163 protein-coding genes and 2 pseudogenes are annotated in these 190,989 nt (G+C 67.4%); 75 read left to right on the top strand and 90 right to left on the bottom strand.

Features of this window, described 5'->3' with window-relative positions; translation table 11 throughout:
* A partial coding sequence (locus tag B215_RS0106450) for a hypothetical protein (RefSeq protein ID WP_019368820.1) occupies nt 1-485 on the bottom strand: 485 nt, incomplete at its 3' end.
* A gap of 111 nt (nt 486-596) precedes the next feature.
* On the opposite strand from B215_RS0106450, the gene B215_RS0106455 reads away from it, so the two are divergent.
* The 12 genes from B215_RS0106455 (at nt 597) to B215_RS0106510 (ending at nt 13,527) form a co-directional block, all read left to right on the top strand.
* Nucleotides 597-1,268, top strand: coding sequence for a response regulator (locus tag B215_RS0106455; RefSeq protein WP_019368821.1), 672 nt, complete (start codon nt 597-599; stop codon nt 1,266-1,268).
* Nucleotides 1,265-2,593 carry a sensor histidine kinase gene (locus B215_RS0106460; protein ID WP_152997737.1) on the top strand — a complete coding sequence of 443 codons (1,329 nt, stop codon included), beginning with the start codon at nt 1,265-1,267 and terminating at the stop codon, nt 2,591-2,593. The genes B215_RS0106455 and B215_RS0106460 overlap by 4 nt, the downstream gene beginning before the upstream one ends.
* 242 nt (nt 2,594-2,835) lie before the next feature.
* Nucleotides 2,836-3,147 carry an STAS domain-containing protein gene (locus B215_RS19640; protein ID WP_037513250.1) on the top strand — a complete coding sequence of 104 codons (312 nt, stop codon included), beginning with the start codon at nt 2,836-2,838 and terminating at the stop codon, nt 3,145-3,147.
* Nucleotides 3,144-3,512, top strand: a complete 369-nt coding sequence (locus B215_RS0106470; protein WP_019368824.1) for a response regulator — start codon at nt 3,144-3,146, stop codon at nt 3,510-3,512. The genes B215_RS19640 and B215_RS0106470 overlap by 4 nt, the downstream gene beginning before the upstream one ends.
* A complete protein-coding gene (locus tag B215_RS0106475; RefSeq protein ID WP_019368825.1) occupies nt 3,509-5,485 on the top strand; it encodes a chemotaxis protein CheA in 1,977 nt (658 codons plus the stop codon). Before B215_RS0106470 ends, B215_RS0106475 begins: the two co-directional genes overlap by 4 nt.
* A complete protein-coding gene (locus tag B215_RS0106480; protein ID WP_019368826.1) occupies nt 5,472-5,996 on the top strand; it encodes a chemotaxis protein CheW in 525 nt (174 codons plus the stop codon). The genes B215_RS0106475 and B215_RS0106480 overlap by 14 nt, the downstream gene beginning before the upstream one ends.
* Nucleotides 5,997-6,057: 61 nt before the next feature.
* Complete coding sequence (locus tag B215_RS0106485; RefSeq protein WP_019368827.1) at nt 6,058-7,758, top strand: methyl-accepting chemotaxis protein; 1,701 nt, start codon at nt 6,058-6,060, stop codon at nt 7,756-7,758.
* Nucleotides 7,755-8,240, top strand: coding sequence for a chemotaxis protein CheW (locus B215_RS0106490; protein ID WP_019368828.1), 486 nt, complete (start codon nt 7,755-7,757; stop codon nt 8,238-8,240). The genes B215_RS0106485 and B215_RS0106490 overlap by 4 nt, the downstream gene beginning before the upstream one ends.
* A gap of 89 nt (nt 8,241-8,329) precedes the next feature.
* A complete protein-coding gene (locus B215_RS0106495) occupies nt 8,330-9,148 on the top strand; it encodes a CheR family methyltransferase (RefSeq protein ID WP_019368829.1) in 819 nt (272 codons plus the stop codon).
* Nucleotides 9,145-10,230 carry a protein-glutamate methylesterase/protein-glutamine glutaminase gene (locus B215_RS0106500; RefSeq protein WP_019368830.1) on the top strand — a complete coding sequence of 362 codons (1,086 nt, stop codon included), beginning with the start codon at nt 9,145-9,147 and terminating at the stop codon, nt 10,228-10,230. Before B215_RS0106495 ends, B215_RS0106500 begins: the two co-directional genes overlap by 4 nt.
* A gap of 22 nt (nt 10,231-10,252) precedes the next feature.
* Nucleotides 10,253-11,986 (top strand): hypothetical protein, encoded by a 1,734-nt coding sequence (locus tag B215_RS0106505; protein ID WP_082664404.1) that lies wholly within the window; start codon nt 10,253-10,255, stop codon nt 11,984-11,986.
* Nucleotides 11,987-12,042: 56 nt separating this feature from the next.
* On the top strand, nt 12,043-13,527 hold the full coding sequence (locus tag B215_RS0106510) for a DUF4403 family protein (protein WP_019368832.1): 1,485 nt from the start codon (nt 12,043-12,045) through the stop codon (nt 13,525-13,527).
* A 49-nt stretch (nt 13,528-13,576) separates the two neighbouring features.
* Here B215_RS0106510 and B215_RS0106515 read toward each other — a convergent pair whose 3' ends face one another.
* The 6 genes from B215_RS0106515 to B215_RS0106540 form a co-directional block, all read right to left on the bottom strand.
* Nucleotides 13,577-14,980 (bottom strand): efflux transporter outer membrane subunit, encoded by a 1,404-nt coding sequence (locus B215_RS0106515; RefSeq protein WP_026009023.1) that lies wholly within the window; start codon nt 14,978-14,980, stop codon nt 13,577-13,579.
* A gap of 100 nt (nt 14,981-15,080) precedes the next feature.
* Entirely contained in the window at nt 15,081-18,257 is a 3,177-nt protein-coding gene (locus B215_RS0106520) for an efflux RND transporter permease subunit (protein WP_026009024.1), read from the bottom strand.
* A gap of 118 nt (nt 18,258-18,375) precedes the next feature.
* The gene (locus B215_RS0106525; protein WP_026009025.1) at nt 18,376-19,626 is read right to left on the bottom strand and encodes an efflux RND transporter periplasmic adaptor subunit; all 1,251 of its coding nucleotides are present in this window, start codon (nt 19,624-19,626) and stop codon (nt 18,376-18,378) included.
* On the bottom strand, nt 19,604-20,014 hold the full coding sequence (locus B215_RS0106530) for a hypothetical protein (protein WP_019368836.1): 411 nt from the start codon (nt 20,012-20,014) through the stop codon (nt 19,604-19,606). The genes B215_RS0106525 and B215_RS0106530 overlap by 23 nt, the downstream gene beginning before the upstream one ends.
* A 386-nt stretch (nt 20,015-20,400) precedes the next feature.
* Entirely contained in the window at nt 20,401-21,024 is a 624-nt protein-coding gene (locus B215_RS0106535; protein ID WP_019368837.1) for a TetR/AcrR family transcriptional regulator, read from the bottom strand.
* A 127-nt stretch (nt 21,025-21,151) separates the two neighbouring features.
* Nucleotides 21,152-23,215, bottom strand: a complete 2,064-nt coding sequence (locus tag B215_RS0106540) for a M13 family metallopeptidase (protein ID WP_019368838.1) — start codon at nt 23,213-23,215, stop codon at nt 21,152-21,154.
* Nucleotides 23,216-23,282: 67 nt separating this feature from the next.
* Between B215_RS0106540 and B215_RS0106545 the strand changes: the two genes are divergently transcribed.
* Nucleotides 23,283-23,786 (top strand): energy transducer TonB, encoded by a 504-nt coding sequence (locus B215_RS0106545; protein ID WP_019368839.1) that lies wholly within the window; start codon nt 23,283-23,285, stop codon nt 23,784-23,786.
* Between the two features lie 5 nt (nt 23,787-23,791).
* Here the strand turns inward: B215_RS0106545 and B215_RS0106550 are convergent, their stop codons facing one another.
* The 4 genes from B215_RS0106550 to B215_RS0106565 form a co-directional block, all read right to left on the bottom strand.
* A complete protein-coding gene (locus B215_RS0106550) occupies nt 23,792-24,679 on the bottom strand; it encodes a bestrophin family protein (RefSeq protein WP_019368840.1) in 888 nt (295 codons plus the stop codon).
* Between the two features lie 38 nt (nt 24,680-24,717).
* A complete protein-coding gene (locus B215_RS0106555) occupies nt 24,718-24,918 on the bottom strand; it encodes a hypothetical protein (protein WP_019368841.1) in 201 nt (66 codons plus the stop codon).
* Between the two features lie 152 nt (nt 24,919-25,070).
* Entirely contained in the window at nt 25,071-26,084 is a 1,014-nt protein-coding gene (locus B215_RS0106560; RefSeq protein ID WP_019368842.1) for an inorganic phosphate transporter, read from the bottom strand.
* Nucleotides 26,085-26,096: 12 nt separating this feature from the next.
* A complete protein-coding gene (locus tag B215_RS0106565) occupies nt 26,097-27,152 on the bottom strand; it encodes a DUF47 family protein (protein ID WP_037513285.1) in 1,056 nt (351 codons plus the stop codon).
* Between the two features lie 159 nt (nt 27,153-27,311).
* Between B215_RS0106565 and B215_RS0106570 the strand changes: the two genes are divergently transcribed.
* On the top strand, nt 27,312-28,061 hold the full coding sequence (locus B215_RS0106570; protein ID WP_019368844.1) for a DUF2490 domain-containing protein: 750 nt from the start codon (nt 27,312-27,314) through the stop codon (nt 28,059-28,061).
* A gap of 4 nt (nt 28,062-28,065) precedes the next feature.
* On the opposite strand, the gene B215_RS0106575 is transcribed toward B215_RS0106570, so the two are convergent.
* Together B215_RS0106575 and B215_RS0106580 are read right to left on the bottom strand one after the other, a co-directional pair.
* Complete coding sequence (locus B215_RS0106575) at nt 28,066-28,398, bottom strand: type II toxin-antitoxin system RelE/ParE family toxin (RefSeq protein WP_019368845.1); 333 nt, start codon at nt 28,396-28,398, stop codon at nt 28,066-28,068.
* Nucleotides 28,395-28,682: a type II toxin-antitoxin system Phd/YefM family antitoxin gene (locus B215_RS0106580; protein ID WP_019368846.1), complete on the bottom strand. Its 288-nt coding sequence runs from the start codon at nt 28,680-28,682 to the stop codon at nt 28,395-28,397. Before B215_RS0106580 ends, B215_RS0106575 begins: the two co-directional genes overlap by 4 nt.
* 161 nt (nt 28,683-28,843) lie before the next feature.
* Here B215_RS0106580 and B215_RS0106585 point away from each other — a divergent pair, with 161 nt between their 5' ends.
* The 5 genes from B215_RS0106585 (at nt 28,844) to B215_RS19645 (ending at nt 36,702) form a co-directional block, all read left to right on the top strand.
* Nucleotides 28,844-30,043, top strand: a complete 1,200-nt coding sequence (locus B215_RS0106585; protein WP_019368847.1) for an AAA family ATPase — start codon at nt 28,844-28,846, stop codon at nt 30,041-30,043.
* A 58-nt stretch (nt 30,044-30,101) separates the two neighbouring features.
* A complete protein-coding gene (locus tag B215_RS0106590) occupies nt 30,102-31,184 on the top strand; it encodes a ParB/RepB/Spo0J family partition protein (RefSeq protein ID WP_019368848.1) in 1,083 nt (360 codons plus the stop codon).
* Between the two features lie 331 nt (nt 31,185-31,515).
* Nucleotides 31,516-32,703, top strand: a complete 1,188-nt coding sequence (locus B215_RS0106595; RefSeq protein WP_019368849.1) for a replication initiator protein A — start codon at nt 31,516-31,518, stop codon at nt 32,701-32,703.
* Nucleotides 32,704-33,170: 467 nt separating this feature from the next.
* Entirely contained in the window at nt 33,171-33,905 is a 735-nt protein-coding gene (locus B215_RS0106600; RefSeq protein WP_019368850.1) for a DUF6250 domain-containing protein, read from the top strand.
* Between the two features lie 79 nt (nt 33,906-33,984).
* Nucleotides 33,985-36,702 (top strand): exo-rhamnogalacturonan lyase family protein, encoded by a 2,718-nt coding sequence (locus B215_RS19645; RefSeq protein WP_019368851.1) that lies wholly within the window; start codon nt 33,985-33,987, stop codon nt 36,700-36,702.
* A 9-nt stretch (nt 36,703-36,711) separates the two neighbouring features.
* Here B215_RS19645 and B215_RS0106610 read toward each other — a convergent pair whose 3' ends face one another.
* Complete coding sequence (locus tag B215_RS0106610) at nt 36,712-37,173, bottom strand: Rrf2 family transcriptional regulator (protein WP_026009028.1); 462 nt, start codon at nt 37,171-37,173, stop codon at nt 36,712-36,714.
* Nucleotides 37,174-37,258: 85 nt separating this feature from the next.
* Here B215_RS0106610 and B215_RS0106615 point away from each other — a divergent pair, with 85 nt between their 5' ends.
* On the top strand, nt 37,259-38,038 hold the full coding sequence (locus B215_RS0106615) for a class I SAM-dependent methyltransferase (RefSeq protein ID WP_019368853.1): 780 nt from the start codon (nt 37,259-37,261) through the stop codon (nt 38,036-38,038).
* A 32-nt stretch (nt 38,039-38,070) separates the two neighbouring features.
* On the opposite strand, the gene B215_RS0106620 is transcribed toward B215_RS0106615, so the two are convergent.
* Complete coding sequence (locus tag B215_RS0106620) at nt 38,071-39,564, bottom strand: MFS transporter (protein WP_019368854.1); 1,494 nt, start codon at nt 39,562-39,564, stop codon at nt 38,071-38,073.
* A 111-nt stretch (nt 39,565-39,675) separates the two neighbouring features.
* On the opposite strand from B215_RS0106620, the gene B215_RS0106625 reads away from it, so the two are divergent.
* Entirely contained in the window at nt 39,676-41,010 is a 1,335-nt protein-coding gene (locus B215_RS0106625; protein WP_019368855.1) for an oligogalacturonate lyase family protein, read from the top strand.
* A 6-nt stretch (nt 41,011-41,016) separates the two neighbouring features.
* On the opposite strand, the gene B215_RS21970 is transcribed toward B215_RS0106625, so the two are convergent.
* Nucleotides 41,017-41,148 (bottom strand): hypothetical protein, encoded by a 132-nt coding sequence (locus B215_RS21970; protein ID WP_269083832.1) that lies wholly within the window; start codon nt 41,146-41,148, stop codon nt 41,017-41,019.
* Between the two features lie 203 nt (nt 41,149-41,351).
* Between B215_RS21970 and B215_RS0106630 the strand changes: the two genes are divergently transcribed.
* The 3 genes from B215_RS0106630 to B215_RS19650 all read left to right on the top strand — a co-directional run bounded on the left by B215_RS0106630 (nt 41,352) and on the right by B215_RS19650 (nt 46,196).
* Nucleotides 41,352-43,520 (top strand): TonB-dependent receptor, encoded by a 2,169-nt coding sequence (locus B215_RS0106630; protein ID WP_019368856.1) that lies wholly within the window; start codon nt 41,352-41,354, stop codon nt 43,518-43,520.
* Nucleotides 43,520-44,587, top strand: a complete 1,068-nt coding sequence (locus tag B215_RS0106635; RefSeq protein ID WP_019368857.1) for a PepSY-associated TM helix domain-containing protein — start codon at nt 43,520-43,522, stop codon at nt 44,585-44,587. Before B215_RS0106630 ends, B215_RS0106635 begins: the two co-directional genes overlap by 1 nt.
* 79 nt (nt 44,588-44,666) lie before the next feature.
* Nucleotides 44,667-46,196, top strand: coding sequence for an ATP-binding protein (locus B215_RS19650; protein ID WP_019368858.1), 1,530 nt, complete (start codon nt 44,667-44,669; stop codon nt 46,194-46,196).
* 15 nt (nt 46,197-46,211) lie between these two features.
* Here B215_RS19650 and B215_RS0106645 read toward each other — a convergent pair whose 3' ends face one another.
* From B215_RS0106645 to B215_RS0106710, 14 genes are all read right to left on the bottom strand, one after another.
* On the bottom strand, nt 46,212-47,192 hold the full coding sequence (locus B215_RS0106645; protein ID WP_019368859.1) for an SDR family oxidoreductase: 981 nt from the start codon (nt 47,190-47,192) through the stop codon (nt 46,212-46,214).
* A gap of 118 nt (nt 47,193-47,310) precedes the next feature.
* On the bottom strand, nt 47,311-48,015 hold the full coding sequence (locus tag B215_RS0106650) for an NlpC/P60 family protein (RefSeq protein ID WP_152997742.1): 705 nt from the start codon (nt 48,013-48,015) through the stop codon (nt 47,311-47,313).
* 304 nt (nt 48,016-48,319) lie between these two features.
* Nucleotides 48,320-50,680, bottom strand: a complete 2,361-nt coding sequence (locus tag B215_RS0106655; protein ID WP_019368861.1) for a glycoside hydrolase family 95 protein — start codon at nt 50,678-50,680, stop codon at nt 48,320-48,322.
* A 40-nt stretch (nt 50,681-50,720) separates the two neighbouring features.
* A complete protein-coding gene (gene bglB / locus B215_RS0106660; RefSeq protein WP_050990147.1) occupies nt 50,721-51,773 on the bottom strand; it encodes a beta-galactosidase BglB in 1,053 nt (350 codons plus the stop codon).
* Between the two features lie 84 nt (nt 51,774-51,857).
* Complete coding sequence (locus B215_RS0106665; protein ID WP_019368863.1) at nt 51,858-52,802, bottom strand: alpha/beta hydrolase; 945 nt, start codon at nt 52,800-52,802, stop codon at nt 51,858-51,860.
* Nucleotides 52,799-55,783 (bottom strand): glycoside hydrolase family 35 protein, encoded by a 2,985-nt coding sequence (locus B215_RS0106670; protein WP_019368864.1) that lies wholly within the window; start codon nt 55,781-55,783, stop codon nt 52,799-52,801. The genes B215_RS0106665 and B215_RS0106670 overlap by 4 nt, the downstream gene beginning before the upstream one ends.
* Entirely contained in the window at nt 55,780-56,094 is a 315-nt protein-coding gene (gene rhaM / locus B215_RS0106675; RefSeq protein WP_026009032.1) for an L-rhamnose mutarotase, read from the bottom strand. The genes B215_RS0106670 and rhaM overlap by 4 nt, the downstream gene beginning before the upstream one ends.
* A 15-nt stretch (nt 56,095-56,109) precedes the next feature.
* Entirely contained in the window at nt 56,110-57,591 is a 1,482-nt protein-coding gene (locus B215_RS0106680) for a rhamnogalacturonidase (RefSeq protein WP_019368866.1), read from the bottom strand.
* A 148-nt stretch (nt 57,592-57,739) separates the two neighbouring features.
* Entirely contained in the window at nt 57,740-58,957 is a 1,218-nt protein-coding gene (locus tag B215_RS0106685; protein WP_019368867.1) for a rhamnogalacturonan acetylesterase, read from the bottom strand.
* 15 nt (nt 58,958-58,972) lie between these two features.
* Entirely contained in the window at nt 58,973-60,853 is a 1,881-nt protein-coding gene (locus B215_RS0106690; protein ID WP_160327944.1) for a rhamnogalacturonan lyase, read from the bottom strand.
* A gap of 69 nt (nt 60,854-60,922) precedes the next feature.
* Nucleotides 60,923-63,910 (bottom strand): TonB-dependent receptor, encoded by a 2,988-nt coding sequence (locus B215_RS0106695; RefSeq protein WP_236704406.1) that lies wholly within the window; start codon nt 63,908-63,910, stop codon nt 60,923-60,925.
* Between the two features lie 198 nt (nt 63,911-64,108).
* Complete coding sequence (locus tag B215_RS0106700) at nt 64,109-64,897, bottom strand: rhamnogalacturonan acetylesterase (RefSeq protein ID WP_019368870.1); 789 nt, start codon at nt 64,895-64,897, stop codon at nt 64,109-64,111.
* Nucleotides 64,894-65,658, bottom strand: coding sequence for an SDR family NAD(P)-dependent oxidoreductase (locus B215_RS0106705; protein ID WP_019368871.1), 765 nt, complete (start codon nt 65,656-65,658; stop codon nt 64,894-64,896). The genes B215_RS0106700 and B215_RS0106705 overlap by 4 nt, the downstream gene beginning before the upstream one ends.
* 14 nt (nt 65,659-65,672) lie before the next feature.
* A complete protein-coding gene (locus B215_RS0106710) occupies nt 65,673-66,509 on the bottom strand; it encodes an IclR family transcriptional regulator (protein WP_019368872.1) in 837 nt (278 codons plus the stop codon).
* A 193-nt stretch (nt 66,510-66,702) separates the two neighbouring features.
* Between B215_RS0106710 and rhmD the strand changes: the two genes are divergently transcribed.
* The 4 genes from rhmD (at nt 66,703) to B215_RS0106730 (ending at nt 73,423) form a co-directional block, all read left to right on the top strand.
* Entirely contained in the window at nt 66,703-67,893 is a 1,191-nt protein-coding gene (gene rhmD, locus B215_RS0106715; RefSeq protein WP_019368873.1) for an L-rhamnonate dehydratase, read from the top strand.
* A gap of 8 nt (nt 67,894-67,901) precedes the next feature.
* A complete protein-coding gene (locus B215_RS0106720) occupies nt 67,902-68,651 on the top strand; it encodes an SDR family NAD(P)-dependent oxidoreductase (protein WP_019368874.1) in 750 nt (249 codons plus the stop codon).
* Between the two features lie 24 nt (nt 68,652-68,675).
* On the top strand, nt 68,676-69,578 hold the full coding sequence (locus B215_RS0106725) for an amidohydrolase family protein (RefSeq protein WP_019368875.1): 903 nt from the start codon (nt 68,676-68,678) through the stop codon (nt 69,576-69,578).
* Between the two features lie 227 nt (nt 69,579-69,805).
* Entirely contained in the window at nt 69,806-73,423 is a 3,618-nt protein-coding gene (locus B215_RS0106730) for a TonB-dependent receptor (protein WP_050990142.1), read from the top strand.
* Between the two features lie 81 nt (nt 73,424-73,504).
* Here the strand turns inward: B215_RS0106730 and B215_RS0106735 are convergent, their stop codons facing one another.
* The 3 genes from B215_RS0106735 to B215_RS0106745 form a co-directional block, all read right to left on the bottom strand.
* Complete coding sequence (locus B215_RS0106735; protein ID WP_019368877.1) at nt 73,505-74,263, bottom strand: IclR family transcriptional regulator; 759 nt, start codon at nt 74,261-74,263, stop codon at nt 73,505-73,507.
* 66 nt (nt 74,264-74,329) lie between these two features.
* A complete protein-coding gene (locus B215_RS0106740) occupies nt 74,330-74,884 on the bottom strand; it encodes a hypothetical protein (protein ID WP_019368878.1) in 555 nt (184 codons plus the stop codon).
* Between the two features lie 214 nt (nt 74,885-75,098).
* On the bottom strand, nt 75,099-76,307 hold the full coding sequence (locus B215_RS0106745; protein WP_037513258.1) for an ROK family transcriptional regulator: 1,209 nt from the start codon (nt 76,305-76,307) through the stop codon (nt 75,099-75,101).
* Nucleotides 76,308-76,480: 173 nt separating this feature from the next.
* Between B215_RS0106745 and B215_RS0106750 the strand changes: the two genes are divergently transcribed.
* Nucleotides 76,481-79,903, top strand: a complete 3,423-nt coding sequence (locus tag B215_RS0106750) for a glycoside hydrolase family 2 (protein ID WP_026009033.1) — start codon at nt 76,481-76,483, stop codon at nt 79,901-79,903.
* Between the two features lie 643 nt (nt 79,904-80,546).
* On the opposite strand, the gene B215_RS21775 is transcribed toward B215_RS0106750, so the two are convergent.
* From B215_RS21775 to B215_RS0106770, 4 genes are all read right to left on the bottom strand, one after another.
* Nucleotides 80,547-80,771: a hypothetical protein gene (locus B215_RS21775; RefSeq protein ID WP_237718456.1), complete on the bottom strand. Its 225-nt coding sequence runs from the start codon at nt 80,769-80,771 to the stop codon at nt 80,547-80,549.
* 123 nt (nt 80,772-80,894) lie between these two features.
* Nucleotides 80,895-81,698, bottom strand: a complete 804-nt coding sequence (locus B215_RS22135) for a DUF1963 domain-containing protein (protein WP_082664468.1) — start codon at nt 81,696-81,698, stop codon at nt 80,895-80,897.
* 430 nt (nt 81,699-82,128) lie between these two features.
* The gene (epsC, locus tag B215_RS0106765) at nt 82,129-83,061 is read right to left on the bottom strand and encodes a serine O-acetyltransferase EpsC (protein ID WP_019368883.1); all 933 of its coding nucleotides are present in this window, start codon (nt 83,059-83,061) and stop codon (nt 82,129-82,131) included.
* Entirely contained in the window at nt 83,058-84,389 is a 1,332-nt protein-coding gene (locus tag B215_RS0106770) for a dicarboxylate/amino acid:cation symporter (RefSeq protein ID WP_019368884.1), read from the bottom strand. The genes epsC and B215_RS0106770 overlap by 4 nt, the downstream gene beginning before the upstream one ends.
* 148 nt (nt 84,390-84,537) lie before the next feature.
* Between B215_RS0106770 and B215_RS0106775 the strand changes: the two genes are divergently transcribed.
* From B215_RS0106775 to B215_RS0106810, 7 genes are all read left to right on the top strand, one after another.
* On the top strand, nt 84,538-84,771 hold the full coding sequence (locus B215_RS0106775; protein WP_037513262.1) for a DUF6894 family protein: 234 nt from the start codon (nt 84,538-84,540) through the stop codon (nt 84,769-84,771).
* 32 nt (nt 84,772-84,803) lie between these two features.
* Nucleotides 84,804-85,052, top strand: coding sequence for a glutaredoxin domain-containing protein (locus tag B215_RS0106780; RefSeq protein ID WP_026009035.1), 249 nt, complete (start codon nt 84,804-84,806; stop codon nt 85,050-85,052).
* 252 nt (nt 85,053-85,304) lie between these two features.
* A complete protein-coding gene (locus tag B215_RS0106790) occupies nt 85,305-86,609 on the top strand; it encodes a M20/M25/M40 family metallo-hydrolase (protein WP_019368888.1) in 1,305 nt (434 codons plus the stop codon).
* Nucleotides 86,606-87,367: a ThuA domain-containing protein gene (locus B215_RS0106795; protein WP_019368889.1), complete on the top strand. Its 762-nt coding sequence runs from the start codon at nt 86,606-86,608 to the stop codon at nt 87,365-87,367. Before B215_RS0106790 ends, B215_RS0106795 begins: the two co-directional genes overlap by 4 nt.
* 84 nt (nt 87,368-87,451) lie before the next feature.
* A complete protein-coding gene (locus B215_RS0106800; RefSeq protein WP_152997836.1) occupies nt 87,452-88,033 on the top strand; it encodes a hypothetical protein in 582 nt (193 codons plus the stop codon).
* Nucleotides 88,034-88,236: 203 nt separating this feature from the next.
* Nucleotides 88,237-88,575 carry a hypothetical protein gene (locus B215_RS0106805; RefSeq protein ID WP_026009036.1) on the top strand — a complete coding sequence of 113 codons (339 nt, stop codon included), beginning with the start codon at nt 88,237-88,239 and terminating at the stop codon, nt 88,573-88,575.
* Between the two features lie 94 nt (nt 88,576-88,669).
* Nucleotides 88,670-89,314: a hypothetical protein gene (locus B215_RS0106810; protein ID WP_019368892.1), complete on the top strand. Its 645-nt coding sequence runs from the start codon at nt 88,670-88,672 to the stop codon at nt 89,312-89,314.
* A gap of 75 nt (nt 89,315-89,389) precedes the next feature.
* On the opposite strand, the gene B215_RS19660 is transcribed toward B215_RS0106810, so the two are convergent.
* From B215_RS19660 to B215_RS0106825, 3 genes are all read right to left on the bottom strand, one after another.
* Entirely contained in the window at nt 89,390-90,757 is a 1,368-nt protein-coding gene (locus B215_RS19660) for a DUF1501 domain-containing protein (protein ID WP_019368893.1), read from the bottom strand.
* A gap of 11 nt (nt 90,758-90,768) precedes the next feature.
* Nucleotides 90,769-92,421, bottom strand: coding sequence for a DUF1800 domain-containing protein (locus tag B215_RS19665; RefSeq protein ID WP_050990143.1), 1,653 nt, complete (start codon nt 92,419-92,421; stop codon nt 90,769-90,771).
* A gap of 190 nt (nt 92,422-92,611) precedes the next feature.
* The gene (locus B215_RS0106825; RefSeq protein WP_019368895.1) at nt 92,612-92,857 is read right to left on the bottom strand and encodes a response regulator transcription factor; all 246 of its coding nucleotides are present in this window, start codon (nt 92,855-92,857) and stop codon (nt 92,612-92,614) included.
* Between the two features lie 256 nt (nt 92,858-93,113).
* On the opposite strand from B215_RS0106825, the gene B215_RS0106830 reads away from it, so the two are divergent.
* Nucleotides 93,114-93,791: a FadR/GntR family transcriptional regulator gene (locus B215_RS0106830; RefSeq protein ID WP_019368896.1), complete on the top strand. Its 678-nt coding sequence runs from the start codon at nt 93,114-93,116 to the stop codon at nt 93,789-93,791.
* Here the strand turns inward: B215_RS0106830 and B215_RS0106835 are convergent.
* On the bottom strand, nt 93,781-94,305 hold the full coding sequence (locus B215_RS0106835) for a gluconokinase (RefSeq protein ID WP_026009037.1): 525 nt from the start codon (nt 94,303-94,305) through the stop codon (nt 93,781-93,783). The two genes, B215_RS0106830 and B215_RS0106835, sit on opposite strands and share 11 nt — an antisense overlap.
* 134 nt (nt 94,306-94,439) lie before the next feature.
* Between B215_RS0106835 and B215_RS0106840 the strand changes: the two genes are divergently transcribed.
* A complete protein-coding gene (locus B215_RS0106840) occupies nt 94,440-97,457 on the top strand; it encodes a glycosyl hydrolase family 28-related protein (RefSeq protein WP_019368898.1) in 3,018 nt (1,005 codons plus the stop codon).
* A 188-nt stretch (nt 97,458-97,645) separates the two neighbouring features.
* Here the strand turns inward: B215_RS0106840 and B215_RS0106845 are convergent, their stop codons facing one another.
* Nucleotides 97,646-97,846, bottom strand: a complete 201-nt coding sequence (locus B215_RS0106845; RefSeq protein WP_082664469.1) for a hypothetical protein — start codon at nt 97,844-97,846, stop codon at nt 97,646-97,648.
* A 152-nt stretch (nt 97,847-97,998) separates the two neighbouring features.
* Between B215_RS0106845 and B215_RS0106850 the strand changes: the two genes are divergently transcribed.
* Nucleotides 97,999-100,980 (top strand): TonB-dependent receptor plug domain-containing protein, encoded by a 2,982-nt coding sequence (locus tag B215_RS0106850; RefSeq protein ID WP_019368900.1) that lies wholly within the window; start codon nt 97,999-98,001, stop codon nt 100,978-100,980.
* Nucleotides 100,981-101,044: 64 nt separating this feature from the next.
* Here the strand turns inward: B215_RS0106850 and B215_RS19670 are convergent, their stop codons facing one another.
* Nucleotides 101,045-101,929: a hypothetical protein gene (locus tag B215_RS19670; RefSeq protein WP_152997838.1), complete on the bottom strand. Its 885-nt coding sequence runs from the start codon at nt 101,927-101,929 to the stop codon at nt 101,045-101,047.
* Between the two features lie 76 nt (nt 101,930-102,005).
* Entirely contained in the window at nt 102,006-103,223 is a 1,218-nt protein-coding gene (locus tag B215_RS19675; protein ID WP_019368902.1) for a S8 family serine peptidase, read from the bottom strand.
* Nucleotides 103,224-103,307: 84 nt separating this feature from the next.
* Here B215_RS19675 and B215_RS0106865 point away from each other — a divergent pair, with 84 nt between their 5' ends.
* Together B215_RS0106865 and B215_RS0106870 are read left to right on the top strand one after the other, a co-directional pair.
* Complete coding sequence (locus B215_RS0106865) at nt 103,308-103,793, top strand: RNA polymerase sigma factor (protein WP_019368903.1); 486 nt, start codon at nt 103,308-103,310, stop codon at nt 103,791-103,793.
* Entirely contained in the window at nt 103,790-104,482 is a 693-nt protein-coding gene (locus tag B215_RS0106870; protein ID WP_019368904.1) for an anti-sigma factor family protein, read from the top strand. Before B215_RS0106865 ends, B215_RS0106870 begins: the two co-directional genes overlap by 4 nt.
* On the opposite strand, the gene B215_RS0106875 is transcribed toward B215_RS0106870, so the two are convergent.
* Entirely contained in the window at nt 104,479-104,757 is a 279-nt protein-coding gene (locus tag B215_RS0106875; protein ID WP_019368905.1) for a hypothetical protein, read from the bottom strand. The two genes, B215_RS0106870 and B215_RS0106875, sit on opposite strands and share 4 nt — an antisense overlap.
* 96 nt (nt 104,758-104,853) lie before the next feature.
* Here B215_RS0106875 and B215_RS0106880 point away from each other — a divergent pair, with 96 nt between their 5' ends.
* The 3 genes from B215_RS0106880 to B215_RS19680 all read left to right on the top strand — a co-directional run bounded on the left by B215_RS0106880 (nt 104,854) and on the right by B215_RS19680 (nt 109,930).
* Nucleotides 104,854-105,945, top strand: a complete 1,092-nt coding sequence (locus B215_RS0106880) for a lactonase family protein (protein WP_019368906.1) — start codon at nt 104,854-104,856, stop codon at nt 105,943-105,945.
* 158 nt (nt 105,946-106,103) lie between these two features.
* A complete protein-coding gene (locus B215_RS0106885; protein WP_152997839.1) occupies nt 106,104-108,833 on the top strand; it encodes a TonB-dependent receptor in 2,730 nt (909 codons plus the stop codon).
* On the top strand, nt 108,833-109,930 hold the full coding sequence (locus B215_RS19680) for a glycoside hydrolase family 53 protein (RefSeq protein ID WP_019368908.1): 1,098 nt from the start codon (nt 108,833-108,835) through the stop codon (nt 109,928-109,930). The genes B215_RS0106885 and B215_RS19680 overlap by 1 nt, the downstream gene beginning before the upstream one ends.
* Nucleotides 109,931-109,955: 25 nt before the next feature.
* Here the strand turns inward: B215_RS19680 and B215_RS0106895 are convergent, their stop codons facing one another.
* The 8 genes from B215_RS0106895 to kdpF form a co-directional block, all read right to left on the bottom strand.
* Nucleotides 109,956-110,150 (bottom strand): YbdD/YjiX family protein, encoded by a 195-nt coding sequence (locus tag B215_RS0106895; protein ID WP_019368909.1) that lies wholly within the window; start codon nt 110,148-110,150, stop codon nt 109,956-109,958.
* Nucleotides 110,151-110,153: 3 nt separating this feature from the next.
* The gene (locus tag B215_RS0106900) at nt 110,154-112,199 is read right to left on the bottom strand and encodes a carbon starvation CstA family protein (protein ID WP_019368910.1); all 2,046 of its coding nucleotides are present in this window, start codon (nt 112,197-112,199) and stop codon (nt 110,154-110,156) included.
* Between the two features lie 133 nt (nt 112,200-112,332).
* A complete protein-coding gene (locus B215_RS0106905) occupies nt 112,333-113,019 on the bottom strand; it encodes a response regulator (RefSeq protein ID WP_019368911.1) in 687 nt (228 codons plus the stop codon).
* An 8-nt stretch (nt 113,020-113,027) separates the two neighbouring features.
* On the bottom strand, nt 113,028-113,600 hold the full coding sequence (kdpC, locus tag B215_RS0106910) for a potassium-transporting ATPase subunit KdpC (protein ID WP_019368912.1): 573 nt from the start codon (nt 113,598-113,600) through the stop codon (nt 113,028-113,030).
* Nucleotides 113,601-113,613: 13 nt separating this feature from the next.
* Nucleotides 113,614-114,441 (bottom strand): transporter, encoded by an 828-nt coding sequence (locus B215_RS0106915; RefSeq protein ID WP_019368913.1) that lies wholly within the window; start codon nt 114,439-114,441, stop codon nt 113,614-113,616.
* 14 nt (nt 114,442-114,455) lie between these two features.
* Nucleotides 114,456-116,474: a potassium-transporting ATPase subunit KdpB gene (gene kdpB, locus B215_RS0106920; RefSeq protein ID WP_019368914.1), complete on the bottom strand. Its 2,019-nt coding sequence runs from the start codon at nt 116,472-116,474 to the stop codon at nt 114,456-114,458.
* A gap of 12 nt (nt 116,475-116,486) precedes the next feature.
* Nucleotides 116,487-118,190: a potassium-transporting ATPase subunit KdpA gene (gene kdpA / locus B215_RS0106925; RefSeq protein WP_019368915.1), complete on the bottom strand. Its 1,704-nt coding sequence runs from the start codon at nt 118,188-118,190 to the stop codon at nt 116,487-116,489.
* A 10-nt stretch (nt 118,191-118,200) separates the two neighbouring features.
* The gene (kdpF, locus tag B215_RS19685) at nt 118,201-118,290 is read right to left on the bottom strand and encodes a K(+)-transporting ATPase subunit F (RefSeq protein ID WP_019368916.1); all 90 of its coding nucleotides are present in this window, start codon (nt 118,288-118,290) and stop codon (nt 118,201-118,203) included.
* Nucleotides 118,291-118,543: 253 nt separating this feature from the next.
* Here kdpF and B215_RS0106940 point away from each other — a divergent pair, with 253 nt between their 5' ends.
* On the top strand, nt 118,544-121,165 hold the full coding sequence (locus tag B215_RS0106940; RefSeq protein WP_019368917.1) for a sensor histidine kinase: 2,622 nt from the start codon (nt 118,544-118,546) through the stop codon (nt 121,163-121,165).
* 179 nt (nt 121,166-121,344) lie between these two features.
* Here B215_RS0106940 and B215_RS0106945 read toward each other — a convergent pair whose 3' ends face one another.
* Nucleotides 121,345-122,403, bottom strand: a complete 1,059-nt coding sequence (locus B215_RS0106945; protein WP_019368918.1) for an acyltransferase family protein — start codon at nt 122,401-122,403, stop codon at nt 121,345-121,347.
* A 380-nt stretch (nt 122,404-122,783) separates the two neighbouring features.
* On the opposite strand from B215_RS0106945, the gene B215_RS0106950 reads away from it, so the two are divergent.
* Entirely contained in the window at nt 122,784-124,202 is a 1,419-nt protein-coding gene (locus B215_RS0106950; protein ID WP_019368919.1) for an ISNCY family transposase, read from the top strand.
* A gap of 244 nt (nt 124,203-124,446) precedes the next feature.
* On the opposite strand, the pseudogene B215_RS20835 reads toward B215_RS0106950, so the two are convergent.
* Nucleotides 124,447-125,584, bottom strand: a pseudogene (locus B215_RS20835) (IS3 family transposase).
* 525 nt (nt 125,585-126,109) lie between these two features.
* Entirely contained in the window at nt 126,110-126,940 is an 831-nt protein-coding gene (locus tag B215_RS21270; RefSeq protein ID WP_152997912.1) for a hypothetical protein, read from the bottom strand.
* Between the two features lie 139 nt (nt 126,941-127,079).
* Here B215_RS21270 and B215_RS22140 point away from each other — a divergent pair.
* The 4 genes and pseudogenes from B215_RS22140 to B215_RS0106985 all read left to right on the top strand — a co-directional run bounded on the left by B215_RS22140 (nt 127,080) and on the right by B215_RS0106985 (nt 131,098).
* Nucleotides 127,080-127,885: pseudogene (locus B215_RS22140) on the top strand (IS5 family transposase).
* Nucleotides 127,886-128,598: 713 nt separating this feature from the next.
* The gene (locus B215_RS20560; protein ID WP_019368924.1) at nt 128,599-129,522 is read left to right on the top strand and encodes a lipase family protein; all 924 of its coding nucleotides are present in this window, start codon (nt 128,599-128,601) and stop codon (nt 129,520-129,522) included.
* A 34-nt stretch (nt 129,523-129,556) separates the two neighbouring features.
* Nucleotides 129,557-130,483 carry an ankyrin repeat domain-containing protein gene (locus B215_RS0106980; RefSeq protein ID WP_019368925.1) on the top strand — a complete coding sequence of 309 codons (927 nt, stop codon included), beginning with the start codon at nt 129,557-129,559 and terminating at the stop codon, nt 130,481-130,483.
* 144 nt (nt 130,484-130,627) lie between these two features.
* Complete coding sequence (locus B215_RS0106985) at nt 130,628-131,098, top strand: hypothetical protein (protein WP_019368926.1); 471 nt, start codon at nt 130,628-130,630, stop codon at nt 131,096-131,098.
* Between the two features lie 11 nt (nt 131,099-131,109).
* On the opposite strand, the gene B215_RS0106990 is transcribed toward B215_RS0106985, so the two are convergent.
* Genes B215_RS0106990 through B215_RS21780 form a run of 12 tightly spaced genes read right to left on the bottom strand, consistent with a single transcriptional unit; the run spans nt 131,110 to nt 141,828 of the window.
* Nucleotides 131,110-131,664: a hypothetical protein gene (locus tag B215_RS0106990; protein ID WP_019368927.1), complete on the bottom strand. Its 555-nt coding sequence runs from the start codon at nt 131,662-131,664 to the stop codon at nt 131,110-131,112.
* Nucleotides 131,661-132,116 carry a hypothetical protein gene (locus tag B215_RS0106995; RefSeq protein WP_019368928.1) on the bottom strand — a complete coding sequence of 152 codons (456 nt, stop codon included), beginning with the start codon at nt 132,114-132,116 and terminating at the stop codon, nt 131,661-131,663. The genes B215_RS0106990 and B215_RS0106995 overlap by 4 nt, the downstream gene beginning before the upstream one ends.
* The gene (locus B215_RS0107000; RefSeq protein ID WP_019368929.1) at nt 132,106-133,425 is read right to left on the bottom strand and encodes a FliI/YscN family ATPase; all 1,320 of its coding nucleotides are present in this window, start codon (nt 133,423-133,425) and stop codon (nt 132,106-132,108) included. Before B215_RS0107000 ends, B215_RS0106995 begins: the two co-directional genes overlap by 11 nt.
* On the bottom strand, nt 133,422-134,009 hold the full coding sequence (locus tag B215_RS20565) for a FliH/SctL family protein (RefSeq protein ID WP_019368930.1): 588 nt from the start codon (nt 134,007-134,009) through the stop codon (nt 133,422-133,424). Before B215_RS20565 ends, B215_RS0107000 begins: the two co-directional genes overlap by 4 nt.
* A complete protein-coding gene (locus B215_RS20570; protein WP_156804360.1) occupies nt 134,006-134,482 on the bottom strand; it encodes a hypothetical protein in 477 nt (158 codons plus the stop codon). The genes B215_RS20565 and B215_RS20570 overlap by 4 nt, the downstream gene beginning before the upstream one ends.
* Entirely contained in the window at nt 134,479-135,243 is a 765-nt protein-coding gene (sctJ, locus tag B215_RS0107015; protein WP_019368932.1) for a type III secretion system inner membrane ring lipoprotein SctJ, read from the bottom strand. Before sctJ ends, B215_RS20570 begins: the two co-directional genes overlap by 4 nt.
* The gene (locus B215_RS0107020) at nt 135,240-135,662 is read right to left on the bottom strand and encodes a hypothetical protein (protein WP_019368933.1); all 423 of its coding nucleotides are present in this window, start codon (nt 135,660-135,662) and stop codon (nt 135,240-135,242) included. Before B215_RS0107020 ends, sctJ begins: the two co-directional genes overlap by 4 nt.
* Nucleotides 135,663-135,664: 2 nt before the next feature.
* Nucleotides 135,665-135,973 carry a hypothetical protein gene (locus tag B215_RS0107025; RefSeq protein WP_019368934.1) on the bottom strand — a complete coding sequence of 103 codons (309 nt, stop codon included), beginning with the start codon at nt 135,971-135,973 and terminating at the stop codon, nt 135,665-135,667.
* Nucleotides 135,970-137,190, bottom strand: a complete 1,221-nt coding sequence (locus tag B215_RS0107030) for a hypothetical protein (protein ID WP_152997913.1) — start codon at nt 137,188-137,190, stop codon at nt 135,970-135,972. Before B215_RS0107030 ends, B215_RS0107025 begins: the two co-directional genes overlap by 4 nt.
* A complete protein-coding gene (gene sctC / locus B215_RS0107035; protein WP_019368936.1) occupies nt 137,187-139,025 on the bottom strand; it encodes a type III secretion system outer membrane ring subunit SctC in 1,839 nt (612 codons plus the stop codon). The genes B215_RS0107030 and sctC overlap by 4 nt, the downstream gene beginning before the upstream one ends.
* The gene (locus B215_RS0107040) at nt 139,022-140,983 is read right to left on the bottom strand and encodes a flagellar biosynthesis protein FlhA (protein ID WP_019368937.1); all 1,962 of its coding nucleotides are present in this window, start codon (nt 140,981-140,983) and stop codon (nt 139,022-139,024) included. The genes sctC and B215_RS0107040 overlap by 4 nt, the downstream gene beginning before the upstream one ends.
* A gap of 2 nt (nt 140,984-140,985) precedes the next feature.
* The gene (locus tag B215_RS21780; protein WP_082664498.1) at nt 140,986-141,828 is read right to left on the bottom strand and encodes a lytic transglycosylase domain-containing protein; all 843 of its coding nucleotides are present in this window, start codon (nt 141,826-141,828) and stop codon (nt 140,986-140,988) included.
* Between the two features lie 475 nt (nt 141,829-142,303).
* Between B215_RS21780 and B215_RS0107050 the strand changes: the two genes are divergently transcribed.
* From B215_RS0107050 to ybaL, 14 genes are all read left to right on the top strand, one after another.
* Nucleotides 142,304-143,461, top strand: a complete 1,158-nt coding sequence (locus B215_RS0107050; RefSeq protein WP_152997914.1) for an EscU/YscU/HrcU family type III secretion system export apparatus switch protein — start codon at nt 142,304-142,306, stop codon at nt 143,459-143,461.
* 24 nt (nt 143,462-143,485) lie between these two features.
* A complete protein-coding gene (fliO, locus tag B215_RS0107055) occupies nt 143,486-143,806 on the top strand; it encodes a flagellar biosynthetic protein FliO (RefSeq protein WP_019368940.1) in 321 nt (106 codons plus the stop codon).
* Complete coding sequence (locus B215_RS19705) at nt 143,806-144,723, top strand: FliM/FliN family flagellar motor switch protein (protein ID WP_019368941.1); 918 nt, start codon at nt 143,806-143,808, stop codon at nt 144,721-144,723. The genes fliO and B215_RS19705 overlap by 1 nt, the downstream gene beginning before the upstream one ends.
* On the top strand, nt 144,720-145,418 hold the full coding sequence (gene sctR, locus B215_RS0107065) for a type III secretion system export apparatus subunit SctR (RefSeq protein ID WP_019368942.1): 699 nt from the start codon (nt 144,720-144,722) through the stop codon (nt 145,416-145,418). Before B215_RS19705 ends, sctR begins: the two co-directional genes overlap by 4 nt.
* Nucleotides 145,419-145,430: 12 nt before the next feature.
* On the top strand, nt 145,431-145,697 hold the full coding sequence (sctS, locus tag B215_RS0107070; protein WP_019368943.1) for a type III secretion system export apparatus subunit SctS: 267 nt from the start codon (nt 145,431-145,433) through the stop codon (nt 145,695-145,697).
* Nucleotides 145,694-146,521 (top strand): type III secretion system export apparatus subunit SctT, encoded by an 828-nt coding sequence (sctT, locus tag B215_RS0107075; RefSeq protein WP_019368944.1) that lies wholly within the window; start codon nt 145,694-145,696, stop codon nt 146,519-146,521. Before sctS ends, sctT begins: the two co-directional genes overlap by 4 nt.
* Complete coding sequence (locus B215_RS0107080; RefSeq protein WP_019368945.1) at nt 146,518-146,898, top strand: helix-turn-helix domain-containing protein; 381 nt, start codon at nt 146,518-146,520, stop codon at nt 146,896-146,898. The genes sctT and B215_RS0107080 overlap by 4 nt, the downstream gene beginning before the upstream one ends.
* 152 nt (nt 146,899-147,050) lie before the next feature.
* Nucleotides 147,051-147,686, top strand: coding sequence for a hypothetical protein (locus tag B215_RS0107085; protein ID WP_019368946.1), 636 nt, complete (start codon nt 147,051-147,053; stop codon nt 147,684-147,686).
* Between the two features lie 165 nt (nt 147,687-147,851).
* Complete coding sequence (locus B215_RS21515; protein ID WP_019368947.1) at nt 147,852-148,628, top strand: DUF6683 family protein; 777 nt, start codon at nt 147,852-147,854, stop codon at nt 148,626-148,628.
* Between the two features lie 20 nt (nt 148,629-148,648).
* The gene (locus B215_RS0107095; RefSeq protein WP_192813034.1) at nt 148,649-149,410 is read left to right on the top strand and encodes a DUF6683 family protein; all 762 of its coding nucleotides are present in this window, start codon (nt 148,649-148,651) and stop codon (nt 149,408-149,410) included.
* An 82-nt stretch (nt 149,411-149,492) separates the two neighbouring features.
* Nucleotides 149,493-151,226, top strand: coding sequence for a LysM peptidoglycan-binding domain-containing protein (locus tag B215_RS20580; protein WP_019368949.1), 1,734 nt, complete (start codon nt 149,493-149,495; stop codon nt 151,224-151,226).
* Nucleotides 151,227-151,250: 24 nt separating this feature from the next.
* On the top strand, nt 151,251-152,174 hold the full coding sequence (locus tag B215_RS0107105) for a hypothetical protein (RefSeq protein ID WP_019368950.1): 924 nt from the start codon (nt 151,251-151,253) through the stop codon (nt 152,172-152,174).
* 563 nt (nt 152,175-152,737) lie between these two features.
* Complete coding sequence (locus B215_RS20585) at nt 152,738-153,331, top strand: hypothetical protein (protein ID WP_019368951.1); 594 nt, start codon at nt 152,738-152,740, stop codon at nt 153,329-153,331.
* 225 nt (nt 153,332-153,556) lie between these two features.
* Nucleotides 153,557-155,191 carry a YbaL family putative K(+) efflux transporter gene (gene ybaL, locus B215_RS0107115; RefSeq protein WP_019368952.1) on the top strand — a complete coding sequence of 545 codons (1,635 nt, stop codon included), beginning with the start codon at nt 153,557-153,559 and terminating at the stop codon, nt 155,189-155,191.
* 72 nt (nt 155,192-155,263) lie between these two features.
* On the opposite strand, the gene B215_RS0107120 is transcribed toward ybaL, so the two are convergent.
* Nucleotides 155,264-156,100 carry a MipA/OmpV family protein gene (locus tag B215_RS0107120; protein ID WP_236704529.1) on the bottom strand — a complete coding sequence of 279 codons (837 nt, stop codon included), beginning with the start codon at nt 156,098-156,100 and terminating at the stop codon, nt 155,264-155,266.
* 308 nt (nt 156,101-156,408) lie between these two features.
* On the opposite strand from B215_RS0107120, the gene B215_RS0107125 reads away from it, so the two are divergent.
* Together B215_RS0107125 and B215_RS0107130 are read left to right on the top strand one after the other, a co-directional pair.
* Complete coding sequence (locus B215_RS0107125; protein WP_152997915.1) at nt 156,409-158,604, top strand: hybrid sensor histidine kinase/response regulator; 2,196 nt, start codon at nt 156,409-156,411, stop codon at nt 158,602-158,604.
* On the top strand, nt 158,601-160,802 hold the full coding sequence (locus B215_RS0107130) for an EAL domain-containing response regulator (RefSeq protein ID WP_019368955.1): 2,202 nt from the start codon (nt 158,601-158,603) through the stop codon (nt 160,800-160,802). Before B215_RS0107125 ends, B215_RS0107130 begins: the two co-directional genes overlap by 4 nt.
* Nucleotides 160,803-160,813: 11 nt before the next feature.
* Here B215_RS0107130 and B215_RS0107135 read toward each other — a convergent pair whose 3' ends face one another.
* Complete coding sequence (locus tag B215_RS0107135; protein ID WP_019368956.1) at nt 160,814-161,260, bottom strand: DUF3429 domain-containing protein; 447 nt, start codon at nt 161,258-161,260, stop codon at nt 160,814-160,816.
* 79 nt (nt 161,261-161,339) lie between these two features.
* On the opposite strand from B215_RS0107135, the gene B215_RS0107140 reads away from it, so the two are divergent.
* On the top strand, nt 161,340-162,881 hold the full coding sequence (locus B215_RS0107140; RefSeq protein WP_019368957.1) for a cryptochrome/photolyase family protein: 1,542 nt from the start codon (nt 161,340-161,342) through the stop codon (nt 162,879-162,881).
* A 48-nt stretch (nt 162,882-162,929) separates the two neighbouring features.
* On the opposite strand, the gene B215_RS0107145 is transcribed toward B215_RS0107140, so the two are convergent.
* Together B215_RS0107145 and B215_RS0107150 are read right to left on the bottom strand one after the other, a co-directional pair.
* On the bottom strand, nt 162,930-166,052 hold the full coding sequence (locus B215_RS0107145) for a DEAD/DEAH box helicase (RefSeq protein WP_019368958.1): 3,123 nt from the start codon (nt 166,050-166,052) through the stop codon (nt 162,930-162,932).
* Nucleotides 166,049-166,603 (bottom strand): PRC-barrel domain-containing protein, encoded by a 555-nt coding sequence (locus B215_RS0107150; RefSeq protein WP_019368959.1) that lies wholly within the window; start codon nt 166,601-166,603, stop codon nt 166,049-166,051. Before B215_RS0107150 ends, B215_RS0107145 begins: the two co-directional genes overlap by 4 nt.
* Before the next feature lie 162 nt (nt 166,604-166,765).
* Between B215_RS0107150 and B215_RS0107155 the strand changes: the two genes are divergently transcribed.
* The gene (locus B215_RS0107155) at nt 166,766-167,785 is read left to right on the top strand and encodes an alpha/beta fold hydrolase (protein WP_019368960.1); all 1,020 of its coding nucleotides are present in this window, start codon (nt 166,766-166,768) and stop codon (nt 167,783-167,785) included.
* A gap of 57 nt (nt 167,786-167,842) precedes the next feature.
* On the opposite strand, the gene B215_RS0107160 is transcribed toward B215_RS0107155, so the two are convergent.
* From B215_RS0107160 to B215_RS0107210, 10 genes are all read right to left on the bottom strand, one after another.
* The gene (locus B215_RS0107160; RefSeq protein ID WP_019368961.1) at nt 167,843-169,243 is read right to left on the bottom strand and encodes a glycoside hydrolase family 43 protein; all 1,401 of its coding nucleotides are present in this window, start codon (nt 169,241-169,243) and stop codon (nt 167,843-167,845) included.
* A gap of 11 nt (nt 169,244-169,254) precedes the next feature.
* Nucleotides 169,255-170,265 carry an arabinan endo-1,5-alpha-L-arabinosidase gene (locus B215_RS0107165; RefSeq protein ID WP_236704531.1) on the bottom strand — a complete coding sequence of 337 codons (1,011 nt, stop codon included), beginning with the start codon at nt 170,263-170,265 and terminating at the stop codon, nt 169,255-169,257.
* Between the two features lie 91 nt (nt 170,266-170,356).
* Complete coding sequence (locus tag B215_RS0107170; protein ID WP_026009043.1) at nt 170,357-171,928, bottom strand: alpha-N-arabinofuranosidase; 1,572 nt, start codon at nt 171,926-171,928, stop codon at nt 170,357-170,359.
* Nucleotides 171,929-171,968: 40 nt separating this feature from the next.
* Nucleotides 171,969-172,895: a Gfo/Idh/MocA family protein gene (locus B215_RS0107175; protein ID WP_019368964.1), complete on the bottom strand. Its 927-nt coding sequence runs from the start codon at nt 172,893-172,895 to the stop codon at nt 171,969-171,971.
* Complete coding sequence (gene araD1 / locus B215_RS0107180) at nt 172,895-173,887, bottom strand: AraD1 family protein (RefSeq protein WP_026009044.1); 993 nt, start codon at nt 173,885-173,887, stop codon at nt 172,895-172,897. Before araD1 ends, B215_RS0107175 begins: the two co-directional genes overlap by 1 nt.
* A 168-nt stretch (nt 173,888-174,055) precedes the next feature.
* Nucleotides 174,056-175,147 (bottom strand): arabinan endo-1,5-alpha-L-arabinosidase, encoded by a 1,092-nt coding sequence (locus B215_RS0107185; RefSeq protein ID WP_082664499.1) that lies wholly within the window; start codon nt 175,145-175,147, stop codon nt 174,056-174,058.
* 56 nt (nt 175,148-175,203) lie between these two features.
* Nucleotides 175,204-178,068, bottom strand: a complete 2,865-nt coding sequence (locus B215_RS0107195) for a TonB-dependent receptor (protein ID WP_026009045.1) — start codon at nt 178,066-178,068, stop codon at nt 175,204-175,206.
* A 478-nt stretch (nt 178,069-178,546) separates the two neighbouring features.
* Nucleotides 178,547-179,242, bottom strand: a complete 696-nt coding sequence (locus tag B215_RS0107200) for a DUF2490 domain-containing protein (protein WP_019368969.1) — start codon at nt 179,240-179,242, stop codon at nt 178,547-178,549.
* Entirely contained in the window at nt 179,242-180,636 is a 1,395-nt protein-coding gene (gene chrA / locus B215_RS0107205) for a chromate efflux transporter (protein WP_019368970.1), read from the bottom strand. Before chrA ends, B215_RS0107200 begins: the two co-directional genes overlap by 1 nt.
* A complete protein-coding gene (locus tag B215_RS0107210; RefSeq protein ID WP_019368971.1) occupies nt 180,636-181,460 on the bottom strand; it encodes a chromate resistance protein ChrB domain-containing protein in 825 nt (274 codons plus the stop codon). Before B215_RS0107210 ends, chrA begins: the two co-directional genes overlap by 1 nt.
* A gap of 202 nt (nt 181,461-181,662) precedes the next feature.
* Here B215_RS0107210 and B215_RS0107220 point away from each other — a divergent pair, with 202 nt between their 5' ends.
* Together B215_RS0107220 and B215_RS0107225 are read left to right on the top strand one after the other, a co-directional pair.
* Nucleotides 181,663-181,902, top strand: coding sequence for a DUF6894 family protein (locus tag B215_RS0107220; RefSeq protein WP_162839605.1), 240 nt, complete (start codon nt 181,663-181,665; stop codon nt 181,900-181,902).
* Nucleotides 181,903-181,964: 62 nt separating this feature from the next.
* Nucleotides 181,965-183,764: a M61 family metallopeptidase gene (locus tag B215_RS0107225; protein WP_236704530.1), complete on the top strand. Its 1,800-nt coding sequence runs from the start codon at nt 181,965-181,967 to the stop codon at nt 183,762-183,764.
* Nucleotides 183,765-183,816: 52 nt separating this feature from the next.
* Here B215_RS0107225 and B215_RS19725 read toward each other — a convergent pair whose 3' ends face one another.
* The 5 genes from B215_RS19725 to B215_RS19740 form a co-directional block, all read right to left on the bottom strand.
* Nucleotides 183,817-184,845, bottom strand: a complete 1,029-nt coding sequence (locus B215_RS19725) for a lactonase family protein (RefSeq protein WP_019368975.1) — start codon at nt 184,843-184,845, stop codon at nt 183,817-183,819.
* Entirely contained in the window at nt 184,842-185,180 is a 339-nt protein-coding gene (locus B215_RS19730) for a hypothetical protein (protein ID WP_019368976.1), read from the bottom strand. Before B215_RS19730 ends, B215_RS19725 begins: the two co-directional genes overlap by 4 nt.
* 297 nt (nt 185,181-185,477) lie before the next feature.
* Nucleotides 185,478-185,690: a hypothetical protein gene (locus B215_RS21785; RefSeq protein ID WP_019368977.1), complete on the bottom strand. Its 213-nt coding sequence runs from the start codon at nt 185,688-185,690 to the stop codon at nt 185,478-185,480.
* Nucleotides 185,691-185,729: 39 nt separating this feature from the next.
* On the bottom strand, nt 185,730-186,521 hold the full coding sequence (locus B215_RS19735) for a DUF2243 domain-containing protein (RefSeq protein ID WP_019368978.1): 792 nt from the start codon (nt 186,519-186,521) through the stop codon (nt 185,730-185,732).
* Nucleotides 186,518-186,982: a DUF2231 domain-containing protein gene (locus tag B215_RS19740; RefSeq protein ID WP_037513281.1), complete on the bottom strand. Its 465-nt coding sequence runs from the start codon at nt 186,980-186,982 to the stop codon at nt 186,518-186,520. Before B215_RS19740 ends, B215_RS19735 begins: the two co-directional genes overlap by 4 nt.
* A gap of 262 nt (nt 186,983-187,244) precedes the next feature.
* Between B215_RS19740 and B215_RS0107255 the strand changes: the two genes are divergently transcribed.
* Nucleotides 187,245-187,472 (top strand): hypothetical protein, encoded by a 228-nt coding sequence (locus B215_RS0107255; RefSeq protein WP_156804361.1) that lies wholly within the window; start codon nt 187,245-187,247, stop codon nt 187,470-187,472.
* A gap of 53 nt (nt 187,473-187,525) precedes the next feature.
* On the opposite strand, the gene B215_RS0107260 is transcribed toward B215_RS0107255, so the two are convergent.
* The 3 genes from B215_RS0107260 to B215_RS0107270 all read right to left on the bottom strand — a co-directional run bounded on the left by B215_RS0107260 (nt 187,526) and on the right by B215_RS0107270 (nt 189,102).
* Entirely contained in the window at nt 187,526-188,365 is an 840-nt protein-coding gene (locus B215_RS0107260) for a hypothetical protein (protein ID WP_152997919.1), read from the bottom strand.
* Between the two features lie 82 nt (nt 188,366-188,447).
* Nucleotides 188,448-188,582: a hypothetical protein gene (locus tag B215_RS21985; RefSeq protein WP_269083846.1), complete on the bottom strand. Its 135-nt coding sequence runs from the start codon at nt 188,580-188,582 to the stop codon at nt 188,448-188,450.
* Between the two features lie 76 nt (nt 188,583-188,658).
* Nucleotides 188,659-189,102: a hypothetical protein gene (locus B215_RS0107270; RefSeq protein WP_019368983.1), complete on the bottom strand. Its 444-nt coding sequence runs from the start codon at nt 189,100-189,102 to the stop codon at nt 188,659-188,661.
* Nucleotides 189,103-189,213: 111 nt separating this feature from the next.
* Between B215_RS0107270 and B215_RS19750 the strand changes: the two genes are divergently transcribed.
* The 4 genes from B215_RS19750 to B215_RS0107290 form a co-directional block, all read left to right on the top strand.
* Nucleotides 189,214-189,618: a GFA family protein gene (locus B215_RS19750; RefSeq protein ID WP_019368984.1), complete on the top strand. Its 405-nt coding sequence runs from the start codon at nt 189,214-189,216 to the stop codon at nt 189,616-189,618.
* Between the two features lie 221 nt (nt 189,619-189,839).
* Entirely contained in the window at nt 189,840-190,226 is a 387-nt protein-coding gene (locus B215_RS0107280) for a response regulator (protein ID WP_019368985.1), read from the top strand.
* A gap of 74 nt (nt 190,227-190,300) precedes the next feature.
* The gene (locus B215_RS0107285) at nt 190,301-190,801 is read left to right on the top strand and encodes an RNA polymerase sigma factor (protein ID WP_019368986.1); all 501 of its coding nucleotides are present in this window, start codon (nt 190,301-190,303) and stop codon (nt 190,799-190,801) included.
* A 1-nt stretch (nt 190,802) separates the two neighbouring features.
* Nucleotides 190,803-190,989, top strand: a 187-nt coding sequence (locus B215_RS0107290; protein ID WP_026009049.1) for a FecR/PupR family sigma factor regulator, incomplete at its 3' end; no start/stop codon positions are given.

Raw genomic sequence — 190,989 nt, forward strand, 5'->3', positions numbered from 1 at the left:
GGCGGGGGCGGCGCTCCGGGGCCGGCCGCAAGCGGCGGTGGCACGCCCGCTCCACCCGGCGGCGGCGGTGGCGCCATGCCCGGCCCGCGCATCGGCGGACCGCCCACGGCGGTGACGCTGCCCTGCCCGTCCACCAGATAGGAAGCGCGCAGCTGGCCGTCGATATAGCGGCCCTGCACCAACAGCATGCTGCCGGCCTGCACGCCCGCTGCCTCCGGCCCAGCATCGATCAGCGCCTTGCCCGATGCATCCTGCACCACGAACCTGTCGCCATAGGCTTCGGCCACGCGGCCCTTCACCGTCACCACGCCGCTGGTCTGCGCCAGCCTGGCGATCGGCGTCGGCTGGGTCGGCGCCATTTCGATGGCCGGCCGGGTAAGCGATACGGCGCCGGCGCCCCCCGCCGCGCCCAGCGCGAGAAGGAACGCCGCTGCCAGTGGCGTGCGCAGGCGGGGCGGTAACGTGGGTTTCTTGCCTTCGGTCATGTCGATCAGCTCCTTTGTGTGTTCGATGCGAATCGAATAGCGGAGCGGTGCCGACCCGCGCTGAACCCCGCGGTTCAGACTCGGTTTAGGCGGCGGGACTAAGGGACGTGGATGCGTATCCTGCTGGTGGAAGACGATGCAGATCTGGGCGCCGCGATCGCGCGGGCGCTGCGGGCCGAGCATTGCGCGGTCGACGTGGCGACCAACGGTATCGATGCCGAGCATCTGGGCGATACCGAGGCCTATGACGCGGCAGTGCTCGACCTAGGCCTACCCCACAAGAGCGGGGCGGAGGTGCTCGCCGCTTGGCGCGCGCGCGGGCACATGCTGCCCGTGCTGGTGCTCACCGCGCGCGAGGCCTGGGCAGACAAGGTTTCCGCGTTCAAGGCCGGCGCCGACGATTATCTGACCAAGCCGTTCCGCGTCGAGGAACTGATGATGCGGCTGCGTGCGCTGGTGCGTCGGGCCGCCGGCCATGCCCGCACGCGCATCACCTGCGGCTCGCTCGCGTTCGAAAGCCAGACCGGCCAGTTCGAGCTGGACGGCCTGCCGCTGAAGCTCACCGCGTTCGAATGGCGCGTGCTTTCCCATCTGGTTTTGCGGCGCGACGTGGTGGTCGAGCGGATGGACCTGCTGGAGCACGTCTATGAAGGCGATGCCGATGTCGATTCGAACAGCCTGGAAGTGATCATCGGCCGGCTGCGCCGCAAGATCGGCGCGGAGCGAATCGAAACCGTGCGCGGCCGCGGCTATCGGCTCACCTGCGGCGATGCGGCGGCGTGAAACGCTGGTCGCTCCGCGCGCGGATGATCCTGCTGTCGACGGTAGCGACGCTGCTGGCGCTGGGGCTGGCGGGGTGGACGATGGCGGGCGTGCTGGAGCGCGTGGTGGTGCAGGGTGTCGATCGCCGGCTCGACGCGCAGCTCGCCGTGCTGGCAAGCGCGGTCGGCGAGGATGGAGCGGTCGACCGCAAAGGGCTGGAGGCGCGGCGCAGCGTCCTTGATGCGGGGCCGGGCTGGCGCTGGCGGATCGCCGGCCCGGGCGGCACGATCGGCTCGGCTGATTTCCCCGCGCTGCAGCCGGCCCCGTTGCCGCCGCCACCGCCGGGGCATGCCCAGCCCTCAGCCGAAGGCGGTCCGCCGGCGGCACTGGAGGGCGACGATCGCGCAGGCCGGGTGCATGCCCGCCAGGCGATCGTCGAAACACGCGCCGGCGCGGTGACTCTCACCGCCGTCGCGCCCGGCGCAGTAATCGCGCGGCCGATCCGCGCCGCACTGGTGCCGCTGTTGGGCTTGATCGTCGCCTTGGGCGCGATCTTCGCGCTCGCCGCCTGGGTGCAGCTGCGGGTGGCGCTGCGACCGCTGGCAGCGCTGGGCGCGCAGGTGGCGGCGATCCGCACGGGCGCCTGCACACAGGTGGAGGAAGACCAGCCGGCGGAACTCCGCCCACTCGCCAGCGAACTCAACGCGCTGGCCGCGGCCAATGCGGCGACGCTGGCCACAGCGCGGCAATCCGCCGCCAACCTGGCTCATGCGCTGAAGACACCGGTCGCCACCCTGTCACTGTTGCTCGCGTCCGACGACCCTGCCGCCGCGCAGCTGCGCCGCATCGAAGGCGTGATCCGCCACCATCTCGCCCGTGCCCGGGCCAATGCGGTGCATGCGCGGGCGAACACCGCGTTGGCGCCGGTGGCGGAGGACCTGCTGGCGGTGATCGGCACGCTCCACCCCGCCCTTGCGGTGACGCGTGCAATCGATCCGGCCCTGCGCGTGGCGATCGACGCGCAGGATCTAGCCGAGATCCTGGGCAACCTGCTCGATAATGCCGCACGCCATGCCCGCAGCCGGATCGCCATCGCCGCCACGCCGGCCGAGCGCGGCATGATCCGCGTGACAATCGACGATGACGGGCCCGGCATCGCCCCCCAGTGTCGCGCGCTGGCGATGCAACCTGGTGTCAGGCTCGACGAGGGCCCAGCGGGCGACGGCTTCGGCCTGACGATCGTGCGCGAACTGGTCGCGCTCTATGGGGGGGCGCTGGCGCTGGAGGAAGGGCCACTGGGTGGCCTGCGCGTTGCAATCACCTGCCCTGCCCGCGCCGCCGCATAGTTCCAAGACGCGTCTCTGCACCCTCCCCCAAATGCGCAAATCGTAACGATTCTTTGCTAGGCAGCGATGCCGCCCGGCGATGACGGGTAGCCACGGACTAGTCGAGCAATAGCTATACCCCATAAAAATTCACAAGGCAGGCGCCACCTTAGTCCGCTCCGTTACTACAAAGGAGTAAACCGGCCAGGCATTCGCCTGCCCGCGCAGATCCTTAGCATTATGTAAACGGATACGGGGCTTCCATGACTGTCAGCGTCGAAGTTGCACCGTCGATTACTGTCCGGAGCGCGGCGGTTTTCCGTCAGCACTTGCTGGAAGCACTTGAGGCGGGCGATCAGATCGAACTCGATGTGACCGATGTGAGCGATGTCGACCTCAGCTTCGTTCAGATGCTGCACGCGGCACGCGAACAGGCCCGCCGTTCGGGCAAGACGGTGCGGCTGCGCGCGCCCGCCGGCGACGCCATCGTCGCGCTGCTTGATCGCGCCGGCTTCCTCGCCGCCCCCACTCCCGACGATCTCGACTTCTGGTTTCACGGAGAATGCCCGCAATGACTGCCTCGATCCTCACCGTCGATGATTCGCCCAGCCTGCGCATGGCGATCAAGATCGCGCTGACCGGGGCGGGCTATGCCGTGACCGAGGCGGGCGACGGCGTCGAAGGCCTGAACAAGGCCAAGAGCAGCCGCTTCGATCTGATCATCACCGATCTCAACATGCCGAACATGGACGGGCTGACGATGATCCGCGAGCTGCGCAAGGATCCCGCCCAGTGCGGCACGCCGATCCTGTTCCTCACCACCGAGAGCGACGATTCGATCAAGGCACAGGCCAAGGCGGCCGGCGCCACCGGCTGGCTGGTGAAGCCGTTCGTGCCCGAACAGCTGATCAAGGTGTCACGCAAGGTTCTTGGCCGGTGAACGGCGACCCCATCGCCGCCTTCCGCGTCGAAGCGGGCGACCTGCTCGACCAGATCGAACAGGGCCTGCTCGATCTGAGCCACCGGCTCGACGATCGCGATCAGGTGGACGCGGTTTTCCGGGGTCTGCACACGCTGAAGGGCTCGGGCGCAATGTTCGGCTTCGACGCGCTGGCCAGCTTTACCCATCACTGCGAAACCGCGTTCGATCGCGTGCGCAAGGGGCTGGCGCCTGCGACCCAGGGTCTGGTGGCGGTGATCCTTTCCGCCAAGGACCATATGCGCGCGCTGGTCGATGGCGACGGCATCGGGCTGGAAGCCGCCGGCGCCACGATCCTGGCCGCATTGCAGCGCGAGGTGGACGCCGCCTCGGGGGCGCCCGTCGTGGCGGCGCCGACGGCCGAGGCCAAAGGCTGGCGGCTCTCTTTCCGCCTGCCGCCCGAATCAATGGCAAACGGCACCAACCCGCTGATGCTGCTCGACGAGCTACGCGAGCTGGGCGAATGCCGCATCGTCGCGCGCACCGATCGGATACCGCCGCTTGCCGAGCTTAACCCGGTCGAATGCCATATCGGCTGGGACGTGGAGCTGCACGGCGACATTTCGCGTGACGATATCGACGATGTTTTCATCTTCGTGATGGACGACATGGAACTCACGGTCGCGCCGCTCGGCACGCCCGACGCAGCGCCGCCGTCGGAGGCCGAGCCCATCGCCGTGACGACCGCACCGGCCGGCACTACTGCCGAAACTGAAGCCGTCGCTGCCGCCAACAACCCCAAGGCAGCCGCCAAGGCGGGCGAAAGCGTGCGCGTGCCCGCCGAACGGCTCGACGAGCTGATGGACCGGGTGGGCGAGCTGGTGATCGTCCACAGCCGCTTGTCGCAACTCGCCAATGGCAGCCATGCGGATCTGGTGCTGCGTTCGATCTCAGAGGAAATCGAACGTCTGGTCAGCGAACTGCGCGACACGATGATGGTGCTGCGCATGGTACCCGTCGCCAGCCTGTTCAGCCGCTTCCGCCGCCTGATCCACGATCTGGCGCGCGAAACCGGCAAAACGATCGAGCTTTCGACCGAAGGCGAGACGACCGAAGTCGACAAGACCGTGATCGAGCGGCTCGCCGACCCCATGGTCCACCTGATCCGCAATGCCTGCGATCACGGCCTCGAAACCGCCGAGGAGCGGATCGCCGTCGGCAAGCCCGCCACCGGCCATGTGCGTCTTTCCGCGCATCAGGCGGGCGGCGAGGTGCTGATCACCATCCGCGACGATGGCCGCGGCATCGACCGCGAGCGCGTCCGCGCCAAAGCCGAAGCTCAGGGGCTGATCCAGCCCGGCCAGCAGTTGAGCGATAGCGAATTGCTGCAGATGATCTTCCACCCCGGCTTCTCGACGGCGGCGGCGGTGACCAACCTGTCCGGCCGCGGCGTCGGCATGGACGTGGTGAAGCGCACCATCGAAAGCCTGCGTGGCGCGATCGACATCACCTCGGTGCCGGGCGAAGGCTCGACCGTGGTGCTGCGCATCCCGCTGACGCTGGCGATCATCGACGGCCTGCTCGTCCGCGTCGGCGAAGGGCGGTACGTGATCCCGCTCGCCGCGGTCGAGGAATGTCTGGAACTTAGCCTTGAGGAAGACCTGCGCTCGCGCGGGCGCAGCTTCATCACGCTGCGCGATCGACTGGTGCCGTTCATGCGCCTGCGCGAGATGTTCGAGACCGGCACCCGGCCCGATCCGCACCAGAAGATCGTCGTCATCGCCACCGGCGCCGAACGCGTTGGCCTGGTTGTCGATCAGATCATCGGCAGCCACCAGACCGTGATCAAATCGATGTCGCCGCTGCACCGCGGCGTCGCCACCTTCGCGGGCGCGACCATCCTCGGCGACGGTGGCGTCGCGCTGATCCTCGACGTCGTCCAGCTCGTCACGATGGGCCAACAGCAGGAGGAGCGGCTGCGTGCAGCCGGCTAACGCCATGGAAGCAGAAACCAACGCCACCGCCTGGGACGATGCAGGCAATCTCGAAGTACTCACCTTCGATCTGGGCGAGGAAACCTTCGCCGTCGAAGCGATGCTGGTGCGCGAGATTCTGGACTTGCTGCCCGAAACGCGGGTGCCGGGCGCCCCGGCGCTGGTACACAGCGTCGTCAACTTTCGCGGCAAGATCATCCCGATCGCCGATCTGCGGCTCGCCTTCGGCATGACGCAGGCGGGTGTGACGGTGGACAGCCGTATCGTCGTGATCGAAATCCCGCTCGCCGGCGAGCCGACCCAGATCGGCATCCGCACCGACAAGGTGCACGAAGTCACCACGCTTCAGCAATCCGCCAGCGAGCCGCCGCCGGCCGTCGGCATGCGCTGGCGCCGCGACTTCGTGCGCGAGCTGGTCCGCCGGCCGACCGGCGTCGTCGTGTTGCCCGATCTCGCGACGATCTTCGCCGCTCATGGTGGCGAGACACCGCGCGTGGCGGCGGCCGCGTGATCCCCCCTTCCCCTTCTTCCCCCATGCGGCCGACGCGATCGGCGCGCGAGGAGCTATAATCATGCGTGCCACCATCAAGATGAAGCTTGGCCTTACCTTCGGCATATTGATAGCCCTGCTGCTGGTGGTGGTCGGCGTGGCCAGTACGCGGCTGTCGCTGCTCAACCAGGCCACCGTCGCGGTGATCGAAGGCCCCGCGCGCCGGCTCGAGCTCGCCCAGAACATCGATTCCCGCCTCAGCTATGTCGTCCGCCAGGAAAAGAACATGGCGATGACTGAGGATCTGGAATCGACGCGCAAATTCGATGCCGACATGATGAAGGCGCGCGCCGAAGCGCAGGCGCTGATCGCCAAGGGCGTTTCCGGCGCAACCGAACAGGGCCGCCCGCTCTGGACGCAGATCGAAGGCAAGTTCAGCGATTTCGTGCCGATCAACGATCAGATCCGCACGCTGGCGCTGGCCAACAACAATGTCGAGGCATCGAAGCTGTCGATGACGCGCTCGCGCGAACAGGTGGTCGCGATCGGCGAACTGGTCGGGCAGCTGCTCGCCCTGTCGCGCCAGCAGATGGCGGACGCCCGGGCGGACGCCGAAAGCCTGTACGGCACCGCCGCGCTGACGCTGTACAGCATCGCCGCCGTCGCCCTGTTGATCGCGGTCGCCGGCGCCTTCTGGATCGCCCGCATTGTCTCGACCGGCCTGAACCGCGTCTCGGTAGCAGTCACCGCCGTTGCCGAAGGCGATTTGAACCAGCGGGTGCAGGTGAGCAGCAACGACGAGATCAAGGATCTGGTGGAGACCGTGAACGCGATGGTCGATCGCCTGCGCGGCGTGATCGGCGATGCGACAGCGGCGGCGGAGAATGTCTCTTCCGGCAGCCAGCAGCTTTCGTCGAGCTCGGAGCAGGTTTCGCAGGGCGCGACCGAACAGGCCGCGGCGGCGGAAGAAGCCTCCGCATCGATGGAGCAGATGGCCGCCAACATCAAGCAGAACTCCGATAACGCCGCCCAGACCGAGAAGATCGCCCGCCAGTCCGCCAAGGATGCCGAAGTCAGCGGCGTTGCGGTGAACAAGGCGGTGGGCGCGATGCAGACGATCGCGGAGAAGATCGGCATCGTCCAGGAAATCGCCCGCCAGACCGATCTGCTCGCGCTCAACGCGGCGGTGGAGGCGGCGCGCGCCGGCGAACATGGCCGCGGCTTTGCAGTGGTTGCTTCCGAAGTGCGCAAGCTTGCCGAGCGCAGCCAGGGTGCCGCCGCCGAGATCAGCTCGGTTTCGTCCGAGACGGTGAAGGCCGCCGCAGAAGCCGGCGACATGCTCAACCGCCTGGTGCCGGACATCCGCCGCACCGCCGAGCTGGTCTCCGAGATCAGCGCCGCCTGCCGCGAGCAGGACATCGGCGCCGCCCAGATCAACGAGGCCATCCAGCAGCTCGACCAGGTGACCCAGCAGAATGCCGGTGCGTCCGAGCAGATCAGCGCTACGTCCGAGGAACTCGCCGCCCAGGCCGAGGAACTGCAGAACAGCATCGCCTATTTCAAGGTCGAGCAGGCGCGGCGTCCCCAATCCGGCATCGCCCGCGCGGCGGCACCGCGCGCGTCCGCTGCCAAACCGGCGGCCAAGCCGGCCGCCCGATCGGCCGCCAAGCCGCGCGCCGGCAGCGTCGCGGATCAGCAGGCGCGGGTGCACGGCTTCGCCCTGGATCTCACCAGTGGCGGTCCCGACGAGCAGGACGACGCCTTCGGAGCAGCAGCAGCATGAGCAACGCCAGCGAAATCCAGGTCGTCACCTTCGGCCTGGGCGCGGAAATCTTCGCCGTGCCGGTGACGCTGGTGCGCGAGATCCTCGACTATCGCGAAACCTTCCGCATCCCCAACGGCCCGGACTATCTGCTTGGCCTGACCGACATGCGCGGTCAGGGCGTGACGACGATCGACTTCCGCATGCGGCTAGGCCTGCCGCCGGTTGCGCCGACGCCCAGCACGCGCATCCTGGTGGTCGACGTGCCGGTCGCCGATCGCGTGCTGATGCTGGGCCTGGTAGTCGATCGCGTGCTGGAAGTGTGCAGCGTGCGCACCGATCAGCTGGGCAGCGCGCCGGATATCGGGGTGCGCTGGCCGTCCGACTATATCGCCGGGGTGGTGAAGCGCGAGGAGGGCTTTGTCGTGCTGGTGGAAATGGGCCGCATCTTCTCCGCAGAGGAAGCAGGCGCGCTTCAGCATCCCAGCGCCGTAGCCGCGTGAGCGCGCCGCGCCCTTCCTGCCCCACGGAGTAGCCCTTGTCCGCCGTAGCGCTCGAACGCTCCCCACCGCCGCCACCCGGCCTCGACACCATGGCCAAGCGCAACTTCGCGCGGCTGGCGAGCTATATCTATGACTATTCGGGCATCAAGATGCCCGACAGCAAGAAGACGATGCTTGAGGGCCGGTTGCGACGCCGGCTGCGCGCCGTGGGGATGGAAACGCTCGACGCCTATTGCGACTTCCTGTTCGCCGGGGACAATCTGGCGCGGGAAAGCCTGCACCTGATCAATGCCGTCACCACCAACAAGACCGACTTTTTCCGCGAACCGGCGCATTTCGACTATCTGGTGCAGCATGCGCTGCCGCAGTTGGCGGCACGCGGCGTATCGAAGCTGCGCACCTGGAGCGCGGCCTGCTCGACAGGCCCCGAGCCCTATACGATCGCGATGGTGCTCGACGATTATGCCGAACGGCAGGGCGGCCCTGATTTCGGCATCCTCGCCACCGATCTCGATACCGAGGTGCTGCACACTGCGCGCATGGGCATCTATCCGGCCGAACTGATGGATCCGGTGCCGTCGGCGATGCGGCGCAAATATGTGATGGTGCCGAACGACACCAGCCGGCGCGACGTGCGAATGGTGCCGCGCCTGCGCAGCGCGATCGGCTTTGCGCGGCTGAACCTGATGGACGATCGCTACCCGGTCGGCCAGGCGATGCACCTGATCTTTTGCCGCAACGTGCTGATCTATTTCGACAAGGAAACTCAGCGCAAAGTTGTGTCGCAGCTGTTCGACTGCCTGGAGCCGGGCGGCTATCTGTTCCTCGGCCATTCGGAATCGATCACCGGGCTCGGCCTGCCGCTCGATCAGGTGGCAAACACCGTGTTCCAGCGGAGCCGGGGATGAAGGGCAGCAAGATCCGCGTGCTGATCGTCGACGATTCCGCCAGCGTGCGCCAGACCATGGCGGCGATCCTGGAAGAGGATCCCCAGATCGAGGTGATGGGCGCCGCCGCCGATCCGTTCAGCGCCGCGCGCCGCATTCAGGACGAGCTTCCCGATGTCATCACGCTCGACGTCGAGATGCCGCGGATGGACGGCATCACCTTCCTGCGCAAGCTGATGAGCCAATGCCCGCTGCCGGTGGTGATGTGCTCCTCGCTCACCGAACAAGGTTCGGAAACATTGCTGCAGGCGATGGAGGCCGGCGCGGTCGACGTGATCCTGAAGCCGCGTGTCGGCGTGGCCGATCACCTTACCGAACATCATCTGCAGATTCGCGACGTGGTCAAGGCCGCGGCGCGGGCGCGGGTGCGCGGACGGCCAGGCGGCTCCGCTCCCGCCGCCGCGCCGGCCAAGAAGCTGACCGCAGACGCGGTGCTGCCGCCGCCCAGCAGCAAGCCGATGAGCCGGACAACCGAAATGGTGGTGTGCATCGGCGCCTCCACCGGCGGCACCGAGGCATTGCGCGAAGTGCTGGAGGCGCTGCCGGCCAACGCGCCGGGCATTGTCATCGTCCAGCACATGCCGGAACACTTCACCCGCGCCTTCGCCAAGCGGCTCGACAGCCTGTGCCAGGTGACGGTGAAGGAGGCCGAGGACGGCGACACGGTGATGCGCGGCCATGTGCTGATCGCCCCAGGCGGCCTGCGCCACACCATGCTGGAGCGCCAGGGCGCGCGCTACTATGTTTCGGTGCGCGAGGGACCCTTGGTCTCGCGCCACCGTCCCTCCGTCGACGTGCTGTTTCGATCGGCGGCACGCGCGGCGGGATCGAACGCCGTCGGCATCATCATGACCGGCATGGGCGACGACGGCGCCCGCGGCCTGCTCGAAATGCAGCAGGGCGGCGCGCGTACCTTCGCCCAGGACGAAGCGACGTCCGTAGTGTTCGGCATGCCCAAAGAAGCCATTGCCCGCGGCGCAGCGGACCGCGTCATCCCGCTCAGTCACATCGCCCGCGAGTTGCTCGCGGCGACGGCGCGCTGAGCGGACGAGAAGGAGACGGCCCATGTACGCCGCTGGAACCCCCGAACCCTCCCCCGAATTTGAGATTTCGCTCGCCGCAATCGAAGCGACGGTATCTCACGTGGCCAGCGGACTGGATGCGCGTTTCGTCGCCGCCGGCGAGGCGCTGGCGCAGGCCTATGCGATCGTTGAGAAGCTGGTGACGGATCTGGAATCCATCACCAATGCGCTCGGCCGCGATGCCGCCGATGCCGCGGTCGAGAATATGCGCGCCACTGCGGATCGGCTGGAGCGGCTGCCCCAGGTACAGGCGGCGCGGCAGGAGGGGCTGGAGCGGATCGCCCATGGCGCGCGGCCGCTGCGCCACTATATCGCGCAGATCAAGCGGACGCTGGATTTCCTGCGCATTTGCGGGCTCAACATCCGCGTCGCCGCCGCCGGGCGCAACGGCTTCTCCGATTTCGCCGACACCATGTCGGTGCGGCTGGAAGTGGGCGAACAGGAAATCGGCGGCATCGGGGAGGAGATCGACCGGCTGACGGCCAGCATCCCCGCGCTGATCGACGTCGATCGCCAGCTCGCCCATGAATGTGCCAAGGTGATCCCGCATGTGCCGCGCAAGCTCGCCGCCGATGCCGCCGCGCTGCAGCGCCATCAGGCGGAGGACGCCGCCCGTGCGGCGCGCATTGCCGATGTCGCCCGCGATATCCGCGCCAAGGTGGCTACCGCGATCGGCGCGATGCAGATCGGCGACATCACCCGCCAGCGGCTGGAACATGTCGCAGCAGGGCTGCGCGCACTGATCGCGTTCCGCCAGCAGGTGCGTGATACCGAACAGCTCATGGCGCTGCAGGTAAACGGCCATATGATCGCGCTGCTCGCCGCCCAGGCCGCCGACACGATCGATGGCTTCCAGGTGGAGTCGCGACGTCTGGCGGAAAGCCTGCGCGGCATCGGCCCCAGCGCCAATGCGCTGCTGGAAATCCAGGCGGAAGGCGATCGCGCCGCCCCCACCGGCGGTGACAAGGGCGAGTTCCTCGCCGCGCTGGAAAGAAGCGTGGCCGAAGTGAGCAGCGTCACCGCGCGCCTGCGCGAAGCCGATATACGCGCACAGCAGCTGGGCGGCTCGACCTCGGACACGGCGGAGCGGCTGGCGGGGCGCCTGCGCAACGTGCACCGCGTCAACCACGATGTGCACCTGATGGCGTGGAACACCGATCTGCGCTGCCACCGGCTGGGCGACGAGGGCAAGGCGCTGGCGATGGTCGCCTCCGAGATTCGTGGCTTCGCCACTACGCTGGCGACGATCTCCGGCGCGATCCGCACCTCGGTGGAGGAACTGGTCGCCGCGGTTACCGCGCTGCGCGACCCCGATGCCGAGCAGGGCGGCGATCCCGCCGAAGCGCTGACCACATCGCTCGCCTGCATCCATGATGGCGCCAAGCGGATGCGCAACGGCATGGCGGGCCTCAGCGCCGACGCCGCCGCCGTCACCCGCATCCTCGAAACCACCACCAGCCAGGTGGATTGCGAAGCCGAGTTCGGCGAGGCGCTGCGCAACGTGATGGCGCAGCTTTCGCTGCTCGCCGCCCCTTGCAACGCACCCGAAGCGGACGCGGAGGCGGTGCTGCGCGACATGCTGGGCCAGATGGCACGCAGCTATACCATGGCGAGCGAGCGCGAGGTGCATCGCCGCTTCGCGCTGCCCGGCACCGCCGCAGAATCGCACGCGCCGCCCCCTGCCGACGAGGATGAGGACGACGACGGCCTGTTCTGACCAAGCTGTCGTCGCGCAGGTGGAACGATCTTGTCGCTGACGCGATTCCAGGCGGCATGTCGACTCCACCTCTCGTCCGCGGCGGCGCCGCGTTTGCCCTGGGGCTGGCGCTGGCGAGCGTTGCCGCCTGTTCCCAAAACGAGGGTGGCGCCCCTCCCCGCGCGCGCGACCCGATCGTCGTCGATCCTGAAACCTCCACGCTCACCGTCCCGGTGGAGGCAGATCTCGCCAACCTCGCCGCCGCACTCGATCGCGCCGTGCCGCGCCGACTGTGGGAAATCGACGCCCCCGATCAGCCCTGTGTCGCCGCGAAACGCGTCGACCTGGGTATCGCGACGGTGAAGACGCCGAAGATCAAGTGCCGCATCGTCGGCGAAGTCACGCGCGGACCGATGCGGATCGGCGGTGAAGGACAGACGATCCGGCTCGCCATGCCGCTGCGCGCGGTGGTGCGTGCTGAGGATATCGGCGGCATCCTCAAGCGCGAAACCGCCACTGCGCAGGCCATGGCGCATGCGGTGGTCAACCTCAGTCTCGCCCCTGACTGGAGCCCGCAAGGGCGGATCGACATCCGTTATGACTGGCAGGACAGCCCCCATATCGATTTCCTCGGCCAGCGGATCGACTTCACCGAGCAGGCGGAGCGCAAGCTCGCCCCCGTCATCGCCCGACTGGAACGCGAACTGCCGCGTGAACTCGGCAAGCTGAAGGTCCGCGAGCAGGTGGGCCAGGCTTGGGCGGCCGGGTTCACCACCTTGTCGCTCAACCGCCGCAATCCGCCGGTATGGATGCGCGTGACGCCCAAGCAGATCCACTATGGCGGCTATGAACTGGAAGGCAATCGCCTGCGCTTGCGCTTGGGCCTTACCGCGCGGACCGAAACCTTCGTCGGGGAACGCCCCGCCGACCCCAAGCCGACGCCGCTCCCCCCGATGCAGAAGCTACAGGGCGAAGCGGGCAAGCTCGCCTTCTTCCTGCCGGTGATCGCCAGCTATTCGGAGCTGGAGCCGGTGCTGATGAAGGCGCTGGTGAAGCGTTCGGCCCGCCCCTTCGAGGTGCCGGGCGTGGGGCCGGTCAACGCCCGGTTTGAACGCGCGACCATCTATGGCACCAAGGGCGGCCGCGTCGCGGTGGGCCTGTTGTTTACCGCCGAGGATCCGGCCGGACGGATCGGGCGCACCCGCGGCACCGTTTGGCTGACGGCGACTCCGGCCAACACCGCCAATTCGCGCAAAGTGGAATTCCACGATCTCGCCGTCAGCGGCACCACTGACATGACCGGCGGCGACCTGATCCTGCAGCTGATCAACGCACCGGGTGTGGCGGCGTTTGTCGCGGGTGCGCTCACCCAGAATTTCGAAAAGGATTTCGCCGAACTGCTGGGCAAGGTGGATCGCGCGATCGCGGCCAAGCGCGAAGGCCCGCTGCGGATCCGAGTGACGCTGGGCACCACGCGCACCGGGCAGCTCCGCGCCTTCGGCCAGGGGCTCTATCTGCCGGTCTGGGCCGAAGGTACGGCAGCGATTTCGGTGGAGCGGTAAGGCGACGTCGCTCCGCCCTCCTCTCCCGCCGGGAGGGGGGAGGACAGGATTAAGCCCGCTGCCAGCCGCCGCCGAGCGCGCGGAACAGGTCGACTTGCACTTCGGCGATCGCCGCATCGGCCGTGGCCAGCGCCGCCTGGGCATCGGCAAAGGTGCGTTCGGCATCGAGCAGGTCGAGCGAGTTGATGTCACCCTCGGTCTGCCGCGCCCGCGCGATCCGCACCCCTGCCTCGGCCTCGCGGTGCGCCGCTTGCAGCGCGGTGCGGCGTTCCAGCGCATGGGCGTAGCGGGACAACGCCGTCTCCGTTTCCTGCAACGCGGTCAGCACCGTGCCGTCGAAGCTGGCGAGCGCGGCCTTGGCATCGGCGCGGGCACCCGCAATGCGGGCGCGCGCCGGTGCCGGATTCACCGCCCAGTTGATCAGTCCGCCCAGCATCCAGCGGAGCGGCCCGGCGCCGAACACGTCGCCAATATCGGTGCCGGTCGAGCCGCCGGATGCGCCCAGCGAGATGCGCGGATACAAGTCTGCTGTCGCCACCCCAATCCGCGCCGTCGACGCGGCGAGCCGCCGCTCGGCCGCACGCACATCGGGTCGCCGGGCGAGCAGCGCGGCGCCGTCGCCCACCGGGATCGGCTGGTCGAGGCGCAGCGTCGTGCGGCGCGCCCGCGCCTCTTCTGGCAATTCGGCGGGGGTCTTGCCGATCAGCGTGGCAAGCCGGAACAGCGCCGCGTCACGCTGCGCGGCGAGCGCCGGCACATCCGCCTGGCGCTGGTTGCGCAGCGCGGCGATGCGCGCAACGTCGAGCCGAGTCGCCAGCCCGACGGCACGGCGGCGCTGGGTGAGGTCGATCGACTGATCGAGCAGCGCCACGATCCGCTCGGCCACCGCCAGCCGCTCGGCCGAGGATACCGCATCGGCATAGGCGCGCGCAGTATCCGCGGCGACGATCACGCGCACCGCGTCCGCATCGCCCTCAGCCGCCGCCACGTCGCCGCGCGCCGCTTCGACGCCGCGGCTCAGCCGGCCGAACAGATCGGCTTCATAGGAGACGCTGAGGCCGGCATCGACCTGCCACATCTCGCTGGCGATGCCCGCCGGCCGCTGGATCTGCGGCAGGCGGGCGTAATTGGCGCCGGCCTGCGCCTGGGCCTGCGGCAGCCGTGCGGCATCGGCGCCGCGCAGGTTGGCGCGGGCGCGCTCGATCCGGGCGACCGCGACGCGCAGATCGGTGTTCGCCGCCAGCGCCTCGGTCACCAGTCGGTCGAGCACCGGGTCGTTATAGAGCCGCCACCAATCGCCCTTCACCGGCGCGATCGTTACCGCCGGGCTGGTGGAAAGGAACGCGCCTGCGGCACTTTGCGGCCGCGCGGGAGCGGTATAGTCGGGACCGGCGGCGCAGGCGGAAAGCGCCAGCGCCGAAACTGCGGCCATCATCGAAGCCATGCGTTGCATGCGAAATCTCCTGTGCTTTGGGAAGGCTCCCCTCCCTCTCCCCGTCACACCCGCGAAGGCTGGGAGGACGGCGGGGGGACAGGCGGCTTTCACCCTGTTCTTACTCGGCCGGCTGAAGCTGCGGATGCGCATCCCCTGCCCCGCGCCGCCGGGCGAGCCGCGCGCCAAGCGCGCGGCACACCACGTAGAAGGTCGGCGTGAACAGCAGGCCGAAGCCGGTGACGCCCATCATCCCGAAGAACACGGCCGTGCCCAGTGCCTGGCGGAGCTCCGCACCCGCCCCGCTCGCGATCAGCAGCGGCACCGCGCCGAGGATGAAGGCGAAGCTGGTCATCAGGATCGGCCGCAACCGGTCCTGCGCCGCGCGCACCGCGGCTTCCACCGGCGAGAGGCCGTCGCGGACTTCCGCCTGGTGGGCGAACTCGACCACGAGGATCGCGTTCTTGGCGGCGAGCGCGATCAGCACGACCAGCCCGATCTGCGTCAGCACATTGTTGTCCATGCCGCGCAGGTTCACGCCCGCCATGGCCGCCAAAAGGCACATCGGCACGATCAGGATGATCGCCAGCGGCAGCGTCAGGCTCTCATATTGCGCTGCCAGCACCAGGAAGACGAACAGCACCGCCAGCGCAAACACCAGGCCTGCCGTACTCCCCGCCATCTTCTGCTGATAGGCGATGCCGGTCCACTCGCCTGCATAGCCGGCGGGCAGCTCTGCGGCGAGCTTCTCCATCGCGTCGAGCGAGGCGCCCGAGCTGTAGCCGGGGGCAGTATCGCCATCGACTTCCACCGCCGGGAACAGATTGTAGCGCGTGACGCGGTACGGCCCGGTCTTGTTCTCGAAGGTCGCGACCGATCCGATCGGCACCATCGCGCCGCTGTCCGATCGCGTCTTCAGATTGGCGATGTCCGCCTCGGTCGCCCGGAAGGGCGCGTCGGCCTGCGCCGTCACGCGATAGGTGCGCCCGAGCATGTTGAAGTCGTTGACGAAAGCCGAACCCAGATAGACGCTCAACGCTTCGAACACCCGTTCCGGCGGCACACCCAGCATCTCGGCCTTGCGGCGATCGATATCGGCGAACACGCGCGGGGTGGCGGTGTTGAAGAAGGTATAGACCTGAGTGAGGCCCGGCGTCTGGTTCGCCTGGCCGATCAGGCCGAGGGCGGTCTGGCCCAGTGCGCCATAGCCATGCTCGGCACGGTCCTGCACCATCAGGCGATAGCCGCCGGCCGAACCGATTCCCTGGATGAGCGGCGGCGGCACCACCAGAAGCATTGCCTCGTTTATGTCGGCAGTGCGCTTGCGCGCCTCGGCCATGATGCCCTGAATGTTAACGCCGAGCTTCTGGCGCTCTTCGAAGCTCTGCAGCGGCACATAGGCGGCGGCGCTGTTCGGCGCGAGCGTCTGCGACGGGCCGTCAAAGCCCGCGAGCATCACCGATCCCTTAACGCCCGGGATCGGCAGGATGCGCGCAACGACCTTACGCATCACTTCATCGGTGCGCTCGAGCGACGAGCCCGGCGGCAGCTGGATGACGGTAAGGAAATAGCCCTGGTCCTGTGCCGGGATGAACCCAACCGGTGTCACCCAGAAAGTCGCTACGGTGGCTGCGATGAGACCCGCATAGACGATCATCATCCGAACCGGCCGCACCACCAGCTTGTGAGTAAGGCGGGCATAGCCGTTGCTCATCCGCTCGAACCCGCGGTTGAAGCCGTTGGCGGCTCGGCCGAACAGGCGCCCGATCCTGCCCTTCGCCTCGCCCTCATGCTGCGTGAGCAGCAGCGCGGCGAGCGCCGGCGAGAGCGTGAGCGACACGAGCAGCGAGATGGCGGTAGCGACCGAGATCGTAACCGCGAACTGCTTGTAGAAGGCGCCGGACAGACCGTTGAGGAACAGGGTCGGAAGGAACACCGCCAGCAGCACCAGCACGATCGCGACCAGCGCGCCCGACACTTCATCCATCGAGGTGCGCGCGGCCTGGAGCGGCGTCATGCCTTGGCTCAAGTTGCGCTCGACATTCTCAACCACGACGATCGCGTCGTCGACGACGATGCCGATGGCGAGCACCAGCCCGAACAGCGACAGGTTGTTGAGCGAATAGCCGAGCGGGAGGAGCACCGCCATGGTGCCGATCAGCGAGACCGGGATCGCCACCACCGGGATGATCGCCGCCCGCCACTTCTGAAGGAAAACGATCACGACCAGGACGACGAGAATCACCGCTTCGCCGAGGGTATGGTACACCGCGTCGATCGACTGGGCGATGAACTCGGTGGGGTTGTAGATCACGCGATATTCGAGGCCTTTGGGGAAGGTCTTCGAAATCGCCTCCATCTCCGCTTCGATGCGCTGCGCTGCGGCGAGCGCGTTCGAGCCTGGGCGCTGGAAGGCGGCCAGGATCACGGTTGGCTTGTTCGAGAGATACGTGTTGGAGGAATAGTCGGCGGCACCGAGCTCGACGCGCGCGACGTCGCTTACCCGCACCTGGCGGCCCTCGCCATCGGTGCGGATGACGACGCGGCCAAATTCGGCCGGAGTCTTCAGGCGGCCCTGCGTCTCGACGTTGAGCTGGAAGGCGTTGCCGCTCGGATTCGAGCCAGGCTGGCCCAGCGAGCCCGCCGCTACCTGGATGTTCTGCCCGCGCAGCGCCTGGACGATGTCGCCCGCGGTGAGGTTCAGCGCGGCGGCACGACCGGGATCGATCCACACCCGCATCGCATAGTCGCGCGCGCCGAACATGCGCACGTCGCCCACGCCCTCGAGCCGCGCAAGGCGGTCCTTCACCTGGGTGAGCGCATAGTTAGAAATGTAATCGCGGTCGATCGAGTTATCCGGCGATATCAGGTTGACGACCATCAGGAAGTCAGGGCTGGTCTTGCGCGTGACGACACCCAGGCGCTGCACTTCCTCGGGCAGGCGCGGGATTGCGACCGCGACGCGGTTCTGCACCAGCACCTGCGCGGCATCCAGGTTGGTGCCGGACTTGAAGGTGACGGTGATGGTCACATTGCCGTCGCCGGTCGATTGCGACGACTGGTAAAGCATGTCGTCCACGCCGTTGATTTCCTGCTCGATCGGCGCGGCGACGGTTTCCGCCACGGTTTCGGCCGAGGCGCCAGGATAGCTGGCCGTCACCGTAACGGTGGGCGGCACGATATCCGGATATTGCGAGACGGGCAGCGCGAAATAAGCGATGCCGCCCATGATCGTGATGAGGATCGCGATCACCGCCGCGAAGATCGGGCGGGTGATGAAGAAGCGTGAGAGGCGCATGGCCTTCTCCTTTTGCGAGCGGACGCGCGAACCCGCGCCCACGTGCGATCACGCGGGCGGGGCGCACGGAAAACTACCTGCCGCCGGGTTGTAGGGGTGGACCCCGGCGGCAGTTCGGTCAGCGGGCGAAGGTTGCCTGGCCCGTGACCGGAGCGGATACGATTGGCGCGTCAGGTGTGGCGGCGGGCGCGATGGTGCCGGCGCGCGGCTGCACCTTGCCGCCGGGCTGCGCCATCTGCGTGCCGGCGATCACCACCTTGTCCTGGCGAGCCAGTCCGGAGCGGACGATGCGCAGCCCGTCGACGACGGGGCCGAGCACCACCGGTTTGGGCACCACCGTGCCGTCAGCGTTGACGGTCAGTACCAGCTTTCGTGCCTGATCGGTCTGGATCGCGGCATCGGGCACGAGCAGCGCCTGCACCTTGCCGCCGGCGGCCAGGCGCATGTTGCCGAACATACCAGGCGTCAGGAACAGATCAGGGTTGGGAAGCACGGCACGGCCGCGGATCGTGCCGGAACGGGGGTCAAGCCCGTTGTCGGTAAAGTCGATATGCCCCTTCCAGCGATACGCGCCTTCATCCTGCAGCCGGATCTCGACCGGATTTGCCGCCGATCCTGCCGCGCGCTTGGCCTTCAGGAACAGCGCCTCGGAACCGTCAAAGGTGAAATAGATCGGATCGAGCGCATTGATCGTTGTGAGGAGCGTACCCCCCTGCCCTTCGCCGGCAGCGACCAGATTGCCCGGATCGATCCGGCGATCGGAGATGCGACCCGCAATCGGCGCACGCACCTGGGTAAATTCCACGTCGAGCGCGCGGGCTCGGACGCGTGCCTCCGCCGCGGCGACAGCTGCCGTGGAGGCGCGGACCCGCGCCTGCAGCCGCTCGACATCGCTCTTCGATACCGCTTCGACACTCACCAGGCGCTGGGCGCGGTCCAGGTCGGAGCGGGCAAGCGCCAGATCGCTCTGCGCGCTCGCAAGTCCCGCCCTGGCCTCGGCCAGCGCGGCGGTGAACGGACGCGGATCGATGGTAAAGAGGAGCTGGCCCTGCTTCACCACGGCGCCGTCCTTGAAATGAATCGCCGTGACGGCACCCGAGACACGCGGCCGCACTTCGACGCTGCGGCTCGCCTCGAAGCGGCCGACATATTCGTCCCATTCGTTCACTTCGCGCGCCAGCGGACTGGCGACGGTGACGACGGGTGCCGAGGGTGCGGCGATGGCGGGCGCCTGCCGTCCGCTCAGGGCGAAACCGGCCGCGACTGCGCCAACTGGTACGACGACCAGCGCCGCCTTCTGCCAGGTCCGCAGGCGTCTGGGTGCCCCACGCACCCCCGTTTCGCCCTCAATGGGCGTATGCATGTTCATGATGATTCCCCTGATTCAGGGCCGCGCGGCCGCGGCCGATGCTGGTGAGCAGCGTTTCCAGCTGGCCGGGCGTGTAGCCCGCCTCGTGGAAGCGCTGGATTTCGGACTGGGGCACGCGGAAGCCGCGGTGCCAGGCGATCACGGCGATGCGCCGCAGCGCCTCCAGCTTGGGATCGGCAAGCCGCGGATTGCCCCGATCGCCGCCGAACAGGATGCCGAGTGCGATCGAAAGGCGGCCCGGCGCCTCCAGTGACGACAGCCGGTCGCGCTGGGCGATGGCGACCACCTGCCATTCGAGCGCGCTCAGCCGGGTTTCCTCGCGCGGCATGAGCAGCTGGGGCAGCGCGGCGGCATTGCCGGCCATGTCGGTCAGATCGAGATATGCCATGATGCTTCTCCCTCGGTTGCGCCGGCCGCGAGCAAGGCTCCGCCCTTCCCGCCGACCCTAAGGGGCGCGGGTGCCGACATGGTGTTGCCTGGACGCGCAGGGGCGATCGCGGCGAAAGGATCGCCCCGTCCGGTTGCGCGAAAGTGCCGGAGCGCCCGGCCGAAAGCCGGCGCCGCCGTTACGTGCTAATGAAATATGGGAGCCTAGGGCTCACCCCGATTGATGCGTGCAAAGCTGGCGCATGACCGCTTCTCCGTCGCGAGCCCCGCGCCCCTATGGCTGCGACCCGACTTCTATACTCATTGGTATATAAATCGCGCTGCGCTGCGTCAACCGCCTTTTTATACCGGCCGGTATTTTTTGCAAAAGATTTTGTTTAGTCTTCGTTATTCTGCAGGTTCTCGGGTCGGCCACATTGTCAGGCTGGTCTGCACCAGGCGCTCCAGATCGGCGCAACTCGCGCCAGAACCGCCCTGAAGCGCGATGCCCTGCACCAGTGCGATCACATAAGAGGTCAGCCCCTCCGGATCGGCATGGGGCGGCAGATCGCCTTCCTGACGAGCCCGCTCGAATCGCGCGGTGATTGCTTGCTTGGCCGATTCGCCGCGTTTCAGCACTTCCTCGCGAATCGATTCGGCCTCGACCCCGCAGGCGACCGAATTGATCACTCCCATGCAGCCGCGGGGATCGCCGGGGTCGCGCTGACGTTCCAGCGCCCCGCGCAGCAATGCTTCCGCTACCCCGCGCGCCGTCGGCGCTTCAAGCGCACGGCCGATATAGCAGAGCTTTTCGCGCTCATAGAGATCCAGCGTTTTGCAGAACAAGGATTCCTTGTTTCCGAACGCGGCGTAGAGACTGGGGCGGGTGATGCCCATCGCCTCGGTGAGATCGGTCAGGGACGCACCTTCATACCCCTTGCTCCAGAATACGCGGAGCGCGGCTGTCAACGCCTGATCGACGTCGAACTCCCGGGGGCGGCCCTTGGACGCGGCACAGGTTGGAATTTTCATAACGACCGGTACATAAGCCTGTCGTGAGGGAATTGCCAGCCCTTGCGCAGCTGAAACTGGATCCATTCGCCGCGAACCGAGAAGCCGAACGGTGCGACGGCCGGGCTGCCCCGGCCGTGCCCGGCGCTCACCAGATTCGCACGCGTTCCGAGGGAGCCAGATATTGCTTCTGGTCCGGATCGATCTTCCACGCCGCATACCAGGCATCGACGTTGCGCAGCGGATTCACCGCCCGCACCTGCCCGGGCGAATGCGGATCGCTCACCAGCTGCTGGCGCAGCGCCTCGGTCCGGAACAACGTGCGCCATACCTGGCCCCAACCGAGGAAGAAGCGCTGGTCACCGGTGAAGCCGTCGATCACCCGCGCCTGCTTGCCGCCCAGCGAGGCGTGATAGGCATCGAGCGCGATCAGCACACCGCCGAGATCGCCGATATTCTCGCCCATTGATGCACGCCCGTTGATGTGCACGCCGGGCAATCCTTCAAACGTATAGGCTTCGTACTGTGCGCCGAGGCGCACCGCCTGTGCCTCGAACTTGGCAGCATCCTCGGCGGTCCACCAGTCGCGCAGCACGCCGTTTCCGTCGGACTTGCGGCCCTGATCGTCGAAGCCGTGGCTGATCTCGTGCCCGATCACCCCCCCGATGCCCCCATAGTTGATCGCATCATCGGCCTTGGGATCGAAGAACGGCGGCTGCAGGATCGCGGCGGGGAAAACGATCTCGTTCTTCACCGAGTTGTAATAGGCGTTGACCGTCTGCGGCGTCATGCCCCACTCGGCTTTGTCGACCGGCCCGCCCAGCCGATTGCGGCGATAGTCCCATTCGAACTTGCCCGCCCTTTCGGCATTGCCGACGACATCACCCGGCCGCACTTCCAGCGCGCTATAGTCACGCCACTTGCTGGGGTAGCCGACCTTGACGTTGAAGCCCTGCAGCTTGGCCAGCGCCTGCTCCTTGGTTGCCGGGCTCATCCAGGCAAGGTTGCGGATGCGGCCGGCCAACGCGACGCGCAGGTTTGCGACCAGCACATCCATCTTCGCCTTGCTCTCCGGCGGAAAGTAAAGCGCGACATAGTCGCGACCAATGCCTTCGCCGATCGCGCGTTCGGTGAACGCCACGCCCCGTTTCCAGCGCTCGCGCTGCTGCGGCTGACCATTCAGGAAACGCGAGCGGAAATCGAACTGCGCATCGGCGAACCGCTTCGACAGCAGCGGCGCCATATCGTCAGCGGTGCGGAAGGCCTCCCATGCCTTCAGCGTCTCCAGATCGGTATCGGCGAAAACCTGGGCGATCTTCGGCACTGCGCTGTTCTGCGCGACGATCACGCGGTCCGCCTTGTCGAGACCGGCGGCCTGCCAGAACGGATCCCAGGCGAAGCCGGGTGCTTGCGCTTTCAACTCGGCCAAGCTGACGGGGTTGTAGGTCTTGTCGCGATCGCGACTTTGGGCACGTGTCCAGTGCGCCTGCGCGATGCGGGTTTCCATTGCCACCAGCTTGGCCGCGGCTGCCTCCGCATCGGGCCAGCCGGCCATGCCGAGCAGCTGCGCGGCATATTGCTGGTAACGCTCCAGCTGCGGGCGATACCTGGCATCCAGATACAGCTCGCGGTCGCCGAGACCGAGGCCGGACTGGCGCAGGTACAGTGCGTAAACATCGGGCTGCTTGGCATCGTCGCTCACACCGGGCCCGAAGAAGCTGGCGCCGAACCCGCCCATCGTCGAGCCCATCAGCCGCGCGATGTCCGCCTTGCTGCCCGCCGCCTGGATCGGGCGGAGCCGTTCGAGTAGCGGCTGGGCATCCGCCTTCTCGATCGCCGCTTCGTCCATGAACCCGCCATAGAGCAAGGCAGCCTTGCGCCGGTCCGGATGGGCGGTGTCGTCGGCGCTGTAGCCCGAGATCAGGCTGCGCAGCCGCGCCTCCGAAAGGTCGCGCAGCACCGCAAAGGCGCCATAGGAGGAGCGATCGGCGGGAATCATCGTCTTGGCCGCCCAGCTGCCGTTGACGAAGCGGAACCAGTCGTCGCCCGGCTTCACGCTGCGGTCCATGCCGGCAATGTCGAAGCCCCAGCTGCCGTAGCTGGCGGCCTGCACGCTGACCGTGCTGGCCTGTTCCGGTCCGCGGCTGAATGCGGGGACGGCCGCCACTGCGGCGGCCAGCGTGGTGACGAGAAGGATGTGCTTAAGTTTCAAAGAGAGTCTCCGGATCAATCGGTTAGGCGGTAGACTACACGCCCCGCCGCGGCTGGCAATCGGCGCCATGGCCTATCGGCGGCAGCCTGCGACCAGGGTGGCGGCCGATGCCGCGCTGCTGACGGCGGTGACGACGGCTTCGGATCTCCCGTCGACGCGTCCCGTGAAAGTTGCGGCGCTGCTGCAACAGGCCAACATGGCCGCCAAGCGGGGCGATCTCGCCACGGCGCAGGCCATGTTCCAGAAGACCGGGCTCACCAGCCGCCAATGCGCCTTTTTGGGGCTAAAACCAGCAATGCGCAGTTCGGGCAATGTCAACGCCGCTTATCCCACAGAAGCGTTGGCGATGGGCTTCGAAGGCTGGCTGCGGTCCGAATTCGACGTCTCGACCGACGGCAAGACAATCAAACCGCACATCGTCGTCGCCTATCCCGCTTTCGTGTTCGACGATGCAGGGATGAAAATGAGCCACGGCTTCCGCTTCGCCGCCAGCTATCGCCCGGAGGACGGCGTGGCTTGTACAGCCAGCCAGCAGTCGGTGATCTTTCGATCGTCGCTATACGCGCGGTGATCCTTTTACCACAGCACGCCGCGTGAATCCGGCTTCAGCGGTTCGGGTGGAGCGTCGCCGATCGCCTGGAGCAGGTCGATCTCGATCGTCCGGCACATCGAACACAGCGGCAGGTCGTGCACGGCATTGGCGAAGGGATCGACCAGATCGTCGCCAATCGCCAGCACCGCGAGGAACATCAGCCCGGCCAACGTAGAACCCAGCGGCGTCGCAACGCCCAGCGTTTCGACTAGGCCGATCGGCAGCAAGACGCAGAACAGGTGCGTGAACACGGTCGGCACGAAACGATATTGCACTGGCAACGGCGTGTTCTTGAGCCGCTCCATGCCGCCTTGCGCATTGGCGATGTCGATCAGCACGCTTTCCATCGATGCCTGCTGGATGGTGTCGATCCAGCCATTGGACCGGGCAATCTCGATCCGGCGCCCGGTGCCGTCGACAATGCCGTTGGCGATATTGACCCGGGCTAGCGCGAAATCCGCCTCCCCGCGCGAGAGGAAGCGCAGCACCTCGTCGTCAGCAGGCTGGCGGCGCAGCTGACAGCGCAGCGCGTTCACATAGGCGATCTGGCGTAGCACGATAGTGCGCTTTAGGTCGCGCCCGCCGTCATCGGGCAGATAGTTGCGCGCCTGACGCGCCAGGTTACGGCTGGCGTTGATCATCAGCCCCCACAGGCTGCGCCCCTCCCACCAGCGCTGATAGGCGGAGTTGCTGCGAAAGCCGAGGAACAGCGCCAGCACCGATCCGAACAGCGTCAGTGGCAGCGACGGCGCGCGGAACGGCACGGTGAAATAGGTGACGGTGACGATCACGTCCCAGACGAACAGAAGCGCAAGCGGCTTCCAGATCTCGGTGATGACCTGCTTCAGGCGGGGTGCGGGTGTAACGATCATGGCAGGTCATTACGCGCCAGTCGCAGATCGGCTCCCCGTCAGGATCGATCGCCTGCCGCGTCCGCAACGCTGGACGCGGCATGCGACATCGCCGCCGCCGTGCCGCTGGCCGGGCGCAGATGGAACCATTCCGGCCGGTCGATCGCGATCAGAAAGGCCAGTGTTCCCAGGCCGAACAGCAGCAGCGCGACCGAGCTTCGCAGGCGCTCCAGAACGGTGCGATCATCGTCGTTTCCCATGGCGACCTCGTCTCCTCTTTGCGTCAGGAAGACTATAGGATCACCGTGCAAATCGCTGATTTACAGCAAGTAACGTTTCTTTGCGCGCTGCAGCATTCACGATGCGATGCACCATAAGTGCGATCAATGCCCGTCCTGGCCGACCCCAGCGATCAGAAAAGGCGAGTGAGCAGATAAAACAATGCGCCAACGGCAGCGGAAGCGGGGATGGTAATCACCCAGGCAGTAATCACATTGCCGGCCACGCCCCAGCGCACCGCCGATGCTCGCCGCGCGGTGCCCGCCCCGATCACCGCCCCCGTGATGGTGTGGGTGGTCGAAACCGGAATGCCCAGCCATGATGCCGTGAACAGCACGATTGATCCGGCCATCGACGCGCTGAACCCCTGGTGCTGCGACAGCTTGGTGATCCGCGACCCCATTGTCTCGATGATCTTCCAGCCGCCCGAGAGCGTGCCCAGCGCGATCGCGACGTAGCAGGAAATCGCCACCCAGTGCGGCACGACGAATTCCCCCCGCAGATAGCCGGTGGAATAGAGCAGCACCGTAATGATCCCCATCGTCTTCTGCGCATCGTTGAGGCCATGGCTCAACGAATAGGCGCCCGAGGAGACGAGGTGCAGCGCGCGAAAGCTACGTTCGGCGGTGCGCGACGTGGCGCGCATGAAGAGCCAGCTGGTCAGCAGCATCACTAGCATCGCCAGGATCATGCCGATGGTGGGGGAGAGCACGATCGCGATCAGCGTCTTGTTCAGCCCGGTCCATTTCACGCCGGTGAGGCCCGCATGGGCCACGCCCGACCCGATCATACCCCCAACCAGCGCATGGCTGGAGGACGAAGGAATGCCCTTCATCCAGGTAACGACGTTCCAGAACATCGCACCCACCAGCGCGCCGAACACCACCGCGGGCGTCACCAGATTCTTGTCGATCAGCCCCTGCCCGATGGTGTCGGCTACTTTGTGGAGGCTGGGGAAGGTTATCGTCAAGAAATAGGCTGCGAAGTTGAACACCGCGGCGAAGGCGACGGCGTGCACCGGCTTCAACAGCCGCGTGGCCACCACCGTGGCGATCGAGTTGGCGGCATCGTGCAGGCCGTTCAGGAAATCAAAGGCGAGCGCGACCAGGATGAGCGCGATCAGCAGCGGGAGAGCGAGTTCGTGCATGGTCGCCGCGGATCAGGCGTGGTCGATCACGATGCCGTCGATCTCGTTCGCGACATCCTCGAACGCGTCGACGATCCGCTCGAGATGCTTGTACACCTCGCGCTGGACGGAGAATTCGAGCGTCTTGGTCGGCCCCAGCTGCATGAAGGCGCGCTTCAGCCCGTCGCGGTGGATCTCGTCGGCATGGCTTTCGATTCGCACCAGCCGTTCGGTCAGCTCGTGCAGCCGCTTGCCGTTGCGGCCGACGTCGCGCAGCAGCGGCATCGCTTCGCCCACCAGCCGCGCGGCATCGACGATGATCGCCACCATGTCCTTCATTTCCTGCTCGAAGCTGGTGACTTCGTACAGGTCGATCGCCTGCACCGCCGCCTGCATTTCGTCGATCGCATCGTCCATCGATCCGATCAGCGAGGTGATCGCACCGCGATCGAACGGCGTCAGGAAGGTTTCGCGCACCGTGCGCAGCAGTTCGCGGATGATTTCATCGGCGTCGTGCTCGCGCTCGATCACCTCGCGGATATGGTCGCGGCTGCCGTCCTGCATCAGCCGGGCCAGCGCGTCGGCGCCGGCGGCCACCGTCAGCGCATGCGCTTCGAACAGTTCGAAGAAATTGCCCGTCTTCGGCAGAAGCCGCTGGAACCAAGCGAACATGGACCTCACTCTTGATGTGTCGGCAACGGCAGCGAGAATGCCGGTGCGTTGGGTTGCAGCCTTGAATTCGGATAGGCCGAAGGACCGGATCAGATCGCGCAGGTCCGGCTCGTCGACGGCCTGGGCGGCGTCGGTCAGGCTGAACCAGCGCCGCTCGCGCTGCGACTGCTCCTTCCACGCGGGAAGCTCGGTGCTGACGGAGAGCGGAAACACGTCGACGTCGATCATCAGCGCCGCGCCGTTGCGCCGCCGCTTGCGATAGCGATAGGAGCCCAGCGGTGTCGGGCAGACGAGCCCCTGCACGCCGGCTTCCTCCTTCGCCTCCAGCTCGGCGGCCTGATGCGCCGGCATGTTCTGCATCGGATTGCCCTTGGGAATCACCCAGCGCCCGCTGTCACGCGAGGTGACGAGCAGGATGCGCACGGGCGCATCGATCCCGGTGCCTTCGGTGCGGTACGGCAGGGCGGCAATCTGGCGAATGGAGCGGCTCCTGGGGCGGGGGTGCGGAAAGGGCAATGTTTCGCATCGGAACGGCAAAAACTTGCGCCCGGGCGGCGCGGGGCTAGTGTCAGAATTATGCCGTCAGTCAAGCGTCCGCCACGCGTTATAGCGCATGGCGGCAAGCACGAAAGCCCGATCATCCTGTCTTTCCCGTTCCCGTCGGCGCTCCTGCTGGCTCTGGTCACGCTTCTGTTCGCTGCGCCGGCGCGGGCGCAGCAGGAAGATCAGCAGCTGTGGCTGCAGCTCAACGCCACCACGCCGCTGAGCGAGGACGTGCGCTTCACCGTCGAGCAGATCGCCCGATTCGGCGATCGTCCGGGCGGCCTGTACCAGACCGAGTTCGGCGGGCTGCTCAGCGTGCGGCTCGTCGGGAATCTGGAGCTGGGCATGGGCTTCCGGCAGGTCGGCACCCATAACAACAATACCGCCGCCGACGAGGAACGCGTCCGCCAGCAGCTGACCGGATCGTTGGGGCGCTTCGCCTTCCGCCTGCGCGTGGACGAGCGCTTCGATCCGCGCGGGCCGGAAATCGGATTCCGCCTGCGCCCGCTGCTGCGTTACAACCACCCGGTCGGCGGGCGCGGCGTGGCGCTGTTCGCCAGCCATGAGAGCTTCTACCTGCCCAACAGCACGGAATGGGGCCAGCGGCGCGGCTATGAGCGGATGCGCAACATCGCCGGGCTGGCCGTGCCGATCGGCAAGATCGTGCGTGCCGAGATCGGCTATCTGAACCAGTTCCGCCTCGCCCGCGGCACGGCGCGCGCGCAGATGGACCATGCCCTTTCGATCCAGCTGACGCTCACCCGCATGCTGCGCCGACGCTGATCGCTCAGGCGGACAGCAGCCGTCGTTCGAGCAGCGCCTGGAAATCGCGGCGGCCATCGGCGATCAGCAGCACGAAGACATGGTCGACGATCACCCGGTAGAGCAGCCGATAGGGCGGCGCGACCAGCTGGCGAAAGTCGCGGATGCCGATCGCGTCCAATTCGGCCGGCACGCTGCCGCGATCGGGGAAGGATTCGAGGCTCTCCACCTTGGCCAGCATCGCCTCCAGAAACGCATCGGCCTGTTCGGGCGAGCGATGCGCGGCGATCCAGCCATGGATATCGGCCAGATCGGCTTCGGCGCCGGCGGTGAGGAATACCGTGTAGCCGCCGCTCATTCCGCGGTGGCGCCCTTGCCCTTCCCGGCGCGTAGCCGTGCGATGGCCTCGCGCGCCGGCGTGACCCGACCCGCTTCCACGTCGCGCGTGCCGAGCGCGAGCAGCTTGAGCAGCGCCAGCGTCTCCTGCGTCGCCTGATAGCTGGCGACATCCTGCAGCACCGCGCGCGCCTCGCCATTCTGGGTGATGACCAGCGGCGCGCCGCCCTCCGCCAGCCCGCGCAGTACGTCTGCGGCATGGGCCTTGAGATAGCTGACCGGCTTCACTTGCTCGCTGTAGCGCATGCGCTCTCCGCAGGACTGATAACGGACCGAATATAGTCCGCTGCTGTTCCGACGACAAGCCACGCCGGCTGTTGCAGCCGGAAGTAGCAAACCTTGCCGATTTGAAGCAAATGCGGCATATGCTGCGCAACACTCATTCAATCGCCGGGACGAAATCAGCTATGCATTCAGACATCGAGCGGATCGGCGAACTGGCGGACGCCGGCGAACGAATGATCGAACGGCTGCGTCGCAAGGCCTTCCTACCCGAAAGCCGCAAGGGCCTCCATGTCCGTTTCGGCATCGCCGAGGCGGCGCAGCTGCTCGGCTGCTCCACCAATCGCATCCGCATGGCGGAAGACGATGGCCGCCTGCCCCCGCCCCCGCCGAGCGAAAATGGCCGGCGGCCGGGCTATACGGTGGAGGAGCTGCTCAACATGCGCCGCGTGCTGGGCGCCTCCCCTGCCCGCGCCCCCCTCGACGTGCCGGCGATCATCGCGGTGCAGAACTTCAAGGGCGGCGTCGGCAAATCCACCGTCACCACCCATCTCGCCCATTATTTCGCGGTGCAGGGCTATCGCGTGCTCGTCGTCGATTGCGACAGCCAGGCGACGACGACGACGCTGTTCGGCTTCAATCCGCATTTCAACATCACCCGCGAAGAGACGCTATATCCCTATCTCTCGATCGATCCCACCCAGGCCGACCTGCTCTATGCAGTGAAGAAGACGCCCTGGCCGAATGTCGATCTGATCCCCTCCAACCTGGAACTGTTCGACGTCGAATATGAACTGGCCGCGGCCGGTGCCGATGGCGGATCGATCCTCGCCACGCGGTTTCGCAAGCTGAAGGCGGGCCTGAGCGACCTCGCGCGCGACTATGACGTGGTGATCCTCGATCCCCCGCCCGCGCTGGGCACGATCAGCCTGGCGGTGATGCAGGCGGCGAACGCATTGCTGGTGCCGCTGGCCGCGACGACGCCGGATTTCTGCTCCACCGTCCAGTTTCTGTCGATGATGGACCAGGTGCTGCACCAGCTCACCGAAGCCGGCATCGAGGTGCAATATGATTTCGTGCGGCTGATCTGTTCGAAGTTCGACGGCAACGATCCCAGCCACGCGATGGTGCGCCAGATCATGGAGCAGGCGTTTGGCCCCGCCCTGCTGCCGGTGCCGATCCTGGAATCGGCCGAGATCAGCCATGCGGCGATGCGGATGATGACGATCTACGAACTCGATCGCCCGATCGGCACGGCGCGCACGCACAAGCGCTGCAAGGCCAATCTGGACGAGGCATTGGGCCAGGTAGAGGCGCTGGTGCGCCGCAACTGGGGCCGCGTCGCGCCGGCCAGCGAAGAGGATGTCGTCAATGAAGCGGCTTGACATTTCCGCTTTCCTACAGGGCGATGTTCTGCTTACGTTCTGCGGGAGGGGGTGAGTCGTGGCACGGACGCAAAAGGATTATCTTGCCGATCTGCTGGCCGATGAAGTCGCGGCGGAAGCGCCCGTGCCGGCCGAGCCCGTGGTGGAGGCCAAGGCTGCGCCAACACCGGCACCCGCCGATCCCGCGCCGCGGCTGCAGCGATCGCGCGGCACCACGCTGCTGGGCCGCGAATCGGCATTGGCGCGCGTCGCTTCGGGCGAGGTGCGGCAGGTCACCCAGCTGCTGCTCGATCCCGCGCGGGTCCGCATCTGGCCGGGCAATGCCCGCGTCTATGCCGATCTGACGGAAGAGAATGTCCGCGAGCTGATCGATTCGATCGTCGCGGAGAACGGCCAGAAGGTGCCGGCGGTGGTCCGCCGCGTCGACGGCGACCCCGACCACGACTATGAAGTGATCGCCGGCACGCGGCGCCACTTCGCCATTTCCTGGCTGCGCGCGCACAGCTATCCGGACATGGTGTTCGTGGCGCAGGTCGCGCAGCTCGACGACGAGGCTGCCTTTCGCCTCGCCGACCTGGAGAACCGCGCCCGCAAGGACGTGTCCGATCTTGAGCGGGCGCGCAACTATGCCGACGCGCTCAAGGCGCATTACGGCAACCACCTGACGCGGATGGCCGAGCGGCTGAAGCTTTCCAAGGGCTGGCTGTCGAAGATGATCAAGGTCGCCGGCATTCCCGATGCGATCCTCGCCGCCTTTGCCTCGCCGGCCGACGTGCAGCTGAAGCCCGCCTATCCGCTGGCGCAGGCGCTGGACGACAAGACCGCGGCCCGGGCCATCCATGCCGAGGCCCGCACGCTCGCCCGCGAACAGGCGGAACGACGCGCGGCAGGGCTCGTGGCGATCGGCGCGGCCGACGTGATCCGCCGATTGATGGCCGCGCCCAGCGGGGCCGCGGCGCAGGGGCCGATCTGTTCGTTCGCGGTCAACGGCCGAGCGGCGCTCAGCGTGCTGTCCGCCAATCGCCAGGGCGTCACCATCCGCCTCCATGCGGGCTCCGGCGCCGATGCCGAACAGCTCGCCCAAGCCTTGCGCGACGCCCTCGAGCAACTCGAACGCGACGGCCGAGGCCTACAACGGTGACGGTGTTTCCCCGGGGAAACACCTCCAGATCCTCGCCGGCACGGGGCGGGGGACCGCGCGACAAGGCCGCGTGGTGGAAGAAGGCCGGGACACGGAACGCCTCCACCGTCCGCCCCCTTTACCCTTTCGCGGCTTTTCCACGCCCTCCCTTTCTACCTAGGGGAGGGGCAGCAGCGCATACGTGCCTCTCCCCTTGTGGGAGATCGATAGGGCCCGCTGCCGCAAGCATTGGGAAGGGTGCGCGGAACTCGGGAACCTCCCACCTCCTTCACGCAGCCGCCCCCGTTTCCCCGGGGAAACGCCCCTGCCCTCTCCTTGCCACCGAGACCGCATGACCCAGGCCGAACGCCCCGCCCCGCCCGACCAGTTCGACCTGTTCCTCCCCTATCTGGCGGACATGCCGCTGCGCGATCAGCGCGAGATGATGGAGCGGCCGTTCTTCAGCCTCGCCAAGTCCAAGCGGGTGAAGCCGATCGATTATAAGAGCCCCGACGGCAAGCTGTGGGTCCATGTCTCCGCCAACCCCGATTACGGCATGGCGACGATCTGGGATGCCGATATCCTGATCTATTGCGCGAGCGTGCTGGCCGACATGGCGCGGCGGGGGCGCAACGACATTCCGCGCAAGCTCCACCTGATGCCGTACGATCTGCTCCGCGCGATCGGGCGGCCGACCACCGGCCGGGCCTATGAGCTGCTCGGCCAGTCGCTCGATCGGCTGGTGGCGACGACGATCAAGACCAACATCCGCGCCGAGAACCGCCGCGAGGCGACGTTCAGCTGGCTCGACGGCTGGACCCAGTTGGTCGACGAGAAGACCGAGCGATCGCGCGGGATGACGATCGAGCTGTCCAGCTGGTTCTACGAAGGCGTGCTGATGACCGGCGGCGTGCTGTCGATCGACCGCGCCTATTTCGACCTCACCGGCGGGCGCGAGCGCTGGCTCTACAAGGTCGCGCGCAAGCATGCCGGCGGCGCGGGCGAGGCGGGGTTCGCCATTTCGATGCCGACGCTGTTCGAAAAGTCGGGCGCGGAGGGCCAGTATCGCCGCTTCAAGTTCGAGATCGCCAAGATCGCCGAACGCGACGAGCTGCCCGGCTATACGCTGTCGCTGGAAACCGCCGCGGGCAAGCGCGAGCCCAGCCTGCGGATGCGGCGCCGCGCGGAGGGCGAGCAGCGCGCCCCCCTGCCCCGCCCGGCCGCTCGCGCGACGCCCGCCGCCGCAGCGACCGCGCCCGAGGATGCTCCAGCGGAGGGCGCGACACTGTCTGCGGAAGCCCGTGCCCTGCTCCGCCGATCGCTCACCACGCTGGCCAACCGCGCGTCGAGCGGGATGGTGACCGACGCCACGCTGGCGCAGCTGCGTAGCGAATGTCCGGGCTGGGACTATCAGGAACTCCATCGCCAGTTCCGCGACTGGGTGGAGGGCGATCCCGCGAGGACACCCGCCAATTATCAGAACGCGTTCATCGGCTTCGTCCGCCAGTGGCACGCACGCAACAAGCACCAGTTGCGCTGAACCGAGACAGGTCTGCGCGCCCGGTGCGCCGGACAGACCCTCCGCCGCCGATCGATCGCTTGCGCCGTTCCCGAAGTGTCGGGCACCTGCTGCGTCACGCTGTCGAACCGCCGATGAAGGTGTCGCATTTGAACCTGTTCGGCACGATCCTGTCGCGAACTGATTCAAGCGAGGCGATCCGCCGTGCAATCCATGCCGGACATCTCCCGCTTGTACTGGCGTTTCGACACACCAGGAACGGTCTTCGCCCCTTCGGGAACGCCGCTTCGATCCTTCGGGAACGCCACCGCCGATCTTTCGGGAACGTGCACCCGACATTTCAGGAACACCCCAGCCCCCGCGAATCGTGGTTCTCTGCGGGCTCTCCGCACGCCGGCGCGCGCCTAACTCTCTAAAGATTTCTCTTGAACCCTCTTAACCCCTCGGCGAGATTTCATTTTCTGAAGAACAGAGAGAAGGGGAGGGGCTTGCGCGACCCGAGTACATCATCCCGCACGCTGCCGACGCTGCGGCCGCTGACCCGCCGCACGGCCCTGATCGGCGCTCTGCTCGGCTGCGCTTCCCCGGCACTCGCCCGCCGGCCGCGCCTCCTTCACCGCGATCGCTTCGTGAGCGGCATCGCGCAGTGGAAGATCGAGCTCGAGCGGGCCGGCCGCATTACCGCCGCCAACGGCGTGCTCGACATCGACGTACCTGCCGGCGCGACCGTCTGGTTCCGGCCGGTGCTCGAAGGCCCGGTCGCGATTGACTATACCGTGATCCCGGTCGCCGAGGGCGGCGCGAACGACGCGGTGAGCGACGTCAACTGTTTCTGGATGGCGCACGACCCTGCCGCGCCAGCCGGCGATGCCCTGGTAATCCCGCGCAGCGGCGCCTTTGCCGACTATGACCGGCTCGCGACCTATTACGCCGGGATCGGCGGCAATCGGAACAGCAGCTCGCGCTTCCGACGCTACGTCGCCAAGGCCGGCATACGGCCGCTGCTGCCGCAACACGACCTCTCCGCCCCGCGCGACCTTCTCGTGCCGAACCAGCCGCTGCGCATCCGCCTGATCGCCGATGGCCGGCATATCGCGCTCCATCGCGATGGTCGGGCGATGTTCACGCTCGACGATCCCGCCCCCTATCGCCGCGGCCATTTCGGCTTTCGCACCACGCAGAGCCATTTGCGCGTGCTGGACTTCAAGGTCTGGCGTCTATAGCCCAAAAATCACATTGTGGGATGTATGGCCACATATTAAGCTTCCTCAAAGAATCAGATTTTTGGGAGAGCGATCCGCCATGCACCGACACGACAGCACCCGGCGTGCGCTTCTCGGCACCGGCCTGGTGGGGATCGCCACCGTTGCAGCCCCGCTGCCCCGCGCCAGCGCCGCGCCGGCCCCGCCAGCCGCCGATGCCGCCTGGATCGATGGCGTACCGCCCGCCGGCCCCGGCGAGGGCCGGATGTGGGGCCAGGCATGGCCGCAGGGCCGCCTGAAGCGCACTACGCCGCTGCGCCTCGTCGACCAGGAGGGCCGCGCCGTCCCGGTCCAGAGCTGGACCACCGCCACCTGGCCCGACGGCTCGGTGAAATGGACCGCGCACGCCATTCCCGCCAGCCTGCCGCCGACCGGTGGCTACCGCCTCACCCCGGGCCGCCCGGCGACGCCCGCCGCGCCGCTTACCGTTCGCACCCTGCCGGATCGCATCGAGATCGCAAGCGGGGCACTGCGCTGGCAGATCGCCCGCAGCGGACCCGCTTTGCTCGAAGCGCAGGGGGCAGGGGGCGAGACGCTGATCGCTCCCGCCGCACTGATCGGCGAAGTTCGTCTGGGCGGCCCGGAAGCAGCCCGAGTGCCGCTGCAAGGCGTCATCGAGCGCGCCGAGGTTGAACAGGCAGGCCCCGTCCGCGCCGTCGTGCGCGTCGAGGGGCGCCATCGCGGCGGCGGCCGCACGATGCTGCCTTTCACTGTTCGGCTGGAGGCCTTTGCGGGATCGGCCGGGCTGCGGATCGTCCACAGCCTGGTCTATGATGTGGATCCCGACGACGCGTTCGTCTCCGGCCTGGGCATCACCGCGCGCGTGCCGATGCGGGGGGCGCTGCACGACCGACATGTCCGGCTCGCCACCGGGCCCGAGACGCTGTTCGCCGAAGCCGTGCGCCCGCTCACCGGCCTGCGCCGCGATCCGGGCCCCGCCTTTCGCGCCGCGCAGGTGGCGGGCCGCGCCGTGCCGCCGATCGACCAGATGCGCGCACCGGTGCCGGCGCTGCTCGAACGCATTCCCGCCTGGGATGCGTTCCGCCTGACCCAGCACTCCGCCAACGGCTTCACACTGGCCAAGCGGACCGGAGAGGGCGCGGCCTGGATCGAGGCAGGGGAGGGGCATCGTGCGCCTGGCCTGGCCTATATCGGCTCGCCGCAGGGAGGCGCCGCGATCGCCCCGCGCTGGTTCTGGCAACGGCACCCGACCGAGTTGGAAATCGCCGGTGCCGCCACCGATGCTGCCCAGCTCACCGCCTGGCTGTGGTCGCCCCGCGCGCCGGCGATGGACCTGCGCCCCTATCACGGCACGATGGGAATGGAAGGCTATGCCGCCCAGAACGAAGGACTGAATATAACCTATGAGGATTATGAGCCAGGCTGGGACACGCCAACGGGGATCGCCCGCACCAGCGAGCTGATGCTATGGGCGCTGCCCGCCACGCCGCCCTCCGCGCAGCTGGTGGCGATGGCGCAGGCGGCGGCCGAACCGCCCCGGCTGATGGCCGATCCCGCCCAGCTTCATGCCGCAGGCGTATTCGGCGACTGGGGCCTGCCCGATCGCTCCACCCCGATGCGCGCGGCGATCGAGGACCAGCTGGACCGGCTGGTCGATTTCTACGCCGGCGAAGTCGATCGCCGCAGCTGGTATGGCTTCTGGAATCATGGCGACGTGATGCACAGCTATGACGGCGATCGGCACCAGTGGCGCTATGATATCGGCGGCTTCGCCTGGGCGAACAGTGAGCTTTCGCCCGATCTGTGGCTGTGGACGGCGGCGCTGCGCAGCCGCAACGCCCAGGCCTTTCGCCTTGCCGAGGCGATGACCCGGCATACCGGCGAAGTCGATGTCTATCATCTCGGCCGCTTCGCCGGGCTCGGCACCCGCCACGGCGTGCAGCATTGGAGCGACAGTTCGAAGCAGCCGCGCGTCAGCAACGCCGCCTATCGCCGCATCTTCTACTATCTTACCGGCGACGAGCGCACCGGCGATCTGCTGCGCGCGCTGACCACCTCGCACGAGGCGCTGCGCCGCGTGGAGATCGGCCGCAAGGTGCCCGGCGCCAAGCGCGAGGCGCTGCCCGAAGGGGTGATCGAGATGACCTTCGGCACCACCTGGGCGGTGCTGGCCGGCGCCTGGCTGACCGAATGGGAGCGCACCGGCGACGGCAAATGGCGCGACCGGATCGTCGCGGGGATGGACAGCATCGGCCGGCTGCCGCGCGGCTGGCTGACTGGCAGCGCGCCCTATGATCTGGCGAGCGGTCGCTTCCTCGATCGTGGCCCGAAGATCCAGCTGTCGCACCTCAACGCCGTGTTCGGCGCAGTCGAGGTGAATGCCGAGCTGCTTCGCCTGCTCGACGTGCCGCGCTACCGGACAGCGTGGCTCGATTATTGCCGGTGGTATAATGCGCCTCGCCCGGAGTGGCTGGCGAAATGGGGCGAGCCGTTCGGCCCGCGCAACCTGCGCGAAGGGCATTCGCGGCTCACCGCCTATGCCGCGAACGCGACCGGCGACGCCGCACTGGCCGCGCGAGCGGCGGAAGAGTTTCTGTCCGGCGGGGCGGGGCTGGGCCTCGATCCCGCCGATCCGCGCCGGCCGCTGCCGGGGGGCGGGGTGGAATGGCCAGGCATTTCCACCAACGCCGCCTCTCAATGGGGACTGGCGGCGATCCAGAACCTCGCGCTGATCCCGGCGGCGCTCGACACGGCGACGGTGCCACCCCGCCGCGCGCGCGGCGGGGGAGGGGAGTAAGCGCCGCCTTTAGTGCGACGCTGCAGGCGCGGCGGACTCCCCTGCATTCTGGCGGCATCGTGCATCGAAACCGCGCGCGAGTTCGGCGAGGCTGACCGCCTGCAGCCGGGCGATGATTCGCGCTTCCGCATCGCGCAGAACCGCCTCGATCGCCTCGTTGACGACCTGCTCCACCGCGCAGCCGGCGTGGGGATGTTCGTTGCCGATCGCGAACAGGCGCGGGCCGCCCACGGCGCGGTGCACGTCCAGCAGCGATAGCGCTTCCAGATCGGCGGCGAGCACCCAGCCGCCGCCATGGCCCTTTTCCGATCGAACATAGCCCGCATCCCGCAAGCCGGCCATGGTGCGCCGGACGACCACGGGATTGGTGCCCAGCATTCGCGCGATCGCCTCGGACGTCATCGGTCCATCATGCCGCGCCATGTGGAGCAGCACGTGAAGCATCCGCGAGAGGCGACTATCCGTCCGCACGCCGCGGTTGTTCACGCATCGCCGACGATTGGCAAGCGTGCGACGTCACGATACATAAGAAGTTACGTGATTCGCAGGAGATGGTATGGCGGTGTTCGAAAATCCTCAGCATTGGGACGATGCGGCGCAGCCTTATGCGCAGACGGCCCATCCCTTTACCGCTCGCTATGCCGAAGACGCGCTGTCGCTCGTCCCGCTGACGCACGCCAGCAGCGTGCTCGATGTCGCCGCAGGCACCGGCGCCTTGGCGCTGCAGGCGGCCGGGACTGGCGCACGGGTGATGGCTACCGATTTCTCGCCCGGCATGATTGCGAGGCTCGCGGCTGCGGCGCCCGCCAATGTCGAGGCGCGCGTAATGGATGGCCAGGCGCTGGCGCTGGACGACGCTTCGTTCGATGCGGTCTTCTCGATCTTCGGCGTCATGATGTTTCCCGACTGGCGCAAGGGCTTGGCAGAAATGGCGCGAGTTACCCGCCCCGGCGGAACCGGCGTCGTCGCAACCTGGCAAGCGCGGGGCGCCGCGACCTTTCTGCTGCTGGGCCAAATTCGCAGGAAGCTGTTTCCGGGGCGCGGGGAGATGACCATGCCTGCCGGCGTCCAGGCGTTGAGCACGCCGCAAGACCTTGCCCGCGAGATGACCCATGCCGGATATCGGCAACCGCAGATACGGCTCGTCACCCATGATTTTCTGCTGGAGACCGCCGCGCTGGCCGAGCCGGACCGGCTGTTCGGCATGTCGCCGGACTGGACCAGCCTCGCCGAGGGTGAACAGGCAGCCGTCGTTGCCGAGGCGCGCGCGCTGGCGGCGGGGCGCGCCTTCTTGCCGATCCCGTCGACCGCGCTGATCGCAGTCGCCCAGCGCTGATGCGAGGAGACGGTGCGACCCGGCCGCCGGCCTCAGCGCGCCGCCTTGCCCCAGAGCTGGTCGTAGCGCCAGCCGGTCAGGTCCTCCACCACGGCCTTGGCTTGCGGCGAGGGCGGGGCGGTCTCGCCGCGCTTGAACCGGTCGATCTCCGCCATCAGCACATCGTGGTTGGCGGCGTTCAGCCGGAAGCGGGTGGATACCAGCATGCCGGCCAGCAATACGCCGACGGTGCCGATGCCGAGCACCAGCGCGATCGTCTGGATCGCCGCGTCGCTTTGCACCGCCGCGCCCTTGGCGAAGCCGCCGGCGCTCATGATCGCGCCGACGCCCGCGACCGCCGCCGCCTGGGTCAGCTTGCGCACGAAGGTCATCACCCCGGCGAACGCGCCTTCGCGCCTGCGGCCGGTCACGATCTCGTCGACATCGGCCATGTAGTTGTAGGTCGCCCAGGGGATATAGTTGAGCGCGCCGCGCCCCAGCCCGGCGAGGACGATCGGCAGCCACAGCCAGGCATTGCCCACGCGCACGCCGGTGCCCCACTGCACCAGCAGCACCAGCACGCCCGCCGCGAAGCTCAGCGCGGCGAGCTGATAGGCGCGGGCAGGGGAGCTGCGCAGCGCCAGGTTGATCGCCAGCATCACCGCGACGAACTGGACGATGTACATCGTGCCGAGCAGCGTCGATGCCGCGCCGATCGTGCCGGCCAGCGCGAACACGACGAAGAAGGTGAAGGCGGCGTTGAACACATCCTGGCTGATATAGCCGCCCAGATACATGCCCAGGTGCAGCCGGAAGGCGCGGATGCGGAAGGTGGAGAAGAGGTTGGCGTACAGCCCCCGAATTGCCGCGCCGACCGTCGGGCGGGGCGTGCCTTCGGGGCGCAGCGCCGCCACTTCCGCCGCCGGCCGTTCCCAGCTGAAACGATAGAGCAGCCCGGCGGTGACCATGAACAGGATCGAGAACAGGATGCCCATGTAGAGGAAGGTCTGCGGGCTGTCTTCGCCCAGCGCCTTGATCAGCATGCCCGGCAGGAAGCCGGCGAGGATCGCGCTGGCCTGGGCGAACAGGATGCGCACCCCGGCGAACTTGGCCTTGGTGCGATAGTCGCGCGCCATTTCCGCCGCGAGCGTCTCATACGGGATGATCTCCATCGCATAGACCAGCTCGAACAGCACATAGGTGACGAGATAATACCAGAAGCTCTGACCCGAGACCCACATGATCGCGAAGGAGGGGAGAAGCGGGATCGCCGCGAGGATGAAGAAGCGCCGCCGTCCGAATCGCCGGCCCAGCGGCGTTTCGCCCATATTGTCGGAGATGTGCCCGATCACCGGCGAGGCGACCGCATCGAGCACGCGGGCGACGGTGAAGATCAGCGCCGCCTGCCAGGCTTCCAGTCCGCAGAACTGGGTGTAGAAGATCAGCACCCAGCCGGAGATCACCGCCATCGATCCGGCGCCGAGCACGTCGTTGCCGCCATAGGCGAGATAGTTGAACCACCGGACGGGGCGGGGGGCGCTGGCCATGCTCTCTCCTGGACTCCGGCCTGACCCACCGGGCTGCCGGCTGCTTTACTCCATATTCTGAACTGCTATCATACTATGTGAAACAACATCAAGCGGCTTGGGAGAGCGGGCATGGCATGGTTCGGGCGCATCGCGCGAGGGATGGCGGCGTTTCTGGCGCTGCTGGCCCCGACACTGCCCGCGGCGGCGGCCGATCCCGCGGCGCAGTGGATCGACAAGACCACCGGGCACCGCGTGGTGCGCGTCAGCCGCGAGGCGGGCACCGTCAGCCTCTATTTTACCCAGAACGGCTTCCTTCCCCAGGGCGACAGGATGGCGGTAACCACGCCGCAGGGCATCGCATTGGTGGATCTGAAGACCTGGGAGGTCCGCCCGCTGGTCACTCGACCGGGCGCGGTGCTGCTGTTCACCGGCCGCAAGAGCCGCACCGTCTATTTCGCGTCGCGCGGGCGCGACGATGCCGGCGGCCCGTTCGACGTGTTCGCCGCCGATGCGGATAGCGGCGCGGTGCGGCGGGTGGCGACGGTGCCCGGCGGCTGGGTCGCCTCGATCAACGCCGACGAGACGCTGCTGCTCGGCCAGGTCGCGCGGCCCAGCGTGCCGCTCCGCCCCGACGGCACGCTCGCCCGTGCGGAGGGCGAAGTGAACACCCCCGGCATGAACGACTATCGCGCCACCGGGCCGGACGGGAAGCCGCTGCCCTATGCCGAGGCGAAGGAACTGCACCTAAATCGGCGGCTGGACGCCAAGGTGCCGATGGAGATCTTCACCATCGATCTGCGCACCGGCGCGCGGCGGGTGGTGACGGCCTCCACCGACTGGCTCAACCATGTCCAGTTCTCGCCCACCGATCCGCAGCAGATCCTGTATTGCCACGAAGGACCTTGGCACCGGGTGGACCGGCTCTGGGCGATCCGCGCGGACGGCACGGACAAGCGCCGGCTGCACACCCGCACGATGAACATGGAAATCGCCGGGCACGAATTCTTCTCGGCCGACGGCAAATGGGTCTGGTACGACCTGCAGACCCCGCGCGGCGAAGTATTCTGGCTCGCCGGCGTCGAACTCGCCACCGGCAAGCGGCGCTGGTACCCGGTCGAGCGCAACCTCTGGTCGGTGCACTATAACCAGTCGCCCGACGGCAACCGCTTTTCCGGCGACGGCGGCGATGCGGAAATGGTCGCCCATGCCCCCGACGGCAAATATCTGTACCTGTTCACCCCGCGCGCGCTGCCCGACGTGGCGGGGATCCATGCCGACAACGCCGCCACGCTGATCGCGCCCGGCACGCTGACGGCCGAGAAGCTGGTCGACATGCGCGGCCAGGACTATCGGCTGGAGCCGAACATGATCTTCACGCCGGACGGCAAGTGGATCCTGTTCCGCGGCAATTTCGAAGGCGCGCCGCATCTCTATGCGGTGGAAGTGGCGAAGGCGGCCGGCTGAGTCAGCCTAGCGCGCCTGTACCGCGTGACGCGCGTCGGCGAGGCTCACCGGCGCGCCTGGGCGCTCGCAGGCGGTTGCCGCAAGCGGCAGCAGCAATAGCGGGGCGAGCCACCGGCCCGATCGTACCAAGTGCGGCATCTGCGCCAACCTCCCTTCTTGCACCAGCGCACGACGATAGGCTGGCTCGGCTGAACGGCGGCTGGCGGCGACGTTCAGCCGCCAGCCAGCTTTGCCGTTTCCGCTTCTGCGAGTAACTTGCATTATTAGAAGCGGCTTGATAGCGACCCCGTAACCACCCGGCCGCCGACACAGATGCGGTCATCCAAAAAAGGGTCTCGTCCATGTCTCGCCGCGTCCGCGCGTCTCTTGCCGGTCTTCCGTTCCTTGCGCTTGCCCCCACGCTGCCGCAGCCGGCCCATGCACAGGCGCAGCCGGAGGAAGATGCGCCGTCGGACATCGTCGTCACCGCCGCGCGCACCGTGCTGCCCCCCAATGCGCTGCCGCTGACGATCGACGTGATCGACAAGACCGCGCTCGATCAGCAGATCGCGATCTCCGGCTCGGTCACCGATGCGGTATCGAACCTCACGCCCTCCTTCTCGCCGACCCGGCAGAAGCTGTCCGGGGCGGGGGAGACGCTGCGCGGCCGCTCGCCGCTGTATGCGATCAACGGCATCCCGCAATCGACGCCGCTGCGCGACGGCAGCCGCGACGGCTTTACCATCGACGGATTCTTCGTCGATCGGGTGGAGCTGATCTACGGATCGAACGCGCTGCAGGGCATCGGCGGCACCGGCGGCATCGTCAACCAGGTGACGCTCGGCGCGCCGAAGAAGGAAGGGCTGGGCGGCCGCGCCCTGCTCCAGGGCAGCGCCGACAGCGATTTCCGCGGCGACGGGCTGGGCGGCAAGGCGGCCGGCCTGCTGGAATACAAGGCCGGCGCGTTCGACGTGGCGGCGGGTGCCGCGTTCGAGAAGCGCGGCGTCTATTACGACGGCGATGGCCGCCGCGTCGGCCTGAACCTCACCCAGGGCGAGACCCAGGATTCGAACACGCTCTCGCTGTTCGCGCGGATCGGCTATCAGGCAAGCGCCACCGGCCGCTTCGATCTGATCGCCAGCCGCTTCAAGATGCAGAGCGACGGCGATTATGTCGCGGTGGCGGGCAACCGCCGCACCGGCCTGCCGACCAGCGCCACGCGGGGCACGCCGCCGGGCACCGCGGCGGCCAGCCGCACCGAAAGCGTCGCGCTTTCCTATACCGATACCGGGCTGTGGGGCGGCAATCTGGTCAGCCAGATCTTCTGGAACCGCACCCATGATACCTTCGGCGCCGAAGTCACGCCGATCGCCACCTTCCAGGATGCGGCGATCGCGCCGATCGGCACGCTGGTCGACCAGTCGGAAAACCGTTCGCGCAAGATCGGCGGCAAGATCAGCTATGAGCGCGCGATACCGGGCTTCGAGGCGCTGACCACCACGCTCGGCTTCGACGTGCTGACCGACCGCACCGAGCAGCGACTGATCCTCACCAACCGCACCTGGGTGCCACCCACCGACTTCCGCAGCCTCGCCCCCTTTGCCCAGGCCAATCTCGCGCTGTTCGAAAAGCGCGTGCGGCTGGCCGGCGGCGTGCGCTACGAGAATGTCCGCATTCGCATCGACGATTATCGCACGCTCGCCTCGACGACCACGCCGGCGGGCGGCGTGACGGTGAAGGGCGGATCGCCGACCTTCGAATCCGTGCTGTTCAACGGCGGCCTGGTGGTGGAGCCGGTGCCCGGCATCCGCGGCTATCTCAGCTATGCCGAAGGCTATACCGTGCCCGATATCGGCCGCATCACCCGCGCGGTGAACCGGCCCGGCGTCTCCATCGACACGTTTCTCGATATCGCACCGGTCATCTCCAACAACCGCGAAGTCGGGGTGGAAGTGAAGCGCGGCCCGCTCGACGGTTCGGTCGCCTATTTCTGGTCGTCGAGCGACAAGGGCCAGCTGCTGATCGCCAATCCGGGCGGCATTTTCGACGTGCAGCGGCTGCGCGTCGAAATTCAGGGGCTCGAAGCCAATCTCGGCGTGCGCTTGCCGATCCCCGGCACGCGGGTGAGCATCGGCTATGCCCATCTCGTCGGCAAGTACGACAGCGATGCGGTGCCTGACGGCAAGGTCGATACCGATCTGGACGGCACCAACATCTCGCCCGATCGTCTGAACCTGGCGGCGGACTATGTCCGGGGGCCGTTCAGCGCGCGGGTGCAGGGGCGGTTCTTCCTGGCCCGCGGCTTCTACGGCAAGGTGCGCGATCCGCGGAACGACTTTGGCGGCTACACGCTGGTCGATGCAACGATGCGCTACCAGACCCGGTTCGGCGGCCTGACGCTCAGCGCGTCGAACCTGCTCGACAAGCAGTATATCGACTATAACTCGGACACCCGGCTGCCCGCCGACAATCTCAGCTTCTTCGCCGGACGGGGACGCAGCTTCACGCTGGGCTGGGATTATCGCTTCTGATGCGACTGCTCGACCTCCTGCATCGCTGGGTCGGCGGCATCCTCGGGCTGGTATTGGCGGTGCTGGGCCTAAGCGGGGCGATCCTGGTCCATCGCGATGCATGGGTGTGGCTGCCCCACGCCGGCGATGCACGGATTGCCGATCCGGCGCGGTTGGCGGCGGCGACCGAGCGGGCGCTGGCCGCGGCGCCGGCGACGCGCTCGATCGTCTATCCCAGCGACAGCTTCGGCCTGCTGCAGCTGCGCGGCGCGCATGGGGCAGGGGCCTATGCCGACCAGACCGGCCATCTGGTGGCGCGATGGGACAGCCAATGGGCGCGGCCGGAACTGTGGCTGTTCGATCTGCACCATCACCTGTTCAGCGGCGATGCGGGCGAAACCGTGATCGGCATTGCGGGGCTGGCGGGCATCCTGTTCGTCGTCACCGGCACCATCCTGTGGTGGCGCACGCGGCGAACCTTTCAATTCCGGCTATGGCCGCGCCGAATGAGCCGCCCGATGATCGTGTGGCAGCACCGTGATCTGGGGATTGTGGTGGCGCCGCTGCTGCTGCTCGCCGCCGTCACTGGCACGATGATGGTGTTCCGGCCCTTTGCCGCGCTGATCATCGCGCCGTTCGGCGCGCCCACGGCCGCGCTCGCGGCCAGCAGCCCGCCCAAGGTGGAAAGCGGCCCGCTCGCTGCCCGTCCGGACTGGCGGCGGATTCTGGCCGGCGCCCAGGCGCGCTTCCCCGATGCGCAGCCCCGTATCCTCGCGCTGCCGGCCAGGCCGGGAGAGCCGATCCGGCTGCGGATGAAGCGCGCGGCCGAATGGCTGCCCAACGGCCGCACCCAGCTGGCGTTCGATGCCGCCGACGGCCGCCTGCTCGCCGCCGTCGATGCGTTGACGCTGCCGCGGGCCGCGCAGGTGTTCAACGGCGCCTATCCGCTACACGCGGCCAAGGTGGGCGGGCTCGCCTATCGCCTGGTGATGACGGCGGTGGGGCTCGCGCTGGCGATGCTCGGCAGCCTGGCGGTGTGGAGCTTCTGGTTCCGGCGGCCGAAGCGCAGAGTTTTTGCGCGAAACTAACCTAAATTGTTGAAACATGGGCGTCTTTACGCCTCTGTCGCGCTTGCTCCGAACCGGAGCGGCCCGGCTGGGATCGTGCATGGCTTCTACTGTTTTCGACGATCATCTCGCGGACCGCCGCTTTGCCCTTCTGGTGCAATCGGTGACGGATTACGCCATCTACATGCTGGATCCGGATGGCCGGATCGTCACCTGGAATCCGGGCGCCGAACGGTTCAAGGGCTATAGCGCCGACGAGATCGTCGGGGAGCATTTCGGCCGGTTCTTCACGCCGGAGGATCGCGCCGCGGGCCTGCCGGGCCGCGCGCTCGAAATCGCGCTGCGCGAAGGGCGGTTCGAAGCCGAAGGCTGGCGGGTGCGCAAGGATGGCTCGCGCTTCTGGGCCCATGCCGTGCTCGATCCGATCCGCGACGAGCAGGGCCGGCTGGTCGGCTTCGCCAAGATCACCCGCGACGTGACCGATCGGATGCGCGCGCAGGAGGAATTGCGCGCCACCCAGGCGGCGCTGCTCCAGTCGCAGAAGCTGCAGGCGCTGGGCGAACTGGCCGGCGGCATCGCGCACGACTTCAACAATCTGATGACGGTGATGCGCGGATCGGCCGATTTCCTGCTGCGCCAGCCCGATTTGCCGCCGGACAAGCGCAACCGCTATCTGCACGTGATGCTGGAAACCTCGGATCGGGCGAGCCGGCTTACCGCGCAACTGCTTGCCTTCGCGCGACGCCAGCCGCTCGAACCCGAAGTGCTCGATCTCAGCGTGCGGCTCGACGCGCTGGGCGAGATGCTGCAGCGAACGCTGGGCGACCAGTATCGGCTCGAACTGGATCTGGCGCACGCGCTGTGGCGCGTGGAAATCGATCCGACCGGGCTGGAGACGGCGTTGCTCAACGCGGTGCTCAACGCACGCGACGCGATGCCGAATGGCGGCACGCTGTGCCTGTCGACGCGCAACCTGCCGCTGTCGGGCGAGGACAGGGTGGAACTGGCGGTGCGCGATACCGGCGAGGGCATCGCTCCCGACAAGCTGGAACGGGTGTTCGAACCTTTCTTCACCACCAAGCCGACGGGCAAGGGCACGGGCCTGGGCCTGTCGCAGATCCATGGCTTCGCCGAACAATCGGGCGGATCGGTGCGCATCGAATCCGAGCTGGGGCGGGGCACCGTGGTACGCATCCTCTTGCCGCGCACGAGAAAGCCGATGGCGGCGCGCCCCGCCGGCGCGCTGGCGGAGCCGCTGCCGGCCGGCCTCAAGGTGCTGCTGGTCGAGGATGGCGAGCATGTCCGCTATTTCGCCCGCCAGCTGCTCGACGATCTGGGCTGCATGGTCGTCGAGGCGGCGAATGGCGAGGAGGCGCTGGCGGCGCTCGCCGGGTTCGATCCCGATCTGGTGTTTTCGGATATCGTGATGCCGGAAATGGGCGGGCTGGAGCTGGCCGCACGGCTGCGCGAGCGCCATCCCGATCTGCCGGTGCTGCTCGCCAGCGGCTATAGCAGCAAGCAGTTCCTGCCCGGCGACGAGCGCCGCGCACCGATGCTGCGCAAGCCCTATACGATCGAAACGCTCGCCGCCGGCATCAATGCGCTGCTGCGCGGCGAGCGGGTACGATAGCGACGGCCGGCGCGATCAGATCGCGCCGGTGCCGCCATTGGCGCCGAAGATGCTGCCGTCGGTGTAGCTCAGCTCGTTCGAGGCGAGCGCGACATAGAGCGGCGCCAGCTCGGCCGGCTGACCCGCGCGGCCCAGCGGCGTATCCTGGCCGAACAGCCCCAGCGTGCCGGGCAGCTGCCCGCCGGCGACCTGCAGCGGCGTCCAGATCGGCCCGGGCGCGACGGCGTTGACGCGGATGCCCTTCTTGGCGAGCTGCTTCGCCAGGCCCTTGGTGAAGATCGCGATGCCGCCCTTGGTGGTGGCATAGTCGAGCAGCTCCTTGCCCGGATCCACCGAATTGACCGACGCGGTGTTGATGATCGCCGATCCCGGCTTCATCAGCGGCACGGCCGTCTTGGTGATCCAGAACATCGCATAGAGGTTCGTCTTCAGCGTGCGATCGAACTGTTCGAAGCTGATATCGGCGATCGATTCCTTCGACTGCTGATAGGCGGCGTTGTTGACCAGGATGTCGAGCCCGCCCAGCTGGCGGTTCGCCCGCCCGACGAGATCGACGCAGAAGCCCTGGTCGGTCAGATCGCCGGGGATCAGCGCGATTTTGCGGCCTTCGGCGCGCAGCAGCTTCGCCACGTCCTGGGCATCGGGTTCCTCGCTGGGGAAATAGTTGATCGCCACATCGGCGCCTTCGCGGGCAAAGGCGATCACCGCCGCCCGGCCGATCCCGGAATCGCCGCCGGTGACAAGCGCCTTGCGCCCGGCGAGCCGGCCCGATCCGCGATAGCTGCGCTCCCCGCAATCGGGCACCGGCGTCATTTCGCGCTGGAGCGCCGGCCATTTCTGTCGCTGCTCGGGAAAGGGCTTGTCGGTATATTTGGTCTGCGGATCGGGGGCAGGGGCGGTGGTGCCTCCCTGCGCAAGGGCAGGGGCTGCGACGCTGGCCGCACCGGCGGCGGCAGCGCCCTTGAGGAGATCGCGGCGGTTCGGCTGGTCGATCATGGAAACATGCTCCGAAGTTGCCCGGCTCCAGCGCATGTCCCGAGTGAAAGTTCATTGTTGCTAGGTAGTTGGCAGGCTTTCTGTGATACCCGCCGTTCTCCGGTTCGGGTTCGCCCCCCTAAGCCTCGTTGACGGAAAGCGCATTGGCCCCGGCGGCGACCTCTACGCGCCCGGTCTCGATGGTGCGCGCGCTGATCGGCCATCTGGCGGCAAGCAGACGATCCCTGGCGATCCGCGCGACGCTCACGCTGTCCGACTGATTGCCGCCCAGGATGTGATACGCCGTCGCGTCCTCGCCCGCATAGAATCCGACATGGCCGTACACGCCATCCCGGCTGCCGCGCCAAAAGACCATGACGGCGCCAAGCCGGGGCTGCGAGGCGATGCCGAACCGCGCCCAGTTGCGGGCTCCCAGCGGGTTGATCGGGAGCGGTTCTCCGATCAGCGTCGATCCGATGCAATGCGCCACGAACAGCCCGCACCACGGGATGTCGTCGCCGCGATATGGTATCCCGCGTGCCGTGGCCCATTGGAGGATCTTCGCGTTGCTGGCGGGTCCGGGCACTTCGGCAGTGCCGAACTGGCGCCGGGCTTCCTCGAACCAGACAAGCGCGGGCGACAGACGCTGCTGCTCCTGGCCATCATTCGGGAAAAGCGCCGCGGCGGTTTTCGGACCCAGCACGCCATCGGCCTCCAGACCCTGTGACTGCTGGAAGGCCCGCAACGCCGCGATGCTCTTCCGGCCCCAGACACCGTCCACTTCGCCCGGGCTGAAGCCCCGTTCCGCCAATGCTTGTTGAATGGCTTTGATGCTCTTCTTCACGGCAGCGATCCTTCATGATGAAATGCAACAGGTAGAAGCAAAGCACAGACAGGATGGAGGCAAATACCGGTGCCCGATCGCGCTGGGGTGCACGATCGATAGCCACCGGCCATCGGTCGTGCGCGCGGGCGAAAAGCCACGCCGCCGGATCGATCAACGCACGACAACCAACGCTACAGACGGAAATGCTGGGCACTGAGTCGCATATGCGATGCGACGTCTATGCTAGAGTGTACCAGATCTTGCAGAATGCAAGTCCGTTATGCGGGCGTCACATTGGGAAGGGGCGAAAGCAATGGACGGCCTAGCTGACGGCCAGCTGCTCTCCATCCAGCCGCACGACGCGCGGGCGACCGGGTTCCAGCCGCACCCGCGCCGTTGCCTTGCCGCAGCGGAGCTGATGGATGCCGGGCGTGCCGGCGGCAAGCGTCGCCTCCGCCAGCCGCCCATCCGCCCAGCGGAGGTCCACCGTCACGTCGCCGCGCGCCCGTGCGCCCCGCACCGATCCCGCCGGCCAGGCGGCGGGGAGCGCGGGCAGCAGGTGGATCGTGCGGCGATAGCTTTGCAGCAGCATCTGGGTGATGCCGGCGGTGCCGCCGAAATTGCCGTCGATCTGGAACGGCGGATGCGCATCGAACATGTTCGGATAGGTGCGGCTGGGATCGAGCAGCATCTTCACCACCCGATGCGCCCGCTCGCCATCCTCCAGCCGCGCCCACAGGTTGATCCGCCAGCCGATGCCCCAGCCGGTGGCATCGTCGCCGCGGATTTCCAGCGACCGGCGGGCGGCCCCGGCCAGCGCCGGCGTGTCGTGCACGGTGATCTGCTCGCCGGGATAGAGCGCATAGAGATGGCTGACATGGCGGTGCTGCATCTCCGGCGCCTGCATGTCCCAATCCTCGCGCCATTCCTGCAACTGGCCGGCCTTGCCGATCTTGTCGCCCGGCAGCCGCGCGCGGGCGGCGAGCAGCGCCTGTCGGCGCGCGCCGTCGCGGCCGAGCAATGCGGCCGCCTCTGCCGTGCGGGCGAACAGATCGCGCAGCAACTGGCTGTCCATCGCGGCGCCGGCGGCCAGCGAGGCACCGGGATGATGCGCATTCTCCGGCGAGTTGGACGGGTTCATCACCAGCTCGCCGGTCTGCGGATGCGGCGCCAGCGCGTCGAGGTAGAAATCGCACGCGCCGCGCATCAGCGGATAGAGCGCGGCGAGGAAGTCGCGATCGCGGCTATAGTCCCAATGGTCCCACAGCGAGGCGAGCAGCCATGCGCCCGACATCGGCCACATGCCCCATAGCGATCCGTCGACCATCGCGGTGGCGCGGAAGATATCGGTGTTGTGATAGGCCATCCAGCCGCGCGCGCCCCAATCGTTGCGCGCGGTGCGCTGCCCGGTGATGCTGAGTTCCTGCACCATCCGCAGCAGCGGCTCGGTGAGCTCGCCCAGCCCGGTCATGTCGGCGGGCCAGTAGTTCATCTGCGCGTTGATGTTCAGCGTCCATTTGGAATCCCAGGACGGCCGCGTCCGTTCGTTCCAAATGCCCTGCAGATTGGCCGGCTGGGTACCGGGCCGCGAGGATGCGATCAGCAGATAGCGGCCATATTGGTGATAGAGCGCGGCCAGCGCCGGATCGTCGAGTTCCGCGGAACGGCGAATGCGCTCGTCGGTCGGCAGGTCGGCGGCGGCGGTGCGCCCCAGATCGATCGACATCCGACGGAACAGCCGCCGATGATCGGCCTGGTGATCGGCGAGCAGTCGCGGCCAGCCCTTGGCGGCGGCGGCATCGATCTGCCCGCGCACGATCGGGGACGGATCACCGGAGATATCGTCGAAGCGGCGGAAGCTGGTGGCCGTTGCGATCAGCAGCAGCACCTCGCTCGCCTGATCGATTGCGATGTCGCTCTTGCCGGCGGTGACGGTGCCGCCGGTGGCGATCACCCGCACCCGTGTTTCGAAGCGGATCCCGCCGGGTACGCCGCGCGCCGCCGGGCCGATGCCGCGCAGCACCAGCGTGTCATGGCCTTCGACGACGCTCTCGCTCTGTTGCGGACTTGCCAGCGCGATGGTGGCGGCGAGGGCACCGCCGCGACTGCCCCTGGCGGTCAGCCGGACCGCGATCACCTGATCGACCGCGGAGGCGATCGCCTCGCGGCGATGCGCGATCGATCCGGTGCGAAACTCGGTCGTGGCGACGGCGCCGTCGAGATCGAGGCTCCGCCGGTAGCCGCGAATACCCTCCGTGCCGGGAAACACCAGCAGCAGGTCGCCGATCGGCTGATACGGCATCTGGCCCGAAGGGCGGCCCAGCACCGCCGCGTCGGCCAGCGCTTGCGCTTCCTTCCACTTTTCCTCGAACACCAGCTGGCGGATGCGGGGCATCGCTGCGCCGGCTGCCGGATTGGTGGGATCATAGGGCGATCCGGCGAAGAAGCTGTCTTCGTTCAGCTGGATCCGCTCCATGCCGGTTCCGCCGAACAGCATCGCCCCCAGCCGGCCATTGCCGATCGGCAGCGCCTCCACCCATTCCTGCGCCGGCTGCCGGTACCACAGCAGCAGCGGATCGCCGGGCTGGTCCCGCGCCGGATCGGCCGCGTGCGCGGTTCCGCCGGCCAGCGAGAGTGCCGCCATTCCAGCCAGCGTTTCACGCCGCGTCGGCCCCTGAGCCATCAAACCTCTCCTGTCGTTGACGGCCCTGGATGCAAAACCGTCAGATATAGGTGCGCAGCAGTTCGCCGAGCGCGCAGATCGCCAGGCTCTGGCCATATGGCATCGAGGTGAGGCGAATGTCCTTATAGAACTGCAAGGTATCGCCCATTGCCGTGCCGAAGCTCACCTGCTGCAGTTCGCCGGTCTCGTCGATATTGTCGAGCACGCCGCGCACGGCCTTCAGGCCCACCGCTTCGTAGGACCGCGGCAGATAGCCCTTCCGCACCGCCTTCAGGATGCCATAGGCGAAGCCCGCCGTGGCCGAGGCCTCGAGATAGCTGGTCGGGTCCATCACCAGTGTGTGCCACAGGCCGCTTTCGTCCTGCGTCTGGCTAAGCGTCTTCACCTGCGCCGCCAGCGTGTCGATCAAGAAGGTGCGGAAGGCGTCGCCCTCAGGCAGATCGAGGATCTCGATGATCTCAGGGATAGCGATCGTCACCCAGCAATTGCCCCGCGCCCACAGGGCTTCGGCGAAATTGTGCCGGCCGTTGAAATCCCAGCCGTGGAACCAGAGGCCGGTCTTTGTGTCGAACAGATATTTGATGTGGACGAGGAACTGGCGCTTGGCCTCTTCCACATAATGCGGGCGACCCAGCAGCAGGCCGATCTTGGCGAGCGGCAGCACGCTCATCATAAGCGTGTCGTCCCACATCTCGCCCGGATTCTCGTCGTTATAGACGATGTGCTGGAAGCCGCCTTCTTCGGTCTTGGGCAGTCCGTCCGGTGCCATCAGCCATTCGGCCCAGGTATCGAGATAGGGCAGGTAGCTGGGATCGGGTTCGTGCTCATACAGCCAGGCGAGCGTGATGAACGGCGCCATGGTGTTGATGTTCTTGGTCGGCGTGCCCTCGGCGAAGCGATCGGCGAACCAGCCCTTGATGATGGCAAGTGCTTTCTGGTCGTTCGTCTGCTCGAAATAGCGCCACATGCCAAACAGGCCGACGCCGTGGGTCCATTCCCAGCCGGCCCAGCCCTTGGTGTCGATGATGCGACCGTCTTCCAGATGGAGCAGGAACTCGCCGGTCTCGTCCTTGATGTGGACGAGATTGTCCATCAGCAGATCGATCTTCTGCGTGACGAGGCTGCGGGGAATGTCGTGCGAGGCGGCCAAGGTTCGTGTCTCCGTGCGAAAAAGTGGTCAGAGGCCGTGGCGCCGCGCGAACCGCGCGAACAGGCCGGGCCAGGGATGCGGGGTGCCGTCGGGTTCGACGAGGGGCAGGTTGTGGCCGCCCTTCTCGAAGATCATCAGTTCGGATGGAATCTTCGCCGCCTGCAGCGCGGCGAACATCGTCAGGCTGTTGCCCGGCGCCACCGCCGGATCGTCCGCGGCATGGGCGACGAGGGTGGGAGGCATGTCGGCCGGCAGGTCCGTCTCGGCGGAGAAGCGGCGGAGCTGTTCGGCATCGGGGCTAGCGCCGAGCAGTTCGCGGCGGGACCCTGTATGGGTGTAAGGTCCCTGCAACGTGATCACCGGGAAGAACAAGCCGAGCGCCACCGGCCGCACGGGCAGGCCGTCCGCCGCATCCACGGGTGCGTAACTGGTCAGACTCGCGCGACTGCCGAGCCGCGCGGTCAGGTGCCCGCCGGCGGAAAAGCCGATTGCGCCCACCCGCGCCGGATCGATCCGCCAGCGTGCGGCATCGGCACGGATCAATCGCATCGCCCGCTGCGCATCCTGCAGCGCAGCATCGGGGCCGGCCGCCCAACCATCGTGCGGCAGGCGGTAGAGCAGCTCGAACACGGTGGTGCCGCGGGCGGCGAAGTGGCGGGCGATGCTCGAACCGTTCCGCCCCAGGGCAACGCGCGTGTAGCCGCCGCCGGGGATCATCAGCAGCGCCGATCCGTCCGGCCGTTCGGCGGGAACGACATTCAGCATCGGCGTCGCGACGTGCGGCCAGGCGATGTCGTCCGCATCGCCATTGGGCGAGCGCTTGACCCATTCGTCCTTCGTCGTGACGCCGTCCCCGCCTGGCGGACGACCCGGCCACAGCGGCAGCCGCTCGATCGGTGCCGCGCGTGCCGGAAGCGCGGCGGCGGCCGTCGCCGCGGCCGAGGCTGCGAGCAGGGTGCGGCGGGAGATCATTGCAGCTCCTCCGGCCGCTGGGGTGCGGCGACCATGGCGACCGGCAGGCCACCGCGAAGATTGCCAAGCGTCACCAGCTTCACGTCTTCCAGCGCATTGCCGGGCGCGCCGTCCGACGTGACGGCAAGGGCGATGCTGTTGGCCCCATGATGGTTCAATATGCCCTCCGGCACCGGGAAGACGCGCTGCGGGCCGACATGGGCGATGAACTGGCCCATGTTCCAGCCGTTGACGAAGATCAGCACGCGGTAGCGGCCGGTCGCGGAACGGGGCTTGCTGGTGTCGCCGAACGCGACGCCGATCGTCGCATCCTGCCCCTGTGGCACGTCGAGCGTGAAGCGGCTGCGATACCAGGTGGTGCCGGCGGTAGCGGATCCGCCTGCCTTCCATGCGCGATCGTCGAACAGGGGCAGGTGCCAGCCCATCCGCTCGCCATATTGGCCGCCATTATTGGCGACGCCGCGCACCGGATCGGGCAGGTCTTCGCCGCCCTTGCGGCCCTGGATCTTCCAGGCGACCGGCACGGCGAAGCTCGGGCCCCCGGCCGGCTCGACCGAGGCGAAGACGATGCCGCGCGCTTCCTTGTGGAAGTCGTCGGCGTCGAGATCCCAATTGTGGCCGTTGTTGCGGACCATCACCGAAAGCACATGGCTGCCGGGCGCGCGCGCGGCGTCCGGCAGCGCGAATTCGGCGACGCCGGTGGTGATCGGGCGGGGCAGGCCGCCGGGCAGTTCGTGCTCGCCGATCAGCCTGCCGTCGAGGAACAGCTGCAGCATTCCCGATCCGCCGGCGCCGTAATGGATGCGGATGCGCTCGGCTGCAGCGTTGCCCGCGAACCGGCCGCGATACCAGACATCGCCTTCGTGGAAGCCATAGGCGTCCATCAGCATATTGGGCGTGCCATCGGGCCGGGCGGTGATGCTGGCATAGGCGCGGTTGTCGATCGCCTGCCAGCCGCTGTCATCGAAGTCCGGCGCCGCTTCGGGCGTGCCAGACGCGGTGACCCAGGCGAGCGCCGGCAGCGTGATCGGCGCGGGGCCGGGCAGCGGCCGCGCCGCGACGAGACTGCCGGAGGCGGTACGGGTCGCCGCGACGGCGGCGCCGTTCCAGCGCAGGCTGCGCGTTGCGGCCGGGGCCCAGACTTCGAGCGGCGTGGGGCCGTCGGTATCGCCGGACAGCGCCACCACCGACCCCTGCGGCGTCGCGCGGCGCACCAGCGCGGGGCCGCGCACCAGCAGATCGCCCATCCGCCAGAAGCGGGCGCCCTCCGCCTCGTCGCCGATCAGCACCACGCAGTCGGGCCGTCCGCCGCCGCTGATCCGCAGCCTGGTGAGGCCGCGATGGGCATAGGCGAGCTTGAGGTCGCCGCGCGCCGCATCGAAGCTGGACGTCGCCGCGCCTTCCAGCACCTCCACCTTCGGCGCGGAGGCATAGCGCAGCATCGTCTCGCCGGCTTCGCCCGTGCGGCCATAGAGCAGCATCAGGTCGCGGCCGTCCTGGCGCAGCGCGGCCTGCAATTCGGAACTGGAATAGACGAGCCGCTGCCCGCCCAGCGTCACGCCGGCGACAAGCCATTTCGCGTCGAAGCCGTTCAGCGCCATGTTCCAGCTATATCTTCCGTCCGGAAGATCGGCGGTGATGGTGAAGCGGTCCTCGGTCTGGCCGTTGGAGGGCTTGTGGGTGACGAGCAGGAAGCGCGCGTCGCTTTCCGGGCGCTTGTTGTGATAGACCTGGATGCGCTCCGACGAGACCTGCACCGGCCCCGCCGGCACCATGCCGGCGAGATCGGGCACGCTCTGGATCAGCCCGGCGAGCTGCTTCAGCTCTTCCGCCTTGGGGCGCAGCGCCCGCGTTTCGGCGATCGCCGACCCGTAATCATAGCTGGTGAACACCACCGGCGCGGGCAGCCAGCCCCAGCTGGTGCCGCCGAACCCCATGTAGAAGCTCTGGATGGAAATGCCGTTGGCGAGGTTGGTGCCGTAGAAGACGCGCTGGAAGCGCTTGCCGCGCTGGATCGCGTTGCACTCATATCCGCCGTTCGAGCCCCAGTAATCGAACCAGCCGCCGCCGAATTCGGCCAGGAAGCCTGGCGTGTTGGGCGAGGCGGAGGCGCCGCCCCTGGCACCGCCGGGGCCATAAAACCCCCAATCCGGCGCGGCCGATCCGCGGGTCGGCTTGCCCGCCACGGTGCAGGTGCCGCCGGGATAGCCATCAAAGGCATAGAGATCGACCGGGCCTTCAACCGTCTTCTCGACATCGGCGCCCTTGGGCACCCAATAGCCGTTGCGGCCCTGGTCGTTGTGGAACAGCGGCACGGTGATGCCGTCCGCACGCGCCTTGGCGTAGAGATGATCCATGTAGCGGCGCTGCGACGGTGTGGTCAGCGCCAGCTCGTTCTCGATCTGGTGCAGGATCACCGAGCCCTTATGGCCCTTGCCGTCGCCGTTGATCTGGTGCCGCGCGATGATCGCATGAACCTGGGTGAGCCATTCGTCGGCCGCGGCCATATAATCGGGATCGTCGGTACGCGCGCGCGATCGCTGGTTCACCAGCCAGCCGGGAAAGCCGCCACGGGTCAGCTCCGCATTCACATAGGGGCCGGCGCGAGTGATGACGTAGAGCCCTTCCTCCTCCGCCATGGTCAGCAGCCGATCGATGTCGCGGATGCCGGAGAAGTCGTACACGCCCCGTTTCGGGCTGTGGAACCCCCAGTCGAAGTAGAAGGCGACGGTGTTGAAGCCGCTCGCCTTCATCTTCTGCAGCACGTCGCGCCACAGATCGGGCGAGGGCAGGCGGAAGGCGTGCATCTCGCTCGACCAGATGACGGTGCGCTTGCCATCGATCATCAGCGATCGCGCGTCGAACGAGACGCGGCCGAACGTCTGGACCGGGGCGGACAGGTTGGCGGTCGGCCGGGCTTCCTGGGCGGCGGCAGGCAGCGCGGCGAGCAGGGTGGTGGCGAGGAGCGCGGTGCGGATCATGGCAGGTAGAACACCGGGCGCAGCGGCCATTCCAGCGGCTTGTTGTCGTCGGCCACTTCCATCAGCGGCGCCATATGATCCCACCATTTGCGCATCACCGGATGCGCGGGCAGCTGGTCGTTGGTGGCATCGTCGGTCAGCTTCAGCACCGCGAACAGCGCGCCGGTCGCTTCGTCGAGGAAGATCGAATAGTCGCGGATGCCGGAGTCGTGCAGCAGCGCGGCAAGTTCGGGCCAAATCGCGTCGTGGCGCGCCTTATAGTCCTCCGCCATGCCCGGCTTGAGCTGCATTCGGAACGCATGTACCCGCATTTCCCCTCCGCGCCACTATGTGGAACTATTATGCAGGATATGGTAGCGCTGTGGCGCGGTCTCGTCAAACAGGATCCGCGTGTCGCCGGCATCCTCCACCAAAATCGGCGGGCGGGAATCCTCGTCGGCACGGCGGAGCGAAAGGCGCCTGGCGGAAAGTCCGCGGACATGCCGGGCCCATAATCCCCAGGCCGGGGTTGGGCCGAACATGCTCGGCTCCGGATAGGCATCGGCGAGTTCCGGCGGCGCCGATGGTGCCGGTCCCTCGAAGCAACCCGCAAAGCGCAGGTCGATGTCGGAAAGCCGCACCGCTTCGATCGGGTGGCCGGGCAGCCCGGCGAGCAGGGCGGCAAAGCGCGGGTCTATGCCGGTCGCGGTGAGGCCGTGCACATCGACGCCGCGAATAGCTCCGACCCCTGTTCCCTCCGGGCCTCGCAGCCGCGCACCCAGGCGGAGGAACAGCGGCGCGGTGGTCACGTCCTCCATCACGATATTCTCGGCGCGCACATCCTCGATGACCCCGCCGTCGACGCTTTCGATCGCCAGGCCCCGGCTGCGCAGGAAGCGGCAATTGCGAATGCGGATGCGGCGGAAATCGCCGTTGCTTTCGGTGCCCAGCTTGATGCGGCCGGTCACGCGGTCGCGATCGGGCGCGAACTGCTGGTTGCGGCCATGGCTGCCATCGAGCAACGTGCCGGGATCATAGCCGGAGACGGTGCAATCCTCGATCGTCACGTCCTCGCAGGCGGTGGGGCCCAGGGCGAGGCTCGTCTTGAGCACGATGGCGTCGTCGTTGGGCGTATTGACCCGGCACCCGGCGATAACGGCGCGGCGCACGCCGTCCAGGTCGATGCCGTCGCGGTTGCTGTCGATCACAAGGCCGGTGCAGCGCAGATCCTCCACCTCGCTGGCGAGGATCGCGAAATGCCCCGCGCGGAACAGTGTGACGTCCTCGATCGCGACGCGGCGGCAGCGGGCCAGCGCGATCGCCTTGTTGCCCTGGCCCCGCATTGCCGCCGTATCGCGCTCCAGCCTTGCGATGTCGGCGGGGGACATTGCCGCCATCGATAGCGGCCGCTCGCCGCGCTGCGCGCTCCACGGCGTCCCCGGCCCGTTGCGGGTGAGCCCTGCGCCGTCGATGCGGCCTTTGCCGAGGATGGCGATGTCTTCCGCATGCTCGGCCCAGATCAGGCTGTTGTGCCAGTGGCTATGGCCGAAATCCTGGTAGAGCTGTGCGCCACGATCCTCCGGCATGTCATAGCCACCGTCCGGCCCCGGGGTGGCGGCGAGCAGCGTGGCGCCCGCCTCGATCGCGAGCGTGACGCGGGAGGGCAGGCGCAGCGAGAAGCTGCGATAGATGCCCGGTGGCAGCAGCACGATGCCGCCGCCCGCGGCATGGGCGGCGTGCAGCGCGGCGGCGATGGCGGGACCGTCGAGTGCGACACCGTCGCCATGCGCGCCGTACTCGCGGACATCGAGGACAAGGCCGGTGCGCATCAACGCCTTCCCGGAACGGGGAGGGGAACCATGGGCACCACGGCGCAGGGGGGCTTCCACGCCCGCGTCCCTTGTGGAGATTCCCCTCCACCACGTCTTCGGCGCGGTTCCCCTCTCCGTTCCCGGGACGATCTAAGGGGCGACCCCATCAACTTCCGGCCGGGCGTTCGCTGCTGGCGGTCAGGCTCGGCGCGAGCACGAGGCTGTCGATCGCCGGGGGATGGGCGGGATCGAAGCTGCGAGCGTCGGGGAAGAGGTGTGCGCCAAGGTTAGGCACCGCTTCGGCAATTCCTGCCGCCACCGCACGGGCGAGCAGCCAGGCGCCGGCATTGTTATGGTGCGTCTTGTCGCGCCCGCCATCGTTGAACAGCTTTGCCGCTTCGGCCGGGCCATAGGCTTCGTACAACGCGATCGTTGCGGGCTGGAGATCGACGAGCGGCACCTTCGCTTCGGCCGCAACCTTGCGCATCGCCTCGGCATAGTCGGCCAGCGTATGGCGGATGCGCCCCTGGTCGAAATTGCGGCGCTCGGGCGACGTCACCAGCACCGGTTGCCCGCCGCGTCGCCGCACCTCGGCGATATAGGTCCGCAGCCAGGCGGGATAGGTGAGGACAGGGTCGACATAGGTTTGCGGCCACTCGGCCTTCTGGTCGTTATGGCCGAACTGGATCAGCACCCAGTCGCCCGGCTTCACCTGCGACAGCAGCTTGTCGAAGCGCAGTTCGGTGACGAACGACTTCAGCGTCTCGCCCGATTCGGCATGATTGGCGATCGCGACCTCCGGCCGAAACAGCGCGGGTAGCATCTGTCCCCAGCTTGCGGCGGGTTCGGCGCGCTGATCGGTCACGGTGGAGTCGCCGGCCAGAAACACCGTCGGGACCGTTGCCGGCTCGATGGTGACGCGCTGCACGCGCGGATCGCCCAGAAATTCCAGCGTCAGCTTGTCGTCCCAGGCATAGCTGCCCGCCTCCCGCGACTTGAGCCGCACCGCCGTGCCGCCGGGCGCGTTTGCCGGCGGGGCGGCCAGTGCTGCGGTGCGGACGTTGACGATGAAGCTGGCGGTGACGAACTGCCCGGGCGCGGTAGTGACATCGCGCAGCATCAGCCGGCGCGATTCCGCCTTGACGGTGGTGCGCGAGCCGGCGCTGGCATCGCCCAGCCGCACCGTCACACGGTAATTGCCTTCGGGCACCGCGACCGAAAAGAGCCGTTCGCGGTCGCGCCCGCCGGGCTCATAACCGTGGCTGCCGGGGCGATAGGCGGTGCCTTCCGCCACCGCCACGCTTTCGGGCCGCGGCGGCGCGCCGGGGGCGAGATCGAAGAGGAGCGGGCCGGTCACGGCCGCGAGCATCGCCAGCATCGCCATTGCGTCAACCCCGGCTTATTTGCGGCTGGAGAGATCGAAGGAAAGGTGCGGCGGCTGGTTATAGGCCGTGTTCTGCCACGCGATGCCCAGCCGGTAGACAGGATCGTGCATCAGCGTCGGCAGGCGGATCGCCGTCGGCAGCGGCGTCGTGTAGACGCGCAGTTCCTTGCCGTCGGCGCTGGGCAGAATCAGTTCCTCGCGCCAGTCGCCGAGGATGTCGGCGGAGAGCGCCGGATTGCGCTTGGTGCCGTTGTTGGATGTGGTGCCCGGGGGATCGAGCAGCAGTTTCTCGCTGCCCGCCGTCCAGTCCCACTTCGTGATCCGCGCGCCGTCCAACAGTTCGGACAGCGCATCGCCATCCCAATAAATGCGGAAATTGGCCGCCCGCGGATGGCCGCCCGGGATCACCTGGCCCCGCGCGTCGAACAGGTCGGGCGAGTTGCTTGCCCATGCCTCGGCGCCGGGATGGCGCGGATCGATGTCGGCGGCGAGCCCGCGGCCGGTATCCTTGTCGGCGGGGGTGGACCAGAGCAGTGCGCCGGTGCGCGCATCGAGCATCGCCGCACCGCGATTGCCGCTGCGGCGCATCTCCTCATGCACCCCGAACTTCTCGAGGCCGGGGCGGGCGGGATCGAGATCGCCGACATGCATCGCGTCGCCATGGCCGAGGCCCGAGGACCACAGCCCCTTGCCGTCGTCATCGACGGCCATCGACCCGTAGATCACCTCGTCGCGCCCGTCGCCATCGACATCGGCGACCGAAAGCTGGTGGTTGCCCATCGCGCCGAACGTGTCGTTGCCCGGCGCGGCGCTGTCGAACAGCCAGCGCTGGGTAAGCTTGCCGTCGCGCCAGTCCCAGGCGCCGATCGCCGAGCGCGCATAATAGCCGCGGCCGAACACCAGGCTGGGGCGCTTGCCGTCGAGATAGGCGACGCCGGCCAGATAGCGTTCGGAGCGATTGCCATAGCCATCGCCCCACAAGGCCTTCAGCTCGGCTTCGGTGTTCCCTCCGCGCGGCGGCGCATAGGGCGCGGTGGCGAGTGCGCGGCCGGTTCGCCCGTCGAACACGGTGAGATATTCCGGCCCATCAAGGATGCGACCCTTGAGGTTCGCGAGCTTGCGCCCGTCGCTGGTGAGGGTGGAGCCGGTGCGATCGCCCACTTCCACGGTCGCGTCGCCGTGGCGCCAGTCCTTCGAGGGGTCGCCAATCGGCTTGCCGGCCCCGTCGATCGTGCCGTCCGCCGTCTTCATCGCCACTTCGGCGCGGCCGTCGCCGTCCAGGTCGAACACCATGAACTGGGTATAGTGCGCGCCCGAGCGGATGTTGCGACCCAGATCGATCCGCCAGAGCTTCTTGCCCTCCAGCGTGTAGGCATCGATCAGCGTCTCGCCGGTATAGCCGGCAAAGGCATTGTCCTTGGCGACGCTGGGGTACCATTTCACGATCAGTTCGTAGCGCCCGTCCCCGTCGAGATCGCCGACCGACACGTCGTTGGCCGTGTAGCCGTAGCGTTCGCCTTCCGGTGTGGTGCGGTCCGCCGGCGGATCGAGCGGAATGGGGAGATAGCCCTGCGTCCACACACCCACCGCCGCGCCCGCGGCGCCGCCGTCCACCGCCAGCGCATAGCGTGCCGCAGGGGTGCCGTCCTTGTCGTGGAAGCTGGTCGGCTGGCCCGCGCCGATCCGGGCAATCGCCTTGCCGTCGCGGTACAGGGTAAAGCGGATCGTCTTGGCGTCGGTGCCGAGCAGCCGCCACGTCACCGCGACGCCGCTGTCCGCCGCCGGTACGGCGACCAGTGCCCGGTCGAGCCGTTCGACCTGCCGGCCGCCCGGCCTTTCAGGCGTCTGCGCCGCAAGCGGTGCCGCCAGCGCGGCGGCGATCAGGGCGAAACGCATGGGCGGCATCTCCTGGGAAACAAAAAAGGCGGGCCGCCGGGGTGAAACAGCGGCCCGAGGGGAGGTTGCTCAGAACTGGAAATTGACGCCGACGTTGAACGTGCGCCCGATGCGCGTCTGGAACAGCGTGTCACGCCGGACGCTGTCGATATAAAGGTTGTTGCGCGCATCGGTGAGGTTCTGCGCCTCGACGATCAGCTTGATCTGGTCGGTCACATTGTACGAGGCGGAGGCGTCGACGAAGGTGTTGGGCGAATTGCCTTGCAGATCGCTGCCCGGCGATGCGGGGATGCCGCGGATATAGCGATCGCGATAGGCCGCCGTCGCGCGGATGCTGAACTTCGAATCTTCGTAGAAGATCGTGCCCGAGGCGGTGTTCTTCGACAGCCCGACCAGATCCGCCGTGGTCGTCACGGTCGGAATGCCGTTGGCGCTCGCCAGGATGTAGCGGATCTTGGAGGTGACGCGGGTATAATTGCCCAGCACGCCGAGATTGCTGAGGAAGCCCGGCAGGAAGCGCAGCTGCAGCTGCGCGTTCACTTCCACGCCGTTCAGCTTGCCGCCCGGCGTGTTAAGCGGCTGCCCGATGGTGAATTCCTCGGTCGGCGCGGTGTTGGTGTTGTCGAGCAGCGCGGCGGGAAGGCCCAGCTGGTTGAACGGGATCTGGCTGGTGACGCGCTGGATGTAACTTTTGATATTCTTGTGGAAATAGGCGACCGAGAGGAGCGATCCGGGCTGGAAATACCATTCCAGCGCCGCGTCGAACGTGTCGGCGCGGATCGGATCGAGGAACGGGTTGTTGATGTTGCCGACGCGAGTCGTGGCCGTTACGCCGCTGGTCGGCGCCAGCTGGCCCAGTTCCGGCCGCGACATCACCTTGGCGGCGGCAAGGCGAACGAGCAGGTTCTGCGCCGGCTCGATCACGATATTGGCCGAGGGCAGCCAGTCGTCATAGCCGCGCAGCACCTGGCCATATTGCCCGCGCAGGTTGGTCGGCGTCTGCCCCGGTGCCGCCACGGCGATATAGCCGGCCGCGAGCATGTCCGTCCGCACATAGCGCACGCCGATATCACCGCGCACCTTCACCGGCAGCGCGAAGCCGGTGTCGAACACCGCCATCGCATAGGCGCTCTTCACTTCCTCGCGGATGCGCGAGGCGCCGGCGCCGCATTCGTTGCGGCAGAACTGGATCGCGTCATAGTTGAAGGTCTGCGACCATTTGTCGGGGTCGATTGCCGCCCAGCTCTTGGGGGCACCGCTGCCGAACAGCGTGTCCAGCCCGCTGATCTGCCGGGTCAGGCTCGCCAGGCTGGTGCCCGCCGGCAATGCCTGCACGATCGTCTGCGCCGCATAGGGCAGCGAAGTATAGGCGTTGAAGTCGCTGCTGCGAAACTGCACGCCGCCGCGCAGCTTGATCGCGTCGCTGAACGTATAGTCGCCGTTCACTTCGGCGGTCAGGTTATCGGTCTGGTTCTTGGAAGGCTTGCCCTGGAAGCTGAAGCCGCCCAGCACGGTGCCGTCCGGACGGTTTGGCGCGTAGGAGAAATTGGCCGGGTTCGACACGTCGAAGCCGAAGCCGAGCAGCGGCGTGCTGCGGCCATTGCGGAAATCGACCGAGAAGTTGGGCGTGTCGATCGCGTCCATGAACGTCTGGAAGCGCTGCGGATTCCACCAGACCGACTGGTTCTTGCCGAAGAACAGGTCGAGCTGGAACTTGTCGCTGAAGCGGTGGCGCAGATTGACGTTGGCCTGCTTGAAATCCGAGGTCCAGCGATCGACCAGCCCTTCGGAGCGGACGTCGACACCGTCGAACAGGCCGTAGATCAGCGCGCCGCTCGAACTGAACTGCGCTTCGCGCACCGACACCATCGGCTGGCCATTGTTGGTGATCGATCGCCCGAACGAAATGCCGGCGATGTAATTGTCGCGCCGCTCCACTTCGAACCGCGAATAGATCGCGTCGACGCTGATGTCGGTATTTTCGTCGGGGCGGAACTGGACGGAGAAGGTGCCGCCCATGCGCTCGGTATCCTGCTCCGAATTCACGTAGCGCGGCAGGCGGGGCAGGAAGGCGCCGCTACCCGGCACGTTGGGCAGGTCCGCGCGGCGCAGATTGGCGATGGTGTTGTACGCCGTCGTGGTGCTGGTGCGCGGATTGCCGGTGCTGCACTGCGTGGCGGTGGCGCCCTTCACGCCCACCGCCGGGCTCACCGGGGCATAGCCGATCGGGGTGCAGAAGGGTTGGACCGGTGCCGGCCCGCTGCCGTCAGGATCGACGCCGTTGGTGTTGGCGGAAAGAATGTCCACCGCCGAATAGCCGACTTCGCGCAGGTGCCGCTTCTGATAGGCGAAGCTGGCGAGCACGCCGAAGCGGCCATCATCGGATTTCTTGCCGATCAGGATCGAACCGCGCGGATCGACCTGATCGCTGATCTGGTTGTAGACGCCGCGCGCCGTGGCGGTGAGCGTGAAATCCTTCTTCAGGTCGAGCGGCTTGGGCGCGCTGAGATCGACGGTTGCGCCCAGCGAGCCTTCCTCGACATCGGCGGAGGTCGTCTTGCGGACCGCCAGCGCCGAGAAGATTTCGGTGGGGAACACGTTGAAGTCGAAGCTGCGGCCCGAATTGCCCGCGCCGTAAATGTCGGAGGAGCCGGTCTGCGAACTGCCCTCCATTCCGTTGATGCGGACGCGGGTGAAGGCGGCGCCCAGACCGCGGACCGAGATGTTGCGACCTTCGCCGCCATCGCCGCGGGACAGCGCGACACCGGGAATCCGCTGCATCGATTCGGCCAGGTTGCTGTCCGGGAACTTGCCGATGTCTTCGGCCACGATCGAGTCGATCGCCGCGGTTTCATTGCGCTTCTGGCTCAACGCGCTGTCGAGCGAGGCGCGGAAGCCGCGGACAACGATTTCCACTTCGTCCTGTGCCGGCGTGCTCGCGGGCGCGGTCTGTCCCTGCGCGAAGGCCGGCCCGGCCGAAGCGAGCGCGATGGCCACGGCGAACCCGGAGCTGCCGATGCGAATGGCGGTGCTGTGTCGTACGGAACGATGCGTCATCATCCCCTCCCTTGCTGTGCTGCCGCGTCCGGAATCGGCGCGGCTTGTCTCAATCTACGTCGAGCTGTCCCACAATGTATTACGTAGTTCCACCATTTCGCCAAGTGCTTTTTCGCTCGCGCCTTCTCGTTTGACGCAAAACAGCCCCGCCGCAGGGGTGCGACGGGGCTGTGTATCGGCGGAAAGGTGGTGTTCCGATCAGTGGCAGGCGGTGCTGCCAAGCGCGTTGGTGCGGGTCAGATCCGGTCGTTCGGGCAGCACCTTCTCGGCGATCGGCAGCTTCAGGTTCTTCAGTTCCTGGGCGACCAGATCGGCGATGGCACGGGCGCCGACTTCGCTGAAATGGGTGTCGTCGTCGACGCCCTTGGGGAAGCCCGGCGCCTTGTCCTCGGGCTTGAGGTGAAGGTACAGCGCGCGCGATCCTTCAGGCCCCAGGCGCTGGACCAGTTCGGCCGAGCGCGCCTCCAGGTCGAGCAACGGCGTGTTGGTGCTGGACACCAGCGCGCGCATCACCTCGCTATAGGCAGCGAAATCGGCCTTCACCCGCGTGCCGTCGAAGCTGCGGCGCACCGGCGGAGTGACGAGCACCGGCACCAGTCCGTGGCCGCGCGCCTCCCAGATCATCCGCAACAGGTTGTCGCGGTACAGCGTCGCTGCCGGCGCATAGCGTTCGGGCTTGGTGGTGCTCGAATCGTTGTGGCCGAACTGGATCAGCACCACGTCGCCCGGCTTGGCTTCGGCGATCAGCGAATCCCACCGCCCCTCGGCGATGAACGACTTGGTGCTGCGCCCGCCGATCGCGCGGTTCACCACCACCGTATCGGGCTGGAGGCCGCAGGGCAGCATCTGCCCCCAGCCGCTCTGCGGATAGCGATCGGCCTTATAGACTTGCGCGGTCGAATCGCTGGCGATGAACAATCGATCCTGGGCGCAGGCGGGCGCGGCGAAGGCCAGGGTCGCCGCAGCGGCGAGCAGCACCCGCCTCATTGCAGGTTCACGAACGCGCCGCCATCGACCAGCAGCGCGGCGCCGGTGACATAGGCTGCCATGTCGGAGGCGAGGAAGACGATCGGCCCTGCCAGATCCTCTGGCTGGCCCAGCCGCCCGAGCGGCACCCGGCCTTCCATGTATTTGCGCTTTTCCTCGTCGGCGAGATCGTCCTTGTTGATCTCGGTGAGGATGGTGCCCGGCAGCACCGAATTGCAGCGGATGCCGTGCCGGCCGAGCGCGATGGCGGCGGACTGCATCAGCGAATGCAGCCCCGCCTTGGTGGGGGTGTAGTGCGTTTGATACTCGCCGCCGACCAGCGCCGAAATCGAGGAAACAGCGACGATCGCGCCGCCATGGCCCTGCGCTACCATCTGGCGGGCTGCCGCCTGGCACATGAAATAGCCGCCGAGCAGGTTCACCTGCATGGTCCGCTGCACCGTTTCCACCGGCATGTCGAGGAACGCATGGAAGGGGCAGATGCCTGCGTTGGAGACCATCGCGTCGAGCTTGCCGAACGCCTCCACCGCGCGGGCAACGAAGTCTCCCGCCGTGGCGGGATCGGCGACATCGCCCTTCACCGCCAGCGCGCGCCGGCCCATCGCCTCGATCGCGGCGACCACGGCTGCGGCATCGTCATCGCGGCTGTGATAGTTGATCGCCACATCGGCGCCGGCTTCCGCCGCCCCGATCGCGGCGGCGCGGCCGATGCCGGTCGACCCGCCGGTCACGACGACGCTCTTCCCCTCCAACAGCTTCACATCACTCTCCTTGTCTAGCGTGGTTTTCGGGCACGCGGGCGCATCTCCGCGCTCCAGCCCAGATCGGTGCTGATCGCCTGCGCCGTGCCGCGCACCTGCGCGCTCAGCGTCGCCATGCGATCATCGTCCATATATTGCGCCGCGCTCGATACGCTGATCGCCGCAACGATGCGGCCGGAGACGTCGCGCACCGGCGCCGCCACGCAGCGGATCAGATCCTCATTCTCCTCCAAGTCGAAGGCATGACCGGCCTGGGCATAGGCGCGCATCCGATCGAACCACAGGCCCTGTTCGGTATGTTGTTGCCCGCGGCCGGCATCCGCGGCGTAGAGCCGTTGCCATTCGCCTTCCGCCGCGTCGATCAGCAGCGCCTTGCCCAGCCCGGTGGAGGTCAGCGGCTGGCGATCGCCGATCCGGCTGGAGATTTCCACGCGGCGGCGACCCGGGATCTTGTCGAGATAAAGGGCCAGGTCGCCGTCCATCCGGCCGAGATGCACCGTATCCTCGGTCTCCGCCGCCAGCGATTCCATGCGCGGCCGGGCAATCTGGACGATGTCCGCCTGGCTCTGCGCCAGAAAGCCGAGCTGGATCAGCTTCGGCCCCAGCTGATAGCCGTCGCGCGGCAGATAGCTCAGGAATCCGCGGTCGATCAGCGCGTTGGCCAGCCGGTGCGTCGTCGAGCGGGTCAGCCCCATCCGCTGCGACAGTTCGGCCAGCTTTACCGGGCCTTCGATCACCTTGTCGAGCATGTCCAGCCCGCGAACGAGCGTCTGGCTGCCCTGGATCTTGGCGCCCCCGGCGGATGCCGGGGCGCCATCCGCGCTTTCTGTATTTGACGTGGAGCGTTCCATCAATTAACATCCTATCCCATAAAGTGAGAAAGTAAAGCTTCAGGAGGATGCCGGGCAGCCGAGCAAGGCTGCGATCCACCCGCACATCTTGGTCGCTCGCGTACCATATACTGGCATCGCGCGCGCCAGAATTTCACATTGTCGGAAACCGTCCAGCCATCTGGGATGGACGTCAAAAGGGAAGCGTCGAGCCGTGGTAGCCGGACTCTCCAAGATCAAGCATGTACGCGCCTATACCGTTCGCGGCGGCGGCGCCGATTATCACGACCAGGGCGCAGGCCATTGGATCGACGATCACATCGCGACACCGATGGCGCGCTATCCCGAGTACCGCCAGTCGCGGCAGAGCTTCGGCATCAACGTGCTGGGCACGCTGATCGTCGAGATCGAGGCCGAGGACGGCACGATCGGCTTCGCCGTCACCACCGGGGGCGAGCCGGCCTGCTATATCGTGGAGAAGCACCTCGCCCGCTTCCTAGAGGGGCGTAGTCCCACCGAGTATGAGAAGATCTGGGACCAGATGTACTTCTCGACGCAATATTACGGGCGCAAGGGGCTGGTGGTGAACGCCATCTCCGGCGTCGATCTGGCGCTGTGGGACCTGCTGGGCAAGCTGCGCGGCGAGCCGGTCTACCACATGCTCGGCGGCGCGGTGCGCGACGAGCTGCAATTCTATGCCACCGGCGCGCGGCCGGACATCGCCAAGGAACTCGGCTTCATCGGCGGCAAGCTGCCGCTGCACCACGGCCCGGCCGAGGGCATCGAGGGGCTGAAGAAGAACATCGCCGAGCTGGCCGAGATGCGGTCGCGCGTCGGGCCCGATTTCTGGCTGATGTGGGATTGCTGGATGGCGCTCGACGTCGACTATGCCACCCGCCTCGCCATCGCCGCGCACGAGCATGGTCTGAAGTGGATCGAGGAGGCGATCAGCCCCGACGATTACTGGGGCTATGCCGAGCTCAAGCGCAACGTGCCCAAGGGCATGCTGGTCACCACCGGCGAGCATGAAGCGACCCGCTGGGGCTTCCGCATGCTGCTGGATATGGATTGCTGCGACATCCTCCAGCCGGACGTGGGCTGGTGCGGCGGCGTAACCGAATTGCTCAAGATCTCGGCGCTGGCCGATGCGCGCGGCAAGCTGGTCGTGCCGCATGGTTCGTCGGTCTACAGCTACCACTTCGTCATCACCCGCCACAACTCGCCCTTTGCCGAGTTCCTGATGATGCATCCCGGGCCCACCGAGGTGGTGCCGATGTTCCATCCGCAATTGCTGGGCGAGCCCGTGCCGCAGAACGGCCGGCTCCGCGCGAGCGCGCTCGACCAGCCCGGCTTCGGCGTCGAGCTCAATCGCGAGCTGTCGATGCATCGTCCCTATACGCACTGAGAGATTCCATGAACGCATATGCAGGACGTTTCGCCGGACGCTCGGCGGTGATCACGGGCGGTGCTTCCGGCCTGGGGCTGGCAGTCGCGCGGCGGCTGGTGGCGGAAGGCGGCAGGGTCGCGCTGTGGGATCTCAATCCCGATCAGCTGGCGTTGGCGGCCAACGCGCTGGGAGGCGCGCATACCGAGCAGCTCGACGTATCCGATGCCGCCGCGGTCGCGCGCGCGGCAGACGCATCGGCGGCGGCGCTGGGCACGATCGATATCCTGATCTGCTCCGCCGGCATTACGGGGGCGACCGTTCCCGTCCACGAATTCCCGCTCGATAGCTGGGCCCGCGTGATCGACATCAACCTGAACGGCCTGTTCTATTGTTGCCGGGCGGTGGTGCCGCACATGCTGGCGAACGGCTATGGCCGCATCGTCAACGTGGCGTCGGTGGCCGGCAAGGAAGGCAATCCCAATGCCTCGGCCTATTCGGCGTCCAAGGCCGGCGTGATCGGCTTCACCAAGTCGCTCGGCAAGGAACTCGCCGGCAAGGGCGTGATCGCCAACGCGCTGACCCCCGCGACGTTCGAAAGCCCGATCCTGTCGCAGCTGCCGCCCAGCCAGGTCGAGTATATGCGCTCGAAGATCCCGATGGGCCGACTGGGCGAGGCCGAGGAAAGCGCCGCGATGATCCTGTTCATGGCGAGCGAGGAATGCAGCTTCACCACCGCCTCGACCTTCGACACCTCGGGGGGGCGGACCACCTATTGAGGGTGATCCCGGAGAGAGGATAAGATGGCCCGCGACCTGCCGTTCGTCGATGCGCATGTGCATCTCTGGGATCTCGCGCATATTTCCTATCCCTGGCTGACCCCGCCCTTCGGCGAGGACGGTCCCAATGGCAGCGTCGCGCCGATCGCGCATACCTATCTGCTCGACGACTATCTGGCCGATGCGGGGGGCTGGGACGTGCGCGGTATCGTCCATGTCGATGCCGGTGCCGCGCCCGAGGCGGCGCTGGCCGAAACCGAATGGCTGCAGGCGATGGCCGATGCGCGCGGCATGCCCAACGCGATCATCGCCTTCGCCGCACTCGACGGTCCCGATGTCGATACGCTGCTCGCCGCCCATGCCCGGCACCCGGCGGTGCGCGGCATCCGCCACATCGTCAACTGGCATCCCGATCCGCGGCGCAGCTATACCGCGCGCGACGTGACGCAGGACGAAGCCTGGGCGCGGGGTTTCGCGCGGCTCGGCCGCTACGGGCTCAGCTTCGATCTTCAGGCCTATCCGGGCCAGTTCGAAGCGCTCGCCCGCCTGATCGCGCGGCACCCGGAGACGCAGGTGATCGTCAACCATACCGGCATGGCAGTGCCCGGCGAATGGGAAGGCTGGCGGGCGGGCATGCGGGCGCTGGCGGCGCTGCCCAATGTCGCGACCAAGCTTTCGGGCATGGGCTTCACCCATCGGCCGTGGCGGCTCGAGCAGATCCGCGAATACATTCTGGAAGCGATCGACCTGTTCGGCGCCGATCGCGCAATGTTCGCCAGCGATTTCCCGACGGACAAGTTGTTCGGCAGCTTCGCCGCGCATCTCGATGCCTATGCGGCAATCACCGCCGACTTTGGGCGGGAAGAGCGAATCGCGCTGTTCGCCGGCAACGCCAACCGCATCTATCGACTGGGCCTCCAGCTCTAGCTGCAGGCACATTGTCGGCGGCGTACGGCTTTGTCGGACAATTTGTCCGGCATTTCGCGCACCATCTTGCGCGGCGACGAAAAACTGATATCGTTCTAACAAGTGAATTAGAAGTTCACAATGTGGGACAAGAGCCAAAGAGCTCAATGCCCGGGAGCAAGGCGGAGCGGCGCGCCGGGGAGGCGCACTGCACGGGAACCGCCAGCGAGAGCTAGGAGAGGGAAGACATGTACAGGGGACTCCATTCGCACCGCCATATCGCCGCTACCGCATCCTGGGCGGTGCTGGGGCTGATGCTGGCGGGCGCCGGCACGGCGCACGCGCAGACGTCCGGCGGGCAAGCGCCGAGCGGCACGGAACTGACCACCGCGCAGGAAGAGGCAATCGTCGTCGTCGGCTCGCGCGCCAGCCAGCAATCGGCCAACGATCGCAAGAAGAACGCCCGAACCGCGACCGACTCGATCGTCGCCGACGATATCGGCTCCTTCCCCGATCGCAACGTCAACGAAGCGATTTCGCGCGTGCCCGGCGTCGCGCTCAGCCGCAACGAATTCGGCGAAGGCGATGGCATCGTGCTGCGCGGTAACGGGCCCGACCTGACGCGCGTCGAACTCGACGGTATCGGCGTGCAGAGCACCAACGGCCTCGCGATTGGCGGTTCGGGCGGTCGCGGTGCCGATCTTCGCGAACTGCCGGCGGAAATCGTAAAGTCCATCGACGTGGTGAAGGGCTCGACCGCCGACATGACCGAGGGTGGCCTGGGCGGCACCGTCCAGATCAAGACGCGTACCGGCCTGGATTTCAAGAAGCCCTATTTCTCGCTCCGCGCGGGCGCCGGCCAGAATTCGCTGGGCAAGGATTGGACGCCGGACTTCAACGGCGTATTCGCCAACAAGTTCTTCGACGATCGGCTGGGGGTGATCCTTACCGGTACGTACAGCAAGCTGCAGAACAACGGCCACATGTACGAGACGACGACGAGCGGCAACCGCGGCTATTCGCGTCTGTTCGATTTCGATCAATCGCCGGACAAGACGTTCGAATACAACGTCAACACGATCGGAACCGATGCCGCCGATATCCGCTTCGCCAATAGCCTGGAGACCCCGCGCAGCCTGGTCACCAAATCGGCGTCGGCCAAGACCAAGGCCGATTGCTTCACCTTGTTCCCGCATAACGGTACCGCAGCCGCGGCGGCCCGCGCCCAGCGTATCCTCGAACAGCAGACCTGCCTCAATCAGTGGAACGACTATACGCCGTCGCTGATCCGCAACTTCACCAGCACGCAGACCGATGAGCGCTATTCCTTCGACGGCCGCCTTGATTTCCGCATCACCGATCGTCTCACGGTGTTCGGCAAGGCGACCCTGGCCAACCGCAAGGTTCATGACCAGTTCCGCAGTCGTAACCCCGTCACGCTGTTCAACCAGAACGTGACCGGCACCTTTCTGGACTCGACCACGGGCTATCCGCGCGTTCGCAGCCTCAATCCGAACGCGGGCGCGGGCTATTATCTGTTCGATGGTTTGAACAATGTCGGCAACAACGCGACGATCGGCAACGTCCTGAACGTCGTCCCCAGCAGCATCGTGGTCGATTCCGAGCACAACGTCACCGCGATGACGCTCACCAACAATTCGGTGAACATCGATCAGATCGAAAATCGGATCGACACCAAGACCAGCTATTATCAGACCGGCTTCGAATGGCAGGGTGAGCGCATCTTGCTCGAAGGCATGGCGGGCATGACCAAGGCCACCACCAGCCGCGGCGACATGCGTACATCCCGCTCGTACATGTACGGTGATGCCCAATTGAAGCTGCAGTCGAACGGCCTCTGGGACATCCAGCTGCCGGCCAATTATGACGAGACCAACCCGGCCAATTTCGTGCAGCTTTCGGCGCCGCGCTGCATCGGCGCTGGCACAGCTCCCAGCTGTATCGGACAGGCTGCCGTAGCCGCGACCGAGTTCAACCCCGCGACTCCGGCCTATACGGTTGGTCAGCTGCCGCTCACGACGCCGACCTTCGCCGTGCAGTATACGCCGGCACTGGGCGAAGCGACCGAGAAGATCGCCAAGCTTGACTTGACCTATGACACGGACGGCATCCTGCCGTTCGTCAAGCGGGTGAAGGTGGGCGGCATGTTCCGCAACAACGAAATCCAGCGCTGGAACAATGGCGGTTACACGGTCAGCTCGCCGGTAGGCACCTTCGGCCAGCCGGGCTTCGTGCCGGGGGTGTATGTACCGACGGCGATCGTGCGCGGAAGCCTGCGCGCCTGCCAGCCGACTGCGACCTCCACCGTATCGTGCAACTATGGCTATGTGCCGAGCACCGATCCGCGTTCCGCGCGCTCGGGCACCGATACGCTGACGCCGCAGCAGCTGCAGGATCTGTTCGCCCGCACGCTGGAAGCACCCGACTCGGCTTATTTTGGCGATCTGCCCAATCGCGGCAATCTGCCGCCGTCCTGGCAGGGAATTCGCACCGACAAGCTGTTCGAAGCGCTGGGCGCCTCGCAATTCATGAACTTCGACTGCCTGCAGACCTGCGTCGGCAGCGACGGCAAGACCTATGCCCAGCCGGTCACGCGTGCGGACGAGACGATCTACAACGTGTATGGCATGTTCGATTTCGAACAGGATCTGCCATGGGGCCTTCGGGTCACCGGCAACACCGGTGTGCGCGGCGTGTTCATCCGGGTGAAGGGTACGGGGCTGCAAACGCTGAACTCGATCCGCGTGACGCCCGCGTTCGATGCGTCGAACCCCAATGCACCGGGCGGCTTCATCACCCAGACGTTCAGCCAGCTGGTGACCGTCGACCGCACGACCCGCGACTGGTTGCCGACGTTCAACCTCAATCTGTGGGGGTTCAACGACTCGCTCGTCTTCCGTGTCTATGGCGGCAAGACGCTGGCGCGACCGAACATGAACAATCTGGTCCCCGGCGGCACCTGCACCATCGACGAGCGGCTGACGCTGACCGAAGGCGAGGATGTCAACAATTGCACCGCCGGCCGCGTCGGCAATCCGGGCCTCAAGCCATTCACCGCGTGGAGCTACAATGCCAGCCTCGAATGGTATCCGAACCGCGACACGCTGATCTCGGCCACCTATGGCAAGCTGGACGTAAAGATCGGAAGTCCGATTGGGGTGACGCGAGTCGAGCGGCCGTTCGCCGGCAGCAGCGAAACCGATCCGGGCACGGGCCTGCCGCTCGCCGATGTGCAGTTCAACGTGCCCACCTGGGACAATGGCCCCGGCTACAAGCGCGACATCTGGGAATTCCAGGCGAAGACTGCGTTCACCTTCCTGCCCTGGTTCCTGAAATATACCGGCGCCGACGTGAACCTTTCGATCCTCGCCTCGGCCGCGACCTCGGGCCAGCAGGATCCGCTGACCGGCGACATCATGCTGCCGCCGAACGAGTCGCGGTACAACACCAATGCGTCGATCTGGTATGACGATGGCAAGCTGAACCTGCGTCTGGCGATGCAGAAGCGCAGCTCCAGCTTCAACTGCATCACGCCGTGCGGCGGCAACACCACCGACATCAACTATCCGGGTGAGCAGTGGACCAACGTTCGCTTGGTTGCGCCGGGCTATAATCCAGGCATCCCGCGCTTTTCGGACGAGACCACCTTCTTTGACGCCAAGGTTTCGTACAACATCAACAGCAACTTCCAGGTGTACATGGAAGGGCGGAACATGACGCGGGAATCGCAGACCTTCTCGGCCGGCGAATATGTCCGCTTCGCCGATGGTACGCCGCGCGTGATGCGTCTGATCTATGGTGGTCGCCGTATCATGGGCGGTGTGCGCCTCCGCTTCGGCGGCTGATGCCCGCCGCACGCACATCGTGATCGTTGCCGACGCCTCAGCGGTGCTGGGGCGTCGTGCTGTTTGCGGCGTGCGGCTCGGCTATGCCACGGACGTCGGGTGGCCGAGTGCGGCGCTGATCTCGGTCGCGGCGGCGTGGACCTGTGCCACCAGCCCGTCCAGCGCGGCATCCTCCACATATTGTGCCGGACTGACCACGCTGATCGCCGCGACGATGCGGCCCGCGGCATTGCGGATCGGCGCCGCCACCGCGCGCAGATCGTCGGGCGGGGGACTGCGATGCACCACCGCGCCGCGGGTGCGGGCGGCATCCAGATTAGCGCGGATCCCCGCTTCGCCCTGCGGCGCGGGCCAGCGCGCCAGCAGCGCCGTCAGCGCTTCCGGCGTCTCGTCCATCAGCAGCGCCTTGCCCAGGCTGGTTTCCGGCAGCGGCCTGCGCGTGCCCACCGGCGTGTTCACCACCACGCGCTGCGCCCCGCCCACGCGGTGGAGATGCACCGAATGATCGCCGTCGCGCTCGCCCAGAAAGGCGGGCATCTCCGTGGCATCGGCCAGCGCGCGCAGTCGATCGCGGGCGACCTCCACCACGCTCATCCGTTCCTGGGCATGGACGCCGAGCTGCATCAGCTTCGGCCCCAGGCGCAGCCCGTCGCGCCCGTCGGTGACGAAGCCGCGATCGACCAGCGCCAGCGCCAGCCGTCGCGCGGTGGACACGGTAAGCCCCGATTCCGCGGCGAGTTCGCGAATGGTGCGCGGCCGGCGCGCGAGCAGGTCCAGCAGGTCCAGTCCGCGTTCCAGCGTTTGCGTGCCGGCGCGTGGCGCAGCCTTCTCCTCGGTCATCCACTTCCCTCGTTCCCAGAACGGAATGGAGGTACGCACCCGCGCGGGCGCGGTAAAGTGGCTTGCTCAGCGGCGGCCGTGCAGCGCCGCGCGCGCTTCCTCGGTCACGGCATAGACGACCTGGCGTTGCGCGCCGCGATTATGGTGATCGACGCGGTACCCCTGGTAGCGCCGCCGGACGAGTCCCGCGCGCACCAGTTCGGACACGGCGCGGCTGACATTGGTTCGCCCCGAAAGCTGAATGCGGCGTTGCACTTCCGCCGCGATCGCCCGCTCGGCCGCGTCTTCGTCGGCGGGTAACTGCCCCTGGGCGGCGAGATCGGCGCGTGCCCGTTCCGCCAGGCCCAGCCGACGGGGATCGCGGCGAGCGACCGGAGTCAGCGCCTCGCTCAGCCAGTCGCGCACCGGCACGCGCCGGTCGCCTTCGCGGACGAAGGGGCCGGCCCAGCCGCTGCGGTCGCTTGCCTGTGCGATCAGGTTCAGCACCATGAAGCTGTAGCGCGGGCGCTCGCACAGCGCGGTCAGCCGGTCGAGCAGGGCGGGCAGGTCCAGCGCGCGCGCCGAGGGGGCGGGATCCGGTTCGGTGCGCGGCGCGGCGGCGAAGAGATCGGGCTGGAACATAGCGGGAATCAAAGCACATCGGGACTCCGCTGTGAATCCCTTGCCGCGGCTGGCCTGCACTTTGACCAACCGTGGCACTTTACCGGCCCGGGTAAAGTGCCACGAATGGCAGGCCCTGCGACGGCGCCGGCCAAGCCCTTTGGTCGCTCCTACACCGGAGCGGTGAGCGTGACCCGTCGCATCGGGAGTCCGGCGCCCCTATGGGCCCTGGATGTTATGCCGCCGATGAGGTGGCAGATGCCGTCCATAGCGCGCTGCGCTTCGGCAGCAGGAAATAGCTGAACGGCAGGATCGCCGCGCCCACTGCCGGCGCGTCGGCGGAAAGCTGGGCGCGGGTGATCGGCGCCAGCGACGGCGCGTGGCGCCCGCGTTCGGCGAGCAGCGCCGCCGTGCGCTCGGCCAGGCGATCGACATGGCGGGCCGGCAGCCGGCCACCGATCAGCACGGCTTCGGGGTTGATCAGGCAATTCACCGCGATCAGCGGCTCGACGAGCAGCTCGGCCGCCTGTTCGATCCAGGCATCGACCACGGTTTCGATCGCGGGGTCGCGCCCGTCCCCCTCCAGCATCGCCTGCAGGCTGTGGCCGGCGGCTTCCAGCGGCGCTGCCAGGCCGGAGAGCGAGACATGCGCCTGGATCTGGCGCACCACGCCGTCGGGATCGCGGCGGGTGAGGAAGCCGAGTTCGCCGCTCCGCCCGGTGGCGCCGCGAAAATAGTTGCTGTCGATCACCAGCCCGCCGCCCAGCGCGGAGGAAATCAGGATGTAGAAGAAGCTCGAACGGCGCAGCCCCTGGCCCAGCTGCAGTTCCCCCATTGCGGCGGCCGCGGCGTCGTTCTCCACGAACACGGGCACGTCGATCGGTTCGGCGAGCAGTTCGGCCAGATCGATCGTATTCCACCGGGCATAGGCATCTGGCTTGCCGGGCAGTTCGATGCGGCCCAGATCGTCCGGCGTGGCGACGCCCAGGCCCACGATCCGCGCCGGCTCGACCCCGGCGGCGGCCAGCATCGCGGGTGCCTGCTCGCGGTAAAAGGCGGCGACCTGATCGGGCAGTGCGAATTCGATCTCGCGGCTCGCCCGCGCCACTGTCTGCCCCAGGAAATCGACCAGGACGAGGGTGACATGATCGCGATCGATGTTCAGGCCCAGCGAATAGCAGGCGTCGCGATTGATGATCAGGTTGGTCGGTGGCTGTCCACGCCCGCCGAACCGCCGCCCGGCTTCCTGGATCAGGCCATCGGCAAGCAGCCGCCGCGTGATGTTGGCGATCGCCGCCGCGGTCAGCCCGGTGATCTGCGCGAGATCGACGCGGGTAAGCGAACCATTGACGCGGATCGCGTGGAGCGTCACCCGTTGGTTGTGATCCGCCGCGCGCACCAAGTTGGTACCCGAAAGGCCGATCGGAGGACTGCTGCTGTTCATGATGGTCGCGATATCAGTCGATTTGCTATCCCCGTGCAAGGGCGCGGCCGGCAATCTCGGTTGAATTCGGAAATTTGGTGAATAAACACCGGACGCGGCCTCGATCGAATGCAGCACCGTGCGCAGGCCGGCTCGATCCTGGCCGGCGGCAGAGGAACTGGGAGGGAATATCGATGCGCAGTTTCACTCGTGCGATGCTGGCCGGCGCTGCGTTGATCGCCTTTGCTGCGGCACAGGCGGCCGAGCCGGAGAATGCCGGCCCTTACAACGCGAGCTTCCTCGCAGGCGGGATCGGCATCGATCGGCCGCTGAACGGCGCCGACACGCTGGTCCGGGCGGGCGCGCCGCTGACCCTTTCGGCCTGGGTGAAGCCCGATCTCGCGCAGCAGGGCGTGGTGACGCTGATCGCGTTCGGCGATCCCGCGGGCGATTGCCGCTGCCTTGCCCTGCGCGGCGGCGCCTTGCACTTCTTCGGCAGCGGCAACGCTGTCAGCAGCACCGCCAAGCTTTCCCCCGGCCGCTGGAGCCATGTCGCCGCGGTGATCGAAGGCGGGCGGGTGCGCCTGTATGTGGACGGCAAGCCCGCCGGCGAAGGCGTGGTGAACGGCGCCGCCGTGGCGCCGCGCATCGCGCTGGCTCCGGTGGTGGCGGGGCAGGGCCATTTCGGCGGATCGCTGGTGCGTGCGCAGCTGCGCGGCGTGGCACTCGGCGCGGCCGAGGTGCAGGCCGAAGCGGCCGATGCGCCCGCGTTCGAGCTGGTGCAGATGTGGCAGGTCGGCGTCGGCTGGGATCTCCAGAAGACCGCCAATATCGGCATGACTCGCCAGCAGGATCCCTGGACGCTGCCGCAGAGCGATACCGCCTATTCCGCCCCGGTGCCCAAGCCGGTGCCGGTGCTGCCGCCGCTTGCGCCGCTCGGCCCGCTCCGGTGGCAGATCAACGGCTGGCAGCTCGCCGCCGCGCCGGGCGTGCCGCAGGACGGCGCCGCGCTGTCGCGCCCGGGCAAGCCGGAAGGCACCTGGCATGCCGCGACCGTGCCGGGCACGGTGCTGACCACGCTCGTCGATCGCGGCGTCTATCCCGATCCCTATTACGGGCTGAACAACCTCAAGATCCCCGAAAGCCTGGCGCGGCAGGATTATTGGTATCGCACCAGCTTCACCGTGCCGGCCGAAGCCGCCGGCAAGCGGCTGACCCTGGTGTTCGGCGGTATCAACTATGCCTCGGAAGTGTGGGTGAACGGGCGGATGCAGGGCGGCACGCGCGGCGCCTTCATCCGGGGCCAGTTCGAGATCGTGCCCACGGCCGGCGAGAATGTGATCGCGGTGCGCGTCTCGCCGCCGCCGCACCCGGGCATTCCGCACGAACAGTCGATCAGGGCCGGCGTCGGCGAGAATGGCGGGCAGCTGGCGATCGACGGCCCCACCTTCATCGCCACCGAAGGCTGGGACTGGATCCCCGGCATCCGCGATCGCAACACCGGCATCTGGCGCCCGGTGGAACTGGTCGCGACCGGCGACGTCAAGATCGGCGACCCGCAGGTCATCACCGATCTGCCGCTGCCGCGCACCGACAGCGCCGACATCTACATCACCGTGCCGTTCGTCAATCGCGGCAGCGCGGCCCAGCCGGTGACGATCCGCGCCGCCTTCGACGATGTGGTGGTGGAAAAGACCGTCACCGCCGCCCCCGGCGCGGGCGAAGTGCGGTTCACGCCGAGCGAGTTCCGCCAGCTCACCGTGCGCAATCCGGTGCTGTGGTGGCCGAACGGCTATGGCGATCCGGCGCTGCACGATCTGAAGATCGATCTCGCCGCCGCCGGCCAGCCGAGCGATGCCCGGTCGCTTCGCTTCGGCATCCGCGAGGTGAGCTACGATTTGTCGCTGTTCGATCATCTCGGCCAGCTGCGCCGCGTGAACGTGCAGACCACCGACGGCGCGCTCGCCGGCCAGCAGCTGATCGACGTGCGCCACGCCGCGCTGAAGCGCAGCCCCACCGGCTGGGCGGCCTCGCTCACCCCCATGGGCGAAACTTCGAAGGCGGTCACCGCCATTCCCGACGAGACCCTGCCCGAGCCGCACCTCGTGCTGCGCGTCAACGGCGTGAAGATCGCCGCGCGCGGCGGCAACTGGGGCATCGACGATGCGATGAAGCAGGTCAGCCGCGAACGGCTCGCCCCGTATTTCCGCCTCCAGCGCGAAGCGCACATGAACATCATCCGCAACTGGATGGGCAATAACGACGAAGAGGAATTCTTCGAGCTTGCCGACGAGAACGGCATGATGGTGCTCAACGATTTCTGGCAATCGACCCAGAATTTCCAGGTCGAGCCGGACGATGCCGCGCTGTTCCTGGCGAATGCCCGCGACGTGGTGGCGCGCTATCGCAACCACCCCTCGATCGTCGTCTGGTTCGGCCGCAACGAAGGGGTGCCGTATCCGACCCTGAACGAGGGCCTGGACAAGGCGATCCGCGAGCTAGACGGCACCCGCTGGTACACCGGCAGTTCGAACGAGGTGAACCTGCAAGGCTCCGGCCCCTATAATTATCGCGCGCCCGTGGGCTATTTCACCGATCTCGCCACCGGCTTCTCGGTGGAAACGGGCACGCCATCGCTGTCCACGCTCGAATCGGTGGCGGCCAGCGTGCCGGCCAAGGATCGCTGGCCGCTGTCCGATACCATGGCCTATCACGACTGGCATTTCGGCGGGAACGGCGACACCAAGAGCTTCATGGCCGCGCTCACCACGATGTTCGGCCAGCCGCTCAGCTTCGAGGATTTCGAGCGCAAGGCGCAGATGATGAACCTCGAAACGCACAAGGCGATGTTCGAGGGCTTTCTGGGCCATCTCTGGACCAAGAACAGCGGCCGCCTGCTGTGGATGAGCCACCCGGCCTGGCCGTCGAACATGTGGCAGATCTACAGCTGGGATTACGACACTCATGCGTCCTACTACGGCGCGAAGAACGCCGTGGAGCCGGTGCACATCCAGATCAACCGGCCGGACAACACGCTGGTGGTGCTCAACACCACGCGCGAGGACGTGCGCGGCCTTACCGCCAAGACGCGGGTGGTGAGCCTCGACAATGTCCAGCTGTTCGCCCGCACCGACAAGGTGGACGCGCGCGCCAATCGCGTGACCGCGCTCGATCCGGTGCCGCTCGACCGGCTCTATGCGGCGAGCCCCATGCTGCTGATCGAGCTGACGCTCAGCGATGCCAAGGGCAATATTGTCTCGCGCAACTTCTATTGGCGCGGCCGCGACGACAGCACCTATCGCGCGCTGGAAACGCTTGCGCCAGTGTCGCTCGAGGTCCAGGCGAGCACGCCCAAGCCGGAAGGCGAGGACAAGGTGATCGCCGTCACCGTCTCCAACAAGAGCACCATCCCGGTGCTCAACGCCAAGCTCACGCTGGTCGACGCCGAAGGCAAGCGCATCCTGCCGGCCTATTACAGCGACAATTATGTCTCGTTGCTGCCGGGCCAGCACCGCGTGCTCAGCGTGCGCTATCCGGCGAGCGTGACGGCAGCGGCGCATCTCAGCCTGCGCGGCTGGAATGTGAGCCCTGCGACGGTGTCGGCGACGGGGAAATAGGCTGCCGCGGCCATGAAGCCGCGCGCTGCAGACTAGGCGGTAGATGGATATAGAAGACTGGCAGCTGGCGCCCCACTAGCGGACATTGAAGCTCCCTGAGACACTGTGCGCATGCGAGCTATTGCCCTTACAATCATAGCCATATCGCTTCTGGGTTGTGACAAAACCAGAAGCCAAACCAGTAGCTCACCTTCCGAACAAGCATCGTATTTAGGTGCTTTCCCGCCGGATAACACCTCGAAGTTCCTCAATGGCGACTTGATAGAAGTTCCTAAATCAGGTGTGTTCTTCTGGAACACACAGCCGATAGATGCCAGTACGTTGGTAGCATACCTGTCTGAGAAGGCGAAGTTTTCCAACGGGGGCGGCCGGGTGGTAATTCAAACGGAACCGGGCACTCCAACCGAGCGGGTCGCGTGGGTGAGGGCTGAGGTGGTGAAAGCAGGCCTCTGCAGAAGGCGAGGTTGTGCGGAAGCACCGTGGAAGGCGATTCGCCCCGTTATAAACTGACGACCGAGATATCCGCTTCCCACCAACATCGGTCGCCGCCGAGAAGGTTCGCGCTAGAGGCGGCCGTTGGTCTGAGGCCAGCGGAATGACGGCTTTCGGCCCGACCGCTAGGCTAAATAACCAAGAGTAGTGGTTACCGGTCTTTGGTGACCGGCAGGAACAGGCTCCACGTTACGATCACAACCGCCAGCCAGACCATCGATGTGTAGAACAATTGATCGATGAGCTTGAAGGGGCCCCACGACCCGCCTCGCCAGAGCTCTCCATCCCGTACAGCTGGGACCACTACACCTGTCATGAACTCTTGTGACAGCCAGTGGCTCATGCAGAACGGAACAATCCAGCCTGCTGAAAACAACGCTAGGAGAGCACGTTTCAAAAGCCTCATTGCAATAATTTAGCAGCATGAAGGATTTCCGCAACTGGTAGGCGTTCAAGCTCAACCAGCCTGCCGGTGAGATCATCGCCCTCATGGCCCCCATTAGGTGGGCCCATAGTGGCGCCAGGACGGACAGGCCACTTTTTCCTCAGACGGTCCTGGACGGACGCTTACCGCCAAGCCGCGAAAGCGGCGCTCACATTCCTGTCGCATGTCCGCCGTCTGCAACGGGTGGGGCCAACCGCCCAGCTGCCACAGTGGTAGGGGACCTGCCGAGCGCATGGCATAGTACCAGTCTTCCAACTCACGATTGTCATCGACCTGCCCCGCGTCGTCCTCGGGCCCGAGGGGGGAGTAGGTCATGCGGCGGTCGAAGCTGACATACAGGGGCGCTGGCACCTCATCGGGTGGCAACGTAAGTCGTTCGGTTGATGAAACATGGATCACGCGACTGTTCGTAGAACTGTACTCGCCCCATTCGTTCTGCCCCACGAAAAACAGCAGCTTCCCAGAAGCGGGTAACCAGGCAAACTGATCGCGATTGTGCAGGTCCGCCAACTCTATTTGCGCGATGAAAGTAAGCTCGCGCCCTCTACACGTTGGCCATGGGAAGGGGGCGAATGGCGCCGGGTACCCGCCCACATGCGAGGCGGTAGGTTCGTCCGCACGACGTCCGAGGTATCCGAGTCGCCCGGTTTGCAGCTTCGCATGCTTCAAGCGAGTAACGGTCGCAGGAGATCGAGGGATCAGCCGACCATCCAAATCGATTTCGGATGCTAGGTACCGGCGTTGAAACTGGGGGTCGGCCGCAACTCCTGCGGCCATCTTCTCAACAAGGAGTCGAAGCCCCGGAACCTGATCGATCAGTCGCCGCATCACCACACCAGTTCCGCGCAAATTAGGCATGAACTTAGCAGCCTCTGTGTCAAGAAAGGGGTGCGTTTGCCAGATTCAGCGGCTGCTAACCGCGATCGTGACCTGGAAGCCGCCAGACAGCTATCCCCCCAACTCAGGGCATTCGCGGCGATCATCGCCCGCACCGTCCAACGCAGCAGTCACCGTCCTTGCGTCCGCAACGATGCTCTCCATATGTATCGAACCGCCGCTTTCAGTCGGCCGCTCTTTGATGCTGTTCGGTAACGCCCTTCTGCGCGCGTAGCACCCGCTTCGTGGGCTAGACCTGCGCGGCCCTGGCACGCGCTCGATGCTTCACGAGCCTAAACTTCCTAAACTTCAGGGTGCCCTCGGCGCCCTCGTGGCGAGATGCGCTCAAACGTGCGAACGCCTAAACTTCCTAAACTTCAGCCGATGGGCACCGCCCGGATCGGCCCCAGGCTCAAGCCGGTCGGATGCCCGGATCGGCGAACAGGTCGCGGGCGCGGTGCTCTTCCAGGATCAGCGCCTCGGGCTGCACCACCACGCTGCCGGGCGGCACATCGCGCAGCAGCCAGACATTGCCGCCGATCGTCGATCCCCGGCCGATGGTGACGCGGCCCAAGATCGTCGTGCCGGCATAGATGGTCACATCGTCCTCCACGATCGGGTGGCGGGCGAAGCGTTCGCGCGGGCCGACGGGCGCGAGGCCCAGCGGCGCGCGGGCGCCGAGCGTGACATGCTGGTACAGCCGCACGTTGCGGCCAATGATCGCGCTCTCGCCGATCACCACGCCGGTGCCGTGATCGATGAAGAAGCTCGGGCCGATCGTCGCACCGGGATGGATGTCGATGCCGGTGCGGGCATTGGCGAGTTCGGAAATCACGCGCGCTACGATCGGCGCGCCGAGCTGGAACAGCTGGTGGGCGATGCGGTGGTGGAGCACCGCCAGCGCGCCGGGATAGCTGATAAGAACTTCGTCCACCGTCCGCGCTGCCGGATCGCCGACGAACGCCGCTTCCACATCGCTGTCGGTCAGTGCGCGGATGTCCGGCAGCGTCGCGGCGAACAGGCGGACGATCAGGTCGGGCTGGTCGGTGTCGAAGGGCTCGGCGGACCAGCCGGACCAATAGGCGCATTCGCTCGCCACCTGTTCGCGCAGGATTGCCAGTGCCTGGCCGAGCGCGGCGGCGACGAAGGCGTCTTCCTGCGCCACCGCGCCGCGAAACCCGCCGAGCCGCACAGGGTAGAGCGCGGCGGCGAGCTGTTCCACCGCCAGCGCCAAGGCCTGCGGGCGGGGGAAATGGGCGGCGACGCTGCGGTGGGTCTGGCGGTCGCGCCAGCGGGCACGGGCCTGCGACAGCGCGGTGACGGTGGCGGCGATTTCGGCGGTCATGCCGGCTCCGCTCCGGCCGGGCTCCCGCTCTCGAAGCGTGCGCTGTCGAGGATGCCGGCGCGCTTGGCGACCAAGGTCGGCACCAGCGCCTGGCCGGCGACGTTGACCGCCGTCCGGCCCATGTCGAGGATCGGGTCGATCGCTAGCAGCAGCCCGGCGCCTTCCAGCGGCAGGCCAAGCGTAGAGAGGGTAAGGGTGAGCATCACCGTCGCGCCGGTCAGCCCGGCCGTCGCCGCCGATCCGATCACCGAGACGAAGGCGATCAGCCCATAGTCGAGCGGATGGAGGGTCACGCCGAAGAATTGCGCGACGAAGATCGCCGATACCGCTGGATAGATCGCGGCGCATCCGTCCATCTTCGTCGTCGCGCCCAGCGGCACGGCAAAGGCGGCGTAGGCGCGCGGTACGCCCAGCGCCCGTTCGGTCACGTCCTCGGTGACGGGCAGGGTGCCGATCGACGAGCGCGAGACGAAGCCGAGCTGGATCGCCGGCCAGGCGGCCGCGAAGAAGCGCAGCGGGTTCAGGCCATTCGCGGCGAGCAGCAGCGGGTAGACGAGGAACAGCACCAGCGCGAGGCCGAGATAAATGGCAGTAGCGAAAGCGCCCAGCGCCGACAGCGCATCCCAGCCATAGCGCGCGACGGCGTCGCCGATCAGCGCGGCGCTGCCGATTGGGGTCAGCGCGATCACCCAGCGCAGCAGCCGGCGGAAGATCGTCAGTGCAGACTGGTTGAACGCGAGGAACGGCTCGCCCGCGGCCCCCACGCGCACCGCCGCCGCGCCCACTGCGATCGCCAGCACGATGATCTGGAGCACGTTGAAGCTGAGCGCCGTGCTCGCCGTGCCATCGGCCAGCTTGGTCGCAGCGCTGAGGCCCAGGAAATTGGCCGGCACCAGGCCCTTGAGGAAGTCGAGCCAGGATCCGCTGGTCGACGGCGCATGCGCGGCGGCCGCCTCGACGCCGGCGTGCAGCCCCGGCTGGAGCAGCAGGCCCAGCGCGATCCCGATCGTAACCGCGATCAGCGCGGTGATCGCGAACCACAGCAGCGTCTGCACCACCAGCTTCGCGGCATTCTCCAGATCGCGCAGCGCCGCGATCGAGGCGACGATGGCGGTGAACACCAGCGGCGGCACCAGCGCCTTCAGCAGCTGGACGAAGATCTGGCCGGTGGTGTGCAGTGCCTCGCCCAGCCATGCGCCGCCGGCACCCCCGCGCACCAGCAGGCCGAGGGCCAGCCCGGCCACGAGGCCGAGCGCCACCTGCGTGCCGAACGAGAGGCGGGTGCCTGTGGAGCGCGGCTCCGGCGAAGTCGGGCGTTGCGAAATCATCCAGTAAAGATGGCGGCTTAATGCCCATCATCTAAATGGGATTTGATATCGTCCCCTAAAGATTTTGTGTGGGCGGCGCCTGCCCCGGCTTTGCGACGAACCGAAAAGTCCCGCGCAACCCCCTGCCAGTCCACGCATTATCAGGCACATGCCTGCCTATCGCTTTCGTTTGTGTACTCCCGATCATGTGTCGCATCTGTCCGAGCAGCGGGAGCTTCCCGATCTGCGCCAGGCAATGATCGCGGCGCATGGCGTCGCCCGGCGGGTGCTGCGCCGGCACCGGCTGTCGACGCCGCTGCACGGCACCCTCGACATCGAGGATGAAGCGCAGCAGCCGGTGGCGCGCATCCTGTTGACCGATCTGGCGCGGCAGATTTCCTGAGGCGGTGCCTCCAGCAAACGAGGAAGCGGAACATGGACGATGGTGGCCACGCAGTCTTGTACCGGATGGTGCTGCCCGATCACGTCTGCCCCTTCGGTGTCCGGGCGCGCGACCTGCTGCAGGAGCGCGGCTACACGATCGACGATCGGGTCCTGAGCTCGCGGGTGGAGGTGGACGATGCCAAGACCCGGTTCGGCGTCGCGACGACGCCGGTGGTGTTCATCGGCGACCGGCAGATCGGTGGAGCCGACGCGCTCGAACGCTATCTTGCGGATCGTTAAGCCCAGCCGCCGATCGGGTGCAGCAGCAGCGCCGCCCCGGCCAGATTGATCGCGACACCGATCGCAAGCCGGGCGGGCGGCAGGTGACGAAGCAGTGCGCTGGTCATGGCGTCTTCTCCTGTACGATCCTGCGGGTTGAACGCATCGGCAGGGCGGGGGGTCCATGGCTCCGCCCTTGAAGCGGTGGCGCGGCTGTGTTCAACCAGTGGCTCTCCCAGCAACGAGGCTCCCGTGATCGCGAAACCCACTCTCATGCCCTTGCTCGCCGCCCTTGCCGGCAGCATGGTGCTTGCCGCCGCCCCGGCCGCCGCCCAGCGTCTGTCCAAGGCGGAGACCGCGATGGTCCGCACCGTCGATGCCGACCAGGATCGTTCGATCGCGCTGCTCGAGGAACTGGTGAACCAGAATAGCGGCACGCTGAACCTCGCCGGAGTGGCGAAGGTGGGGCAGCGGATGCGCGCCGAGCTGGAAGCGCTGGGGTTCGCGGTCACCTGGAAGCCGATGGACGCAGTGCAGCGCGCCGGCCATCTGATCGCGGTGCACCGCGGGCGGCCCGGCACCAAGCGGCTGTTGCTGATCGGCCATCTCGACACGGTGTTCGAGCCCGACTCCCCGTTCCAGCGCTTCGTGCGCAAGGGCGACCTTGCCGAAGGGCCCGGCGTGGGCGACGACAAGGGGGGTATGGTCGTGATCGTCGCTGCCCTGCGCGCGATGCAGGCGGCGGGCACGCTGGCGCCTGCCAATATCGAGATCGTGCTGACCGGCGACGAGGAGAAATCGGGCAGCCCGCACAGCATCGCCCGCGCCGATCTGATCGCTGCCGGCAAGCGCGCCGATGTCGCGCTCGATTTCGAGGGGCTGGTGCGCGATGACGGGCGCGACATGGGATCGGTGGCGCGGCGATCGGCGATCGACTGGCGGATCACGGCGAGCGGCACCACCGGCCACAGCTCCGGCATCTTCGGCCCCGGCGTGGGCGATGGCGCGATTTACGAGCTGGTGCGGATCCTGGCCGCCTTCCGCACGGAACTGCCGGAGCCCAACCTCACCTTCAACACCGGTGTGATCGCCGGCGGTGCGCGCGCCAGCATCGACGCCACGGGCGCGGCCGCAGCGGCGGGCAAGCCCAACATCATTCCACCCGTCGCCATCGCGGTCGGCGATTTTCGCACGCTGAGCCCGGCCCAGACCGCGCGGGTGCGCGCGAAGATGGAGGCGATCGTCGCGGCGCACGCACCGGGTACCGACGCACGCATCGAATTCGGCGAAGGCTATCCGGCGATGGCACCGACCGAAGGCAATCGCGCGCTGCTCGCAGCGCTCAACGGCGTGAACCGCGATCTCGGGCTGGCAGAGATGCCGGCGCTCGATCCGCTGAAGCGGGGGGCAGGCGACATCTCGTTCGTCGCGGCCGATGTGGACAGCCTCGCCGGGCTCGGCCCCTACAGCACGGGCGACCATGCGCCGGGCGAGGCGGTGGACCTGCCCAGCATCGCCCGCCAGGCCAAGCGCGCCGCCATCCTGATGTCGCGCCTCAGCACCGAGCGCGCGCGGTGAGGCGGCTGCTGCTCGCGCTGGCGCTGCTGCTCCTGCTGCCCGGTTTGGCCCGCGCCGAACCGCAGTTCGAGGTGCTGGTGGTCGCAGCGCCGAGCACCTATCATTACGAATACATCCCGGTTGCGCGTGACAGTCTGGAGCAGCTGGCGCGGCTGCACGGTTTCGGGTTGACGTGGAGCAAGGATGGCGCGCCGCTGGACGGCGCGTTGGAACGCTACGCCACGATATTGTTTCTCAACACGCCCGCGGACAGCTTTACCCCCAGCCAGCGTGGCGGGCTCGAGCGCTATATGGCTGGCGGGGGCAACGCGGTCATCGTACACCGCGCCGCGATCGTACCGGCGGGGGTGTGGCCATGGTATGAGAAGCTGATCGGCCGCAGCTTCGTCAATCATCCAATGATCCAGACCGGCGTGGTGACGGTGCTCGACAAGGGCTTCCCCGCCGCCTTCGGCCTGCCCGATCGCTGGCTGTGGAGCGACGAATTCTACGTCACCGCCAATCCCTTCGACATCGCGATCCACCGCGTGCTGGGGGTGGATGAGACAAGCTATGATCCCACCCGCATCTGGCCGGGCCAGGTGGGTCACCGGATGGGCAAGGATCACCCCCTTGCCTGGTATCGCCGTCACGGCCGCAGCCGCGTGTTCGTGACGCTGCTGGGCCATGAGGCGGTGATGTACCGCGACGATCGCTACCTGCAACACCTGCTGGGCGGCATCTACTGGACGGCGACGGGGAAGGGCGAGCAGCGCTGATTTGCTCGAGCCTGCGCGAGGGAGCGAAATCGCCTGCCATGCGCTTTCGCCGCACCGAAGGTTGAACGAGCGAAACGAACGATGATGACGTCAAGGATTGCGCTGCTGGCGCTGTTGCCCATGGTAGTCGCCGGTGCGGAAGCGTCGGCGCAGAGCTATGCGCCGCAGACGCTGGGCGACTGGACGATCGCGGCGAGCAAGGACGGGCAGGGCTGCTTCCTCACCCGCAGCTATCCGGTCGACGGCAATACCAGCGTGCTGCTGGGGATGGACCGCGATGGCAGCAACCATCTGTCGGTATTGAACGACCATTGGTCGATCAAACAGCAGCAACGGGTGAAGCTCAACTTCCGGCTGACGCGCGGCGGCTACCCGAATCACGCGGCGGTAGGACTGGCCGCGGACGGCAAGCGCGGTTTCGTATCGGCATTCGAGGCAAAGTTCCCGGATCATTTTGCCACGTCCAAGGCGCTGCACATCGATCGCGGCGGCGTGAAGGTGGCGCAGCTGGACCTTACCGGCAGCGGCGCGGCGGTGGCGGAACTGCGCCGCTGCGTCGCTGCACAGACCGGGCCCGCACCGCGCGCCGCATCCTCGGGCGAAGGATCGTCCGACATCCCGCGCGATCCCTTCGCACCCGAAGCCAAGCCCAAGCGCCGGAAATAGCGGCGGCGCGATTCCACCAGCCGAGCCGATTTTGCGACGATCTGATCATATCCCAAACTGCATTGTATTTCAGATAGATGCGTCGCGCATTTCCCGAATTTCGGCCGGCCGGAGAAGAGGCACGGCCGATCGGAAGCGGGATTGTTGGAACCGGAAGGCTCGGCTTGGGTAGTTACCCTTGGTTAACGAGTGGAAGAAAAGCAATGTCGCATACCGTACGTAAGATTGCCCCCGTAGTTCTGGTGATGGTCGGTGCCGTCGGGCTTAGCGGCTGTGCCACCAAGTCCTTCGTCCGCGAACAGATCGCCCCCGTCAGCGCGCGCGTCGACACGCTCGAAACGCGCCTGCAGGAAACGGACAGCACCGCCAAGGCGGCGCTGGCCCAGGCGCAGTCGGCATCCGGCCAGGCCCAGGCCGCAGCCGGCCAGGCGCAGCAGAACGGCCAGCGGCTCGACCAGCTGACCGGCCGCGTCGACAGCGTCGAGCAGCAGCAGATGCAGATGCAGGCACAGCAGAAGCGCGGCAAGCGCGCGCGCAATTGATCGATCCCCGGCCTTCGGGCCGGTACGTCCTTTGACCTGAACAGGATGGCCGCCCATCAAGCGGCCATCCTTTTCCCGTATCGAGCCCCCATCGATGATCCCCACCGTTCTGGCCCTGGCAGGGCTTGTGCTTTCCGCACCGATCCCGTCGACCCCGGAAGCCGCCAAGCCGGCGGCCGCCAAGCTCCTTCTATCCGCCGAGGCGGAACGCGTTGCCGGCTGGGTTTCCACCAGCAAGGACAATCACGCGCTGCCCTATGCGATCGTCGACAAGAAGAACGCGGCGCTGTTCCTGTTCAACGCCAAGGGCAAGGCGATCGGCGCGGTGCCAGTGCTGATCGGGATCGCGCCCGGAGATGATGCCACCGCCGGCATCGGTTCCAAGAACCTCTCTGAAATCGGCCCTGCGGAGAAGACCACGCCGGCCGGCCGGTTCCTGGCCAAGTTCGGGCTTGCCGCCGGCAGCACCCGTGTCCTGTGGGTCGATTATTTCACCTCGGTTGCGTTGCACCCGATTCCGCCGGCATCGCCTAAGAAGGAACGCCGCCGCCAGCGGCTCCTATCGTCGCGCACCGATGACAATCGCATCACGTTCGGCTGCATCAACGTGCCCAGCGCCTTTTACAGCAAGACGGTGCAGCCGACGTTCCGGCGCAAGGGCGGCTATGTCTATGTCCTGCCGGACACCAAGCCGCTGGAAGAGGTGTTCCCCGGCCTGCATGCCAGCCCCGCGAACTAAGCGTTCGTTCGGGAATCTGGTCGGCCGGCGCGGCGGGCCCGCCGTCAAGGTCCCAACAGCCCGCCAGTCGACAACCTACCCGCGGAACAGCGACAGCGGCCCGCGCCCGGCGGTGCTCCAGGTCGACCAGTTCGGGAAGACATAGGGCAGATCGGCATCGGCAACGCCGTGCCAGCGCGCGATCGCGCCCAGATATTCCTCCTGTGCGATGCCTGGGATGAACCGGCCTTCACGGGTGATGTCGTCGGCGCCGCCCAGCACCGGATCGGGATAGCTGCCGAAGATCGTCTTCGGTGCCAGATCGCCGCCCATCACCAGATGGTTGTTGCCCCAGGCATGGTCGGTGCCGTTCTGGCCGTTGCCCAGATAGGTGCGGCCGAAATCGCTCATCGTGAAGCTGGTGACGTTCGCCGCCAGCCCCAGCGCGGCCATGGCGCGGTGGAACCCGGCCATTGCCATGGCGAGGTCGCCGAGAAGATTGGCGTGGCCGCCCAGCGCGGTCGCGCCGCCCTGCACCTGCCCCGAATGGGTATCATAGCCGCCCTGGCTGACCAGGAAGTTCTGGCGCGCATGGCCCAGTGTGCCGCGCGCGGCGATCATCCGCGCCACCACCATCAGCTGCCTGGCGACTTCGCTGGTCAGCGCGGCGCCGGTGGTCGGGTTGGTGAAATAGCTGTCCGTGCTGCTGGTGCCGGCGAGGATGCCATTTGCCGCCGCCGCCTGATCGTAGCTGCGCGTCAGATCCTGGGCGACGCCGTCCAGCATCGCATTGCCGTCGGCATTGCTGGCCAGCGCGGTGATCGCGGCATTCTTCATGCTCGATCCGGCGCTGTAGCCGGCGCGGCCGGGCAGGCCGCTGGAGGGCAGGATCAGCGGCGTCGTCTGCCGCCCGAGCACGCCGATCGCCGCGCCGGCCAGCGAAATGACCGGGGGCAGCGTGCCGCCCGACATCCGGTCGCCGATCCGGCCGAGGAACCCGTCGCGGCTGGGTTCGCGGGCGCGCAGGCCCTGCCAATGGTCCTGCTCGTCGGAATGGCTCATCAGATTGGCGGGGCGGAGATCCGCTCGCGACTGATAGCTGGCTTTGGTAAGCGGCGCGAACAGCGTGCCGGTGTTCAGCACCACCGCCAGCGATCCTTCGTCCCAGAGCGGCTGGAGCGCCGCCATCGCCGGATGCAGCGCCATCGCGCTGCCGCTGAGCGGCGTCAGCGCCGATCGCGCGATGCCGACGCTGCCGCGCGCCGCCAGATAGGCGCTGTGCCGCGCATCGGTGGGGATCACCATGTTCCAGCCATCGTTCCCGCCGAACAGGAAGATGCCGACCATGGCCCGATAACTGCCGCTGGGCGCGGCGACGGCGGCGGTGCGGCCGAACTGTCCGAGCGCGGCGAGCGCGCCGGTGCCGGCGGTGAGGCGAACGAAATCGCGACGGGAAAGCGACATGGCGGGGATCCTCAGCGATCGACCAGGAACATCGGGCTGGTGCCCGCGACATAGAGCAGCATCTGCGCGCGCTTGCGGGCCTGCAGCTTGGGATCGGCATTGGTGACTGCCATCGCCGCCGCCTTCAGCGCATCCCGCTGCGCCTTGCTGAGCCCGTTCGCGAACATCAGCAGATCGATTCGCGCGATCATGGCGTCGACGTCGTCGCCGAACGCTTCCCAATCGCCCCACAAGGGCGCGGAGCCGGAGGTGGAGGGCAGCGTGGTGACCGCAGCGAACTCGCCGCGTGTCGCATCGCCGGTCACCGTCCACTCATAGACGAGGTTGTGCAGGCGCATCACCGTGTTGCTGGTGAGCAGCTTCGAGGCGGGGCTGCGCAGGCTGGCATTGCCGGGCAGCGGGAAATCGACAGGGTAGAAATTGAACACCGACGGCGCCCGCATCACCGGCTGGGCGATGATCGCATCGCGCACCTGGAAGACATAGCCATCGGTGGTGAAGCCGATCACCCGCGCCAGGCTGGTCATCGCCAGCACCGGTTCCTTCAGCTTGCCGGCGACGTTGCCCTGGGGCGCCCGCGCCTCCGCATCGGTAAGGATCGCGCGGACCACGGCCTTCAGGTCACCGCGCACGCCGCTGCCATTGTTGGCGAAGGCCGCGGCCACCCGCCCGATATAGGCGGGGCTGGGATTGGGCGTGACGAGATGCGCGATCAGGTGGCGTGCGACCGAAGGCGCGGTGGAGGGGTGGTTGAACGCGGCATCGACCACTGCCGCAACGCTCGCCTGCTGGCTCGCGCCGGCGGGCACGGTGACGCCCAGGAACCGCTTTTCGGCGCTGTCGTAGCGCGTCGGAGACGGGATCATCGGCTGGGCATAGCTGATCGCCTGCCCGTCGCTGGTCGCCGCGCCGCCGACACGGGCATAGGTCCAGCCGGTCAGCGCGCGCGCGACCTCGCGGATATCGTCGGCGGTGTAGTTGGGGATGGTGCCGCCACTGGCGTCGCGCTCGGGCGTGCCGTCCATCGCCAGCCGTTCCGGCCCCATGGCGAAAAGCTGGAGCAATTCGCGGGCGTAATTCTCCGATGGCGTGCCCTTCCGGCTGTCCGCCATGTCGAGATAGTCGCCCATATAGCCGTTCATCGTGACGGCGAGCAGGATGTCGCGATAATTGCCGAACGCATTGGCGAGGAAGATCTGGTGCAGGGCGGCGATGCCGGCGGTCGAGCGCACTTCCGCTTCGGATGCGACGATTCGCTGGCCGAGCGCGAAGGCGACGCGCTGGCGCAGCTGGTCCGGCGCGCTGATCGCATCGGCATAGAAGCGCATGGCCACCGGCGTGCGGCTGAAGTTGCGCATCGAACAGGCCGAATCACCGGACGCGCAGCTATCGCGACGCACCTCGTTGGTGGCGAGGTCGGCATAGGTGCTGCCGGTGGCGGCGAATTGTTCGTCGAGCCAGCCGTTCACCCCCAGGCTGCGGATGCGTTCCACCAACGCCATGGTGGGGCCGAAGCTGGCCTGCTGGGCCAGCCGCACCGCATCGTCGCGGGCGGGGATCGCCGGGCTGGGTGCCGGGGTCGGCAGGGAGACCGGCGACGCGACGCCGCCGCCACTTCCACCGCCGCCGCCGCCATCGCAGCCCGCCAGCATGGCCAATGCCATCGCAGCACCCGCCGCGATGGCCCATTTCGATACGCAAGACACGGAGCAGGTTCCTTCGAACGCGCGGTGGCACGGAAGGAAGCTGTACGCCCGGTACGGTTAAGAACCGGGCGACGGACATGGTTAGCGACGGGTTAAACCTGGCGGCGCGACCCGGGATTATCCCGTAGTCGCCGGTGCTTATGCGGGATCAGCCCTGCGCCCAGCCATAATGGCTGGCGGCAATCGCCGCCTGGGTGCGGTTGCGCACGTTCAGCTTGCGCATCAGCGCGGTCATGTGAACCTTCACCGTCGCTTCGGCGATGCCGAGTTCGTGCGCGATCTGCTTGTTGAGCAGGCCCGAATGCACATGGCGGAGCACTTCCATCTGGGTGGGCGTGAGCCGCGGCGGAGTGGGGGCGGCGGGGACATCCTGCAAATCCATCGCGACGTGCATCGCTTCTCTCCCATGCTTCGATTGCCTTGCGGGGTCGAGCGTCGCCGAAGCGCGCGGGCCCGCGGAATCGTTAACGTTAACGTACCTCGATTGGTAGGACAGATTCAAGCGGAAATATCGCCGATGGTCGTAGAAACCGCGTTTGATCTGGCAAATCGGTGCGCAGCTGCCTAGAACCTGTCTAATAGGTTCGGCGAGGCCGAGCGTCAGCGGGAGGGGAGGGGATGCGGGTTCCAGAACGGGAGCGCAGCGGCCGATGAGCCAGCCCCGGCTTTCCGACCATGCCTATGCCGCGATCGTCGCGCTGATCGAATCGGAAGACCTGCAGATCGGCGATCGCCTGCCCGCCGAAGCGCGCCTGGCGGAAATGATCGGCGTGTCGCGCGTGATCGTGCGCGAGGCGCTGGTGCGGCTCGGCTCCGACGGGATCACCGAAGTGCGGCGCGGCGCGGGATCGTTCGTCAAGGGGCGCCCGTCGCAACGGCTGAAGGCGTTCATGCCGCTCGCCGAACTGCCGGCGACGTTGGGCAGCTACGAAGTGCGGTTCGTGCTGGAAACCGAGGCGGCGCGGCTGGCGGCGCAGCGCCGCACGCCGGAGCAGATGATCGAGGTGGAAGCGGCGCTCGGTCGGCTGCGCACGGCGCTGCTGTCCAGCGCGCCTGCCCATGTCGAGGATCGCGAGCTGCACCGCGCCATCGCTGATGCCACCGGCAATCTGGCGTTCCAGCAGGCGTTCGACGCGCTATGGCCGGATGTGGAGAAGGTGATGCAGGCCGGCGTGGACATTTCCCGATCGCGCCCGCCGGAAGTGATCGCGGTGATGTTGCGCGAGCATGAGGTGATCGTCGAATCGATCCGCGCCCAGGATGCGGAGCGCGCCGCGCTGGCGATGCGCTGGCATCTGGGGGAGGGACGGCGCAGGCTTATGCCCTGACGGCGCGGAGATGCGCAAGCACCGCGTCGCACAGCAGCGGCGCAGGAGCATCGGCAGCGAGCGTCAGCGCCGCTTCGGCGGCACCGGGCCGCTCCAGCGTGGCGAGCTGGCTATCGAGCAGGCCGGGCGGCATGAAATGGCCGGGGCGCGCCTGCATCCGCGCCAGCAGGGCTTCGCGCGCCGCGTCGAGCAGCACGAACTGCACCGGCCCGCCGATCCGCCGTCGCAGCCGCTCGCGATAGGCGATGCGCAGCGACGAACAGGCGCCGACCGCGATGCCATGCGCCGCGACCGTCTCTGCCATCGCGCTGCCCAGCCGATCGAGCCAGGGCCAGCGATCGGCATCGGTGAGCGGCTGTCCGCCGCGCATCTTGGCGACCGCGGCCTCCGAATGAAAGGCATCGCCCTCCAGGAAAGGGCAGCCCAGCGCGTCGGCGAGCAGCGCGCCGAGCGTCGATTTGCCGCAGCCGCTGACGCCCATCACGATCACCGCGCCTGCGCGTCTCTCCGGCATTGCCTGGTCTCCCGCTGCCATCCGGGCGGTTCTGGACAGGCGATGCGCGGCTGAAAACTACGACCATGGTCGCAGATGTTCGCGTGCCGCAGGCGGGTTAGCCCTTGGTATCAAAGACTAAGGAGGATCAGGGGATGGAATTGCGCTGCATCGCCGCCGGCTTGCTGATGGCCACCGCACTCTCGACGCCCGCAATGGCGCAGTCGATCTCGGTCTTCCCGACCGCACCGGACGAGCCGCGCGCGGTGACGGTGAAGGCAAAGGGGGACGGCAAGGCCGATGACAGCGCCGCGCTGCAAAAGGCGTTCGATGCGGCCCGCGACGATACGCGGCACGGCATCGTGTTCCTGCCTTCCGGCCGCTATCGCATCACCCGCACGCTGGTCGTGCCCGCCGGGGTGCGCGTTTATGGCGTCGGCCCCACCCGGCCGGTGATCCTGCTCGGCGCCAACACGCCGGGCTTCCAGCAGGGCGTATCGACGATGCTCGTCTTCGCCGGGGACGACCAATATGCCGTGGGCAAGGTGCCCGTGCCGGTGCCGACGGTGGTGCCGCGCGAGAAGGTGGTGCGCGACGCCAATTCGGGCACCTTCTATTCCTCGATGCGCAATGTCGACATCGAGATCGCGGGCGGCAATCCCGCCGCCGCGGGCGTGCGCTTCCGCATGGCGCAGCACGCGTTTCTGAGCGACATGGAATTCCGCCTCGGCTCCGCCTTTGCCGGGGTGTACCAGGCCGGCAACGTGATGGAACGCGTCGCCTTCAAGGGTGGCCGCTACGGCATCGTCACCGAGAAGACCTCGCCCGCCTGGCAGTTCACGCTGATCGATTCGACCTTCGACGGCCAGCGCGACGCCGCGATCCGCGAGCATGAGGTGGACCTGACGCTGGTCAATGTCGCGATCCGCGACACGCCGGTGGGGATCGAGATCGATCGCGGCTATTCGGACTCGCTCTGGGGCAAGGACGTGCGGTTCGAGCGCGTCTCCCGGGCCGGCGTGGTGATCTCCAGCGAGAATAACGTGTTCACCCAGGTCGGCTTCGACAATGCCGTGGCGATCGACAGCCCGGTGTTCGCGCGCTTCCGCGAAAGCGGCAAGACGGTGGCGGGCAAGGGCAGGGCATATCGCGTCGCGTCCTTCTCCTATGGCCTGGCGGTGCCGAAGCTGGGCGCGATGGGCGAATACAAGACGCAGGCGGACGTGCAGCCGCTGGCGGCGCTGCCCGCCCGACGCGATCCTGCCGTGCGGGCGCTCCCCGCGATGGCCGAATGGGTGAACGTCCGCACGCTGGGGGTGGTGGGCGACGGCAAGGCCGACGATACCGCCGCGCTCCAGAAGGCCATCGACGGCAATCGCGTGCTCTATTTCCCGATCGGCTTCTACAAGGTCACCGACCGGCTGAAGCTGCGGCCGGACAGCGTGCTGATCGGCCTGCACCCGGCGACGACGCAGCTCTACATCCCCGATGGCAATCCCGCCCATGCCGGGCTGGGCAGCGTGCTGCCGATCCTGGAGACGCCGCTGGGCGGCGACAACATCCTGGCCGGCCTCGGCCTGTTCACGGGGCGGGTGAACCCGCGCGCGGCGGCGGTGCTGTGGCGCTCCGGTGCCAACAGCCTGATGCAGGACGTGAAGATCATGGGCGGCGGCGGTACCCCCACCGCCGATGGCAAGCCGCTCGGCAGCCTGCAGGCGCGGAGCGGCGATCCGGTGGCGGACGGCCGCTGGGATGCGCAATATCCCAGCATCTGGGTGGATGGCGGCGGCGGCACCTTCACCGATGTGTGGAGCCCCAACACCTTTGCCCAGGCCGGCTTCACCATCACCAACACGCGCGTGCCCGGCCATGTCTATGAAATGTCGGTCGAGCACCATGTTCGCAACGAATTCGTGCTCGACAATGTCGAGAACTGGGAATTCCTGGCCCCGCAGACCGAGCAGGAAGTGGGCGACGGGCCTGACGCGGTTTCGCTGGAGATCCGCAATTCGCGCAACCTGCTGTTCGCCAATTATCACGGTTATCGGGTGACGCGCAGCTATCATCCGGCGTTCGCGGCGGTGCGGCTGTTCAATTCTTCCGACATCCGCTTCCGCAACGTCCATATCAACGCCGAAAGCGGCTATGCGGCGTGCGACGACGAGGGCTGCGGCACCTTCCTGCGCGCCAGCAAATATCCGTTCGAAAATGCGATCGAGGACGTGACCGGCAAGAAGCTGGTGCGCGAGCGCGAGTTCGCCCATCTCGATATCGGCGCCGTCGAGCGGCAGGTGGCGGAGAAGCCGGCGGGCGGCAAGGTGGAGAAGCTGGAGGACGGCTTCTATTCGATCTCCGGCGGCGCGGTGGACGCGCAGGGCCGGCTCTATTTCATCGATCGCCGCTTCCAGCGCATCCAGCGCTGGACGGAGGCGAAGGGGCTGGAGATCATCCGCGACCACGCGCTCGATCCGGTCAACCTCGCGGTCGATGCCTCGGGCAAGCTGCTGGTGCTCTCGTCGCTTGGGCCGAAGGGCGCGGTCTATGCGATCGATCCCGACGGGCCGCGCGACCAGCTGACCCGTATCGAGCCGACGGCCGTGCGCAGCGACGGGCAGGCGAAGACGCTGCTACCGGTCAACTGGTGGGCCAACGGCGAATTCCGCGATCAGCTCAACCACCAGACCTACCAGTTCACCACCATGGCCGAGCTGTTCGCCAAGGAAGCCGGCGAACCCAAGGCGCGCGAATATGTGTCGCCCGACGGCAGCATCGCGCTGCCCGCCTTCCGGGTATGGCAGCAGGGGCCGATCGACCATGTCGGCTGGCGCTGGTCGCACGCGCTCAACGCCAACGGGCTGGTCGGCGGCAAGCCGGGCGAGCGACTGTTCGTTACCAACGCGTCGGAGAACATGACCTATACGGGCACGGTCGGGCCTTCGGGAACGCTGATCGATCTGAAGCCCTTTGCCAATCGCGGCGGCGAAAGCGTCGCGGTGGCACCGGATGGTCGCGTCTATGTCGCGAACGGGCAGGTGTTCGTCTATGACGCAAGCGGCAAGCAGGTGGGGCGCATCGACGTGCCCGAACGGCCGACCCAGATCCTGTTCGGCGGGCCGGACAAGCGCACGCTGTTCATCCTGACGCACCACGCGTTATATTCTACCCGGCCGTGATCGTCCGTCTTCGGCGACAATGGGCCGGGTGATCGCAGATAACACCGTCGTCCCCGCGCAGGCGGGGATCCATCGGCGCTGATGGCGCGGCTCTTTCTCCGGCCGCGCAGGATGATGGATTCCCGCCTTCGCGGGAATGACGGCGGCTTTTGGGAAACGCGTTCGCGCTCGGGTGATCCGGGGTGCCGCTATTTTTTCGGCGTGACCCACACCGACACCGGCACCACCACCTTGCCCGGCGCGGGCTTGCCCACATCGACCCGATCGATGGCGACCAGTTCGCCGCTTTCGAGGGTGAAGGAGGCCCAGGGCTTGGGCATCCGGCCGAAGGTCATCTTCTGAATCGGTTGGCCGGTGGTGGAGTTCATCACGGTAGCAGTAACAGGCATTTGCGTGCCGATAGACAGGGCGGGGCGGCCCTGTCCAGCCGGGGCTTCGCGCCGCCTACCACCAATGTCGTACGTGTCGGCGGGGCAGCGCAGGTCTAGTCCTTTCTAAGCGCCGGGATAACGGCCGAAAGAAAGTGGAGGGGATGGATCGCATGAAGGGAATGTTCACACCAGATCGACTGCACCACGGCGCGAGCCTGTTCGCGCTCGCCGCGATGGCGAGCTTCGCCGGCGCCGCGCAGGCGCAGACGACCGCCGATGCGCCGCCGGCCCCGCAGACCACCGTTCCCGATCAGGCCGCCACCGCCGCCGCCGATCAGGAAGGCCAGATCATCGTCACCGGATCGCGCATCATCGCCAGCGGTTTCACCGCGCCGACGCCCACGACGGTGCTGGGCGAGGAACAGATCGCCGCCATCGCCCAGCCCAACCTGTTCAACACCATCGCCCAGCTGCCGTCGCTGCAAGGATCGACGGGGGCCGCGACGGGCACGTTCAGCACTTCGAGCGGGCAGCAGGGCCTCAGCTCCTTCTCGCTGCGCGGCCTGCAGCCGATCCGCACGCTGACGCTGCTCGACGGCCAGCGCGTCGCCGCCGCCAACGTGACCGGCGTGCCGGACGTGAGCCTGTTCCCGCAGCTGCTGGTCAAGCGCGTCGACGTGGTGAACGGCGGCGCGTCCGCCTCCTATGGTTCGGACGCTGTCGGCGGCGTGGTGAACTTCGTGACCGACACCCGCTTCACCGGCTTCAAGGCCAATGTGCAGGGCGGCATCACCACCTATGGCGACAACCGGCAGATCCTGGCGCAGGGCGCCTGGGGCAAGTCGCTGTTCGACGACAAGCTGCACCTGATCGTCAGCGGCGAATATGCGCATGACGGCGGCGTCGGCCCCGGCGACTTCGGCACCGATCTGGCCCGCGATCGCGACTGGTATCGCGCCACCACGCTGCTCAACACCGGACAGACCAACAACGGCTCGCCGCAGTTCGTGTACAGCGACTTCGCCCAGCCCTATCAATATGCGCGCTACGGCCTGATCAACAGCGGTCCTTTGCAGGGTATCGCGTTCGACGTGAACGGCACGCCGTACAACTTCAACTATGGCTCCAACGGCCAGCCGCTCGGCAATGGGCGGGTGAGCAACTGTTTCCCCGGCAACAGCTTCTGCGTGGGCGGCGATCTGACCGGGGCGCCGGGCTCGGGCGCGTCGCTCGTCTCGAAGCTGCAGCGCGTCGTCGGGTACACCCGCATCGCCTATGACATCGCGCCGGGGAACGAGATCTACGGCACGATCAACATCGGCCAGGTGAAAACCAACAACCAGCCGAGCCCGGGCTATAACCGCCCGAACTTGACGGTGCAGTGTACCAATCCCTTTCTTCCACAGCTGGTACGCGACCGCTGCGCCTCGGCAGGCATCACCAGCTTCAACTTCGGTTCTAGCAACGCATCCTTCCCCGATCCGCAGGTCTTTACCGATCGCCGTCAGTATCGCGGCGTGCTGGGCGCGAAGGGGCGGCTCGATGTTGTCGGCGGCGAGTGGAACTACGACGCCTATTACGAGCATGGCGTCACCATTTCCGACATCGACGTGAACGATATTGTCCTGCAGAATCGATATGTTGCGGCGACCAACGCGGTCGTGCTGAACGGCGCGATCGTCTGCGCGGACGCGGCCGCGCGGGCGGCGGGATGCCAGCCGATCAACATCTTCGGCGGGTTCACGCCATCGTCTGCCGCACTCGCCTATGTCACCCCCGCCAATGGCCCGTTCCAGCACACCAAGCTGACTCAGGACGTGGCGAGCGTGAACGTCTCCGGCAATCTGGTCGACCTCTGGGCTGGCCCGCTCACCCTGGCATTCGGCGGCGAATATCGTCGCGAATTCTACCGCGTGAACGCCGATCCCTATGGCGCCGGCGTGACCAGCGTCAGCCCGAACAGCGCCGCCTATCCGGCCGATCCGCTGCTCAACTCCACGCTGGGCAGCAACTGGGCGGCCGGCAACTACAAGAATGGCGGCGGCAAATATCACGTGTGGGAAGGCTTTGCCGAACTCAACCTGCCGCTGGTCGACAATGAAAGCATCGGCAAGGCGAACCTGAACGGCGCGGCGCGCGTGACCAACTATTCCACCTCCGGCACCGTTTGGGCGTGGAAGATCGGCGGCACCTGGGCGACGCCGATCGACGGCATCCGCCTGCGGGCCGTAACGTCGCGCGACGTGCGTGCTCCGAACCTGTCCGAACTGTTCGCCGCGCCGACGGTAACGACGCTGCCGAACTTCAACGATCCGTTCCGCAACGTGGCGGTGCAGGCGTTCCAGAACACGGTCGGCAACCCCGATCTGAAGCCGGAAATCGCCCGCAACACCGTCGCCGGCATCACGCTTGCCAATCCGAGCTGGCTGCCGGGGCTGAGCCTGTCGGTTGATTACTACACGATCAAGCTGAGCGGGGTCGTCTCCACCCTGTCGGCCGACCAGATCGTGCGCTTCTGCTTCGAAGGCAATCAGGCCTTCTGCGGTGGCTTCGTGCTGAACAGCCCGGTGCAGGGCGGCAATTTCATCAACGTCCAGCCGTTCAACCTGGCCAGCTGGAAAACCAGCGGTTTCGACATCGAGGCAAGCTATCGCTGGGCGCGTCCGCTGGGCCTGCCGGGCAATTTCACGGTGCGTGCGCTGGGCACGCATGTGCAGGAATTCCTTGTACGCGCCGGTATCGCGGGCGTGGATACGGTGGACAATGCCGGTTCCAACAGCGGCGCAACGCCAGACTGGAAGTGGTTGGCGATCCAGAGCTACGACACCGACCAGTTCAGCCTCTTGGTGCAGGAGCGCTGGTTCTCCGACGGCGTGTTCGGCAACCAATATGTCGTGTGCCAGTCGAACTGTCCGGCATCGACCGGTAACCACCCGACGATCAGCCGCAACTTCATGCCGGGCGCCTTCTATGTCGACGTCGGCGGATCGTACAAGGTGACGAGCGGCATCCAAGCCTATTTCAAGGTCGACAATCTGTTCAACGTCGATCCCGAGCCGAGCCCGCAGACGAACACCGGGCTCGATGTGAACCCGGCGCTCTATGACACGATCGGCCGCACCTATCGGATCGGCGTTCGCTTGAACTTCTGATCTTTCCCCCGCCCCCCTCAGGGTTCCTGGGTCCCGACCGCAAGGCCGGGACCCTTTCTTATGCTCATTCGGCGTCGGCGGCCTTGTTCACCTCGCCCTTGCCCATCGCCGAAACGAGCGCGCTGCCCGATCCGGTGAAATTGGCAGCGGGAAGCGTGGCGGTGCCGCTGCGGGTCTGCACCAGCACCTCCTCGACGGCGCCGTACGCATTCGAGCGGACCGACTGGACGGTGCCGATCGCCTTGCCGCGCGCATCCCTCACCGGCATGCCGGCGGAGACTAGGAAGGCGCCCGCCTGTGCCGCTCGCGCCGAGCCGGCGGCGGCCAGAGTCTGGGTGCGGCCGACCGCGCCGCTTGCGGCGGCCGATGCGGTGCCGGCTACCGTCGCCGGGCTAGGCAGCGCATCGCGGGCGCGGCCGACGGTGTTTCCGGCTGCCGTGCGAGCCTCGCCCGCGGCGTTGCGGCCGGTTTCGCGCAGGCCGCTCGCCGTATCGCGGGTGCGGCCCAGTGTGTCGCGCGCCGTGCCGCGCACCGCATCGGTGCCGATCAGCTGCGCGTCGGCGCTGCCATTGCCGCTCGCCGAGCCTGTAAGTGCGCCGTCCATCGTGCGGTCGCCGATGCGCGTGCTGTTCGCGACCGTGGCATCGAGTGCGCTTTCGTTCGATGCTTTCACGCGGCCTTTGCGCGTATCGACGCTGCGTTCGGTGCGGGTCGAGCCATCAACCGAGCCGCGAAGGCTGTCACCGGTGCGGGGCGAGCCGCGCATTGAGCCATCGAGCGTGCTGCCCAGATTGCCCATGCCCGAACCGCCCATGCTGCCCATGCCGCCGCCGAGCGCCCCGCCCAGCGAGCCGCCCAGGCCGCCGCTACCGCCGAGCAACTGCGCCGAAGCCGGCGAGGCTGCCAGCGCGAGAGCGAGGAGGGCTGAAGTGCCGAGAAACTTGATCATCGTCATTCTCCCAAGAAAGTGATTGTGCTGGGAGAACGGGCCCCGGATCGCGTTTAATCCCGGGCAGCGGGAAAAATTATGTCGCTGGGGTGCGGCATGGCTCGCACAGCACCCCGCGGCCGAAGCGAGGACCCGCTTTGCGCGCCTCGCCGTCGACACGTTTCAACGCGGCGGGCAGGGCGGCGGCATCCGGGGCGGGATAGAAGCGCGCGATCACCGCCGCCGCCAGCGGCGCGGCGAAGGAGGTGCCGCGCACCGGCATCGGCGCGCCATTCGTGCCCATTGCCAGCATGTCCGCCCCCGGCGCGGCATAATCGAGATGGCTCGCGCGGCCCGCCTCGATGAGCGGGCGGCCGCGTCCGTCGATGCCTGTCACCGCAATCACGCCAGGATAGGAAGCGGGATAGGCTGGCGGCGCGGCGGCGCCGTTATTCCCCACCGCCGCCACGATTGCCAGGCCGCGCGCACGGGCGGCGACTACGACACGCGCGAGCAGCGGGTTGGCCGGCCCGACTAGGCTGATCGTCACCACGCTCACTCGGTTCTGCACCATCCAAGCGATTGCCTTGGCGATGGCCGTTGCGTTGCCCCCGGCGGGATCGCTGCCATAGACATCGGCCGAGGCGATCCGGGCGCCGGGCAGTCCGCCGCGCACCGCGCCCGACCCCGCGATCAGCGAGGCGACGGCGGTGCCGTGGCTGCTGGCGCGCGGCGCGCCGGTGGCGAAACCCGCCCGCAGCACCGCGCCATCGACGCCGCCATCGATCACGCCCACCAGCGGGCCGTTGCCGGCAGCGACAGGCGCCGCGGCGCGCGCGCTGCCGCTGGGGGTGTGGAGTGGATCGGCGCTCACCTCGCCCGCGCCCAAACCGCGCAGCTGTCGGATCGCCTGTTTCAGCGACTGGCCGGGCGGCGTCGCGAGCCGGGCGAACCCCTGGCCGAGCAGATCGCCGCGCTCGATCAGGCGATAGCCGCGGGTTGCGGCAGCGGCGAGCAGCGCGTCGTTGGGATCGCTCACCACCACTTCGCCGGCGCGGGCGGGAAAGCCCTGCGGATCAAGCGCGATGCGATCGGGGTGGTCGCGCACCAGCTGCGCGGCGGCGGCCTGACGGAGCGACTCCAGCCGTTGCTCGACACGCGTCGTCAGCCGGTCGACGCCCTGGTCCAGCTGGCCGATCAGCGCGTCGGGCCGCAACGGGCCTTGCAGCCCGGGGAGCGGCAGCGGCGCCAGCTGAGCGCTGGCGGATCCGCCCCATGCGACCGCGACAAGGCCGGCCAGGAAAACAGCGTGCACATCCTACCGGAAAAATCCTACCATAAGGATGAAACGGGCAGGGACGTCCGTTTCATCCGGACACGCACGAAGGAGAGTGCCGGCTTGACAGGGTTCGAGGCCGATCTGCTCGCGTTGCTGCCGCGACTGCGGCGGTTTGCGCGTGCGCTCGCCTGCGATCCGGCCGATGCCGACGATCTGTGCCAGGTGGCGCTGGAAAAGGCACTGCTTGGCCGTGCATCGTGGCAGCCGGGCACCCGGATGGATAGTTGGATGTACCGCATCATGCGCAACGCCTGGATCGACACCACCCGCAGCCGCAGCCGCGCCGCGCAGACCTTCGTCGCCGAAGAAGCGGGCGCGATGGTGGGCGATGATGGCGGCACCGAGTCCCGAGCCCTGCGCCGCGACATCGCTGCCGCGATGCACGCTTTGCCCGACGAACAGCGCGAGGCGGTGGCGCTGGTGCTGGTGGAGGGGCTGGCCTATCGCGAAGCGGCGGAGGTGCTCGACATTCCGATGGGCACACTCACCTCGCGGCTGGTGCGCGGGCGGCAGGCGCTGATGGCAATGCTGGGAGAAGCCGCATGAGCAGCGATGGCGCAATCGGGCCCGAACTGCTGATCGCTTATGCCGATGGCGAACTGAATGCGGTGGAAGCCAAGCGCGTCGAACGGGCGGTTGCCGCCGATCCGGCGCTGTCGGCGCAACTTGACGAACATCGCGCACTTCGGGCTTCGATCGCCGGGCATTTCGCCCCCGTGGCGGACGAGCCGGTGCCCGAACGGCTGGCGGCGATGCTGACCGGCGTCGCGACGCTGCCGCCGCAGCGCCGGCGCCTGCCCGCCTGGACAGGCTGGGGCGGAGCGGTCGCCGCGTCGCTGTTCCTGGGCCTGATGCTCGGGCACAGCTGGGACGCGGGCATGGTGCGCAGCGCCGAGGGCCGGCTCTATGCCGCCGGGCCGCTTGCCCATGCGCTGGACGATCAGCTTGCCGCAACTGGCGGCGCGGTCCGCGTACCGGTGAGCTTCCGCGACGCCGGCGGCGCCTATTGTCGCGTGTTCACCGCCCCCGCTACCGATGGCATCGCCTGCCGCGACGGCGAGGGCTGGGCGTTGCGCCAGACGCGCGGCGCGCCCGACGGCGCTATGCCGAAGACCGATTATGTCCAGGCTGGCTCGGCCGATCCGGCGCTGATGGCGGCGGCGCAGGGCATGATGGCGGGCGAGCCGCTCGATGCGGCAGCCGAGGCGCGGGCGCGGGCGGCAGGCTGGCGCTAAGCATCCCGGGCGGGATCTTGCGCGCTTTCGGTGACGGGCACGATGTCGAAATCATAGCGTTCCCAGCCGCGCTGGCGGGCCGCCTCCTCGAGCGCAATGCGCTTTCCGGTGGCTTCCTTCAGCGACTTGGCATGGCCCCAGAAGATGTCGGTGCGGCCGCCGCCGAGATGCGCGACGATCCGCCAATAATGCGTGAAGGGTGCGGCGGTGGGGCCGATCGTCTTGACGGTGCCGTCGGCCAGAACGGCCGTGAGATAGCGTTTCCTGCGAGCCATGATGCCAGGATTGTAGCGCGTGTGGGCAGACAGGGCGCGCCCTTTCCGTCGCATCGCCGTTGACAGCGCGGGCGGGCAACGTCTTGAACCGGTGCCATGGCATCTCCCGCACTTTCCCGTCGCGCCCTGGTCGGTTCCGCTCTGGCGCTCGGCGCGCTTCCCACCCGGCTGTTCGCCGAAACCGGCGCCCGGCTGCTCGCGGGCACCTATACGCAGGAGGGCGGGCCGGGGCTGGTGCCGCTGACCGCTGGGGCGAGGGGCTGGACGGCAGGGCCCGCCGATGCCGCGATCCGCAACGCATCGTTCGGCGTGCGATCGACCGTGACTGGTCTGCGCTATCTGCTCGACGAGCAGCAGCAGGGCGGCCTGGGCATCTACGACGCCGGGCACAAGCGCATCGGCGGCGGATCGACGCTGGGTGCCGATCCCTGCCACGCCGCGCTCAGCCCGGATGGCGCAACGCTGGCGGTGGCCAATTATTCGAGCGGCAGCGTGGCGCTGTGGCGGCTCGACCGCCGCACCGGGCTGCCGACAGGCGCGCCGCACAGCATTGCGCACGAAGGCAGCGGCCCGAACCGCGGCCGCCAGGCGGCGCCGCACGCGCACTGGGTGGGCTTTGCCGGCAACGGCCTGCTCCATGCAGTAGACCTGGGCGCCGATGCGATATTCGCGCACAGGCTGGAAGCACGGGGCGTGGGCACCACGACGATCGCCTATCGCGCCGAGCCTGGATCGGGTCCACGCCATCTGGCCCGGCACCCGCGGATGCCGATCGCGTATCTCGTCGCCGAGCTGGCCAACACGGTGACGATCCTGCAGGCGCGGCCGGACGGCAGCTTCGCGGCGCGCGGGGTCGTTTCCACTTTGCCGGCGGGCTTCAACGGCGCGTCGGCGGCGGCGCATATCGCGCTCAACCGCGCCGGCACCCGGCTGTACGTTTCCAATCGTGGGCACGACAGCATCGCGGTGTTCGCGATCGCCAGCGATGGCGGGCTGACGCCGATCCAGCATGCCGGCTGCGGCGGCCACTGGCCGCGCCTGTTCCTGCTGCTGGAAGCGCGCGGCGAGCTGCTGGTGGCGAACCAGCGTTCGGGCAATGTCGCGCGTTTGCCGATGGAGCGCGCAGGCCGACTGGGCACCGCCAGCCACGGGCCTACGGTGCCGGGCGTGGCATTCCTCGCCAGCTGAGCGAACCGCACCGGCCGCCGGGGCAGGCGCGCAAGCCGCGGGGTATGCGTGATAAATTTGCCACGGTCGCCCGGAATCGGCGCGAGGTAGATCCTCTTCCTTTATCGCGGTGATTTATACGATAAATACGCTTCAACATTTGTTTCCGGAGAGGAATGATGAAGAAGTTGCTTGGGGCGAAAGCCGCAGTGAGCCTGTTGGCCATCGCCGTCGCTTCGCCCGCATTCGCGCAGGCGCAGGACGGCGCCCCCACCGAGGCACCCGCCGCCGATGCGCCGCAGGACAGCGCCGAAATCGTCGTGCTTGGCTATCGCGCCTCGCTACGCAGCGCGTTGCAATCGAAGCGTGATGCCGATCGCGTGCAGGAAACGCTCTCGGCGCAGGATCTGGGCAAGCTGCCCGAAGCGTCGATCGCCGAATCGCTGGCGCGACTGCCCGGCCTCGCGACCAATCGCGACCGCGGCAACGGCACGCAGATCTCGATCCGTGGCATGGGGCCCAACCTGGTTAACACGCTGCTCAACGGCCGCGAGGTCGTTTCGGCCGAGGCGAACCGCAACATCCGCTATGACGACTATCCGACCGAGCTGCTGAACGGCGCCTTCGTCTACAAATCGCCCACCGCATCGCAGGTGGAAGGCGCCATCGCCGGTCAGGTGAACCTGCAGACGGTGCGCCCGCTCGACTTCGGCCAGCGCAAGGTGGCGATCAACCTGCGCGCCAGCTACAACGATCTCGCGCCCGACATCGCGGATGCCAAGCCCTGGGGCTATATCGGCAGCATCAGCTATGTCGATCAGTTCTTCGATGATACGCTGGGCGTGGCGCTGGGCTATTCGGGTCGCCGCCAGGCGAACGCAACGGCGCGGACCAACATCTTCCGCTACACCAACGCCTTTGCCGACCTGAACGGTGACGGCAAGGGCGCCGCCGGCAACGCGACCGGGCAGGACAACATTCCCTATGGCTATGAAGCGCTGGTGCGCGGCGGCGACGATATCCGCCACGGTGCGCTGGCCGCGCTGCAGTGGAATCCGGGCCATGGCCTGTTCGAGCTGAACGGCGACTTCTTCTACAGCCATGTGAAGTTCACCGAGACGCAGCGCGGCCTGCGCGTGGAAGGCCTGCCGTTCGGCAACACCTTCTCGCGGCCCACCGTGGTCGACGGCAATGTCACCGGCATCACCGCGACCAACACCGGCGTGGATTTCGGCCTTGGCGTGCGCAACGTCAACGAAAGCTTCTTCTTCACCGACGATCTCTATGCCGGCGGCCTCAACGGCAAATGGTCGAAGGACGGGTGGACCGGCATCCTCGACGCCGGCTATTCGACGACACACCGCAGCCAGCAGTTCCTTACGCTGCGCACCGAATATTCGGCGACTGCCAACGGCTTCACCTTCCAAGATCGCTTCGGCTCCACCGGCACTTTCCTGAGCACGCCGGGGCAGGCGGCGAGCTTCAGCTTCAACCGCTCGCTCACCGATCCGAGCGTGAACCGCATCTCGGAATTCCAGATCCCGACCAATGGCGGCGGCGCGCCGCTGGTCAACGACCATCTCTGGACGCTGAAGGGCGAGATTCAGCGCGAATTCGACGGTGGCTTCCTGAAGCGCGTGACCGCAGGCGGCCGCTTCACCGATCGGGCGAAGGATTATACCCAGCGCACCCAGTTCGGCTTCATCGCCGAGGGCGACCGCGTCGCGATCCCGTCGGACCTGATCAACGGCACCGTTGCGTTCCCCAGCGGCTTCGGCGGCGTGCCGCAGACGCTGTCGATCAATATTCCGGCCGCGATCGACCGCTATTTCGGAACGCTCGATCCGCAGGAGAGCTTCTTCGACCAGTCCTCCAGCTGGCTGGTGAAGGAATCGACCGTTGCCGCCTATGCCCAGGCCGATCTGGACGGCACGCTGTTCGGCATCCCGATGACCGGCAATGCCGGCGTGCGCATGGTGCATACCGACACCAGCTCGCGCAGCACCCAGATCGACGGGCAGGGCGCGGTGGCCGTCGCCACCCCGGTGCGCTTCGACAATGCGTTCACCGACTGGCTGCCCAACCTGAACCTTAACTTCAAGCTGACCGACACGTTGCAGATGCGCTTCGGCGCGAGCAAGGCGATCGCGCGGGCGCCGCTGGACGACCTCAACGCCGGCGTCGGCGTGTTCACCAGCGGCGGCGCGCCTTCGGCCACCGGCGGCAACCCGCTGCTCGAGCCGTTCCGCGCCAAGCAGCTGGACCTTACCTTCGAATGGTATTTCGATCGCGACAGCGCGCTGACGATTTCGGGCTTCTACAAGGATCTCGACACGTTCATCGCCACCCAGACGACGACGCGCGATTTCACCGATGCCGGCGGCAACATCGTCCAAGGCACCTTCACCCAGCCGGTGAACGGGCGCGGTGGCACGATCAAGGGCGTGGAAGTGGCGTTTCAGAAGGCATTCACCTTCCTGCCCGCGCCGTTCGACGGCTTCGGCACCTACCTCAACTATTCGTTCACCGACAGCAACATCACCGTGCAGGAACGCGACAACGCGATCGGCGCGACGGCGCTGCCGGGCCTTTCGAAGCATGTCGGCAACGCCGCGCTCTACTATAGCAAATCCGGGTTCGAGGCGCGGATCGCCTATCGTTATCGCAGCAACTATGCGACCGAGCTGGGCGATACCGATCGGCTGCTCTACACCCGCGACGAAGGCGTGCTGGACTTCCAGACCTCGTACAAGTTCCAGAGCGGGCCGCTGAAGAATGTCGAGCTGCTGTTCCAAGCGAATAACCTGACCGACGAGCCGTTCGAGACCTATTACGGGGATACCCGCCTGCAGGGCCGTTTCGAGCGGTTCGGTCGGCGCTTCCTCGGCGGCGTGAGCTACAGCTTCTGATGCTGGCCCAGCTTCTCGCCGCCGCAGCCCTCGCCGCCGGTTCGCCGGCCGCGCAGGACGACACGCTCTATCTGGGCGCGGACCTCAGCTATGTGAACGAAATGGAGGATTGCGGCGCGATCTATCGCGACCGCGGCAAGCCGGTCGATCCGTTCGCGCTGCTCAAGGCCAAGGGCGGCAACATCGTCCGCGTCCGGCTGTGGAACAACCCCGACTGGACCCGTTACAGCGATTATAACGATGCGCTGAAGACGATCCGCCGCGCCCATGCGGCGGGCCTCAAGGTGCTGCTCGACTTCCATTATTCGGACGACTGGGCCGATGGCGACAAGCAGCGCGTGCCGGCCGCATGGGCCAAGCTGGACACCGATGCGCAGGTCAAGGCGGTGTACGACTATACACGCGAGATCCTGGGCAAGCTCGCCGCACAGGGCCTGATGCCGGACATGGTCCAGGTGGGCAACGAGACCAATCCGGAGCTGATGGGCGGCGTGGTCGGCCAGCCGATCCGCTGGGAACGCAACGCCCGGCTGTTCAACGCCGGCATCAAGGCGGTACGCGACGCCGGCAAGGCGAGCGGCACGCGCCCCAAGGTGATGCTGCACATCGCCCAGCCCGAAAATGTGATGCCCTGGTTCGATCAGGCGACGGTGGCGGGCGTACTCGACTATGACGTGATCGGCATCAGCTATTACCGCAAATGGTCGAAGCTCGACATTGCCGGGCTGGGCCAGGTGATCGCCGCCGCGAAGGCGCGCTACAAGGCCGAGGTGATCGTGGTGGAGACGGCCTATCCGTTCACCAACGACGGCGCGGACCAGGCGCCGAACCTGCTGGGGCCGGACACGCTGATCCCCGGCTATCCGGCGACGCCGGACGGGCAGCGCCGCTATCTGGTCGACCTGACCCAGCAGGTGGTGACGAGCGGCGGCATCGGCGTGGTCTATTGGGAGCCGGCCTGGGTCTCGACCCGGTGCAAGACGCGCTGGGGCACCGGATCCAACTGGGAAAACGCCGCCTGGTTCGACCTGGAGAAGCACGAGGCGCTGCCCGCTTTCGAGTTCCTCCGGCACCTGTACCGCCGGCCGGGTAAGTGACCGCGGGGGCGCGGCGGGAAGGCGCTCAGCAGCAGCGCCCCTTGCCGCGCCCATAGCGTTCGCGCTGGCGCGCGGCGAAGAAGGCGGCGCGCGACTGGGGCGTCTGTTCCGGGTGGTGCGCGGCCATGTGCGCCAGATAGTGCTCGTAAGAGGGCACGCCGACGATCAGGCCGAGCGCTTCACGTAGCCCGCGCCACACGCCGGCGGGAGACCGCGCCATCGATCAGGCCGCCGCGGTCAGGGGAAGTTCGTGCGCAGTCTGCCGCGGCGTACGGCGTGCGGCCAGGCACGCGCGGACGGCGAAGACGAGCGTGGCCAGCACCACTGCCAGGAACAGGCCGCATAACGCTGCGTCCACCAGATCGTTGAACAGAATGCGACGCATTTCCGCCACCGACTTGGCGGGGGCGAGCAACTCGCCGCGCGCCAGCGCCTCGCGCACGCGGGCGGCATGGGCGAGGAAGCTCACCCGCGGATCGGCGGCGAACAGCTTCAGGCCGGCTGCCGAAACGGTGCAGGCAAGCAGCCACGCGCTGGGCAGCAGTGTGACCCAGGCATAGCGATCGCGCTTCATCCGGAACAGCACGACGGTCGCCAGCATCAGCGCGATCGCCGCCAGCATCTGGTTGGCGATGCCGAACAGCGGCCATAGCGTGTTCACTCCGCCCAGCGGATCGGTGACGCCCTGGTAGAGGAAATAGCCCCAGGCGCCGACGCACAGCAGCGTGCCGACCAGCGCCGGCACCGCGCCGGTCGCGTTGCGAAAGCTGGGAACGGCGAGTCCGATCAGATCCTGCAACATGAAGCGCCCGGCACGAGTGCCGGCATCGACCGCGGTGAGGATGAACAGCGCCTCGAACAGAATCGCGAAATGGTACCAGAAAGCCATCATCGCACGGCCGCCGATCATGCGGCTGAAAATATCCGCCATGGCGACCGCCAGCGTGGGGGCGCCGCCTGCGCGGCTGATGATCGTCGTCTCGCCTACGTCGCGCGCGGTTTCGGCGATCGTCTCCGCGCGGATCGGGAAGCCCATCGCCGTCACCGCGGTGGCGGCGCTTTCGGCATCGGTGCCGACGATCGCGGCCGGGCTGTTCATGGTGAAATAGATGCCAGGATCGAGGATCGAGGCGGAGATCAGCGCCATCACCGCGACGAAGCTTTCCATCAGCATCGCGCCATAGCCGATGAAGCGGAGATCGCCTTCGGATGCCACCAGCTTGGGCGTGGTGCCGCTGGAGATCAGTGCATGGAAGCCGGAGACCGCTCCGCATGCGATGGTGATGAACAGGAAGGGAAACAGCGTGCCCGACCATACCGGGCCGCTGCCGTCGACGAATTGGGTGAGCGCCGGCATGCGGAGCGGTGGTGCTACCACGACGATGCCGATCGCCAGCGCGGCAATCGCGCCGATCTTGAGGAAGGTGGACAGATAGTCGCGCGGGGCGAGCAGCAGCCACACCGGCAGCAGCGCAGCGATGGCGCCATAGACGACGAGGATCGCGCACAGCTGGACCGGCGTGAAGCTGAACCAGGCGGCAAGCGCGGGCGTGTCGGCGACCTGCTGGCCATAGACGATCGCGGCGAGCAGCCCGACCAGCCCGATCAGCGAAGCCTCCCCGACGCGGCCGGGGCGCAGGAAGCGCATATAGACGCCCATCACCACTGCAAGTGGCATCGTCGCGGCGACGGTGAAGGTGCCCCAGGGGCTGTGCGCCAGCGCCCGCACCACGATCAGCGACAGCACCGCCAGGATGATGACCATGATCAGGAAGGTGCCGACCATCGCGATCGTGCCGGCCCAGGCGCCCAGTTCCATCCGCACCATCTCACCCAGCGAACGGCCGTCGCGGCGCACCGAGAGGAACAGGATCAGAAAATCCTGCACCGCGCCCGCCAGCACCACGCCGGCGAGGATCCAGAGCATGCCGGGCAGATAGCCCATCTGCGCGGCGAGCACCGGCCCGACCAGCGGACCGGCGCCGGCGATGGCGGCGAAATGGTGGCCGAACAGCACGTTACGGTTGGTCGGCACGAAATCGGTGCCGTCGGGCCGGCGCACCGCCGGAGTGGGCCTGGCGGGATCGACCTGCGCCACCCGGCCCGCCAAGAACCGGCTGTAAAAGCGATAGGCGATCAGATAGACCGACACGGAGGCGACCAGCACCCAAAGCGCATTGATCGCCTCACCGCGCGCACTGGCGATCACGGCGAGCGCCGCGGTGCCCGCCAGCGCGACGACGATCCAGAGCAGCCGTTTCCAAACCATGTGCATTGCGTGTCCCTGATCTGCGCGGTGCCGCGGCACCCGGTTGGCCCGAATTGCACTATCAGGGTCCTGGGGGCCGCGTCACCCTGCACGACCACCGATTCTTGCACGTTCCAGAGCGGGAACGGTGCCGCTAGCCGAGGACGAGGCGGTAGCCCACGCCGGGCTCGTTGACGATCCGCTGCGGGCGGCCCGGATCCTCTTCCAGCTTCTGGCGCAGGCCGCGCACGGCGATGCGGAGATAATCGAGCTGCTGGACGTGCGCCGGCCCCCATATCTCGCGGAGCAGCTGGCCATGGGCGATCACCCGATCGGGATGACCGGCGAGCAGCGCCAGCACGCCATATTCCTTCGGCGTGAGGTGCACCGGTTCGCCATCGCGGCGGACGCGGCGGTGGACGAGGTCGATTTCCACCGCGCCCGCGATCACCTGCTCGCGCTCGGCCACGCCGGCGAGCCGGTGGCGAAGCGCGGTCCGGAGGCGGGCGAGCAGTTCCTCGGTATCGAACGGCTTGGTGCAGTAATCGTCGGCACCGAGATCGAGCGCGGCGACCTTCTCGCTCGTCTCGGTTCGGGCGGAGACGACGATTACCGCCGCGCCGCCTGCCTTGGCCTGCTGGATCAGCTCGATCCCGTCGCGGTCGGGCAGGCCGAGGTCGAGCAGCACGGCGTCGGGCTTGTCGATGCCGAAGGCGGCAATGGCCTCGCGCGCCGTCGCCGCCTCGATCACCTGGTGTTCTGCGCGGGTAAGCGCCCCGCGCAGCAGCCGCCGGATATGGCTGTCGTCCTCGACGATCAGGACCTTGGTTGCGCGCGCCATGGCTCGACTTAGCGAGCGCCGCCCTGCCGGTCGAGGGCGAGATTGAGCGCGAGCACGTTGACCCGCGGCTCGCCGATGATGCCGAACAGGCGACCCTGCACGTTCGCCTCTACCAGCTGTGCCACGCGATCGGGCACGATGCCCCGCGCCGTGGCGACACGGGCGACCTGAAAGCGCGCGGCGGCCGGGCTGATCTCGGGATCGAGGCCCGAACCCGATGCCTGGAGCAGGTCGGCCGGGGCGTCGGCGCCCAGGCGCTTCTGGTCGGCGGTCACCCGGTCGACCAGCTTCTTCGAGGCCGGGCCCATATTGGAGCCGCTCGAGGCGAGCGAGTCATAGCCATTGCCGGCCGCCGAGGGACGGCCCTGGAAATAGCGGTCGCCGGTGAAGCTCTGCCCCAGCAGCATCGAGCCGCGCAGCTTGCCGGCATCGTCGCGCACCAGTGAGCCATTGGCCTGCGCCGGGAACAGCAGCTGCCCGGCGCCGGTCACCACCAGCGGATAGACGATCCCCAGCAGCGCCGCGAAAATCAGGGTGAACAGGAAGGTGGGACGGAGGCCGGAAACGAGATCGGAACGCATGGCGATATCCTCCTCAGAAGCGGGTGGAGACGCCCAGATAGACCTGGGCATCGGGGGTGGCCTGGTTCAGGCCGAAATTGGCGCCGAGATCGAGCTGCAGCGTCGGCCGCAGCAGATAGGTCGCGGCGATGTCGGCGGAGGTTTGCGTGACATAGGCCGCCGGATCGAAGTTCCGCGCGACCCAGAACTCGCCGATCAGCGTGAACTTGGAGGTGACCGCCTTGCCGAGATTGGCGGTACCGACCAGCTGCGCATGATGGCCATGCCCGTCGCTGTCGGCGAGCACGTCGCCTTCGGGGCCGAAGGTCAGCGTAAAGCCCTTGGGCAACGCGATGTTGACCGGCACGATCACGCCGCCCTCGGTCTGGCCGTTGCCGATGCCCGTCTTCGCCGTGGGGATCTTTACAAAGGGCAGCAGCGCGATCTGCACCTGCCCCGCCGGATCGGTAAGCCGTTGCTTCAGCCGCAGGGTCAGATCGCCGACACCGCGCAGCGTCTGGGTACCGGTCGGGGTGCGGGTGCGGATGGTCTCATAGGGGGCAATGCTCGCCTCGATGTCGGTCGAGCCGGTCAGGCCGTATTTCAGCGTCGGGTTGGTGTAGAGGATCGTGTCGACGCGGGTGTCGCTCGCATCGGTGCGGGTCCAGTTGCCGAGGTCGGTTTCCAGCTGCACCATGCCCTGCGGCACAGTGCAGGCGAAGTTCGACTTGGTCGGCCGGTCGGTGCACAGCGCTGGCGCTGCCGGTGCCGTAGTCGCCGGGGCGGCAGGCACGCTGTCCTGCGCAAAGGCCGGAGCGGCGACGACGGTGAGCGACGCGAACGAAAGAAGCGTACGGAACATTTGGGTTCAAATCCTCAGGCGAGGTGGAGGCCGGCAACGGCCAGATCAATTACTTTTATGCCGATGAAAGGAGCGACGAGGCCGCCCAGGCCGTAAATGGCGAGGTTGCGGGCGAGCAACTGCCCGGCGCCCATCGGCTTGTAGGTGACGCCCTTCAGCGCCAGCGGTACCAGGAACGGAATGATGATCGCGTTGAAGATCACCGCCGACAGGATCGCGCTGGTCGGGCTCGACAGGCCCATCACGTTGAGCACGCCGAGGCCCGGATAGAGCGCGACGAACATCGCCGGGATGATCGCGAAATATTTCGCGACGTCGTTGGCGATCGAGAAGGTGGTGAGCGCGCCGCGCGTCATCAGCAGCTGCTTGCCGAGGCCGACGATCTCGATGAGCTTGGTCGGATCGCTGTCGAGATCGACCATGTTGCCCGCCTCGCGCGCTGCCTGGGTGCCGGTGTTCATCGCCACGCCGACATCGGCCTGGGCGAGCGCGGGTGCGTCGTTGGTGCCGTCGCCGCACATTGCGACGAGCTTGCCGCCCTGCTGCTCCTGGCGGATCAGCGCGAGCTTGTCCTCGGGGGTGGCTTCCGCGAGGAAGTCGTCCACGCCCGCTTCGGCGGCGATGGCGGCGGCGGTCAGCGGGTTGTCGCCGGTGATCATCACCGTGCGGATGCCCATCCGGCGCAGCTCGGCGAACCGCTCGCGCACCCCTGCCTTGACCACGTCCTTCAGCGCCACCGCGCCGAGCAGGCGGCCGTTCCGGGTCACCGCCAGCGGCGTCATGCCGCCGCGCGCGATGCCGTCGGTGATGCGCTTGAGTTCGGCGGCACCGGCAGCGTCCGGATCCATCTTGAGGATCGAATCCACCGCGCCCTTCAGGATCACCGTGTCGCCCTGGCGCACGCCCGAGCTGCGGGTCTGCGCGGTGAAGGGGATCACTTCGGCATCGGCATCGAGCTTTGCGTCAAACGCGAACTTCTCGCGGCCCAGCGTCACGATCGAGCGGCCCTCGGGCGTCTCGTCGGCGAGGCTGGCAGTGAGCGCGGCCTCGGCCAGCGTGCGTTCTTCCACGCCGGTCAGCGGGTGGAAGGCGCTCGCCTGGCGGTCGCCGATGGTGATCGTCCCGGTCTTGTCGAGCAGCAGCACGTCGACATCGCCCGCCGCTTCCACCGCGCGGCCGGACTTGGCGAGCACGTTGAAGCGCACCAGCCGGTCCATGCCCGCAATGCCGATCGCGGAGAGCAGCGCGGCGATCGTGGTCGGGATCAGCGTGATCAGCAGCGCGGCCAGCACCGCCACCGGGATCGCGCCGCCGGCATAGGTCGCGAAGGCCGGGATCGTGCCTACTGCGATCAGGAAGATGATCGTCAGGCCGACGAGCAGGATGGTCAGCGCGATCTCGTTCGGGGTCTTCTGCCGCTCGGCGCCTTCGACCAGCGCGATCATCCGGTCGAGGAAGCCCTTGCCGGGATCCTGGGTGACGCGGAGGATGATCTTGTCCGAGATGACGCGCGTGCCCGCGGTGACGGCCGAGCGGTCGCCGCCCGCCTCGCGGATCACCGGCGCGCTTTCGCCGGTGATTGCGGCTTCGTTGACCGAGGCGACACCTTCGACAACTTCGCCGTCTGCCGGGATCAGGTCGCCGGTTTCGACCAGCACGAGATCGTCGCGCTGGAGGAGGTGCGCCTCTACCTTCTGCCAGGTCTCGCCGATGCCGGTGAGCTTCTTGGCCTCCAGTTCGGACTTGGTGGCGCGCAGCGACGCCGCCTGGGCGCGGCCCCGGCCCTCGGCCAGGGCTTCGGCAAAGGTGCCGAACAGCACGGTGAGCCACAGCCAGACGATCAGCTGGAGCTGGAACCCCAGCGGCAGCGGCTCGCCACCGAGCGCCAGCAGGACGGTGAGCAGCAGCGCCGCCACCGCGGTGGTGAACAGGATCGGGTTGCGGATCAGCGCGCGCGGATCGAGCTTGCGGAACGCGTCCCCGATGGCCGGGCCGATCAGCTCCGCCGCGAAGATGGACTTGGGTGCAGACATTGCTTGTCGTCCTCAGAAGAGCTGGCCGCGGAGCAGCATGACGTGATCGGCGATCGGCCCCAGCGCCAGGCTCGGCAGGAAGGTGAGCCCGCCCAGGATCAGGATGATACCGACGAGCAGCCCCACCCACAGCACGCCGGTGGTCGGGAAGGCGCCGACGCCACCGGCCACCTGCTTCTTGGCGGCGAGGCTGCCGGCGATCGCCAGCACCGGCACGATCACGAAGAAGCGGCCGAGCCACATCGCGAGCCCAAGCATGCCGTTGTAGAAGGGCGTGTTCGCCGAGAGACCCGCAAAGGCCGAGCCGTTGTTGCCGGTCGCGGAGGTGAAGGCGTAGAGGATCTCCGAGAAGCCGTGCGGACCGTTGTTGGCGATCCCCGCCAGGCCGGCCGGCAGCACCGAGGCGAGCGCAGCGCCGCCCAGGATGCACAGCGGCAGCACGGCGACGGCGAGCACCGCCAGCTTCACTTCGCGCGCCTCGATTTTCTTGCCGACATATTCGGGCGTGCGCCCCACCATCAGCCCGGCGACGAACACCGCGAGGAGCGCGAACAGCAGGAAGCCGTAAATGCCCGCGCCGACGCCGCCGACGACGATCTCGCCGAGCTGGATGTTGAACAGCGGGATCAGGCCGCCCAGCGCGGTGAAGCTGTCATGCATCGCATTGACCGCGCCGCACGAGGCTGCCGTCGTCACTACGGCGAACAGCGAACTGGCGACGATGCCGAAGCGGGTTTCCTTGCCCTCCATGTTCGCACCGGCGACACGGAGCGCGTGCAGCGCCGGGTTGCCGGCGGACTCCGCCGCATAGGTCACCGCCACGCCGCCGAGGAACAGCACCGCCATCGCGGCGAGGATCGCCCAGCCCTGGCGGGTGTCGCCCACCGCCTTGCCGAAGGTCCAGGTGAGGCCGACGCCGACGAGGAAGATCGACAGCATCTGTACCAGGTTGGTCAGCGCGCTCGGGTTCTCGAACGGGTGCGCCGAGTTGGCGTTGAAGAAGCCGCCCCCATTGGTGCCGAGCATCTTGATCGCTTCCTGGCTGGCGACGGGGCCGAGCACGATCGTCTGGCGTGCGCCTTCCAGCGTGGTCGCGTCGATACTGCTGGCCAGCGTCTGCGGCACGCCGCTCGCCACCAGGAACAGCGCATAGACGAGGCAGATCGGCAGCAGCAGGTACAGGACAATCCGGGTGAAATCGGCCCAGAAATTGCCGATGCCGCGCGCTTCCCGCCGCGCAAAGCCGCGGAACAGCGCGAAGGCGATGGCGATGCCGGTCGCAGCCGAAGTGAAGTTGTGGACCGCCAGCCCCAGCGCCTGCGACAGGTTGGAGAGCGTCGATTCGCCCGCATAGCCCTGCCAGTTGGTGTTGGTGGCGAAGCTGATCGCGGTGTTGAACGCGCCGTCCGCGCCCATGCCGGCCAGGCCGCGCGGATTCCACGGCAGCACCGCCTGCAGGCGCAGCACGGCGTAGGTGAGCAGCGCCAGCGCCAGGTTGAACAGGATAAGGTGCAATGCATAGGTGCGCCAGCCCTGCTCGGCATCGGGATCGATGCCGCCGATACGATAGATGCCGCGCTCGACGGGGGCGAGCACGCGGTGAAGCAGGGTGCGGCGGCCTTCGTAGAGCGCGAAGAGCCACAGGCCCATCGGCTTGGCGGCGGCCGCCAGAATGGCGACGAACAGGGCGATGAACGCCCAGCCTTGAAGTGTCATGCGGCCCTCCTCAGAATCGCTCGGGCCGCAGCAGCACCGCGACCAGATAGACGAGCAGCGCGAGCGCGGTCGCGCCGGCGAGCATCAGGTGCAGGCCCATGCGCTCAGGCCTTCACGCACAGCTGGACGAAGGCCAGCGTCAGCAGGAAAAGCCCGCCGAGCGCGGCGAGCCAGAGAATGTCGGACATGGGGTTGGCCCTTGCTTGTCGCCGCCGGGTGGCGGTGTGGCACGCGATCTAGGTCCGCCGGCCGTTAAGCTTCGACGGCGAATGCCGGGGCCCGGCATTAAGATTCCATATAGTCGGGCAGTGGGGCGTGGCGCCGGACGGGCGGGCGCACTACCAAGGGCGGCGATGAGCGACCGCCCAAATCCCGATGCGCTGCTGCGCGAAGCCCGGCGCGAGGCGCGCGGACGGCTGAAGATCTTCCTCGGCGCGGCGCCGGGCGTGGGCAAGACCTTCGAGATGCTGCGCGAAGGTGCCGAGCGGCAGCGCGCCGGCGTCGACGTGGCGATCGGCGTGGTCGAGACGCATGGTCGCGCAGATACCGAGGCGCTGGTCGCCCCCCTTGAAATCCTCCCGCGTAAGGCGGTCGAGCACCAGAGCCATCGACTGGAGGAAATGGATCTCGACGCGATCCTCGCCCGCCGCCCGGCGCTGGTGCTGGTCGACGAACTCGCCCACACCAACGCGCCCGGCTGCCGCCACCCGAAGCGCTGGCAGGACGTGGAGGAACTGCGCGACGCCGGCATCCATGTCTACACCACGCTCAACGTCCAGCATGTCGAAAGCCTCAACGACGTGGTGGCGAGCGTCACTCGGGTGCGGGTGCGCGAGACGGTGCCCGACGCGATCTTCGACGATGCCGAGATCGAGCTGGTCGACCTGCCGCCGGACGAGCTGATCGACCGGCTGAAGGAGGGCAAGGTCTATGTGCCCGCCGAAGCGAGCCGCGCGCTCGCGCATTTTTTCTCCAAGGCCAATCTCTCGGCACTCCGCGAAATGGCGCTCCGGCGGGCAGCGCTCAGCGTCGACCGGGCAATGCTCGATCATCTCGATGCGCTGGCGGTGCCCGGCACCTTCGCCGCCGGCGAACGCGTGCTGGTGGCGGTGAGCGAGCTGCCCGGCGGCGACGGGCTGGTGCGCGCGGGCAAGCGGCTTGCCGATGCGCTGAAGGCGCCGTGGCAGGTGGTGTTCGTCGAAACGCCGCGTGTCGAACGGCTGCGCGCCGGTGAACGCCACCGGGTGGCCGAGGCGCTGCAGCTGGCGAGCAGCCTGGGCGCCACCGTCGCGCGGGTGCCCGCCGCCACGGTGATCGAGGGGCTGCGCACCCAATTGGCCGGCATGCGCGCGACGCAACTGGTGATCGGCCGATCGCGCCGCAGCTGGTGGTTCGAGCTGCGCCACGGCTCCGTCGTCGAATCGATGCTGCGCGCCAGCGACGGCGTTGCGGTGCATGTGCTTCCCGCCGCCGGCGCTGCCGTGTCCGAACGGCGCGCGCTGCCGGTGCTGGGACGCTGGCACGAGCATGCGATGGGCGCGCTGGCGGTGGCACTCACCGTCCTTTTAGGCCGGGCGTCGCTGCCGCTGATCGGGGCGGGTGGCACCGACCTGCTGTTCCTGCTGCCGGTGATCCTGATCGCCTTTCGCTTCGGTTTCGGCGCCGGCGTGTCCACTGCGGCGATCGCAGGCCTGGCCTATAACTTCTTCTTCCTGCCGCCGCTCTACACCTTCACCATCGGCGACCCGCAGAGCGTACTGACCTTCTTCGTGCTGACCGGCATCGCGCTGTTCACCGCCAACCTGACCGGGCGGCTGCGGGCGCGCGCGACGCTCGGCACCCGCAGCGCGCAGGAAAATGCCGCCGTCGCCGCGTTCGGGCAGGCGCTCGCCCGCGCTTCGGATCCCGAGACCACCAGCCGCGTGGTGTGCGAGGAAATCGCGCCGCTACTCGGCGTCTCCGTCGTCCTCCTCGTCCGTCGCGACGGCGCACTGGAACGCATCGCGAGCGCCCCGGAAGACGCACCCCCGTTGGGCGCCGTAGACCTGGCGGCGGCCGAATGGGCCTGGAGCAGCGGCGAGGCGGGCGGCGTCGGCACCGGCACGCTGATCTCCGCCGACTGGCAGTTCCACCCGCTGCGCACCAGCATGGGCGTGCTCGCGGTGATCGGCCTCGCCGCGCCGGACGGCCGCGTGCCGATCACCGCCGATCGTGCGCTGCTGCTCTCTACGCTGCTCGGCCAGGCGGCGCTGGCGCACGAACGGCTGCGGCTGGAGCAGGACGTGCGCGAGGTCTCGGTGCTGCGCGAGCGCGACCGGCTGCGGGCGGCGCTGCTTTCCTCGATCGGCCATGACCTGCGCACGCCGCTGACCTCGGTGGCGGCGGCGGTGGATGCCATCGCCCAGGCCCATCCCGACGAAGCGGCAACCGGCATCGCCCGCGCCGAGGTCGCGCGGCTGCGGCGCTTTCTCGACAATCTGATCGACATGGTGCGGATCGATGCGGGCGCGGTGGCGCTGAGCCTCGAAGCGATCGACCTTACCGATGCCGCCGCCGCCGCCGTGCACGATCTGCGCGACATCCTGGGCGCGCGCGAGCTGGTGCTGCGCGTGCCGCCGGACCTGCCGCTGGTCCGCGCCGATCCGCGATTGCTCCACCACATCCTGCTCAACCTGCTCTCCAACGCCGCCGTCCATGGCGGCGAGGGCGCGATCGAGATCATCGGCACGCGCCGCGCCGACGGCATCCGCTTCGCCGTGCGCGATCACGGGCCGGGGCTGCGCCCGGGCGAGGAAGCAAGCATCTTCGAGACATTCGCCCGCGGCACCGGCAGCGACCGCGCTCGCGGCAGCGGCCTGGGCCTCGCCATCGCCAAGGGCTTCGCCGACGCGATGCAGGCGCCGATCCACGCCACCAATGCGGAGGGCGGCGGCGCCATGTTCGCCATCGACCTGGCGCCGTTGCGGACCGGCTGACCGGTGCCGACGGAGGTGAAGCGGGCATTGTGAGGCAATTATTGCCTGTTTTGCAGATACATACCAGTCTTCGTCATGACCTCTTCCTGCCGGCTTTCGTTCGACAGCGCTAGCTTGCCGGAGGCTGTTCGTTTCGAGACACTCGCAGCGCCTTGTCGGGTTTGAGCATGCAGGCGCCTCTATCCGAGAACTTCGGTCGCCTGCGTGCCTGCCTGTTTCGTCCGCGCTGGCGAGAGCAGCCTCGCGCGCAGCCATTGGTGCACGGGCCGCTCCACATACCAGTGAATGCCGATCGCCATCGCCACCGCGCTGCCGATGATGACCACGCCGGCGATCCAGCGCATCGGGCCCGTGTTGAGGTGCGCCGCCGACGCCAGTTTGAACAGTCCGGCCACGGCAAAAGGATGCAGGATGTAGAGCGCATAACTCGCCTCGCCCAGCAGCAGCGCCGCCGGCGCCCGCCAGGCAATCCCTCGGGCTTCGAGCGCAAGGACGCAGAAGATGATCCCGGCTGCCGGCAGACCCGAGCGAAACGCGCGATCGGGCCCATCGAGAAAGTGGAGACCCAGCAACGCCGCCGCGCCCACGATCAACAGACCGATCAACCAGATGCGGGGCAGGGTGGTTCGAACAATTTGGGGATGTAGCAGCGCCAGCACCATGCCGTAGCCGAATTCGAGGAGGATCGGTGCGGTATAGAAACCCGTGACCGCATCGGCAGGCGACGCTATTGCGCCGTAGGTGACGCACCCCAGGATCACCAGTAGCACGCAACCGAACTGCGCGGCGCGATCCCGAAGCAGCAGCGATGCCGCGAAGATCGCATAGAAGAACATCTCGTAGTTGAGCGTCCAGCCGGGGAACAGGACCGGGTAGACGCGACCGGGGCTCTTTTCATAGGCGATGAATGCCAGCGATTTCAGCAGCGCGATGGGGTCTGCGCTCGTCGAACGCATCAGCGCAGGCGCGGCGGCCGTCAGAAGAAAGGCGAAGATCGTAGCACCCCAATAGAGCGGCGCGATCCGCACGATCCGGTTTTTCGCGAACGCCAGTGCCGATACCGGTTTGTTCGTCGTGGTGTAAACCATGACAAAGCCACTGACGACGAAGAAAAGATCGACTCCCGTTGCGCCAGCTAGACCAATGCGCGCAAGCGTACCGCCATGGGCATCCGCCCAATGATCAAATACAATCAAAAGCGCGGCAATGCCGCGCACGACTTGCAGGTTTACTATCATAAACCCCCCGGTTTACCTCATTGTTCGTAGCACAGCTTCGCAGGGAGGCGATAGTGCGATGCAGCATGCCAATAAATTATGGTGCGCACGCTTTGCTCCGCCCGCACTGCCGGATCTAAAACTGGCCGAGGGCCATCATTGGAGCGGGCGCCTATCGCAGGCCGGCCACGACGGAATTGATATTCGCCCACGCTCTCCGCTGGACAAGCGGTTCGTCTGCAGACAATTTTACATAAGATATATTATCGGCAACAACTCTTGGTTCAGGGTGTAAGCGCAACGTACAAATGGCACAGCTCAGCAAAATAGAGATGGCACACGCGTGCGTCCGCTGAGCCGATCGTGTCCATGGACGCTCTCGAAAATGAGGGCGTGCAGCGATGGCGGTGATGGCAATGAGCGATGCCGAGATATCCCGGTTCGACACCTTGATGCGGCTCGACCGCGGCGAGCTTCGGCCCGCTGAGGCCATGCAGCTGCTGAGGCTGGAGCGCAGCCAGCTCTACCGGCTGCTCCGCCGACTACGGTCCGACGGCGTGGCTGGCTTGGTGTCCCGCAAGCGCGGTCGTCCCAGCAACCGGCGTTTCAGCGATACCTTCCGCGATAAGGTCCTCGGCATCGTTCGCGAGCACTATGCCGATTTCGGCCCGACGTTGGCGGCCGAGTATCTGGCCGAGCGCCACAGCATCACGCTCTCGCACGAGACGCTGCGGCAGCTGATGATCGGCGCCGGCCTCTGGAAGGCCAAGGCTGCTAAGCGCGCCAGGCTCCACCAGACCCGCAACCGGCGCGAGCGCCGCGGCGAGCTCATCCAGGTCGACGGCTCGGACCATGACTGGTTCGAGGGGCGCGGTCCGCGCTGCAGCCTGCTGGTCTATATCGACGACGCCACCAGCGAGTTGATGCACCTCGAGATGGCGGAAAGCGAGAGCGCCCTCTCCTACCTACAGGCGACACGCACCTACCTCGAGCGGCACGGCAAGCCGATCGCCTTCTATTCGGACAAGCACAGCGCCTTTCGGAACAACCGCGCGACGGCCGACAGCGACGGCATGTCGCACCTCGGCCGCGCGCTAGATAAGCTCGGCGTGGAGATCATCTGCGCCAACTCGCCCCAGGCCAAGGGGCGGGTTGAGCGGGCCAACAGCACGCTCCAGAACCGCCTCGTCAAAGCGATGCGACTTGAAGGCATCTCCTCCATCGAAGAGGCCAACACCTTCCTCCCCTCTTACCTCTTGCGCCACAATGCTCAGTTCGCCAGTCCACCTGCGGACCCTCGGAACGCCCATCGGCCCCTCGCTCCGCACGAGAATGTGGAAGCCGAGATGGTCTGGCGTGTCGAGCGCTCCGTCACCGGCGCTCTGGCGCTTCACTACAACAAGGCGATGTTCATCCTGGAGCCGACGCCGCTGGCGCGGACGCTCGCCCGCAAGCGCGTCCACGTTTGCGAATTCCCCGATGGGCGCATTGAGGTGCGGCACGGTGAAGTGGTCCTGCCCTACCGCGTCTACGACAAGATGCAGCGGGTCAACCAGGCCGAGATCGTCGAGAACAAGCGGCTTGGCGCGGCCCTTGCCATGGCGCAGGCCTTGCAAAGCGCCAACCCGCACCACCGGCAGCGGAACAACAATGCGCCAGCTCGCAGCTCACAGTCGGTGGGCGTTTTCGCTACGTCGCGGGTGGTTCTGGATGATGGTCGTGTGGGGAACGAGGCCCCAAAGCGACGGGGAAGACCGCCCCTCCCCCGCGTCAAGCGTCAGCTGGACACCGCCGCCGAGGAAATGCAGACTGTCCGCTGATGATGGAAAAGCTGCCGGTCCGCTCCCGCCCACTAGCGGACGCATATTTATCGGCGCATGCTGATTAGATGGCGAAGTCTGACATGCACCCTCACTGGTATCTACGGCTTCTGGCAATCTGGGTATTCACGGGACCAGTGCTTTTGGTGCTCGCAAACTTCCACAACCCCCAAGGCTTCAGAGTACTGCCGTCTTTCCCCCAGTGGCAGAGGGAGTTTTATCCAACTGAGTAGCCCCTAGTTTTCTAGACGCTTTCCACTTTCAAAATCTGCTGCCGTTCGAACTGGATGGGCGACAGCATCCCGTTCCTGACCTGCTTGCGCACCGGGTTGTAGAACATCTCGATGTAATCGAACACGTCCTGCCGGGCTTCCTGGCGGTTTTTGTACGTCCGGCGCCGGATGCGCTCCCGCTTGAGCGAGGCGAAGAAGCTCTCGGCGACGGCATTGTCATGGCAGTTGCCGCGACGGCTCATCGAGTGCGCAAGATTGTGCGCGCGTAGCAAGGCAGCCCAGTCCATGCTGGTGAACTGCGCGCCCTGGTCCGAATGGATCAGCACCCGGTGCCTCGGCTTGCGTCGCCACACCGCCATGTGCAGCGCCTGCAGCACCACATCGGTGGTCTGCCGGCTCTGCATCGACCAACCGACCACGCGGCGGGAATACAGGTCGATCACGACCGCCAGATAGGCGAAGCCTTCTAGGGTGCGAATGTAGGTGATGTCTGTCACCCAGGCCCGGTCTGGCGCAGCCACGTCGAACTGGCGGTCCAGCGTGTTGTCGACCGCCAGGGACGGCTTGCCGCCATGGCTGCCGGGTCTGCGCTTATAGCCGATCTGCGCCTTGATGCCCGCCAGTCTGGTCAATCTGGCAACCCGGTTCGGGCAGCAGGTCTCGCCATGATCCAACAGGTCGTCGTGCAGCTTGCGGTAGCCATAGACCTTGCCGCTGTCGTTCCATGCCTGCCGGAGCAACTCCGTCTGCCGAGTATCTTCCCGAGCCCGCTGACTCAGCGGGCTCTTTTGCCACAAAAGCCACTTGGCTGCACGGCGAGGCACCGGCACATCGCCCGCACGCCAAAACGATCGCGATGCTCGGCAATGAACGCGTATCTCACTTTGCATCCCGAGCGAAATACGCGGTGGCTTTTTTTAGGATGTCGCGCTCCTCGGTCACCCGGGCCAGTTCGCGCTTCAGCTGGCGGATCTCGGCATCCTTGCCGGCATCGCCTGACACCACCTTCGCCAGTTGCCGCTTCCAAGCATAAAGCGAGTGCTGGCTGACGCCGAGACGCTGCGAAACCTCCGCTACCGGATACCCGCGCTCGGTAATCTGAGCCACCGCATCACGCTTGAATTCATCGCTGAAATTGGGCTTCCCCATCATCGCCTCCTGGCCTCAAAATTAGGATCCAAGGCGTCCAGAAATCTAGGGGCTACTCACTGTGCGGCAGGACTATAAGTCCACAACTAATATAGCAATTTTATCAGCTTGTCTCGATTTCACATCTTCCTTGCACAAGGGGCCAAAATTAATTATGTCCATGTTGATCCGTTGTTAGACTAAGTCGTGCGCTTCTGTTCATGGAGGTCGGTTTGAAGAAAATGATCGCTGCGCTAGCAGTTTTGACCCTCATTGCTCCTGCAACGTCTTCAGCGCAGTCACTGATTAACAGCCCACTCTGGAAATCCTGCAAGGTACAAGAGCAGATTGCCTACGATTCGTGTATGAAGGATCGAGGATTCACGGCAAGAGATTCTGAGGTTTGTAGAGGGCTGGCAAGCGCAGAATTCTGGACCTGCCTAATTCCAATTTAAGAATCGGTTCTTGAAAAGCATCCTTCGAGATAATCTTGGGCGAGGCTCTCAGTCTGTAATTTTCAATAATTAATTGGATGTGATGTAGGCTCTATGGGCCATTTTCACCTAGCATGTATTGAACGATACTTTGCTTCTTCATGCTACCTGGTAGATCGCTGCGGCCTGCATACAAGCCCTTGAGATAACCAAGATCGAACTTCGTCAGAGTGCGCGGCGCATTTTTATCATCATCTGGCGTGAAGAGTGCTAAAATCGAAGCATCGCTTGCGCGACCGTGCAATCGCACTCCTCCCAAAGCCCTCATCGCGGCATAATCGGCCATCTGCTGCAAATCTCGGCCTGATGACGCGCTCCTGTCGATGAAGACAGTGGCGCTAATAACCTCAAGACGGATCGGGGACGAAAGCCTTGAGATGGCCGTTCCTCGCATCATCGGAGGTTGATCAGGTGAGTAATATGGCCGCTCACCATCGCGCCCCCGAAGCTCCACCTCACTCCAGGACCGCGCACTTCCAGGCTCCGCCACAATCCTGTCTATATCTCGCAGCGTCTGCCCCTTTAGTGCACCCGAATTCGCGCGCGCCAATTGGCGAACCGCCTCTCGACTGTCTTCAACGAACGCCACCAGGAGATTGGGCGAGCAACCCGCCTCACCAGTGCGCAGCCCCAGCGACGCTGCGATGTTGCTAATTCTATCAACAACAGTCTGGCCCGCTGCTTGAGGCTGGCCAAAAGTAGCGACACAAACTGAACCTGAGAACCGCGCCAACGGCCGATCGCCAAACTCTGGCTCCGTTACGCGCTCGATATATCGACGAGCTTTGTGTGCCTCGTCGCCCTTCTCAGATGTTACTAAGATATCTTGATCGCGGCGAAACGCTGCAGCTTGAACCAAGAATAACGCGAGCCCCACCAGCATTTTCGAGACCCCGTAACTCCGACAGCAATAAGCGGTGCTTATACTATGGTCGTCCCGCTTGCAATTAGGCCGTGTTGACAAAGTGGATTTCCAACCGGCCTGATCTCTGATTCAAGGCTGCTCTTTCTGGGGAGCGGCAATGGCGCGTGGCGATCTGACGGACGAAGAATGGGCGGTGCTCGAAGGTCTGCTGCCGTCGGAGCGCGGCCGAAAGGCGCGGCCCTCCCATGACAACCGGCGATTTCTGAACGGCATGCTGCATGTGCTGCGGGTCGGCTGTCCCTGGCGCGACATGCACGAGCGTTACGGCAAGTGGAACTCGGTCTATGTGCGGTTCCGGCGTTGGGCGGAACAGGGGGTCTGGGATGCGATGCTGGCAACGCTGGTCGAGTTCGGGCTGACCGACGACTGGCAGCACATGATCGACAGCACCACGGTTCGCGGCCATGTTTCGGCAGCGGGCGCTAAAGGGGGACTCATAAGGAGGCTTTTGGTCGATCACGCGGCGGCTTTACGTGCAAAGTCCACGCCCGCTGTGACAATCAAGGACGCCCTCTCGGCTTCCTCCTGACCAGCGGCGAAGCGTCGGATTACGCCGCTGTCGAGGACCTCATGGCGCTGCCGGTCAACAATCCCAACGCGCTGCTGGCCGACAAAGGCTATGACGGCGATGCGGTCCGGGAGAACCTGTTGATCCGCGGTATCCTGCCGATCATCCCGCCAAAGGCCAACCGGCGCGAACCCATCGCTTGCGACTTCCGTCGATACCGGGACCGGAACCGCATCGAGCGCATGTTCGGGCACCTCAAGCATCAACGCCGCATTGCGACCCGCTACGACAAAACTGCGCTGTCGTTCGCCAGCTTCCTCAATCTCGCCGCCATCCGCCGGTGGCTGCTCAACTTGTCAACAGGACCTAGGTATTCAGCCCCAGCATCTGGTTGATCGGATCGGAGATGAGCCGTTCTGGCTCTGACGTGCATAACTTGAAGATGTACTATAGGTTCGAGGCGGGCGAGCGTCGTGGGCCGGCGGGCAAATTTATCAGCGGCCATGAGGTGGCAAGATGCGTTCGGAGCTGGTCGAGGTATTCGTAGCTGACTCGTTTGACTGTGGCTCCTTGATGAAGCCGACCGGATAGCGCTTGAAGCGTTGCCGCTTCGGCTTGTCACCTTTACCATCCGACAGGCGGGGAAATCCCGTGCCGCTTTTAGTCATCGGTGCAGCGCCGAGCGGGTCAGGTTTGTGGTGACGGCTGCAACGCACGAAGACAGTAGTCCAGCGACGGCAAGGTGTTTTCGCGGCAGTCGACGAGGATTGCATCCCAGCCTCGCACCAGGTTGTGGAATGAGGAGGCCTTTGGTCTAACTTCAAGTCCTAGACAATCGTTCACTCATCCCACTTCGCCGTCTTCAGGCTGATGCCCCGCGCGCAACTCGGCATCGCCAGCGAAACCCGCGACGCTGTATTGCGGGTGGGACGGCGTGCATGGTCGTAGCGCACCCGCTGCGAACCTGTGCCATGCGCCTTGCTTCCATTCCAACGAGCGGATCGCACAGTCAAATTGCGTCATTCAACACCTAAACGAATCGTCTAGCGACACAGGATGCGCGCGATGGCATATGGGTTTCGGCGGCCTTCGGCGAGGAAACACGAACATGATGTCGGCAGCTGACCAGCTCTCGCGATCCACCGGAACCGCGTCTTCCTCGGCGATCTCGACCTCGCGGCAACTCGCCGCGAACGACGACTTCCAGGCGCGTCACCTGCCCCCGCGTGAGCTGCTTGCCTGGCAGCAGCCCGTGCCGCCGGTTCCGCTCGTCCGCAGTGAAGCCCCACAGGCCGCGGTCGAACGAACCGGCGGACCTTCCACCATCGACGTCGCGGCGATGGCGGCGGACGTCTACAACGACCTCCCCGCCCCGCCGGCCGACTACCGCGTCGCGAGCAGCGACGATCTGGCCCGGCTCGGCCTGCGCGCCGAGGACCTGACCTCGCCGCAGAGCAGCTTTCGCGCCCGCGTCTATGTCGCGGAGGGCGATGGCGGTCCCAATTATGTCGTGAGCTTCCGCGGTACTACGGACGGCAGCGACTGGAAGGCAAATGCCCAGCAGGGCGTCGGCCTGCCCTCGGACCAATATACCCGCGCGCTGCTGATCGCAAAGGCGCTTGGCCGACATCCGGACGTACAGGTGACGATCACCGGCCACTCGCTCGGCGGTGGCCTTGCCTCGGCGGCGGCACTCGCCAGCGGACGCGACGCGCAGACCTTCAACGCTGCCGGGCTCAGCGGTGCGACAATCCGCCAAGCCGGCACGATCAGGGGTGATGCGCCTGCGCCGAAGATTGCCGCCTTCTACGTCCGCGGAGAGGTCCTCTCGGCGATCCAGGATGGCGGCGATCGGGTTGCCGGTGCGATCCTGGGCGGCATTCCCGGCGCGATCTTCGCCGATGCGCCCGAAGCCTATGGCACACGCATCCCGCTCGACGCCAGGCAGCCCGCCGGACAGCATTGGTTTCAGGATACGCCGGTTGCCCGGCACGGGATGGACTGGGTGCAAAGCAGCCTGGACGCGCATTGACCCGGGGCTGCCCCACTCCCTACAGCATGGCCTTGTGAACCGCCGCATCCGCATCCGCATGCTCGCCGCGCTGGTGCTGGCGGCCGTCCCGATCGGAGGATGCATGGCCACCGCGCCTTCCTGCTACACCAAGCGCGCCGCGGTGGTACTGCCCGATCGCACTCGCGTCCTTGCGCATCTGAACAACGGCGCGGCCGGTCGCGCGCTGGCAGAGGCGATCCTCGACGGCCGCGTCCGGGATGCGGAGGCAATGCTTGCGCGCGATCCGCGCCTGATCGCTACCGCCGTGACAGACGATCCCAATGTTCCCCAGCCACCCGCCGGCCAATATGGCGACCTGCTGACCTTCGCGGTCTCCCGCTGCAATGCCGATGCGGTGACGATGCTGTTCGCCGCGGGCATGCCAAAGGACGGCGTGAAGCCCGGCGCGGCGCTATCGCTGGCCATTCTCGCGGACAGCCCGGCGATGGCAGAGCAACTTCTCTCTGCCGGCGCATCGCCCGATCCGCAGGCACGCGGCGGCGAGGACCCGATGCGCAGCGCGATTGCCTTCGGTCACATAGGCGGTGTGATGACCTTGCTTCGCCACGGTGCCGATCCCCGCTGGACCGACCGCTTTGGCATCGACCATGTCCGAATGGCGGTGGACGCCGAACAGGCGGAGATTGCCGAACTGCTGGTCCAGAAGGGCGGCACGCTGTGGAGCATTGCCGACGACGGCAGCATGGCGGCGCATGCGCTGCTCGATACGCCGGTCATCTTCACCAGCCCGGAAATGCTCGCCGCCCGCGACCGGCTGCGGGAACGCGCGCGCAATGCGAACATCGCCTGGCCGCCGCCCGATCGCGCGGAAGTGCGTCGGCAAGTGGCAGGCGGGGCGTGGCCGACGGCCGACATGGCAAAAGCCGGGATGACCGTGGCACCGGCAGTGCTTGCGCGGATACAGGCTGGAATCCGCTAGCACGCCGTACGGTTGGCGACACGCAGAAGGTGCTTGGCCGAACCCGCCTCCGCGGAGCACCGCCTAAGCGATTCGTGGAGCGCGCAGCGGGTGGCGAGCCGCTATCTATGCCGGCATGTTCCCTTGCACGGACAAGATTCGGCGATGACCCAGCCCATCGGAATAGGCGGCCCCCACCTGCATGCTATCGGTGCCATCGGCGCGGACGGCACTAAGCCCGAGCCGCTCGCCGCCCAGGCGATGAAGGTGCTGAGCAATCGCGTCGCCGACACCATGATCCGCGAATTGGGGCTGGTGCAAGGCGGGCAAGCGCCGCTGCGCGCCGGGGGAGCCTATGGCACAGAGGGCGTAGCACAGGACTTGGCATCAGCGTTGGCGGCCAGCCCGGCCGATGCAGGCCGCCTATCGCGAGCGCTGAACGAGTTCACCAGCGAAGTGGCGGTGCTGGTCGCGGCAAGGCCGACCAGCGAGGTGCTCGATCGGATCTCGAGCCTAGGGGACGCGCTGCCCGCTCTAACCGGCCATCCGACTAAAACCGAAACCGACCGAGCGCTGAAGACGATCTATTCCACCATCGCGCTACTTCGCGAGGATCCCAACAACCGGGTGCGCTGAGCGATGCGACCTCAGCGTCGCATGGCCGTCTGCACGACATTTCCCTGCACCCCAACCTTGCCGACGCGCACCTCGCGACGAAGAAGCCGCTCGTGCAGCTGCTCGCTCCACTGCGCCGCTACTGCGGGCGGCACCGCGGCGGAGGGTATCAGCAGCACGTTGACCTGCCCCGCCAGGTCATGGCCCAGCACCGCGCCTTCCACCTTGTAGCTGCCGAGCGGCAGCGACAGGTGCACTTCGGGCTGCGCGGTTTTGCTGACTTCGGCGATGGCGGCCGCGATCCGATCGAGCTGGGCATGCTGCGCGGGATCGACCGCACCCGCCGCAGCGGGCCGTGCCGCGATGGCCAGCGCAGCGAAGTCGCGGGCGGCGACCATCGCCGCCAGCCCATCGGCCTTGTCCAAGCCGGGATCCTTTACCGGCCGCTTCCCCGCGTGGCGGGAGAGCGCATCGGCGAACGCCTTGCGCTGCTTGGGCGCCGCCTCGGGCTCGCCCTTGGCGGGCGCGTCGCGGGGCGTGGGTGCGGACTTGCTCTGAACCGAGCCGCTGGTCGGAGCGCCGTTCATGCCCAGCCTCGCGACTGGATAAAAGCGGTGGCCTCGGAATCGACGCGATCCTCGGTCCGGCGTTGCTCGGCGCGGCGGAGGGTCTGGTGATGCGCGGCAACGCTTTCGCTGCGCACGCGGTGCTGGTCGAGCGCCCTGCCGGCGGCTCCCTGGGCATCGACTGCGAGTTCGTGGCGCGCACGCTGGTCGCTGGCGCGTGCCGCCGCGCCGATCTCTTCCGCGACGCGCTGGTCGAGCCAGAGCCGTGTCTGCGGGCAGGCCGGGCTCGCCTGGAAGAGCATGCGGGCGTCGCCGCACTCGCGTTCGGCCGCGGTGCGGGCGACTTCGGCAGCGGAGGCCGCCGCTTGCGCCTGCTGGGCCGCCTCCCGCGCCTCGATCAGCGCGCGCGTCAGGCGCTGCTCGCGCATCTGGGCGATGCGCGCCAGTACGGGCGCGCGATTGTCAGCGGGCATGATCCATCTCCTCGAAGGTGCGCAGCCGGGCGATGCTCTCGCCCAGCGAGGTGCGTTCGCTGCCCGACTGGCGCAGATAGGCGGCAATCGCCTGGCGCTCGGCCAGCGCGCGATCGGCCAGCGGATCGCGGCCGGGCTGATATTCGCCGATCTGGACGAGCAGCTCGATCTCGTCGAGCTTGGCCAGCATCGCCCGCAGTCCGTGCGCCGCGCGCTGCTGCGCCCCGCTTGCGAGCCGCGGGAACAGGCGTGAGAGGCTGCCCAGCACGTCGATCGCCGGATAATGGCCGCGCGAGGCGAGCTTGCGCGACAGGACGATGTGGCCATCCAACAGCGAGCGCACTTCCTCGCCGATTGGATCCCCGTCCTCGTCCTCCAGCAGCACGGTGTAGAGCGCGGTGATCGCGCCAGCCTCCGCGGTGCCGCTGCGCTCGAACAGCCGCGGCAGTTCGGCGAACACCGAGGGCGGGAAGCCGCGCCGCACCGCCGGCTCGCCCGCGGCCAGCCCGATCTCGCGGAGCGCACGGGCGAAGCGGGTGACGCTGTCCATCAGCAGCAGCACGTGCCGGCCCTCGTCGCGCAGCCCCTCCGCAATGGCGGTGGCGACATGCGCCGCGCGGACGCGCTCCATCGCCGGGCGATCGGAGGTCGCGACGATCACCACCGAGCGGGCGAGCCCCACGGCGCCCAACGTCTCCTCGATGAACTCGCGCACCTCGCGGCCGCGCTCGCCGATCAGCGCGATGACGATCGCATCGCACTGGGCATTGCGCGCCAGGTTCGCGAGCAGTGTCGACTTGCCGACGCCGGCGCTGGCGAAGATGCCGACCCGCTGGCCGATGCCGATCGGCATCACCCCGTCGATTGCGCGGATGCCGGTTTCCATCGCCGCGTCGATCGGGCGGCGGTCCATCGGGTTGGGCGCCTCGCCATGGATCGGGCGGTCGGTGCCGCGGCGGACGCTGCCAAGGCCGTCGAGCGGCTGGAGCCGGGCGTCGAGCACACGGCCCAGCATGTCGGCGCCATAGGGCACGCGATCCTCGCCGCTACGCAGGATCACGTCGCTGTGCATCGACAGGCCGCGCAGGTCGCCGAGAGGGGTCAGGATCGCGCCGCCATCGGCGAGGCCGATCACCTCGGCCCAGAGCGAGAAGCCCGTCTCCGCATCGACGATCTCGCAATTCTCGCCGATCCGCGCACGCACGCCGGTGACGCGCAGGGTGGTGCCGAGCGCGCCGACGATGCGGCCATGCTGCTCGAACATAGGCGCGGCATCGAGCGCGCGGAGCAGGGCCAGCGGATCGCTCATGCCACCCCCCAGCGCTTGGCGAGGGTCTCGAGCTGGACCGAAAGACTGGCGATTACCTGGCCCTGTTCGGTGCGGATCGCGCAGTCGTGCGCGCCTAGGCCGGGATCGGCCAGGATCGTCACTTCCGTCAGTGCCGCGAGCCGGGCCGCAACCTTCTCGGCCAGATCCGGCGCCACGGCCACGATCACTGCGCCTTGCGGGTGCAGGCGGTCGAGGGCGCGCGCGACCAGCGCCGGCACCAGCGTCGCATCGTCCAGCTCGCCCAGCACGGCATGCACCGCCGCCAGCGCTGCTTCAGCGATCTCGCTGCGCCTTGCCTGCTCCTGCGCCTCGATCGCGGCAGCGAACTGCGCGATCTCGCGGGCGAGCAGGTCGTCAATGTCTGTCCGGGCGCCGCTGAGCGCCGTGCTGTAGGCTTCCTCCCGCGCGATGTCCGCAGCCTGCACCGCTTTCGCCTGCGCCTCGCGCACCGCGCCGAGCAGCGCCACCGCGTCGCTGAAGGATTGGCGCTCGTCGCGCTTGATCACCGCCCGCTCGCTGAACAGCAGCGCTGCGTCGTCGGCATGGACGAGATGATAGGTCATGCGAGGCTCTCCGCGATGGCTTGGGCCCGGACCAACAGGTCCCGCGCGACGGCATCGTCGCGCGCGCCGGGGAATCGGTCTTGCAAGGCGACCGGCAAGGCAGCCTCCAGCAATTGCGTGCCGGCGGCGAGCATGCGCTCTGGCGGCGGCAGCTTCTCTGCCCCGACCATTTCCGGCACCTCGGCTTCGCAGACAGCGTCGAACAGCGGCTCGCCTACCGCCGCCGCAAGCGCCGCCAGCCGCGGCCCGGAGAGCTCGGCATCGATCGCCCTGCGGTGGCGCAACAGCCCCGCTGCCGCGGCGATTCGCGCGCGCTGCGCCTCGGGCGCATCGAGCCAGTCCGGCAGCTTGGCGAGATCGCCGAACCCCACCGCCGGCAGCCCGCTCGCCCGCCGGGCAAATCGCGCGCCGCGCCCCTGCCCGCAATGCCGGGCGAGCAACGCCAGCTTGGCGGTCCGTGCCTCCCGGTTCACCGCTGCACCGTATCCGGCAGGCTGGTCCGGGGTTTGCGCATCCGCCACAGCCCGCGTCCCGCAATCGCCAGCACGATCAGCGCGACCACGCCGATCGCCCCGCGCATCAGCGTCGAGACCGACACCATGCCTTCGCTCTCCGGCAGCACCGGCGCGGCCTGCGCCGGCACCATCACCACCGAGACACGATCATAGGTGAGCCCGTCGATGGAATTGGTGACCAGCGACTTGATCGCCCCCGTCTGGCTGCGCAGGTCGAAACCGGTGCGGTACTTCACGAACACCGATGCCGCCGAGGGCTTGGCCTCGCGCGACAGCGGATCGGCCTCGGGCATGGTAAGGTGGACACGCGCCTGCACCACGCCGTCGATGCCGCTGATCGTCCGGCTCAGCTCCTGCGAGAGGCCGTAGATCAGCCGCGCCCGCTCCTCGAGCGGGGTGGAGGTAAAGCCCTCCTTCTTGAACACCGAGCCGAGCGAGTCATAATTCTCGTGCGGCAGGCCGTGTGCGCGCAGCGTCTCCACCGCGCTGGCAAAGTCGGCCTGGTCGACGGCGATGCTCCACTGGTCCTTTTCCCCCGCCACCTTGGTCGCGGTGATGCCGGCCTGGTTGAGCACGGCGATCATCTCGTTGGCGGCCGGCTCAGTGAGCTTGCCATAGACTTCCTGCCGGCTGCAGCCGGCAAGCCCGAAGGCGGCGACCACCAGCAGCGGCGCGGCGATCCGCGCTTGCCAGCGGCGCGCGGGGGCAAGGCCGCTCATTGCTGCTTGAACAGCTGTTGCACGCCGTCCGAACTCCGGTTGGCGATGTTGGAGGTAAGCTGCGCCTGGAACATGAACTCGGAGCATTTCATGTTGAGCTGCACCATCTCGCCCGGGGTCAGCTGCCCGCCGCTGGCCTCGGCGGTCTCGGCATAGCGCGAGACGGCGCGGGCCTGGACGTTCACCTGGTCGAGCGCGTTGAACATGCCCTTCATCGCCGGCGGGATCGGACCGGCGGCGACGGTGCCCTGCACCCCGCCCATCTTCTCCAGCGCCGCCTGGAAGCGCGCGTCGAACTGCGGCGTGGTGGCACCGCCGCCCTGGCCGCCTGGGGCGAGCAGTTCGAAGGCGCGCGAGACGCCGTTCGTGCCCTGCCCCCCGGCCGGCGCGACCAGCGCGCCGATCGCATCGATGCTCATCGTCAGTTCTTCCGCGCCATGGTTTCGAGCGCCTTGGAGACGCTGTCGATCGAGCTGTGGGAACTGTTCGCCATGAAGCTCATCCGCATCGATTCGGTGGTCAGCTGGGTGATGTCGGAAGGCTTGTCGCCGCCCTGGCTCACCACGTCGGACTGGGCGGTGATCGCATCGGCCTGGGTGTCGAGCGCCTTGCCCCAGGCTTCGCCGAACGCCTCGAACCAGTTGCCCTTGCCGGCGCGGCTCTCGGTGGTGCCCATGTTGCCGAGCGAGGCGATCGTGCCGAGGACGGCGCTGTTGATCGGGTTGGTCATTGGGTGGTCACTCCGTCTGCGTCGCCGCCAGGGGTGGTGGAGGGTTCCGGGGACGGCGGCGTGCTGGGTCCCAGGACGAGTTCTTCGATCCGGCCGTCGCGCTCGAAGCTGGCGCGGCCGTTGCCGATGGCGACGATGCGGTGGCCGGTCGGCACCGTGGCGCCGGCGAACCAGCGGGTACCGTCGGCGGTGGTGAGGTAGCCGGGGTCGCCGTCTATGAAGGTCGCGAGGCCGTACGCCGAGCCCGAGAAGAAATATTGCAGGTCACGGTCGCCGCGCGCGCCGTCGGTGGCGAAGTCGACGCGGGTGATGCCGGGCACGTCCTCCTTGATCAGCCGCGCGAGATCGGCCTGGCGATCGGCGGGGAGGAATTCGGCCTTCACCATCAGCGCGTTGCCGCGGCGAGGAATCGCTTCGGCATCGACCCCTTGCGCGCGCAGCAGATCGGTGGCGGCAGCGGCGAGCCCGTCCATCGTCTCGACATCGAGCGTGGCCGGGCCGAGCTGCCCGGCAACGACCTGCCGCAGCCGGGCGAGCGCGGCGTCATCCTTGACGATCCCGCGGACGATCGTGCCGTTGCGGGTTTCCTCCACCTCGAGGTCGCGGAAGCCGGCGGCGGCGAGCATCGCCTGTTCGCCGGCGCTGTCGTGCAGCTCGCGCGTTACCCAGCGGACGGCGGGCGGCGCGAACAGCAGGAGCAGCAGCAAGGCCGCCACGGCCGCGGCATAGGCGGGCCAGTAGCGATCCAGCGCCAGCGCGCCGCGCATCGGGTAGAGCCGGGTCGCGACCCGCTCGGGGAGCGCGGCGCGCTGCGGCGACAATACGGGTGCATCGGCAGCGGCTGGCGCAACCATCGGCGCAAGCCGGATGGCGTCGTCCCAGCGCGGGTCCTCCGGCGCGCCGATCGCGACGGCCACCGCGCCGACCAGCATCGGCACGAAGGGCGGCAGCGATGCCTGCTCGCCCGCTCCGACCGGTCGGCCGAGAAGGGTCACCTGCCCCGCCGCCACGCGGACGCAGGCCATGCCGTCGGCAAGGTCGAGCTCGAGCGACACGCCGCGCGCGGAAGGGTCGCGCAGCACGATGTCGTGCTCGAACCCGTGCCCGACGCGGACGAACTTGCCCCGGTGCAGCCGATGCTCGGCGCCCGACAGGCGGCCGTTCAGCACCCGCAGCACCATGGTGCCGGGCTTTACCGGGGCGAAGGGCGCGTTCACCGGCGGGCCCTCCGGCTGCGCTTCTGGTGGCGGTCGCCCGCTGCCCGGATCTGCTCGATCGGGATCGGGTTGGTGGCCGAGCTCGGCTGCACCGCCGCCGCCTGCTGCTCGCGGCGCGAGACGACGCGCGGGGTGATCAGGAAGATGCGCTCGAAATGCTGGTCGCCCTTCTTGCGCTTGCGGAAGGCCTGGCCGAGGATCGGCACGTCGCCCGCCACCGGCACCTTCGACTTGTAGTCGTAGGAGGTCTCGACGGTCATGCCGCCGATCAGCAGGCTCTCGCCCTGCTTCACCACCGCGCTGGTGTTGATGCTGCTCTGCTTCACCGCCGGGATGCCGTCGACCACCAGGCCGGTGGGCGAGCCGTCGAGGATCTCGATCGCCATGCGGGTGCGCAGCTCGCCGCCGTCATAGAGGATCGACGGGTTGACCCGCATCACCATGCCCGCGGTCACCGGGAACAGGTCCACCTGCCGGTCTCCGGCGACGCGGACATAATATTGCACCTGATTGTTGAACACCGCGGGGATGTTATTGAGCGTGCTCAGCCGCGGCCGCGAGATCACCCGCAGCGCACCGGTCTTCTCCAGCGCGGTGATGCGCGCGGCGAACAGGTCCAGGCCGCCGGTGAGATACGCCGCGCCGACATTGCCGCTGGAGAAGTTGTTGGTCGGGTTGGTCGCGTTGCCGCCGAACAGCGCGCCCAGGCCGCCGGTCCTGAAGCCGAAGTCGAGCCCCAGTTCCTTGAGCTTGCTGGTATCGAGCTCGAGGATCGTCGCCTCGATCTCCACCCCGCGCGGCTCGACGTCGAGCGCGCGGACGATGTCTTCGTAGACGGTCATCGATTCGGGCCGGTCGCGGATCAGCACGGCGTTATTGCTGGGGTCGACCTCGACGCGCGGACCGTTGATGTCGCGCACCGCGGCTTCGCGGACCACCACGGTATCGAGGCCGGGCGTGCCCTGCTGGTCGAAGCTGCGCTGCGCCTCGTCCGGCGGCACGGCGTTGAGGCCGCGCCCACCGAGACGGGGCAGTGACTGGCGCTGGACGTCGAAATTGCCGCTGGTCGACACGGTCGAGCTCGGACGACCATCCCCCATCATCCCGCGCAGGATCGAACCCACGCCGGGGATGGTGATGGTGCGGTCGAAGCTCTTCTGGATCGTGTCGTCGGCGCGGGCGTAGCGGAGGTAGAAGATCCGCACCTCATAGGGCGAGCGCGTCGTGGCGCCGCTCAGCACCTTGGAGCGGAGCGGCGAACTGGTCACCGTCTCCAGTGCGGCGGGGCCGAGCAGCGGCGAAACGATCGGCGCGGTCGGGGACGTGGCGGAGGCCTGGATCACCGCCGGATTGCCTGCGGTACCCGCCAGCTGCGCCACGCGGTCGAGGAACGCGGGCACGCCGGTGGCGCTCACCGAATTGCTCGCGGCCGAGACGCGATTGGCGTCGTCGAGGATCCGCAGCTTCTGGGCGTCGCGTACCACTGCCTCGGGGTCGGCAGCGTTGAAGCTGCGCGAGGTTACCTCGGCCGCGGAGTACACCCGCACCACCGCGCCGTCATAATAGGCGACGAGGTTGAAGGCCTTGGCGAGCTGCGTCCACACCTGTCGCGGCGTGCCGACGAACACGCCGTTGACCTTGCCGGTCACCGCCGAGCTCACCTTCGCCTTGACCCCGGCCTGGCCGAACAGATCGACGACGGCGGCATCGACGCGCTGGTTGCGCGCGGTGAGCGTGATCCGCTTCTGTCCCATGGGCGGCGTCTCGGCGGGGGCGGCGACGGGCAGCAAAGCGGTACAGGCAAGCAGGGCAAGGAAGCGCTGGGCGCGGATCATAGGGAAACCTCGTCCGACATCTGGTTGGTCAGGCTCTCCGGGGCGGCGTTGATTTCGCCGACGATATCGAGCGGCACGGCCGGGTTGAGCTCGTTGAAGCTGATCACCGGCACCTCGAACAGGTCGCCCGCGATCAGCAGACGGAGCGGCCGGCGGAGATCCTGCGCGGTGAGGATTGCCCGCGCGCCGCTGCTGGCGACCTGGGTGGAGAGCAGCGCGATCAGCGCGCGCATCTGGTGCGGGTTGATCGCGAGGCGCATCTGGCCGTCCACGGGCGTGACGGTCTGGCGGATGGTCTCCTCCAGATCGGCGCCGACGATCAGCACGCGCAGGCGCCCGGCCTCGCACAGCGGCGCGATCAGGTGGCGGCGCATCGCCACGCGCACCCGTTCGGCCATCGGCACGGCTTCGCGCTCGTACTGGCCGACCTCGCCGATCGCCTCGATCGCGTCGCGGAAGTTGCGCAGTGGCACGCTCTCCTCGGCGAGCAAGCGCAGCACTTCGCCGATCCGGCCGGTGGGCACCGCGCGCACCGCTTCCTTGACGACTTCCGGGTGCGTTTCACCGAGCCGGTTGAGGTGATCGGTCACCTCTTGCAGCCCGAGGAACAAGCCGAGATTGCGTTCGAGCAGCTGCGCCACGCGCTCCGCCGCCACGTCAGGCAGCGCGCCCGCGTCGCTGGCGCCGTCGCCGAGCGGGGCGTCGTGCGCGCTGAGCAGCCATTCGCCGTCATTGAGGCGGGGATCGGGGACGACGCGCAGGTCGGGGATGGCGATGCCGGTCCGCGTCTGGAGCGCCGCGGCGCCCTCGCGCAGCCGGTCCGCCAGCGCGGCAAAGGCGGGGTGCTGGGGCGGCAGGCCGACGGCGAGCCGCAGCGGATCGACCACGGGCAGCGCCTGCGCAGCGATCAGCGTCTCGCCGGTCGCGACCGTCGTCTCGCCCGAGGCCAGCCCCAGCCGGGTGCGCAGCCAGACGCCCGAGGTCGGATGGAGGAACGCGCCGCCCAGCAGCAACGCGCTCGCCAGCGCGAAGAAGATCAGCGTCGGGAAGCCCGGCACCAGCCCCAGCAGCATCGCCAGCCCCCCGGCGATCATCAGCACATGCGGCTTGCCGGTGATCTGCCGCGCAATGGCGGGGCCGAGATCGCCGTCGCGCTCCTCGTCGGTGGTGCGCGTGACCAGAAGGCCCGCCGCCATCGCCGAGAACAGCGCCGGCACCTGCGCGACCAGCCCGTCGCCGATCGTCAGGATCGAGAAGGTCGTCGCCGCCTCGCCCGCCGACATGCCGTGGTAGAGCATGCCCACCGCCAGCCCACCGAGGAGGTTGACCAGCACGATGATCACCGAGGCGATCGCATCGCCCTTCACGAACTTCATCGCGCCGTCGAGGCTGCCGTGGAGCTTGCTCTCCATCTCCAGCGTCCGGCGCTTCTCGCGCGCCTCGTCCTTGGTGAGGATGCCCGAGCGCAGGTCGCTGTCGATCGACAGCTGCTTGCCCGGCATCGCATCGAGGCTGAACCGCGCGGCGACCTCGGCGACGCGCTCGGCGCCCTTCGAGATGACGATGAACTGGACGATGGTGATGATCAGGAACACCACCAGCCCCACCACCAGATTGCCGCCCGCGACCATCTGGCCGAACTGCTGGATGATCTCGCCGCCATCGACATGGGTGAGGATCATCCGCGTCGTCGAGATGCTGATCGCCAGCCGGAACAGCGTGGAGAGCAGGAGCACCGTCGGGAAGGTCGAGAAATCCAGCGGCTTGGCGACGTACATGCAGCTGAGCAGCAGCAGGATGCCCACCGTCATGTTGGTGGCGATGAACGCGTCGAGCGCCAGCGGCGGCATCGGCACGATCATCAGCAACACGACGGTGACGACGCTGCCGACCAGCAGCATGTCGGCCACGCGCAGGGGCATGCGGCGCAGGCCGCGCAGGATCAGGGCTGGGGCCATGCTCAGCGGCTCCGCGCGGCCTGTTCGGCGAGCAGCCGGCTGTACCGGCCCATCACGCCGGCCACATAAGACTGGGTCTCCCGGTAGGGCGGGATGCGGTTGCCGTAGCGCCGCACCGCGCCCTCGCCCGCGTTGTAGGCGGCGAGCGTCAGGTTGAAATCGTTGAACCGGCCGTGGAGCTGGCGCAGCAACCGCGCGCCGCCGTCGACATTGGCCTCGGCATTGGACGCCGACACGTTGAGCATCCGCGCCGTGCCCGGCATCAGCTGCATCAAGCCATGCGCGCCGACCGGGCTGCGCGCATCGGCACGGTAGCGCGATTCCTGGTCGATCACGGCATGGAGCAGCAGCGGATCCACCCGCCGGCGCGCCGCGACCCGCTGGATCATCGCGTCATAGCGCGTCGCATAGGATACCGGCCGCATCGCCAGGATCGCCGCGTCGGATGCCGCGGCCGGGGTCAGCGACGCCGGCTCCTGACGGAGCGGCGCGATTGCCGCGACCCGCAGCGTGGCTTCGGGCGCCGGCTCCGCCTCGCGGTGTTTCTTGCCCGAGACGAGTTGGAACGACGCAGCGCGATCGCCCGACGAACCCTCCTCGGCCTCCGGCGCGATCCGAACATTCTTCGGCATTTCGGCCGGGGTGCCCGGCGCAACGACGATGTTGCTGCACCCCTGGAGGGACTGAATCCCCGCCAGTGACGCCGCATCCGCCACCCGCAAGGTCGCGGTCAGCGCACAGGGCGGTGGCGGCGGGGTCTTGTCCCGCGACCATGCCGCTTCCGGAATAAAGATCGCCGCACCGCATAAGGCCAGCGAGGAAACGCTAAGAACTACTCTACACATTGCATCGCTCCCCAGCCGATGGCGGTCCTGGCCAACAGTTGTCTCAGCACGATGCCCCACAATTCCCGGCCTGCTCGTCCAGGAACACCTATAGGCTGTCGCGAATTTCTTACAATTTCAAGTCGCTAGCCAGAAATATTTCGCACTGTTACGGGACGACGAACCGGTTTCCTTGCAAGGTGAGCTGCGGAACCTTTCGATTTGTCTGATTTACTAACAAGGCTGTCAGCACTACTCATCGACGCGGCGCAACTACCTGCCGCGACTCGACTCATCGCACATTGTGATATATCAATAGCTTAGCGGTTTCGTTTGGCATCCGGCACCGATTTTGCCCGTTGCATCTGGGAACGGGTTACAGGATTTTAACGATGTTGCTGCCCCGCCCCACGGGCAGACAATGTGTCGACCTGCTCGACCTGTGCGGACACTTCGCGACTATGCGCGCACTGTCCCGCAGCAAGAGTTCAACTTCATGGGCCAAGGCAAGGACAGCGCCGACAAGAGCGAGCTCCCGACACCGAAGCGGCTAGAAGATGCGCGCAAGAAGGGTGACGTCGCCAAGTCCAAGGATTTGGCCACTGGACTTCTTACGCTTGCCTGGTTGCTGCTGTTCGTCGGGGTCTCGGGCTATGCCGCAAGCGAACTCGCGCGCCTCGCCACCGATGTGGTGGCACAGGCGGCGACCGGCTCGTTCGAGCAGACCGCCCCGGCGATCGGCTGGGACGCGGCCTGGACCTTGCTGCGCCTGACCTTCGCCACGCTGGTTCCCGCCGCGCTGATCGGAACCTTCGCCGAGTTCCTCCAGGTCGGTCCGATGATGACGACCGAGAAGATGAAATTCGGGCTGGAGAAGCTCAATCCGATCGAAGGCCTCAAGCGGATGTTCGGCAAGGACGGCCTGTTCGAACTTGCCAAGACGCTGGTGAAGGCAGGGCTCATCTGCGCGATCGGCTATCTCGTCTATCAGAGCGCGCTGTCCAGTTCGGGCCAGCTGATTCGACTCGCCGCAACCTCCCCCATCGACGAGTCGCGCGGGGGCGCTGCGCTGAGCACGATCGGGCTCACCTATTCGCTGACGCTGCAGATGCTGGCGATGGTCGTCGCGGTCTTCCTATTCGTCGCGGTCGCCGACCGGATCTATTCCAAGCACAGCTTCATCAAGAAGATGAAGATGAGCCGTCGCGACATCAAGCAGGAACACAAGGAAAGCGAAGGCGATCCGCAGGTCCGCGCGCTGCGCCGCGACATGCACCAGGAATGGGCCAATCAAAACAATCTCGGCGCCACGCGCGGTGCCGCCGCGCTGCTGGTGAACCCCACCCATATCGCGATCGCGCTCAACTATGACGAAGCGACGTGCCCGGTGCCGGTGATCGCCGCCAAGGGCATGGGCGAGCTCGCCGCCGCGATGCGCGCCGAGGCGGAGGAAGCCCGCGTGCCAATCGTCCGCAACGTCGCCGCCGCCCGCAGCCTGTGGGCACGCGGCGAGATCGGCGAGATCGTGCCTGAGGACATGTTCGATGCGATCGCCGCGGTGATCCTCTGGGCCGCCAAGGCCAGGAGCGGCGACGGCCCGATGCAGCACGACATGGATACCGCCGCCCCGCGCCTCGCCGCGCCCCAACGCTGACCAGACCGGAGAACCAACCGCACCATGGGAATCGGAGCCGTCCTATCCTCGATCCTCGCCATCGTCGTGGCGCTTGCCCTCGTCTTGGGCATGGCCTGGGGCGTGATCTGGCTGCTGAAGAAGCTGCAGGATCGCCAGCTCGGCGTCGCCGCCAATGGCGAGAGCGACACGCCGATCCGCTTCCTCCGCTCGATGCCGCTCGGCCAGCGCGAACGGGTGGTGCTGATCGAGGCGCGCGGCGAGACGATGCTGGTCGGCGTCACTGCCGGATCGGTGACACTGCTCGCCCGTTGGCCCGAGGGGCAGGCCCCGGCCAAGCCGCTGCCGGCGCAGGTGCGCTTCTGATGGCGACCATGCTCCGCCTCGATGCGCTCGACCTGCCCCGCGTCGATCCGGCGCGCGATGCGCTGGCCGGTGCCGTTGCGCGGCTGCTCGAGCATGCCGGGTTCGCCGTCGAGATCGTCGCAGCGCCCCCGCGCGGCAGCTGGTTCCGCTGCCCCGATGGCAGCCAGTTCCGCCCCGGCGGGGCGGTACTCCATCCCGAACGGATCGCCGAAGCCGCCGCCGCGCTGGACGATGCCGAGCCGCTGCTGCTCGCGCTCGAACAAGTGCTGGGACTCCAGCTCGAACCCGAGGATCTGGGCAGCGCGTCGGACGATGCAGCACTCCACTTCGCCCTCGGCCGTGAAGGGCTGGACGCCGCGCTGGTCCTCCCCTGCGACCATCCGCATGCGGCAAATTGGCTTGCCGAGGCGGACGCACTCACGCCGCTCGCCGCGCGCCTGCCGGTGCTCGCTCAGCTGCTGGTGCAAGGCCCCCGGCTCGGCATCGCCGAAGCGGGCGACCTTGCCCCCGGCGATCTGGTGCTGGTCGGCGCCCGCCCCCGCGCCACGCTCCAAGCCCCGCATTTCCGCCAGGCCGGTCAGCTCGACCTCGCCACCGGCAGTTTCACCCCGCACCCCGATGGAGCGCCCATGGAATCCAGCGATGCTGCCCCCTCCGCCCGCGATTTCGCCGTGCCCCTCACTCTGCGCCTGCCCGAGCAGCGGGTCAGCGCCGCGGCGCTTGCCGATCTGCGCCCGGGCGTGGCGCTGCCGCTCGGCCCCGCGTCCGAAGGCCTGGCGGTCGAGCTACTGGTCGCCGGCAGCCCGCTCGCCCGGGGCGAGCTGGTCCAGCTCGGCGACCGATTCGCGGTGCTGATCGAGTCTCGCGTCGATCTCGCCGAGGGCGTTGTCCAGCAGCAGGTGGAGGTGGAGGCGTGAACCTCGCCCAGTTCACTCCGGGCTCGGCGCTGATCACGGTTGTCCTGATCGCGCTAGCCCCGTTCTTCGCGGTGATGGTGACCAGCTTCACCAAGATTGCCGTGGTGCTCAGCCTGGTGCGCAATGCGCTGGGGCTGCAGCAGGTGCCGCCCAACCTCGTACTCAACGGCCTCGCGCTGATCCTCACCGTGTTCGTGATGTACCCGACGCTGGAAAAGATGCAGGTCGCAGCCGCCGTCCAGGGACCCGCCACCCCCACCATGCCCGGCGATCCCCCGGCACAGGCCGAGAACCCCATCGAGAGTACCGGCGACATCTTCGCCACTGCCGACCGCGCCAAGGAGCCGCTGCGGGAGTTCCTGGTCAAGCACAGCGATCCGCGCGAGCGTGCCTTCTTCCTGCGCACCCAGCAGCGGATCGGCGACCCGGCGAAGGTCAGCACCCTTCGCGACACCGATTTCGTGATCGTCATCCCGGCGTTCGTGGTGAAGGAGCTCAAGCTCGCCTTCCAGATCGGCTTCCTGATCTTCCTCCCCTTCCTCGTCATCGACATGGTGATTGCCAACATCCTGCTGGCGATGGGCATGATGATGCTCTCCCCGGTCACCATCTCGCTGCCGTTCAAGATCCTCCTGTTCGTGCTGGTCGACGGCTGGGTGAAGCTGAGCCACGGCCTGGTGCTCTCCTATGCCTGAGGAGGCGCGCGCATGAGCGACGATCTCGTCGCCGTCACCACCCAGGGGCTGTGGCTGGTGCTGCTGCTCTCGGCGCCGCCGATCATCGCGGCGTCGGTGGTGGGGCTGCTCGTCGCGATCGTGCAGGCGGCGACCCAGCTCCAGGAACAGACGCTGCAGTACACGCTGAAGTTCTTCGCGATCGTGATTAGCATCTTCGTCACGGCGAGCCTGATGGCGGGCACGCTGTACAGCTATGCGGACTCGATCTTCTCCGGCCTTGCGGCGGTGGGGCGATGATCGAGGCGGTGCCCCCCGGCGTCGGCGTGCCGCTGTTCGCGGCGATGCCCTGGCTCGACCAGCTGCTGGTGGTCGCGGTCGCCTCGGCGCGCTTCGCCTTCGCCTTCGTGTTCGTACCGGTCTTCTCGCGCGAGGTGATGCCGGGGACGGTGCGCAACAGCATCATCGTCACCTTCGGTCTGGTCGCGCTGCAGATGCAGCCGGACTTCCACCCGAACGACCTCTCGGCGATGGGCTGGCTCAAGATGCTGCTCAAGGAAGCCGCCGCCGGCGGCGCGATCGGCTTCTTCTTCGGCACGGTGCTCTGGGCGCTGGGCGCCGCGGGCGAGATCATCGACACCAAGGTGGGTGCTACGATCGGGCAGCTGGTCGATCCGCTGAGCGGCAATACCAGCTCGCTCACCGGCATCCTGCTCAGCCGCTTCGCCGAGGTGGTGTTCGTCACCGCCGGCGGCCTCACCCTGCTCGTCGGCACGGTGATGGGCAGCTACCTGATCTGGCCGCTCGGCCCCGGCGGGCTGCAGCTCGATGCGCGCGCGCTGATGTTCTTCGAGGGCGAGTTCGGGCGGCTGTTCGCCCTCGCCTTCCTGTTCGCGGCGCCGGTGCTGACCGTGCTCTACGTGATCGACCTGGCGATGGGGTTCCTCAACCGCTTCGCTCAGTCGTTCAACGTCTTCTCGATGGCGATGCCGATCAAGGCCGCCGCCGCCACCTTCGTCGTCATCCTCACGCTCCCGCTGCTCGCCCAGGCGATCCTCGCCGATCTGGGCACGCGCGAGGAGATTGCGGACGGCGTCCTCCAGCGAACGGCCAAGCCCCAATGACCAGCGCCACCGCCCTCCGCGCGCCCGCGCCGCCGCCAAGCGATGCCGAGCAGCTCGCCCAGCTGATCGCCGAGCTCCGCGCCGCCGAGGAACGTCGCGGCGCCGCCGCCCGCGAGATCCGCATCGGCGAGCTCACCGTCCCCGGCTGGCGCGTGCCGCTGCTCCATCTGGCGGGGCTGCAGACGCTGACCCGCAACGAAGCGGCGGTGCTGCGCTTCCTCGGCTGGGGCCGCGCGAACGGCGATATCGGCACGCTGCTCAACATGACCGAGAACACCGTGCGCACGCACATGAACAACGCGATCCGCAAGCTCGATCTCGACGGCGTTCGCGAACTCAACAGCCTGGCGGGACTGCTCTTCCTGCCGCTCGAATGACCCCGCCCCTCCACGATTCGTTGAGCCAGGCTAAACGAATCGTGGAGCGCGCTGGGGCCCGATCCGGGGCAGTTTGCCTTTGTACCGGCGACACGGTGTCGGCGGCTTGGCTCCCGAGCGGAGCGCGATATCTGGATGGAAAGGAACGATCCATGGGTCTCCTGAGCGGTCTTACGCGGTCTCTGGTCAATCCGATCAGCCTGGCTTCCCTCGCGATGGGCCCGGCGGGCTGGGCATCGCTCGCGGTCCGCACGCTGGGCGCGGCGATCGGCCAGCAGGTGCTCCAGCAGCTCGGCGAAAAGCTCGGCCTGCCGCAGGGCATGATCGATATCGCCAAGAGCACGTTCAGCGCCTCTGTCGGCGGCGCACCGGGCAGCATCGCCGACGCAGTGAGCACGATCGGCTATGGCATCCTCTCCCCCTCGGAGCAGGGCGCGATGACGCGCGAGATGAGCCAGCAGGCGGACAATATTGCCGAGAACCTCTTCGCCGCCTCGCGCGAGGGCAGCGACCGCGCGAAGACCGAAGGTTCGCGCGAGGGCCGCGCCGGCAGCGGCAACTGGCTGCGCGCGATCGCCGAGGTGATGGCACAGTCCATGGATGCCAAGATCGACGAGATGCAGTCGCTGGCCCAGACCTACGACTCGCAGTCGAAGAACAACAAGTCGACCAGGACCATGACCGACCTGCAGGTCGCCACCCAAGAGTTCAGCTACCTGATGCAGTCGACCACCAACATGATCAAGACGATCGGCGAAGGGCTGTCGACCATGGCTCGCAAGGGCTAAGAAACGCGGCGGTTCATCGCAAAGGGCCGGGCGAAGCATCGACTTCGCCCGGCTCGTTTTTTATTTCATCGGCGTCGGGAACGACCCGCCCGACCTGTTCAGGAGGTATCGATGGCGTCGCGGTTGCTCCTTTCCCTCGGCTTGGCATGCGTTGCGGTGCCTGGCATGGCGCAGGCCCAGATGATCAGCCCGATGCTGTACGAAGGGCCGCGGATCGCGCTGCAGGACCATGCCGATCGCTTCTCGCACGAAGGCGCCGCGCCGATGGCGCGCGCACGGCCCACCGCCAATCCGGCGATGCTGCACTACACGCCGTCCAAGGCTCGCCGCACGGCCAATCTCGCCCGCTTCGTCGACAAGACCCGGGCAGCCGATCCGCGCGGTGCCGACGACCTCCAAAAGCTCTTTGCCCAGGGTGACTTCATCGAGAAGATCCGGGCGCTCGTCGCACCGCAGGGCCTCCAGATCGACAATATCGCCGATGCCTATGCCCTTTGGTGGGTCACCGCCTGGCAGGCCTCCCGCGGGAGCAACGACACCCCCAGTCGCGCCACGCTTGCCGCGGTTCGTCGGCAGGCCGCTGGCGCCATCTCGGCCACGGGACAGATCGCCGGCGCGTCGGATGCCCAGAAGCAGGAACTCGCGGAGTCGCTGTGGGTGCAGAGCGCGCTGATCGATGGCGCGGTGGAACAGGCCAAGCAGAAACCGGAGCGCCTCCGCGCGGTTGGCGAGGCGGCGCGCAAGGGCGCCGAGCAAATGGGCCTCGATCTCGACCGGTTCGAACTGACGGCGGAAGGCTTCGTCCCGTTCAGGGTCGGCCGGAACGACGTGCCGGCCGACCCCTCCACGCCGGGGAACGCCGGCAGCTATGGTGTGCTGGCGCTCGCGGCAGGCGGAATGGGCGTCGGCGGATTCCTCCTGCTGCGCCAGCGCCGCGGGTGATAACCAGAGGATCGCTTTGCATGAGAGGCTTGGGCGCAGCGCTCATCCTGGTCACGGCGACGCATTGGGCAAATTCCGCCCAGGCACAGATTGACAGCCAGGGTTGGGTGATGATCACGTCCACGGTCACCCACTCCGATCCATTGAGCATGATGCTCGACGACCGCATGGCCCAGGATGCAGCACGCGCGCGTCCGGCGGGTAGACCGCGCGCTACGGAGCCCCCTTCCCCGCGCGGAACGCCCGCGGATGCCCGCGCACTGCGCTACCTTCCCTCCAAGGCGCGGCGCAGCGCCAACCTCGCTGCCTTCGTCCAGAAAACGCGGGCCGCGGACCCGGCGGGCGCCGCCGACCTGCAGCAGCTGTTCGCCCAGGGCGACTTCATCGAGCGGCTCGGCGCGCTCGTCGCACCGCACGGCCTGCATATCGACAATGTCGCTGACGCCTATGCAATGTGGTGGCTCACCGCATGGGAAGCGGTCCACGGCAACAACGACACGCCCGACCCGGCTACCCTGGCGGCCGTCCGCCGGCAAGCAGCGACCGCCGTCGCGGCCACCCCGGGAATCGCGGGCGCTTCGGACGCGAAGAAGCAGGAACTTGCCGAGGCGCTCTGGGTGCAGAGCGCGCTGATCGACGCAAGCATCGAACAGGCCAAGCGCGACCCGGCCCAGCTGCGTGCGGTAGGCAACGCCGTTCGCAAGGGCGCCCAGGCGATGGGGCTCGATCTCCATCGGCTCGACCTCGCGCCCGGTGGGTTCGTCCTGGCCCATGACAGCTAGGATCACCGCCTAATCGATCCGATTAGAGACGCTCCCGGACAGGGCCGGTACACCTGCCTGCGAAGTCTAAGGAGTATGACCGATGACCCAGCTGGCAAGCCTTCTCTCGTCCGGATCGCGAAACGGCATCACGTCCGATCCGCTTTCGGCTGCGGGCCTGCCGATCGATGGAACGGTCAGCGGCGGCTCGGCGCTCAATCGGTTGCTTTCCTCGCCCGACAGCCTCGCGCATCTTGGGCCGGGCGCGAACGTTCACGAGGTTCGCAAGGGAGAGACGCTGAGCGAGATCGCGGCAGCGAACGGCACCAGCTGGCAGCGCCTCGCAGAGATCAACGGCATCGCCAATCCGGCGCTAATCCAGATCGGCCAGCAGATCCGCCTGCCGAGCGCCGCGCCTACGGCCTACACCGTCAAGCCCGGGGACACGTTGAGTGGCATCGCGGCCGCCCATGGCACGACCGTCGCCGATGTCGCCGCGCGTAACGGCATTGCCCATCCCGACCGCATCCATCCAGGCCAGCACCTGGTGCTCGGCGCAGCGCCTGGCGGCACGCGTTCGCAACTGGGCAGGGTTCAGGGCGTCGCGCCGGCAGCGCCCCGCGCCACCCCCGCAGAAGGTGTCCCGACGCCAGGGGCGGCATCGGTCCAGGCAGCCGATCTGGCCGAGCGTCGCGCCGCCGGTCATGTCTCGATCGGTCGTTGCTATGCCTGGGTGAAAACCGCGCTCCAGCAATCCGGTGCGGTGCGCGACTATCTGCCCGGCGTTGCCGCCAAAGGCGCCGGCCCCGCGCTGGAGCAACGCGGCTTCGTCAACCTCCTCGACCGGGCGGGCGCGAACATTCGCTCGCCCTATGATGCCCCTACGGGCGCGGTGCTGGTCTATGGTGCCGCGCCCGGCGCCACCGACCGAAACGCCAAATACGGCCATATCGAGATTCGCACCGACAACGGGTTCGCGAGCGACTATGCCTCCGCCAATGCCCGCACCGGCGCCGCTGCCAATGGCCTGAGCGGCCGGGGCCGCACCCTGATCGGCGTCTATGTGAAGCCCGATGTTCAGGCCCGGGCGGCGACGCCCGCTTCCCCAGCGGCAACCGGCACGCACGCCCCACAGGGTGCCTATGCGCCCGAAAACCTCTCGCTCGGCGCCAACGATCGATATCGCGGCGCCATACTGGAAGCCTCGACCCGAACCGGCATGGCGCCGCAGACCGTCGCCGCGATCATCGATGCCGAGGCGGCGAAATCGCAGGGCGTGTGGCAGGCCAACTCCAGGGCCGGCACCTCGTCGGCGACGGGACTTACCCAGTTCCTGACCGGCACCTGGGTCGGCGAGGCGACCCGCCCCGGCAGCGTGCTCAACCAGGAAGCCAAGGCGCTCGGCCTGGTCGGCGCCGACAACCGCGTGGTTGATCGGGCGGGATTGCTTGCGGCGCGCAACGATCCGCGCCTGTCGATCCTCGCCGGCGCCGACTATGCCAGGCACAATGTCGCGGCACTGCGCGACAGCGGCCATGTGCCCGCCAACGCCTCGCCGGCCGCCATCGCCAAATACGCCTATATCGCGCACCACGAGGGCCTGGGCGGCGCGCGCGGGCTGATCGATGGCGAGATGGGATATCTGCGCGACGGCACCTTCGAAGCGAACGTGCCGAGCAAGCAGCGCGCCGCCTATCTCGACGCCGCCGGCGGCAACGAAGGCGCGGCCTATCGCGGCTGGATCTCCGACTATATCGACCGCAATATCGACGTCACCCGGTTCATGGGCAACCCACAGGGCGTCGACGTGCCCGCGGTCCGCTCTCTTTACCGCTGAAGACCAGCGGGGTAGAGCATGGGCATGCGGATCTCCAGAAACGCGAGCGTTCTGGCTCTGGCACTTGCTGCTTGCGGCGGCACCGCGCCGGAAGCGCCTGCGAACGCTTCCAACCAGAGAGCGGCCGCCCCGCCAGCCGCCGTCCCCGTCGCCGGTGGGGAGGCCGCCTATGCCGACTGCCAAACGCGCGCGAACGGCGACGCTTCCGCACTGGTCGCCTGTGCCGATAGCGCGATCGCTACCGCCGGGCGAGGCGTCGACAGCCCCGAAGCAGCTGCTGCCTTCCGCGCCGCTCTTCAGGAACTGGGGGATGCTGCTGCGGAGGGCGGCGGCACGGCGGCGCGGGTAACCTTCGCGCGGTCTGCGGTACATCTGGCCCGGCAACGCGCCGCCCTTCTTTCCGGTGCCTCGCCTGCACGCAGGCCATCGCCAGCGCCGGCTGTTACGAGTGAGACCTGGGCGAAGAGCCGGGCGCTCAGCTGCCGCGCGCACCCGGTGCCGCGCTGCACCGCCCGCTACGACGCGCTGCTCCCGCTCCTCACGCCCTCACCCGCAAAGGCCCCGGCCATGGCAAGCGCCGCCCCCATCACAGGCCTCCCCCTCCCCAGCTGCCAGGAAGTCCAGGCGAGCGGGAAGATCGGCGGTGCCCTGGCGGATGCGTTCTACGCCCGCTATCCGAAGGCACTGGCGGGAGAGGCCAGTGTCGAACAGCTGGCTCTCGATCCCGCGGCGCTCGACAATGTCGTCCGCTACCTCGTCTGCGTGGCCGGCGCGACGGACTATGACCCGGTGGTGGCGGAGAATGCGTTCGCGTTGTTCGCTAGTAGGCGCCACGGTGCCGCTGCCAGCCATGCACTTTCCGCACTAGCACGCAGTAGCGATCCTGCCGCCGGCGCAGCGCGGCGGTTCGATGCACAAATCAGTGGATATCTCCACCACCCGGGCTGACGATCTGCGCATCTCTGCTGCTTGTCGATGTACCGGTCTTCCTTCCTGAAAGAGTAGCGGGTTTGCGCGATCACGTCCGTCCCGTAAACCGCGCCGTTGCGCTGATCTTATTGGAGTGAAGGTCGATCAACACGCGATCGCCAGCCGAGTAACAACGAAGCTGAGAAAAGCATGTTTTGTCAGCGGTCTGAGTGCGTAGCGCGTTCGCCTCGGGAGTGCCGCGTTTCAATGACTTAGACTTCGAGAAGCGAACTCTCCAATCACATCTCAAATATGCAGTCGCGGAGGCCTGCAGCCGCAGATGCGCACCGCGCTTCGGATGCCGGGAGCTGGCGCCCAAGGGAATTCAAACTTGTTGGTCAGCTTCGGGCATTCGCCGCACGGACGCACAATTTTCTGCTAAGGTTACTGCAATCCGTAGCCGGAGGTTGCGGATCGTAATGAATTTTTCTGAGGCTCAATGTCGTTCGCTGCGCTGTCGGCTGAACGCATGGGAATGTCTCGTTCGCACCCCGAAGTCAGCCCTCCAACCGTGCCTTCGCTGTAGTCGCCGGCCATCATCGATGAGCACATCGCTTCAGGTGGCTCGCGACCAAGTCAAGTCGTTCTCCGGCTCGCGCGTTATTGGTCGCTCCTGCCAGCCGTCGGCCATGATTGTAGGCGTCGATGAAGAGACGGAGGTGCCGTTTCGTTACGGCACAATCGCGAAGTCGGTGCGTTCGCACGTAATGAATTGCCACTCCTACCGCACGGCCGAGCGAGGCACAGGCCAGCGCCTAGCCACGCCGCTGGCGGTCTGGATGTTTGTGGTGCTGCTGCTGTTCAGCGCGGTCGCGCCACTCGGCCCGCCCGAAACGCTTAGGCATGGTGCAGCGTTCAACCCAGCGACGACCAGCGTGGCGATCACCGCCAAACGCGGCGACAAGAGCCTCACGCTAGTTCAGCGGCCGCGGGCCGTGCCGCTCGATTCTGCTATCGACACCGGCGCCTTGTTGCCGCACACGCCTGCCTTCGCGGCAGCGCTCGCCGTTCTTGCTTTCCTATACCTGCGTGCGGCCACGCCGTTATTTTTTGTCGTGCGCCGTGGCGCGCCGCGGGCAAGGGCCCCGCCGCGCCCCCCTACCCCCAGTCCGGCGCTCCAGCGTCTTCGCGCCTAAACATCGTCTTCGCCACCGCTGCAGCGGCATAGGAGGACTCGATGCGAAAAAAACGAAATAGGCGGCCCCCCTGGTGGTTCGCTGTCGCCGTCTGGTCCGGCATTGCCGGTGCCGCGGCAATATTGGCTGCTGCCATCGACACGGCCTAGCCCCTGATCTGCATCGACACCGGCCGCTTTGGGCGTGGCCGGTGTCGAACCAGTATAGCCGTTCCAAGGATTAACGATGCCGCATCACGCACCCCTGATAGCCACCATCGTTGCAGGACTCGTCGTCGCTTTCATCTTCGGCGCGATCGCGCACCGGATCAAAGTATCGCCCATCGCGGGCTATCTGCTTGCCGGCGTGGCCGTCGGACCGTTCACGCCCGGCTTCGTTGCAAATTCGGAGCTGGCCAACGAACTGGCCGAGCTTGGGGTGATCTTGCTGATGTTCGGCGTGGGCCTGCATTTCTCGCTTCGCGACCTGCTGTCGGTTCGGCGCATCGCGGTGCCCGGGGCCGTGGTGCAGATCGCGGCCGCCACGGCCATGGGGATCGGGCTGGCCTATATCGCAGGCTGGGGGCTGCAGGCGGGCATCGTCTTCGGCCTCTCGCTGTCCGTGGCAAGCACCGTGGTGCTCCTCCGCGCGTTGCAGGGGCACGATATCGTTCAAACCGAACGCGGGCGCATCGCGGTCGGCTGGCTGATCGTCGAGGATCTGGCAATGGTGGTGGCGCTGGTGCTGCTGCCCGTGCTGGGCGAGGTGATGCGAGGCAGTGGCAGCGGATCGCTGCTGCAACCGCTGCTTTCCACCTTCCTCAAAGTTGCCGGGTTTTTCGCCCTGATGCTGGTGGTGGGCCGGCGGGTAATACCCTGGACGCTGCAATGGGTGGTCAGCGCCGGCTCCCAGGAGCTATTCCGACTTGCCGTGCTCGCGATCGCGCTGGGCGTGGCGTTCGGCGCGGCGCTGGCGTTCGATGTCTCGTTCGCGCTCGGGGCCTTCTTCGCTGGCATGATCCTGGGGGAAACCTCGCTCAGTCGGCGCGCGACCGAGGAGACGCTGCCGCTCCGCGACGCCTTTGCGGTGTTGTTCTTTGTGTCGGTGGGTATGCTGTTCAATCCGTCGGTGCTGGTCGAGCAGCCTTTGGTGCTGCTGGCTGCGGTCACGATCATCCTCGTCGGCAAATCGCTCGCGGCGTACGGGATCGTCCGGATGTTCGGCTATTCCAACCAGACGGGCGTCACCGTCGCGGTAAGCCTCGCCCAGATCGGCGAATTCTCGTTCATCCTCGCGAGCCTCGGCACCGACCTCGGGCTGATGCCGGCGGCGGCGCGCGACGTCATCCTCGCTGCGGCGATGTTCTCGATTTTCCTCAACCCCTTCCTCTTCAGCTGGATCTGCAGGCGCTACGATCAAGCGGAGCCAGCCAGGGGTCCAATCGCGACTGTCGACCTGCCGGCAGGCCATCTGATCCTGGTCGGCTATGGCCGCGTTGGGAAGATGATCGCGGGCGATCTTCAGCGGCATAGCAAGGCATTCGCGCTGATCGAGGATCAGGGCGACATGGCCGAACAGGCTCGCAGGGCGGGTATCGCCGTCGTCGAAGGCAATGCGCTGGACGCGCGGACACTGGTCGCGGCCGGGATTGGCCAGGCGAGCAGGCTGCTGATTGCAATCCCCGCCGGGTTCGAGGGGGGCGCCATCATCCAGCATGCCCGGCTGCTCGCCGCCAACGTGCCGGTGGTGGTGCGCGCCCACTCGACCGACGAGGTCGCCTATCTGGAGGGACTGGGCGCCGATGAGGTGGTGATGGGCGAACGCGAGATCGCCAACCGGATGATCGAACTCGCCCGCGGGATGCCGGCAGGATCGGCCTAGCCGACGATGCGCCCGATGACCGCGCAAGCGGTGGCCCGGCTCGGCAACCCCAGCAAACCAGGCCCGCCGCGCCTAGAGGCGAAAGCGATAGCCATAGCCTAGGCCAAGGGTGAACTGCATGCGGCGGCCGCGTTCGCGGATCAGGGGAGAGTCTCCGGCGGCGTCGCCCAGCCGGTCCAGACCGGTGAACAGCGTGACGGCGCTTCGCCGGTTGATCGGGCGCAGCACCGAACCGCCGATGCCATAGGACAGCACGCCGCCGGATGCCGCGTAGGTTCGCAATCCGGTGCGGCGCGACTGGGCGGTGTCGATGCCGAAATAGGTGTCAATGAACGCCTTGCTGGCGATCGTGGCGCGCGGGCCGATGCTGACGATCGCGCGGCCTGCGCGGGTGCGATAGGTGAGCGCGGTATCGGCGATCACGCCTTCGTGGCCGCCAAAGCCGCGGCGGAGCTCCACGCGCGCCCGCCAGGATCCGAACCGCTTCTCCACGAAACCGCCCAGCTCCGCCGCCGCGGCGATATTGCCCATGCCGCGCAGCGCATCGCTGCTGCCGGTGATCAGGAACGGCGAACCGCCGCGATCCTCGTCGCGGCCGAAGCGCATCTTGGCGAGCGGCCCCGCCTTCCACCCGTCCCGATTCACTGCGTTCCAGCCCAGGCCATCGGGGATCGAGGCGAAGATCGCGTCCTTGTAGTTGATCCGCAGATCCGGGAAGATCGAGAGCGCCATGTCGCGCGAACCCTGCCACATCGGCGTGAGGATAGGCGCGGCGCCGACGGTGACGCTCCAGCCTTGGGCAGCCGGATCGATCGGCCGTCCTGCGGGCGGCACCGGCCGCGCAGCTTCGGTCTGGGCAAGGCAGGGCTCGGCGGCCAACAGGCCAAGGATCGCCAAAGAAGCGCGCATCATCATTCCTCGTTCGAACCGCGAACCTTCGAGGCCCGCGCATGCGCGCTGAATAGCTACTCTGCCGATGCAGGTGAAGTGCGCCAGCGCCCTGTTGGTTAGAACGGATGCAACTATCTGAAGATACGTGAAAACACGCTATCGGCAGGCCCCCCGCAGGTCCCCTATTCATAAGTTCACAATGGATACGAACTAGACTTACGCGTTGTGGCAGGCCCGACAGGACGGGTGGCTGCGCAAGTTCTGGAGTGTGCGGCTTGGGTTCCTTTTCCACCGGGAGCGTATCGAAGGCGGTCTTGAATCCGCCAGTGGGTAGCGATCCCGCCGCGCGTCGATCTCGCTTCCGCGCCTCGATTGCCATCGAGGCCACCGTTTTTCTGCTGCTAATCCTCACCTTCGCGGCAGTGCTCGCCCGGGATTCGCTCACGCTGACCAAATTTGCGGTGCAGAACGCGAGCGGCAGCTTCGTTCCCTATAGCTACAGCGACGCGAACGAGGGAGGCAACTCCACCGTGCGCATCCGGCCCGGCCAATTGCTGGACTGGCAGTGTACGTTGGGGACGCGGCAATATTCCTATTGTGCCTACGGTCTTAAGTATAAAGGCGTTCGACCCGACGCGACGCTGGACCTCTCCCGCTTCGACAAGGTTCGCCTACGTTTCGCCTATCGCGGCGCGCCCCACCGGCTGAAACTCACGCTAAAGAACTTCGATCCTGCCTATGCCACGGCCGGCGTCGGCGAGACCACCATGCCAGTGAGCATGGAATTCAACGTCGTGCACGGCCTCAACATCGTAGAGCTCAACCTTTCGCAGTTCACCGTCGACCAGTGGTGGATCGACCGGCACAAGCTCCCCCCTTCCCTTCCCATTCCCGACATCCGCCATGTCGTCGGGCTGGACATCGTCTCGGGTGGTGGCATGCCGCCCGGCCGCTTCGCGGTGAAGATGGAAAGCTTCGTCCTGGAAGGCGTGATCGTCTCCGACACGCAATGGTATCTCATCCTGATCGGCATCTGGCTTGTCTTGGCGGGTAGCCTGCTGGTGCGGCGCTTCCTCGTCATCCGCCGCGGCTATGAGGAGGAGCAGCGCATCCAGGCGCGCGAAAGTCGCGAACTGGCCGAAGCCCGCGCCGCCGCAGAGGCCGCCAGCCAAGCCAAGTCGCAATTCCTCGCGAACATGAGTCACGAATTGCGCACGCCACTCAACGCGATCCTCGGCTACTCGCAGCTGCTGGCGCGCGAGGATCTGGGCCCGCGCCAGCGCTCGGCGGTCGACACGATCCACCAAAGCGGCGTGCATCTGCTGACGCTGATCACCGACATTCTCGATCTGTCGAAGATCGAGGCAGGCAAGCTCGATATCCTGCCCGCGCCGGTCGATCTGCGCGCGTCGATCCAGCACGTCGTGGCGATGATCCGCATCCGCGCGGAGGAAAAGGGCCTGCTCTTCCATGCCGACATCGATGAAGACGTGCCGGAACGGGTGATCGGCGACGACAAGCGCATCCGTCAAATCCTGCTCAATCTGCTCGGCAATGCGGTGAAGTTCACGGCCGAAGGCACCGTTGCGCTGCACGTCTCGGTCGCGGCGTGGAGGGGGGGTGGGGTTCGGGTGCGGGTGGACGTGTGCGATGATGGCCCGGGTATTGCCCCCGAACAGCGCGAGCGGATCTTCCTGCCGTTCGAGCAGGCGGGCGGCGCGGTGGAGCGCAGCGGCGGCACCGGACTGGGCCTGAGCATCACCCGCCAGATCGTCGAAGCCATGCACGGCGAGATCGGCGTGGAAAGCACGCCCGGCGCCGGCAGCCGCTTCCGGGTGGAGATCGAATGCGGCCTCGCCCCGTGCAACGCCGATCCCGCCGCCGCCAGCGCCCTGCCCGTGCCACCCGGCGCGCGCGCACTGGTCGTCGACGACGACCCCGGCAGCGCCGCGCTGCTAAGCACGGTACTAGAACAGCTCGGCTTCGCGGCGGACATCGCGACCGACGGCCTGGCCGCGATCGAGCAGGCCCGCGCCGCCCGGCCCGCGCTGATCCTGATGGACCTGAAGATGCCGGTGCTGGACGGATGCGCCGCCATCCGCAGGCTGAAGAGCGATCCCGTGCTGCGCGACGTGCCGGTGCTGGTGATTTCCGGCCATGGTGCCGCCGCGCGCGAATCCGAAGCGCTGTCGGCGGGCGCGGTGCAGGTGCTGCCCAAGCCGATCGATCTGGCGGCGCTGCGTACCGCGCTGGCCCGCCTGTTCACCGCCGCGCCCGCGCTGCCCGCAGCGCCCGAGGATGCCGACCTTCCCACCCCGCCCGAAGCGGTGCTGGCGCGGCTGCTCGACCATGCACGCGCCGGCAACATGCGCGCGATCCGCCGCGAGGCGGAGGCGATCGCCGCGCTTGACGAGACCTACACCCCCTTCGCCGAACGGCTCAGCACGCTGGCGGCCGCCTATCAGTCGCCCAAGGTGCTGCGCCTGATCGAGCAGAAGATGCGCAGGAGCCGCGCCGCATGACCGCCCCCGCGCCGCACGACGTGGAGACGATCCTGATCGTCGACGACAATCCGGTGAATGTCGGCGTGGTCGTCGACCATCTCGAGGATCACGGCTACCAGGTGCTCGTCGCGCTGGGCGGCAACGAAGCGCTCGAACGCGTCCGCTTCGCCCGGCCCGACCTGATCCTGCTCGACGTGATGATGCCCGATCTCGACGGGTTCGAAGTGTGCCGCCGCCTGCGCGCCGATCCCGGCCATCGCGACACGCCGGTGATCTTCATGACCGCGCTGACCGACGTGAAGGACAAGATCGTCGCGTTCGAAGCCGGCGGCGTCGACTATATCAGCAAGCCGTTCCAGGTGGAGGAGCTGCTCGCCCGGGTGCGGACGCACCTGGCGCTGCGCCGGGCGCAGAAGACACTGCAGGAACGCACCGCGGCGCTGGAAGCCGAAATCGCGGGGCGCCGCGCGGCCGAACATGCGCTGCGCGATTCCGAACAGCGGCACCGCCGCCTGTTCCAGGCCGCTGGCGACGGCATATTGGTGATCGACTGCGAAACCGAAAGCGTCGTCGACCTCAATGCGCAATGCGCCGCGATGCTGGGCGCCGAGGCCCAGGAACTGCACGGCGCCGCGCTCGCCTCGCTGCCCTTCTTCGCCGTGCCGGGCAGCAGCGCCGCCGCGCTCGCTGCGCTGCGTACCGAAGGCCATGTCAAATGGCCGGAATGGTCGTGGCGGCGCGACGACGGCACCACGCTGATCATGGAAGTGATCGGCAGCACCTACGAAGCCGGCGGACGCCTGCTCGCCCAATGTACCTTCCGCGATATCGCCGCGCGCAAGGAGGCGGAGGCGCGGGTGCGCTATCTGGCGATGCACGACGCGCTGACCGGCCTGCCCAATCGCACCATGCTGATGGACCGGCTGCACCATGCCATCGCCGCGGCCCGGCGCGAACGCCAGCAGGTGGCGCTGCTGCTGATGGACCTCGACCATTTCAAGCATGTCAACGACAGCCTCGGCCATTTCGTCGGCGACGAGCTGCTCGAACAGGTGGCGCAGCGGCTGCGCACCGTGCTGCGCGAAAGCGACACCGCGGCGCGGCTGGGCGGCGACGAATTCGTGATCGCCGCGAGCAACCTGAGCCCCGAGGCGGCCGAACAGCTCGCCGCGCGCGTGATCCAGATGCTGCAGGCGCCGTTTCAGGTGCAGGGGCGCGAATTGCACGCGGGCGCGACGATCGGCATCAGCCTGTATCCGGGCGACGGTGACAATCCGGCCGCGCTGCTGCAGGCGGCGGATACCGCGATGTACCAGGCCAAGCGGCGCGGACGCGGCAATTACCGCCTGTTCAGCCGCGACCTGAGCATCGCCGCCGAGCGATGGCACATTCTTTCGAACGACCTGCACGGCGCGAGCGCGCGCGGCGAGTTCGTGCTGCATTACCAGCCGCAGGTTTCGATCGAGACCGGCAAGGTGACCGGGCTGGAGACGCTGCTGCGCTGGGATCATCCGGCCCAGGGCCTGATCGCCCCGGCGCTGTTCATCCCGCTGCTGGAGGAGCATGGCCGCATGGTGGAGGTGGGCCGCTGGGTGCTGCGCACCGCCTGCGCGCAGAACGCGGCATGGCAGGCCGAGGGGCTGCCGCCGGTGCGGGTGGCGGTGAATCTTTCCGCCCAGCAATTCTATCGCGGCGACATCGTCCGCACCGTGCGCGAAGCGCTGGAAGAATCCGGCCTCGCCCCCAAATGGCTGGAACTGGAGCTGACCGAAAGCCTGACGCTGGACGATACCGAGGCGACGCTGCGGATCATGCGCGAGCTGAAGGGGCTGGGCGTGGCCCTTTCACTCGACGATTTCGGCACCGGTTGGTCCTCGCTCGGCTATCTGCGTCGCTTCCCGCTCGACAAGATCAAGATCGATCGTTCGTTCGTGCGCGACCTGGTGAGCGATGCGGGTACGGCGGCGATCGTCCACAGCATCCTCGATCTCGCCCGCCAGCTGGACCTGGACTGCGTGGCCGAAGGCGTGGAGACCACCGAGCAGCTTGACCATCTGCGTCGCGAGCGGTGTCCGGGCATGCAGGGCTTCCTGTTCAGCAAGGGCGTGCCGCTGGAAGCGGTGCGCGCGGTGCTGCTGGCATCGGGCGGGCCGCTGCAGGCCGTGACAACCGATCCGGCCCCGCCCGTAACCCGAAGCTGCGACCGCGCCGCCTAGCCGCGAGCCGACTACAGCGCGGCAAGCACTAGCGTCAGCAGGCCCAGGCCAGCCGAGAGCTGGAGACGGAGCGAAATCCAGCCCGGTGCCGTCGGCTGCCGGCGCGACAGGACCAGGTCCACCGCGGGCGACAGCAGGATGGCAAGGGCGAGCGCGAACAGCGCCGCCTGCATCGTCCAGCCGAGGCGCAGGAGCAGCATGAGTCCCCAGGCGATCAGCGAGGGGAACACGGCCACCGCGAACCGCCAGGCCGAGCTGTGCCCCAGCGCCACGCTTTGCCCCCACCAGAGCCCGCCGAGAAAGCTGTAGATCAGCGCCGCATAGCCGAAGCCGGCCTCGAGCAGCATCGCGCGGTGCATCGGCAACAGCACGATTCCGGCCGCGCAGGCGGCGAGCGGCAGCAGCCCGGCATAGCCGAGCGTCCGCGCCGCGCGCGGGATCGGAGGCGGCGTTTCCATAGGCCGGGCATCGCCTGCGCCGCGCCGCGCCTCAACCTGTCCGAAAAGACATGACGTCCGGCGAAGGACCGCGCCCCACATGCTGGGCATGACGCGGCTGATCCTCCTGCTCGGCGACCAGCTCAGCGCTGGCATCTCCTCGCTCGCCGAAGCCGATCCGGCCGAAGACGTGGTGCTGATGGCCGAAGTGGCGGAAGAGGCCGGCTATGTCCCGCATCACAAGAAGAAGCTCGCTTTCGTCTTCTCCGCGATGCGCCATTTCGCCGAGGCGCTGCGCGCCGAAGGCTGGCAGCTGCGCTACACCCGGCTCGACGATCCGGCGAACAGCGGCAGCCTGGCGGGCGAGATCGAACGCGCGCGCGATGCGATCGCGCCCGGCGAAATCCTGTGCACCGAACCCGGCGAATGGCGGCTGCGCGAGGCGCTGGCGGCGGTGCCGGGCATGCGCCTGCTGCCCGACACGCGCTTCCTGATCGATCCGGCGGGATTCCGCGCCTGGGCGCAGGGGCGTCGCGGCTTGCGGATGGAATATTTCTATCGCGACATGCGCCGCCGCACCGGGCTGTTGATGGACGGCAACGACCCCGCCGGCGGCGAATGGAACTATGATCAGGAAAATCGCGGCACGCTGCCCGCCGGCGTGGTGCCGCCGACGCTGCCCGCCTTCGAACCCGATGCGATCACCCGCGAGGTGCTGGCGCTGGTCGCGCGCCGCTTCCCCGACAATTTCGGGGCGCTCGAGCCTTTCGCGCTTGCCGTGACCCGCGCCGAGGCCGAGGCAGCGCGCGACCATTTCCTTACCCATGCCCTGCCCCGCTTCGGCGACTATCAGGATGCGATGCGGCAGGGCGCGCCGGTGCTGTTCCACGCCCATCTCGCGCTGTACCTGAACGCCGGTCTGCTCGATCCGCTCGATCTGTGCCGCCGGGCGGAAGCGGAATGGCGCGCCGGCCGAGTGCCGCTCAACGCCGCCGAGGGCTTCATCCGCCAGATCCTGGGCTGGCGCGAATATGTGCGCGGCATCTATTGGCTCCACATGCCGCGCTATGCCCATGCCAACGCGCTGGAGGCGCACCGGCCGCTGCCCGATTTCTACTGGACCGCCGAAACCGACATGGCCTGCATGCGCGACGCCGTCGAGCAGACCCGCACCCATGCCTATGCCCATCACATCCAGCGGCTGATGGTGACCGGCAATTTCGCGCTGCTCGCCGGCATCGACCCCTATCTGGTGCACATCTGGTACATGGCGGTCTATGCCGATGCCTATGAGTGGGTGGAAATGCCCAACACGATCGGCATGGCGCTGTTCGCCGATGGCGGGATCATGGGATCGAAGCCCTATGCGGCCAGCGGCGCCTATATCGATCGCATGTCCGATTACTGCGCGAACTGCCGCTATCAGGTGAAGCGCAAGGCCGGGCCGGATGCGTGCCCGTTCAACTATCTCTACTGGAACTTCATCGCCCGCCACCGCGAGCGCTTCGCGCGCAATCCGCGCATGGGGCCGATCGTGCGCAACTTTGATCGCATGGACGCCGCGCGCAAGGCGGAGATCGCCGAAGACGCCGGGCGCTTCCTCGACGCGCTGGTGCCGGCAGGCGCGCACTGGACCGGCTGAACCCCCGCGCGTGCCGCTGCCGCGATGGCGTTAATGGCGGCTGCGGTCCTAGGCGGCAAGATCCTCGAGCAGCGCCTGGGTCCGCTCGATGCGCCGATCGTCGGGGATCGGCTCGGCGAGCAGCAGCCGGTCGTTCTTCGCGACCAGCCCGTGGCGCCCCGGATCGCCCGCGAACGCGCCGAACGGGGTCAACGCGATCGCAGAAGGCCCGGCATCGACCCGGCAGATCCGCGCATGCCGCGCCGCCAGCCGCAGCCGCGCCTGGGCGAGCAGCGTCGCCGCCGCATCGGGCACGGGGCCGAAGCGATCGACCAGCTCCTCTTCGAACGCGTCGAGCATGCTCTCATCGGCGATACGGCCGAGCCGAACGTACAGCGTCAGCCGCACATCGGCTTCGGGGATCCACGCTTCGGGCAGCATGCCGCGCAGTCCCAGGTTGAGCTCGGGCGTCCAGTCGTCGACCGTTTCGCCCCGCGCGGTGCGCAGCGCGATGCCGAGCAGGTGCTGGTACAGGTCGACGCCGATCAGCTTCATATGGCCTGCCTGGGTGTCGCCGAGCAGGTCGCCGGCACCGCGCATGTCCAGGTCGTGCGCGCTGATCTCGAAACCCGCGCCCAGCCGGTCGAAGGTCGCCAGCGTCCGCAGCCGCTTCAAGGTGCGATCGCCGATCGCCTGCGCGTCGTCGGTCAGCAGCAGCACCTGGCCGCGGCGGTTGCCCCGCCCCACCCGCCCGCGCAGCTGGTGGAGCTGGGCGAGCCCGAACCGGTCGGCCCGCCAAACGATCATCGTGTTGGCGCGCGGCACGTCGAGCCCCGCCTCGATGATGTTGGTGGCGAGCAGGATGTCGCCCGCGCCGTCGGCGAAGCCGACCATCACCGCATCGATATCGGCCGCGGGCATCTTGCCATGCGCCTCGACGAGCGTGAGATCGGGTACGATCCGCTGCAGCCGGTCGCGCAGGCGGGCCATGTCCTCGATCCGCGGGACAACGACGAAGCTCTGCCCGCCCCGGCTCTTCTCGCGCAGCAAGGCCGTGCGGATGCGGGCATCGTCGAACTGGTCGAGGCTGGTGCGGATCGGCTGGCGCCGCGCGGGCGGCGTCGCGATCGTCGAGACCTGCTGCAGCCCGACCAGCGCCATCTGCAGCGTGCGCGGAATCGGCGTGGCGCTCAGGCTGAGCAGATGCATCTCGCCGCTGCCGCGCAGCTTCGCCTTGTCGGCGGCGCCGAAGCGCTGTTCCTCGTCGATCACGACCAGGCCGAGCTTCGCATAGCGCACGCCCTTGGCCATTACCGCGCCGGTGCCGATCACGATGTGGATCGAGCCGTCCGCCAGGCCGGCCTTCACCTCCCGCTTCTCCGCCGCGCTCGACAGGCGCGACAGGCCGGCGACGTTCAGCCCCGACGCCGCGAAGCGCCGCCGGAAGCTTTCAAGGTGCTGGCGCACCAGCACCGTGGTCGGCGCCGCCACCACCACCTGGCACCCGGCCAGCGCGGCCAGTGCCGCGGCGCGGAGCGCCACCTCGGTCTTGCCGTAGCCGACGTCGCCGACGATCAGCCGGTCCATCGGCTTGCCGCTGGCGAGATCGGCGCGAACGGCCGCGATCGCGCGCGCCTGATCGGCGGTCTCGTTGAACGCGAAGCCGCCGGCGAACCGCTCATAGGCGGCGGCGTCGGGGGCCAGCACCGGGGCGACCAGCTTCGCGCGCGCTTCGGCGAGGGCGGCAAGCCCCTGTGCGCTCTGCTCGATCGCCGCGCTGATCTCGGCGCGGCGCTTCTGCCAGGACGAGCCGTCGAGCTTGTCGAGCGTCACCGCATCGGCATCGGAGCCATAGCGCCACAGCCGGTCCGTCTCCTCGACGCCGACCAGCCGCCGCGCCCCGCCGGCATATTCGAGCGCGATCATCTCGCCCTCGCCGCCGCCACCGGCCGCGGGCGCGGGCTCCAGCCCGGCGACGACGCCGACGCCGTGATCCTCATGCACCACCACGTCGCCGATCCGGATCTCGCTGCCGCCGATCGACCAGGGGATCGGCGCAGCCGTGGTAGCGCTTTCGAGCATCGCGCGGCTGCCGAGAAGGTCCGCCGCGGCGATCAGCACCCGCGTGTCGCCGACGAAGCCGGCGTCCACCGGCGCGTGCAGCAAGCCCGCCGCACCGGGCGCCAGCGCCGCCGCTTCCGCCCAGTCGGCGAGCAGCGGCAGATCGATGCCGAGCCGCTTGGCGACCCGTGTGCGCAGGAAGCGCAGGTCGCGCTCGCTGCCCGCCAGCACCAGCGCCCGCTCCGCCAGCAGCGGCCGTGCGAAGCGCGCCATCGCGGCGAGCGGCGAGCGGGCCTCGGCAAAGCGAGGCACGGTCTCGAACGGAGCATCCAACGTTACCGTCCGCCAGCCCGGCAGGGCCTCGCGCCAGGCATCGTCGTCGATCGCGTCGAGCGTGGCGCCGGACCCGCGCAGCGCATCGCGCGCGAGCTGCACGAAGCGCCGGCGGCGCTTGTCGGCTTTGTCCGAAAAGGCGATGGTCGCGGGTGCGAGATGCGCGAGGATCGATACGCTGCGCTCGCCGGCGGGTTCGTTGGCGCGGCCGATTTCCAGCCCATCCAGATCGGCGACGCTGCGCTGGGTCGTCGGATCATAGGAGCGGATCGCGGCGATGGCGCCGTCCTGGATCTCGATCCGGGCGGGCAGCCCGGCATCGGCGGGGAAGATGTCGATCACGTCGCCGCGCACCGCCATCTCGCCGGGCTCGTCGACACGGTCATCGGCGAAATAGCCGATCTCCACCAGCATCTCGGCGAAGCTTTCGAGCGGAATCGGGTCGCCGACCGCGAGGCGCGGCAACGCCCGGTCGAAACTGTCGGGCATCGCATAGCGTCGCGCCGCCGCCTCGCCGCTCATCACGCAGGCAAGCCGCGGCCGATCGCGTTCCTGCTGTGCAAGCCGAAGCGCATGGAGCGCGGCGACGCGCGCGCCGACATTGGCGGGCGATGCCGGCGCGACATCGCCGGGCAGCGCGTCGCTCGACGGCACGAAAAACACCGGCGCTTCCGGCAGCATGGCGCGCAAGGCAGCGGCGAGCGCCTGCGCCTGCTGCTCGTCATCGGCCAGATAGACCAGGTCGTCGGTGCGCACCACGGTGGCGATCTGCGCGGCGATGCAGGCGAGCGGCGTCACGCGGCCGTCCTTGCAAGGTCCGGCGCGCGATCGGGCCAGTCCCCGCTTTCCAGCGCGGGCAGCTGCTCGAAGGCCGAGGCCGTCAGGCGGACGATCAGGCGATCGCACCCGAACTGGATCTGCCCACGCGGCACCGCGCGCAGCCGCTCGTCGATCCCGCCAAACCCGCCCGAGGCGATCACGACATAGCTGATCCGCCCATCGGCGCATTCGACCAGCGCCTCGACGGCAGTACCCAACGCGGCACCCTCGGCATCGACCACGGCCATGCCGGCGATGCCGGTGGCGGTGAACAGCGTCGGGGCGGAGGAGTGCCGGCTGGCGCGCTTCGCCGATTCGCCGCCATCCTCATAGGCCCGCTGCCGCCCCAGCCAGCGCCAGATGCCGACGCCGTTGACCAGCGTGAGGAAGATGTTGGTGGCGAGCAGGTTCGTCTGCCCGGACCCGAGCCCGACCAGCGACCAGCAGATCGACCCGACCGTGAAGACGATGAATCCCCAGCCGGTCACCCGGGCGCCCAGATTGGCGGCGGTCATCATCGCGGCGATCATCGTCGCGGCAGGCGCGACCCATCCGGCTACAGATTCCAGTGTCGTGTCCTCGGCAAGAGACCGGCACAACGCGCAAAGGGCAAAGAAGCACCGGGGGGCAGCACGTTTTTTCGCGGGATCGAAACCCTGGCAACCACTGCGTCGCCCAGCGGTTCAGTCCGCATGACACAGAAGCCCAACCGGAAAGCCCGCCCGCAGCACCCGCCATCGCCGCCGCGTCGAAAGGCCGCGCCGCGCCGGAGGCGGGGCTGGATTGCCGGCGCAGCGGGCATCGCCGCACTGGCGGGCAGCGCTTGGTACAACCAGGCGGCGAAGCGGCGCGCGGAAACGCAGAACCCGCCCGCGGGATCGTTCGTCGAGGTCGACGGCGTGCGCCTCCATTATGTCGAGCGCGGCAGCGGGCCGGCGGTAGTGCTGCTGCACGGCAACGGCGTGACCCTGCAGGATTATGAGGCGAGCGGCGTGCTGGGCCTTGCCGCGGAGCGCCATCGCGTCCTTGCCTTCGATCGCCCTGGGTTCGGCTATAGCGATCGCCCGCGCACGACGATCTGGACGCCCGCCGCCCAGGCCCGCCTGATCGCCGCGGCCTTGCGCAAGCTCGACGTCGGGCCCGCCGTGGTGGTGGGGCATAGCTGGGGAACGCTGGTCGCGCTCGCGATGGCGCTCGACACGCCCGAAGCGGTGCGCGGTCTCGTGCTCCTGTCGGGCTATTTCTACGGCACGGCACGCCCCGATGTCTGGCCGCTCTCGACGCCCGCCATCCCGCTGCTCGGCGACGTGATGGCGAACACCGTCTCGCCGCTGGCGGGGCGCCTGATCGGCCCCGCCGCCATCAAGGCGAGCTTCTCGCCGGCACCGGTGCCCGAGAAGTTCGCCGACTTCCCGCTCGCCCTCACCTTGCGCCCGTCGCAAGTCCGGGCAACCGCGGCAGACACCGCGTTGATGGTGCCCGCCGCGCTCGAACTCAGCAGCCGCTATGGCGAGCTTGCGGTTCCGACCATCGTGATGGCCGGCGAGGGCGACCTGATCGCGCATCTCAGCCCGCATGCCGAGCGCTTCGCCCGCGAGGGGCGGGAGGTGGAGCTCCGCAAGGTGCCGGGCCAGGGGCACCTTTTCCACTATGCGGTGCCGACGCAGGTGATCGAAGCGATCGACGACGTCCAGAAGCGCGCGACCAGCTGAGCCGGCGACGCGCGCGGCGGGCGGACCCGCCGCGGCGTCTCCCACCCGGCGCAGCGCTCAGCTGACCCGGAAACTGGTGCCGGTGCCGCTGCCGGCTGCCACGGCGCCGGCGCGGTGGCGCAGATACTGGCCCCGCCGCCCGGCGATGGCGAAGCGCACGGCGTTCTTGCCGACGCTCTGCCGCAGAAGCGGGGTTGCACCAGCGACAGGCCCGAGCGTTACGCTGCCATCGGGCGCGACGGTGAGCGCGCGATCGGGGGCGTCGATCGGCGCGAGCAGCACCGCCCCACCGGGGCGGGGCAGCGACCGGAACTGGCTGGCCGGAATGTCGCCGCTGCCCACCAGCACGCGATCGCCGTCGTGGCGCAGGAACCGGCCCTGCACGTCGGCCGGGCTGAATCGATCGGGCACGGGGCCGTTGCCGACCGGGATGCCGAAGTCCGGCGTCCCGTCTTCCCGGTAGTAGATTCGCTGCACGCGGGTGTGGCGATTGGGATCGAACAGCGGATCGCCCTTGATCGCTTCATAGTCGCGGCCGTGATAGACCAGCACGTCGCGGCCCGCCTCGTCGACGGTAAAGCTGTTGTGGCCGGGGCCATAGACGTTGGTGCGCGTCGACGTGGTGAACACCGGCTCGGGCGACTTGGTCCAGTTGGCGGGGTTCATGATGTCAGCATCGTCGGGGCAGGTGAGCATGCCCAGGCAATAGCGCGCATCGGTGGCGCTGGCCGAATAGGTGAGGAACAGCCGGCCGTTCCGCGCCAGCAGGGCCGGCGCCTCGGCCACCTTGAAGCCGCGGATCTCCCAATCGAGCGTGGGCACGGTCAACCGCGCGGGCTTGGCGGCGAGGGAAAGCGGCGTTTTCAACGGGGCCAGGTAGATGTTGGAATTGGTCTCGATCCCCGGCTCGCGCTCCGCCCAGCAGAAATAGCGCACGCCGCGATGGACGAAGACGGTGGAATCGAGATTGAAGCCGTCGAACGGCGTCTGGAACTTGCCAAGCACGCGCCAGCCGCCCTTCATCGGATCGGGGCCGTCGCAGACAACCGCATAGGTGCGGATGCGGAACACGTCCTCGCCGCCGCCGCTGGGGCCCGCGGCGAAATACATGATCCATTTGCCGTCGATCCAATGCAGCTCGGGCGCCCATAGGAAGCCCGACATCGGCCCGCTCGCTTCGTGGCGCCAGAGCACCCGTTCCGGCGCGGTGGCCAGCCCGGCGATCGTGCGCGCGCGACGCAGCACGAGGCGATCATATTCGGGCACCGAGCCGGTGAGATAATACCAGCCATCGGTGTGGCGGAACACCTGCGCATCGGCGCGATTGCGCACCAGCGGATTGACCGGTACGGGCGCGGCGGCACCGGCGGGAGCGACCGCCAGAGCGGTTTCGGCCTGCAGGGTCACCGCGGTGCCGGCGGCGCCCGCAAGGAACAGGCGGCGGTTGATGTCGATCATTCTCGCTCTCCTCAATAGTCTGCGACGGGCCAGCCATCGGCACCCCAGCGCACCGGGGCGATCCGCAGCGTCGGCGCGCCGTTCTTCTCGCGATCATAGGCGTGATAGACGACGTAATCGCGCCCGTCCTTGTCGTGGAGCCAGCCGGCATGGCCGGGGCCGCGAAACCGCTGCTGTTCCTGGAGATCGGCGCGCAGGAAGATCGTCCCGCCGCCTTCCATCAGCGCGCTGCCATCCTTGCCGAGATAGGGCCCGGTGATCTTCGCCGAGCGGCCGACGACCGTGTAATAGGTGCTGTTCACGCCCTTGCAGCAATAATCATAGGACACGAACAGATAATAGAATCCGCCATGCGGCACGATGAACGGCGCCTCCACCGGGGCTGGACCGCCGGCGGGCGCGGGACGCCGGGCGATGGCGTACGGCTTGGCCTTGGCGTCTGCCAGCTTGCCGGTCTTCGGATCGAGCGCAAAGAGCTTGATGCCGGTCCAAAAGCTGCCGAGCGCCAGCCAGTGCCGCCCTTCGGTGTCGATCACGAGGTTCGGATCGATTGCGTTGAAATCGTCCGACGGCATGGACTGCACCACCAGACCCTCGTCACGCCACTGGAAAGCGGGCGAACTGGGGTCGAGCGTGGCGTTGGTCGCCAGGCCGATCGCCGAGCGGTTCGAGCCGAAGGTGGAAACGGAGTAATAGAGCCGCCAGCGGCCGTTCACGAAATGAATGTCGGGTGCCCACAGCCCGCCCGTGCCCGGCACCGCCTGGGGTGCCCATGCCGGCAGACTGGTGAACACGGGGGCGCCCGCCGTCCAGTGCACCAGATCTTTCGACGACCTGGTTTCCACCAGCCGTTTGCCGTGGCCGGTGGAGAAGACGTAATAGGTATCGCCTTCGCGCGCGATCACCGGATCGTGCGTCGGCGCAAGATCGCCGGTGAGCCGCGCATTGAGCGTGGTGGCGGGCGCCGCCGCCACTTGCGCCTGCACGGGTGCCGCCAGCGTCAGGGTCGCGGCGGCTAACATCAGGGCCGAGTTTCGCATCATGGCTCTCCGGAACGGGTGGCGAGGGGAAAGCGGCGCCCGCGCTACGGGTGCCCAGGCGCCGCGCTTGGCCTTATTGCAGTTCGAGCACCACCACCGACTTGGCCGGCAGGGTGACGCGCAGCGTACCGCCCTGCACCTGGGCATCGCCAAACGGCGCCGGCTTCACCGTTTCCGGCGCGTCGAAGCTGTTGTGCGCGTTGATCGCCGGCGCGGTAAGCACCCGGCCCGACACGCCGGTGGCGGTGACCCCGTTCAGCGTCACCGTCACCGTATTCGCCCGGTTGGGATCGAGGTTGGAAAGGCCGATATGCACGCGACCGTCCTTGCCGCGCACCGCCGATCCGCTGACGCCCGGCATCACGAACGGCCCCTGGTGATACCAGGGCGCGTTGACCGTCATAGGCAGCAGCTTGGCGTCCTGCCACGGCTTGTACATCTCGAACACGTGATAGGTCGGCGTCAGCACCATCTTGCTGCCGTCGGTCAGGATCATCGCCTGGAGCACGTTCACCATCTGCGCGATGGCGCTCATGCGGACACGATCGGCATGCTTGGCGAAGATGTCGAGATGGATCGATGCGATCAGCGCGTCCCGCAGCGTGTTCTGCTGACGCAGGAAGCCGGGGTGGCTGCCGGGATCCTGCGCATACCAGGCGCCCCATTCATCGACCGCAAGGAACACGCGCTTCTGCGGATCATATTTGTCCATGATCGCACTGTGCTTGGTGATCAGCTCGTCCATGCGCCACGCGCCCGCCAGCGCGTCGGCCCAGCCGGTCTCGTCGAAATTGACGGGATCCGCCTTGGGGGGCCAGCCCCCCTGCGGCAGCGTGTAATAGTGCAGCGACAGCGCATCGAGCAGCGGCGCCGCCTCGCGCATCATCGTCTCGGTCCAGCGATAATCGTCGACATTGGCGCCGGCGGCGATCTTCAGGATCTTGGTGCCGGCGGGCGCCTTGACGAAGGTGGCGAAGCGGCGCGTCTCGTCGGCGGCGAATTCCGGCCGCATGTTGCCGCCGCATCCCCACAGCTCGTTGCCGATGCCGAAATAGGGTACTGCCCAGGGCGCCTTGTGGCCATTGCGGGCGCGTTCGTCGGCCAGCGAGCCGGCCGGCGCGGTCATATACTCGACCCATTCCGCCATTTCGCGTGCCGTGCCGTTGCCGACGTTGCCGGCGACATAGGCTTCGGCGTTCACCTGCCGCAGCAGCTCGAAGAATTCGTGCGTGCCGACTTCGTTCGGCTCGGTTACCCCGCCCCAGTGGGTGTTGATCTTCACCGGCCGCTGCTTCTGCGGGCCGATGCCCTCGCGCCAGTGATATTCGTCGGCGAAGCAGCCGCCCGGCCAGCGGATCACCGGCACGGCGAGGTTGCGCAGCGCCGCGACGACATCGTTGCGGAAGCCGTTGGTATTGGGGATCTTGGAGGTCTTGCCGACCCACAGCCCGCCATAGATGCCGTTGCCGAGATGCTCGGCAAACTGCGTGAAGATGCGCCGATCATAGGTGGGCGCCGCCGGATCGGCCTTTACTTCCGCCGTCGCGGTGCCTGCAGCAGGCGCAAGTGCGGTTTGGGCGGTGGCCGCCAGCGGCGTGCTCGACAAGAGCAGGGCAAGCGCCGATCGGCGTAGCGTGCGGAACATCGTACCTCTCCCAAAATCGCCGGTCTCGCCGGCACGCGATTCAATCATGAAAGGCGTCCACCGTCTCGCGGCGGCCGCGCAGAAAGGCATCGGCGACCAGCCGCAGCGGCGCAGTGTCCACGTCGCGCGCACGGCTTTGCACCAGCGCGGCGAAGCGCGCATAGAGCCCGGCATATTCGACATCGTCATGCGCCTGCACGCCCTCCGGCGTAGTCAGCACCGCGCCGCCTTTCTCGAGCGTCAGCGTGCCGCCATCGGTTTCGATGGCGATGTCCCAGCGCTGCGGGCCGGTCTGGCGCCAGTCCAGGTCCATGTGCACCGGGGTGCCGTCGCCGGTCTGGAAGCGCAGATCGGCCGCGATCGGCGCGGCGCGGTTGGCGGGCAGCGCAAGCGTCGCTTCCTGCAGAAAGAAGGGCGGCAGGAGGTGCGTGGCGATCGACAGCGCGTTGATGCCGGGATCGAACACGCCGAGACCGCCCGGTTGCCAGATCCAGTCCTGCCCCGGATGCCAGACGCGCACATCCTCGCGCCAAACAATCGAGGCGCGGGTGATCCTGCGCCCGTCAAGCCAGTGCAGCGCCGGCGCAACGCCGCCGGCGTAGCGCGAGTGCCAGCTGGCGAACAAGGTAACTCCGGCCGCTTCCGCCTGCTGGTCGAGCAACGCCACTTCTGCCAGCGTTGCCCCGGGGGGCTTTTCCAGAAACACGTGCTTGCCCGCCGCCATCGCCTCGACAACGAGCGCATAACGGACCTGCGGCGGCGTGCAGAGCGACACCGCGTCGATCGCGACATCCGCGGCGAGCAACGCTGCCAGCGTGCGGAAATGCGGCAGCCCGTCCACCGTCTCGTCGCGCGAGCTGACGGTGGCGGCCAGCTGGAACGCGGCGTTCGCGGCGATCGACGGCAGATGCTGGTCGTGTGCGATCTTGCCAAGGCCCACGATCGCGATCCGGATCGGCGCCGGCATCAGAGCGCCTTCACCACGACCCGCCGCTCCGCTTCGCGCGCGAGCGGGTTGCGCAGCGGCAGCGTGAACGGATGCGCTTCGATCTCGAACACGTCGCCTTCCTCCGTGCGGATGCCGTCGCTGAACGACAGCGTGGCGGTGCCGAAGAAATGCACATGGATGTCGCCGGGCCGCCGGAACTGTGCGTATTTGAAATGATGATGCTCGAGATTGGCGAGGCTGTGCGACATATGGTCCTCGCCCGAGAGGAACGGCTTTTCCCATAGCGTGGCGCCGTCCCGCACGATCCGGCTGACCCCGCGCACGTCGCTGGGCGGCGCGCCGACCAGCAGTTCCGGCCCGAGCGACGCCTGGCGCAGCTTCGAATGGGCCAGCCACAGATAGTTATGGCGTTCGGTGACATGGTCGCTGAACTCGTTGGCGAGGCACAGGCCCAGGCGGTGCGGCGTGCCATCGGGCCCGATCAGATAGATGCCGGCCAGTTCGGGTTCCTCGCCGCCATCCTGGGCGAAGGCAGGCATCGTCAACGGCGCGCCCGGACCGACGAGCTGCGAACCGTCGCCCTTGTAGAACCATTCGGGCTGCTGGCCGACGATGCCCGGGGCGGGTTTGCCGCCGTCAATCCCTTCCAGGAACATGCGCATGGAATCGGTGGGCTTTTCGGCCGCAGCCGCATCGCGATGCATCTTGTCGCGCCCCTCCGCCGAGCCGAGATGAGTGAGCCCGGTGCCCGCCATCACCAGATGCGCCGGATCGTCATGCCCGATCGGCGCAATAAACCGCCCGGCTACGAATTCGGCCTGCAGGTCAATCGCAGCACCTTCGCCCGCCGCTGCCACTTCCTGGGCGAGACCCTGCCCGGCGGCAATTGCGCGCATTGCCAGATCGCGCACGCTGGCCACCCCGGGAACGACGGCCGCGCGGCTTCCCTGGGCAGCAATCACGCGAACGATTCCGTCGGCATCCCGATGCTGCATTAGGCGTAAGCTCATCCTGTTTCCTCATGCTCGACGAACCCGCCAAGGGTCTCGCCCTGCCCGTTTACTCGGACATATTTGGCTTCGCACGAACAGGCAACTGCTTGTTCGTGCGCTTATCAATCGCTTTATGGTCTGACACAAAACGTCGACACTCGGACAAATAGCAGTCCTGCCGGCCGGCTATTGTGCGACGGGCCACCCGTCTGTCGTCCAGGACAGGCGCTGGATCTGTAGGGTCGGCAGCCCGTTCCGCTGCGTATCGTATGCATGGTACACGATGTAGTCGCCGTCGCTCTGCTGCAGGATCGATGCGCCGCCGCGGCCGACGAAACGCCCGCCCTCGCCCTGACCGTTGGTTAGCACGACCGAGCCGCCGCCCTGCAGCATCGCCCGACCCTCGCGGTCGGCATACGGCCCTTCCGGCGACGACGCCCGGCCGACCACCGTGTTGTAGGTGCTGGCGGCGCCCTGGCAGCAGGTGTCGAACGACACGAAGAGATAGTAGAAATTGCCGCGTCGGATGATATGCGGCGCCTCCACAGCGCCCGGAAAGGGCCGCTGCGCTAGCGCGCGTGGAGCGGCGTCGCCGGCCAGCCGCATGCCGGTGGCGGCATCGATCCGGATCAGTTTGATCCCCGTCCAGAAGCTGCCGAACACGAGCCAGGCGCGACCATCGGCATCGGTGAAGGCCATCGGATCGATCGCGTTGAAGTCATCGCTCGTCTGCGACTGGATCACCGGCCCCTGATCGACCCAGTTGGCGGCGGGAGCCACGGGATCGATCCTGGTCGCGGTCGCCAGGCCGATCGCCGACTGGTTCCTGCCGAAGGTAGAGATGGAGTAATAGAGGCGATACTGGTTGCCGACCTTCGAAATGTCGGGCGCCCACATGCCGGTAGAACCCGGGACTGCGGTGCGCGTCCAGGCCGGCAGCGCGGCATAGCTGCCGCCGTGCCAGGTCCAGTTGCGTAGATCGGTGGAGGTGCGCAGGGCCAGCAGCCCTTCTACATCGCCGGCATTGCCGGTGGTGAACAGATAATAGGTATCGCCGTCCTTCAGAATGCCCGGATCGTGCGCCGCGCTGATGTTGCCGCTGAGCACGATCGCTCCTGTGGGGCCGGGGGACGGCGTCGGCGACGGCGTGGGCGTGGGGCTGGGCGTTGGCGACGGGGTCGGGCTGGGCACCACGACCACCGACGAAGCGGGCGTGCCGCCGCCCCCGCCACAAGCGGAGGCGAGCAGCAGCAACGCAAGCGAAGAGATACGCTTCACGGGCAATTCCTTGCAGATGAAAAACGGGCGGACCGTTGGGTCCGCCCGCCTGAAGGTCAGTTGAAGCTGTAGCGTGCCCCGATCGCGAACGTGCGGGGGATCAGCACCGTGCCGAGGTTGAAGCGATCCTGGTCGCCCACCTCGCCGAAGCGATAATATTCCTGCTGCTTGGTGCGCGTCAGGTTCACCGCATCGAAGGTCAGGCCCAGGCGATCGGTGATCCGCGCGGTCAGCTGGAAGTCCAGCGTCGCTTCCGCCCGGCGCCACACACCCAACGGGTTGGCGAACAGCCGCGCCTCGTTCCGCACCTGCCATGCGTTGCGATACACATAGGAAAGGCGCGCGCCGATCGGCCCGTTATCATAAGCCAGCGTGGCGTTGTACGAGAGGTCCGACACGCCGAAGAAGCTCGACTGCTGCTCGCCGGTCTGCTGCCCGGCATTGTTGTAGATCGGCACATTCTGGCTCGAGTCCAGAAGCGTGAGGCTGCCCTGGAAGCCGAGGCCGTTCAGCACCGACGGGAAGTAGGTCGGGAAATAGGTCAGCCCGACTTCCAGCCCCTTCAGCACGCCGTTGGAGGCGTTGGCCGGCCGGCTGATCACGAAATTGTTGGTCGCGCCGGCGACGATGCCGTTGTTCGGAATGATTTCCAGCTGGCTGATCGGCACCACCAGCCCTTCGATGTCGCGGCGGAAGCCGGTGACGGTGAGCGCGCTGTTGCGGCCGAAATACCATTCCAGCGCAACGTCATAGTTCTTCGACGTGGTCGGCTGGAGGTTGGCGGTGCCCGCCGATCCGGTGCCGAAGCCGACGCCGGTCAGATCGCCGGTGAGCGAGAAATTGGGATTGATGCTGCCGAAGCCCGGCCGCCGCAGCGTTTCGCCATAGTTGAAGCGGGCACGCAGATTGGGCGTGATCTCGTAGCGCGCGGTGAAGCTGGGCAGGAACCGGTCCGAACCCGGCGACGCGCGCGACACGGCGTTGTTGCGGAAGCGATCGACGAACACCGCGTCGGTATCCACCGCCACGAAGCGCACGCCGCCCTGCAGGTTGAGCGGACGCCCGAAAATCATCAGCTGCCCATCCGCCTGAACATAGGCGGCGGTCGTCTTCTCATCGACGTCGAACACGCGGGTTAGCGTCAGCTGGTCGGAGGTCTTCAGGCCGTACAGGCGACGGATCTCGTCGGCATTGTCGTAGATGTAGTAGCCGTTGACGTTCACCCAGCTCGTCGGCACGTCGGCGCGCCCCTTGAAGAAGTCCGAATTGGTGAAGGTCGATCCGGCCGGGAGGCTGGCGAGCGGCCGTCGCAGGGCGGCGGCATCGGCGGTGCGGAGATCGCTCGAGGCGCGGCGGGCATCATAGCGGAACCCGGCCTTGATCTGGCGCAGGAAGCCCTCGTCCCAGCCATAATGGCCGTCGAGCATTGCGGTGAAGGCGCTGCCCTTGTCGCGATTCTCGTTGTCGTAGAGTTCGCCGACATTCCACACCCGGGCGTCGGTGAGCAGCGCGTCATTGTCGAAATGATAGGACGGAATGCCGCCGCCCGCGTTGAAATCGGTGGTGATGCGGCTGGCTACGCGATCGGTGCGCATGGCGAAGAACGCCGTCTTGTTCCTGCTGGTCTGATAGGCGAGGTCGGCGACGATGCCGCCGCGGCTGCCGAGATCCCATTTGCCGTTCAGGGCATAGACGAAGCTGTCGGTCTGGCTGCGGTTATAGTCGCCGCTGTTGAAGCCATAGACGTCGTTCGCGACGCGCGACTTCACGATGTTCGTGCCTTCGTACAGCGTCGGCGCCTGCGGATTGGCCCAGAAATCGACGAAGCTGAACTGCAGGCTGTTATAGGTCTCCCCACGGAAGCCCGCATAGAAGACTTCGGCGGTGTAGACCGAGCTGCTGTTGGGCGACCATTGCAGCGCGGCGTTGGCCGACGGGCGCTCGCGCTTGCCGTACAGGTCGGAGCTGAACACCGCGTCGCGCGCCAGCCAATAGGGCGTGGCGACGCCGTTGACGTTGATCGTCGCGCCGGGGGCGGTGGAAAGGCCGGTTTCGGTGCCGACTTCCCAGTTGCCCAGGCCCGGCGTGTTGATGAACTGCCCGGTCGTGGGGTTGCGCGGCGCCGGGAAGATCCGCTGGAAGCCGGTAAGCCCCGTGCCGGCGGGCGGGGTGAGCGTCGCGAACGGCACGAAGGCGCCCGCCGTGGTCGACATCGTCCGGAATTTCTGGCGGGTATAGCTGCCGTTCACGAGCAGGCCGACTTCGCCGATCCCGGTCTGCCAGCGATCGCTGAGCAGCAGCGCGACGTTCGGATTGAACTTGTCCGCTTCCTGATCATAGATGCCGCGCACCAGGCCCGACACGGCAAAGCCCTTGAAATCGAACGGACGGCGCGTGACCACATCGACCTGGCCGGCAAGCCCGGTCTCGATCTGGTCGGCGGCACGCGTCTTGTACACGTCGACGCGCTTGATCAGGTTCGCCGACACATCCTGCAGCGCAAAGGACTGGCCGGCGGCGGTGAAGATGTTGCGGCCGTTCAGCGTGGTCAGCGCGTCGGGCAGGCCGCGAATCTGGATGCCGCCCGCCTCTGCCTGGCCGCGATCGGTGACCTGGACGCCGGTGACGCGCTGCAGCGCCTCGATCACGTTGTTGTCGGGCAATTTGCCGACGTCCTCGGCCACGACCGAGTCGACGATCTGCACCGATTCGCGGCGGCGATTGATGGCACCGACGATCGACGCGCGGACGCCGGTGACGACGATCTCGTCGTTCACCTGGTCCTGCGCCGTTGCGTCGGCAACGCCGGATTCCTGCGGCGCGGCGACGGAAACGCTCGATTCCGCCTGCGCCTGAGCTTGGCCGCCGGCGACCATCGACGCTACGGAAACGGACGTCAGGAAAAGCAATTTCGATACCATCGGTATCCTCCCCATCGACTGTAGGTTCATCGCAAGGCGCTCTGTCGTCGCCGATTACTCAGACTTTTACTACCACCAAAGTCGTAGGGTGCAAGCCATCCCAGCTCAAAAGATGCACAGTGAGTGCAGCATTTGCCGCAAACTGTGGCATTCTCGGCACGGAATTGATCGCTGATCGCGCGTCCTGGACCCGCACTCCTGCGAGACAGCGCTGAAGCCGTCTGGTTGTGGTTGATTAATCAGAGTAATGAACGACAGATGGTTTTGCCGGTTATATCAAGTGGTAGCGATGCCGATCCATTCGCCACTGCGTCGACCCCGCGAAGCAGCGCTGTTCCGGTCAGGTCGGGGATGCGTCCGGACCAGCCCACTCCGGTATCCAGCGCGAGGCTCGCGCACCGGTGGGCGGAGACGGCGGCACGCCTCGTCGCGCGCTTGCGCACGCGCCAATGCGCATTCTGGCGCTATCCGCCCGCGCTTAGAGCCGGACGAACAGCGTGGCGCTGAGGATGTGGTTGACCCGGTCCTGCCCCCGGCGGGCGATGCGCTGGTTCAGATAGCCGGGCTCGAGCCGCGCGCGCGGCAGCACCGGGAAACCGGCGCCGACGAAGTTGCGCCACTGGTCGACGCCGTCGCGGATGCCCCAGCGTGTGGCGTTGAGGTTGAAGAAGCCTTCGCTGAACGCGACCAGCTGCACGCCACCGGCGCCTTTCACCGGCACCTGCAGCCGGACGAACTGGCGGAGGCGCCAGCTGGTGCCTCCGCGTCCTTCCACCATGCGCTGTTCCAGCCGCGTGCGGCTGATCACCAGCGGTGCCCCATTGGCGAGGCGTAACGGCGCGAACTGGATCTGCTGCCATGGGCGATGCTCGCGGCTGACCCCGCCATTCGCCGGATCGGTGCGGACATAGGCATAGCCAGCCACCGCGTGCGCATCGCGTCCGATCCGGGCGCCGATCGCCGGGCGCAGGATGAACTGACTGCCGCCGCCGACGTCGTCGGTGGCGCGCGCCTGACCTTCCAGCCAGAGGAACAGATCGCCGCGGACCGGGCCGGACGCGATCACGCCGGCCCATGCCTGCGCGTCTTCCTCGGCAAGCGCCGGTGTCGCCGCAAGCGACAGGGCCAGGCCGCCCAGCAGCGCAAGCCGGGCACGCATCATCAGAAAAATCATCACCGGATCGCTCCAAGGCTGTACAAGGCGAGGCCGGCGGCCGATGTCGCCAGAAGGGTGGTGATGACGCCGGCGCGCGTCATGAAAACCGCGTAGCCCGCACCCAGCGCCAGGACGAGCGCCGCCGGATCGATGCTGGTCAGCACGGGCGTATCGAAGCGCAGCGGACCCCAGGCGACGGAGGTCGTCACGCGGAACAGCGTATGCAGCCCGAACCAGACCGCGAGGTTCAGCACGACGCCCACAACGGCCGCGGTGATCGCCGACAGTGCGCCCGCGACGGCGGCATTGCCGCGCAGCCGCTCAATGAAGGGCGCGCCCAAGAAGATCCAGAGGAAGCAGGGCACGAACGTCACCCAGGTCGCGAGCAGGCCGCCCAACGTACCCGCCAGCAGCGGCGACAGTCCGCCGGGATCGCGGAAGGCCCCCAGAAAGCCGACGAACTGCAGCACCATGATCAGCGGCCCCGGCGTCGTCTCCGCCATGCCGAGCCCGTCCAGCATCTCCTTGGGGGTGAGCCAGCCATAGTCCTCCACCGCCTGCTGCGCGACATAGGCAAGCACGGCATAGGCACCACCGAAAGTGACCGTCGCCATGGTCGAGAAAAAGGTAGCGATGCGGCTGAACACGTCATCGGGGCCCAGCGCGAGCAGCAGCAGCGCGACCGGGACGAGCCAGAGCGCAAGCCATAGCAGCGCGGTCCGCAGCGTTTCGCGCCAGCTCGGCTTGGCGTGCGCCGGCAGTTCCTCGCCCAGCAGCGTTTCGGCATCGGCGACGGTCGCGCCCTTCGACGCGCCGTGGCCGCCGCCGCGGAACGCCGTGCCGCCCGCCCGCGCCGACCACCAGCCGATCAGCCCGGCGCCGAGCACGATCAGCGGAAACGGCACGCCGACGAAGAAGAGAAGCAGAAAGGCCGCCGCCGCCAACACGCGCGCGGGGGTCGTCTTCAGCGCGCGACCGCCGATACGCACCACCGCCTGGAGCACAACCGCCAGCACGGCGGCCTTGAGCCCGAAGAACAGCGCCGACACTGCGCCGACACGACCATAGAGTACATAGATCCAGCTCAACGCCATGATCGCGACCGCGCCCGGCAGCACGAACAGCCCCCCAGCGACGATGCCGCCGCGCGTGCGGTGCATCAGCCAGCCGATATAGGTGGCGAGCTGCTGCGCCTCCGGACCCGGCAGCAACATGCAATAATTGAGCGCATGCAGGAAACGCTGCTCGCCGATCCATCGCTTCTCTTCGACGAGAATGCGATGCATCACCGCGATCTGGCCCGCCGGACCGCCGAACGACAGCGCGGCGATGCGAAGCCATACCCAGAAAGCCTGGCGGAGCGAGACCGGCTGCGGCCGGCCCGCGCCCTGGGCACCGCCGGGCACCGCCATCATGCCGGCACCTTGCCGCGAGTGGGCAGATGGGAGGACCAGTCGTGCTTCTCCCCCTGTGCGTCGCGGCACCAGCGATACAGCGCGTCGTAGACTGCCGTCCCCGCTTCGAGCTGCGCGTGATCATCGCTGTGGAGGCGCGAGAGGCCGAGCGAGATGGCCAGCAATCCTGCCGCCTCGGGCACGATGTCCAGCCGATCGGTGTCGGCCCCGCGCACGATTTCCGCCAGCCGGGCCAGCGGCGCGTGCGTCGCCAGGCCGAACGCTTCCACCATAACATCGAAGGTGCAGCGCTCGCCGCGATGGCTACAGAAGACGCCCTCGCCCGTAATGTCGAACGGCTCTGCCCGCTGCTCGACCGCGACCGTCAGCACCGCCGCCGGCGCGACGAACAGGAAGCGCGCATCGGGATCGACAAAGCGTCGGATCAGCCACGGGCAGGCGATGCGATCGACCTTCGGCCGCGCGCGCGTGACCCACCAGCTGCGGCCGTCCGGATGGCGCGGCGGCAGATGGGCAAGCGAGACCGTCGGCAGCCCCGCCGCCGCCCATGCCTCGAATCCACCTTCCAGCACCTCCGCCGCCACGCCCTCACTGCGCAGTATCGCCGCGGCGGCGATAGCCGATCCGCCGCCTGCCGCATCGACGATCACCGCGGCCAGCCCTGCCGGATGGTTCCATTGTGCCGGGCTGGGGTGTGGCGGGAAAACCGATCCCGGAATGGCATGCGCAGGGGTTCCGCGCAGATCGATGATGCGCGGGGCACCGGGCGATCCGACCAGGCGAGCGAGTTTATCCGGCGTGATGGCGTTCGAAGCAGGCATGCCGCGTCCCTTGTGCGTGTTCTTGCTGGACGCGATTCTCTGGCTGACGCCTCGTGGGGAGATCGCCATCCCCATATCGCTAAACAGCCATGATCTCCGGAGCTTGTCAATCGTCGTTGCCGCCGGGATCATGGCCGACTGACGAAATCGATAAATCAAATCAAGTCGCGAAACTGCGGGAAATCCCCTGCATTTCAATATGATGCCTAACTATCATTTCTGCTTCCGCACCCCCAACAACATCGATCATCTGAGCGAGCAGCACGATCTGCCGGATCTTCGCCGGGCGCTGATTGCTGCGCACCAGGTGGGCCGCACGCTGCTGCACAACCAAGTGCGTCGCGCACCGATCGCACTACATGGCACCCTCGACATCGAAGACGAAGATCATCAGCCCGTGGCGCGGATTCTGCTCGCCGATCTCGTCCGGCAGATCTCCTGATGGCGCCGTGCGAGCTGCCCCGGCCCGTACCGGAACCCGCCCCTGTCGCCGCACCGGCAGACGTGCCTTACCCGGGCACGATCCGCCTCCGGGTCGACGCACGCGATGTCGAACGGCGAATCTTCCAGGTGCACGAGACGATTCCCGTTTCGGGGCCGGGAGAATGCACTCTGCTCTTCCCGCAATGGCTGCCCGGCTATCACGCGCCCCAGGCGCCGATCGAGCTGTTCGCCGGCCTCGCCATCGAGGGCGGCGGCAAGGATTTGCGCTGGCAGCGCCATCCGGTGAACGTCCACGCCTTTCGCGTCGACGTGCCGGAAGGCGTCGACGGGATCGAAATCCGGTTCCAGTTCCTCTCGCCCACCGATCCGGCGCAGGGCCGCGTGGTGGTGAGCCCCGACCTGCTGATGCTGCAATGGAACACCGTGGTGCTCTATCCGGCAGGCTATTTCGCCCGGCGGATCGAAGTGGCAGCCAGCCTGCGCCTGCCCGACGGCTGGCACCATGGCTGCGCGATCGAGGGCACCTGCCACGACGCCTGCGTACGCTTTCCACCGGTGCCACTGGACGTGCTGGTCGATTCGCCAGTGCTTGCCGGGCGCCATTTCCGCCGCGTTCCGCTGGACGACGGGGGCCAGGTGCATCTGGCTATGGCAGGCGAGAGCCGTGACCAGATTGCCGCAACGCCCGAACAGATCGCGCCACACCGCGCGCTGATACGCGAGGCGGACTTGCTGTTCGGGACGCGACCATTCGACCGGTATGAAGTGCTGTTCGCGCTGAGCGACACGATCGACAGCATCGGCGTGGAGCATCATCGCTCCTGCGAGGCGGCGACGCTGCCCGGTTATTTCACCGCGTGGGACGACAGCTTCTCGCGCCGCGACACAATTCCCCACGAATTCGTCCATAGCTGGAACGGCAAGCACCGGCGCGGCGCCGATTCCTGGACCCCGAGCTTTGATCGCCCGATCGGCAACAGCCTGATGTGGGTGTATGAGGGGCAGACCCAATATTGGGATCGCGTGCTTTGCGCGCGTTCGGGCCTGTGGGCACCGGAGCATGCGCTGGGCGCGCTCGCGCTGACGGCCGCCACCCATGCGGTCCGCGCCGGCAGCCGCTGGCGGCCGATGAGCGACACCACGCGCGATCCGATCATCGCAGCACGCGCGCCGCTGCCCTGGCCAAGCTGGCAGCGCAGCGAAGATTATTATTCGGAAGGCGCGCTCGTTTGGCTCGATGTGGACACGCGCATCCGCGAATGCAGCGGCGAGGCCCGCTCGCTGGACGATTTCGCGCGCACCTTCTTCGGAGGCGATGCTGAAGGCGACTGGGACACGCGGACCTATGTGTTCGAGGATGTCGTCGCCGCGCTGGAGCAGCTGGCGCCGTTCGACTGGCACAGCTTCTTCGTCCCCAAGGTGGACGGCAAGCACGAAGGCGCGCCGCTCGCCGGCATCGAGCGTGGTGGCTATCGGCTAGTCTATCGCACCGAACCCAGCGCCTATTGGGCGAACATGGAACGGATCGCGGGCAATTTGAACCTGTCCTTCTCGCTGGGGTTCACGGTGGGAGAGGACGGGGTGCTGCGCGAGGTCCTGTGGGAAGGCCCCGCCTTCGCCGCGGGGCTTACCGCCGGATCGGCGCTGGTCGAGGTAGCGGGCGAGCCTTTCTCGCCGGAAGTCCTGCGCCACGCGGTCGCGGCGGCGCGGGGGCCGCTGGAACTGCTGGTACGCACCGGCAAGCGAGAGCGGCGAGTCACGATCGCCGATTGCCCGGGCCACCGATACCCGCATCTGGCGCCGCTAGACCTGCCGGCGCGCAGACTGGACGCGATATTGCGGCCAAGGCGCGTAGGGTAAGCCGAGCGGTTCGTTGTCGACATGCGCATCCGTCCACGGCTAGCCCGTTCGCTTAGGCGGTAAAGAGCGTGACGGCCCCAGGCACGGCGAGAGCGAGATCGGTGGGTTCGAGCGTACCGTCGCTGCGCAGGCGGAAGCCCGTCACGGTGCCGCTTTCTTCATGAGCCACGAACATCCACCGCTCCGCCTCGCAAAGCAGGAAGAAGCGCGGCGACCTGCCTCCGCTCGGCAGATGCTGGCGCAGCGACAGTTGCGCGCCGTCGAACGCGAAGCTCGCCACGCTGTCATGGCCGCGGTTGGTGACATAGACGCGGTCGCCGGCCGCATTGAGGCCGATATGGCCGCCAAGGCTCTCGCCGGCATAGCTGCCGGGAAGCGTCGAGAGGCACTGTCGCGGCCGGAGCAGCGGACCGTCGACGTCGAACAACGTCAGCGTGCTCGCCAATTCACTAACCAGGAACGCGAACGCGCCGCTCGGGTGAAACACCAGGTGGCGCGGGCCGCTGCCCGGCGGTGCCGCGAAGGCGCACCGCGCCTCGCCGCCGCCCGCGGCGAGGCTGGTCGCGGTGATCTGATCGGTGCCGAGGTCAACATGGTGGAGCCAGTCCCGGGCGGGACCGAAGACGACGCAGTGCGCATGCGGCCCCTCTTGCCGGTCCGCATTCGGGCCGCTGCCGATGTTGATGCGAAGATCGGGCGCGCCGATGGGGAGGCCGGTGGCCGGGTCGAGCGCGAATAGAGCGGCGGTGCCGCTGCCATAGTTTGCCACCGCCAACCGGGTCTCCCCCGGATCGAGCGCGACATAGCATGGCTCAGTGCCGCCGGTCGCGAAGCGCGCGATCTGCTTCCAGCCGCGATCATGCCGGTAAACGCCGATGGCTCCGCCCTGCTCGTCCACCAGATATTGGTGCCCATGTCGGCTGGACCGGACACCGAAAGAGGCATTCTGCGCACCTTCGAACGGAGCGCCGACCTGCCACAGACCGGATCCGGCGCGCAGCAACGGGTACAGCCCGCAGCCACCCCTGGACGCATAGCTGCCCGCCCAAAGCGTTGCCGTGTAGCCGGCCGCACCGATCATTCGATGGTGATCGCCACGAACACGGCGCCCGTCTCGTGCTTTGCCCGGGCAGTGTCGAACGCTTCGTTGATCCGGTCGGGCGGAAAGCGGTGCGTGATCAGCTTCTTCACATCGAGCCGACCCTGGGCGACCAAATCGAGCACCATTCCCTGTTCACGGTAGATATCGTGCATCGCGAAACTGGCGCTGGGCAGGATCTGGATCTCGCTCATCTGGATGCGCTGCCATTCGAGCGGGATCGTCGTCTCGCCTTCGTCGAACCCGCCGACGATCACCACCTTGCCGCTCCGGCGCACCATCTTGGTCGCCTGGGGCAGCGTCTGACAATCGCCCATACCGGATCACCCGCCGCCAGTACCTCCACCGAGAGATCGGCGATGTCGAAGGTCGCGAGCGGCGCATCCCGAAACTGCGCCAGCGCGTCGCGCAATGCGACCAGGATAGGACTGACAGCCTCGGCCGGTGGTTGGATCGTCAGCGTCGCCAATTCGGAACCTCTTTCAGCCTGCTACGCCCGCCCGCATCTGCATGGGGCACCCAGCCCGCCGAACCGCGGTTCGGCCGCCAAGTTCCTGCTTTTCTGGCCGGAAATACCCAGGTTAAGAGGATTTCGGCTGCGGTACGAACCCATGTTACCCGCCGCTGCGACCCCTGCTTCCAGCCCAGAGCGCACCGGCAAGGCCGCCCGCCGCGATTCCGACAAGGACGAAGGGCAACACGCCGTAGAGCGAAGTCTCGACCCCAAAGAGGATGAACAAGACAAGGCCGAGAATGAACCCGCCAAGGGCGCCGACAATGAGCGCCGCTGCGCCCCTACCGCCCATCTTCTGCCGGTTCCGATCCATGACATTCCCCTGTGCGCGTATGTAGATGCGGATGGCGGGTCACACCGACAGCGCCGTGGCGCAGCCGGCGAGAAGCGGAGAGCGCGTGACGAGCAGCGCACCCGCGCGGTACAGGCGCTGCTCGGCTCCGGGATCCGCCAGCGATACCGCGATCATCCGGCCGCGCGGATCGAGCCAAGCAAGCCGCACGTCTGCCGCGATCGCGATGTTCAGCGCCGCGCCCGCCGACGTTCCAGGGCCGAAGAACACCAGGGCTGTGCGCGCATCGGGCGCGGGACGCGCCGCAAGGCCGCCACCCAGCAGCGCCAGCGCAGCGAGGAACAACGATGCCGCGCCCGCGCCGCGCGGAGACCGAGCGGGCGCGCGCAGCAGCCACCACCCGATTCCCAGCGGGACAAGGCCTAGCGCCGCCAGCCATGCAACGTCGTACACCAGCGGATCGGGCACGTTCACGCGGATCCGGTGGATGCCGAGGATCCAGTGGAAGAAGCCGACGTCCACGATGTTCCACAGCCCAAATCCGACAAGGCCGCCACCCGCCACGGCGCGCCATCCGCCCGCCTCCGGTGCGAGCCGATCCCGGCGGCGCCAGAACAGCCACAAGCCGGTGGCCGTGACCAGATACATCAGGACGTGGAACAGGCCGTCGGCCAGGACCTGTGTGCCGATGTCGTGAAATGGCGCGCCCGGCACCAGGCTGAGCAGATGATGCCATTGCAGCACCTGGTGCAGCAGAATGCCGTCGAAAAAGCCGCTAAGCCCGACACCCACGATCATCGCGGGCAGGACCATGCCGCCCGCACGTCGCTGCGAGGCAGCGGGCCTGCTCATCCGTGCATGCGGGCGGTATTCACGCCCACGCCGTGGCGATAGACCATCGTCCACCCCATCCAGCCGGTCACGTGGATCGCCACGAACACGATCGTGGACAGGATCAGGCCGCTGGTCGGCACCGGCTCGGCCGCGCCGTAGCGCAGCAGAAAATTGACGATCGAGAGCAGGAGGATGACCGTGTTGCCGATCATGTGAATATGCGCGGCGCGCAGGCTGCGAATCTCGCGGCTGCCGAAATAGTCGATGAAGCCGAACACGCCGGCCAGCGCGGCAAACACGATGCCGGCGCCCAGCGCATATAGCGCGACGGTCGCGAGCAGCGTTTCGCCCGTGAAGGTGTAGAGCGCGTCGCACACGAAGGTGATGACGAGCAGCGTAATCGGGAGCGCCACCGTCATCGGGTGGATCGGGCGTCCGGCGATCTTGGCGGTGCTTTGCGGGGTTCTACCTGTATTCACGTGGTCTCTCCTCCGGAATCGCTGAAGGGCGGAAGCTCCGAGGCTGGCCCGAAGAAGGCGCTATCCGCTTGGCAGCGCATGCGCGCACACCTTCCGAATGCGCTGGGATCGCATCCGTTGCGCCGTTCAACATGGATCAGCGAAATAGTGCGGAGGCAGCGGCACGCCCCCAGTCGCTTCGGATGCGTTCGTGGAGGCCAAACTCCTTCACCTGCCGTCACCGCAGCGAACGCATGGATGACCGAGGGGCCGCGGTACATCGATGCAGCGTGGCATAAACCAAGCTCAGGACATGGTGCCCGCGGCAATCGACCTCAGCCAGCGCTATGGCGAGCTCGACCTTCCCATCATCGTGATGGCGGGCGAGGGATATCTGGTCGCGCACCTGGCCCCGCATACCGAGCGCTTTGCGCGCGAGCTTCGCGAGGTGGAGCTCCGCAAGGTGCCGGCGCAGGGCCATCTGTTCCACTATGCGTGCCGACACAGGTAGTCGAGGCGATCGTGGAGGTCGACAAGCCCGCCGGCTAACGGTACGCCCGCGGCTTACCGGGGCCTCTCTTTCGCCGCACCGCTCTGGACTCTTGCGCAGACGGCGCGATCGAACGCGTTCGATGGCCGTGCGCGTTCGCAGATGCTGGCGGCCTGCTGCTCCGGGATCATGTCCAGCGGCTCGATGCTGCTGTCCCGGCGCGCAATCACGGCGTCGAGCCGGAAGAGATAGCCGTCCCATCCGCGCTTGTCGGAAAGGCCCGCCAGCGATGCCATCGCCTGGACGCGCAGCGCTTCGGCCTCGCGGAACGCGCCCATTTCGCGGGCTGCATTGGCGGCGCGGGCTTGCAGCAAGGCGCGGTCCTGCGGGGCGACCGCAGGGCCCAAGCGCTGCACCTCCCGCACCAGTAGCGCCTGATAGCGCCGCCGCCGGGCGTCCTCCGCCCGGCTCGGCGCCTTCTCCGCCGCATCCGGAGAAACCTGCCAGATTGCGGAGAGCAGCAGCCCGAGGCTTTCGCGCCTTGGCCGCCCGAGCTTCGTCGACAGCCAATAGGCGCGGTAATAGCTCGTCTCCGCACCGATCAACTGCCTGTACGCGGGCGTGGCGATCGCCTGCGCCAGCGCCGCCGTTTCCTGCGTCGAGAATTTCCCGAAAACGATGAGCTTGTTGCTCGGGCACTCCGGCAACGGAAAGGGGAAGGGCAGATAGCTATAGGGCTTTCCATCCGGCCGCTCGCCATAGGTGCTGTACATGGCGGGCTGCCAGGCGGAGAAGCGCTCGCCGCCCACCGGGCAGGTCATTTCCGCCGGGCCGCCGTGCAACGGTGGCAGCGCGGGGCGGGCGCTCTCAGGAGCAGGCTGCGAGGATTGCAGCAGCAACGCGAGCAAGAACAATCTTGGTCTCCCGATCGATAGCGCCCGCCGATCCTATGGGCCCCGCGCGGGCGCAGCAAGAACCGCACCCGAAGGCATGGCGTTACGCGAAGTCGCCCAGGTCTTCGGCGTCGTCCGGCAGATCGTGCCGCTCCGGTGGGTCGGACGGGGGGGCAAGCGGATCGGTGGACATGTCGCCGGGATCGGGTTCGTTGCCGGGAATGCGGGTCGGATTCATGCGCGTCTCCTTTGCGTTGCAACCCGAACGCACGAACCGGCGAAACGGCAAAGCGGAGCCCCCCCCGGCCGGCACCTCAGAATCGCAGGGTCAGCGTCCCGTTGGTCGGCACCGCCGCCCATTGCGCAGTCAGCGATTCGAGCGTGCGGCGGATCGCGTCGACATCCGCGCGGGTGATCGCGGCGACGCCATGCCCCCGCGCCTCGCACGCATGGGCATAGGTGGCGATCAGGTCGTCGGCGGGAACGCGCCCGCCCCACATCTCCGCCTGGAATGTCTCGACGAGGCGCTCGATCGCGGCTTCGCTGTCGCCGCCGTTCGTCCCGAAATCCGCCGCCTGCCCCGCCTGCACGAGCGAAAGGAAGCCGCGGTGCCCGAGCACGCTTTCGACGGCATAATGGATCATGTCGTGCGGGAGGATGCCCTGCTTCGGACAGGCGATCGTTTCCGGGGCCGCATCGCCCCGCCGAATGGAGAGTTCGTCGAACTTGCCCGCGCGCTTGGTGAAGGTCAGTTCCATGACGCGAGCGTATCATTGCCCCGGCCTGCACGACAACCTCTCGCGCTGGCCGCGGCACGCTGCGCGCGCTCGCGTCGGCGCGGGTCGCTTCAGTCGAAAGGAACGTGCAGGATGGTGGGCGTGCATCGCGGATCGTGCCATTGCGGGGGCGTCCGCTTCACGGTGCGGTCCGATCCGGTCGAACGGACGACCTGCGACTGTTCGCTGTGCGTCAAGCGCAACGCGGTGATGGTGAAGGTGCCCGAAGCCGCGCTCAGCATCGATGCGGGGGAGGATCTGCTGGCGACCTATCAGTGGAACAGCCGGCGCGCGCAGCATCATTTCTGCCGCCACTGCGGCATCTATGTCTTCCACCGCAAGCGCGCCGCGCCGGACCATTTCGGCGTAAACCTCTTCTGCCTCGACGAGTTCGACGGCGAAGCGCTGCCGCTGCGCGCGACCGAGGGTGTCGGGATGACGCTGGTCTGCGACGATCCGCGCGCCGAATGGCCGGGCCCGCGGGTGGCGGGCGACTGACGGCGTTAAGCGGATGTCCACTGACCTGTGGTACAGGTTGAGGCTGCCGACGAAACTATTGTCTGGTCGTAGGATCGGGCAAAACTGCTGCTGGATGAAAGCTTTGGCAGGGATACCCCGTACTTCCGCGCCGCAGGCGGCATCGCTATAGAGAAACAGCGCTCGAGACGGGCACCAGCTGCTGCGTCGTCCCGGTCTTCAAACCCCATGAAAGAAGCAATGTGACCAACGCGATCCTCGTCCTTCTGGTAGAAGACGAACCGATGCTGCTGATCAACGCGCAGGACGTGCTCGAGGATGGCGGCTTCGAGGTGATCGATGCGACCAACGGCGCGGACGCGCTGCGCATCCTGGACAGCGATATCGAACGCATTGTCGGGCTGGTGACCGATGTGCGGCTGGGCGCGGGCGCCAGCGGCTGGGACGTTGCGCGCCATGCCCGCGAATTGAAGCCTTCGCTGCCCGTCGTCTACATGACGGCGGAGAGCGGCGAGGACTGGGCGGCGCAGGGCGTGCCGAAGAGCGTGCTGGTGCAGAAGCCCTATGCGCCCGCGCAGCTGCTGACCGCGATCTCCACGCTGCTCAACGAGGCGGGCGGCAGCTTCTGAAACGGCTGGTCACGTAACCGGTTTGCCGCCTATCTGTCACGAAAGGGTATAAGACAGGTTATAGCGGCCACGCTATGGAGGGGAAGCAGAACGCGATCGGCCATGGCGTGCTGGGCACGAGCTGGGCGCGCCTGCGCGATCAGATCGCACGCATGACGCGGCGCGACGATGCCGAGGATCTGCTGCACGACGCCTGGCTGCGCCTGGCCGAACGCCAGACCGTCGCCGAAAATCCCGCAGCGCTGCTTGCCCGCGCGGCCGCCAATCGCGGGCTCGACGCCTATCGCCGCGAACGGCGCATCGGCATTCCCGCCTCGATCGAACGGGCCTGCGACCTGGTGGCGGATGGCACGCCACTGCAGGACGAAGCGCTGATCGCGCGCCACCGGCTGGAGCGGCTGCGCGGCGGCGTGGCGCAGCTCAGCCCCCGCACCCGCGAGATTTTCTTGATGCACCGGCTGGAGGGCCGTAAATATCGCGAAATCGCCGACGAACTCGGCATCAGCCAGAGCGCCGTCGAGAAGCACATCGCTCGCGCGATGCTGCAGCTGACGGACTGGATGGAGAATTGGTAAGGTGACGTTCCGCGGCAAGCCGGACGAGGTGAACCGGCAGGCGGCGGACTGGCTGGCGCGGCTGCATGCAGACGATCGCGCCCAGGAAGACGATGCGGCCTTTCGCGCGTGGCTGGGCGCCGATCCGGGCCATGGCGCCGCGTTCGAGCGCGCTTCCGCCGTGTGGGACTGGACCGGCGGCCTGAAGG

The sequence above is a fragment of the Sphingomonas sp. ATCC 31555 genome, from assembly GCF_000282895.1.
GTDB lineage: Bacteria > Pseudomonadota > Alphaproteobacteria > Sphingomonadales > Sphingomonadaceae > Sphingomonas.

Excerpts from the sequence above, each read along its gene's own strand:
- B215_RS0106485 (WP_019368827.1), top strand. The coding sequence starts at position 6,058 with ATGCGTGCCACCATCAAGATGAAGCTTGGCCTTACCTTCGGCATATTG.
- B215_RS0106805 (WP_026009036.1), top strand. The coding sequence starts at position 88,237 with ATGTCGCATACCGTACGTAAGATTGCCCCCGTAGTTCTGGTGATGGTC.
- B215_RS0106505 (WP_082664404.1), top strand. The coding sequence starts at position 10,253 with ATGTACGCCGCTGGAACCCCCGAACCCTCCCCCGAATTTGAGATTTCG.
- B215_RS0106690 (WP_160327944.1), bottom strand. The coding sequence starts at position 60,853 with ATGCGTTTCGCCCTGATCGCCGCCGCGCTGGCGGCACCGCTTGCGGCG.
- B215_RS0106900 (WP_019368910.1), bottom strand. The coding sequence starts at position 112,199 with ATGGTTTGGAAACGGCTGCTCTGGATCGTCGTCGCGCTGGCGGGCACC.
- sctT (WP_019368944.1), top strand. The coding sequence starts at position 145,694 with ATGATCGAGGCGGTGCCCCCCGGCGTCGGCGTGCCGCTGTTCGCGGCG.
- B215_RS0106915 (WP_019368913.1), bottom strand. The coding sequence starts at position 114,441 with ATGTTCCGTACGCTTCTTTCGTTCGCGTCGCTCACCGTCGTCGCCGCT.
- B215_RS0106560 (WP_019368842.1), bottom strand. The coding sequence starts at position 26,084 with ATGCACGAACTCGCTCTCCCGCTGCTGATCGCGCTCATCCTGGTCGCG.
- B215_RS0107285 (WP_019368986.1), top strand. The coding sequence starts at position 190,301 with ATGGAGGGGAAGCAGAACGCGATCGGCCATGGCGTGCTGGGCACGAGC.
- B215_RS0106535 (WP_019368837.1), bottom strand. The coding sequence starts at position 21,024 with ATGAAAATTCCAACCTGTGCCGCGTCCAAGGGCCGCCCCCGGGAGTTC.
- B215_RS0106770 (WP_019368884.1), bottom strand. The coding sequence starts at position 84,389 with ATGATTTCGCAACGCCCGACTTCGCCGGAGCCGCGCTCCACAGGCACC.
- B215_RS0107040 (WP_019368937.1), bottom strand. The coding sequence starts at position 140,983 with ATGGCCCCAGCCCTGATCCTGCGCGGCCTGCGCCGCATGCCCCTGCGC.
- kdpB (WP_019368914.1), bottom strand. The coding sequence starts at position 116,474 with ATGTCTGCACCCAAGTCCATCTTCGCGGCGGAGCTGATCGGCCCGGCC.
- B215_RS0107050 (WP_152997914.1), top strand. The coding sequence starts at position 142,304 with ATGGGCCAAGGCAAGGACAGCGCCGACAAGAGCGAGCTCCCGACACCG.
- B215_RS0107255 (WP_156804361.1), top strand. The coding sequence starts at position 187,245 with ATGCAGCGTGGCATAAACCAAGCTCAGGACATGGTGCCCGCGGCAATC.
- B215_RS0107220 (WP_162839605.1), top strand. The coding sequence starts at position 181,663 with ATGCCTAACTATCATTTCTGCTTCCGCACCCCCAACAACATCGATCAT.
- kdpC (WP_019368912.1), bottom strand. The coding sequence starts at position 113,600 with ATGCGTTCCGATCTCGTTTCCGGCCTCCGTCCCACCTTCCTGTTCACC.
- B215_RS0106580 (WP_019368846.1), bottom strand. The coding sequence starts at position 28,682 with ATGCGCTACAGCGAGCAAGTGAAGCCGGTCAGCTATCTCAAGGCCCAT.
- B215_RS19660 (WP_019368893.1), bottom strand. The coding sequence starts at position 90,757 with ATGTCGCTTTCCCGTCGCGATTTCGTTCGCCTCACCGCCGGCACCGGC.
- B215_RS0106985 (WP_019368926.1), top strand. The coding sequence starts at position 130,628 with ATGACCCAGCCCATCGGAATAGGCGGCCCCCACCTGCATGCTATCGGT.
- B215_RS0107080 (WP_019368945.1), top strand. The coding sequence starts at position 146,518 with ATGACCAGCGCCACCGCCCTCCGCGCGCCCGCGCCGCCGCCAAGCGAT.
- B215_RS0106950 (WP_019368919.1), top strand. The coding sequence starts at position 122,784 with ATGGCGGTGATGGCAATGAGCGATGCCGAGATATCCCGGTTCGACACC.
- B215_RS0106585 (WP_019368847.1), top strand. The coding sequence starts at position 28,844 with ATGCATTCAGACATCGAGCGGATCGGCGAACTGGCGGACGCCGGCGAA.
- B215_RS0106695 (WP_236704406.1), bottom strand. The coding sequence starts at position 63,910 with ATGACGCATCGTTCCGTACGACACAGCACCGCCATTCGCATCGGCAGC.
- B215_RS0106750 (WP_026009033.1), top strand. The coding sequence starts at position 76,481 with ATGCGCAGTTTCACTCGTGCGATGCTGGCCGGCGCTGCGTTGATCGCC.
- B215_RS19750 (WP_019368984.1), top strand. The coding sequence starts at position 189,214 with ATGGTGGGCGTGCATCGCGGATCGTGCCATTGCGGGGGCGTCCGCTTC.
- B215_RS0106615 (WP_019368853.1), top strand. The coding sequence starts at position 37,259 with ATGGCGGTGTTCGAAAATCCTCAGCATTGGGACGATGCGGCGCAGCCT.
- ybaL (WP_019368952.1), top strand. The coding sequence starts at position 153,557 with ATGCCGCATCACGCACCCCTGATAGCCACCATCGTTGCAGGACTCGTC.
- B215_RS0106495 (WP_019368829.1), top strand. The coding sequence starts at position 8,330 with ATGGCCAAGCGCAACTTCGCGCGGCTGGCGAGCTATATCTATGACTAT.
- B215_RS0106555 (WP_019368841.1), bottom strand. The coding sequence starts at position 24,918 with ATGGGAAACGACGATGATCGCACCGTTCTGGAGCGCCTGCGAAGCTCG.
- B215_RS19650 (WP_019368858.1), top strand. The coding sequence starts at position 44,667 with ATGGCTTCTACTGTTTTCGACGATCATCTCGCGGACCGCCGCTTTGCC.
- araD1 (WP_026009044.1), bottom strand. The coding sequence starts at position 173,887 with ATGAGCTTACGCCTAATGCAGCATCGGGATGCCGACGGAATCGTTCGC.
- B215_RS0106570 (WP_019368844.1), top strand. The coding sequence starts at position 27,312 with ATGCCGTCAGTCAAGCGTCCGCCACGCGTTATAGCGCATGGCGGCAAG.
- B215_RS0106940 (WP_019368917.1), top strand. The coding sequence starts at position 118,544 with ATGAGCGACCGCCCAAATCCCGATGCGCTGCTGCGCGAAGCCCGGCGC.
- B215_RS0106845 (WP_082664469.1), bottom strand. The coding sequence starts at position 97,846 with ATGCCTGTTACTGCTACCGTGATGAACTCCACCACCGGCCAACCGATT.
- B215_RS21780 (WP_082664498.1), bottom strand. The coding sequence starts at position 141,828 with ATGTGTAGAGTAGTTCTTAGCGTTTCCTCGCTGGCCTTATGCGGTGCG.
- B215_RS21785 (WP_019368977.1), bottom strand. The coding sequence starts at position 185,690 with ATGGATCGGAACCGGCAGAAGATGGGCGGTAGGGGCGCAGCGGCGCTC.
- B215_RS0106530 (WP_019368836.1), bottom strand. The coding sequence starts at position 20,014 with ATGGCATATCTCGATCTGACCGACATGGCCGGCAATGCCGCCGCGCTG.
- B215_RS0106455 (WP_019368821.1), top strand. The coding sequence starts at position 597 with ATGCGTATCCTGCTGGTGGAAGACGATGCAGATCTGGGCGCCGCGATC.
- B215_RS0106525 (WP_026009025.1), bottom strand. The coding sequence starts at position 19,626 with ATGAACATGCATACGCCCATTGAGGGCGAAACGGGGGTGCGTGGGGCA.
- B215_RS0106730 (WP_050990142.1), top strand. The coding sequence starts at position 69,806 with ATGTACAGGGGACTCCATTCGCACCGCCATATCGCCGCTACCGCATCC.
- B215_RS0106870 (WP_019368904.1), top strand. The coding sequence starts at position 103,790 with ATGAGCAGCGATGGCGCAATCGGGCCCGAACTGCTGATCGCTTATGCC.
- B215_RS19680 (WP_019368908.1), top strand. The coding sequence starts at position 108,833 with ATGCTGGCCCAGCTTCTCGCCGCCGCAGCCCTCGCCGCCGGTTCGCCG.
- B215_RS19725 (WP_019368975.1), bottom strand. The coding sequence starts at position 184,845 with ATGATCGGTGCGGCCGGCTACACGGCAACGCTTTGGGCGGGCAGCTAT.
- B215_RS0106500 (WP_019368830.1), top strand. The coding sequence starts at position 9,145 with ATGAAGGGCAGCAAGATCCGCGTGCTGATCGTCGACGATTCCGCCAGC.
- B215_RS19730 (WP_019368976.1), bottom strand. The coding sequence starts at position 185,180 with ATGGGCGATTGTCAGACGCTGCCCCAGGCGACCAAGATGGTGCGCCGG.
- B215_RS0106515 (WP_026009023.1), bottom strand. The coding sequence starts at position 14,980 with ATGCAACGCATGGCTTCGATGATGGCCGCAGTTTCGGCGCTGGCGCTT.
- B215_RS0106680 (WP_019368866.1), bottom strand. The coding sequence starts at position 57,591 with ATGCGCACCGGCCTTGTCCTCGATGTCCGCGAGTACGGCGCGCATGGC.
- B215_RS0106840 (WP_019368898.1), top strand. The coding sequence starts at position 94,440 with ATGGAATTGCGCTGCATCGCCGCCGGCTTGCTGATGGCCACCGCACTC.
- B215_RS0107195 (WP_026009045.1), bottom strand. The coding sequence starts at position 178,068 with ATGGTATCGAAATTGCTTTTCCTGACGTCCGTTTCCGTAGCGTCGATG.
- B215_RS0106630 (WP_019368856.1), top strand. The coding sequence starts at position 41,352 with ATGTCTCGCCGCGTCCGCGCGTCTCTTGCCGGTCTTCCGTTCCTTGCG.
- B215_RS20580 (WP_019368949.1), top strand. The coding sequence starts at position 149,493 with ATGACCCAGCTGGCAAGCCTTCTCTCGTCCGGATCGCGAAACGGCATC.
- sctS (WP_019368943.1), top strand. The coding sequence starts at position 145,431 with ATGAGCGACGATCTCGTCGCCGTCACCACCCAGGGGCTGTGGCTGGTG.
- B215_RS0106575 (WP_019368845.1), bottom strand. The coding sequence starts at position 28,398 with ATGAGCGGCGGCTACACGGTATTCCTCACCGCCGGCGCCGAAGCCGAT.
- B215_RS21970 (WP_269083832.1), bottom strand. The coding sequence starts at position 41,148 with ATGCCGCACTTGGTACGATCGGGCCGGTGGCTCGCCCCGCTATTGCTG.
- B215_RS0107020 (WP_019368933.1), bottom strand. The coding sequence starts at position 135,662 with ATGAGCATCGATGCGATCGGCGCGCTGGTCGCGCCGGCCGGGGGGCAG.
- B215_RS0106880 (WP_019368906.1), top strand. The coding sequence starts at position 104,854 with ATGGCATCTCCCGCACTTTCCCGTCGCGCCCTGGTCGGTTCCGCTCTG.
- B215_RS0106775 (WP_037513262.1), top strand. The coding sequence starts at position 84,538 with ATGCCTGCCTATCGCTTTCGTTTGTGTACTCCCGATCATGTGTCGCAT.
- kdpF (WP_019368916.1), bottom strand. The coding sequence starts at position 118,290 with ATGGGCCTGCACCTGATGCTCGCCGGCGCGACCGCGCTCGCGCTGCTC.
- B215_RS22135 (WP_082664468.1), bottom strand. The coding sequence starts at position 81,698 with ATGCCTAATTTGCGCGGAACTGGTGTGGTGATGCGGCGACTGATCGAT.
- B215_RS0106945 (WP_019368918.1), bottom strand. The coding sequence starts at position 122,403 with ATGATAGTAAACCTGCAAGTCGTGCGCGGCATTGCCGCGCTTTTGATT.
- B215_RS0106655 (WP_019368861.1), bottom strand. The coding sequence starts at position 50,680 with ATGGCTCAGGGGCCGACGCGGCGTGAAACGCTGGCTGGAATGGCGGCA.
- B215_RS0106490 (WP_019368828.1), top strand. The coding sequence starts at position 7,755 with ATGAGCAACGCCAGCGAAATCCAGGTCGTCACCTTCGGCCTGGGCGCG.
- B215_RS19665 (WP_050990143.1), bottom strand. The coding sequence starts at position 92,421 with ATGGCATTGGCCATGCTGGCGGGCTGCGATGGCGGCGGCGGCGGTGGA.
- B215_RS0106725 (WP_019368875.1), top strand. The coding sequence starts at position 68,676 with ATGGCCCGCGACCTGCCGTTCGTCGATGCGCATGTGCATCTCTGGGAT.
- B215_RS20565 (WP_019368930.1), bottom strand. The coding sequence starts at position 134,009 with ATGACCTATCATCTCGTCCATGCCGACGACGCAGCGCTGCTGTTCAGC.
- B215_RS0106995 (WP_019368928.1), bottom strand. The coding sequence starts at position 132,116 with ATGCCCGCTGACAATCGCGCGCCCGTACTGGCGCGCATCGCCCAGATG.
- B215_RS0106700 (WP_019368870.1), bottom strand. The coding sequence starts at position 64,897 with ATGAGGCGGGTGCTGCTCGCCGCTGCGGCGACCCTGGCCTTCGCCGCG.
- B215_RS0106850 (WP_019368900.1), top strand. The coding sequence starts at position 97,999 with ATGAAGGGAATGTTCACACCAGATCGACTGCACCACGGCGCGAGCCTG.
- B215_RS19640 (WP_037513250.1), top strand. The coding sequence starts at position 2,836 with ATGACTGTCAGCGTCGAAGTTGCACCGTCGATTACTGTCCGGAGCGCG.
- fliO (WP_019368940.1), top strand. The coding sequence starts at position 143,486 with ATGGGAATCGGAGCCGTCCTATCCTCGATCCTCGCCATCGTCGTGGCG.
- B215_RS0106810 (WP_019368892.1), top strand. The coding sequence starts at position 88,670 with ATGATCCCCACCGTTCTGGCCCTGGCAGGGCTTGTGCTTTCCGCACCG.
- B215_RS0106895 (WP_019368909.1), bottom strand. The coding sequence starts at position 110,150 with ATGGCGCGGTCTCCCGCCGGCGTGTGGCGCGGGCTACGTGAAGCGCTC.
- sctC (WP_019368936.1), bottom strand. The coding sequence starts at position 139,025 with ATGATCCGCGCCCAGCGCTTCCTTGCCCTGCTTGCCTGTACCGCTTTG.
- B215_RS0106520 (WP_026009024.1), bottom strand. The coding sequence starts at position 18,257 with ATGCGCCTCTCACGCTTCTTCATCACCCGCCCGATCTTCGCGGCGGTG.
- B215_RS0107135 (WP_019368956.1), bottom strand. The coding sequence starts at position 161,260 with ATGGAAACGCCGCCTCCGATCCCGCGCGCGGCGCGGACGCTCGGCTAT.
- B215_RS21985 (WP_269083846.1), bottom strand. The coding sequence starts at position 188,582 with ATGAATCCGACCCGCATTCCCGGCAACGAACCCGATCCCGGCGACATG.
- B215_RS0107130 (WP_019368955.1), top strand. The coding sequence starts at position 158,601 with ATGACCGCCCCCGCGCCGCACGACGTGGAGACGATCCTGATCGTCGAC.
- B215_RS0107200 (WP_019368969.1), bottom strand. The coding sequence starts at position 179,242 with ATGATTTTTCTGATGATGCGTGCCCGGCTTGCGCTGCTGGGCGGCCTG.
- B215_RS0106550 (WP_019368840.1), bottom strand. The coding sequence starts at position 24,679 with ATGATCGTTACACCCGCACCCCGCCTGAAGCAGGTCATCACCGAGATC.
- B215_RS0106905 (WP_019368911.1), bottom strand. The coding sequence starts at position 113,019 with ATGGCGCGCGCAACCAAGGTCCTGATCGTCGAGGACGACAGCCATATC.
- chrA (WP_019368970.1), bottom strand. The coding sequence starts at position 180,636 with ATGGCGGTGCCCGGCGGTGCCCAGGGCGCGGGCCGGCCGCAGCCGGTC.
- B215_RS0106710 (WP_019368872.1), bottom strand. The coding sequence starts at position 66,509 with ATGGAACGCTCCACGTCAAATACAGAAAGCGCGGATGGCGCCCCGGCA.
- B215_RS0107210 (WP_019368971.1), bottom strand. The coding sequence starts at position 181,460 with ATGCCTGCTTCGAACGCCATCACGCCGGATAAACTCGCTCGCCTGGTC.
- B215_RS19735 (WP_019368978.1), bottom strand. The coding sequence starts at position 186,521 with ATGAGCAGGCCCGCTGCCTCGCAGCGACGTGCGGGCGGCATGGTCCTG.
- B215_RS0107170 (WP_026009043.1), bottom strand. The coding sequence starts at position 171,928 with ATGTTCCGCACGCTACGCCGATCGGCGCTTGCCCTGCTCTTGTCGAGC.
- B215_RS0106620 (WP_019368854.1), bottom strand. The coding sequence starts at position 39,564 with ATGGCCAGCGCCCCCCGCCCCGTCCGGTGGTTCAACTATCTCGCCTAT.
- B215_RS0106745 (WP_037513258.1), bottom strand. The coding sequence starts at position 76,307 with ATGAACAGCAGCAGTCCTCCGATCGGCCTTTCGGGTACCAACTTGGTG.
- B215_RS0107105 (WP_019368950.1), top strand. The coding sequence starts at position 151,251 with ATGCGGATCTCCAGAAACGCGAGCGTTCTGGCTCTGGCACTTGCTGCT.
- B215_RS0106510 (WP_019368832.1), top strand. The coding sequence starts at position 12,043 with ATGTCGACTCCACCTCTCGTCCGCGGCGGCGCCGCGTTTGCCCTGGGG.
- B215_RS0106835 (WP_026009037.1), bottom strand. The coding sequence starts at position 94,305 with ATGCCGGAGAGACGCGCAGGCGCGGTGATCGTGATGGGCGTCAGCGGC.
- B215_RS0107270 (WP_019368983.1), bottom strand. The coding sequence starts at position 189,102 with ATGGAACTGACCTTCACCAAGCGCGCGGGCAAGTTCGACGAACTCTCC.
- B215_RS0107025 (WP_019368934.1), bottom strand. The coding sequence starts at position 135,973 with ATGACCAACCCGATCAACAGCGCCGTCCTCGGCACGATCGCCTCGCTC.
- epsC (WP_019368883.1), bottom strand. The coding sequence starts at position 83,061 with ATGACCGCCGAAATCGCCGCCACCGTCACCGCGCTGTCGCAGGCCCGT.
- B215_RS20560 (WP_019368924.1), top strand. The coding sequence starts at position 128,599 with ATGATGTCGGCAGCTGACCAGCTCTCGCGATCCACCGGAACCGCGTCT.
- bglB (WP_050990147.1), bottom strand. The coding sequence starts at position 51,773 with ATGGACAATCTCGTCCACATCAAGGACGAGACCGGCGAGTTCCTGCTC.
- B215_RS21515 (WP_019368947.1), top strand. The coding sequence starts at position 147,852 with ATGGCGCAGGCCCAGATGATCAGCCCGATGCTGTACGAAGGGCCGCGG.
- B215_RS0106800 (WP_152997836.1), top strand. The coding sequence starts at position 87,452 with ATGACGTCAAGGATTGCGCTGCTGGCGCTGTTGCCCATGGTAGTCGCC.
- B215_RS0106625 (WP_019368855.1), top strand. The coding sequence starts at position 39,676 with ATGGCATGGTTCGGGCGCATCGCGCGAGGGATGGCGGCGTTTCTGGCG.
- B215_RS0106545 (WP_019368839.1), top strand. The coding sequence starts at position 23,283 with ATGGCCTATCGGCGGCAGCCTGCGACCAGGGTGGCGGCCGATGCCGCG.
- B215_RS0106740 (WP_019368878.1), bottom strand. The coding sequence starts at position 74,884 with ATGTTCCAGCCCGATCTCTTCGCCGCCGCGCCGCGCACCGAACCGGAT.
- B215_RS0107140 (WP_019368957.1), top strand. The coding sequence starts at position 161,340 with ATGCTGGGCATGACGCGGCTGATCCTCCTGCTCGGCGACCAGCTCAGC.
- B215_RS0107160 (WP_019368961.1), bottom strand. The coding sequence starts at position 169,243 with ATGATCGACATCAACCGCCGCCTGTTCCTTGCGGGCGCCGCCGGCACC.
- rhaM (WP_026009032.1), bottom strand. The coding sequence starts at position 56,094 with ATGCGGGTACATGCGTTCCGAATGCAGCTCAAGCCGGGCATGGCGGAG.
- B215_RS0106990 (WP_019368927.1), bottom strand. The coding sequence starts at position 131,664 with ATGAACGGCGCTCCGACCAGCGGCTCGGTTCAGAGCAAGTCCGCACCC.
- B215_RS0107150 (WP_019368959.1), bottom strand. The coding sequence starts at position 166,603 with ATGATCGCCGCGATGATGACCGCCGCCAATCTGGGCGCCCGGGTGACC.
- B215_RS0106790 (WP_019368888.1), top strand. The coding sequence starts at position 85,305 with ATGCCCTTGCTCGCCGCCCTTGCCGGCAGCATGGTGCTTGCCGCCGCC.
- B215_RS0107085 (WP_019368946.1), top strand. The coding sequence starts at position 147,051 with ATGGGTCTCCTGAGCGGTCTTACGCGGTCTCTGGTCAATCCGATCAGC.
- B215_RS0106780 (WP_026009035.1), top strand. The coding sequence starts at position 84,804 with ATGGACGATGGTGGCCACGCAGTCTTGTACCGGATGGTGCTGCCCGAT.
- B215_RS0107175 (WP_019368964.1), bottom strand. The coding sequence starts at position 172,895 with ATGCCGGCGCCGATCCGGATCGCGATCGTGGGCCTTGGCAAGATCGCA.
- B215_RS0107095 (WP_192813034.1), top strand. The coding sequence starts at position 148,649 with ATGAGAGGCTTGGGCGCAGCGCTCATCCTGGTCACGGCGACGCATTGG.
- B215_RS0106885 (WP_152997839.1), top strand. The coding sequence starts at position 106,104 with ATGAAGAAGTTGCTTGGGGCGAAAGCCGCAGTGAGCCTGTTGGCCATC.
- B215_RS0107155 (WP_019368960.1), top strand. The coding sequence starts at position 166,766 with ATGACACAGAAGCCCAACCGGAAAGCCCGCCCGCAGCACCCGCCATCG.
- B215_RS0106830 (WP_019368896.1), top strand. The coding sequence starts at position 93,114 with ATGAGCCAGCCCCGGCTTTCCGACCATGCCTATGCCGCGATCGTCGCG.
- B215_RS0107120 (WP_236704529.1), bottom strand. The coding sequence starts at position 156,100 with ATGCGCGCTTCTTTGGCGATCCTTGGCCTGTTGGCCGCCGAGCCCTGC.
- B215_RS21270 (WP_152997912.1), bottom strand. The coding sequence starts at position 126,940 with ATGCTGGTGGGGCTCGCGTTATTCTTGGTTCAAGCTGCAGCGTTTCGC.
- B215_RS0106875 (WP_019368905.1), bottom strand. The coding sequence starts at position 104,757 with ATGGCTCGCAGGAAACGCTATCTCACGGCCGTTCTGGCCGACGGCACC.
- B215_RS0106735 (WP_019368877.1), bottom strand. The coding sequence starts at position 74,263 with ATGACCGAGGAGAAGGCTGCGCCACGCGCCGGCACGCAAACGCTGGAA.
- B215_RS19645 (WP_019368851.1), top strand. The coding sequence starts at position 33,985 with ATGCACCGACACGACAGCACCCGGCGTGCGCTTCTCGGCACCGGCCTG.
- B215_RS0106645 (WP_019368859.1), bottom strand. The coding sequence starts at position 47,192 with ATGATCGACCAGCCGAACCGCCGCGATCTCCTCAAGGGCGCTGCCGCC.
- B215_RS0106635 (WP_019368857.1), top strand. The coding sequence starts at position 43,520 with ATGCGACTGCTCGACCTCCTGCATCGCTGGGTCGGCGGCATCCTCGGG.
- sctJ (WP_019368932.1), bottom strand. The coding sequence starts at position 135,243 with ATGAGCGGCCTTGCCCCCGCGCGCCGCTGGCAAGCGCGGATCGCCGCG.
- B215_RS0107165 (WP_236704531.1), bottom strand. The coding sequence starts at position 170,265 with ATGTTAGCCGCCGCGACCCTGACGCTGGCGGCACCCGTGCAGGCGCAA.
- B215_RS19670 (WP_152997838.1), bottom strand. The coding sequence starts at position 101,929 with ATGATCAAGTTTCTCGGCACTTCAGCCCTCCTCGCTCTCGCGCTGGCA.
- B215_RS0106595 (WP_019368849.1), top strand. The coding sequence starts at position 31,516 with ATGACCCAGGCCGAACGCCCCGCCCCGCCCGACCAGTTCGACCTGTTC.
- B215_RS0106825 (WP_019368895.1), bottom strand. The coding sequence starts at position 92,857 with ATGCACGTCGCGATGGATTTGCAGGATGTCCCCGCCGCCCCCACTCCG.
- B215_RS0106685 (WP_019368867.1), bottom strand. The coding sequence starts at position 58,957 with ATGGCGATGCTGGCGATGCTCGCGGCCGTGACCGGCCCGCTCCTCTTC.
- B215_RS0106470 (WP_019368824.1), top strand. The coding sequence starts at position 3,144 with ATGACTGCCTCGATCCTCACCGTCGATGATTCGCCCAGCCTGCGCATG.
- kdpA (WP_019368915.1), bottom strand. The coding sequence starts at position 118,190 with ATGACACTTCAAGGCTGGGCGTTCATCGCCCTGTTCGTCGCCATTCTG.
- B215_RS0106720 (WP_019368874.1), top strand. The coding sequence starts at position 67,902 with ATGAACGCATATGCAGGACGTTTCGCCGGACGCTCGGCGGTGATCACG.
- B215_RS19705 (WP_019368941.1), top strand. The coding sequence starts at position 143,806 with ATGGCGACCATGCTCCGCCTCGATGCGCTCGACCTGCCCCGCGTCGAT.
- B215_RS20585 (WP_019368951.1), top strand. The coding sequence starts at position 152,738 with ATGAGCACATCGCTTCAGGTGGCTCGCGACCAAGTCAAGTCGTTCTCC.
- B215_RS0106665 (WP_019368863.1), bottom strand. The coding sequence starts at position 52,802 with ATGATCTCCCGCCGCACCCTGCTCGCAGCCTCGGCCGCGGCGACGGCC.
- B215_RS0107000 (WP_019368929.1), bottom strand. The coding sequence starts at position 133,425 with ATGAGCGATCCGCTGGCCCTGCTCCGCGCGCTCGATGCCGCGCCTATG.
- B215_RS0106670 (WP_019368864.1), bottom strand. The coding sequence starts at position 55,783 with ATGATCCGCACCGCGCTCCTCGCCACCACCCTGCTCGCCGCGCTGCCT.